The following is a 230686-nucleotide window of genomic DNA, read 5'->3' as shown; positions in this document are numbered from 1 at the left end:
CGTCGGGTGACCAAAAAACCACCGAACACATTCACCGCGGCCAACGCCACGGCCAGGGTGCCCATCAGCTTGCCGGCCGGGGTAACGGTCAGTGCGGCGGCCAGCATGGCGCCGACGATGACAATGGCGGAGATGGCATTGGTAACCGCCATGAGCGGTGTGTGCAGCGCCGGGGTGACGTTCCAGACCACGTGGTAGCCCACATAAATGGCCAGCACGAAGATGATCAGGTTGTAGATGCCGTGGGAAATCAGCATGTCTTCCATTGTCGTGCTCCTTAGCCGTTCTTGCGGACGACCTGGCCATCACGGCACATGAGGCAGGCCGCGACGATGTCGTCTTCGAGGTTGATGACCAGCGCGCCGTCCTTGTCGAACAGCAGCTTCATGAAGTCCAGCAGGTTGCGTGCGTACAACGCCGAGGCATCGGCACCGACTTGAGCGGGCAAGTTGGTGGGGCCAACGATGGTCACACCGTTCTCCATCACTACTTGATCGGCAACGGTCAGCGGGCAGTTGCCGCCTTGGGCGGCTGCCAGGTCGATGACCACCGAGCCCGGCTTCATCTGCGCCACGGTTTCGGCGCTGAGCAGGGTCGGTGCCTTGCGGCCGGGGATCAGTGCGGTGGTGATGACGATGTCGGCCTGTTTGGCGCGTTCGTGTACGGCCTGAGCCTGGCGCTGCATCCAACTGGCCGGCATCGGACGCGCATAACCGCCTACCCCTTCGGCGCACTCACGCTCTTCATCGGTTTCGTAGGGCACGTCGATGAACTTGGCGCCGAGCGACTCGATCTGCTCCTTCACCGCGGGGCGAACGTCCGAAGCCTCGATCACTGCGCCCAGGCGTTTGGCCGTCGCGATGGCCTGAAGGCCAGCTACGCCTGCGCCAAGAATCAGGACACGGGCGGCCTTCACGGTGCCGGCGGCAGTCATGAGCATCGGCATGAAGCGCGGGTAGTGGTGAGCTGCCAGCAGCACGGCCTTGTAACCGGCGATGTTGGCTTGCGACGACAGCACGTCGAGGCTTTGAGCCCGTGACGTGCGAGGTGCGGCTTCCAGGGCGAAGGCGGTGATACCGCGCTCGGCCATCTTGGCGATCAGCTCGTTGTTGAAGGGGTTGAGCATGCCCACCAGGAGGCTGCCACTGTTGATCTGCGCAAGCTCCTCGTCGTTGGGGGCAACGACCTTGAGGACCAATTGGGCGCCGTAGGCATCGGCAGCGCTTCCCAGGGAAGCTCCCACGGCCTCATAGGCACTGTCCGGAATGCTGGCGTTAAGCCCTGCCCCCCGTTGGACGGTGACCTGATGGCCTTGGCCAATCAGTTTCTTGATGGTTTCTGGGGTCGCAGCGACCCTTGTCTCACCGGTCTGCGTCTCGAGAGGAACACCAATGTGCACGACTTTGTCTCCTGCGGTGACCTTTTGTCTTTGTGAATCCAGCGCACTACGGGTGGTGCGCTGGTGTGGCCGATAAGCGCCGAGCCGCCTGTTTAAGGGCGGGCGAAGCATTTTGCAGACGAACCCGGAGCCCTTCAACCGGTTCTGAAGCGATACGAACTTAAAACTACAAGTCACCCTGTGACCGTATGTCGCAAGGGGCGGGATGCAGCCCGTCAAATACGGGCAATTGGCAGATTAGGGGAAATTTTGAAATTTTTTGCAGAGATTTCGCTGACAGGCCTGCAAATGTCGCAAATACTGCTGGAGGCCGCGTCCTTGGCAGCTTTCAGCAGCTTTTTCGGTTCACCTGAACAGTTTGCTGTTTTGCGACAAATAATTATATCTGTAGGTGTTAAAAATAATTGACTACAAAGGTCGGGAAGGCGTTCTGCCCGTCTGCGCTGCCGTGAACAGTTGCGCCTGTTGCAGTAGCCAGTCGCGGAATGCGCGCAGGGAAGCGGATTCGACCTTGCGTTCAGGGATCATGAGGTAATAGGCCTTGTCGCTCGTCAGTGCGTGCCCATTGGCCTGCACCAGCCTACCCTCATCCAGCTCGTGCTGAATCAAAAATGGAGGGATGAGCGCAACCCCCATCTCATGCATGGCTGCTTGGGCAAGCATGGAGAATAGTTCATAGCGTGGGCCTGTCATGTCGCCTTCGACATTAATGCCCAGGCTGCCGAACCACTGCCTCCAGGCATAGGGGCGGGTGGTCTGCTGCAGCAAAGGGAGCTCGGCGATGCGCCGCGCGTCCAGTCTGCCCTCCCCGCCCAGCAGGTTTGGGCTGCACACAGGGACTGGATTTTCGCCCATTAGGCGGTGAGCCTGGGTACCAGGCCAATCGGCATCACCAAAATAGATGGCGGCGTCAAAGGCTGTATCGGCGAACAGGAAGGGCCGAGTGCGGTTGGTCAGGTTGACGGTGACATCGGGGGTGCGCTGCTGGAAGTCCTTGAGTCGGGGCAGCAACCACTGTGTGCCGAAAGTTGGCACCACCGCCAATTCGATTACGTTCGCGCCCTGCTGGCGCATGACCGACAAGGTATCGCGTTCCACCGCGTCTAGCTGCGCGGCGACTTGCCGACTGTAGGACAAACCTGCCTCGGTTAGCTTTACGCCGCGTCGAGAGCGGCGGAACAGCTCGACGTTCAGGAATGCCTCCAGGCCGCCTATTTGCCGACAAACGGCGCCTTGTGTCAGGGCAAGTTCATGTGCGGCCTTGGTGAAGCTTTCGTGGCGGGCTGCTGCCTCGAAGCAAACCAGGGCGGCGGTACTGGGTATCTTGCGGCGCATGTACGTCAACCTCACTCGTTCGGCAGGCGGTATAAGGAGTCTGCTGGCTACGGAGTGACAAATTATCACTTAATGGTGCGCAATCCTCGTTTGTAGAGGGCGCAGATCAGGCCTAGGATCAAGGGCACAAGAACTACCTCCCCTATTTCGAGGATCTCGCTCATGGCTGGTAAAGCAAGCTTCAACTGGATCGACCCACTGCTGCTCGATCAGCAGCTCACTGAAGAAGAGCGCATGGTGCGTGACAGCGCTTATCAGTTCGCCCAGGACAAGTTGGCGCCCCGTGTGTTGGAAGCCTTCCGGCATGAGCGGACAGACCCAGCGATTTTCCGCGAGATGGGCGAGGTCGGCCTGCTGGGTGCGACCATCCCGGAGCAGTACGGTGGCAGCGGTCTCAATTATGTGTGCTATGGCCTGATCGCCCGCGAGGTGGAACGCATCGACTCGGGCTATCGTTCGATGATGAGTGTTCAGTCGTCCTTGGTGATGGTGCCGATCAACGAGTTCGGCACCGAGGCACAAAAGCAGAAGTACCTGCCCAAGCTGGCCAGCGGTGAGTGGGTCGGTTGTTTCGGGTTGACCGAGCCTAACCATGGTTCCGACCCAGGTTCGATGATTACCCGTGCCAAGAAGGTTGAAGGCGGCTATCGCCTTACGGGTAGCAAGATGTGGATCACTAACAGCCCGATCGCCGATGTGTTCGTGGTGTGGGCCAAGGATGATGCGGGCGATATTCGTGGTTTCGTCCTGGAGAAAGGTTGGCAGGGCCTCAGTGCCCCGGCGATTCATGGCAAGGTTGGCCTGTGTGCGTCGATTACCGGCGAGATCGTGATGGACAACGTCTTCGTGCCTGAGGAAAACATCTTCCCGGATGTCCGTGGCCTGAAAGGCCCGTTCACGTGCTTGAACTCGGCACGCTACGGCATCTCCTGGGGCGCCCTTGGGGCTGCTGAAGCCTGTTGGCACACTGCGCGCCAGTACACTCTGGATCGTCAGCAGTTCGGGCGCCCACTGGCTGCCAACCAGTTGATCCAGAAGAAGCTGGCCGACATGCAGACAGAAATCACGCTGGCGCTGCAGGGTTGCTTGCGCCTGGGTCGTATGAAGGACGAAGGCACGGCCGCCGTCGAGATTACCTCGATCATGAAACGCAACTCCTGTGGCAAGGCCCTGGACATTGCGCGCATGGCGCGCGACATGTTGGGTGGCAATGGCATCTCTGACGAATTCGGGGTTGCGCGTCATCTGGTGAATCTGGAGGTCGTCAACACCTACGAGGGCACGCATGACGTGCATGCGCTAATCCTCGGGCGTGCGCAGACCGGCATTCAGGCCTTCTACTGATCGAGGAGCCAGCCCATGGGCGCGCTTTCACATCTGCGGGTGCTAGACCTTTCGCGTGTGTTGGCCGGGCCCTGGGCCGGCCAGATCCTGGCCGACCTTGGTGCTGATGTGATCAAGGTGGAGCGGCCAGGCAGCGGCGACGATACAAGGGCTTGGGGGCCTCCTTTCCTGAAGGACGTCCAAGGTGAAAACACCAGCGAGGCGGCTTATTACCTCTCGGCCAACCGCAACAAAAGATCGGTGACCATCGACTTCACGCAGCCCCAGGGGCAGCGCCTGGTGCGTGAGCTTGCGGCTAAGTCGGACATCGTCATCGAGAACTTCAAGGTTGGCGGGCTAGCGGCTTATGGGTTGGATTATCAAAGCCTCAAGGCGGTGAACCCGACGCTCATCTATTGTTCGATTACCGGGTTTGGCCAAACAGGGCCTTATGCCAAGCGTGCTGGCTATGACTTCATGATCCAGGGGCTGGGTGGGCTGATGAGCCTGACCGGGCGACCCGAGGGTGAGGAGGGGGCGGGTCCGGTAAAGGTGGGTGTGGCCCTGACCGACATATTGACCGGGTTGTACTCCACTGTGGCGATACTCGCCGCCCTCGCCCACCGCGACCAGTCCGGTACCGGGCAGTACATCGATATGGCGCTGCTGGATGTGCAGGTGGCCTGCCTGGCCAACCAGGCGATGAACTACCTGACGACAGGCATCCCGCCAAAGCGGTTGGGCAACGCTCACCCAAATATCGTGCCTTATCAGGATTTCCCGACCGCGGATGGCGATTTCATCCTTACCGTGGGCAACGATGGGCAGTTCCGCAAGTTTGCGGAAGTGGCTGGGCAGCCACAGTGGGCTGACGATCCGCGTTTCGCAACGAATAAGCAGCGCGTCGCCAACCGGGCCGAGCTGATCCCATTGATCCGGCAGGCTACTGTGTTCAAGACCACGGCCGAGTGGGTCAGTCAGCTGGAGGCAGCAGGCGTGCCGTGTGGGCCGATCAACGATCTGGCGCAGATGTTCCAGGATCCGCAGGTGGTCGCTCGAGGGTTGTCAGTGAGTCTTGATCACCCGTTGGCAGGCAAGGTGCCCCAGGTGGCTAGTCCCATTCGGTTATCGCAGACGCCAGTGGAATACCGCCATGCGCCGCCTCTGTTGGGTGAGCACACCGAGGCCGTATTGCATCAGCTGTTGGGATTGGATGCGGGTGAGGTCCAGCGATTGCGTGATGCGGGTGTGCTTTGAGGTGATGGAAGGTGAGCGCTAAGCGGGGAGGCCGTCAGGCCTCCCCGCTTGGCTTTTTAAGCGGTATTGAAGTTTCTTGGAATTAAAAGGTTGACGGCCTCTCGAATCCCCTTATAATGCGCCCCACTTCCGACGCAGTCGAAACGAAAAACTCCTTGTTAATCAACAAGTTGAGCGTTTAGAAAGCAATCGGAAGCGCTGAAAGAGGTGGTTGACAGCGTTTTAAAACGCTGTATTATTCGCCTCCCGCTACGAGAGATCGCAGCGAGTCAAGTGTTTGAAGCTAAACGAGTTTCTCGCAAAAAACTTCAAAATAAACGCTTGACAGCAAATGAGGAAAGCGTAGAATGCGCGCCTCGGTTGAGACGAAACGCTCTTAGCCAAACGCTCTTTAACAAATCGAATCAAGCAATTCGTGTGGGTGCTTGTGAGTACGGACTGATAGTCACAAAGATTATCAGCATCACAAGTGGCCATGCGAGAAATCACATAGTCATTTGAGATTGCTGAGCCAAGTTTAGGGTTTCTTAAAAACCCAAGCAGTATTGAACTGAAGAGTTTGATCATGGCTCAGATTGAACGCTGGCGGCAGGCCTAACACATGCAAGTCGAGCGGATGACGGGAGCTTGCTCCTTGATTCAGCGGCGGACGGGTGAGTAATGCCTAGGAATCTGCCTGGTAGTGGGGGACAACGTTTCGAAAGGAACGCTAATACCGCATACGTCCTACGGGAGAAAGCAGGGGACCTTCGGGCCTTGCGCTATCAGATGAGCCTAGGTCGGATTAGCTAGTTGGTGAGGTAATGGCTCACCAAGGCGACGATCCGTAACTGGTCTGAGAGGATGATCAGTCACACTGGAACTGAGACACGGTCCAGACTCCTACGGGAGGCAGCAGTGGGGAATATTGGACAATGGGCGAAAGCCTGATCCAGCCATGCCGCGTGTGTGAAGAAGGTCTTCGGATTGTAAAGCACTTTAAGTTGGGAGGAAGGGCAGTAAGCTAATACCTTGCTGTTTTGACGTTACCGACAGAATAAGCACCGGCTAACTCTGTGCCAGCAGCCGCGGTAATACAGAGGGTGCAAGCGTTAATCGGAATTACTGGGCGTAAAGCGCGCGTAGGTGGTTCGTTAAGTTGGATGTGAAAGCCCCGGGCTCAACCTGGGAACTGCATCCAAAACTGGCGAGCTAGAGTACGGTAGAGGGTGGTGGAATTTCCTGTGTAGCGGTGAAATGCGTAGATATAGGAAGGAACACCAGTGGCGAAGGCGACCACCTGGACTGATACTGACACTGAGGTGCGAAAGCGTGGGGAGCAAACAGGATTAGATACCCTGGTAGTCCACGCCGTAAACGATGTCAACTAGCCGTTGGAGTCCTTGAGATTTTAGTGGCGCAGCTAACGCATTAAGTTGACCGCCTGGGGAGTACGGCCGCAAGGTTAAAACTCAAATGAATTGACGGGGGCCCGCACAAGCGGTGGAGCATGTGGTTTAATTCGAAGCAACGCGAAGAACCTTACCAGGCCTTGACATGCAGAGAACTTTCCAGAGATGGATTGGTGCCTTCGGGAACTCTGACACAGGTGCTGCATGGCTGTCGTCAGCTCGTGTCGTGAGATGTTGGGTTAAGTCCCGTAACGAGCGCAACCCTTGTCCTTAGTTACCAGCACGTTATGGTGGGCACTCTAAGGAGACTGCCGGTGACAAACCGGAGGAAGGTGGGGATGACGTCAAGTCATCATGGCCCTTACGGCCTGGGCTACACACGTGCTACAATGGTCGGTACAGAGGGTTGCCAAGCCGCGAGGTGGAGCTAATCTCACAAAACCGATCGTAGTCCGGATCGCAGTCTGCAACTCGACTGCGTGAAGTCGGAATCGCTAGTAATCGCGAATCAGAATGTCGCGGTGAATACGTTCCCGGGCCTTGTACACACCGCCCGTCACACCATGGGAGTGGGTTGCACCAGAAGTAGCTAGTCTAACCTTCGGGAGGACGGTTACCACGGTGTGATTCATGACTGGGGTGAAGTCGTAACAAGGTAGCCGTAGGGGAACCTGCGGCTGGATCACCTCCTTAATCGACGACATCAGCCTGCTGATGAGCTCCCACACGAATTGCTTGATTCTTTGTATAAAGACGATGCTGTAACGCGACCCTGTTATAGGTCTGTAGCTCAGTTGGTTAGAGCGCACCCCTGATAAGGGTGAGGTCGGCAGTTCAAATCTGCCCAGACCTACCAATTACTTGGTGCGGCCTAGAACACACGGGGCCATAGCTCAGCTGGGAGAGCGCCTGCCTTGCACGCAGGAGGTCAGCGGTTCGATCCCGCTTGGCTCCACCACTCTTTCAGGTTGTACAGCTGCTCAGAACTTAGAAATGAGCATTCAGATCGAATGTTGATTTCTGACTTTTGTCAGATCGTTCTTTAAAAATTCGGATATGTGATAGATAGACTGACACGCACTTTCACTGGTGTGATGTCAGGCTAAGGTAAAATTTGTGAGTTCTGCTCTTAATTGAGCAACATGCGAATTTTCGGCGAATGTCGTCTTCACAGTATAACCAGATTGCTTGGGGTTATATGGTCAAGTGAAGAAGCGCATACGGTGGATGCCTTGGCAGTCAGAGGCGATGAAAGACGTGGTAGCCTGCGATAAGCTTTGGGGAGTCGGCAAACAGACTGTGATCCAGAGATCTCTGAATGGGGGAACCCAGCCAGCACAAGCTGGTTATCTTGTACTGAATACATAGGTGCAAGAGGCGAACCAGGGGAACTGAAACATCTAAGTACCCTGAGGAAAAGAAATCAACCGAGATTCCCTTAGTAGTGGCGAGCGAACGGGGACCAGCCCTTAAGTTGATTTGAGATTAGTGGAACGCTCTGGAAAGTGCGGCCATAGTGGGTGATAGCCCCGTACACGAAAATCTCTTATCAATGAAATCGAGTAGGACGGAGCACGAGAAACTTTGTCTGAACATGGGGGGACCATCCTCCAAGGCTAAATACTACTGACTGACCGATAGTGAACCAGTACCGTGAGGGAAAGGCGAAAAGAACCCCGGAGAGGGGAGTGAAATAGAACCTGAAACCGTATGCGTACAAGCAGTGGGAGCCTACTTTGTTAGGTGACTGCGTACCTTTTGTATAATGGGTCAGCGACTTATATTCAGTGGCGAGCTTAACCGAATAGGGGAGGCGTAGCGAAAGCGAGTCTTAATAGGGCGTTTAGTCGCTGGGTATAGACCCGAAACCGGGCGATCTATCCATGGGCAGGTTGAAGGTTAGGTAACACTGACTGGAGGACCGAACCGACTACCGTTGAAAAGTTAGCGGATGACCTGTGGATCGGAGTGAAAGGCTAATCAAGCTCGGAGATAGCTGGTTCTCCTCGAAAGCTATTTAGGTAGCGCCTCATGTATCACTCCAGGGGGTAGAGCACTGTTTCGGCTAGGGGGTCATCCCGACTTACCAAACCGATGCAAACTCCGAATACCTGGAAGTGCCGAGCATGGGAGACACACGGCGGGTGCTAACGTCCGTCGTGAAAAGGGAAACAACCCAGACCGTCAGCTAAGGTCCCAAAGTCATGGTTAAGTGGGAAACGATGTGGGAAGGCTTAGACAGCTAGGAGGTTGGCTTAGAAGCAGCCATCCTTTAAAGAAAGCGTAATAGCTCACTAGTCGAGTCGGCCTGCGCGGAAGATGTAACGGGGCTCAAACCATGCACCGAAGCTACGGGTGTCATCTTTGATGACGCGGTAGAGGAGCGTTCTGTAAGCCTGTGAAGGTGAGTTGAGAAGCTTGCTGGAGGTATCAGAAGTGCGAATGCTGACATGAGTAACGACAATGGGAGTGAAAAACTCCCACGCCGAAAGACCAAGGTTTCCTGCGCAACGTTAATCGACGCAGGGTTAGTCGGTCCCTAAGGCGAGGCTGAAAAGCGTAGTCGATGGAAAACAGGTTAATATTCCTGTACTTCCAGTTATTGCGATGGAGGGACGGAGAAGGCTAGGCCAGCTTGGCGTTGGTTGTCCAAGTTTAAGGTGGTAGGCTGAGATCTTAGGCAAATCCGGGATCTCAAGGCCGAGAGCTGATGACGAGTTGCCTTTAGGCGACGAAGTGGTTGATGCCATGCTTCCAAGAAAAGCTCCTAAGCTTCAGATAACTGGGAACCGTACCCCAAACCGACACAGGTGGTCGGGTAGAGAATACCAAGGCGCTTGAGAGAACTCGGGTGAAGGAACTAGGCAAAATGGCACCGTAACTTCGGGAGAAGGTGCGCCGACGAGGGTGAAGGACTTGCTCCGTAAGCCCATGTCGGTCGAAGATACCAGGCCGCTGCGACTGTTTATTAAAAACACAGCACTCTGCAAACACGAAAGTGGACGTATAGGGTGTGACGCCTGCCCGGTGCCGGAAGGTTAATTGATGGGGTTAGCGCAAGCGAAGCTCTTGATCGAAGCCCCGGTAAACGGCGGCCGTAACTATAACGGTCCTAAGGTAGCGAAATTCCTTGTCGGGTAAGTTCCGACCTGCACGAATGGCGTAACGATGGCGGCGCTGTCTCCACCCGAGACTCAGTGAAATTGAAATCGCTGTGAAGATGCAGTGTATCCGCGGCTAGACGGAAAGACCCCGTGAACCTTTACTATAGCTTTGCACTGGACTTTGAATTTGCTTGTGTAGGATAGGTGGGAGGCTTTGAAGTGGGGACGCCAGTTCTCATGGAGCCATTCTTGAAATACCACCCTGGCAACTTTGAGGTTCTAACTCAGGTCCGTTATCCGGATCGAGGACAGTGTATGGTGGGTAGTTTGACTGGGGCGGTCTCCTCCCAAAGAGTAACGGAGGAGTACGAAGGTGCGCTCAGACCGGTCGGAAATCGGTCGCAGAGTATAAAGGCAAAAGCGCGCTTGACTGCGAGACAAACACGTCGAGCAGGTACGAAAGTAGGTCTTAGTGATCCGGTGGTTCTGTATGGAAGGGCCATCGCTCAACGGATAAAAGGTACTCCGGGGATAACAGGCTGATACCGCCCAAGAGTTCATATCGACGGCGGTGTTTGGCACCTCGATGTCGGCTCATCACATCCTGGGGCTGAAGCCGGTCCCAAGGGTATGGCTGTTCGCCATTTAAAGTGGTACGCGAGCTGGGTTTAGAACGTCGTGAGACAGTTCGGTCCCTATCTGCCGTGGACGTTTGAGATTTGAGAGGGGCTGCTCCTAGTACGAGAGGACCGGAGTGGACGAACCTCTGGTGTTCCGGTTGTCACGCCAGTGGCATTGCCGGGTAGCTATGTTCGGAAGAGATAACCGCTGAAAGCATCTAAGCGGGAAACTTGCCTCAAGATGAGATCTCACTGGAACCTTGAGTTCCCTAAAGGGCCGTCGAAGACTACGACGTTGATAGGTTGGGTGTGTAAGCGCTGTGAGGCGTTGAGCTAACCAATACTAATTGCCCGTGAGGCTTGACCATATAACACCCAAGCAATTTGCTGACGCAGATTGCGGTGGTGAAGACGAAACGACCGAAAGTTCGCAAGACCACAAATTCACATATCCGAATTGGCCAAGAGTGTTTACACGACATTCTGGCAACAGAATTTCTTGACGACCATAGAGCATTGGAACCACCTGATCCCATCCCGAACTCAGCAGTGAAACGATGCATCGCCGATGGTAGTGTGGGGTTTCCCCATGTGAGAGTAGGTCATCGTCAAGATTCATTTCGCAAAACCCCTATCTGCGCGAGCAGGTAGGGGTTTTGTCTTTAAGTAGAAGCAGATGCTTCGTCCTGGACAGCCGAGGGGCTGGCAAGGAAAAGGGGGTTGACAGCATTTCTGGATGCTGTATTATTCGCCTCCCGCTACGAGAGATCGCAGCGAGTTAAGTGTTTGAAGCTAAACGAGTTTCTCGCAAAAAACTTCAAAATAAACGCTTGACAGCAAATGAGGAAAGCGTAGAATGCGCGCCTCGGTTGAGACGAAACGCTCTTAGCCAAACGCTCTTTAACAAATCGAATCAAGCAATTCGTGTGGGTGCTTGTGAGTACGGACTGATAGTCACAAAGATTATCAGCATCACAAGTGGCCATGCGAGAAATCACATAGTCATTTGAGATTGCTGAGCCAAGTTTAGGGTTTCTTAAAAACCCAAGCAGTATTGAACTGAAGAGTTTGATCATGGCTCAGATTGAACGCTGGCGGCAGGCCTAACACATGCAAGTCGAGCGGATGACGGGAGCTTGCTCCTTGATTCAGCGGCGGACGGGTGAGTAATGCCTAGGAATCTGCCTGGTAGTGGGGGACAACGTTTCGAAAGGAACGCTAATACCGCATACGTCCTACGGGAGAAAGCAGGGGACCTTCGGGCCTTGCGCTATCAGATGAGCCTAGGTCGGATTAGCTAGTTGGTGAGGTAATGGCTCACCAAGGCGACGATCCGTAACTGGTCTGAGAGGATGATCAGTCACACTGGAACTGAGACACGGTCCAGACTCCTACGGGAGGCAGCAGTGGGGAATATTGGACAATGGGCGAAAGCCTGATCCAGCCATGCCGCGTGTGTGAAGAAGGTCTTCGGATTGTAAAGCACTTTAAGTTGGGAGGAAGGGCAGTAAGCTAATACCTTGCTGTTTTGACGTTACCGACAGAATAAGCACCGGCTAACTCTGTGCCAGCAGCCGCGGTAATACAGAGGGTGCAAGCGTTAATCGGAATTACTGGGCGTAAAGCGCGCGTAGGTGGTTCGTTAAGTTGGATGTGAAAGCCCCGGGCTCAACCTGGGAACTGCATCCAAAACTGGCGAGCTAGAGTACGGTAGAGGGTGGTGGAATTTCCTGTGTAGCGGTGAAATGCGTAGATATAGGAAGGAACACCAGTGGCGAAGGCGACCACCTGGACTGATACTGACACTGAGGTGCGAAAGCGTGGGGAGCAAACAGGATTAGATACCCTGGTAGTCCACGCCGTAAACGATGTCAACTAGCCGTTGGAATCCTTGAGATTTTAGTGGCGCAGCTAACGCATTAAGTTGACCGCCTGGGGAGTACGGCCGCAAGGTTAAAACTCAAATGAATTGACGGGGGCCCGCACAAGCGGTGGAGCATGTGGTTTAATTCGAAGCAACGCGAAGAACCTTACCAGGCCTTGACATGCAGAGAACTTTCCAGAGATGGATTGGTGCCTTCGGGAACTCTGACACAGGTGCTGCATGGCTGTCGTCAGCTCGTGTCGTGAGATGTTGGGTTAAGTCCCGTAACGAGCGCAACCCTTGTCCTTAGTTACCAGCACGTTATGGTGGGCACTCTAAGGAGACTGCCGGTGACAAACCGGAGGAAGGTGGGGATGACGTCAAGTCATCATGGCCCTTACGGCCTGGGCTACACACGTGCTACAATGGTCGGTACAGAGGGTTGCCAAGCCGCGAGGTGGAGCTAATCTCACAAAACCGATCGTAGTCCGGATCGCAGTCTGCAACTCGACTGCGTGAAGTCGGAATCGCTAGTAATCGCGAATCAGAATGTCGCGGTGAATACGTTCCCGGGCCTTGTACACACCGCCCGTCACACCATGGGAGTGGGTTGCACCAGAAGTAGCTAGTCTAACCTTCGGGAGGACGGTTACCACGGTGTGATTCATGACTGGGGTGAAGTCGTAACAAGGTAGCCGTAGGGGAACCTGCGGCTGGATCACCTCCTTAATCGACGACATCAGCCTACTGATGAGCTCCCACACGAATTGCTTGATTCATTGTCGAAGACGATCAAGACCCTATATAGGTCTGTAGCTCAGTTGGTTAGAGCGCACCCCTGATAAGGGTGAGGTCGGCAGTTCAAATCTGCCCAGACCTACCAATATGCGGGGCCATAGCTCAGCTGGGAGAGCGCCTGCCTTGCACGCAGGAGGTCAGCGGTTCGATCCCGCTTGGCTCCACCACTCGCTTACTTGATCAGAACTTAGAAATGAGCATTCAGATCGAATGTTGATTTCTGACTTTTGTCAGATCGTTCTTTAAAAATTCGGATATGTGATAGATAGACTGGCACGCACTTTCACTGGTGTGATGTCAGGCTAAGGTAAAATTTGTGAGTTCTGCTCTTAATTGAGCAACATGCGAATTTTCGGCGAATGTCGTCTTCACAGTATAACCAGATTGCTTGGGGTTATATGGTCAAGTGAAGAAGCGCATACGGTGGATGCCTTGGCAGTCAGAGGCGATGAAAGACGTGGTAGCCTGCGATAAGCTTTGGGGAGTCGGCAAACAGACTGTGATCCAGAGATCTCTGAATGGGGGAACCCAGCCAGCACAAGCTGGTTATCTTGTACTGAATACATAGGTGCAAGAGGCGAACCAGGGGAACTGAAACATCTAAGTACCCTGAGGAAAAGAAATCAACCGAGATTCCCTTAGTAGTGGCGAGCGAACGGGGACCAGCCCTTAAGTTGATTTGAGATTAGTGGAACGCTCTGGAAAGTGCGGCCATAGTGGGTGATAGCCCCGTACACGAAAATCTCTTATCAATGAAATCGAGTAGGACGGAGCACGAGAAACTTTGTCTGAACATGGGGGGACCATCCTCCAAGGCTAAATACTACTGACTGACCGATAGTGAACCAGTACCGTGAGGGAAAGGCGAAAAGAACCCCGGAGAGGGGAGTGAAATAGAACCTGAAACCGTATGCGTACAAGCAGTGGGAGCCTACTTTGTTAGGTGACTGCGTACCTTTTGTATAATGGGTCAGCGACTTATATTCAGTGGCGAGCTTAACCGAATAGGGGAGGCGTAGCGAAAGCGAGTCTTAATAGGGCGTTTAGTCGCTGGGTATAGACCCGAAACCGGGCGATCTATCCATGGGCAGGTTGAAGGTTAGGTAACACTGACTGGAGGACCGAACCGACTACCGTTGAAAAGTTAGCGGATGACCTGTGGATCGGAGTGAAAGGCTAATCAAGCTCGGAGATAGCTGGTTCTCCTCGAAAGCTATTTAGGTAGCGCCTCATGTATCACTCCAGGGGGTAGAGCACTGTTTCGGCTAGGGGGTCATCCCGACTTACCAAACCGATGCAAACTCCGAATACCTGGAAGTGCCGAGCATGGGAGACACACGGCGGGTGCTAACGTCCGTCGTGAAAAGGGAAACAACCCAGACCGTCAGCTAAGGTCCCAAAGTCATGGTTAAGTGGGAAACGATGTGGGAAGGCTTAGACAGCTAGGAGGTTGGCTTAGAAGCAGCCATCCTTTAAAGAAAGCGTAATAGCTCACTAGTCGAGTCGGCCTGCGCGGAAGATGTAACGGGGCTCAAACCATGCACCGAAGCTACGGGTGTCATCTTTGATGACGCGGTAGAGGAGCGTTCTGTAAGCCTGTGAAGGTGAGTTGAGAAGCTTGCTGGAGGTATCAGAAGTGCGAATGCTGACATGAGTAACGACAATGGGAGTGAAAAACTCCCACGCCGAAAGACCAAGGTTTCCTGCGCAACGTTAATCGACGCAGGGTTAGTCGGTCCCTAAGGCGAGGCTGAAAAGCGTAGTCGATGGAAAACAGGTTAATATTCCTGTACTTCCAGTTATTGCGATGGAGGGACGGAGAAGGCTAGGCCAGCTTGGCGTTGGTTGTCCAAGTTTAAGGTGGTAGGCTGAGATCTTAGGCAAATCCGGGATCTCAAGGCCGAGAGCTGATGACGAGTTGCCTTTAGGCGACGAAGTGGTTGATGCCATGCTTCCAAGAAAAGCTCCTAAGCTTCAGATAACTGGGAACCGTACCCCAAACCGACACAGGTGGTCGGGTAGAGAATACCAAGGCGCTTGAGAGAACTCGGGTGAAGGAACTAGGCAAAATGGCACCGTAACTTCGGGAGAAGGTGCGCCGACGAGGGTGAAGGACTTGCTCCGTAAGCCCATGTCGGTCGAAGATACCAGGCCGCTGCGACTGTTTATTAAAAACACAGCACTCTGCAAACACGAAAGTGGACGTATAGGGTGTGACGCCTGCCCGGTGCCGGAAGGTTAATTGATGGGGTTAGCGCAAGCGAAGCTCTTGATCGAAGCCCCGGTAAACGGCGGCCGTAACTATAACGGTCCTAAGGTAGCGAAATTCCTTGTCGGGTAAGTTCCGACCTGCACGAATGGCGTAACGATGGCGGCGCTGTCTCCACCCGAGACTCAGTGAAATTGAAATCGCTGTGAAGATGCAGTGTATCCGCGGCTAGACGGAAAGACCCCGTGAACCTTTACTATAGCTTTGCACTGGACTTTGAATTTGCTTGTGTAGGATAGGTGGGAGGCTTTGAAGTGGGGACGCCAGTTCTCATGGAGCCATTCTTGAAATACCACCCTGGCAACTTTGAGGTTCTAACTCAGGTCCGTTATCCGGATCGAGGACAGTGTATGGTGGGTAGTTTGACTGGGGCGGTCTCCTCCCAAAGAGTAACGGAGGAGTACGAAGGTGCGCTCAGACCGGTCGGAAATCGGTCGCAGAGTATAAAGGCAAAAGCGCGCTTGACTGCGAGACAAACACGTCGAGCAGGTACGAAAGTAGGTCTTAGTGATCCGGTGGTTCTGTATGGAAGGGCCATCGCTCAACGGATAAAAGGTACTCCGGGGATAACAGGCTGATACCGCCCAAGAGTTCATATCGACGGCGGTGTTTGGCACCTCGATGTCGGCTCATCACATCCTGGGGCTGAAGCCGGTCCCAAGGGTATGGCTGTTCGCCATTTAAAGTGGTACGCGAGCTGGGTTTAGAACGTCGTGAGACAGTTCGGTCCCTATCTGCCGTGGACGTTTGAGATTTGAGAGGGGCTGCTCCTAGTACGAGAGGACCGGAGTGGACGAACCTCTGGTGTTCCGGTTGTCACGCCAGTGGCATTGCCGGGTAGCTATGTTCGGAAGAGATAACCGCTGAAAGCATCTAAGCGGGAAACTTGCCTCAAGATGAGATCTCACTGGAACCTTGAGTTCCCTAAAGGGCCGTCGAAGACTACGACGTTGATAGGTTGGGTGTGTAAGCGCTGTGAGGCGTTGAGCTAACCAATACTAATTGCCCGTGAGGCTTGACCATATAACACCCAAGCAATTTGCTGACGCAGATTGCGGTGGTGAAGACGAAACGACCGAAAGTTCGCAAGACCACAAATTCACATATCCGAATTGGCCAAGAGTGTTTACACGACATTCTGGCAACAGAATTTCTTGACGACCATAGAGCATTGGAACCACCTGATCCCATCCCGAACTCAGCAGTGAAACGATGCATCGCCGATGGTAGTGTGGGGTTTCCCCATGTGAGAGTAGGTCATCGTCAAGATTCATTTCGCAAAACCCCTATCTGCGTGAGCAGGTAGGGGTTTTGTCTTTAAGTAGAAGTTATAGATTTTCGCTGAAGCGTCCGCAGGACGGATCGGCACACAGAATTTCTTGACGACCATAGAGCATTGGAACCACCTGATCCCATCCCGAACTCAGCAGTGAAACGATGCATCGCCGATGGTAGTGTGGGGTTTCCCCATGTGAGAGTAGGTCATCGTTAAGATTCAAATCCAGAGCCCCTGTCTGCGTTGCAGACAGGGGCTTTGTCCTTTTGGGCTTATCGTCACGTCAATTGCTAAGCGCTTCAGGTGAGCACACTTAGCGGGCCGTTTGCTTGTCCAGGTAGGCCCTGATCACACGAGCGGCTGTATTGAGGTGCTTTTCCAGCACCGTGACCGCTTCGTCCACCAGCTTGTCGCTGGCCGCATCGACCAAGGCGTTGTGGTCATCCTGGGTCAATTTGCCCAGCCCCATCGAAGACAGATGGAAGCGCAGGAAGCGTTCTTCTTCGTTGAGTTCATTCTCGATCAGCCGCAGCAGTTTTTGGTTCGGCGCCTTGTTGTACAGTGCCATGTGGAGCAGCCGATTGAGACGACCGATTTCGGCGTGGCTGGTTTCGCTTTCCAATTGCTGGATATACCCACGGGCCTGAGCAATGTCATCGGCATTGAGCAGGGGGATCGACTGGCGCAATGCCTCGGATTCCAACAGTACCCGCAGTTCGTAGGTATCGACTGCATCTTCACCGATCAAGGGCGCAACCACGGCCCCTTTATGCATTTCCACCTTGAGCAGGGACTGCGCTTCCAACTGACGTAAAGCTTCACGCACTGGCATGCGGCTGACACCGAACAGGGTCGCGAGCTCCTGTTGGCGCAGGGCTGTTCCCGGAGGCAAACGACCGTCTAGGATGGCACTGCGCAAGCGTTCTTCGATCACGCTACGGGCCAGGTGTGCTGGTACCTGTTCGCTGGCCAGCACTTTGCTCAGTTTGAATTTCTCGGCCACGCGAAGTCTGCCTCGACGATTAAAGTTGGATCCAATTACACTAGTGACGAGCAAGGAGGCTTGTCAAACCACTGCCCACACAGCAGGGAGCGCCCCAAAACCGCGGGTATGGTGGAGCAAGTCGCCTACCAAAGAAAGCAATACACATATCGAGTTAACGATAAAGTTAGATTAGCCCGACTATCGGCATCGTGATTGCATCGCGCCATTGTCTTTTGCCTTGGCAGGCCGCACCATCGCTGCATTAGGCTGGCCTGAACAGGTCTTCGCAGTGGCGATATCCTGGATACTTAAAACCGTCTTGCGTTGTTTCGGCCTTGCCACGTTGCTGGGGGGCTTGTTGCTGGGCGCTCTGCACGCCGACTGGGATTTCTCCCAGATCAGCCGCAAGTCTCAGGCGCTCTACGGCCCCCTGGGTGCCGGAAAGGCCCGTATCGATGCCTGGCAGCAGTTGATGGCCACACAACAGCAGGGCAGTGAGCTTGAGCGGTTGCAGGTGGTCAATCGCTTCTTCAACCAGCAGTTGCGTTACGTCGAAGACATCGACTTGTGGCGTGAGGTCGATTATTGGGCAACGCCCATTCAGGCCTTGATCAAAGGCGCTGGCGATTGTGAGGACTACGCTATCGCCAAGTACTTCAGCCTACGGCGTATGGGCATCCCCAGTGAAAAGCTGCGCATCACTTACGTCAAAGCCTTGCGGCAGAACAGGGCTCACATGGTCCTGACCTATTATTCAAGCCCACAGGCCCAGCCGCTGGTACTCGATAGCCTGATGGATGCCATCAAGCCGGCGAGCCAGCGTCCTGACCTGTTACCGGTGTATGCCTTCAACGGCGAGGGCCTGTGGCTGACCGGTACCACGGGCAACAAGAAGGTAGGGGATACCAAGCGCTTGTCGCGTTGGCAGGATCTGTTGAAAAAAATGCAGGCCGAAGGGTTCCCGGCCGAACCGGTTTACTGAGGGAGCGCAGATGTCACTGTTCAAACAATTGCTGTTGGCCATTTGCTTGTTCCTGGTGGTCGCTTTCAGTGGAAGCTTCGTGGTCAGCCTGGAAAGCTCGCGCAGCCAGTACGTCAACCAGTTGCGTTCACACGCGCAGGATGCAGCCACTGCATTGGCCTTGTCGCTGACACCCAATATCGACGACCCTGCGATGGTCGAGCTGATGGTCAGCTCGATTTTCGACAGTGGCTACTACGCAAGGATCAAAGTTGTCGATCTGGACTCCAACGCCACCTTGGTCGAGCGCCACGCCGAGCCCGACAGCAGTGGTGTGCCGAGCTGGTTCGTGCGCATGATTGGCCTAGAACCCGCAGGTGGGGATGCCATCGTCAGCCGCGGCTGGCAGCAGGCCGCGCGCGTCGAGGTGGTGAGCCACCCCATGTTCGCCGTCGCCAAGCTCTGGCAGAGTGCGTTAGGCAGCCTCGGCTGGTTGTTGCTGTGTGGTGCGGCTAGTGCGGTGCTTGGCGCGTTGTTGCTGCGTCGGCAACTGCGACCGTTGGACTACATGGTGGAGCAGTCCCATGCCATTGCCCGCCGCGAGTTCCTCACCTCGCCGCTGCCACGTACCCCAGAATTGCGCCGTGTGGTGCAGGCCATGAACCAGATGGTCGAGAAGCTCAAGGCATTGTTCACCGAACAGGCCGAGCGAAGCGAGCGACTCCGAGCAGAGTCATACCAGGACAGCCTCACTGGCTTGTCCAATAGACGTTATTTCGAAATGCAGCTCAATGCCAAGGTGAGCAACCTTGAGGAAGCCCGAGCCGGCTATCTGTTGTTGCTTCGAGTGCAGGATCTTGCAGGCCTTAATGCCCGATTGGGTGGCCAGCGGACGGACCAGTTGCTGCAGGCGGTGGGTGAGCACCTGCGCCGTACCTGTGCCGGTTTTCCCGAAACCAAAGACCTGATTTCTCGCAGCCGTGGAGGCGAATTCGCCGTGCTTGCACCAGGCATGGTGCATGAAGAGGCGGTGAAGCTGGCCCAGGCACTCGAAGCTTCGTTGCACAGTCTGCATGACACTGGGGCCAGCGATGTCGCTCCGGTCGCCTGTATCGGCTTGGCACCCTACACCCCAGGCGATGCACCGCAGGCACTGCTAACACTGGCGGACGAGGCCCTGGCAAGGGCTGAGAACCAACCGACACCGGGCTGGGTGTGCCTTGAGCAGGGCGCGGCGGCCGTGGCCGGGGACAGCCAGCACGACTGGCATTCGCGCCTGGACAAGGCCTTCGTCAACGGCCATTTCGAATTGTTCTTCCAGCCCGTGGTGGACTGCCAATCCACTGAAGTAGTGCTGCACCATAAAGTTATTTCCCGACTTGACGACGGGCGTGGCGAAGCACTGACGGCGGGCCGTTTCCTGCCCTGGCTTGAGCGCTTTGGCTGGATGGCCCGGCTGGATCTGCTGATGCTGGAGAAAGTGCTCGCCCACCTGCGTGGCCATGACCAGGTGCTGGCGCTGAACCTGTCCGGGGCAACCCTGGCCGATCCCGAAGCCCTGAGGCGAGTCTATGAGCTTCTGGGCCAGAACGTTGCTTTAGGGCCACGGCTGATCTTCGAGATCGGAGAGGAGCAACTGCCCGAACAATCGATGCTCGAGCAATTGACCCGGCGCCTGCGTGGGTTGGGCTTCGGCCTCGCGTTACAGCGCTTTGGCGGACGTTTCAGCATGATTGGCAACCTGGCTAATCTGGGCCTTGCCTACCTCAAGGTGGACGGAAGCTACATCCGCAACATCGACCAGGAACAGCACAAGCGCCTGTTCATCGAAGCCATCCAGCGGGCGGCGCATGGCATCGACTTGCCACTGATCGCCGAGCGGGTAGAGACGGAAGGGGAACTGAGCGTCCTGCGAGAAATGGGGGTAGAGGGCGTTCAAGGACAACTGGTGGGCGAACCTGCGCCCTGGCGATGAGTACACGGGCATCCTAGGAGCCGGCTTGCCGGCGATTGGGCCAGCAAAGACAGCGGCTCCTGCATCCCCCCCGCCCTCAGATCAACCCACCTTCGCTTTCCTCCTCGATCAGGTTGTTCAGGCTGCCCAATGCCCTACGGGCCGTTGAGCGGTTGAGCAGCTTGGCCTGGGCGCCGACGGGCAGGTCGGTGATGCTGATCACCCCCTTGGTGGTCAGCACCTCGATCAGGTCCTCGAGCACCCGGATCATGTCCAGATCACTCTGCTTGAGTTGCTTGAGGCTGTTTTCGACGACGTCGTCGGCAAACCACTCCTGGATCTCGGCATGGTCGGCCGGGAGGATTTCCGCGAAGCCCTCGAAGGGGGCGGCCTCGACCCGCAGCAACTCCCCTTCACTGTCGCGTTGCACGTAGAACATGGCATCCGTCCTCGTCACTTGGGTTCCTTAACGGTTGAGCTATGCGCAGCTTAGGCAAAGTTCCCGAGCTGCGCCTGCCGGTCAGTTATTGGAATTGTCGATCTTGATGGTCGGGTCGGCACCGCTTATGAGCGAATTGATCGTGGTGTTGGACAAGTTGACCCCTTCCAGCTTGATCGAGACATCGGCATTGGCCAGCCCCCCGGCAGCATTGAGCTTGCCCTCCGTACTGATTTGCAGGGTCGACTCACCGCCAACGGTGGTGATCTTCAGGTAGTTGTCGATCGTCGATCCACGCTCCCCCTGCAGAAGGTCGCTCAGGTCAAGACGGTCGCCCTCGCTCATTTTGAAGTCCTTGATCACATCCTGGCCGATGTCGCCGAGCTTCCAGACGAAGGTGTCCGCGCCGGCGCCGCCGCTGAGGATGTCGTTACCCTTGCCGCCGGTCAGGGCATCATTGCCGGCTCCGCCAAACAGCAGGTCGTTGCCGTCGCCCCCCAGCAGGGTGTCGTTACCCGCGCCGCCCAGGAGGATGTCATTGCCCTTGCCGCCATCGAGGTAGTCGTTCCCGCCCTGGCCGAAGATGATGTCGTTGCCAGCACCTCCCATCAATGTATCGGCACCGTCGTTGGCGCGGGAGATATCGAACTCGGAGTAATGCTCGGAAACGTACTTGTGCATCGTTCGCGCATCCACGTCGCCCGCATCCACACCGAGCTTGAGGGCAACATAGGTCTGGATCGCTTCCACGCCGGTGCCAGGGATCGAGTCGAAGGTGACAAGGTCACCGAAGATGATGTCGTGGCCATCGCCGCCATCGACTCTGTCCGAGCCGGGCTGTGTCACTTCGGTGTGGCCAAGGATGGCCTCCGCCAGTTTGCTGGGGTCGATGTTCGATTGCGGCGTCTTGTCCGAGTCGAAGGGTTTCAGATCGTTCGTATCGACGCCGCTGTTCAGGCCGATTGCCTCCACTACCGACAGCGCCGCGAGAATCTTGAAACTGTCGTTGGAGTTGTTCAACGTTGCATCATTGGTGGTGTTGCCAGTACCTGCGCGAGTCGACAGCTCATAGCCGCCATTGCCTTCGGCGCGAATCGTGCCGCTGGTCACGGTGTTCCACTTGTAGCTCCAGGTCAGTAGGTCGAAGCTGCCGCGCGTCTCGGCGGTCAGTTTGCCGCTGCTGTCGATCGATACCCGGTTGGTGGTGTCGAGCTGGTAGTTCGTGACAGTGTCACCAGCCTTGTAGTTGATGCTACTGAGGAAGGTATCGAGTTTCACGCTGCTGTTGGCCAGGTTCGGGTTGGCTTGCTCGCCGGTCTGGTAGTAGGTCGGTTGGCCGTCGGTGATGAAGAACGTCTGGTTGCTGCCAGTGTTGCCGGCATTCTTGAGATTCTGGAACCAGTTGGCGGTGGTCTTGAAGGCGTCCTCGTAGTTGGTGCCGCCCTCTGAGCTCATGGTGCCCAGGGCGTTGAGCAAGGTCTTGAGCCCGGTATCATTGAGGGTAACCGAGATGGAACTCTTGACCTGCGTGGCGAAGTCCACCAACAGAATGTTCACCGTGCCCGATTGTGCACCCTTGACGCTGGCGGCCAAGGTCCGGAACACCGACTCCATGGAGGCTTTGGCGGCATCCACACCGGACGCCCCCATGCTGCCCGAGGTGTCGACGATGAACGCGATGTTGTAGTCCTTCCCCGCAACGACGTGCAGGCCTGTCACATCGGCGACGATGAGATCGTTGTTCACGGTACCGGTCGCGGTGTCGTTATCGGTACCCAGGTTGCTGGAGGTGTAGTTTTCCGGGTAGACGGTGACTTTAACCGAGCCTTCGTTGATGGCTTGGCTGCCTCCCACGCCTTCTTTGGAGGTGGAGGTGATCTTCACGTCGAACTGGCCAGAGTAGTAAGCCGGTGGCTTGATCGCCAGACTGCCCAGGTTCCAGCCAGTGACATCGACCGCCGTTGCACCCACGGTGATGCTGTGTCCCGCGTTGTCGCTCACCACCGAACCTGCCGGAATCCCGGCAAGCTTGACGCTCAAGGTTTCCGAACCGTCGGTATCGGTCAGGCTGGTGCTGATGCCCACCAGCTTGACGCTGCCGTTCTCTGGCCCTTCATTGAGCTTGTAGCCATCGTAGTAACCCTGGCCATTGCTGCCATGCAGGTCAGACACCGTCACCCCGGCGTTAGCCAACTCGGTGACGTTGGGGTACATCGGGATAGTCGCACTGTTGAAGTCGCCGACCGAACCGTTGCCGACCTTGATGTTGATGTCGTAGCTGCCTGGCCCGGCCTGGTTGGCGTGGTAGATCTCCAGGGTGTAGTAGCCGCTAGCGCTGGGTGTAAAGCTGCCCGAGACATTGCCGCCCGCACCCCAGGTGGCGGTGACCACCGTCTTGCCGCCGATATTGACCAGCAGACTGTCATCAGCCGTGCCGCTGAAGGTATAGGTCTTGCCGGCTTCCAGATAGATCAGGCCCGAAGTTTTCGAGCCGGACTGGGCGGCGACGCTGGCCTCGGACTGCACATTGGTCGTGGTTTCGCTCTTGCTCGCACTGCCGGAGTTGGCGAACACGGATTTCAACGCATCACCGGTGATACCGTTGCCGCTGTTGGTCAAGCCGGTGAGGGTGTTCCAGGTTTCTTTGGTCAGGCCTAGGGAGTTGACGTTGTTGTTGCCAATGTTCAGCTCAGGTTTGTCGGCGACGGGTGTGATGTCCACCTTCAGCGTCGCCTCGCTACCTGGGCTGCTGCCGTCGGTGGGCTTGTATTTGACCTGGGCATAATCGGCCTGCTTGTTGCCCACGCCGGAGCCGCCGTAGCCATCGGCCCCCGACTGATTGGTCAGCGGTACGAACTTGAGTTTGCCTGCAGCGATGTCTGCCTGGCTGATGGTCTGGTTGACCGTCACGTTCACCCAGGCCGTGCCGTTGAAGTACTTCAAGTTCCCGAGGTCAGGCAGCTTGGTGATAGTCACCCCAAGGTTTGCGGCGGAGCTGTCGACGTCGGTGATGTTGAAGTCACTCCAGTTCAGCACCAGATCGGTGTCCTCCGAGCCAGTGGCCGCCCCACCTATGGTGACTGGCGCATCGTTGACCGCAACCACATTGACCGTGGTGGTGGCCGTGTTGGATACGTTGACCCCATCGGTCACGGTAACGGTGATCACGCGGGGTGTAGTGCTTGGGTCGTCGCTGGTGTTGACGAAGGTGATGTTCTTGATGGCCTGCATGTAGTCTGCCAGCGACGCTGCACCGCTCAAGGTGAGCACCACTTTGCCGTCGGTCACGCTTGATGTGACGGTGATGCCGTTGACGCTGTTGCCGAGGTTGAGCGCATCGCCAGGCTGGCGATTGGTCAGGGTGACGGTAGCGCCGGTCAGTTGGCTGCTGTCGAAGTCGGTGATGGAGATGTCCAGGTCACTGATGGAATTGCCGTTGCCGTTCTCGGTGAAGGTGGTCTGGTAGTCCGCGCCGTTCTTGCCGCTGGAGTCGTTGGCATCGAGGTCCAGCACTGGGGCGGGTTCATAGATCTGGGTCGTGACACTGGATGCACCGGCGTTGATCACAAGGCCTTCGAAGTTGCCGCCTGTGGCTGAGTCGATCTTCACATTGATCTGTTCGGTGCCCTCATTGATGGCGTCCTTGAGGGTGGGGATAGTGAAGGTTGCCTGGGTGCTGTTGGCCTTGATCACCACAGTTGCGACGCCGGTGTAGTCGACGCCATTGGTCGCCGTACCGCTATAGCTCAGTTTGACGGTGACGTCAGTTTGCGGGGCATTGCTCAGGGTCAGGGTGTAGGTGGCATTGTTGCCCTCGGCCACTGCCGCGCTGCCGGAGATCCCTAGTGTGGTGTTGTTCAGGGTATCGGAAACGGCCGTGACCGCTGGCGCCGGGTTGACCACGAGGTTCTCGAAGTTGCCGCCACTGGTATTGGTTATCGTGGCACTGACTGGTCCAGCGTCGATGTAGACGTCATCGGAAGGTGCGGCCACCGTCACGCTGCCGGAGGATTGGTTGGCGCCGATGGTGATGGTCTGGCCGTTGCTCAGGGTTAAGGTAAGCGCGGTTTGCGCAGGATTGGTCAGGGTCGCGGTATAGACGATCTGGCCGCCCTCTGTCACGGTAGGTGTGGCCGTCAATGTGACGGTGGTGGTCTCCTGTACATCGGTGACTGTACTGCTGACCGGGCTATTGTTTGCCACCAGGTTTTCGTAGTTGCCGCCGCTGACATTGCTGATGCTGTTGGTGACTGGCGCGTGTCCTTGGTAGACGTCGTTGGTCACGGCACCGGTGGCGGTGCCGGAGCTTTGGCCGACTGGAATGGTGATGGTTTGGCCGTTGGCTAAGGTCACCAGCACTGGACTACCGGTGACGGGGGCGCCGACGCTGGCGGTGTAGACGATGGTCCCGCCTTCGGCGACGCTCGGCGTGGCGGTTAGCGTGACGGTGGTGGTGTCCTGAACATCGGTCACGGAGGTGCTGACCGGTGCCGGATTGGCAACCAGGTTCTCGTAATTACCCCCGCTAACCCCGGTGATGCTGTTGGTGACTGGCGCGTGCCCTTGGTAGACGTCGTTGGTCACGGCACCGGTGGCGGTGCCGGAGCTTTGGCCGACTGGAATGGTGATGGTTTGACCGTTGGCCAGGGTGACCACCACTGGACTACCGGTGACGGGTGCACCTACAGAGGCGGTGTAAATAATCGTGCCACCCTCGGCCACCGATGGCGTGGCGGTCAGCGTGACCGTGGTGGTGTCCTGAACATCGGTGACGGTGGTGCTGACCGGCGCCGGATCGGCGACGAGGTTTTCGTAGTTACCCCCGCTCACCCCGGTGATGCTGTTGGTGACCGGTGCCTGCCCTTGGTAGACGTCGTTGCTCACGGCGCCGGTGGCAGTACCGGAGCTTTGCCCGACCGGAATGGTAATGGTCTGGCCGTTGGCCAAGGTGACCAGGACCGGCGAACCTGACACTGGTGCATTGAGCGTGGCGGTGTAGATGATCGTCCCGCCTTCGGCGACGCTTGGCGTGGCGGTAAGGGTGACCGTGGTGGTGTCCTGAACATCGGTGACGGTGGTGCTCACCGGCGTCGGATTGGCGACCAGGTTCTCGTAATCGCCACCGGAAACGTTGGTGATGCTGTTGGTGACTGGCGCGTGCCCTTGGTACACGTCGTTGCTAACGGCGCCGGTGGCCGTGCCGGAGCTTTGACCGACTGGGATGGTGATGGTCTGGCCGTTGGCCAGGGTGACCACAACCGGGCTACCGGTGACGGGAGCCCCCACACTCGCGGTGTAGACGATGGTCCCGCCTTCGGCGACGCTCGGCGTGGCGGTTAGCGTGACGGTGGTGGTGTCCTGAACATCGGTCACGGAGGTGCTGACCGGTGCCGGATTGGCAACCAGGTTCTCGTAATTACCCCCGCTAACCCCGGTGATGCTGTTGGTGACTGGCGCGTGCCCTTGGTAGACGTCGTTGGTCACGGCACCGGTGGCGGTGCCGGAGCTTTGGCCGACTGGAATGGTGATGGTTTGACCGTTGGCCAGGGTGACCACCACTGGACTACCGGTGACGGGTGCACCTACAGAGGCGGTGTAAATAATCGTGCCACCCTCGGCCACCGATGGCGTGGCGGTCAGCGTGACCGTGGTGGTGTCCTGAACATCGGTGACGGTGGTGCTGACCGGCGCCGGATCGGCGACGAGGTTTTCGTAGTTACCCCCGCTCACCCCGGTGATGCTGTTGGTGACCGGTGCCTGCCCTTGGTAGACGTCGTTGCTAACGGCGCCGGTGGCCGTGCCGGAGCTTTGACCGACTGGGATGGTGATGGTCTGGCCGTTGGCCAGGGTGACCACAACCGGGCTACCGGTGACGGGAGCCCCCACACTCGCGGTGTAGACGATGGTCCCGCCTTCGGCGACGCTCGGCGTGGCGGTTAGCGTGACCGTTGTGGTGTCCTGAACATCGGTGACGGTGGTGCTCACCGGCGTCGGATTGGCGACCAGGTTCTCGTAGTTACCGCCACTCACCCCGGTGATGCTGTTGGTGACCGTTGCCTGCCCTTGGTAGACGTCGTTGCTCACGGCGCCGGTGGCAGTACCGGAGCTTTGGCCGACTGGAATGGTGATGGTTTGGCCGTTGGCCAGGGTGACCACCACTGGACTACCAGTGACGGGTGCACCTACAGAGGCGGTGTAAATAATCGTGCCACCCTCGGCCACCGAAGGGGTGGCGGTCAGGGTGACGGTGGTGGTGTCCTGGACATCGGTGACTGTGGTGCTCACCGGTGCCGGATCGGCGACCAGATTCTCGTAGTTACCGCCGCTCACCCCCGTGATGCTGTTGGTGACTGGCGCGTGTCCTTGGTACACGTCGTTGGTCACAGCACCGGTGGCGGTGCCGGAGCTTTGACCGACTGGAATGGTGATGGTCTGGCCGTTGGCTAAGGTCACCACCACTGGACTACCGGTGACGGGGGCGCCAATGCTCGCGGTGTAGATGATGGTTCCACCCTCGGCCACCGAAGGGGTGGCGGTCAGGGTGACGGTGGTGGTGTCCTGGACATCGGTGACGGTGGTGCTCACCGGTGCCGGATCGGCGACCAGATTCTCGTAATCGCCACCGGAAACGCTGGTGATGCTGTTGGTGACTGGTGCCTGCCCTTGGTAGACGTCGTTGCTCACAGCACCGGTGGTGGTGCCGGAGCTTTGGCCGACCGGGATGGTGATGGTCTGGCCGTTGGCCAGGGTCACCACAACCGGGCTGCCGGTGACCGGTGCGCCAATGCTCGCGGTGTAGATGATGGTTCCACCCTCGGCCACCGAAGGTGTGGCGGTCAGCATGACCGTGGTGGTGTCTTGAACATCGGTGACGGTGGTGCTCACCGGCGTCGGATTGGCGACCAGGTTCTCGTAACTGCCCCCGGAAACGCTGGTGATGCTGTTGGTGACTGGCGCGTGCCCTTGGTAGACGTCGTTGGTCACAGCACCGGTGGCCGTGCCGGAGCTTTGACCGACTGGGATGGTGATGGTCTGGCCGTTGGCCAGAGTGACCACCACTGGACTACCGGTGACGGGTGCACCTACAGAGGCGGTGTAAATAATCGTGCCACCCTCGGCCACCGATGGCGTGGCGGTCAGGGTGACGGTGGTGGTGTCCTGCACATCGGTGACGGTGGTGCTGACCGGTGCCGGATTGGCCACCAAGTTCTCGTAATCGCCACCGGAAACGTTGGTGATGCTGTTGGTGACTGGCGCTTGCCCTTGGTACACGTCGTTGCTCACAGCGCCGGTGGCCGTGCCGGAGCTTTGACCGACTGGGATGGTGATGGTCTGGCCGTTGGCCAGGGTGACCACAACCGGGCTACCGGTGACGGGAGCCCCCACACTCGCGGTGTAGACGATGGTCCCGCCTTCGGCGACGCTCGGCGTGGCGGTTAGCGTGACGGTGGTGGTGTCCTGAACATCGGTGACGGTGGTGCTCACCGGCGTCGGATTGGCGACCAGATTCTCGTAATCGCCACCGGATACGTTGCTGATGCTGTTGGTGACTGGCGCGTGTCCTTGGTACACGTCGTTGGTCACAGCACCGGTGGCTGTGCCGGAGCTTTGACCGACTGGAATGGTGATGGTCTGGCCGTTGGCTAAGGTCACCACCACTGGACTACCGGTGACGGGGGCGCCAATGCTCGCGGTGTAGATGATGGTTCCACCCTCGGCCACCGAAGGGGTGGCGGTCAGGGTGACGGTGGTGGTGTCCTGGACATCGGTGACGGTGGTGCTCACCGGTGCCGGATCGGCGACCAGATTCTCGTAATCGCCACCGGAAACGCTGGTGATGCTGTTGGTGACTGGTGCCTGCCCTTGGTAGACGTCGTTGCTCACAGCACCGGTGGCGGTGCCGGAGCTTTGACCGACCGGGATGGTGATGGTCTGACCATTGGCTAAGGTCACCACCACTGGACTACCGGTGACGGGGGCGCCGACGCTGGCGGTGTAGATGATCGTCCCGCCTTCGGCGACGCTCGGCGTGGCGGTTAGCGTGACCGTGGTGGTGTCCTGAACATCGGTGACGGTGGTGCTGACCGGCGTCGGATTGGCCACCAGATTCTCGTAATCGCCACCGGAAACGTTGGTGATGCTGTTGGTGACTGGCGCTTGCCCTTGGTACACGTCGTTGCTCACGGCGCCGGTGGCCGTGCCGGAGCTTTGACCGACTGGGATGGTGATGGTCTGGCCGTTGGCCAGGGTGACCACAACCGGGCTACCGGTGACGGGAGCCCCCACACTCGCGGTGTAGACGATGGTCCCGCCTTCGGCGACGCTCGGCGTGGCGGTTAGCGTGACGGTGGTGGTGTCCTGAACATCGGTGACGGTGGTGCTCACCGGCGTCGGATTGGCGACCAGATTCTCGTAATCGCCACCGGAAACGTTGGTGATGCTGTTGGTGACTGGCGCTTGCCCTTGGTACACGTCGTTGCTCACGGCGCCGGTGGCCGTGCCGGAGCTTTGACCGACTGGGATGGTGATGGTCTGGCCGTTGGCCAGGGTGACCACAACCGGGCTACCGGTGACGGGAGCCCCCACACTCGCGGTGTAGACGATGGTCCCGCCTTCGGCGACGCTCGGCGTGGCGGTTAGCGTGACCGTTGTGGTGTCCTGAACATCGGTGACTGTGGTGCTCACCGGTGCCGGATCGGCGACCAGATTCTCGTAGTTACCGCCGCTCACCCCCGTGATGCTGTTGGTGACTGGCGCGTGTCCTTGGTACACGTCGTTGGTCACAGCACCGGTGGCGGTGCCGGAGCTTTGACCGACTGGAATGGTGATGGTCTGGCCGTTGGCTAAGGTCACCACCACTGGACTACCGGTGACGGGGGCGCCAATGCTCGCGGTGTAGATGATGGTTCCACCCTCGGCCACCGAAGGGGTGGCGGTCAGGGTGACGGTGGTGGTGTCCTGGACATCGGTGACGGTGGTGCTCACCGGTGCCGGATCGGCGACCAGATTCTCGTAATCGCCACCGGAAACGCTGGTGATGCTGTTGGTGACTGGCGCGTGTCCTTGGTACACGTCGTTGGTCACAGCACCGGTGGCGGTGCCGGAGCTTTGACCGACTGGAATGGTGATGGTCTGGCCGTTGGCTAAGGTCACCACCACTGGACTACCGGTGACGGGGGCGCCAATGCTCGCGGTGTAGATGATGGTTCCACCCTCGGCCACCGAAGGGGTGGCGGTCAGGGTGACGGTGGTGGTGTCCTGGACATCGGTGACTGTGGTGCTCACCGGTGCCGGATCGGCGACCAGATTCTCGTAGTTACCGCTGCTCACCCCCGTGATGCTATTGCTGACGGGAGCGTGCCCTTGGTACACGTCGTTGGTCACGGCACCGGTGGTGGTGCCGGAGCTTTGGCCGACCGGGATGGTGATGGTCTGGCCGTTGGCCAGGGTCACCACAACCGGGCTGCCGGTGACCGGTGCGCCAATGCTCGCGGTGTAGATGATGGTTCCACCCTCGGCCACCGAAGGTGTGGCGGTCAGCATGACCGTGGTGGTGTCTTGAACATCGGTGACGGTGGTGCTCACCGGCGTCGGATTGGCGACCAGGTTCTCGTAACTGCCCCCGGAAACGCTGGTGATGCTGTTGGTGACTGGCGCGTGCCCTTGGTAGACGTCGTTGGTCACAGCACCGGTGGCCGTGCCGGAGCTTTGCCCGACTGGAATGGTGATGGTCTGGCCGTTGGCCAGAGTGACCACAACCGGGCTGCCGGTGACGGGAGCCCCCACACTCGCGGTGTAGATGATGGTTCCACCCTCGGCCACCGAAGGTGTGGCGGTCAGCGTGACCGTGGTGGTGTCTTGCACATCGGTGACGGTGGTGCTCACCGGTGCCGGATTGGCGACCAAATTCTCGTAATTACCCCCGCTCACCCCGGTGATGCTGTTGCTGACCGGTGCATGGCCTTGGTAAACGTCGTTGGTCGTGGCACCGGTGGCGGTGCCGGAGCTTTGGCCGACTGGAATGGTGATGGTTTGGCCGTTGGCCAGGGTGACCACAACCGGGCTGCCGGTGACCGGTGCTCCTACACTCGCCGTGTAAATGATGGTCCCGCCTTCGGCGACGCTCGGCGTGGCGGTTAGCGTGACCGTTGTGGTGTCCTGAACATCGGTCAAGGTGGTGCTGACCGGTGCCGGATCGGCAACCAAGTTCTCGTAATTACCCCCGCTCACCCCGGTGATACTGTTGCTGACGGGAGCGTGCCCTTGGTAGACGTCGTTGCTCACAGCACCGGTGGCCGTGCCGGAGCTTTGACCGACTGGGATGGTGATGGTCTGGCCGTTGGCCAGATTGACCACAACCGGGGTGCCGGTGACGGGGACGCCGACGCTGGCGGTGTAAATGATGGTCCCGCCTTCGGCGGCGCTCGGCGTGGCGGTTAGCGTGACCGTGGTGGTGTCTTGAACATCGGTGACGGTGGTGCTCACCGGCGTCGGATTGGCGACCAGGTTCTCGTAGTTACCCCCGCTCACCCCGGTGATGCTGTTGCTGACCGGCGCGTGCCCTTGGTAGACGTCGTTGCTCACAGCACCGGTGGCCGTGCCGGAGCTTTGGCCGACTGGAATGGTGATGGTCTGGCCGTTGGCGAGAGTCACCACGACCGGTGAGCCCGTCACTGGCGCATCGACCGTGGCGGTGTAGACGATCGTGCCGCTTTCGGCCACAGATGGGGTGGCGGTCAGGGTCACTGTCGATGTATCCGGGGTATCAGTAACGGTCGTCACCGCAGGTGTGCCGTTGATGGTGAGGTTCTCGAAGTCGCCGCCCGTGGCGCTGGTGATGCGCGAACTGACGACCCCGGCATCGATATAGCGATCATCGCTCGGCGCCGGCACGCTGACACTGCCTGAGGTCTGGTTGGCCGCGATGACGATGCTAACGCCATTGCTCAGGGTGACGGTGACCGCGGACTGGCCGGGGTTGCTGAGGGTCGCGGTGTAGATGATCTGGCCACCTTCGGCAACGTTTGGGGTTGCGCTTAGGGTAACCGTGGTCGTGTCCTGCACATCGGTGACCGTGGTGCTCACTGGCGTTGGATTGGCGACGAGGTTCTCGTAGCTACCGCCGCTCACGCCAGTGATGCTGTTGGTGACTTGCCCCTGCGATTGATACACATCGTTGCCCACCGGCACGCTGATCGTGCCGCTGCTTTGGCCAACCGGGACAGTGATGGCTTGCCCGTTGGCGAGCGTGACCACCACCGGACTACCCGTCACAGGCGCCGAAAGACTCGCCGTGTAGACGATGGTGCCGTGCTCGCTCACCGATGGTGTCGCAGTAAGAGTAACCGTGCTGTCGTCGGTCGAGTCGTTGACGACTGTCAGGGCAGGGGCCGGATTGACCTCCAGGTGTTCGAAGTTGCCTCCGCTCGCCGAGGTGAGGCTGGCACTGAGCGTCGTGCCGCCCTTGTACACATCGTTGGCGGTCTGCAGCGTTACGCTGCCACTGGTCTGTCCAGCCCCGATAGTGATGACTTGGCCGTTGGACAGCGTCAGTGTCACGGCCGTCTGCGCGGGGTTGCTCAAGGTTGCGGTATAAGTGACAGTCCCTCCCTCGGTGACCGCCGGGCTGGCAGTGAGGGTCGCGGTGGTGGTGTCCACCGTATCGACCACGCGCGTGGTGGCGGGGGTGCCATCGATGCTGACCGGCAGGCCACCTCCGCGGGTCCCGCTGATGCTCGCCGACACCGCGTGGTCATCGACATAAACCGTATCGTTGGCAGGAACCGCTACGCTCACCGAGCCGCTGGTTTGCCCGGCGGCAATGACGATGACCGCGCCATTGGACAGGGTCACTGTGAGGTCGCTGAGCGGTGCCTGGCCGACAGTGGCGACATAGACGATCGAACCCCCAGCCTCGCTGATCGAAGGAGTGGCGCTCAAGACTACGGCCGTGCCCGCAACAACTGGATCGGAAGGCGTCGTCGTATTCGAAGCCTGTAACCCTGCGAACTGCTCGAGGCTCAGCGCGTCGCTGAAGTCCAAGGGGCCGGTGGTATAACCCACGGTGGGTGCGACTGCGCCCGCAGTTGCCTCCAGCAGCACGAAGCTGTGTCCGCCACCGAGAGCGCCGCTACCGCCCGCGGCGCTTGGCCCGGCAGCGGTTGCCTCCAACGCAGTGGTCGGGTCGACACCAGCCTGGATCGCCTGCTGCAACTGTTCGACCGAGGGTGCTGCCTGCGCCGTTGCCTGGCTCAAATCGGTGCTGCTGTCTGGCGTTTCGGCGCTCCATTGGCTGTCACGCCCCAAGTCCACGTAGCGACCATCGGCCAGCTGCAAGGTGACGGCGCCACCCGGCCCGGTCAGCACTTGCTCACCCGCATACAGGCGGTCACCTTCGATCAGCAGGCGTCGGATGCCTTCTGGGGATACCGCGATGACTTGGCCAACTATGCTTTTGACGATGGCAACCACAGTGCTCATAGGGCTCTCCCGATAATCCCGATGCGTGTCTTCCATGACCGACCGATGGGTGAAATCAGCCGATGTCGAAGGTGCGGCGAAATGCAGTTAGTGTTTAATTATCAATGTGTCGAAGTCTTTCCCGTTCAAACGGCGGAACGTGGCGAACTATTGACTCCCCAGTCTCATCGCAGGACTTGGGCAATCTAATGTCATATCGTTAATTCGCTTGTTGCCAACTCTTACTTTTGTATTAGTTGGAATGTGAGCTCTTGGGCTTGGTGATCATTTAGTAACGACTTCCTGACCCGCACCCGGGTTGGTGCGCTGTATCTCAAGGGCGGCGATACCTTTTGTCATAGCGCTGTGTGGGCGATTTATATGTAACTTTTGGCTTGCGCCCATGGCGCCAGGCGTTAGTCTTTGAAGTAGTGTTGCCTGGCAACATGCGCCTGTACGAAATACTCAATGCACGCATGAACCTTTGGGTTGCCAAGGCGTCACCTGAAAGAACATCGGGCCATGGTTGACGGATTGTTACCCTCAACCACCAAGGAAGAGAGCGCCACGTGGAATCCGAAGTCGGTCGAGTCCAACTCAGTCACGATCCGCGTAGTCAGCACGACGATCCCCTGCTGGACTGTCTGCTGACCTTGTGTGTGTTGCATCAAAAGCCCGCCAGTCGGGTGATGCTGACCACCGGATTGCCACTGCCTGCCCAGCGCCTGTCCCCCGAGTTGCTACCCCGTGCCGCAGCCCGCGCCGGGTTGCAGGGGCGCTTGCTGCAGCGCAGGTTGGAGCAGATACCCAGTATCGCCATGCCCGCCATATTGTTGCTCAAGGAGGGCCGCGCCGCTGTTCTGCTGGGCTGGGAAAACGCCGACACGGCACGCCTGCTGCTCAGCGAGAGCGACGGTGGCGAGGTCCTGGTCAGCCGCGAAGCATTGCTTAGTGATTACAGTGGCCGTGTGTTCTTCGCCCAGCCGCAGCACAAGTTCGATGTCAACCACGGCAACCTCATCCCACGAGCCCGCTCCTGGTTCCGCGATACGCTGCTGCGCAGCAAATGGCTTTACATCGACGCCATCGCCGCCAGCCTGGTCATTAACCTGATCGCTTTGGCCGCACCACTGTTCGTGATGAACGTGTACGACCGAGTCGTACCCAACCAGGCCACCTCCACCCTCTGGGTATTGGCGGTGGGCATCACCGGGGCCTATGTCTTCGACCTTATCCTCAAGGGATTGCGCAGCCTGTGCCTGGACCTGGCTGGCAAGAAGACCGACCTGATCATTTCGGCGACGCTGTTCGAGCGCATCGTCGGCATGGCGATGAAGTATCGCCCGGCGCGGGTCGGCAGTTACGCGCAGAACATCCACGAATTCCAAGGGCTGCGCGACTTCCTGGCCTCGTTGACGCTCACCAGCCTGATCGACCTGCCGTTCACCCTGATCATCCTCATGGTGATCGCGATCATCGGGGGGCACCTGGTATGGATTCCCGTCCTGGCCTTCCCGTTGGCCCTGGGTATCGGCTACGCCTTGCAGAAGCCCTTGATGGCAACCATGGAAAAGACCATGGCACTGGCCTCCGAGCGTCAGTCGAGCCTGATCGAGACCTTGGCGGGCCTTGACGCGGTCAAGGTCAACAACGCCGAAAGCGAACGTCAGTACATGTGGGAGCAGACCCTCGGCACCCTCAGCCGCCTGGAGCTACGGGTCAAGGTGCTGTCGGGTCTGGCCATGAACATCACCCTGTTGATCCAGCAACTGGCCGGGGTCGCGATGATCTGCGTCGGCGTCTACCTCATCATCGACGGCAGCCTCAGCATGGGTGGCCTGGTAGCCTGCTATATGCTCAGCGGCCGTGCGCTCGGACCGCTGGGCCAGCTTAACGGGCTGCTGGCGCGCTACCAGCAGGCGAAGGTGACCATGGCTGCCACCGACCAGATGATGGAGCTGCCTCAGGAGCGCAATTTCGAAGAGCGTCCGCTCAGGCGCCAGGTGCTGCAAGGCGCCATCGAGTTCCGTGGTGTTGATTTCACCTACCCCAACCAGCAGAACCAGGCACTGAAGAACGTCAGCCTTACCATTCGCCCAGGGGAGAAGGTGGGCATCATCGGACGCAGCGGCTCGGGCAAGAGCTCGCTGGCCAAACTCATCGTCGGCCTGTACGAAGCTTCCAACGGTTCGCTGTTGGTCGACGGGGTGGACATTCGCCAGATCGACGTCAGCGAACTGCGCCACAACATCGGCTACGTGCCCCAGGATATCCAACTGCTGGCCGGCACCCTTCGCGATAACCTGGTCAGTGGTGCCCGCTACATCGAAGACGAGATGATCCTGCAGGCCGCGGAGCTGTCCGGCGTGCATGAGTTCGCCCGCCTGCACCCCGATGGCTACGAGCTGCAGGTTGGCGAGCGCGGGCAGAACCTTTCCGGCGGCCAGCGCCAGAACGTCGCCCTGGGCCGGGCACTGCTGCTCAACCCGCAGATCCTGTTGCTCGACGAACCGACCGCGTCCATGGACAACACCGGCGAAGAGCGCCTCAAGCAGCGCCTGCAGGCGGTCATCGAAACCAAGACTGTGGTGCTGGTGACCCACCGCGCTTCGCTGCTGTCGCTGGTCGACCGGCTGGTGGTCATCGACCGTGGCCAAGTGGTTGCAGACGGTCCGAAAACCGCCGTCATGGATGCGCTGAAGAAGGGGCAGATCAGTGTCGCTTAAGCTCGATATCGGTCACCTCAAGGACCACCTGCGGCGTTACTTCAAAGGCTCGGATTCGCTCCGTGGGCAGCCGCTGCCCGAGGTCAACAAGGCGCTGATCGAAGATGCCCCGCGGGTGGTGCGCATGACCATCTGGGGGGTGATCACCTTCTTCATTTTCCTCATCGTCTGGGCCAGCTTCGCGCCCATCGACGAAGTGACGCGGGGCGAGGGCAAGGCGATTCCGTCGTCCAGGGTGCAGAAAATCCAGAACCTCGAAGGAGGTATCGTCGCCGAAATCTTCGCCAAGGAAGGGGAGATCGTCGAAGTGGGCGAGCCACTGTTACGCCTGGACGAAACCCGCTTCGCGTCGAACAAGGGCGAAACCGAGGCCGATCGCGTGGCCATGGCCCTGCGTGTCGAACGCCTGAGCGCCGAGGTTGAAGGCACGCCTCTGAACATCGACCAGAAACTGCGCGACGCAGCGCCCAGCCAGGCCGCGAGCGAAGAGTCGCTGTACCAGAGCCGACGTCAGCAGCTAAGCGATGAGGTGGGGGGCTTGCAGCAACAGTTGGTGCAGCGCCAGCAAGAGCTGCGCGAGTTCCAGTCCAAGCACGACCAGTACGCCAGAAGCCTGCAGCTGCTGCGTCAGGAAATCAGCATGTCCGAGCCACTGGTGGCCAAAGGCGCGATCTCCCAGGTCGAGATCCTGCGCCTGCGTCGTTCCGAGGTAGAAACCCGCGGCGAGGTCGATGCTACGGCCCTTGCCATTCCCCGCGCCGAGGCGGCGGTGAAGGAGATCCAGAGCAAGATCGAGGAAACGCGCGGCAAGTTCCGCAGTGATGCCCTGACCCAACTCAATGAAGCCCGGACCGAACTGAACAAAGCCACCGCTACCACCAAGGCGCTCGACGATCGAGTCAACCGCACCGTGGTCACCTCGCCGGTGCGTGGCATCGTCAAGCAGTTGCTGGTCAATACGATCGGCGGCGTGATCCAGCCGGGCAGCGACATCATGGAAGTGGTGCCGCTGGACGACTCCCTGGTCATCGAGGCCAAGATCCTGCCCAAGGACATCGCCTTCCTGCACCCGGGCCAGGAAGCCATGGTCAAGTTCACGGCCTATGACTTCACCATCTATGGCGGCCTGGAAGCCAAGCTCGAACAAATAGGCGCCGATACCATCCTCGATGAGGACAAGAAGACCACTTACTATCCCATTCGTCTGCGCACCGAGCGCAGTCACCTCGGCAGCGACGATAATCCGCTGCTGATCATCCCTGGCATGGTAGCCACGGTCGATATCAAGACCGGCAAGAAAACCATCATGAGTTACCTGCTCAAGCCGATCATCAAGGCGCAGACCGAGGCGCTGCGGGAGCGTTAGGCGCTGTGCAAGCGTCGGCGGAATGCGTTTGCGGGCGGCTGGCGAGATCTGGAATTACCGGCGAAATTTGACCTTGGTCACACAAATCGTTCGGCAAACGTGTGCGCCCGCGTCGTTACATATCATGTTGACACTACTTTTCCGAAGTGCTGTAGAATTGACGTCCTAAACCAAGCCTGCCTTCGCATATGTCGTTTTTTTGACGCCTCCTTTTCGTCATTAAGCCGCAGTTGCTCGTGTGCGGCTCTAACCCTCGAAATAGCTTCATCTAGAATTCAGAGTCAGAGTTTTGACGAAAAGCATTCCGTTGTTGGCTATTCCCGGATTAGGTGCCGAGCATAGTCAGTTTCACGAGCAAGGCCTGTATTGGTTGGCCTGTGACACCGCAGAAGACGCCACCACACTATGCCGGCAAGTCATCGAGGGCATGTCCGATCAGGGTCGGGCGGCTCTGATCGGTGACGGGCGTGGTGTGCGTGAGGTACTGGATGGGCTGGATGCGGCTCGCGGTCCAGCGGAGCTGGCACTGTACGAGGCCGAAGGCCAGGCTACCTTGCGCCTGCTCGATGACCTGCCCCGTATCGATATCCCCGGACGCGTTATCCTGGCCCTGGTACCCACCGACGTGTGGGAGGGTAGCAAGGTCGAGCGCTGGTGCCATGCGCTACGCCAGGCTGCCCTCAAGGATGGCGCATTGCTGCTGGTCGTCAGCACGGGGCAAAGCGTCTGGCTGGTGGAACGGCTTCGCGCGTTCAACCAGGCTATCGACGGGCTGGCACAGGTTTACCGTGGCAAAGGCGGCGTGCGGTACCTGCAGCATTTCTGGAGCAACATGCTCGGCGTGACGGGTACGCAGGACGTCGAGCTGGCGCGCCAGGAAGGGGGCTTCGCGGTTGCCGGTACCCTGCAATCGCTGCCTGATACCGGCGGCGATGAAATACTCTGCCTGGCCCAGCGCGAGGTGCTGGAAGGTGCGCCCGCGTTCTCTGAGCATTGGGAAGTGTTCGACAGTATCAGCGAGCTTGGCGCCAAAGCCAGTCGCGCCATCTCTGCCACCGTGATCTTCGCCATGGACGCTGGGCAGCGTCTCGATGTCCTGGCCCGTCAGCTGCATACCCTGCGCCATTTGCGTGGTAATGCCCTGAAACTGGTCGTGCGCGAGATGGCCCCCACACTGCGCTATCAGGACGAACAGTTGCTGCTGGCCTGTGGCGCCACGCAGATCGTGCCGTTCGGTGCCAGCCTTTCGCGCTTCCTCACCATGGTCGACAGCATCCAGGGCTATGTCTGGCGCCGCAGCTTGCCAACCGATTTCGATGCCTTGCTTGCGCGCCTCCGCCCGCTCCCCGTGTGTGGTTTGGTTGCGCCCCGTACCTTCGCCGAGGCGGTGCAACAGATGTGGCATGGCGTGCGCAATGGTGAAATCGTCCACCAGTTGTTGGTGCTGCGCCCAGCGCCCGGCTTGAGTCCCTTGCAGGCGTGTTCGCGCACGGTGTTCCGCCGCGATGGCGACATAGCCTGTGTCGTGGGCGATGTGCTGTTCCTGTTCCTGTTCGCATGCCGCTCGGAAGGTGTTGAACAGGCGCTGGATCATATCTTCCAGCTGTCCTGGAAAGAGCTCTTCATCAGTCAGGATGTGTTGGTGGGTCTGGACAACCTGGCCACCCCGGCATTTCTCGACGAAACCATGCCGAAGCCTCCGCTGGCCGAATCGGTCGCCTTGCCATCGGCGCAGAAAAGGGCGGCCCTGGCGCCTCGTCAGATCGCCCTACGTCAGTGGGGGGCAGTATGAATTTTGCGCAATTGCTGCAGGTCATTGGCCTCAGCGCACTGATGACCCTGCTGCTGGTTCTGTTCGTGATGCGTGTTCGCACCCTGGCGCTGGGCTGGCTGCGCCGTCATTTGCGCCCCCGCCACTTGCGACCGGTCGGTGTGCGCCGCCGAGTCGTGCGCCAGGATCCTGAACATGACTAGTTCGACACTCACCGCATCGGTACCCGCAGGCTGGCGCGGCCTGGGTGCCTGGAACCTGTATTTCCTGGCCAAGTTCCTGTTGGTCGCGCTTGGCATGCTCGACTTCCAGGCATTGCCGAACCTGCTGTTCGCGGCACTGCTGTTGGTACCGTTGCCGGGAAAGTGGCTGCGAATCGGTCGGCAGGTCGTCGCGATCCCGCTGGGTGCAGCGTTGTTTTATCACGACACTTGGCTGCCGCCGTTCCGCCGTCTGCTGGAGCAACCGGGGGTACTCGACTTTTCCTGGAGCTACCTGCTGGAGCTGATGGCAAGGTTCATCAATTGGAACCTGATCGGTGCACTGGTATTGCTGTTGGTGGGCTACCTGTTCCTGCGCCACTGGTTGCGCCTGAGCACCCTGAGCCTGGTCGGGCTCGCGTGGCTGGCCGTCGGCGGCCTGCCATCGCTGAACGTCGTGAGCAGCTCACCGACCCTTGCGGGAACCACCACGGCGGCTGCCAGTACGCCCACGGCGGCGGTGGCTGACAATGCGACCCTCAATGCCTGGCTCGACCGCTTCTTTGCCAGCGAGCGCCAGCGGGTGACCTCATTCCCCGCTGTGAAAGAGGATGAGCAGCCGTTCGACTTACTGGTGATCAACGTCTGCTCGTTGGCGTGGGACGACCTCTCGGCCGTCGGCCTGCATGACAACCCGTTGTTCTCCCGGATGGACGTGATCTTCGATCAATTCAACTCGGCCACTTCCTACAGCGGCCCCGCCGCCATTCGTGTGCTCAGGGCCAGTTGCGGGCAGTCGTCCCATGCCGGCCTGTACCAGCCGGCTCCCGACCAGTGCCTGTTGTTCCAGAACCTCTCCAGGCTGGGCTTCCAGAGCCAGACCTTGCTCAACCACAGCGGCCGTTTCGACAATTTCATTGGCGACATCACTAGCCAGCACATGCCCCAACCTGGTTTCAGCACCGGCGATTTTCCAAGGGCGCTGGTCAGCTTCGACGGCTCGCCGATCGCTGGCGACCTGGATGTCCTGAGCGGATGGTGGGGCAAGCGCAAGGCCTCGGGAGAGCAGCATGTCTCGCTGTTCTACAACACCATCAGCCTGCATGACGGCAACCGCATGGTGACGGCCGACGGCGGTACACGCCCGGCTGACTATGCCACGCGGGCCAATCGCCTGTTCTCGGACCTTGGCAAGTTCTTCGATGAGCTCGAAGGCAGCGGCCGTCGGGTGGTGGTGGCCATCGTCCCGGAACACGGCGCCGCCTTGCACGGCGACCGCATGCAGTTGTCCGGTATGCGTGAGATTCCAACGCCATCGATCACCCACGTACCGGTCGGCCTCAAGTTCATCGGCATGGGCCAGCCTGCTCGTAGCGAGCCGCTCAAGGTCAGTTCGCCGACCAGCTTCCTGGCCTTGTCCGAGCTGGTGTCGCGCGTGTACGCAGGCCTCGGGGCTGGCCAAACCCTGGACTTGCCAAGCTTGCTGACAGACCTGCCGACCACCGAGCTTGTTTCGGAAACCTCCGGTGCCCAGGTCCTGAACTTCCAGGGCCATACCTACATGCGCTTGCAAGGCCAGCCGGATTGGCAGCCCATTCCCAAGGAGAGCCCGTGATGGCTGGTAAAGCTGACCCATCCGATCGCAGTGACGACATCGCTCAGCTTCGTCAGTTTCTGGACATGTCTACCCTGAGTTACCAGGACATCTCCATGATGGTGGGTGTGCAGCAGGCATTGCAGCGCTGGCCATTGCTGGGTGAAAGCTGCCGGGCTCGCCAGGAGCAGGCCCGGCATGATCGCGATCGTACAGTGCAGCCTGAGGCAGTCGTGCCGTGATCAGCCTGGCGATGCACGGTTTGCGTGGTGGCCTCGGCCGCAGTGCTGTGCTTGCAGCGCTGGGTTATGCCCTGCGCGAATTGGGCGAGCGCGTGCTGTTGGTCGATCTGAGCCCGGATAATCTGCTGGGCCTGCATTTCAACCTGCCACTGGACCAGCAAGACGGTTGGGCACTTGCCGAACTGCAAGGGCGGCCCGTCGAAGAGCCTCTGTATGAAGTGCTCGATAGACTGTGCCTGATCCCCTTTGGCGACGTTGGCCACAGCCAGCTCAGGGGCCTCGAGGGTTACGACACGGCTGAGCGTTGGCGTCTGCGACAGGCCGTGCTGAGCAAGCATTTCGACTGGCTGTTGTTCGACCTTCCCCATCCTGTCAGTGCCGAGACCACCCGTGGTTTCGAGACGGACATGCGAATCTTGGTGGCCGAGGCCGAGATGGCAAGCCACGTCCTGCTCGGTCGCCAGCAGGTCGAGCGCTACGACCTGCTCATGGTCAATCGCTTCGACCCCGCGAGCAGCCTGCAGAGCGATGTATTGATGGTTTGGCGTGACCTGTTCCGCAACCGTTTGCCGATGCAGTTGGTGCACCGGGACGAAGCTTTCGTCGAAGCCTTCGCCTGCAAGGCGCCGGTGGGCCACTATGCACCGCAGAGCCTGGCATCCCGTGATGTGCAGAGCCTGGCGGTGCGTTGCCTGGCGAGGCGGCAAGCGTGAATCTGACGCCTCTTTCGGCCTACGACTACTTCACCGCTCGGGGCGCTCATCGCCCCGTCGCACTGCTGTTCACCCTGGGCGTATGGCTGGCATATCTGTTCCTGCGCCTTGAGTCGCCTGCCTGGCAAGCGTTGCTGGCTGAGCGTCAGCGACTGTTTCCGCAGTTCGTCGGCAAACGGCCCACGTTGGGCGACCCGCTGCGCCTGTTGATCCAGTGCCTGTGGTTACTGCTCAGACGCGTACCCTCACCTCGCAATCCAGGCCGATTGGCGCGTGGTTTGACCGCCGTGGCGAGTCGCCTGCGTAGCGTGTGGCAGGGTATACGCCGTTACCGCGCCCGATTGGCCGAAACCATGATGCAGGTACCCGCGCGCTTTCGAGACAGTGCCTTGCAGCACGATGCGGCCCAGCGCTTGCGCCGCTTGAGCGTTTTCGGCAGGCGCCTGTTCTATACCGTTCTTACCCTGTGCGCCGTGGCGCTGGCCCTGCTGTGCGTGACGGAGCCCTTCGGGTATATGGCGCAGTTGGTGTTCATTTTCCTGCTGTGGGGCATCGCCATGCTGGTGCGCTACATGCCAGGCCGATTCCCGACGCTAATGCTCATCGTGTTGTCGACGATCATCTCGTGCCGCTACCTGTGGTGGCGTTACACCTCGACACTGAACTGGAACGACACGCTCGACCTGGTCTGCGGTGTGATTCTGCTGGCAGCGGAGACCTACTCGTGGTTCGTCTTGATCCTGGGTTATATCCAGACGTGCTGGCCGCTGCAGCGCAAACCCGCAAGCCTTCCGCAGAACCCCGGACACTGGCCCACCGTCGACCTGATGATCCCCACTTACAACGAGGATCTGTCGGTGGTACGCACCACCGTGCTCGCCGCACTCGGCCTGGACTGGCCACGTGATCGCCTGCGCATCTATATCCTCGACGATGGCCGGCGCGACGCGTTCCGTGCCTTCGCCGACGAAGTGGGTGTGGGCTACATCGTGCGCCCCGACAACAAGCACGCGAAAGCTGGCAACCTCAACCATGCCCTTGGTGTGACCGAGAGCGAGCTGATTGCCATTTTCGACTGCGACCATGTGCCGGTGCGCTCCTTCCTGCAGATGACCGTTGGCTGGTTCCTCAAGGATCCCAAGCTGGCGCTGGTACAGACACCGCATCACTTCTTCTCGCCCGATCCATTCGAGCGCAACCTGGGCTCTTTCCGCCGGCGGCCAAACGAAGGCGAGTTGTTCTATGGGCTGATCCAGGACGGCAACGACATGTGGAACGCCGCCTTCTTCTGCGGCTCCTGTGCCGTCCTGCGCCGCACCGCGCTGGAAAGCATTGGTGGTTTCGCCGTCGAAACGGTCACCGAAGATGCCCATACGGCCTTGCGCATGCACCGCCAGGGCTGGACCTCGGCCTACCTGAGCATTCCCCAGGCCGCCGGGCTTGCCACCGAAAGCCTGTCGGCGCACATCGGCCAGCGCATTCGCTGGGCGCGTGGCATGGTGCAGATATTCCGTACCGACAACCCATTGTTCGGCCGTGGCTTGAGCCTGTTCCAGAGGGTGTGCTACGCCAACGCCATGCTGCACTTCCTTGCGGGCCTGCCTCGGTTGATCTTCCTCACGGCGCCCTTGGCGTTTCTGCTGCTGCATGCCTACATCATCTATGCGCCTGCCGTGATGATCCTGCTCTACGTGCTGCCGCACATGATTCATGCCAGCCTCACCAACTCGCGCATGCAGGGTAAATATCGTCAGACCTTCTGGGGCGAGGTCTACGAGACGGTGCTGGCCTGGTACATCGCACGCCCCACCACCGTTGCATTGTTTGCGCCGAAGAAGGGCAAGTTCAATGTCACGGCCAAGGGCGGGTTGATGGAGCAGGAGCAGTTCGACTGGCGCATTGCCCAACCGTACTTGGTCCTGGCGGCGCTCAATGTCGTTGGTCTCGGGTTCGCCGTCTGGCGCTTGATCACAGGCCCTGCTGCGGAAATCGGCACCGTGATCGTCAGTTCGCTGTGGGTGATCTACAACCTGCTGATCCTCGGCGCCGCCTGCGCGGTGGCTGCCGAAGTGCGTCAGGTACGTCGGGCCCACCGTGTACAGATGCACTTGCCGGCTGCGCTGCTGCTCGAAAGTGGCCACGGCTTCCCCTGCACATTGGTCGACTACTCCGATGGCGGCATCGGCCTGCAACTGGGCGACGGTGTGACGCCAGCCCCAGGAGCGCGTGTACGCTTGCTGTTGACCCGGGGCCAGCGCGAGTTTGCGTTCAATGCCCGGGTCACCCGAATCGTCGGCCGTCACCTGGGCCTGACCTTCGACGGCCTGAGCCTGCAACAACGTATCGACCTGGTGCACTGCACCTTTGCCCGTGCCGACGCCTGGCTGGGCTGGCAGGACAAGCATGAAGTCGATCGCCCGCTGCGCAGCCTCGGCGAGGTGCTCAAGCTGGGTGGCATAGGCTACCTACGGCTGGTCGAACACGCCCCGGGCTGGCTCAGCGAGCGTCTGCAACCAGTGCGTGAACTGGCGCGTTGGCTGGCCAGCTACATGCCACGCACACCACAACCCCTTCCATCCACGAATCTTGTTGACCGAGACGCATGATGACTCGTTACCCCGCGCGCACTTGGGGCCTGGCGCTGGCGCTGCTCGCCTCCCTGTTCCAGAACGCAGCTGTCGCCTCCGTAGCCCCTCTCGTTATGCCGGCCGAGCCAACGGTCCCCAACTGGCCGGTGATCAAGACGTTCGAGCAACTCGGCCAAGCCTCCGACAGCCTGTTGCTGGGTGTGCGCAACAGCGAAAACATCGAGTTCGGCGTGCGTCGGGATCGGCTGGCCACCGAGGCGGTCCTGCAACTGGACTACACCCCTTCGCCAGCGCTGTTGCCGAACCTTTCCCACCTGCGCGTCTACCTCAACGACGAGTTGATGGGCGTGGTTCCGGTAGAGAAGGATCAGCTCGGCCAGCGTGTGCGGCGTCAACTGCCTTTGGACCCGAAGCTGGTGACCGACTTCAACCGCGTTCGCCTGGAGTTCGTCGGGCATTACACCGACATCTGTGAAGACCCGGCACACAGCGGCCTGTGGTTGAACCTCAACCGCAAGAGCCAGGTGCAGCTGCGCGAGCAGGCGCTGGCTGTGGGAAACGACCTCGCTTACTTCCCGCTGCCGTTCTTCGACGCGCGCGACACTAGCAAGGTCGAGCTTCCGGTGGTGTTCGCCGATTCGCCGACGCTGGGTGAGCAGCGAGCGGCAGCGATCCTGTCGTCATACTTCGGCAGCAAGGCCGGCTGGCGCAAGGCGACCTTCCCGGTATCGTTCGACAGCCTGCCTGCCAGCGGCGACAAGCCCAAGCCGGCCATCGTGTTCGCCAGTAACGAACGGCGCCCGGCGTTCCTCGCCGACCTGGAGAAATTTCCGCCGGTAGATGGTCCAGTGGTGCAACTGATCGACCATCCGACCGATCGCTGGAGCAAACTGCTGCTAGTGCTTGGGCGCAACGACGACGACTTGGTCAAGGCCGCCTCGGCGCTGGCGGTGGGCACCGAATTGTTCCGCGGGTCTCGGGTCAAGGTCGAGCAGATGGCCGCCCTTGAGCCGCGCAAGCCATACGACGCGCCGAACTGGACGCGCACCGACCGGCCGGTGCGTTTCTCCGAGCTGCTCGATTATCCGGAACAGTTGCAGGTCAGCGGCTTACAGCCACGGCCGATTACCCTTGACGTGAACCTGCCACCGGACCTGTTCGTCTGGCGCAACCAGGGTATTCCGTTGCAGACCCTGTACCGCTACACACCGCCGGCCGTTACCGACGAGTCGCGCCTGAGCATCAGCGTCAACGACCAGTACATCACCAGCATGCCGTTGGTGGGTAACGATCGTCGCAGCAGTACGCTCGAAGAAATGCGCTTGAGCGTGCTGTCCACCGACAGTACTGCATTGACCGAGCAATCGTTGGTGCCCGCCCTGAAAATCGGTGCGCGTAACCGCTTGCGCTTCGACTTCAGCTTCGCCAGCACTCTGGGCAGCGCCCAGCGTGACCATTGCCAGACCTCACTGCCCGTTGATGTGCGAGCGGCGATCGATGAGAACTCGACCATCGACCTGTCCGGTTACCACCACTACATGGCCATGCCAGACCTGCGCGCCTTCGCCCGCAGCGGTTTCCCTTACAGCCGCATGGCCGACCTTTCCGAAACCGTGATCGTCGTACCGAGCACGCCCACACCGATGCAGGTCGGTACCTTGCTCGACGTCGTCGGCAGCCTGGCTGGGCAGATCGGTTACCCCGCGCTGAACGTCCGCCTGAGTGACAACTGGAGAAACGTCGCGGATGCCGACGCCGACCTGCTGCTCATCGGCACACTGCCCGAGAGCCTGCACGACGTCCCCAACCTCGGGCTGTTGCTCAATGCCCAGCGAGACTGGATGGTGCAGGGGCGTACCCTGGATGTACCGGGCAGCCAGCGCTTCGATAACGCGCCGGTTGTGCCCAATAGCCGCGTCGAAGTCAGCGCGCAGGCGCCGCTCGCTGCAATCACCGGTTTGAAGTCGCCGTTCCATGAGCAACGCAGTGTCGTGGCGCTGCTGGCCCGTTCCGACGCCGATTACGCCTTGTTGCGCGACGTGCTGGCGGACTCCGGCAAGCTGGAAGCCGTGGCCGGTTCTGTCGCGTTGGTGCGCACCAGCGGCGTCAGCAGCCAGTTTGTCGGTGAGCATTACTTCGTCGGTGAGCTGCCATGGTGGCTGTTGCTGTGGTTCCACCTGTCCGACTACCCGATGCTGATCGCAGTGATCGCTACCGTCAGCGTGCTGTTGTTCGCCTTCCTTCTGTGGCGTGCGCTGCGTTGGGCCGGGCGTCGTCGCCTGGGTGAGGCTGACTGAACATGCGTCGGCTGCTGGGAGCATTGCTGGTGATGTGCTTGCCCACTGTCGCGGCGGCCTCGACGGCTTGTCCGTGGCCGGCCTGGGAGCGTTTCAAGACCGAGTTGGTCAGCGAAGATGGCCGGGTGCTCGACCGCAGTGACAAACGCTTGGTCTCGACGTCCGAAGGGCAGAGCTACGCGTTGTTCTTTGCCCTGGTGGGCAATGATCGCCAAGCCTTCGCCAACGTGCTGCGCTGGACCAGCAACAACCTTGCCGAAGGGAACCTCGCAAGGCATCTGCCAGCCTGGCTTTGGGGGCGTAGCCCGCAAAACCAGTGGCAGGTGCTGGACAGCAACAATGCCAGCGATGCCGACCTGTGGATCGCCTACAGCCTGCTCGAAGCAGGGAGGCTCTGGAGCGAACCCGGCTATGGCCAATTGGGCCAGAGCATGCTCTGGCGTATTGCGGCACAGAGCGTCCGCAAGCTTCCCGGCCTGGGCGTCATGTTGCTACCCGCGGACTACGGTTTCGAGAGCGACAAGGGCTGGCGGTTGAACCCCAGCTACCTGCCACCGCAACTGTTCGACCGCTTCGCCCTGGTCGACCCGTTGTGGGGCGAGATGGCCAGTAACGTTCGCCGAGTCTGGTTGCAGGCTTCGCCCAAAGGGTTCGCACCGGACTGGCTGTTGTGGACTCCAGCGGCCGCTATCCGCCCCGACCCTGAGCATGGAAGTGGCGGTGACTATGACGCCATTCGCGTTTACCTGTGGCTCGGCATGCTGGCCGAGGGGGCGGCGCAGCGCGACGAGATGCTGCGCCATTTCGCACCGATGGCTGCGTTGACCCTGCGCAGCGGCCTGCCGCCGGAAAGCATCGATGCCCGCAGCGGTCAGGAAAGTGGCCATGGCCCGATTGGCTTTTCAGCGGCCTTGCTGCCACTGCTGGCCAGCATTCCGGATGGCCAGGTGGCCCTCGCAGCCCAGCGCAAACGGCTGCATGAGTCACCGGCCGAGCCGCAAGCATATTACAACCAGGTCCTCGCCTTGTTCGGCCAAGGCTGGGACGAAGCCCGCTATCGCTTCGACAAAGAAGGTCGTTTGCTGCCTGCCTGGAGTGCACCATGTTCCGAATGATCGGCGTGCTGACGCTGAGCGCGTTGTCCTGTGCCGTGGCCGCTCAACCGAAGGACAGCGACGGGCAGCGCCAATGGCTGCTTGAGCAGGTGCGAATCGGCGAGGCGTTGCACCGTGACGATCTGGTTCATAACGCCCTGGCCAGGTTGCGGTTGTTGGAGCCACGAAACCCCGACGCGTTGCTCGCCGCGCTGAGCCTGGCGCTGCGTGAGCAAAAGCCGCAGGAAGCAGAGCAACTGCGCGAAAGCATAAGCCAAGTCGCTCCCGGCAGCCCCCAGGAGCGCCAGGCCAGGCGTTTGCTGCAACTGCAGCAGCCGGAGCAGGTGCAACGCCTTCAGCAAGCCCGCCTCATGGCCGTGACAGGGCGCTATGACGAGGCACTGGTTGCCTATGACCAGTTGTTCGCGGGCGAGCCCCCTAGTCTGGAGTTGGCCCTGGATTATTGGCGCGTGCGAGGAAACCTCGCCGGTCAGCGGCCGGACGCGATCGAGCAGTTGCAGCAACTGGATCGACAGTACCCGGGCAACGCCGGTCTACGGCAAACCCTGGCCAGCTGGTTGTTCAGTGAAGGGCGCAACCACGAAGCGCTGGCGGTGCTCGAACAGCTGTCCCGCGACCCAGCGGCACGCGACGCTGCCGCGCAGCGCGAATTCGACTATCTGTCCGAACAACCTGTGAGCGCCAACAGTGTCGCGGGCTGGCAGGCTTTCGCCCAGCGCTATCCCGCTTCGCCGCTGTTGCCACTGGCCGGCGAAAACCTCAAGCAGCAGCGCACCCTCGTGGCTGACCCTGCCTGGCAGGCCGGCCAGCGGGGCAAAGCGTTGCTCGACCAGGAGCAGAACGTTCAAGCCGAGGCACAACTGCGCCTGGCGCTGCGTCGTTATGCGGACGATGCAAGCCTGCACGGGGCGCTGGGCGTCGCATTGATGCGCCAGCGTCGCTATGCGGAGGCGAACACGTCATTCCGCCAGGCGGCGTCCATCGAGCAGAACACTCGCCTGATGAGCAAGTGGAAAGACCTTGAAGCGTCCAGTCAGTACTGGGGCCTGCTGCAGAAGGCAGACAGCTTGCTCGAGAAGCAAGACCTGCGCGGTGCTCGTGCACTTTACCAACAGGCGCGTCAGCAACGTCCTGAAGACGAGTTCGCCTTGCTTGGTCTGGCCGATGTGGCATTTGCCGAAGGCGATCTGGCCGGTGCCGAGCGGCAGTACCTGCAAGTGCGGCGAATGGTGCCGGACAATGAAAGCGCGGTGCGCGGCCTGATGCGTATCTATCAGGCGCAATCCACGGCCAAGGCCGAAGCCTATCTGGACAGCTTGCCAGCAGCGCAACAGGCCCAGTTCGCCAGCCTGCGCCGCAGCCTTGTCCTTGGCCGCCTGCGCGAGCAGGGCGACGCGGCCCTACAGCGACAGGACTGGATCACTGCCAGCCAAGTGCTGGGGCAGGCTGTCGAGCTCGCACCGGATGAGCCATGGCTGGTTTATCAACTGGCCAACAGCCTGCGCCAGCAAGGGCGTGACGGCGAGGCGGACGCCGCGTTCGCAAGGTTGCTGCAGCGCCAGCCAGCGGATCCGGCTACCCGCTATGCCCATGGCTTGTACCTTGAGTCCAGCGACCGTGATGCATTGGCTCGCAATACCCTGCAGGCTGTCCCGCAAAGCGCCTGGACCGACGATATGCATGCGCTGGACAAGCGCGTGCGTCGTCGCATGACCTTGGCGCAAGCTCAGCGCTTGCAGGAGCAGGGCCGTACCGATGAGGCGACCGCCGTTCTGGAAGCGGGTCTGGCCCACGGCGAGGGTGACCCCGACGACCTCCTGCTGATGGCTGACTGGGCGGCAGAGCGGGGCGAGCATGGCAAGGCCCGTGGCTATTACCAGCGTGTGCTGGACGTTCAGCCGCAGCGAGCCGAAGCGCGCCTTGGCGTGATGGAGAGCTGGGTTGCCGAAGGTGACCTGGCGCGTGTGCGACAGGCATTGGCCGCACAGCCGCTGCAACTGAACGATCAGGAGATCGACTCCCAGCGGCGCCTGGCGACCGTCTGGGTCGCATTGGGTGAGAAGGACAAGGCCGCCAGGCTATTGGACCGGATTGCCGCGCGGCAGACCCAGCCCGACCCATTGCTGCGCCGAGACGCTGCCCGCCTGGTCGCGGCCAAGGACCCTCAGCGGGCGCTGGACTTGTATGCCGCAGCGATGGCCGACGCGCAGTTGCTCAGCCGCTCGGCGGTATCGCCACGCGACGACCGCGCCCTGACCTTGGCCAGTCGCGCCAAGGACGCGGACGACTGGTTGGTGCGCAGCCTGCGCAGCGATGTGGATGAGCTGTACCGCCAGCGCAATACCAACGTCACCCTCATGCATGACTACGGTTGGCGCAAGAACGACGGCACTCCTGGTATTTCCAGGTTGAGCACCCAATCGACCCTGCTGCATGTCGATACGCCCTGGGAAGACGGTAGGGCGTTTGCGCGCGTGGAGCGCATTGGCATGGATGCTGGTTCGTTCGATCTGGACGAGAATGGCAACAACACCGCTGATTTCGGTACTTGCCAGTTTGTCGGCGTCACCCGTAGCGGGGCGCTATTGCCGACCTGCCGCCCGGGCTCGCAAACGGCCAATGGAGGTGTTTTGGCGCTTGGTTGGCAGAACGAGCGCTGGGGCTTCGACCTGGGCACTACCCAAGGGTACGAGGTCAATAACTGGCTGGGCGGCGCAATCGTCAACGGCGACCTCGGACAGGTCGGTTGGTCGCTGGCTGCCTCGCGCCGGCCGATGAGCAACTCGTTGCTGTCTTTCGCAGGTGCTCGCGACCCGGCTACCAACGTCCGCTGGGGCGGTGTTACGGCCAACGGTGCCACCCTTGGCCTGAGCTGGGACCAAGGCGGGGACCATGGCGTCTGGGCAAGCCTCGGGCACCACTGGCTGTACGGTGAGAACGTTGCCGACAACCAGCGTACCCGCGCGATGGCCGGCTATTACTACCGTGCGGTCGAAAAGGCGGACGAGCGCGTGCGGGTCGGCCTGACCCTGATGCACTGGCGATATGACAAGGACCTGGGAGGCTACAGTCTGGGCCAGGGCGGTTACTACAGCCCGCAGCGCTATGAGTCGATCGGAGTACCGGTCAGCTATGCCTGGCGCAACTTCGATTGGTCGTTCCTGGTGGAGGGGTCGGTCAGTTGGTCCCGTGCCCACAGCGACAGCAGTCGTGTCTATCCGAACGAGAGCCTGAACCGCAAGTTGCTGGCGCGTTACGACATCATCGCGTCGAACATCGACGCCATGACCGAAGCCAGCGACAGCAATGGCCTGGGCTACCGCTTGCATGGGGCGTTCGAACGGCGCTTGAGCGACCGCTGGGCATTGGGCGGTGGGTTCGACTGGCAACACAGCGATGACTACGCACCCAGCCATGCGATGCTCTATGTGCGCTACATGTTCGAACCTTGGCGAGGCAACCTGGCGTTACCGGTCACCTCACTGGAGCCCTACAGCGAGTGGCGCTGATGGGCATCCAGCGCTTGGGGCGTTGCATGAACGGCTTCATATGTTTATTCGTTAAAGATATTTAAATTATTTTTCTTATGCCCTTATAGTCGCTCCCACTGCGTACCCGCCGACCAATCGGCGCGCCGCACGACTTGAACCCACACGGGAAAACCCCGTGCGTTTCTGATCGTCGCGCGCCCTGAAGTCGCGCACTGCGTGGGAGTGAAACATGTCAGCCGCCTCGAACGCCTTGTCGTCCATCGACAGCGCCCAGCCGCAATTCTTCGAAATCCGTCCATTCTCCGGTGCCGTGGGGGCCGAGATCATCGGCCTGGACTTGGCCAAACCAGTCAACGCCGAAGATTTCCAGCGCATTCACCGTGCCCACCTTGACCACCATGTGCTGGTGTTCCGGGAGCAACGGATCAGCCCCGAACAACAAATCGTCTTCAGCCGCCGCTTCGGCGAGCTGCAGATTCATGTGCTCAAGCAGTTCCTGTTGGCGGGCCACCCGGAAATCCTGATCGTGTCCAACATCGTCGAGGAAGGTCGCAACATAGGCCTGGGTGATGCTGGCAAGTTCTGGCACTCGGACCTCTCGTACAAGGAACTCCCCAGCCTCGGCTCGATGCTCCATGCCCAGGAGCTGCCCAGCGAAGGGGGCGACACGTTGTTCGCTGACATGCACAAGGCCTGGGACGCGGTGCCCGAAGCCCTGCGCAAGGTGGTCGAGGGCCGCAGCGCTGCACACTCCTATACCGCGCGCTACGCCGAGACCAAGTTCGAAGGCAACTGGCGTCCGACCCTGACCGCCGAACAACTGGCTCAAGTACAGGAGGTCATCCATCCGGTGGTGCGTACGCACCCGGAAAACGGGCGCAAGGCACTGTTCGTCAGCGAGGGGTTCACCACCCGTATCGTCGGCCTGCCAGAGGACGAAAGCCGTGACGTGCTGCAGCAGCTCTACGCCTTGAGCGTGCTTGAGCAAAACATCTACCGCCATCAGTGGCAGCCCCATGACTTGGTGTTCTGGGACAACCGCTCGCTGATCCACCTAGCCACCGGCTGCCCCGCACACCTGCGGCGCAAGCTGTACCGCACCACCATCCAGGGCGATGCCCCGTTCTGACGACTGAGGAACCACATCATGCGCAAATCCATCAGCCGCCTGGCGGCGAGCATCGGCCTGGGCGCAAGCCTGGTCATCGGCAGCCTCGCCGCACCCGCGGTAGCCCAGGCCGAAGGCAAGATCCGCATCGCCGAGCAGTTCGGCATCGTCTATCTGCTGTTGAATGTGGTGCGCGACCAGCACCTGATCGAGAAGCACGGCAAGGAGCAGGGCATCGACATCGAAGTCGACTGGGCCCAGCTTTCCGGTGGCGCCGCGATCAACGACGCATTGCTGTCTGGCTCGGTTGACATCGCAGGTGCCGGTGTCGGCCCGCTGCTCACTGTCTGGGACCGCACCAAGGGCCGGCAGAACGTCAAGGCCGTGGCTTCGCTAGGCAACTTCCCGTACTACCTGGTCAGCAGCAATCCTAATGTGAAGACCATCGCCGACCTTTCCGAGAAGGACCGCATCGCGGTGCCGGCCGTGGGTGTTTCGGTGCAGTCACGCTTCCTGCAGTACGCTGCCGCGCAGCAGTGGGGTGACAAGGAATACAACCGCCTGGACAAGTACACCCTGGCCGTTCCGCACCCGGATGCCACCGCAGCCCTGTTGGCGGGTGGCACGGAACTCAATGGACACTTCTCCAACCCGCCGTTCCAGGACCAGGTGTTGGCCAACAAGAACGTGCATGTAGTGCTCAACAGCTACGACTTGCTAGGGCCAAATTCGCCGACCTTGCTGTTCGCCACCGAGAAATTCCGCAAGGACAACCCCAAAACCTACAAGGCCTTCGTCGACGCGCTGGCCGAGGCGGCGGACTTCGCCCAGAAGAACAAGGCCGCCGCGGCCGATACCTACATCCGCGTGACCAAGGCCAAGATCGACCGTGACGCGCTGATCAAGCTCATCGACAACCCGCAATACGAATTCACCGTTACGCCGAAGAACACCTACAAGCTGGCGGATTTCCTCTACCGCGTCGGTGCCATCAAGAACAAGCCGGAGTCGTGGAAGGACTACTTCTTCCAGGATGAACGCCCGCTGCAGGGGAGCTGATCGATCATGACCGCCCCATTGCCAGGCCACACGGCCAGCAACCTGAGCCGTGTCGACGCACCCGCCTTGCTGCAGGTGAATAATCTCAGTCTCGAATACCGCACGGCGCAGCGCGTGGTGCGGGCTACCCACCAAGTCAGCTTCGAAGTCGATCACGCCGACCGATTCGTTCTGCTCGGCCCGTCTGGTTGCGGCAAGTCCACCTTGCTCAAGGCCGTGGCCGGCTTCATCGAGCCCCAGGAAGGGCAGATCCTGTTGCAGGGCCAGCCGGTCAAGGGCCCCGGCCCCGACCGCATCGTGGTATTCCAGGAATTCGACCAACTGCCGCCGTGGAAGACGGTGAAGCAGAATGTGATGTTCCCGCTGCTGGTGTCTGGTCAGCTCAAGCGCGCCGAGGCCCAGGAGCGCGCCCTGCACTATTTGAACAAGGTTGGCCTGGCGGCATTCGCCGATGCCTACCCGCATACCCTGTCGGGTGGCATGAAGGCGCGGGTGGCCATTGCCCGGGCACTGGCCACCCAGCCCAAGATCCTGCTGATGGACGAGCCTTTCGCCGCGCTCGATGCACTGACCCGTCGCAAGATGCAGGAAGAACTGCTGCTGCTTTGGGAAGAGGTGCGTTTCACCCTGTTGTTCGTCACCCACTCTATCGAAGAGGCGTTGGTGGTGGGTAACCGCATTCTGCTGTTGTCGCCGCACCCAGGGCGGGTGAGGGCGCAAGTGCACAGCCATCAGTACGACCTTGGCAGCCTGGGGGCTGCCGATTTCCAGGCCAGCGCCCGGCGTATCCATCGTCTGCTGTTCGACGAGGCGGACGCACCCGAGCAGGCGGCCGACCTCGGCTTCAACGATATTCGCATCGCCTACTGACAGGAGCTCAGCCATGACCACTACACCTGTACGCCAGGAATACGAGGTGCAGCTGGAGCCGCTGCTCAGTGTGCCTCTTGAACGTCGACTGCCACTGGCCCAGCGCCTTTGGCAACTGGGCGGGTTGCGCAAGGCGGTGATCCTGATCGCCATCGCCGCCCTGTGGGAAGCCATCGCCCGCTACCAGGGCAATGACCTGTTGTTGCCGAGCTTTTTGCAAACTGCAACAGCGCTCTGGGACGGCATGTTCAGTGGTGAACTGCCAGCCAAGGTCGGCGTGTCGCTGGTGGTGTTGCTCAAGGGCTACGTGCTCGGCATCGTCCTGGCGTTCGGGCTGACCAGCCTGGCGGTATCGACCCAGCTCGGACGCGACTTGCTCGGCACCCTCACCTCGATGTTCAACCCATTGCCGGCCATCGCCCTGCTGCCCTTGGCCTTGCTGTGGTTCGGTCTGGGGGACAACAGCTTGATCTTCGTGTTGGTGCACTCGGTCCTTTGGGCGCTGGCGCTCAATACCTATGCAGGGTTCCTCGGGGTATCGGACACCTTGCGCATGGCCGGGCGCAACTACGGCCTCAAGGGACTGCGCCTGGTGTTGCACATTCTGGTGCCGGCAGCGTTGCCGTCGATTCTGTCGGGGCTGAAGATCGGCTGGGCGTTTGCCTGGCGTACCTTGATCGCGGCGGAACTGGTGTTCGGCGCCAGCAGCGGCAAGGGCGGCTTAGGCTGGTACATCTTCCAGAACCGCAACGAGCTTTACACCGACAAGGTGTTCGCAGGCTTGGCCGTGGTGATCCTGATCGGCTTGCTGGTGGAAGGGTTGGTGTTCAACACCCTGGAGCGGCTGACGGTGCGGCGATGGGGAATGCAGCGGTAGATGACGGTGCAAACGACCTTTGCCAAGCCGCGCGGCGGGAGCCCCCTCCCTTGGCGCGACTGGCTTTGGCCTAAAGGCGCTCAATCCGCATCGGAGTCGAACAACCGCTCCAGCTCCATGCGCGCCTCCTTGGCGGTCTGCATGACTTTTGCCCGGTCATCGCGCACCTGTCCCTGAGCAACCAGCACTTCTTCATCATGCTGGGTGAATCGTTCGATGCGGTCAGTGGCCTGCTCTTCGCTCAAGCCCAACCCAACCAGAGCGCGGCGTGACATTTCCAGGCTCGAGTAGAACGTCTCGCGAATCGGTTCGGCACCCACATCCACCAGCTTGTGCACATGCTGACGGTTGCGTGCGCGTGCCAGCACCTTCAGGTGGGGGTACAGACGCTTCACGCGTTCCGCCGTGCGAGTGGTGATTTCCGGATCATCTGTGGTGATCACGAAGTACTCCGCTTCGCCGACCTTGGCCGCGTGCAGCACTTCAGGACGCAGTGGGTCGCCGTAGAACACCGGAGCCTGCTCGAACATGCGCGTCATTTCGATGGCGTCCACCGACGTTTCCAGGGCAATGAATGGGATCTTCTGGGCCCGCAGGATACGCGACACGATCTGCCCCATGCGGCCCATGCCGACAATCACCACGCGTGGCGTACCAGCATCGATGGACTTGTACTGCTCCGGCACTTCACGCGGTGGCTGCGGGCGTTTCAGTGCCCGAGCGCAACCGAGCATCAGCAGCGGCGTGATGGCCATCGACAGGGTGATGGTCATCAGCAGCAGGTCGTAAGTCTGTGCATCGAACAAGCCCTGGTCCTTGCCGAGCTTGAACACCACGAAGGCAAACTCGCCACCCGCCGCCAGGACCATGCCCAGGCGCAGGGCGCTGGCGCTGTTCAGGCCACCGGCCAAACGCCCCACCCCAATCAACAGCACCAGCTTCACTGCCACCAGCAACAGTGTCAGGCCCAGCAGTACCAGCGGCATGTCCAGCAGCAGGCGCAGGTTAGCGCCCATGCCCACGCTGATGAAGAACAAGCCCAGCAGCAGCCCTTTGAACGGTTCGATCTGCGATTCCAGCTCGTGGCGGTACTCCGAGTCAGCCAGCAGCAGGCCGGCAAGGAAGGCGCCCAAGGCCATGGAAATACCGGCTTGCTCCATCAGCCAGGCGGTGCCGATGACCACCAGCAGCGCCGTGGCGGTGGACACTTCCGGCAGTCCGGTACGGGCCACTGTGCGGAACACCGGACGCAGCAGGTAACGACCACCGACGATCACCACGGCGATACTGGCAAAAACCTTGAGGCCATGTTCCAGACTGTCGCCGTGGCTGGTGTCAGGGCCGCTCGCGGCCAACAGCGGTACCAAGGCAATCAACGGGATGGCGGCAATGTCCTGGAACAGCAGGATGGCGAACGCCAGGCGGCCATGGGGGGCATTGAGTTGCTTGCTTTCGGCCAGGCTCTGCAGGCCCAGGGCGGTAGACGACAACGCAAGGCCCAGGCCCAGCACCACGGCGGCGGGCAATGACTGGTCGAAGCCATACAAGGCAATGGCACCGATGACCGCGCCGGTCAGCAGCACCTGTGCAGTACCAACGCCGAACACCGATTTGCGCATCAGCCAAAGGCGCCGAGGTGACAGTTCCAGGCCGATGATGAACAGCAGCAGGACGACTCCCAGTTCCGAGATGTGGGCGACGCTTTCGGTGTCGCGAATCAGGCCCAACGCCTGCGGGCCGATGGCCACGCCGGCCAGCAGGTAACCAATGACGGCGCCCAGTTGCAGGCGCTTGGCCAAGGGCACGGCGACAACGGCGGCGAGCAGGAAGATGACGGCGGTTTGCAGCAGGCTGCTTTCATGTGGCATAGGCTCGGACTCCATGAGCTGCCTGGGCAGCGAGGTACAGGGTGAATACGCATTTTGCGGACTGTGGCCGGGTACGACAATCCCGCGGCGAGGGGACAGATTGTCCTATCATGGAAGACAATCAATGCCCGCCAAACTGCGCTCGATACTGCGCCGGCGTCATGCCGATTCGCTCGCAAAATACTTTGCGCATGTGCCGGTCGCTGCTGAATCCGCATTGTGCCGCCACGACTTTCAATGGCAGGTCGCTCTCTTCCAGCAGCTTGCGCGCCCGGTCTATACGGGCATTCTGCAGGTACTGCATGGGTGTGATGCCGACTTCACGCTGGAAAGCACGGGCGAAGTTGCGGCTGCTCATGGCCACCCGCTCAGCCATTTTCTGCACCGTGAAGGGTTGCTCGATATGGTCGACGATGTAGGCCTGAGCGCGGGCGATGGGGGTGTCGTCCCGAGGTACAGCTGCCAACAGCGGCCCATACGGCGTCTGCCCGCCCTGGCGATGGCGGGCTACCAGCAACACCTTCGCCACCTCCAGGGCAAGCGACTTGCCGTGGTCTTCCGCCACCACGGCCAATGCCAGGTCGATACCCGCGGTGATGCCGCCGGAAGTGATCAAATTGCGGTCGATGACGTAGATCTGCTCGGTTTCCACTTTCGCTTCAGGAAAGGCCCGGGCCAGGCGCTCTACGTAGTTCCAGTGAGTCGTGCATCGATAACCGTCCAGCAACCCGGCACGCCCCAGCAGGAAGACGCCCGTGCAGATGGCACCGAACCGTCTGGCGCTACGCGCCGCCTGGGGTAACCAGCGCTCCAGTGCGGGCAAGGCGACATCGTAGGCCCCCGGTCCACCCGGCACCAGCAGCAGGTCGACCGCCTCGGGCAAGTCTTCGAGGGGTGCATCGGCCAGGGCCTTCAACCCACAGGATCCGCGAATCGCGGCGTGCCCTTCGGCCACCGTGATCAAGCGATAGTGTCGATCCTCCGGTAAGAACCGGTTGGCGATGGCAAAGGCATCCAGCGGGCCGGTGACATCCAGCAACAGCACATCATTGAACAACACCATGGCCACGGTGCGGTGAGCACGATTTTCCTGCATGCCTTTCTCGCCTTGATACGGGCCCGTTCAGGGGCCGACTACTGAACACGAAACTCATCTTAGGTTATCGGTCTGGCAGGGAGGGCCAGTAGTGCAGGTTTAAGAACTATTAAGGTTCGGCTCAGGACTTTGTCATGCTCCGGGCGCGAGACTTTCTCCATTGAACAGGAGAGTCGCCATGCACCCGGACCCTTGCCCTCCCGGCGCCCTGACCCCCGCCCGCCTGCATCAGGCCAAGGAGCTGATGCTGCGCAGCTCGTTGTCGATCATCGAGATTGCCGGGGTGTGCAACCTCACCCGCAGTCACTTCTCGCGCGCCTTCAAGGTCACCACGGGTCTCTCGCCCCAGGCATGGCGTTTGCTGGCGCGGATGGAAAAGGCCAAGCGCCTGCTGGCCACCGAGGCGCCGATCACCCATGTGAGCCTGGAGTGCGGTTTTTGCGATCAGGCCCACTTCACCCGTGCATTCAGCCGTCTGGTCGGACAACCGCCCAAAGCCTGGCGCCAGGCAGCCAAGGCCGAGCCCCTCGGCGCACATCCTTAAGCCGAAAGTATCCGTCGGTATAGCCACATAGGGACAGTACCGGCCCCGTTCACCCAACCCAAGGAGTCACACTCATGAGCCAACCAGACTACAAGCGCCTGAACAAAGACGACGCAGTCGTACTGCTGGTCGACCACCAGACCGGCCTGATCTCGCTGGTGCAGGATTTTTCCCCCAACGAGTTCAAGAACAATGTGCTGGCCCTGGGCGATCTGGCCAAGTTCTTCGGCTTGCCAACCATCCTCACCACCAGCTTCGAGCAAGGCCCTAACGGCCCGCTGGTGCCAGAGCTCAAGGAAATGTTCCCGGATGCTCCCTACATCGCACGTCCGGGGCAGATCAATGCCTGGGACAACGAAGACTTCGTCAAGGCGATCAAGGCGACCGGCCGCAAGCAACTGATCATCGCGGGTGTAGTGACTGACGTCTGCGTGGCGTTCCCGACCCTGTCGGCGCTGGCCGAGGGCTTCGAGGTGTTCGTGGTGACCGACGCCTCGGGCACCTTCAACGAAACCGTGCAGCAGGCGGCTTGGGTACGCATGACCGAGGCGGGCGCGCAGATGATGAACTGGTTCTCGGTGGCCTGTGAGCTGCACCGTGACTGGCGCAACGATATCGAAGGCCTGGGTAACCTGCTGTCGCAACGTATTCCCAACTACCGCAACCTGATGAACAGCTATGCGGCCCTGAGCGCCCGCTGACATTACCCAGTCGCCGGCTAGCCGGTGGCTACGCGAGGGGAGGCTGGATCGGTACGCTGAATCTGATCCGGCATCCCCCCAGCTCCGACACCAAAGCTTGCAAGCGCCCACCGTGGGCCTGCACCACTGAATTGCAGATCGCCAGCCCCATGCCCAATCCACCCGATTTGGACGTGTAGAAAGCCCCGAACACACGCTCCCGTTCTTCTGGCGCTATGCCTGGGCCGTTGTCATCCACGCAGATTTCCACCGTATCGCCCACCACTGTCGAGACAATGCGTAGCACGCCGTCACTGCGGTAACCCGCCAGGGCTTCCAGGGCATTGGTGATCAGGTTGTACACCAATTGTTGCAACTGCACCGGATCTGCCATGACGCTCACTGCCGCGTGCAATTGGGTACTCACCTGCACCCCACACTTGAGGGCATCGGCGGAGGTCAGGCGGACCACTTCAACGACTAGCTCATCGAGATTCATGGCCTTGCGCTGCATCGGTGACTGTTTGGCCAACGAGCGCAACGCCTGGACGATGTTCGCGGCCCGCTCGCTGTCAGCACGGATGTCTTCCAGGCCGGCGATGGCTTCGGCCAGGTCAGGCTCACCGCGCTTGAGCCAACGAAGGCTGGCCGCGGCGTTGGAGGCTATGCCCAGCAGCGGTTGGCTGATTTCGTGGGCAATGGACGCCGACAGTTCGTTCATCACCTGCAGGTGCGCGCTGCGGGCCAGTTCGGCGCGCGACCGACGCAGTTCGGCTTCCATCTGGGCGCGGGCCTGATTGTCCTCGGCCAGGCGTGTATAGAACTTGGCGGTCTGTAGCGACACCGCCGCCTGTGAGGCGAGGATTTCCAGCATGGCCAGACGCTGGCTGCCGAACAGGTTGGGCACCAGACGGTTTTCCAGGTAGACCAGGCCGATCAGCACGCCCTGGATCACCAGGGGCAGGCACAGCACGGATCGCGCGCCGCGGGCCTGAAGCTCCGGGCGAAAGGCTTCCGGGCAATCGTTCGCTGCGTCGTTGAGCGTCAAGGGCTTCTTGGTACGCATGGTGGCATTGATGATCGACAGTGGCGCCTGGGTCCTGAACGTCTGGCAGTCATCCAGCCGGACATGCAGGCCCGCGTCGTCGATATAGGACAGTGCTGCCATCTGGAACTCGGCACCGCTGACGATCAGCAGGGCACCATGGTCGGCACCGGAATGCTGGGTCAGGTGGCCCATCAGGGTTTCGATCAGCCCTTCGAGCAGCACTTCTTCGGACAGCGCTCGCGCGGCTTCGATGCCCACTTCCAGGTCCAGCCGGGCCTGGCTGGAGGCGCGGTAGGTTTCCTGCACCGGTTGAGTTCGCAGGAATGGGTGCAAGGTCTCCAACTGGCGGACCTTGCCTGTCGCACCCCAAATGTGGAAGCAGTCGCGTGCAAGTCGCAGGTGCAGGTTGGCACCGGAGATCAGGCCGCTGGGGATGCACACTTCGGCCAACTGTTCGTGGGCAAGCGCCTGTTCGTGAATGAAGCCGGCGGCAGTGGCGGCGATCTGGGCCTGGTCGAAGCAGCGTATGGCTGCCAGGCCGTCACCGTTAAGCTTGGCGATGACGCCTTCGATCAACAACAGCTTGTTACGGAACGTGATGGGGTTGAACTCGGCCCATTGCGCGAAGCGCTCGCGCAGTTCGCCCAAGGTCTTGCGTTTCATCTCGGGTGTGCCAGGCGCTTCTGGGCTGCCCAGCGCCAGACCGCGAAACAGCTGGTAGTCGGCCAGGTTGATATGCGCCGGGGCAGCCCAGGCATGTGTTCCGGCTTCGTCCAGGCTTACGATCGCCTGGCGTATATCGCCCAGGTAGAACGCGGACATACCGTTGAACAGCGCCTGGAAGAACCGCGTCGTTCTGGAGGTGCCGAGTTCGTGCGTGAGGGTCGCTGTCGTGCCTGACGTCAAGCCACTGCGGCAAGGTTCGGCAATGCTCATGTTGGCAACGAAGTGTTGTTGCGCCAGGAGGATGCGTTCGATATCCCGATAGCCGTAACGGCGCACGGTGTCGAGGCCCTGTTCTACCTCGGCAGCGACTGTTTGCAGATGGTGGCCCATGAACAGCGAATCCGACACCAGGTGGTTGCAGGCATAGCAGGCCATGGCCAGGTCGCCGCTCAGGCGCGCCGAATCGATGGCTTCGAGTGCGGTGCGTCGGGCGAACTCCATCGGGGCGGTCCAGGCACTGACTTGGTCCAGCGCGAGCAGGGCGCTGGTCAGGTCGGCCTCGAACCCCTGTCGCTCGATCAACTTGAGCGCGGCCAGGCAGTAGGCGTGCCCATCATGATAGGCGGCGAAGCGTTCGGCATTCATGACCCCGAACCAGGCCAGCCCATAAGTGCTGCCAGGGGCCACGCCATATGCCAGGGTCAGCTCCATGATCTTGGCCAGGTGCAGGCAGCACAGGTCATCCTCCACGAAGAACGACGAAGAGAGCGTCGCCAGCAGTTCTATCGCGACGATCGCGTGCTCGGCTTCGGCCTTGGGCAGCGATTCGAGGCAGTGGCGACCTTGCTGCTCGATCAGGCCGCGTATCCGTGCATATTCGCTCTCGACCATGTGCCTATCGTTGCCGCGTGCCAGCGAGATACCCAGCAGACCAAGGCCTGTCAGGGCTGCATCGATGGCGGTTTCATAGTCGGAACGCAAAGTGTGCAACCGTGCCTCCAGCCGGTAGGCGCGGGCGTGCAGCAGGGGTGTGCTGGCGCGTTGTCTGCATTGGGCGATGTGTGCTTCGGCTTCGGGCATGCGCGACATCAGCATGTCGCACTCCGCCGCCAGGGCGGCGAAGGTGAAGGCCTTGGCCCTGTACGTTGCTGATTCGCAGCATTGCCTCAGCAGGGCTTCACCGGCTGCCAGGTAGCTGGCGGCTTGCGCGTATGAGGCGTCATCGCGGGCCCGAAGCGCGGCGTCCTCCAGCATCGTCAGGAACGTTGAGTATTCATCTGCTTCGAAGGCCTGCAGGCTGGCGCGTTGCACCTGGTTGGCGATATCGAGCACGGCATTGGGCAGGTCGTCCTGCCAAACCTCACGCATGGCCTTGGCGATACGTGCATGTTGCGCAGCTCGTTCGCACTCTGGGGTCAGTTCGTAGGCAGCTTGCATGACCCGGTCATGGGCGAAGCACAGGCCTTTCTGGCTGGGCAGCAGAAAGCCCGCGTCGACCAGTGCCTTTAGCCGTTCACCGAGACGGGGTACGCCGCAAGGCAGCGTCTTTTCAAGCAAGCGCTCGTCGCAACGGCCGCCTGCAGCACTGGCAAGGCGCAGCACATCGCGTTGGGCAACCGGCAGGCGTGTCAGGCGATCGACCATCAGGTCGGCGACGTTGTCGGCGTAGCGATGCTGCGACACGGCCTGTAAGGACCACGTCCAGCGCATGGTCTGGGTGTCGAAGGTGAGCAGGCCATCTTCGACCATGACCTGCAGGATCTGGTTGATGAAGAACGTGTTGCCGGCGGTCTTGGCGTGCACCAGTCGTGCGACCTGTATCGCCTCTTCGGGCGGCACATGGTAGCGCTCGCCGATCAGATCCGACACCGCCGCAACGGAGATCGGGCGTAGCTCGATGGTCGTGATGCGCACTTCCTCGGGGCGAGTCGGTAGGGCATGGGCGGGTGCTGGATCGTTGCGCCGGGCGAGGATCAACAACAGGCTGTCGGGCGGCTGCGCGAGCAGTTCTGCTAAAAGGTGCAGGGTTGCGCTATCGGCCCACTGCGCATCATCGAAAAACAGCACCAAAGGCTGGCCGGGCCGGCTGAACACCCCTAGAAACTCGACCACCGCCCGCAGCTCTTTCTGCATCGCAAGGCGGGTGGGTTTTTCCGGCAATTCCGCCATGGGCCCGATGATCAATTGCAGGTCAGGGGCGAGCTTGCCCAGCAGCCGTCCGCGTCCCTTGAGGCGACGCAGGATCTTGTGTCGCAAGGAAGCCAGGTCTTCGCTGTTCTTGGCCAGCAGCTGCGTGGCCAACGAACCCAGTATGTCCAGCCACGGCGCATAAGGCGCGCCTTGTTCCAGGCAGGTGCACTTGCCAGATGCCCAATACCCCTCGGCGTAAGTCTTCAGTGCGGCATGGACCAGGCTGGACTTGCCCATGCCGGTGGCACCGTTGACGAACAGCACTTGGGGCTTGCTGTCCCGGCGCAGGGCCCTGAACAGTAGGCCGATGGTTTTCAGCTCGGCCGTGCGTCCATGAAGTCGCTCGCGGGTGGGTGATATCGGTTCGGCGCAGCCAGGCGTGAAGTGATCGAGGGGCTCTTTGGCTGGGTAATGTCGGCGGCAATGGGCAAGGTCGATCGCCAGCGCCCGTGCACTCTGGTAGCGGGCATCGGGTTCCTTGGCCAGCGCCTTGTTCAGCACTTGGCTAAGTGCCCGTGGCACCTTGGCGTCGACTTCGCAGGCCGTTCTGGGCTGCACGCCAGCATGCAGTTGGCGCCAGTGCGACATGTCACGGCCTAGCAGAGGCAGTTCGCCCAGCAGCAGCTGGTAGAGGATTGCACCCAAGGCATAGATGTCGCTGCGCCGGTCGCTGACGCTGCCATGGGGGCAGACCTGCTCTGGGGCGAGGTAAGCCCAACTGCCTACCGGTGTCTGCTGTTCGCCGACCAGCTCCGGTGGATCGGCATGGAAGCCGCCGATCTTCACGCCCAGGTCGTGCTGGACGAACACATGCTGAGGTTGCAGGGCACCGTGCAGCACGTTGCGCTCGTGGGCCTGAGCCAAGGCCGTGGCGGCGTTGGTCGCCACGTCGAGGAACGTCGATAGCGTGATCGGGCCAAGCTCCGCAAGGTCATTGATCGAGCGACCTGCCGGATAGATCAGCAACGGGCCTTCTGCGGAGCGGACGAAGGCTGAGGGAAGTACAGCCCATTGCGGGTCCAGCTGAAGGCGGTAGTTGCGTTCGAGGCGCCGGCAGGCGGCAGGGGCTGCGAGGGCCGCGCGAATCGCTACCCAGGCCTGCCCCGTCGCACTGTCGCGCAGACGGAAGTAGGTCAGGTCGCCTTCCTGCCCCAAAGGCGTGATGTCGCAGCGGCCCAGCCAGCCGTCGTCGATCGACTGGTCATAATCGATGGGCCTGTAGGCAAGGCGTTCATCGAGCATAAAGCACCCCTGCTAGCGACATCCAAGGGCGCGAGTATACGCAGCGCGAATGCCCCGCACGCTCTGGCTGGCCGGTTTGGCAGGATCGGGAACCATCTTGACCGTAATCGGCCCCAGGGTGGCGGCGCTGGCTTGTATAGTCCAAAGGCCAACCTATCCCTCGGGATAATTGTATGAATGTGGATGCTGGCCTAGATTGCACGGGGCTGCGCAACCGCCCGGACTCGCGAGATTCGAAAAGATCATGATCCGTATAGGCAATGCCCAGGTGTCGCTGGAGCGGCGGGAAGTGTTTCTGGACGGCAAACCGCTGCCCTTGGGTGGGCGTGCGTTCGAGGTGCTGGCGACGCTGATCCGGGCCAACGGCCGGGTGGTGTGCAAGGACGAGCTGTTCAGCCAGGTCTGGGCCGGCACAGTGGTGGAAGACAACAACCTGCAGGTGCAGATTTCGCTGCTGCGCAAAGCCTTTGGTGACCGGGGCCTGATCCAGACCGTTCCCCGCAGGGGTTACCGGCTGGCGGCGCAAGTGTCCAGCGATGTGGCTGCGTTGGCGCCAGGCAGATCGCCGCTTTCAGCCACTGCTGGGCCGCCGCAGGACGACATCGAAGCCGTGATGGTGCTGGTGGTCGATGACGACCCGTCGGTACGCACGGCCCTGGGCCGGCTGTTCCGTGCCGAGAATATTCCTCATCGGTTATACGCCTCGGCGGAGGAACTGCTCGAACAACCCTGCGACACACCCTACGCCTGCCTGTTGCTGGACATCAACCTGCCGGCTGCCAGCGGCCTGGACGTGCAGCAGGCGCTGCGCAGGCTCGATGTTCCCTGGCCGGTCGTGTTCATGACCGGTTACGGCACCATCCCTATGACCGTTCAGGCCATGCGTGCGGGTGCTGTTGAATTTCTCACCAAGCCGTTCGATGAGTACGAGCTGCTGACGCTGCTGGGGTCGGTACGTGCGCGCGCCTTGGCGCAGGGGCGCAAATGGTGGGATACGCGTCAGGTCCGGGAAAAGTACCGGCGCCTGACCCAGCGCGAGCGGCAAGTGTTCTCGCTGGTGGTAGGGGGGCTGACGCACAAACAGATCGCCAAGACCATCGGTACCAGTGAAGTGACGACCAAGGTTCACAAGAAGAACATCATGAACAAGATGCAGTCGCGCTCGCTGGTCGAGCTGGTCGCCATGCACCATGTCATCGATGCCGGCCCCCGCCTTGAAGACCAGGGCGTTGCATGAGCGCAACGGTATGCATCGTCGATGACGATGCTTTCGTGCGCAGAAGCCTGGCCAACCTGTTGCGTTCGGCCGGCTTCGACACCTTGCTGTTCGGGTCGGGTGCGCAGCTGCTGGCTTCGCCCCAGGCGCGTGGGGCGGGGTGTGCCTTGCTGGACTTGAGAATGCCTGGACTGACAGGTTTGCAGGTCCAGGGCGAGCTGGCCCGGTTGGGTTGGCAGCTGCCCGTGATCTGCATGTCGGCGCATTGGGATGATGCGGCCTTGGAAGCTTCCCAGCGCAATGGCGCGGTAGCCTGCCTGGGCAAACCGTTCAATGAAGACGTACTGCTGAAGGCGGTCGAGGCTGCGTTGGCCTTGAACGTGCGTTGAACGTTCACGAGCCAGGCCGCCCAAGCGGCCTGTCCGTGCGCGTCGCCTCAATTCTGGTTGGCCAGGTTGGTGTTGGGTTGGCTGTAGCTCAAGGAGCGGACTTGGCCATTGCTGTCGCGGTAGGTCAGGGTGGCGGTAGTGGTGTGGCCTTGAGCGTTGGCTGGCGTTTGCACGGCGATCACCTGGGCAATATCCAGCGCCATGCCGTAATGGTAGGGCGTGGCTTCGACGGACTGGGCGAAAGCGCCGGTGCTGGTGACCAAGGCGAAGGTGGCGGCGGTGAGTGCTTTGCTGAGGGTCATGATCGTTCTCCAGGTTCAGTGAGGTGGGTGACGACTGCTTGCTGTCTGGAGTTAATATTGCGCTCAATTAATTAGCGCGCAAAATAAAATACCACTATGGCCTGCATTGACTTCGCCCATCGGCGAATCTGCACACGTCGATGAGTCAGGTGCCAGGGCGATACTGGAGGGCTTCGGCCAAATGAGCCCTGGCTATCGAGTCGGTTCTGTCCAGGTCAGCCAGCGTCCGCGCGACCTTGAGTAGGCGGTGCGCAGCCCGTAGCGACAGGGTCAGCCGTTCGCAGGCGCTTTCCAGCCAGGCCTGGTCAGCTGCAGTGAGCTCGCAGTGACGGCGCAAGCCATCGAGGTCGAGGAAGGCATTCGCGCAGCCCTGGCGGCGCTGCTGCCGTTCGCGGGCCTCAGCCACGACACGGGCGACCTTGGCGCTGGTGTCGCCACAGGGGTGGTTGTCGAGTGTGGTGGCTTCGCGCGCCACAGTCAGGTGCAGGTCGATGCGGTCGAGCAACGGGCCTGACAGTTTGTTGCGGTAGCGCTGGATCTGCTCTGTGCTGCAGCGGCAGCGGCCTGAGGGATCGCCGAGGTAGCCACAAGGGCAGGGGTTCATCGCCGCTACCAGTTGGAAACGGGCAGGGAAGCGCACTTTGTCCTTGGCACGGGCGATGACGATCTCGCCGGACTCCAAGGGTTCACGCAGAACCTCAAGCACCCGTCGCTCGAACTCTGGCAACTCATCGAGAAACAACACACCATGGTGCGCCAGCGTGATTTCGCCGGGTTGCGGCCGGCTACCGCCGCCTACCAGCGCAGGCCCGGATGCTGAGTGATGGGGGTGGCGGAACGGACGCTGCGGCCAGCTTTTCAGGGGCGTGTGCCCACTGATCGACTGGATAGCCGCGACCTCCAGGGCTTCGTGCTCGTCCAGCGGCGGCAGCAGCCCTGGCAAGCGACTGGCCAGCAAGGTCTTGCCGGTACCGGGTGGCCCGGTGAACAGCAGGTTGTGCGCGCCAGCGGCTGCCAGCAGCAGTGCCCGTTTGGCCGCGACCTGGCCTTGTACTTCGCTCAAGTCGGGGTAGGGCCGACTTTGCAGCAGCAGGCCATTGGCGGCATATGGCGGCAACACCACCTGGCCGTTGAGGTGGGCGACCAACTCTAGAAGGTGCCCCACTGCGTAGACCACCAGGCCACCCGCCAGACTGGCTTCTTCAGCGTTTTCCTGCGGGACCACCAAGGCCCGACCTGCTTCGCGCGCTGCCAGGGCGGCCGGCAGTATCCCCTGCACAGGCCGTAATTTGCCGGACAACGCCAGCTCACCCAGGCACTCGATGTCGTTCAAGGCGTGCACCGGTACCTGGCCGTTGGCGGCGAGTATCCCCAAGGCGATGGCCAGGTCATAACGGCCGCCATCCTTGGGCAGATCGGCTGGGGCAAGGTTCTGGGTGATACGCCTGGCGGGATAGTCCAGGCCGGAATTGACGATGGCGCTGCGTACTCGATCCTTGCTCTCCTTGACCGTGGTTTCGGGTAAGCCGACCAGAGTGAGATTGGGCAGGCCGTTGGCCAGATGCGTTTCGACACTGACTGCAGGTGCCTGCACGCCCACCTGGGCGCGACTGTGGACGAGGGCTAGGGACATGGACGCTCCGTTGTCGTTTAAGGCGCCGCATCCTGCGGCATCTGCCAAGCATAGTGAGCCGGCGCAGGAGAGGCGGCAGAAGAGTGCGTCGAGGTTTTGCAGGGTGGCCGAGCACCTGCCGGGCCACGATAGGTTGCCTGTGCCGTCGTGGCATTCGGCAGGCACAGCAATGTGCTCGAAGGAAAATCGGAATGAACCCTCACAGCTGGCCGGGACTCAATCGAATACATGCCAGCAGGAGAGTGCTTATGGAAATCGGAACGATCTGGATCATTGTCGCGGCCTTGGTCATCATCCTTGAGATCTTTGCCATCTGGCACATCATCGGCAGCGACCGGCGCGCAGAGCGCAAGATGCTGTGGATCGTGTTCGTGGTCTATGCACCGTTCCCAGGGTTGCTTTTCTGGGCCTGGCGGGGGCCGCGGGCGGTGAAGGGCAGGGCGGTGCTGCAGGAGAAATGATTGAGCGACCAGGATGAAATCCCTTGACCCGGTAGCGCAACGCCATGAGCAAGGCTCAGCAGGCTCTCTCTTAGGGCTCGCTATGCTCAGTTACTTGCTTGACCGCTTCGATCTTGAATGCTTTGGGGTTGCGTTGACCCGTCATGACACCTCCTGGGCCTCATCATGTGGGCCTGGAGCCTCCGAAAGTCAGGGGGTTTTAATCCGCAACTTTTGGATCCAATAATTTTGCGCAGGGCTTGCCAATGGCTTAGTGTTCAACGATCACTGACGTTGTCATCGGACGACAACGCAGCTTCGTCTAAATGGACTTACAAGGTAAAGCCCTGTGCAAACGCTCACTCGCACCCGTCAGGACATCCACGAACTGGTGCAGGCCAATGCATTTCCTGAACTCAACGATTACTTCAACGCTCTCGAAGCGCGCTGGTTGCAGGCGTCCCCTGGTGAGTGTCCTGCTTATCTGGAGGCATTCGAATGGCACCTGCAGGCCCGTTCGGGCATCCAGGGTGGCAAGGCTCTCACCCAGTTCCTCAAGGCCTGGATCCAGGCCTGCCCCAATGCCTATCACCCGCGGGTGGCCATGGGTTTTCACTGCCTTGATCGTGCCCGCCATGTACAGGGGGGCGATGGCACCGACGAAGTGAGCGAAGCGCGTTGGCTGGCGGCCGAGCAGGTCTGCGAAATCGGCGCGGTGCACCTGCTGCGGGCCATGGCGCTGTCCAACGTGCCGGTGGCAGCGGCCATCTGCATGCTGCACATGAGCGCGCATTTCCGTGAACCGGGGTGGCTGAACGAGCTTCTACATGGCAAGCCCGCACGCTACAGGCCCAGTGCCCACCCTGACGTGGAGATCCAGGAGGCAGCGGCACCGTTTCTGGTCCGATTTGGCTTCGCACCTTTAGTCGACCTGCCACAGTACCTGCCACCCTGCCTGGCCATGCGGTCTGCGCGCTGGGACGAAAGTGCGCAGCAGTATTGGCTGGGCCATGCTCTGCGCTGGTTTGCCGGCTGCTTCGAGGCGGTCGAGGCATATGCAACCTACCTGCTACCCCGTTGGGGTGGGAGCCTGCAGGCGCTCGAAGATTTGGTCAGCGGCCCGTTTTGCCAAGGTTGGGGGGACGCCCAACGTAACGCCATCCGCGCGCTGCAGTTCGAAGGCGACTTCCGGCTATCGGGCCCCCTGCAGTCTCAGGAGACCGGCCAATGGCAATGTATCTTCGACCACTGGTGGCCGCGTGAACTCAGGCCGAGGGAGCGTGCCATGCTTCTGGCACGACGGGGTACATGGCGCTGGCACACGTCGCGTGACCATGCCGGTGCCATGGACGACTTCGTAGCCTGTGTCGACCTGAGCCCTGACCACTGCTTCGAGCGCGGCGGGGCGCAGTCGTTCTACACCTTCGCCTGCCTGGTCGTGCAGCACGGCATGCAGGACGACAGGCAGTCGCTGCGCATCGCCATCGAGCATCTGTGCGAGAGCCGCATGTTTGCGGCAGCCTGTGCGCTGCGGGCTGTAGGGTGTCAGTTCGGGCTGTGGGGCTTTGTCCGGTCCCTTGAGCAGGCCCGCGAATGGTTGGAGGCCGCTGTAAACCGGCAATCGGAATGCCAAGGGCAGGGCTTCGACATGCAGGAAGTACCGCGTCTGTTATGGGCAGCCCGGTTGTACGAGCCCGCGCGTTTCTTCGACGAGCAATGTGCCGAATGCGGGCTGTCGGACGCTGCCATGCGCCTTCACGATCTGCATCGGGGAGGGCTGGAGGGCACGCCGGAATGCTATCTGGACGCCGGGGCCGCGCAGCGCTGGTTGATGCGTGCGCTGGCCTTGGGCAGCCCGCGGGCTAGCTACGAGGTGGCTTGTCGGCGCATGGCTGATGAGGACCTGAGTGAGCGCGGTGCGATGCTGTCGGTCAAGCGATTGTTGCTCGATGCCATGGGCCACGCGCAGACAGATGCCCATGCGCGGCTGCAACTGGGAAGCTTGTTGCGCCAGTTCGGTGAACCTGTCGAGCGCGAAGAGGCCGTCGGATACTTGCTTGAACTGGTACAGCACGAGGATCCCTGCATCGCCGGGCGTGCCTGCGCGCACATGGGGCTGGCCTGGATGCAGGGACACGGCACACGCAAGCAAAGCCGCTTCGCCGCCATTGAGTGGGTAAGCAGGGCTGCCGTGCTGCAGCCGGACGACCCGGAAGTCGAAGGTATCCGCAGCGCGATACTCAACTCGCACAACGTGTTCAGGACACTGCTCACGTTCTGCGGCGCAACGCTGTTTCGCGGAACGCTTTACCCCAACGAGTTACCGCCTCCGGCATCGACCGCCAGGCGCGAGCGCACGCGCGCCTTAGTGTAGAGCAAGGCCAGCAGGGCTGGCCGGGGGTTATTCCTGGGCGTTAGGCGCCATGCGGGCTTCCAGCTCGGCGACCTGCTTTTCCAGGGCCTCCAGGCGAGCACGGGTGCGTGCCAGAACGACCATCTGGCTGTCGAATTCGTCGCGGCTGACCAGGTCCAGCTTGCTGAAAGCGCCTTGCATCAGCACCTTGAACTGGCTTTCCAGTTCGGCGCGGGGTTGGGCAGTGTCGCTGTTGAACAGGCGCGAGGCCTGGTCGCTCAGGGCGTCGAGAAAAGCTTTTGGCGCGAGCATGTTCGGCTTGTCCGATAATCGTCGAGAAAGAGCGGGAGTGTAGCACGCGGGCGTTTGGCTGCTTCAGGGCGCCGTCGATCGCTGCCGAGCATGACCCAACAGAGGGCGGGGATGAACTGCTTGGGTTGCACGCTTTTTGCGCAGTGTGCGAGGGCTGCGCGCACTGAAATTGTGCATCTTTTTAGTGCTGGCGACTGGCCAATTCCGACTGTTTTACGCAACACGCTGTTTTTTGGCGGTTTATCGGAACTGGCAAGGTTTCTGCAAAGACCACTGCGAGCCATGCACTGATGCAGTTCCTTGTGACCAGGCAGTGCGCACGCGGAGCCGGAAGGTCTTGCGTCACAACCGAAACGTCAGTCGGTTGCAAGAACGAGCCGACGACGCGTTACAAAGCCAACCGCTGCGCTTAGACTTGAGACGGGTTTGTTTTCCTGGGGCAAGTCCACCAAATCGGGAGAGAGTTTCATGAAGCTAGTCACAGCCATCATCAAGCCGTTCAAGCTGGACGACGTGCGCGAGTCGCTGTCGGAAATCGGCGTGCAGGGCATCACCGTCACCGAGGTCAAGGGCTTCGGCCGGCAGAAAGGCCACACCGAGCTGTATCGCGGCGCCGAGTATGTCGTCGACTTCCTGCCCAAGGTGAAGATCGATGTCGCCATCGACGACAAGGACCTTGATCGAGTGATCGAGGCCATCACCAAGGCCGCCAACACCGGCAAGATCGGCGACGGCAAGATCTTCGTTGTGAATCTGGAGCAGGCGATCCGTATCCGTACCGGCGAAACCGATACCGACGCGATCTAAAGCGACAAAAAAAGCCTCACCAAACCCAACGCCCCAGGAGAAAACAAATGACTCTGCGTAAGATCGCAGGGCTAGGAGCCCTATTGTCCCTCGTAATGCCCGGTCTCGCCCTGGCAGAGGAGGCTGCCCCAGTGCTGAACTCCGGCGACACCGCGTGGATGCTGACCGCGACGGCGCTGGTGCTGTTCATGACCATCCCAGGCCTGGCCCTGTTCTACGGTGGCATGGTGCGTTCCAAGAACGTGCTCTCGGTGATGATGCAGTGCTTCGCCATCACCGGCCTGATGAGCATTCTCTGGGTCGTCTACGGCTACAGCATGGCCTTCGATACCACAGGTATGGAAAAGGGCGTGCTCAACTTCAATTCCTTCGTCGGCGGCTTCTCCAAGGCGTTTCTGAGCGGTGTCACGCCCAGCAACCTGACCTCGGCCGCTGCGCTGTTCCCTGAGGCAGTGTTCATCACCTTCCAGATGACCTTCGCCATCATCACCCCGGCGCTGATCGTCGGTGCGTTCGCCGAGCGCATGAAGTTCTCCGCCATGCTGATCTTTATGGGCGTCTGGTTCACCCTGGTCTATGCGCCGATTGCGCACATGGTCTGGAGCGGTGACGGCGCGCTGATGTGGGACTGGGGCGTGCTGGACTTCGCGGGCGGCACCGTGGTGCACATCAACGCCGGTATCGCCGGTCTGGTGGCCTGCCTGGTGTTGGGCAAGCGCAAAGGCTACCCAACCACTCCAATGGCACCGCATAACCTGGGCTACACCCTGATGGGTGCTGCCATGCTGTGGGTCGGTTGGTTCGGCTTCAACGCAGGCTCCGCCGCCGCTGCCAACGGCACTGCCGGCATGGCCATGCTGGTTACCCAGATCGCTACCGCCGCTGCCGCGCTGGGCTGGATGTTTGCCGAATGGATTGGTCACGGTAAGCCGAGCGCCCTGGGCATCGCCTCGGGTGTGGTGGCTGGCCTGGTGGCCATCACCCCTGCCGCCGGCACCGTTGGTCCGATGGGCGCACTGGTGATCGGCCTGGTCGCTGGCGTGGTCTGCTACTTCTGCGCCACCACCCTCAAGCGCAAGCTGGGCTACGACGACTCGCTGGATGCTTTCGGTGTGCACGGTATCGGCGGCATCATCGGTGCACTGCTGACCGGTGTGTTCGCAGCCCCGGCCCTGGGGGGCTTCGGCGCGGTCACCGATATCGGCGCACAGCTCTGGATTCAGGCCAAGGGCGTGATCTTCACCGTGGTCTACACCGCTATCGTCACCTACATCATCCTCAAGGTGCTGGACGTGGTGATGGGCCTGCGGGTCAACGAAGAAGAAGAGTCGGTCGGCCTCGACCTGGCTCAACACAACGAGCGCGGCTACAACCTGTAACCGCGACGCTGGAAAAACTTGCCCGGTTCGCCGGGCATTTTTTTGCCTGAAATTCGTCATTTCCAGCAGTGCAAACGGTTTATCGTTCACGTTCGCGACGTAGGGCGAATACTTACAAGATGCAGGGCATTCATGGTGCTTTGCTTTTTCTGCGAGCGCGCTAGAATGCGCGCCGAAGGGTGTTTGACGAGCAGTCCACACGCTTCGCCAGCCTTTGCTAGGCTTGCCAATAGCGTGTGGCCAGCAGGGTCCGGAAGAATTTGTCAGTCCCTGCCAGGAGTAGGGTCTGTTTGGTACCGCCTCCCATCAGGAGCGGGTGCCACAAGGGCAGTGGCCAACCCACGGCCAGTTGAATTTTCACTGGTGACAGCCGGTCTACGGCTGCGCACTGGTCTATAACTAACCTGCTTTTCGCAAGTCATGAGGTAGAACATGAGCGACGACGATCTGGAAAACGATGACCTCGAAGTAGGCGACGAAGACGAGGGTGATGAGGGCCTCGAAGCTGCGGCTGACGATGGCGCCGAAGATGCTGGCGATGACGACAGCAGCCCGGCACCCACTGCCAAGGGCAAATCCTCCAAGTCGGCTGTCTCGGTAGACGAGATGCCGAGCATGGAAGCCAAGCAGAAGGAACGTGACGCCCTGGCCAAGGCCATGGAAGAGTTCCTGGCCCGTGGTGGCAAGGTTCAAGAGGTCGAGGCCAACGTGGTCGCCGATCCACCCAAGAAGCCGGACAACAAGTACGGCAGCCGCCCTATCTGAGTGGCTGACGCAAAAAAGCCCGCCGTCGCTGCGGGCTTTTTTGTGGGCCGTGGTCAGGCCTGAAGGCGCGGGCGAGCGTCAGCGCCAGCGCGCGATCACGTCGGGCAACTGCGACAGTCGTTGAATTTCGGCATCCGGTGCGTTTTCTCCGGCCCAGGTCTTGCCCTGCGGGTTGAACCACACAGCGCGCAATCCAGCACGCTGAGCCCCGGCAATGTCATCGCCTGGGTGGTCACCGATATGCACCGCCGCGCTCGCGTCAACCTCGCCACGGCGCAGCGCTTCCACGAACGGTGCGGGGTCCGGCTTGCCGATGCCAAGGTCTTCGGCGCACAGGGCAAACTTGAAGTAGTCCGCCAGCCCCAGGCGGCTCACGTCGGCATTGCCGTTGGTCACCACTCCCAGGGTGTAGTGGTGACGCAGGATTTCCAGCACGGGCTGCACCTCGGGGAAAACCTCGACCTGGTGCCGCGCGTGCAGGAACACTTCGAACCCTTCGTTTGCCAGCTCCTGGGCGTGCTTTTCACTGTAGCCGACTTCTTCAAGGGCATGGAACAGTACGCGCCGACGCAACGCGCTGATGCGGTGCTTGAGGCCTGGTTCGGCCGCCACCAGCCGCTCACGGATGGCGAACAGGTGTTCTACAGGCACACCGCCGAGGATTGGGGCATTGGCTTCGAGCCAATCGCGCAGGACCACCTCCGCGCTGGCGATCACCGGCGCGGTGTCCCACAGAGTATCGTCGAGGTCGAAGGTGATCAGCTTGATGCTCATGAGTCTGTGCCTGTGCTGCGTTTGGCCCGAGGGTGGGCGCTGTCGTAGACCGCGGCCAGGTGCTGGAAGTCCAGGTGGGTGTAGATCTGCGTGGTGCTGATGTCGGCATGGCCGAGCATCTCCTGCACCGCGCGCAGGTCCTGGGACGACTCCAGCACATGGCTTGCGAAAGAATGGCGAAGCATGTGCGGATGCAGGTGTTGGCCAAGCTCGCGCTCGCCAGCGGCTTTTACCCGCATCTGGATGGCTCGTGGGCTCAGGCGGTTACCTTGACGCGTGATGAACACCGCGCCGTCGCGAGGGTTGCCGATGCCGCGCAGTCGATACCATTCCTGCAAGGCCTCACGGGCCTTGCGGCCTACCGGCAGTACGCGTGCCTTGCCGCCCTTGCCTAGCACTTGCACTAGGCCGGCGGCCAGGTCGAGGTGTCCGAGGTCGAGGTTGGTCAGCTCGGACAGGCGCAGGCCAGAGGAATAGAACAGCTCGAGAATGGCCTGGTCGCGGCGGGCGATGAAGTCATTGTCCACGCCTCCTTCCAGCAACTGCAGGGCGCGGTCGGTGTCCAGTACCTTGGGCAGGCGTCGCTCGGTCTTGGGCGGTGCCAGGCCGTTGGCGGGATCGTGCTGGCACAGGCCTTCACGGACCAGATAGCGATACAGTCCGCGCACCGCTGAAAGCAAGCGCGCCAGGCTGCGTGAGGATTGGCCATCGTGATGCAGGCGTGCGATCAGCTGTCGAAGCTGCTGAATCTGCAGTTCATTCCAGCTGGCGATGCCTTGGTTCTTGCAGTATTGGATGACCTTGGCGAGGTCGCGGCGATAGCCCAGCAGGGTGTGGTCGGACACTTGGCGCTCGTTGCGCAGGTACGCGCAATAAGCCTCCAGCTGGCGCTCCATCAGCGCACCGGGCGCAGGGTCTGGGTGACACGGGGAACCACGCGGCCAAGCACCTCAGCGATGTAGCCGAGGAACAGCGTACCGACACTGCTCTTGTAGTGTTGCGGGTCACGGCTGCCGATTGCCAGGACCCCATGCAGCCCCTGGTATTCAAGGGCGGCCACGGCGCTGGAGCCGACTTCGTGACGCTGCTCCTCACCGAACAGAAAGGCCAGTTCGTGTTCGCGCAGGTTGCCGCTGACGGTCTTGCCACCGCCCAGCAGCCCGCCAATGGCCTGCTGGGCCTCGGCATTGCTGACCCAGCGTCCGACTGGGGCGACGTTTTCCCCGAACAGGATCAGGCTCACGAAGGGCACCTGGAACTCCTGGCGCAGGCTGTCTTCGACGGCCATCACCACTTCTTCGAGGCTGGCGGCATCCAGCAAGTCGAGGATCAGCCGACGGGTCTTGTCGAACAGTCGGTCGTTGTCCCGTGCCACGTCCATCAGTTGCGACAGGCGATGGCGCATCTCGATGTTGCGGTCGCGCAGCAGCTTGAGCTGACGCTCTACCAGCGACACGCTGTCGCCACGCTGATGCGGAATGCGCTGCTCCATCAGCAACTCATCGTGCTCGGCGAAGAAGGTCGGGTGGGCGCGCAAATACGTGACCACCGCTTCGGCATCGAGCTCGCTGGGTTGCTGGGGTACAACGTTAGGCTGTTCGGTCATGGCGGTTACTCGTTTAGAGACGAACCTGTCCTTCGTAGACACGCACGGCGGGGCCGGTCATCAACACAGGCTTGCCGGGGCCGGCCCATTCGATGTTCAGGCGTCCACCAGGCAGGTCGAGGGTGACCGGAGAATCCATCCACCCCTGACTGATTGCAGCGACCGCCGCAGCGCAAGCACCGGTGCCGCAGGCCTGGGTTTCCCCCGCGCCGCGCTCCCACACTCGCAGGTTGGCACGATGACGGTCGATGACCTGGAGGAACCCGGCATTGACCCGTTGTGGGAAGCGAGGATGATTTTCGATCTTCGGCCCCAGCTCATGCACCGGTGCCGTTTGTACGTCATCGACACGCAGCACCGCATGGGGGTTACCCATGGAGAGGGCGGCAATCGAATAATCGCGGCCGTCGACCTCCAGCGAGTAGCTCAGCGCCTGTTGCTCGGCGATGAAGGGAATCTCGGCCGGGATGAACCGTGGCGGGCCCATGTCGACGCATACCTGGCCATCGTTCTGCACGTCCAGCTCGATGATCCCGCCTTTGGTTTCGACGCGGATGCGCTTCTTTGCAGTCAGGCGCTTGTCCAGCACGAAGCGGGCGAAGCAGCGCGCGCCGTTGCCACACTGTTCGACCTCGGACCCGTCAGCGTTGAAGATGCGGTAACGGAAATCCACTTCCGGATTGTTCGGCGCCTCGACGATCAGCAACTGGTCGAAACCGATGCCGGTATGGCGGTCACCCCATTGCTTGGCGTGCTTAGGCTGGATGTGGGCGTGCTGGCTGACCAGGTCCAGGACCATGAAGTCGTTGCCCAGCCCATGCATCTTGGTAAAACGCAGCAGCATGGGCTCACTCCGGCAGCAGGCTTTCGCCAGCGTACAGTTCGGCGATGGTCTCGCGGCGGCGGACTTCGAAAGCCTGATCGCCGTCGACCAGGATTTCCGCGCAACGGCCACGGGTGTTGTAGTTCGAGCTCATGACGAAACCATAGGCGCCCGCGGACTGAACGGCCAGCAGGTCGCCCTCGGCCAGGTTCAGCTCACGGTCCTTGGCCAGGAAGTCGCCGGTTTCGCAGATCGGCCCGACCAGGTCATAGGCCCGGCCTTTGCCCTCGCGTGGCTTGACCGCGCTGACACCCATCCAGGCCTGGTACAGGGCAGGGCGGATCAGGTCGTTCATCGCCGCATCGATGATGGCGAAGTCCTTGTGTTCGGTGTGCTTGAGATATTCCACGCGGGTCAGCAGGACACCTGCGTTGGCCACGATGTAGCGGCCCGGCTCGAACACCAATGCCAGGTCGCGGTCGCCCACGCGCTCACGGATGGCTTTGATGTAGTCGGCCACCTGCGGTGGCTCTTCGTCACGGTAACGCACGCCAACACCGCCGCCCAGGTCCAGATGGCGCAGGTGGATACCACACTCGGCAAGGCGGTCGACCAGCACCAGCAGGCGGTCGAGGGCATCGAGGAACGGGTCGACGGTGGTCAGCTGCGAACCGATATGGCAGTCGACGCCGACCACTTCCAGGTTCGGTAACTGCGCGGCGCGCACATAGATGGCTTCGGCATCGGCAATGGCGATGCCGAACTTGTTCTCTTTGAGGCCGGTGGAGATGTACGGGTGGGTACCGGCATCGACGTCCGGGTTGACCCGCAGCGAGACCGGGGCGACCTTGCCCATCTCGGCGGCCACCACTTGCAGGCGTTCGAGTTCGTCGGTGGATTCGACGTTGAAGCAGTGCACGCCGACTTCCAGTGCCCGGCGCATGTCTTCGCGGGTCTTGCCGACGCCAGAGAACACCACGCGATCGGCGCGGCCGCCCGCGGCCAGCACACGCTCCAGCTCACCGCCGGAAACGATGTCGAAGCCCGCGCCCAGGCGCGCCAGGACGTTCAGTACGCCCAGGTTGGAGTTGGCCTTGACCGCGAAGCACACCAGGTGCTCGACGCCTTGCAGGGCATCGGTGTAGCTGCGGTACTGAGCCTCGATATGGGCGCGCGAGTACACGTAGGTAGGGGTGCCGAAACGTTCGGCAATGGCCGACAGGGCCACGCCCTCCGCGAACAGTTCACCGTCGCGGTAGTTGAAAGCGTTCATCTGATTTCCTTACTGCTCTGGCGTCTGCTCGGGCTCGATTGGCTGCTCTGGCTGCTGCTCTTGCATTGGCGCAGGTTGAGCGTGCTGGTGCTGATGCGATTTGTGGCTGCCTTTGCCGTCCTTGCCTTCTTCAGGCAGGTACAGAGGGCCTTTCTGACCGCAGGCCGAAACGAGGCAGGCAACAGCGACCAGCGCCGCAAGTGAGGAAATCAGGCGCTTCATGGGTGAAATCCTTTGAAATAAGCAGTATTGCGACCGAGTATACCGAGCGACCAGCGGATTGCCTATGCAAGAGCCGGTCCGTCGGGCGGGCTATCCTTGTGTGCTGCCGGTGCCGGAAATCGCCTTGCGCAGGCACTGTAGGAGCCGGCTTGCCGGCGATGAGGCCAATGAAGGCCACGGCAAACCTTTGCATTCAACGGCAAGCGCCCGTATCTTGCCCGCCTTGCCTGTAAGCAGCCAATTTCGAGGTTCCTGCAATGAGTTTGAGCGAAGCGCGTTTCCATGATCTGGTCGACGCGACCCAACAGGCCCTGGAAGACCTGTTCGACGAGAGCGACCTGGACTTGGACATGGAGAATTCCGCAGGGGTGCTGACCATCAAGTTCGACAACGGCAGCCAGCTGATCTTCAGCCGCCAGGAGCCGCTGCGCCAATTGTGGCTGGCCGACCGTTCCGGTGGGTTCCACTTCGATTATGACGAAGAGAGCGGCAAGTGGGTCTGCGAGAAAAGCGAAGAGCTGCTCGGCGAGATGCTCGAGCGCATTGTCTGGGAACGGGCCGGCGAGAAGCTGGACTTCGACGAGATCTGACATGAGCGCCCAGGTGCGGCCGCCCAAGCCGCTGTACAGCAATGTCAGTCCCGCAGTGCCGTCGCCATGCATCAGCGTTTGCCGACTGGATGAGCACAAGGTTTGTACCGGCTGCCACCGCCATGTCGAGCACATCCGTGAATGGCGCTCGGCGGACGACGAACGGCGCCGGCAGATCTGCCGCGAGGCCCAGGCGCTGCGCGAGCAGGCACAGGCACATTGACCCCACGGGGTTGAGTATTTGCCCGTCTGTGGTAGTGTCGGGGTCTGCGTCGGTGACGCCAAAGCATCCACAAACCCCGCCCTTGGGCGGGGTTTTGCTTTATCTGTCCGATGAAAACAGCCTGTTCACAAGGAGCCTGACTGGATCATGAGCACCAAGCCTTCCCTCATCCTCACCCGATTGGACGTACAGCGTCTCGAGCGCCTGATCGACAGCCTCGACGAAAGTACCCCGGGTGTGCTCGCCCTCCAGGGCGAGCTGGACCGCGCCGAGCAGGTGGTCGGTCATGAGGAAGTGCCAGCCGGCGTGGTGACCATGAACTCCCGCGTGCATTGCCGCGAGGAGGCCAGCGGCAAGGACTACCACCTGACCCTGGTGTACCCGAAGGATGCCGGTGCTGACGGCAAGGTCTCGATCCTGGCGCCCATTGGCTGTGCGCTGTTGGGCCTGTCGGTGGGTGAGCAGATCGACTGGCCGGCGCCGGGTGGCAAGACCCTCAAACTGAAGCTGCTGGCAGTCGAGTACCAGCCGGAAGCTGCGGGCGACTTCGACCTCTGACGGTCATCGCGGCCGTTCAGGGCTCCAGGGCCGCCTGTAACTGTGCCAGGCCCTCGTTAAGCGACTGTTCCAGTTGGCGCTTGTAGCGCAAGTAGAGAATGGTCGACCCTAGTTCGTCGCCGAGCAGCTCCGAGAGGTCCAGGTCGGTGATGTAGCACCGGTACTGCCCGGCGCTACGACGCTGGCCGAGAATCTGTCGGGCGACCACGGCATACAGCTCATCGCCGTGGTCCAACTCGGAAAATTCCAACTGGTCGCAATAGAGCGTGACATGCACGTCGTTGTCAGTGCCTGCCTGAAGAATGGCCTGGACTTCGTAGCAAGGCTGATCGAGGCCTTCGTTCGGTGCGGGTCGTGGCTCGATGCCGCGTGCCTTGCCAGGCCCGGACGGCAACAGCTGCGCATAGTGGATTTGCAGCGGCACTTGCCTTGAGTAATCCAGGGGTAAGCGGGCATCACGGCGCATCACCACCGAACGCAGAAAACGCTGCAAGGGCAGCAATAGATGACGCTCGTCCTGCAGCGGCAGGCGTTGCTGCCACAGGGCGTTGTACTCGTCGAGCACATACAGGTCAGCCCAGCCATCGAACAATCGGTAGAACACCTGGATGCAGTCGGGGCGGCCTTGCTCGAGCACCAGTGGCAGATCGTGATCCTGCAGGGCATTGGCGTCCAGGTACAGTGGGCTGTAAGCGCTGCGTTCCTCGCCCAGGTAATCGAGCACGGCCTCCTGGCTGTCCAGCGTGACCAGGGCGACTTGGCCGGGTTGCAACTCCAGGGCATGCGTATGCTGTGCTACTTGCAGCAGGTAGCGATGGTTCTGGCCTTGATCGAGCAGCAGTTGCACCGTGTCGAAAATCTCTTCGACCCGCTGGCTGATGGCCTGGGCGCGGTTGTGGCAGAAACAGCGCACCCGCACCCGTGGTCGATGGCTGCGCTGGCCGAGTGTGTTGAGGAAGTCGCGTAGGCAACGCAGCAGCGCATGCTCGCCGTCGTAACGCTGCACCAGCACTTCGTTCCAGCTATTGAGGGTGATTTGGTCAACGGTCAGCACCAGGTTCTCGCGCACCCCGGCGTAGCTCAACGAGTCGGTGCGCTCGGTGGTCATCAGGATGTTCAGGTCACGGTGATGGCGCAGCGGGTCGACCCCGACGTTGACCAGCAGCAGAATTTCATCGGCAACGCTGGGTTGCAGCAGGCGCACCTCGCTGACACTGCCCAACGGCAGGGGGAGGCTCTGCTGCAGGCTGCCCAGCAGGTTGAACAGCTCGAATTCCGTCAGGTCGCTGACCCCAGGGTGCAGCGCCAGGCGCGTGCTGCTGTCGATGACGCCGTTGCGGTGGGCCCAGGTCAGCAGTTCGAGCAATTCGCGGCAGCGCTTGATCGGGCTGAAGTGTTCCCACTCGTGCACACCGAGATTGCCGTTGTACAGGCCCCAATGGTGGCTGCCAGGCTCCTTGCGATTGGGCGACTGGACCAGCGTCAGGGTGTCCTCGGCCAGGTCCGGGGCAATGCCGGGGTTGATTACCTCGATCTTGCCCGCCCGGCGCTCGAAGGCGGCATACAGGCGTCGGCCGAGCACGTTGAGGTCGCGCTGGTCAGCGCGGCTGCTGGCATTCTGGTTGTGTGCGAACTGGCTGAGGAAGCGGTAACTGTGGTTGAGTTCGGCAACCAGTTCGCGGCGTTCGAGGGCGACCTGGCGCACTTTCCACTGGCTACGGCTGTCGAGCATGGCCAGTTGTCGTTCGTCCCAACCCCACTCATCGGTCAGGCGCTGCAATAGCCGACGCTGCCAGCCACTGTTGCGTGAGCGGTCAAGTGTGCTGATTTTCTTGTTTACCTTCAGGTAGAGGCTGCGCCGCACCAGTTCGAGGCGGGCGGTTTCTCCCCGTTGCAGCAGATAACGCTCGATTCGCCGGTACACCATCACGTAGGGGTCCAGTTCATCGAGGTTGAGCTGATTGGCGAAGACAGATTGCTTGTAGTCCAGGCTCAGGCAGCGCCCGCTCGGGTGTTCACTGGCATAGACCTCGGTCAGCAGTAACTTGAGCAAGGATTTGTAGGGTGAGTCGATCCCCTTGAACAGCTGCCACAGGCCGGCGCCGACAAACTCACCGGGCGGAATGTGCGCCAGGTTGCCCAGGTCCAGGGCATCGGTGCTACGAATGAATCGCTTGGACAACAAGGTTTCGGTGTAGCCGCGATAGTTGTGTTCCTCATACACGGGCACGAGCCACCACAGCGGCGTACGTCCGGCCAACCAGATAGCGGTGCGGTAAAATTCATCGAGCAGCAAAAAATGCTGGGTGGTACCGCAATCGTCCGAGCTGAGCTGGCTGTCTCGCTGGCCTTGGGCGAAACCTTGCGGGTCGATCAGGAAGAAGTGCGCTTCGGCGCCCTGGCTGTCGGCCCAGGTTTCGAGCAACTGGCATTTGCGCCGCAGCTCCTGGAGCTGATGGTCGTTCAGGCCTGGTGCATGGCACACCCAGAGGTCCATGTCGCTCTGTTCGGCCTGGGCCAGAGAACCCAGGCTCCCCATCAGGAACAGGCCATGAATCGGCCGATGCGGGTTGCCCAGGCGCGTCTTGTACGAGAACGAGCGGGCCAGTCGTTGGCCCTCGGCGACCAGTTCTGCATCGGGCTCGAAGCCCGAGACACCGGCCGGTGTGCTGCCGGAGACATAACCGGGCAGCAACGGATGGTTGACGTGAAACAACAGCGGCAGAAGGGTCAGCACCTGTTGCTGGCGCGTCGAAAGCCCGTCCTTGGCGCGCTGCAGCCTGCCTTCGTTGACCTGCAGGAACCGCGCACGCAATTTCGCCAGCACCTTGCGGTCGATGCCTTCGTCCAGGTCGGGGCGGATTTCGTGGGGGTGGTTCATTCAGCGCTCAGAGCAGGCCAGGGTAGCTGCGGCGAGTTTAGCCTGAGTATCGCAGTCGGATAAGTCGAAAAGCGCAAAATTTGACGCCATTTTGCCAGCGCATGGGCCCCCACCAGCGGCGCGCCGCTGATGGGGCCCATGCCATCAGGCCGGTTGCGCAGTCTTGAGGATGGTCAGCAGCTGCTGGACACTCTGGGCGGCATCGAGCCCCAGGCTAGTCAGGTAGCCGCCGTCAGGCTGGTCGGTCAGTTGTTTGTCGAACAGCCGCTTGGCTGCCGCGACAAGGGCGGGCGACGCGTTGCTGTGGACCTTGATGCCTTCCTGATGGCTGTCCAGGTTGAACAGGGCGAGGACTTCCAATTCGGCGATCAGTTCGGGGGTGAAGGACATGGCGACTCCTGACTTCCAGACGAGGATGGCGGCACCGGCAGCGGTGCCTGATCCTGGAGTGTAGTCGGCTTATTCGTCGTCGCCTTGATACGCCTCAGGGGGAAGCTCCGGCAACGCGCGCAAGGCTGTTTCGTACCACTCACCGTCGAACGGACGGTCTTCATCGAGCATGTTGTCGATTTCAATGGCCAGCACATGGGCCATGAGGTTGAGGATGTCTTCGCGCGCGTAACCCACCAGGGTCAGCTTGTTGAACGTGGCCTTGGCAGCGGGCGGCTCGCCGCTTTCGATCTGGTTCTCGATAGCCTGGGTCAGCGTCGCTTCGGCGAACGCTTCTTCGTCGTCATTGTCGATGTCGGTGGGCTCGCTCATGGCGGTACTCCTGTAGTGGGGCATACAGTTTGCCACGCCTTGGCTGGTCATGCCTGGCTGTTCAGTCTATAAAAGCCGGGCCAACCCCACACGGCCTGGAGGCTGTCAACCAATGCTCAAGCTTCATGGATTCTCGGTCAGCAACTACTACAACATGGTCAAGCTGGCGCTGCTGGAGAAAGAAATCCCCTTCGAAGAGGTGCCGTTCTTTGGCGGCCAGCTGCCCAATGCCTTGGCCATCAGCCCGCGTGGCAAGGTGCCGGTGCTGGAGACTGAGCACGGTTTCCTGAGCGAAACCAGCGTCATCCTGGACTACATCGAGCAGACGCAGGGCGGTAAGCCATTGCTGCCTGCCGATGCGTTTGCCCAGGCCAAGGTGCGTGAGCTGCTCAAGGAAATCGAGCTGTATATAGAGTTGCCCGCGCGTACCTGCTATGCCGAGTCGTTCTTCGGTATGGCGGTCGAGCCATTGATCAAGGAGCGTGCGCGCGCCGATCTGCTGGCGGGGTTCGCCACACTCAAGCGCAACGGGCGTTTCGCGCCCTATGTCGCGGGCGAGCAGATGACCATCGCCGACCTGATGTTCTGCTTCTCGGTGGACCTGGCTTGTGCCGTGGGCAAGAAGGTGCTGGGCATCGACTTCCTGGCGGACTTCCCGCAGGCGAAGGCGTTGCTGGGTCAAATGAATGAGAACCCGCACATGGCGCGGATCGTGGCGGACAAGGAGGCGGCGATGCCGGCGTTCAGGGAGATGGTGCGCAGCGGTAAGCGCTGAAAGCAATCGCCGGCAAGCCGGCTCCTACAGGTCGCACATCCACTGTAGGAGCCGGCTTGCCGGCGATCGAGTGCCTTAGCGCGAAGCCAGCAGGGCCTTGCCGCGCGCCACCGCAGCACGCACCTGGGCAGGTGCGGTGCCGCCAATGTGGTTACGGGCATTCACCGACCCTTCCAGGGTCAACACGGCGAACACGTCCTGTTCGATCTGGTCGCTGAACTGGCGCAGTTCGTCCAGGCTCATCTCGGCCAGGTCCTTGCCAGTGTCGACGCCGTACTTCACGGCATGGCCCACGATTTCGTGGCAATCACGGAACGGCAAGCCGCGGCGTACCAGGTAGTCCGCCAGGTCGGTCGCGGTGGAGAAGCCGCGCAGCGCCGCCTCGCGCATGATGGCATGGCGTGGCTTGATGGCCGGGATCATGTCGGCGAAGGCACGCAGCGAGTCGCGCAGGGTGTCGGCAGCGTCGAACAGCGGCTCTTTGTCTTCCTGGTTGTCCTTGTTGTAGGCCAGCGGCTGGCCTTTCATCAGGGTCAGCAGGCCGGTCAGGGCGCCGAACACACGGCCGCTCTTGCCGCGCACCAGTTCCGGCACGTCCGGGTTCTTCTTCTGCGGCATGATCGAGCTGCCGGTGCAGAAACGATCGGGCAGGTCGATGAACTGGAACTGGGCGCTGGTCCATAGCACCAGCTCCTCGGAGAAGCGCGACAGGTGCATCATGGCCAGGCTGGCGGCGGCGCAGAACTCAATGGCGAAGTCGCGGTCCGAGACGCCGTCCAGCGAGTTGCCGGCCACGGCCTCGAAGCCCAGCAGCTTGCAGGTCAGTTCGCGGTCGATCGGGTAGGTGGTGCCGGCCAGCGCCGCGCTGCCCAGGGGCATGCGGTTGGTGCGCTTGCGGCAGTCGACCAGACGCTCGTAGTCGCGGCTGAGCATTTCGAACCAGGCCAGCAGGTGGTGGCCGAAGGTAACGGGCTGGGCCGTCTGCAGGTGAGTGAAGCCGGGCATGATGGTTTCGGCTTCGCGCTCGGCCTGCTCCAGCAGGCCCTGCTGCAGGCGGGTGATCTCGGCCAGGATCAGGTCGATCTCGTCGCGCAGCCACAGGCGAATGTCGGTGGCGACCTGGTCGTTGCGGCTACGGCCGGTGTGCAGCTTCTTGCCGGTGATGCCAATACGATCGGTCAGGCGAGCTTCGATGTTCATGTGCACGTCTTCCAGGTCGACGCGCCAGTCGAAGTTGCCGGCCTCGATTTCAGCCTGGATGGTTTTCAGGCCATCGACGATGGCATCGCGCTCGGCATCGGTGAGGACGCCGACCTGCGCCAGCATGGTGGCGTGGGCGATCGAACCCATGATGTCGTGGCGGTACAGGCGCTTGTCGAAATCGACCGAGGCGGTGAAACGGGCGACGAAGGCGTCGACGGGCTCACTGAAGCGGCCGCCCCAGGACTGATTGGTCTTGTCGGTGCTCATGGATTCACTCATTGAAGGCGTGAACGAAAAAAGTGGCGCCGATGATAACAGGGTTGGGCTGGCCGCCGTAGGACGCCGGTCGAGAGAAATATCGAGAAAATACCCGCAGGCGGGGAGGCCAGCGATATTTGACGATTGAACGGCAGTGTTCCACGGACCGTCTACAGTTGGACAAAGGACTGGCAACGAATATGCCGGCCTAGTGAATCTTTGGCCATCGCACCGGTCTAGAGCGTGACCGCAGTGTCGCTCGAACCATACCTGTCTACGCTATACCTGTGCGAGACTCACTCAGGAATCCAGCGCAATTATGAATGTCCTGATCGTTGATGACGAACCCCAGGCCCGCGAACGCCTAACACGGCTGCTTGGCGAACTGGAGGGTTACACCGTGCTGGAGCCCAGCGCCACCAACGGCGAGGAGGCCTTGGCCCTGATCGAAAGCCTCAAGCCCGACGTGGTCCTGCTGGACATCGGCATGCCAGGCCTTGACGGCTTGCAGGTGGCCGCCCGCCTGTGCGAGCGCGAGGCTCCGCCGTCGGTGGTGTTCAGCACCGGCGACGATGAATACGGTAGCGAGGCGTTCAAGGGCAGCGCGCTCAGCCATGTGACCAAACCGATTCAGCCCCAGGCGCTGCGCGAGGCGCTGCGCAAGGCCGAAAAGCCCAACCGCGCCCAGTTGGCAGCGCTTACCCGACCGGGCAGCGAAGGGGGCGGCCCGCGCAGCCATATCAGTGCGCGAACCCGCAAGGGCATCGAGCTGATCCCTTTACCCCAGGTCATCTACTTCATTGCCGACCACAAGTACGTCACCTTGCGTCATGAAGCAGGCGAGGTGCTGCTCGACGAGCCCCTCAAGGCACTCGAGGACGAATTCGGCGAGCGGTTCGTACGCATTCACCGCAATGCGCTGGTCGCCCGCGAGCGTATCGAGCGCTTGCAACGCACGCCGCTAGGGCACTTCCAGCTGTTTCTCAAGGGGCTGGAAGGCGATGCCCTGACAGTCAGCCGCCGCCATGTCGCTGGCGTGCGCAAGATGATGCAGACGCTCTAAGCGCGTCTCGTCGGCAAGTCGGCTGCGACCACGCCCAAGCCGGCTTGCCGACGATAGCCCCGCAACAGGCCGCGCCAGACGAGCGATTGACCCGCATCTGCTAGCGAAGCCGGCGGAGCTGTTATCATCGGCGGCATTTCTCTGGTTCGGGGCGTTCCATGTCCACTCGCGAAATCCGCATTGCCACCCGTAAAAGTGCCTTGGCCCTGTGGCAGGCCGAATACGTCAAAGCCCGTCTGGAGCAGGCCCATCCAGGTCTGCTGGTTACGCTGGTGCCCATGGTCAGCCGGGGCGACAAGCTGCTCGACGCGCCTTTGGCGAAAATCGGCGGCAAGGGCCTGTTCGTCAAGGAGCTGGAAACCGCCTTGCTGGACAACGAGGCCGACATCGCCGTGCATTCCATGAAGGATGTACCGATGGATTTCCCCGAGGGCCTGGGCCTTTATTGCATCTGCGAGCGTGAAGACCCGCGCGATGCCTTCGTTTCCAATACCTTCGCCAGCCTGGAGGCACTGCCGGCCGGCAGCATCGTCGGCACCTCGAGTCTGCGCCGTCAGGCGCAATTGCTGGCGCGTCGTCCTGACCTTCAGATCCGTTTCCTGCGTGGCAACGTCAATACTCGCCTGGCCAAGCTCGACGCCGGTGAGTACGACGCGATCATCCTCGCCGCGGCGGGTCTGATTCGCCTGGGCTTCGAAGACCGTATCACCTCGACCATCAGCGTCGATGACAGCCTGCCGGCAGGCGGCCAGGGCGCGGTTGGCATCGAATGCCGCAGCGCCGACAGCGAGATTCATGCTCTGCTGGCACCGCTACACCACGTCGACACCGCTGACCGCGTGGTGGCCGAGCGGGCCCTGAACAAGCGACTCAATGGCGGTTGCCAGGTGCCCATTGCCTGCTACGCGGTGCTCGAAGGAGAGCAGTTGTGGCTGCGCGGGCTGGTCGGCCAGCCAAGCGGAGGTACCTTGCTGGTGGCCGATGCCCGTGCTCCCCGCTCCCAGGCCGAGACGCTCGGTGTTCGGGTGGCTGAAGACCTGCTGGGCCAGGGTGCCGAGGCAATTCTCAAGGAAGTCTACGGCGAGGCGGGTCACCCGTGAGCCCCTGGCGCCTGTTGCTGACCCGGCCCGAAGAGGACTGCGCGGCACTGGCGCAGAGCCTGCTTGCCGCAGGAATAGCCAGCAGTTGTCTGCCGTTGCTAGCGATCGAGCCAGTTGCGCTGGATGACGGTCGACGTCAGTTGCTGGCCGATCTGCACCGTTACCAGGCAATCATCGTGGTCAGCAAGCCGGCGGCCCGGTTGCTGCTCGAACGGTTGGCGGAGGTCGGCTTGCCCCTCCCGGAGCGCGGCTGGTTCACGGTAGGCGAGGCGACCGCTCAGGTGCTGCGCGAGGCGGGGGCGTACGTGACTTGCCCGCCACGGGGCGATGACAGCGAGGCCTTGTTGGCGCTCCCTGAATTGCGTGAAGCCATCGAGGCGTCTGCGCCGCGGGTTCTGATCGTTCGTGGCAAGGGAGGTCGCGAACTGCTCTGCGAGCGTCTTGGAGAGCAAGGTGCTAGTGTCGATTATCTGGAACTGTATCGTCGATGCCTGCCAGAGTATCCGGCGGGCACGTTGCTGCGTCGCATCGAAGCGGAACGCCTCAATGGGCTGATGGTCAGCAGTGGGCAAGGTCTTGAACATCTGCGGCAAATGGCGGGCGCCGACTGGGCCAAGCTCGCGCAACTGCCGCTGTTCGTGCCAAGCCCCCGAGTCGCCGAGCAGGCCAGGGCCGCTGGGGCTCAACAGGTTGTGGATTGCCGTGGCGCCAGTGCCGCGGCCTTGCTGGCAGCCGTGCAGCGCAGCGCTGCACCTGCCTCTTAAGGCGCTAAGCTCAGAGCGATGCGCCCCCATGCAAAGGATGGATACGTGAGCGAAACTGTCTTGTCCAACAATGATCAACCGTCGGCACAGGCGCCGGCGGATCCTGTCAGCACGACACCCACCAAACGTTCCGGTAATGGCCTGGCCCTGCTTGCTCTGCTGCTGGGTGCGGCCGGTGTGGCAGTGGGCGGCTGGGGTGTCTGGCAAGTGCGGCAGCTGCAAGGCAGCGAGCAAGGCCAGGGACAGCACCTGGAGGCACTGACCTTGCGCGCCGAGGCATTGCAGCAGCGCGAGCAGCAGATCAGCGCGCAGCTGGCCAGCCTGCCGGCAGCCAGCGAGTTGGAAGACCGCCGTCGTCTGGTGGCCCAGCTGCAAAGTGATCAGCAGCGCCTGAGTCAGCGTCTGGAGACCGTGCTCGGTGAGAGCCGCAAGGAATGGCGCCTGGCCGAGGCCGAGCACCTGCTGCGTCTGGCTACCCTGCGTCTGTCGGCGTTGCAGGACATCACCAGCGCCAAGGCCCTGGTCGAAGGGGCCGACGAAATCCTCCGCGAGCAGAGCGACCCGGGTGCCTTCGCGGCTCGCGAGCAACTGGCACGCAGCCTCGCGACGCTCAACAGCACCCAGCAGCCGGACCGCACCGGGCTATTCCTCAAGCTTGCCGCCCAACGTGAACTGGTGCAGCAGCTCAGTGCCCAGTCCCCAGAATTCGATAGCAACGCCGATGCGCTGGGCGCCTTGACCTCCGACGGCGATGGCGCCAGTCGCTGGTCGCAGTGGTGGGCAGAGATATCCAAGTATTTCCAGATCGACTTCAACGCCGATGAAAATGTGCGGCCCTTGCTGGCCGGGCAGTCGCTCAACCAGCTTCGCCTGGCCCTGAGCCTGACCATCGAGCAGGCCCAATGGGCGGCGCTCAACGGCGAGGCCAAGGTGTACGACCAGGCTCTGGACGATGCTCGCAGCGTGCTGCTGGCCAACTTCAATGCCGACAACCCACAAAGCAAGGCGATGCTCGAAAGCCTCAATGAACTGGCCGCACAGCCGGTCTCGGTCGTTACCCCTGACCTGAGTGAAAGCCTTGCTGCCGTGCAGGCCTACATCCAGCGCCGCCATCTGCCCGCCGAGGCTGAAGGGGGCAAACCATGAAGCGCGTCTACTTGCTGGCGGTGCTGGCCATCGTGGTCGCAGCAGCGCTGGGCATTGCTGTCGCCAAGCACAGCGGCTATGTGCTGATCTCCTACGGCAGCTTCCGCTATCAATCGGGGCTCTGGGCGGCTTTGGCAGCATTGCTCGTGATCGTTGCGCTGCTGTGGTTGCTGCGTTACCTGGTTGGCCTGGTGCTGACGTCTTCCGGTGTAGTCAACCCATGGTCGCGGCGCAATCGTAGTCGGCGTATCCGCCTGGCGGTCGAACAGGGTCAACTCGACCTCGCCGAGGGACGCTGGGCCAGTGCGCAGCGTCACCTGCATCGAGCCGCCGAGGCCGAGCGCCAGCCTTTGCTGTACTACCTCGGCGCTGCCCGCGCCGCCAACGAGCTTGGGCGTACGGAAGACAGCGACAACCTGCTGGAGCGCGCTCTTGAGCGTCAGCCCCAGGCTGAGTTGGCGGTGGCCTTGACCCATGCCCAGCTGCAGATGGACCGTGGCGACAGTGATGGCGCCCTGGAAACCCTGCTGGCGATGCACGAGCGCCACCCGCACAACGGCCAGGTGCTGCGTTTGCTGCAACGCCTGTATCTCGAGCGTGGCGACTGGTCGGCGCTGATCCGTCTGCTGCCTGAGTTGCGCAAGGGCAAGGTGCTGCCCGCCGATGAACTCGCCGCGCTGGAGCAACGCGCCTGGGGCCAGAACCTGAGCCTGGCAGCGACCCGCGGTGAAGATCCAGGCAGCGCGCGCCAGTCACTGGAACGGGCCTGGCAGCAACTGACCTCGGCACAGCGTCAGGAGCCGCAGTTGGTGCTGGCCTACGCCGAGCAACTGCGGCAGGTGGGCGCCCAGGGTGAAGCCGAGCAGGTGCTGCGCAACGCTCTGAAGCGCGAATACGAAAGCCACCTGGCCCGCCTCTACGGGCTGGTACGTGGCGATGACCCCGCGCGGCAGCTGCAAACTGCCGAGGGCTGGCTCAAGGCCCATCCACAAGACCCAAGCTTGTTGCTGACATTGGGGCGCCTGAGCTTGCAGAACCGCCTCTGGGGCAAGGCGCGCGATTACCTGGAGAGCAGCCTGCGGATGGAGCGCAACCCTGAAGCCTGTGCTGAACTGGCCCGTCTATTGGCAGGCCTGGGTGAAACCGAGCGCAGCAATCAGCTGTTCCAGGAAGGCTTGGGTCTGTTGGACGAGCGCCTCTTGGCCTTGCCGCTGCCGGAGAGCGTTCGCGCTTGACCGACCCATGGACCCGCGCCAAGGCGCGGGTTCACGGGCCGGGTAACTTATCTTCTTCTGTAAGCTGGTTCTGCAGTCCATTTCTTCGGAGTTTTCCTACTGCACGACTGGAAAATTCTCTGCTATTCAGCGACTTGTCACGCCTGTAGCGCCTTGAAACAAAGCGCGCGTTTCCTCTACCGTTTCAGGCCATGTCACTGACCCTGGGACTCTCACTGCCCATGCTGCCGGCCCGTTTGCGCACCTATTTCGTTCCTGCATGCCTTGCATCGTTGGCCGTGCTGCTGGCGTCTTTCCATCTGGAGCACGCGCTTGGGCTGGTTCCTTGCCCGCTGTGCTTCAGCCAGCGTCTGCTGCTTGGCCTCTATTCGCTCGCGGGCCTCTGCGCGGTGTTGCATTTCCCTGGGCCATCGGGGCAGCTTCGCTACTCACGGGCGATGCTCGCTTTCGCTGGCAGCGGGGCCTTGCTCGCCGGGCGGCATGTCTGGTTGCAAGGTGATGAGACGGTGCACGGTTGCCCGCTGCCGTTCCTGCAGGTGCTGGAGCGGTCCTGGAGCGAGGCTGCACGGCAGTTGCTGCTGGGAGGCCCTGACTGCAACTCGCTGACTTGGAGTTTTCTCGAGCTGACGCTGCCAGAATGGAGCCTCTTGGCCTTCCTGCTCCTGGCGGCGCTGCCCTTGAGCTGCCTGCTGGCGTATCGTTTCCGCACACTGAGCAAAGCTTGATCCAGAGCAAGGCCGACCCTGCAGCGCGACCAATGGTGCTGAGAAAGGGTATTAAACACTTGTATGAACTTTGTCCGCTGCGTACCTTGAAGCTCAGCACGCGCGGGAATAATCTCCCAGCACGCATACCGAAAACACAACTGCTCGATGCCGTCCTGCTGATGTCACCTTTGTGCTGCACGGTCGTGGTGCGAGGTGCAGCGGCATCTACCCAGAAGGGATGAGAACGCCATGCTCGATAGTTGTCAGAACGCTCAGGAACGCTGGGGTGGGGTTCACAAGCTGATCGACCGCTGGCTGAAAGAGCGCCAGGACCTGGTGCAGGCTTTCCGCAATTTGCGGGACGTCAAGCCAGCTTTTGCCGACAAGGACAAGAACCGCGATTTCTGCGCGATCCTGGTCGATTACGTTTCGGCGTGGCACTTCGAAGTGTGTGAGCAACTGGTCAGCGAGGCGAAGGCCTTCGGTGATGAGAAAGCGCTGAAGCTCGCCGAAGAAATCAACCCGCGGATCAACGACATCACTCAGATCGCCATCGCCTTCAACGACCACTGCGAAAAGGGCGAGTGCAAGGACACCGAGCGCTTTGCCGAGAAACTGGGCAAGCTGGGCAGCCTGTTGCACGAGCGCTTCGAACTCGAAGACTGCCTGATCGAAGTGCTGCATAACGCGCACAGCCAAGAGGATGTTGTCCAGGCCTGATGGCGTGGATCAGTTGGCCACCGACAGCAACTCGATTTCGAACACCAGTGGTGTGTAGGGCGCAATCAGATCACCTGCGCCCTCGGCACCGTAAGCTTTTGCCGAAGGGATCACCAAGCGCCATTTCGCACCTGTCTTCATGTGCGGTAATGCCACCTGCCAGCCTTCGATCACCGAGTCCAGGCTGAACCATTGCGGCTGCTGGTTCTGGTCGAACACAGAGCCATCCGGCAATCGGCCTACGTAACGCACCTGTACCTTGCCCCCGGCCTTGGGTTGAGCGCCTGTACCGCTTTGCAATTCACTGTAGAGCACGCCTTCTGGCAACTCGTGCACGCCAGCGCGTGCCCGTTCGTTGGCCATGAAGCGCGTTTCCACTGCCTGCAGTTTGTCCGCTTCAGCCTGCTCGACGGCGCTGCCTGCCTGTTCTTCATGCTGCTGGAGGATGGCCTGCATCCGCGCTTTGTCGAGCTTCAGCGGCTGGCCTTGATAGGACTGGCGCAGGCCTTCGATCAGGGCATCCAGCTGCAACCCGGGCATTTCCTGGCGCAAGCGCTCACCCAGGCTGGCGCCAAGGCTGTAGGCGAGATCCTGGTCGTTGGCAGGAGGGGTGTCAGGGTTGGCCAGGGCAGCGGTGGCCAGAAGGCAAAGGCCGAATAAAAGATGACGAGACATGCTCAACTCCTGCTCCAATGAGCGGGGAAGTATGCCAGCCCTGTTGTCGATGGATGTGTAAATATCAGCAACGATTTATTAAGCAACTACACTTGCACGGAGCTGCAAGATAACAACTTTGCCCAGGCATGCAACGCGGCGCCATCGATACTGTCAACATGCCCTAGCGGCGGTAGCAGCAGAAGCATAGTATGAGCCGCAATCTCGTCAGCCAGGAGGTAAACCATGTCGGCTAAGAAGAAGCCAGTCAGTACGCCGTTGCACCTGCTCCAGCAACTTTCGGGCAGCCTGCTCGAACATTTGGAAGACGCCTGCTCCCAAGCGCTGGCGGATGCTGAGAAACTGCTGGCCAAGTTGGAAAAACAACGCGTAAAGGCCCAGGAAAAACTGCATAACGGTCGCCTGAAGTTGCAGGACGCGGCCAAGGCAGGCAAAGCCAAGGCCCAGAGCAAAGCGCACAAAGCCATTGGCGAACTTGAAGAGTTGCTCGATTCGCTCAAAGACCGTCAATCGCAGACACGTACTTATATCCAACAACTCAAGCGCGATGCTCAGGAAAGCCTGAAACTGGCCCAGGGTGTTGGCAAGGTTCGTGAAGCCGTGAGCAAGGCGCTCGACCAGCGTGCAGTGGCCACTAAAGCCAAGCCTGCGGTTGCCAAGGCGCCGGCGAAGGCTGCCGCTAAACCAGCCGCTGCCAAATCTCCTGCCAAAGCGGCTGCTGCGAAAACCCCAGCCAGGACTGCTGCCGCCAAGCCAGCTGCTGCGAAAGCTCCAGCCAAGACTGCTGCCGCCAAGCCAACTGCTTCGAAAGCTCCAGCCAAGACAGCTGCCGCCAAGCCCGCCGCTGCGAAAGCCCCAGCCAGGACTGCTGCTGCCAAGCCCGCCGCTGCGAAAGCCCCCGCCAAGGCTGCTGCTGCCAAGCCCGCCGCTGCGAAAGCCCCCGCCAAGGCTGCTGCTGCCAAGCCCGCCGCTGCGAAAGCCCCCGCCAAGGCTGCTGCTGCCAAGCCAGCTGCTGCGAAAGCCCCAGCCAAGACTGCTGCTGCCAAGCCAGCTGCTGCGAAAGCTCCAGCCAAGGCGACTGCTACCAAGCCAGCTGCTGCGAAAGCCCCCGCCAAGGCAACTGCTGCCAAGCCGGCGGCTACCAAGGCTCCAGCCAAAGCCACTGCTGCCAAGCCAGCCGCTGCCAAAGCTCCCGTCAAAGCTGCTACCGCCAAGCCAACTGCTGCCAAGGCGCCAGCCAAGCCAGCCGTCAGCCAGGCACCTGAAGCCAAGCCGGCCTCACCCGCACCCGCGACCAATTCGGCCGCTCCCGCCCCATCGCCGGCACCTGTGAGTACTGCTGTTCAGGCGCCGTCCTCGGCGTCCTGAGTCCCTGCGGCCGCGACGCGCAATCGAACCAGCGCGTCGTGGCTTCGGGCCTGGTCCGGCACGAGCAGGGCCAGCCAATCCTCCGTACGCTCACCAGCGTCCGCGGGCCATTGTTGCGAACGCTGCTGCAAGCGTTCGAGCAGCGCCTTCTCTGCCTGCAGTTCCAGCCCCTTGACCTGTTCGCGCAGCGCCAGCAACTGCGGGTCGCTCGTCGCCGCTTCACGCCATTGCTGGCGAAGGTGGCGCAGTGGGGCCACTACCTCGCGTTGCCAGGGGGCGGCCAATTCACGCAAGGCACCCACGCGCGCGCGACTGGCTGCCACTCCACGTATTTGCAGCCAGGTGCCACACAGCAACAGGCAGACATCGGCCCCTGACGCTTGCAGTGCCAGGCAGGCCTGTTCCACACCAGGCCGGGCGTACAAAGCGAGGGCGTGATTCCATAGGTCGGTGTACATGATTCCACTCACGCTACGGGCCGAGGAAGCTGGTAGACTCCGCGACCATCATGATCAGACTATCCAACCTCACTTTACAGCGTGGTCCGCAGCGCTTGCTAGAAGGCGCCGAGATGACCCTGCACGCCGGTCACAAGGCCGGCCTGATCGGCGCCAACGGTGCCGGAAAATCCAGCCTGTTCGCCCTGCTGCGCGGTGAGCTATCGCCCGATGCCGGTGACTGCCAGCTGCCGGGCGACTGGCGCATAGCCCACATGCGCCAGGAGGTCGATACCCTCGACCGGGTTGCCGTGGACTATGTGCTCGATGGCGATGTCCGCCTGCGCAAGGTCCAGGCTGAACTCGCCGCCGCCGAGGCTGCCCACGACGGCACCGCGCTGGCGCGCCTGCACAGTGAGCTGGACAGCGCCGACGGCTATACCGCCGATGCCCGTGCGCGCAAGCTGCTTGCCGGCCTGGGGTTCACCAACGAGCAGATGGACCGCCGCGTAGGTGATTTCTCTGGTGGCTGGCGGATGCGCCTCAACCTGGCCCAGGCACTGATGTGCCCATCCGACCTGTTGCTGCTCGACGAACCGACCAACCACCTGGACCTCGATGCGATCCTGTGGCTGGAGGACTGGCTCAAAGGTTACCCCGGCACACTATTGCTGATTTCCCATGACCGCGATTTCCTCGACGCCGTGGTCGATCACGTTCTGCATGTCGAGCAGCGCAAGCTCAACCTGTACAAGGGCGGCTACACGGCTTTCGAGCGCACCCGTGCCGAACGCCTGGCGCAGCAGCAGCAGGCCTATGAGAAGCAACAGGCCCAGCGTGCGCACATGGAGAAGTACATCGCTCGTTTCAAGGCCCAGGCCACCAAGGCTCGCCAGGCGCAGAGCCGGATCAAGGCCCTGGAGCGCATGGAAGAGCTGTCGGCGGCACATGTCGATTCGCCGTTCGACTTCGTCTTCCGCGAGTCGGAGAAAATCTCCAGTCCGTTGCTGGACCTGTCCGAAGGGCGTCTGGGCTACGGCGACAAGGCGATCCTGGAAAAGGTCAAGCTGCAACTGGCGCCGGGTGCCCGCATCGGTCTGCTCGGCCCTAACGGTGCCGGTAAGTCGACCTTGATCAAGAACCTCGCCGGTGAGTTGCAGCCATTGGGCGGGCGCCTGGTGCGCGGCGAAAACCTGGCCGTCGGCTACTTCGCCCAGCACCAACTCGACTCCCTCGACGACAAGGCCAGCCCGCTGCTTCACCTGCAGCGGATTGCCCCGACCGAGCGCGAGCAGACGTTGCGCGACTTCCTTGGCGGCTTCGACTTCCATGGCGACCGTGTCGACGAGCCGGTGGTGAATTTCTCCGGTGGCGAGAAGGCGCGCCTGGCCCTGGCCCTGATCGCCTGGGAACGCCCGAACCTGTTGTTGCTCGACGAACCGACCAACCACCTCGACCTGGAAATGCGCCTGGCTCTGACCATGGCGCTGCAGGAGTTCGCCGGTGCCGTGGTAGTGGTCTCCCACGACCGTCACCTGCTCAAGAGCACCACCAACGATTTCCTGCTGGTGGCCGATGGCAAGGTCGACACCTTCGATGGCGATCTGGACGACTACAGCCGCTGGCTGGTCGATTACCGCCAGCGCAGCGCGCCGGTCAGCAGCACGGTGGCCAACCCGGACAAGACCGACAAGAAGGCCCAGCGCCAGGCAGCAGCGGCCCTGCGTCAGCAACTGGCGCCGCACAAGCGTGCGGCCGAGAAGCTCGAGGCCGAGCTCAATCAGGTGCACAGCCAGCTGGCCGAAATTGAGACCGCGCTGGGCGATGGCGGACTGTACGACGCAGCACGCAAGGACGAGTTGCGTGACCTGCTGGCCCGTCAGAGCAAGCTCAAGCAGCGCGAAGGCGAGCTGGAGGAAGCATGGATGGAAGCCCTGGAGACTCTGGAAAGCATGCAGGCCGAACTCGAGGCGCTGTCCTGATGGAGGAGCTGCGCTCGCTGTTGCCGGGGCAATGGATGGATACCTTCTGGCTTGGGCTGCAGATACTGCTGATTCTGGTCGTAGCGTTCGTCCTTCAGCGTATCGTGGCCCGTGGCCTCAGCCGCCTGGGCCAGCGTTACCCCTTGCCGCCGGAGCTGCTGATGCCTGTGCGTGGTGGTCTGCGCTGGCTGATCATGGGCAGTGCACTGCTTTTCGTGCTGGAGCGCATGGGGGTATCGGCGACGGTGTTGTGGACGGCGTTGTCCGGCTTCGTCGCCGTCGCTGCGGTGGCGTTCTTCGCCATGTGGAGCGTGTTGTCCAACCTGCTGTGTGCGGTGTTGATCTTCACCGTCGGGCCGTTTCGCATCGGTGATGTGGTCGAACTGGTCGATACCCTCGACAAACCTGGCGTCAAAGGTCGGGTGATCGCTATCAACCTGCTGTTCACCACGCTGATGGAAATGCCCGAGGCCGGTGGTGCGCTGGTGCAGGTACCCAATAGTCAGTTCTTCCAAAAGTCGGTACGTCGCTGGCGGGGAACCGAGGTGCAGTCCCTCCAGCAAGACGCTTCGGTCGAGGCGGACTGAGTTGTCCGAGGCGGCCGTGTCGTTGTGTTCCGGCGATACAAATCCTTCAGAAAGCACTGGTTATTTTTTCGCCAACACCTTAGCTTAATGTTTTGCAACAAATGTTCGAGCGAGGTGTGTGATGTCGATGGAAGTGTGGTTGGGCTTCTTTGCCGCGTGCTGGGTCATCAGCCTGTCGCCGGGTGCGGGGGCGATCGCCTCCATGTCCAGTGGGCTGCAGTACGGTTTCTGGCGCGGTTACTGGAATGCCCTGGGCCTGCAACTGGGCCTGATCATGCAGATCGCCATCATTGCCGCCGGTGTCGGCGCCATCCTTGCCGCCTCTGCCACCGCCTTCCAGGTCATCAAGTGGTTTGGCGTGTTCTACCTTGTCTACCTGGCCTATCGGCAATGGCAGGCGTTGCCGATGGACATGTCCGACGAGTCGGGAGTGCGCCCCATCGGTAAGCCGCTGAGCCTGGTGTTCCGTGGTTTTCTGGTGAACGTCAGCAACCCCAAGGCACTGGTGTTCATGCTGGCGGTACTGCCGCAGTTCATCAATCCGCACGCGCCGCTGCTGCCGCAGTATGTGGCGATCACCATAACGATGGTCACCGTCGACATGCTGGTGATGGCCGGATACACCGGATTGGCTTCGCGGGTGTTGCGCCTGCTGCGTACGCCTAAGCAACAGAAGCGCCTGAACCGCACCTTTGCCGGGTTGTTCATCGGCGCGGCGACTTTCCTGGCCACCTTGCGTCGTGCGCCGCTCTGATTGAGCGTGGGCTGCCGTGCAGCCCATCTCCTTGCACCGACCCGCGACTCGACCGTGTCTATTTCTGCCGGTCCATCAACCCCTTGAGCAGGTCCAGCGGCAAGGGGAAGACGATGGTCGAGCTCTTGTCTCCAGCGATCGTCCCCAGGGTCTGCATGTAGCGCAGTTGCATGGCCCCTGGCTCCTTGCTGAGCGTCTGCGCGGCCTGCATCAGTTTTTCCGAAGCCTGCAACTCCCCTTCGGCATGGATCACCTTGGCCCGCCGCTCACGCTCGGCCTCGGCCTGGCGGGCAATGGCCCGGACCATCGACTCGTTCAGGTCGACATGCTTGATCTCGACGTTGGCTACCTTGATGCCCCAGGCATCGGTTTGCGCGTCCAGCACTTGGCGAATGTCCGAGTTGAGTTGCTCGCGCTCGGCCAGCAACTCATCGAGCTCATGTTTACCGAGCACAGCGCGCAGGGTGGTCTGGGCCAGCTGGCTGGTGGCGACGAGGAAATCCTCCACCTGGATGATCGCCTTTTGCGGGTCCAGTACGCGGAAGTACAGCACGGCGTTTACCTTGACCGAGACGTTGTCGCGGGTGATCACGTCTTGCGGTGGAACGTCGAGTACCACCGTGCGCAAGTCGACCCTGACCATCTGTTGTATCACTGGAATCAACAGGATCAGTCCAGGCCCTTTGACCTGCCAGAAGCGCCCCAGCTGGAACACCACACCACGCTCATACTCGCGCAGGATGCGAAACGCCGAGAGCAGCAAAACCGCCAGCAACATCAGCAGGGCACCGAAGCCCAATTGCATGAACATCATCATTCCCCTTGCGCCCCGGGTGCTGCAGCGCTCACATCCAGCATGACACCGTGACGGGCCATCACCCGGACGGACTGGCCGACTTGCAGCGGTGTCTTGCACTGGACTTGCCATTGTTCGCCCTGGGCCTGTACCGAGCCGCAGAACGGGTTGTCCGCCATCACTTGGGTAACCTTCACCAGGCTGCCGACCAGGCCGGCATCACCGCTGACCAGCGCCCGTCGTCGCGCCCTGAGGGCCATGCCCACCACGCCGCCGAGCAGCAGTGCCGAAGCCACTGCGAGCGTGACGATCAACGCCAACGGTATGCCGAAGCCAGGGGCGTCGGTATCCATCAGGATCACAGCGCCGACGACAAAGGCGACGATGCCGCCAAAACCGACCACGCCGAAACTGGGTAGGAACGCTTCGGCGATCATGAACGCAAGGCCGAGCAGGATCAGCGCCACCCCCGCATAGCTCACCGGTAACAGCTGCAGGGCATACAGCGCCAGTAGCAGACATATCCCTCCCACCACTCCGCCTACCCCCGAGCCGGGGTTCATGAACTCGAACAGCAAGCCGTACACACCGATCATGATCAGAATGAGCGCTACGCTCGGGTTGGTGATGACCGCGAGCAGCCGGGTGCGCCAGTCCGGCAAGTGCTCGACAACGCGAGCTCCATCGGTTTGCAACGGGCGTGGCTGGTCAGCAGCCGTAAGTGTCTTGCCATCGAGCTGACGCAGCAGATCGGGCAGGTCACTGGCGACCAGGTCGACCACCTTCAGACGCAGCGCTTCACTGGCCGACAAGCTGACGGCCTCGCGCACGGCCTGCTCCGCCCAGGTCGCATTGCGTCCACGCAATTGCGCCAGGCCTCGAATGTAGGCCGCGGCGTCATTGACCTGCTTGCGTGCAAGGGCGTCTTCGTCACCACTGGGTTTGGCCTTGTCATCCTTGGGGGTACCTGGCGGCGCGCCGATTTGCACCGGCGTTGCGGCGCCAAGGTTGGTTCCCGGGGCCATGGCTGCCACATGGCTGGCATACAGGATGTAGGTACCAGCACTGGCGGCGCGGGCGCCGCTGGGGGCCACGTAACTGGCCACAGGGACAGGGCTCGCGAGAATAGCCTTGATCATCTGGCGCATCGCGCTGTCCAGGCCGCCAGGGGTATCCATGCGGATGACCACCAACTGCGCGCCTTGCTCATGGGCTTGTTCAAGGCTGCGAATCAGGTAATCGGCGCTGGCCGGGCCGATGGCATCGTCGATGCTCAGCAGCCAGACTGGAGCGGGCGCGGCAAGGCCGCTCTGGAAGGTGCCGAGCATCAGTAACAGACATAGCCAGCGCACGCAGCACCTGATCACCTGTCGTCACCTCGTCCACCTCTGTAAATGAAGTTTAGTCGTGCCTGTTGGGGTAAGGCCTAAACTTGGAGATTAGGGGCCGCGTCACCAAGGTATTTCGAAGCTGATCTTCAGCTCGTCGCGACGTAAGGCCGCTCCTGACAGAGACTTGGGGGGCGAACCGGAGGTGCATCATGCGTATGGCCAAGACCCTGCAGCAGCGCCTGGACCAGGCCAACTGCGATTACGACATCATTCCCCATCCACACTCCGCCACGAGCCTGGAATCGGCACGCACGGCCGGTGTACCCGCGGAACGGGTTGCCAAGTCGGTGATGCTTGATGACCGTCATGGCAACTACATCATGGCGGTGCTACCGGCCAACCGCCATTTGGACATGAGCAAGGTACGCATGTCCGGTGACTGGCAACTTACCCGCGAGAGCGGGCTACCGAGCCTCTTCGTCGATTGCGAGCGAGGCGCCGTGCCTGCGGTGGGCGATGCCTACGCTATAAAAATGCTCTTGGACCCCAACATCACCCGTCAAGGCGATGTCTACCTCGAAGCAGGCGATCACGATCACCTGATCCACATGAGCATGGAGCAATACCTCAAGCTCGTGCCGAGCGCCGAAGTGCGCGAGCTGTGCTGATGTTCTCAAACCAATGCCGGGCCGGCGTCGTGGACGGTCTGCCCGGCGCATGAGGAGGAATCATGGAAGCACCGATCCATCCATTCGCTGAATTGTTCAAGCAACTGGGTCTGCCGGACGATGCCGTGAGCATCGACCAGTTCATCGCCAGCCATTCGCCCTTGAAGAATGAGATAAAACTGGTGGATGCACCGTTCTGGACCGACGCCCAGCGGGCTTTCCTGCAGGACAGCATCATCGAAGATGCCGATTGGGCGGTCCCTTTCGACCAGTTGAACGAGGCCTTACGTCGCCCTCGTAAATAAAGCGCCGAGCGGCACCTGATGAGTGATTTGGCCGTTGCTATGCTCAGGAAAAACAAGAGGGGATAGCGCAATGAAAGATCCCTACGCGCCAGGCTTCTGGTGCTCCGTGACGATCCTGGGCACACTGACGGCCGGTTATTTCTACGGCATCCGCCATACCCAGCAGATGAACCAGGCGGTGCAGTTCCTCTATGCCGCCGCGGCGGTGACCGCGGCGGTTGCCCTGATGGGACTGGCCTGGATCGCCTGGCAGCAGTTGCACCTGAACAAGCGCGAGGTGGTTCAGGGGCGAACGTTGTTGACCATCTGGAACACCAAGGTTGCGCTGCGCCGTGTCGAGACTGTGTTCGACCGCTATTTCTGGGGTAGCTACTGGCACTCCGGGCGTACCTTCGAAGAGGTCATGGGCGAACTCAAGGGGACGCCACTGGAGCAGAGCCTGGATGCGCTCAAGCGCCAATGCCGGGCGCTCGACCGCGAAGTGCACGACCATCATCACCGCTGGCTTGCCAACGCCCGTGACCTGTCCAGCGTGGCGACGGCCATGGCCCGCGAGCGTTATCAGCTGGATCTGTGCGAGCCGTCTAGCACGGGCCATGGCAACACGGCAGTGCTGAATCGGGATCTTGAAGTGCTGGTATACACCTGGTCGGCGCGCCTGCGCAGTTTCGACCATCAGCTGGACGAACTGGAGCGCGCTTACCATTGAATACCAAGGCGATCATTCGCCGCGGATGTATTGCTCCAGCTGCTTGATCAGGTTGGCCTGTTCGGCGATGGTTTCCTTGACCAGGTCACCGATCGACAACAAGCCCAGCAGTTCATCATTGCTGACCACGGGCAAGTGCCGCAGGTGCCGGTCGGTCATCAGGTTCATGCAGTACTCGAGGTTCTGCTTGGGCTCCACCGTGACCACCGGCGCGCTCATGATGTCGCGCACCGGCGTGGCAGCCGAAGAGCGGCCCTTGAGCACCAGCTTGCGGGCATAGTCACGCTCGCTGACGATCCCCACCACTTTGTCGTTCTCCACCACGGGCAGTGCGCCGACATTCTTTTCTGCCAGCAACTTCAGGGCGTCGAGCACCGAGTCGTCAGGGCCGATGGTGTAGACGGTCTGATGCTGGGACTTGGTCTTGAGGATTTGTTCGACGTTCTTCATACAGGCCTCTGCGGGTGGAAAAAGCGATCTGTCCGAGTAAATAAAGCATCCGGTACGAAGGCTTGCACGGCAATGCAGGAAACGGCATGGAGGCGATTGAAAAACGTCATGACGCGGCGCGCCTGTTTTCGGCCGGGCTCATTCGCGAGTGGCCTGTCAGGCGGCCAGAACGAAAAAGCCCCGGGAGTGATCCCAGGGCTTTTGATATGGCGCACTCGGCGGGATTCGAACCCACGACCCCTGCCTTCGGAGGGCAGTACTCTATCCAGCTGAGCTACGAGTGCAACGCGCACGCATAATACCCATCTGTGTCGAGGACGTCCATCGCCTTGATCTGTGGCCATTTTTCCCCCAGTCGTCCGGCACCACGCTGTACCTGCAGGGGCCGGCTTGGCGGAGGTTGCACCGTGAAATTCCAGACGGGGTGTTCAACCGTTCGTTCTTTTTTTCGAACAGCCTATTGTCCAACACCCCAGCACCCGCTTAGCATTCGTTTGAGATTTCAAACGCTCCGTGCCACGGGCGCGCTTTTCAACAATCAACAATTCGGGAAGCCGACATGCAGCTCAAAGACGCTCAGTTGTTCCGCCAACAGGCCTTCATCAATGGTGAATGGCTGGACGCGGACAGCGGCCAGACCATCAAGGTGACCAATCCGGCCACTGGTGAAGTCATCGGTACCGTGCCGAAGATGGGCACCGCGGAAACTCGCCGCGCCATCGAAGCCGCCGACAAGGCCCTGCCGGCCTGGCGTGCACTGACCGCCAAAGAGCGCTCGGCCAAGCTGCGCCGCTGGTTCGAACTGATGATCGAGAACCAGGACGACCTGGCTCGCCTGATGACCACCGAACAAGGCAAGCCACTGGCCGAAGCCAAGGGCGAAATCGCTTACGCCGCCTCGTTCATCGAGTGGTTCGCCGAAGAAGCCAAGCGCGTGTACGGCGACACCATTCCGGGCCACCAGCCGGACAAGCGTCTGATCGTCATCAAGCAGCCGATCGGTGTCACCGCCGCGATTACCCCGTGGAACTTCCCGGCCGCGATGATCACCCGTAAAGCCGGCCCGGCCCTGGCCGCTGGCTGCACCATGGTGCTCAAGCCTGCTTCGCAAACCCCGTACTCCGCCCTGGCCCTGGTCGAGCTGGCCAACCGTGCCGGCATCCCGGCTGGCGTGCTGAGCGTCGTGACCGGCAGCGCTGGCGAAGTCGGCGGCGAGCTGACCGGCAACTCCCTGGTACGCAAGCTGTCCTTCACCGGCTCGACCGAAATCGGTCGCCAGCTGATGGAAGAATGCGCCAAGGACATCAAGAAGGTTTCCCTGGAGCTGGGTGGCAACGCCCCGTTCATCGTGTTCGACGATGCCGACCTGGACAAGGCGGTCGAGGGCGCGATCATCTCCAAGTACCGCAACAACGGGCAGACCTGCGTCTGCGCCAACCGTATCTACGTGCAGGACGGTGTCTACGACGCGTTCGCCCAGAAGCTGGCTGCCGCTGTCGCCAAGCTCAAGATCGGTAATGGCCTGGAAGAAGGCACCACCACTGGCCCACTGATCGATGGCAAGGCTGTCGCCAAGGTCCAGGAGCACATCGAAGACGCCGTTGGCAAAGGTGCCAAGGTGTTGGCGGGCGGCAAGATCATCGAAGGCAACTTCTTCGAACCGACCATCCTGGTCGACGTACCGAAGACCGCTGCCGTCGCCAAGGAAGAAACCTTCGGCCCGCTGGCGCCGCTGTTCCGCTTCAAAGACGAAGCCGAAGTCATCGCCATGTCCAACGACACCGAGTTCGGTCTGGCTTCGTACTTCTACGCCCGTGACATGAGCCGCGTGTTCCGTGTTGCCGAGGCCCTGGAATACGGCATGGTGGGTATCAACACCGGCCTGATCTCCAACGAAGTGGCGCCGTTCGGCGGCATCAAGGCTTCCGGCCTGGGTCGCGAAGGTTCCAAGTACGGTATCGAGGACTACCTCGAAATCAAATACCTGTGCATCAGCATTTGATGTAAAGGCTTTACCTCTGCCAGCGGGGCGCGAGAGCGACGCCTCGCTGGTCTTTTTGACACTGCAGTACCTGGTGGCCAGGCCGTTCGCGACAGTCGATCAACGAATACTGATCGCGGGCAGCGCCAGCCACCCCCGAATAAGAGCGCCGTCAGAGTCGGCGCGAATGAGGGCATTATGAGCAAGACCAACGAATCCTTGATGCAACGTCGTGTAGCCGCCGTCCCACGTGGCGTTGGCCAGATCCACCCGATCTTCGTCGAAAGCGCGAAGAACTCGACCGTGATCGACGTTGAAGGCCGCGAACTGATCGACTTCGCTGGCGGCATCGCCGTACTGAACACCGGCCACCTGCACCCGAAAGTGGTCGCGGCCGTGCAAGAGCAGCTGACCAAGGTCAGCCACACCTGCTTCCAGGTCCTGGCGTACGAGCCCTATGTAGAGCTGTGCGAAAAGATCAACAAACTGGTTCCAGGTGACTTCGCCAAGAAAACCCTGCTGGTGTCCACCGGTTCCGAAGCTGTCGAGAACGCCGTCAAGATCGCCCGCGCCGCCACTGGCCGTGCTGGCGTCATCGCCTTCACCGGCGGCTACCATGGCCGCACCATGATGACCCTGGGCCTGACCGGTAAAGTCGTGCCGTACTCCGCTGGCATGGGCCTGATGCCAGGTGGCATCTTCCGCGCCCTGTTCCCGAGCGAGCTGCACGGTATCAGCGTTGACGACGCCATTGCTTCGGTCGAGCGTATCTTCAAGAACGACGCCGAGCCGCGCGACATCGCCGCGATCATCCTCGAGCCAGTACAAGGTGAAGGCGGCTTCCTGCCAGCGCCGAAAGAGCTGATGAAGCGTCTGCGCGAGCTGTGCGACAAGCACGGTATCCTGCTGATCGCCGACGAAGTACAGACTGGCGCTGGCCGTACCGGTACCTTCTTCGCCATGGAACAGATGGGCGTTGCGCCTGACCTGACCACCTTCGCCAAATCCATCGCCGGCGGCTTCCCACTGGCCGGTGTCTGCGGCAAGGCCGAGTACATGGACGCCATCGCCCCGGGCGGCCTGGGCGGCACCTATGCCGGTTCGCCGATCGCCTGCGCCGCGGCCCTGGCCGTTATTCAGGTGTTCGAGGAAGAGAAGCTGCTGGACCGCAGCAAGGCTGTTGGCGAGCGCCTGACCGCTGGCCTGCGCAAGATTCAGGAAAAGCACCCGATCATCGGTGATGTTCGTGGCCTTGGCTCGATGATTGCTGTCGAAGTCTTCGAGAAGGGCACTCACACCCCGAACCCAACCGCGGTAGCCCAGGTGGTTGCCAAGGCGCGCGACAAGGGGCTGATCCTGCTGTCCTGCGGTACCTACGGCAACGTTCTGCGTATCCTGGTTCCGCTGACCGCCGAAGACGCGCTGCTGGACAAAGGCCTGGCAATCATCGAAGAGTGCTTCGCTGAACTCGCTTGATGTGACCTGCGTCAGAAAAAAACCCGCTTCGGCGGGTTTTTTTTGTGCCAAGAAAACGCCGGTGGCGCTATGTTTGTCGGAGGACTTGCCTTGGAAGCTGCAACGGATTGCGTGTCAGGGATATTCAGGAGTTGGCCATGAACGCTGCAGACCCCACCCCACCTTGCGTATTGATTGCCGAGGGCGACCCCTGGGTGCGCGATATGCTCAGCGAAATGCTGCTCAGTGTCCGCTGCGATGCTCGTCTGCAAGTGTGCGCCGATGGCGCCCAGGCGCTGACTGCACTGTCCAGCAAGCCCGACCTGATCATTGCGGCCCGTGAGCTGGCAGGTGTCGATGGTCTTGACCTGCTGCGCAAGGTCCGCGCCAAAGGCCCGGAGTTGCCGTTCATTCTCATGAGCAACCGCAGCGACAGCGCCAGTGTGCGCGAGGCCTTGCCATTGCACCCCACGGCCTATCTGAGCAAACCACTGAACCTCGATAGCCTGCGCAAGCGCCTGGAAGCGTTGCTGTTGGAAGTTGGCGAACAGATCGCTTGCCCGGTTCAACCCTTGCAGCCGGGTATCACGCTGAGTGCCTTCCTGGAGCAGCGCCGTGCCACCGCTGATGGCGGCCCCCTGTTCGCTGACGTGGAGCTTGCGATCAAGCGAGCGCTGAATCCACAGGGGTTGGACCTGAAGGTGCTCGAAGCCGAAGTGCGTGACGATCCGCAAATTACCGCGGTGCTGATCGCCGCTGCCAACAGCGCCGCCCTGCACCGCGATGCCCCGGTGCAAACCCTGTTGCAGGCGTTGAACAAGCTGGGCAGCACGCAGAGCATGAACCTGATACTGGGTATGACGCTCAAGCGCAGCGCGCGCCTGAGCGACCCGTTGCTGGCGAGCCAGGCCACGCACTTGTGGAAGCTGTCGCTGCACAGCGCTGAGTATGCCCGCAGCTTGGCGCGCATGCTCGAGCTCGATGAAGAGCGCTGTTATTGCGCAGGCTTGCTGCATTGCCTGGGCGACCTGGCTGTATTGCGCTGCCTGCAGGAGTGGCGACTGGGGGGAGGCGCACTGGACGAACATCAGGTGCAGCAGTCGCTTGATGAGTTCGGTGCGGCGTTCGGCTCGGCGTTGCGCACCCGTTGGCGCTTGCCGCTGAGTCTGCGCGAGCTGATTGCAGCCATCTACCAACTGGGTGGGGGGGTGTACTCGCGGGAGATCCTGGCCATGAACCTGGCTGGGCAATTGGCGCGGTTGCCTGGGGACCAAGGGCTGGAAAAGCTGGCCAGCAGCAAGACCGCCCGCCTGCTCAAGGTCGGCTTGCCCGAGTTGAACCGGCTGCGCAAGTTGGACAGTGCCGAGGTGAAGCCGAAGGAGGACGTGACGGTTGAGGTGGCTGTAGCAACTGCTGATGAAGAAGAGCCCTCATCCAACGAGGGAGAGTCTCCGGCCTGACAAACCGGAGTCGCAGTACGGGCTAGGCGCTGGTGGCTTGCCGGTTCATCCCATCACTATCTGGTTCTTGCCTTGCCGCTTGGCCTGGTACATGGCCGCATCCGCCCGGGCGAATACGCTGTCCAGCGATGCATCTTCATCGGTCAGCCCGGTCAATCCCTGGCTGATGGTCACGCCATAGGTGTGATCGCCATGGGTGAAGCTCAATCGCTGAATCTCTCGCTGCAGGCGCTCGGCGATCTGCTCCGCCATCTGCGCCGTGCAGCCTGGAAACACCGCGGCGAACTCCTCGCCGCCAATACGCCCGAATACGTCGCCGCGCCGTAGAACGGCTTTGCCGCTATCGGCGATGCGCTGCAGGACTTGGTCGCCTTCCTGGTGGCCGTAGCTGTCGTTGATCTGTTTGAAGTCGTCGATGTCCAGCAGCAGGAAGGCCAGTGGTGTGCCAGCCTCGCGGGCACTGGCGAAGGCCTGGTTGGCACAGTCGAAGAAATGCCGGCGATTGCTGCTCTGGGTCAGCACATCAGTGGTGGCCAGGCGCTGCAGTTCGCCTTCCAATTGCTTCTTTTCGGTGATGTCCTCGGCGATGCCGACGATGATCACGCGTTGCTCGCCATCACGCTGCTGATTGATGTAGCACTTGTCGCTAAGCCAGCGTACTTGGCCGTCGGCATTGATGATCCGATACTCGCGGTCTTCCATCGAGCCTTTGAGCAGCACCTGGGCCAGACTGCGTTCGGCGTGCTCCAGGTCATCCGGGTAGATGCTGTCGCGCCACTCGTTGTAGTCGGCCAGCACCAGGCTGGCCGGTCGGCCGAAGATGCGTTCGTAGGCTGGGCTGACGTACAACACTTGACGGGCTTCCCAGTCGAAAGCCCACAGCACTGCGTTGACGCTGTCGAGCAGCGAGCTGAAGAGCTGCTCACGCTCGCTGAGGCGGGCGACTTCACCTTGCGCATGCAGCAGAGCCAGCAGGGTCTGGGCGGCTTCCGGTGGTTGGGATGAATGGTTGGGCTTGGCCATGTGCACGAAGCAGTTCTCGACATGAAAGCGTGCGGCCACAGACCGGCCTGCCACGCGGGCGATGTGCCGATTTGAGTTCAAGTGCTGGCGGGAAGTTCCAGGCAAACGCCCCGCTGGATGGGGCGTGCCGATCAACGGTTATCAGGCGCCGGTAGGGCGCAGGGAGTAGGTCTTGAGCTGCGCTGCGAAGTCGTGCAGCGCGTGGATACCACTGGCCTCGGCCTCATGCACCCAGTCCTTGATGGCGGCAAGCATGTCATGGCCGTTGGCGCTGGTCCGGGCCCAGATCTGCTGCAGGGCCAGGCGCTTCTCGTAGATGGTCTTCAAGGCCTGGCTATGGGCGAGCATGGACTCGATGCGCGCGTGGTGGCGATCTTCCAGCAAGCTGGTTTCCCGCGACAGCAGGCGTTTGGCGCGGCGGAAGTGGTGGCGCACCGAGGCGTCCACCTTGGCCAGCTCTTGCTTGACCAGCGGGCCGATCACCAGCTTGCGGTACTGAGCCATGATCTGGAAGCGGTTGTTGAGGATGGCCATGGCGGTATCCATGTCCAGGCTGGCCTTACCCTCGACCCGGTGGGCGATAGGCGCGACCCGTTGTACCTTGGCCAGGCGCAGCAGGCAGAACAGGCGGATCCAGGCCCAGCCCATGTCGAATTCCCAGCGCCTGACCGAAAGCTTGGCCGAGTTAGGGTAGGTATGGTGATTGTTGTGCAGTTCTTCCCCGCCAATGACGATGCCCCATGGCACCAGGTTGGTGGCGGCGTCGCGGCATTCGAAGTTGCGGTAGCCGACGGCATGGCCCAGGCCGTTCACCACGCCTGCGGCCCAGAATGGAATCCACATCATCTGAACTGCCCAGACGGTGATGCCGAGGGTGCCGAACAGCAGCAGGTCGATGACGGCCATCAGCGCGATGCCGCCCAGCTTGTAGCGTGAATAGAGGTTGCGCTCGATCCAGTCATCCGGGCAGTTCTTGCCGTAGATGCGCAGGGTCTCGGGGTTGCGCGCCTCTTCCCGGTAGAGCTCCGCACCTTTGCGCAGCACGGTGCCCAGGCCCTTGTAGACCGGGCTGTGCGGGTCTTCAGGGGTTTCGCACTTGGCGTGGTGCTTGCGGTGGACGGCGGTCCATTCGCGGGTATTCTGCGCCGTGGTCAGCCACAGCCAGAAGCGGAAAAAATGCTTGAGCGCACCGTTGAGCTCCAGGGCGCGGTGGGCGGAGTAGCGGTGCAGGTAGACGGTGACGCTGACGATGGTCACATGGGTCATCAGCAAGGTGATGGCGACCAGTTGCCAGGCCGACAAGTCGAGCAGGCCGTTGTACCACATAGGTTTGGAAACCCTCGAAAACAGGGAAGGGCCTGATTATCCCTTGGTAGGGAAATAAAACCAGTCACCCTTTCAGATAGGAAGTCACGACATGTTTCAGCCTTTATAATGCCCCATCCTTTTTCATGGGCTTTGCACCCGACATGTCTGTTTCTGTTCGCGACGCCTTGCGCATGGCTGCGCTCTACGTGGTGCTCTCGATCCTCTGGCTGGTGATGTCCGAGGTGGTGTTGCACAGTATGTCTGAAGACCCGCTGGCGTTGACCGTGGGGCGGCAGATCAACGTCGTGCTCTGGGTGCTGGTCAGCGCTGCGCTGATTTTCGTCTCCCGCGCCCGCCTGCTCAATTTCATCGGGATGGGCGCCCGCCTGCGCAGCGAGGACCGTGAGCGCTTGCGCATGGCGGCCGCGGTGTTCGACAGCACCCTCGAAGGTGTGTTGGTCACCGATCGTCAGGGCCTGATCGTGCACGTCAATCGTGCGTTCATGCGCATTACCGGCTATCAGCAGGACGAAGTGCTCGGCCAGCGGCCCAGCAAGTTCAAGTCCGGACGCCACGGCGCGCCGTTCTACCAGCAGATATACGCCACTTTGGCACAGAAGGGCGAGTGGAGCGGAGAAATCTGGAACCGGCGAAAAAGTGGCGAGATCTACCCGCAATGGCAGACGATCTGCGCTATTCGCGACGATGGTGGTGACCTGACTCATTATGTTGCCGTGTTCAGCGATATCAGTGCGATCAAGCATTCCGAGCAGGAGCTTGCCTACGTGGCTCACCATGATCCGCTCACCGGTCTGCCTAATCGTTTGCTGTTCAACGACCGTGCCGCCCAGACCCTGGGTGCCGCCCAGGCCAACAAGCGCGGTTGTGCGTTGCTGCTGCTGGACCTGGACCACTTCCAGAGCATCAACGACGGCCTGGGCCACACCATTGGCGATCAGTTGCTCAAGCTGGTCGGCGAGCGCCTGGTCGAAGTGTTGGGCAATGGCGTGACCCTGGCGCGCCTGGGTGGCGACGAGTTCGGCGTGTTGTACGAAAACTGTCAGCAGGTCGGCCAGGCCGGCAAGTTGGCTCAGCGCATCATCGAACGGATGCGCGAACCGTTCACCTTCGACGGCCATCGCCTGTTCATCAGCGCCAGCGTCGGTATCAGCCTGTTCCCCAACGATGCGCTGAGCGCAGAGCAGCTGTTGCGCAATGCCGACTCCGCGCTGTTCAAGGCCAAGAGCAACGGCAGGGCCTGCTATGCGTTCTATACCGAAGAGTTGACCGCTCACGCCCAGCATCGGGTGGAAACCGCCGGCGAGTTGCGGCGGGCCCTTGAAGAGCAAGAGCTGCGGGTCTTTTTCCAGCCAGTGCATGACCTGTTCACATCGAAAATGGTCGGGGTCGAGGCACTGGTCCGCTGGCAGCACCCTCAGCGTGGCCTGGTACCGCCAGGCGAGTTCATCCCGATTGCCGAGCGCACGGGGCTGATCGCCGAAATCGATGCCTGGGTGTTGCACCAGGCCTGCCGGCAGATGGTGCAGTGGCAGGTCGAAGGGCGGCAGTTGGCGTTCGTCGCGGTGAACATTTCCAGCCGCCTGTTCAGCCAGAACGACCTGTATCGGCAGGTGGCCGAGGTGCTGCACGAAACCGGGCTGAACCCGGCTTTGCTGGAGCTGGAGGTGACCGAAAGCGCGGTGATGGAGGACCCGGAGGTCGCCTTGGAGCAACTGCACCGCTTGCGTGAGCTCGGTCTGAACCTGGCCATCGACGACTTCGGCACGGGTTACTCATCGCTGCTGCGGCTCAAGCGCCTGCCGGTACAGAAGCTGAAGATCGACCAAGGCTTCGTCGCCGGCCTGCCGCTCGATGACGATGACATCGCCATTGTCCGGGTGATCATCGCCCTGGCCCGCAGCATGGGCATGCAAGTGCATGCCGAGGGCATCGAGCAGCCCGAGCAGGCCCGGTTCCTGCTCGAACAGCAGTGTCAGCTGGGGCAGGGGTACTGGTTCGGACGCCCAGTGCCCGCGCGGGATCTGCACTGGGGTTGATCCCTTTGCTGGCAAGCCAGCGCCCTATGGGAGCCGGCTTGCCAGCGAGACTCACCGCTTGTTCAACCCTTTCGCCAGCCGATCTCCACCCAGCTGGATCAACGCCACCAACGCTACCAGCAAGGCGATGACGGTCAGCATGATCTGGCTGTCGAAGCGCTGGTACCCGAACCGATAGGCGATATCCCCCAGCCCGCCAGCGCCGATCGCCCCGGCCATGGCCGAGGAGTTGATCAAGGTGACCAGGGTAATGGTAAATCCGCCGACGATCCCGGGTAACGCCTCGGGCAGCAGCACATGCCAGACGATGTGCCAGCGGCGGCAACCCATGGCCTGGGCTGCTTCCACCAGGCCATGGTCAACCTCGCGCAGGCTGACTTCGGCAATACGGGCGAAGAATGGTGTAGCAGCGATGGTCAGTGGCACCACGGCTGCCCACACGCCATAGGTTGTGCCGACCACCAGGCGGGTGAAGGGGATCAGTGCGACCATCAGAATCAGGAACGGGATCGAGCGGAACAGGTTCACGAACGCTCCTGTCACCCGGTTCAGCAGCGGCGCCTCGAAGATTCCGTCCTTGTCGCTGGTGACCAGCAGCACCGCCAGGGGCACCCCTACCAGCAGCGCGATCAATGAAGACACACCGACCATCAGCAACGTGTCGAGCAAACCTTCCAGCAAGCGATCAAACCACATGGCCCAGCACCTCCACGTCTTCTGCCCAGAGGCAGGCACGCTCCAGCAAGTGGTGAGTGTCGTGCGGCGAACCCTGCACCGACAGGATCAGTTGCCCCAAGGCCTGCTCGCCGATGGTTTCCACACCGCCCTGGAGTAACCGCACACGACCACCCAGGTCATTGAACAGGTCGGAAAGCGCGGGCTCGCCGATGACGGTCAGCTTGAGGACCACTGCACTGTTACGTCCGGCCGGGGCCGACCTGAGACTGGCCTGCAGCGCTGCGGGAAGCTTGGCCTGCAATGGCGCCAGCAAGGTCCGTGTGACTTCGTGGCGGGGAGAGCCGAACACCTTCCAGACTTCACCCTGCTCGACAACTTCGCCGCGTTCGAGCACCACCACGCGATGGCAGATGTCACGGATCACCGCCATCTCATGGGTGATCAGCACCACCGTCAGGCCCAGGCGCAGGTTGATGTCGCGCAGCAGTTCGAGGATCGAGGCCGTGGTTTCCGGGTCCAGCGCCGAGGTGGCCTCGTCGCACAGCAGGATCTCGGGGTCATGGACCAGCGCCCGGGCGATGCCGACCCGCTGCTTTTGTCCCCCGGACAGCTGCGCCGGGTAGACATGATGCTTCTCGCCAAGGCCCACCAGTTCCAGCAACTCGCGTACTTTGCGCTGGCGCTCGGCCCTGGCCACGCCGGCCACCTTCAGTGGCAGTTCGACGTTCTGCCACACGGTCTTGGCCGACATCAGGTTGAAGTGCTGGAAGATCATGCCGATGCGTCGACGCAGCGCAACCAGGCGATCCTCGTCGAATGGGGCGATGTCCACCTGGTCGATCAATACCCGGCCCTGGCTGGGTTGCTCCAGGCGATTGATGGTACGCAGCAGTGAGGACTTGCCTGCGCCACTGCGTCCGATGATGCCGAAGATCTCACCGCGGCGGATGTTCAGGTCGATGCCCTGCAAGGCCGGTTGCGCCTGGCCGGGGTAGGTCTTGCCCAGGCCAATGAAGCGCACGTGGGCTTCATTGACGTCCGGGCGCAGGGCCTGCTCGCGTGACGGTGGTGGCGAGGTGTCGGTGATGGGCGCCTTGAAGGCGCGGGCCTGGCTCATGTCAGCCTTCCCAGCCGGCCTGGTAGAGCTTGCCGTGCGCCTTGTTCAGCGCCGCGCGCACGGTCGGCGAGTGCTGGTAGATGTCGACGAACTTGGCCAGGCGTGGGTCGTTCTTGGTTTGCGGACGAATGACGAACTGGATGACGTATTCCTTGTTCTCCAGGCCATCGAACAGCAGTGCCGAAGTGGCGTCGAAACTGTTGGCCAGGCGGATGTAGGCAGGGTAGCCCTGGACCAGGTCGGCATCGTCATAGGCACGCACCAACTGGACGGCCTCGACCTGGAGGATTTTCAGCTTTTTCGGGTTGGCGACGATGTCGTCTTCGGTGGCCTTGTAGCCAACGCCCGGCTTGAGGGTGATCAAGCCAGCCTTGGCCAGCAGTTGCAACCCGCGTCCGCTGTTGATCGGGTCATTGGCAATGGCCACGCTGGCGCCTTCGGGCAGTTCGGCGAAGCTTTTGTATTTTTTCGAGTACAGCCCGACGTTGTTGATGATTCCCGGTGCGTACGGCACCAGGTCAAATCCAGCGGCGGCCTTGGCGTTCTCCAGGAAAGGGATGTGCTGGAAGTAATTGACGTCGATGTCGCCGCTGTTGAGGCTGACGTTGGGTGCGATCCAGTCGCTGAACTCGATCAGCTTCACTTCCAGGCCTTGCTTGTGCGCCTCTTCCACGGCGGCCTCCAACGGAATCGCGAAGGCTGCGGTGGTGCCGATCTTCAGAGGCTCGGCGGCGAGCAGCGAGCTGGACAGGCCAAGGGTCAGGGCGATGGCCGCGACGGGCCGGAACAGTTTCTCAAGCATGGTGCAGGACTCCAGTCGGGGCAGGGGCGGTTGAGCGGTAATTCGAGCCAGGGTGGCCGTCGGGCAAAAAGGGGTGAGCGCTGTCGAACAGCTTCTCGCGCAGGGTGCCCTCGGCGTAGGCAGTCTTGTAGCGGCCTCGTTGTTGCAGTTGCGGGACCACCAGGTCGATGAAGTCTTCGAAACTTTCCGGGGTGACGGTACGGGTCAGGTTGAAACCATCCAGACCGGTCTCGTCGATCCAGGCGATGAGCTGCTCTGCGACCTGTTCGGCAGTGCCGACCAGGGTCACGTAGCGTCCGCCCAGAGCGTGCTGCTGCAACAGGCGGCGGCGGGTCCAGGCGTTCTCCTGCAACTGGCGGGTGGCCGACTGGATGGCATTGCCTTTGCTGAAACCGATGGGCTGGTCCAGCGCATAGGCGGCGAAGTCGATCCCGGTGGAGGCCGCGAAGTGCGCTACACCCGCTTCGGGGCTGGCGTAGCGCAGGTATTCGACATGCTTGGCCTGCGCCTGGTCTTCGGTGGGCGCGACGATCACGGTGATGCCCATGAACACCTTGATGGACTGGGGGGCGCGGCCGGCTACCTGGGCCGCTGCGCGCACCTTGTCGACCTGGGCGCGGGTGCCGGCCTTGTCCTGCCCGCTGATGAACACGCATTCGGCATGATTGCCGGCAAAGGCCAGGCCGCGAGGCGAGCTACCGGCCTGGAACAGCACCGGGGTGCGCTGCGGCGAAGGCTCGCACAGGTGATATCCTTCGACCTGGTAGAACTCGCCTTGGTGCCGAACTTTACGCACTTTGTCTGGCCGGGCGTAGATACGCTGTTCGCGGTCTTGCACCACGGCATCGTCGTCCCAACTGCCTTCCAGTAGCTTGTACAGCACCTGTAGGTATTCATCGGCCTGGTCGTACCGGCGGTCGTGCTCAGGCTGCTGCGCAAGGCCCATGGCGCGGGCGGCGCTGTCGAGGTAGCCAGTGACGATGTTCCAGCCGACCCGGCCATTGCTCAGGTGGTCGAGGGTCGAGAGGCGTCGTGCGAACAGGTACGGCGCCTCGTAGGTAAGGTTGGCGGTCAGGCCGAAGCCCAGGTGGCGGGTCACCGCGGCCATGGCCGAGACCAGCAGCAGTGGGTCGTTGACCGGTAGCTGGATGGATTCCTTGAGCGTCAGGTCCAGCGAACTGCCGTAGATGTCGTAAGTGCCGACGATGTCGGCGATGAACAATCCGTCGAATAGCCCGCGTTCGAGCAGCTTCGCCAGGTCGGTCCAGTATTCCAGGGTCTTGTAGCGTGTCGAAGTATCCCGGGGGTGGGTCCACAGCCCGTGGTTGATATGCCCGACGCAGTTCATGTTGAAGGCATTGAGCAGAATCTGCTTGGCCATCAGATGGTCCCCCGGCGCGGCGGGTTCGTGTCGTTCAGGTAGTAGTTGCCGATGGCGTGGTACTTCCAGCGCACCGGGTCATGCAAGGTATGAACCCGGGCATTGCGCCAGTGGCGGTCGAGGTTATGTTCGGCGAGGGTGGCCTGGCTGCCGGCCAATTCGAACAGCGTGGTGCCGGCGGCGAGGGAGATTTCGGTGCTGATCGCCCGTGCCTCGGCCACGGCGATCGACGCAGCGGCGACGGTGTCGGCGTTGCTGTCGTCGCGGGCGCGGTCGAGGTATTCCCCTGCGCGTTCCAGCAGGGCTTCGGTGGCGTGCAGGCGGATCGCCAGGTGACCGAAGCTTTTCAGGGTCAGCGGATCGTCAGTGGCTTTGTCGAGGCCGGAGTCGACCCAGGGCCGGCTGCGGGTGCGCACGAAGTGCAGGGCATCCTCATAAGCGGCGCGGGCGATACCGGTGTCGATGGCGGCATGAAGAATCTGGGCCAGCGGGCCGACGGGTGTCGGCCGCTCGAAGGCGCTGTCGAACGGCACCACGTCGTCGGCGCGCACTAACACGTTGTCGAACACCACCGAGCCGCTGCCGGTGGTGCGCTGGCCGAAGCCACTCCAGTCGTCGATCACCTGCAGCCCTCGGCTATTGGCAGGGACGAAGGCCAGGTGCTGAGTACCGTGCTCATCGACGACCGAGGTGGGGATGCGCTGGGCATAAAGCGCACCAGTGGCGTAGAACTTGCGGCCATCGATACGGAAACCTTCGCCATCGCGGGTGAGGCGAGTGGTGCGGTCGTGGGCGTTCTTGGTACCCAGTTCGGCCAAGGCATTGCCAAAGCGCTGACCTTTGAGAACTTCACCGTAAAGGCGTCTTTGCTGCTCAGTGCTGCCATTCACGCGCAGCACTTCCAGGGCGTAGAAGTGGTTTTGCGGGATCTGCCCAAGGGAGGCGTCGGCCTGGGCGATGCGGGCGATGACCTTGGCCAGCGTGACGTTGGATACGCCCGCGCCGCCGAAGGCTTTGGGCACGCTGATGGCCCACAGGCCAGAGCGGCTGAACAGATCGAGCTCGGCGTGGGGCAGGCGGCGTTCGCGGTCGCGCAGGGGGCTGTCCTGGCGCAGTTTCTGGGCAATTTCTTCAGCGACGGACAATGCCTGGGCATCGCTGGTGATGATCGATGTCGTCATTTTGTTCTCCGGGGTGGAGCCGCGTGCCACGCCATCGGCGACAAGCCAGCGCCTACAGGGCACCGGCGGTTCGGCGATGGGGGGCGAATCAGATCCAGGAATGCCGTGCAGGCAGGGTGCCGTTAAGGTGGTACGCGCCCACCGCGTGGTACTTCCAGCGCACCGGGTCATGCAGCGTGTGCACCCGGGCATTGCGCCAGTGGCGGTCGAGGTTGAACTCGGCGAGGGTGGCGCGGCTGCCGGCCAGCTCGAACAGTTTCTCGCTGGCCTGCAGCGAAATCTCGGTGGTCAGTACCTTGGCCTCGGCCACGGCGATAGAGGCACGGGCTGCCGCTTGGGCGTCGATCGGTCCGGCGTTGACCTCGTCAAGCACTCTGGCCGCCTTGCGTAGCAGGGCTTCGGCGGCGTGCAGCTCGAGTTTCAGGCGGCCGATGTCGGCGATCACATAAGGGTCGTCGCTGGCGCGCTCGACCTTGGCTTCGATCCATGGCCGGGATTTATCGCGCACGAAGGCGATTGCATCTTCGATCGCCGCTTCGGCGATGCCTGCGTCGATGGCGGCCTGGATCAGTTGCGACGCAGCCCCTTGAATGTTGGGGATGTCACGCTGGCGCCAGTTGTCGATGACCAGGTCGGCCTCCACCGGCACCTCTTCGAGCAGCACGGTGCCGCTGGCGGTGGTGCGCTGTCCGAAGCCCGACCAGTCGTCGACGATGCGCAGCCCAGGGCTGCCCCGGCGTACGAATGCCAGGCGCTGTCGGCCTTCGTCGTCCAGTGCCTTGACGGCAACCCAATGGGCGAACAGGGCACCTGTGGAATAGAACTTCTCGCCGCTGACGCGGTAGCCGTCACCTGTGCGGGTGATCCTGGCCTTGAGGGTCAGGGTATCCTTGGTGCCGCGTTCAGGCCCGGCATTACCGATACGCCAACCGTCGAGCACGCTGCGGAAGATCACCGCCTGCTGGGCTTCGCTGGCGGTCAGACGCAGCAATTGCAGCATGCCGAACTGGTTCTGTGGGATCTGCCCCAGAGCCGGGTCGGCGGCGCTGATCAGGCGGAATACCTCGGCGATGGTTTCGAAGGAAACGTCCGGGCCGCCATAGGCCTTGGGCACACTGATGCTACCCAGGCCGCTGCGGGTGAACTGTTCGATCTCGGCCCACGGCAGCTTGCGTTGCTGATCGCGGCGCGAGGCCTGCTCGCGAGCGATCGCAGCCAGTTCACGGGCGGCTTGCAGAGCTTCGGCGTCGGTACGCAGCACCTTGGCCGGCAGCAGCAGTGGCGAGCTGTCGAGGTCGCTGTGAAATTGGGTATTTGGCTGGCTGGACATCAGTGCCGCTCCTTGGCTGCACTCAATGCCCTGGCGTTGCGCACTGGGGTGATTGTGACCCTGACCATTCCTTACCTCACAAAATAGAAACGTCGCTTCAGCTGAACGCGACAAACATTTGTTGGTCCGGTGGTCCGGTATATATACCCTAATGGCTTATCAGGGGTTTATGAACTAACTCTTTGGAATATGCATAGAAGGCGGGGTGAAGACGGCGCAGGCCCTGAACGTAGAGCCTGCGCCGCCCAGCTGTTACTCGGCTTTCAGGCTTTTCACGCCTTCTGCAGTGCCCAGCAGCAGCAAGTCGGCGGGACGGGCCGCGAACAGGCCGTTGGTGACGACGCCGACGATCGCGTTGATCTGGCGCTCCAGCTCTACCGGGTTGGTGATCTGCAGGTTGTGCACATCCAGGATGACGTTGCCATTGTCGGTCACCACGCCCTCGCGGTACACCGGGTCGCCGCCCAGCTTCACCAGCTGGCGCGCGACATGGCTGCGGGCCATTGGGATGACTTCGACTGGCAGCGGGAAGGCACCCAGCACCGGCACCAGCTTGCTGGCGTCGGCGATGCAGATGAAGGTCTTGGCCACGGCGGCGACGATCTTCTCGCGGGTCAGGGCCGCACCGCCGCCCTTGATCAGGTTCAGGTGCGCATCGCTTTCGTCGGCGCCGTCGACGTAGAACTCCAGTTCGCTGACGCTGTTGAGCTCGTACACCGGAATACCATGGCCCTTCAGACGCTGGGCGGTGGCCTCGGAGCTGGCGACCGCGCCATCGAAGGCGGTCTTGTGCTGGGCCAGGGCATCAATGAAGAAGTTGGCGGTCGAACCGGTTCCGACGCCGACGACGCTCTTTTCATCCAGCTTGGGCAGAATGAAGTCGACAGCGGCCTGGGCGACGGCCTGTTTGAGTTGGTCCTGGGTCATGCGGGCTCCGAAAGGGGCAGGGCGGTTTCAAAGTTGCCTAGTATAACGGCTCGGGCGGCTTTGCTGTGGTCGCCCGACGTAGCGCTGGGGTAGACTCCCAGCCCTTGTCCCGCGGCCAGTGATGCTTTCCCGATGCTCGAACAGTACGTCAAGAAGATCCTCACCTCGCGCGTCTACGACGTTGCGGTCGAAACCCCGCTGCAGAGCGCCGGGCAGCTGAGCAAGCGCCTGAACAACCAGGTGCTGCTCAAACGTGAAGACCTGCAGCCGGTGTTCTCCTTCAAGATCCGCGGGGCGTACAACAAGCTGGCGCAGTTGAGCGCAGAAGAACTGGCCCGTGGCGTGGTCACCGCCTCCGCCGGCAACCACGCGCAGGGTGTAGCCCTGGCGGCCCGCGAGCTGGGCATCAAGGCCACCATCGTGATGCCCAAGACCACCCCGGAGATCAAGGTCGAGGGCGTGCGTTCGCGGGGCGGCAAGGTGGTGCTTCACGGCGATTCGTTCCCCGAGGCGCTGGCTTATTCGCTCAAGCTCGTGGACGAGAAGGGCTTCGTCTACATCCACCCTTACGATGACCCGCACACCATCGCCGGCCAAGGCACCGTGGCCATGGAAATCCTGCGCCAGCACCCCGGCCAGCTGGACGCGATCTTCGTGCCTGTGGGCGGCGGCGGTCTGATCGCCGGTATCGCGGCCTACGTGAAGTACCTGCGCCCCGAGATCAAGGTGATCGGTGTCGAGCCGGACGACTCCAACTGCCTGCAGGCAGCGATGGCGGCAGGCGAGCGCGTGGTGCTGCCCCAGGTGGGGCTGTTCGCCGATGGCGTCGCGGTAGCCCAGATCGGTCAGCATACCTTCGACATCTGCCGTCACTACGTGGACGAGGTGGTGACCGTCAGTACGGATGAAATCTGTGCGGCAATCAAGGATATCTACGACGATACCCGCTCGATCACCGAACCTGCTGGCGCATTGGGCGTTGCGGGCATCAAGAAGTACGTCGAGCTCAAGGGCGTGAGCGGCCAGACCCTGGTGGCCATCGATTCGGGCGCTAACGTCAACTTCGATCGTCTGCGCCACGTGGCCGAGCGTGCCGAGTTGGGTGAAAAGCGCGAAGCGATCATCGCCGTGACCATTCCCGAGCGGCCAGGCAGCTTCAAGGCCTTCTGCGAGGCCATTGGCAAACGCCAGATCACCGAATTCAACTACCGTCGCCACACTTCCGATGAGGCGCACATCTTCGTGGGCGTACAAACCCATCCGGAGAACGACCCTCGGGCGGCCTTGGTGCAGCATTTGAGCGATCAAGGTTTCCCGGTAACCGACCTGACCGACAACGAACTGGCCAAGCTGCACATTCGCCATATGGTCGGCGGCCATTCGGCAGGCGCCAGCGATGAGATCGTGCTGCGTTTCGAGTTCCCTGAGCGGCCCGGTGCGCTGTTCAACTTCCTCAACAAGCTGGGCGGGCGCTGGAACATTTCGATGTTCCATTACCGTAACCATGGTGCTGCCGATGGACGCGTGGTAGCCGGTTTGCAGGTACCGGAAGATGAGCGCCATTTGGTGCCGGCGGCCTTGGCCAAGATCGGTTATCCGTACTGGGACGAGACCGACAACCCAGCATACCGGCTGTTCCTGGGTTGAGCGGCTAAGCTAGACCTATCGCTCAAGGACGTGAAGACATGGAACACCTGACAACGCTCAAGACCCTGCACATCGTCGCCACCGCCCTGTTGTTGCTGGGTGCGCTGGGGCTGGCGGTCTGGACCATTGTGGCGCGCCGGCGAGGCGATACCCAGGCGTATGGCAAGCTGTTGCGCCGACCGTTGGTGTTCGTCTGGCTGCTGATGGGGGTGTGCTTGGTGAGCATGCCGTTCACCGGGTGGTGGCTGGTACACCTGGTCGGCTGGCCGCTGGGGCAGACCTGGCTGCTGGCGTCCAGCGTCATCTACACCTTCGGCGCGTTTGCCGTGTGGTGGTTGCTGGTGCGTCTGAATCGCCTGCGCAAGGCCGAGGTGGTGGGTTTGAAGTTCACCCTGGCGCTGGCGGTATTCAGTGGGGTGTGCTTGCTGTCCATCGCCGGGTTGATGGGGGCCAAGCCGATATAAGGCAGCTTCGCTGCGCTGGGGGAGCGGCTTTGTGTCGCGAAGGGGCCGCATAGCGGCCCTGTCGGTCTCAATCCCTGAGCGACAACACCTGCCACCCACGCAGCTCCGCCTCCGCCCGCAGTTTCGGATCCGGGTCCACGGCCACCGGCCGCTCAACCTGCTCCAGCAAGGGCAGGTCGTTCATCGAGTCGCTGTAGAAGCTGCTGCCCTGCAGGTCATAGCCGTTCTCAAGCATCCAGCGCTTCAGACGCGTCACCTTCCCTTCACGGAAACACGGTATATCGGTACTGCGCCCGGTGTACCGGCCGTCGATGATCTCGCATTCGGTAGCCAGCAGGGTGCGTACACCCAGGCGGCGGGCGATGGGTGCGGTGACGAACCGGTTGGTGGCGGTGATGATCAGCAGGTGGTCGCCGGCCTCGCGGTGCTGGCGCAGCAGAGCCTCGGCCTTGGGCAGGATGATCGGCTCGATGCAGTCGCGCATGAAGTCGCGGTGCCATTCGTCGAGCTGGGCAGGCGCCGTGGCAGCGAGGATTTCCATGGAAAAGGCCAGGTACGCCTGCAGGTCCAGGGTGCCGGCCAGGTAGTCCTGGTAGAAACCGTCATTGCGTTGTTTGTAGGCGACCGGGTCAAGGATGCGCCGTTCGCACAGGTAGTCGCCCCATGCATGGTCGCTGTCGCCACCGAGGAGGGTATTGTCCAGGTCGAATAAAGCCAGGCGCATCGCGGTCACTCAGGTCTGCCACAAGGAAGCCCGCAGAATACGGAGTTTTCACCTTGCTGCACATAAGCTTGGTGGGCGCGTTGCTGCGCTCGTGAGCTTTGTGGAACAATGCGGTGACATGCGTTTGCGAGGTTGCTGCCGTGATCGACCCGGATGGTTTTCGCCCTAACGTCGGGATCATTCTCACGAATGATGCCGGGCAGGTGCTATGGGCTCGGCGGATCAACCAGGATGCCTGGCAATTTCCCCAGGGCGGTATCAACCCTGATGAAACGCCGGAAGATGCCCTGTACCGCGAGCTGAACGAAGAAGTTGGCCTTGAACGCGACGATGTGGAAATTCTTGCCTGCACCCGTGGCTGGTTGCGTTATCGTTTACCCCAACGCCTGGTACGTACCCACAGCCAGCCGTTGTGTATCGGCCAGAAGCAGAAGTGGTTCCTGCTGCGCCTGGTGAGTAACGAACAGCGGGTGCGGATGGACCTGACCGGCAAGCCAGAGTTCGACGGCTGGCGCTGGGTCAGTTATTGGTACCCGCTGGGCCAGGTGGTGACATTCAAGCGCGAGGTCTACCGACGCGCCCTGAAAGAGCTAGCACCGCGTCTGCTGACGCGCGACTGACGACGGAGTTCGACCCCGAGCCATGCTCAATACGCTGCGCAAGATCGTCCAGGAAGTGAACTCCGCCAAAGATCTCAAGACGGCGTTGGGTATCATTGTCTTGCGCGTCAAGGAGGCCATGGGCAGCCAGGTCTGCTCGGTCTACCTGCTCGACCCGGAAACCAACCGTTTCGTGCTGATGGCCACCGAGGGCTTGAACAAGCGCTCCATCGGCAAAGTCAGCATGGCCCCCAACGAAGGTCTGGTCGGCCTGGTCGGCACCCGCGAAGAGCCGCTGAACCTGGAAAACGCCGCCGACCACCCCCGTTACCGCTACTTCGCCGAAACCGGCGAGGAAAAATTCGCCTCCTTCCTTGGCGCGCCAATCATTCACCACCGCCGCGTGGTGGGGGTGCTGGTGATCCAGCAAAAGGAGCGCCGCCAGTTCGACGAGGGCGAAGAAGCCTTCCTGGTCACCATGAGCGCGCAACTGGCCGGGGTAATTGCCCATGCCGAGGCCACAGGCTCGATCAGGGGGCTGGGGCGCCAGGGCAAGGGTATCCAGGAAGCGCGTTTCGTCGGCGTGCCGGGCTCGCCAGGCGCTGCAGTCGGGCGTGCCGTGGTCATGCTGCCGCCCGCTGACCTCGAAGTGGTTCCCGACAAGGCGGTCGACGATATCGACGCCGAGCTCAATCTGTTCCAGAACGCGCTCGAAGGCGTGCGCGAAGACATGCGCAAGCTGTCCGCCAAGCTGGCCACGCAGCTGCGCCCGGAAGAGCGCGCGTTGTTCGACGTCTACCTGATGATGCTCGAAGACGCCGCCCTTGGCGGTGAGGTAACCGAAGTCATCAAGACTGGCCAATGGGCTCAGGGCGCGCTGCGCCAGGTGGTCGGCGAGCACGTCAGCCGCTTCGAGCTGATGGACGATGATTACCTGCGCGAGCGCGCATCCGACGTCAAAGACCTCGGTCGACGCCTGCTGGCTTACCTGCAAGAGGCCCGCTCGCAATCGCTGGTCTATGCCGACAATACCATCCTGGTCAGTGAAGAGCTGACCCCGGCCATGCTCGGCGAGGTGCCGGAGGGCAAGCTGGTAGGGTTGGTGTCGGTACTGGGCTCGGGCAACTCCCACGTCGCGATCCTGGCTCGGGCCATGGGGATCCCGACGGTGATGGGTCTGGTCGACCTGCCGTATTCCAAGGTCGACGGCATCGAAATGATCGTCGACGGCTACAAAGGCGAGGTGTTCACCAACCCCAGCGACGTGCTGCGCAAGCAGTACAGCGATGTGGTGGAGGAAGAGCGCCAGCTCGCCCAGGGCCTTGACGCTTTGCGCGAACTGCCCTGCGTGACCCCCGATGGCCACCGCATGCCGTTGTGGGTCAACACTGGTCTGCTCGCCGATGTTGCCCGTGCCCAGCAGCGCGGCGCCGAAGGTGTAGGGCTGTACCGTACCGAAGTACCGTTCATGATCAACCAGCGCTTCCCCAGCGAGAAAGAGCAGCTGGCGATCTACCGCGAACAGTTGGCGGCGTTCCATCCGCTGCCGGTGACCATGCGGACCCTCGACATCGGCGGTGACAAGGCCCTTTCATATTTTCCGATCAAGGAAGAGAACCCGTTCCTGGGCTGGCGCGGCATTCGCGTCACGCTCGACCACCCGGAGATCTTCCTGGTTCAGACCCGCGCCATGCTCAAGGCCAGCGAGGGCCTGAACAACCTGCGCATCCTGCTGCCGATGATCTCGGGCATTCATGAGCTCGAAGAAGCCCTGCACCTGATCCACCGGGCCTGGGGCGAGGTCCGCGACGAGGGCACCGATGTACCGATGCCACCGGTCGGCGTGATGGTCGAGATCCCTGCTGCGGTGTACCAGACCAAGGAGCTGGCGCGGCAGGTGGACTTCCTGTCGGTGGGCTCCAACGACCTGACCCAGTACCTGCTGGCGGTCGATCGCAACAACCCGCGTGTCGCCGACCTTTACGACTACCTGCACCCAGCGGTGTTGCAGGCGTTGAACACCGTGGTGCGCGACGCCCATGGCGAAGGCAAGCCAGTGAGTATCTGTGGCGAGATGGCCGGTGATCCGGCGGCGGCGATCCTGTTGATGGCCATGGGCTTCGACAGCCTGTCGATGAACGCTACCAACCTGCCGAAGGTGAAGTGGATGCTGCGCCAGATCAACATGAGCAAGGCCAAGGAGCTGCTGACCGAGGCCATGGGTCATGACAACCCGCAGGTTATCCACAGCTCGTTGCAGCTGGCGCTGAAGAACCTTGGGTTGGCGCGGATGATCGGCCCGAACAAGGCGCTCTGATTGATGTGTCCCTATCGCCGGCTAGTCGGTTCCAACGGCCTTCGGGGCCTGGCTTGCTGGCGATAGGCATCAGACTTCGAGGGTAACTTCCCCCAAATGCCCACCAAACGGGCCGAAACTGCGCTCGAACAGCCGTCTTCTGCCATGATCGTCCACGATCAGTACCGTACTGGCGCGTGTTCCGTAGCTCTGGCTGGCGATGAACACACTCGACAGCAACTTCTCGGTCGCCAGTCCCACACCCGTCTCAGGCAGTTCGCCATCCGCCGCGGGTTCGGCATCGGCCAGCAACGCCAGCATGCGTTGTGGGTCCGCTGATTCCAGTAACGCCTCCAGGCCGTTTCGCGCCTTCACCAGCTTCGGCCATGGCGTATCCAGCCCGGCATTGGACAGCCCATACACACCGGGGGCCAGCAGTCGGGGCTCTGCTTCGCGGGCATGCAGGTAACCCAGTCGCTGACCGTCACCGACCAGTAAGTTGAACCCCGAATACTGCCCGCTGCGGCTGGCGACTTGGTCGAGATACCCTTCGAGCCCCTGATCACCCTGCAGAAACGCCGCCACCAGTTCACCCCGGCTGCGCGCCCCCAGCGGCTGGCTAGGGTCGCGGATGTTGGTCAGCGCGGCGAAGCGCCCCTGGGGTCCCACGCCCAGCCAGGTGCCCCCGGCCTCCAGGTCGCGACCGGCATACACGCCGGGCGCATCATCCCAGCCCGCCAGGGCCAGTGCGGGACGGGCATAGAATTCGTCACGGTTGGCCGCGACGATCAGCGGCAGGGGGTGTCCGGGCCGCCAGGCGAATACGATCAGGCACATCGGTTGGGCCTCTGTGTTTTTAGCCACTCTACCCATTGCGGCCGTGTCGATCCATCCTGTCACAGACTTCACTAGAGCCCCGAGCCCGGCTTCCGTTACCATGCCGGATTGTTTTTCTTGGGGGCGACGAATGGAGTTCGTACTCTATCTGCTGTTGGGCGCGTGCGCCGGCGTGCTGGCCGGGCTGTTCGGCGTGGGCGGCGGCATCATCATCGTGCCGGTGCTGGTGTTCAGCTTCACCCTGCAGGGCTTCGACCCCTCGGTGCTGACCCACCTGGCGGTCGGCACTTCACTGGCGACCATCGTATTCACATCGATCAACGCCGTGCTCGAGCACCAGCGTAAAGGCGCGGTGCAATGGCCGATTTTTGCCTGGATGACCCTCGGCATCCTCATCGGGGCCGGTATCGGTGCCAAGACGGCTTCGCTCATCCAAGGTCCGCAGTTGCAGAAGATCATCGGTGTGTTCGCCCTGATCGTCGCCGTACAGATGGCCCTGGACCTGAAACCCAAGGCCAGCCGTGGCATCCCCGGCAAGCCCGCATTGGTCGGTGCTGGCGGTGTGATCGGCTGGGCCTCGGCCATTTTCGGCATCGGTGGCGGTTCGCTGACCGTGCCGTTCCTGACCTGGCGCAGCCTGCCCATGCAACAGGCAGTGGCGACCTCCTCGGCGTGTGGTCTGCCGATTGCGGTGGCCAGCGCCCTGAGCTTCATGTGGCTGGGCTGGCGCGAGGAACATTTGCCGGCCCATAGCCTGGGCTACGTGTACCTGCCGGCACTGGTCGGCATTGCCGTCACCAGCATGTTTTTCGCCCGCTACGGCGCGCGTCTGGCGCACAAGCTTTCGCCACGTTTGTTGAAACGCCTGTTCGCAGTACTGCTGTTCTGCGTCGGCCTCAGCTTTTTGATTTGAATCGAGAGGAAGTTCCATGCTGCCTTACCCGCAGATAGACCCCGTGGCCGTGGCCATCGGGCCGTTGAAAATCCACTGGTACGGCCTGATGTACCTGATCGGCATCGGCGGCGCCTGGCTGCTGGCTTCGCGCCGTCTGAACCGCTTCGACCCCACCTGGAGCCGTGAAAAGCTCTCGGACCTGGTGTTCTGGTTGTCGATGGGGGTGATCGTTGGCGGGCGCCTGGGCTACGTGTTGTTCTATGACCTGCACCAGTACCTGGCCAATCCGACGTTGATCTTCGAGGTGTGGAAGGGCGGCATGTCGTTCCATGGTGGCTTCATTGGCGTGATGTTGGCGGCGCTGTGGTTCGGCAAGCGCAATAACAAGTCGTTCTTCGAACTGATGGACTTCGTCGCCCCGCTGGTACCGATTGGCTTGGGCGCCGGGCGTATCGGCAACTTCATCAACGCCGAACTGTGGGGCAAGGCCACCGATCTGCCTTGGGCGATGGTGTTCCCACCGTTCAGCGACCCGGCCCAGTTGCCGCGTCACCCGTCGCAGCTTTACCAGTTCGCCCTCGAAGGTGTGGCACTATTCGTCATCCTCTGGCTGTACTCGCGCAAGCCGCGCCCGACCATGGCCGTTTCCGGCATGTTCGCGCTGTTCTACGGTATCTTCCGTTTCATCGTGGAGTTCGTGCGGGTACCCGACGCCCAGCTTGGCTACATCGCCTTCGGCTGGTTGACCATGGGTCAGTTGCTTTGCGTGCCGATGATCGCCGGCGGCATCTTCCTGATCTGGTGGGCCTACAACCGTAAACCGACGGCCAAGGCCACCGTTTGATTTTCACGGCAGGGGCGATCCCCCTGCCGTTCTTGTTACAGGTAAGCCATGAAACAGTATCTAGATCTGGTCCGTGACGTCATCGAGAACGGCACCTTGCAAGGCAACCGCACCGGTATTCGCACCATCAGCCTGCCGGGCGCCATGCTCAAGTTCGACCTGCAGAAAGGCTTCCCGGCCATCACCACACGCAAGCTGGCGTTCAAGTCGGCCATCGGCGAGATGGTGGGTTTCCTGCGTGGCGTGAAGAGCGCCGGTGAGTTCCGCGAGCTGGGCTGCAAGGTCTGGGACCAGAACGCCAACGAAAACGCCCAGTGGCTGGCCAACCCATTCCGCCAGGGGCATGACGACCTCGGCGAGATCTACGGCGTGCAATGGCGCAAGTGGCCGGGCTACAAGCGCGTTCCGCTGAGCAACCCGGCAGCGATCGAGATGGCTGAAAAGCAGGGCTTTCGCAGGATCGCCCAGGACGAGGAAGAGGGCCAGGCGTTCGTCATCCTGTACAAGGCCATCGACCAGGTGCGTCAGTGCCTGGACACCATCGCCAACGACCCGGGCAGCCGTCGCATCTTGTTCCATGGCTGGAACTGCGCCCAGCTGGATGAAATGGCCCTGCCGCCGTGCCATCTGCTGTATCAGTTCCACCCCAATGTCGAGACCAAGGAAATTTCCCTGACGCTCTACATTCGTTCCAATGACCTGGGCCTGGGAACGCCGTTCAACCTCACCGAGGGCGCGGCCCTGCTGTCGTTGTTCGGCCGCCTGACCGGTTATACACCGCGCTGGTTCACCTATTTCATTGGTGATGCCCATGTGTACGAGAACCACTTGGACATGCTCAACGAGCAGCTCAAGCGCGAGCCGCTGGAAGCACCCAGACTGGTCATCAGCGACCGCGTGCCGGCGTTCGCCGAGACCGGCAAGTACGAGCCGGAGTGGTTGGAGAAGATCGAGCCGAGTGATTTCTGGCTGGAAGGGTATGAACATCATGCGCCGATGACGGCGCCGATGGCAGTCTGACGGCCCCATCGTCTGCACCGGCCTCTTCGCGGGCACTTCTAGTGCCCGTGACTGCGCCCCACGTGCGAATGCTCGGTTTCTGGCACCGACACCGCCCCGTTCACTTCCAGTTGCTGCAAGATCGCGCATTCGTTTCCCTGTGCGTTGCAGCGCTGTCGCAGTTCCACCAACTGTTCTTGCAACGCCACCAGGCCATCGATTCGCGCCTGCACATGCGCGATATGCTCATCGATCAGCGCATTGACGCTGCCGCAAGAACCTTCCGGGCTGTCGCGAAGGCTTAGCAGGCTGCGGATCTCGTCCAGGGTCATGTCCAAGGTACGGCAGTTGCGGATGAACGTCAGTCGCTCGACATGCGCCTGGGTGTACAGCCGGTAGTTGCCGTCCGTACGAGCGGGCTCTGGCAGCAAGTGCTCTCGTTCGTAATAGCGGATGGTCTCCACGGCGCAGTCGGTGGCTTTGGCCAGTTCTCCGATCTTCATCACGAAATCTCCAGCGTGTGGCTTGACCCTATAGTGGCTACAGGGTGTTCACTTGGCAACAGGCGCATTTTAAGGACGACCTCATGAACCAGCCTGTCAGCCACGAACACACGCACGACCATGCCCACGGCCAGGGTGGCGATAGCCACTGCCACGATTCCCATGCTCACAGCTGCTGCGGCGCCAGTGCTGCGCCCGCGTTCGTGCAATTGACCGAAAAGGCCAGTGATGATGCGCAGTTCAGCCGCTTTCGCATCGAGGCCATGGACTGCCCGACCGAGCAGACGCTGATCCAGGACAAACTGGGCAAGCTGGCCGGTATCGAGCAGTTGGAATTCAACCTGATCAACCGCGTGCTGGGTGTGCGCCACACGTTGGGTGCAACAGCCGACATCGAACGGGCCATCGACAGCCTGGGGATGAAGGCCGAGCCGATTGCTGCCCAGGACGATGCCACGCCAGCCACGCCACAACCGGCCAAGATCCGCTGGTGGCCTCTGGCATTGTCAGGTATTGCCGCGATCGCCGCCGAAATCGTGCACTTTGGCGCACTGGCCCCGGAGTGGGCAGTAGCCGCATTGGCGCTGGCAGCCATTCTTGGCTGCGGTCTGGGCACTTACAAGAAGGGCTGGATCGCCCTGAAAAACCGTAACTTGAACATCAACGCGTTGATGAGCATTGCGGTGACGGGCGCCGTACTGATCGGGCAGTGGCCCGAAGCTGCCATGGTGATGGTGCTGTTTACCATCGCCGAGCTGATCGAAGCGCGTTCGCTGGACCGCGCGCGCAATGCCATTGGCGGGTTGATGCAACTGACTCCGGACATGGCAACAGTGCAGCAGGCGGATGGCCAGTGGCGCGAGGTGGCGGTGCGTGAGGTGGCTCTTGGCGCGCGGGTTCGGGTACGCCCCGGTGAACGCATCGGCCTGGACGGTGAAGTGACCAGCGGCCGATCCAGTGTCGATCAAGCACCGATCACCGGCGAAAGCCTGCCTGTGGAAAAGACCGTGGGCGACAAGCTGTTTGCCGGCACCATCAACCAGGCGGGGGCGCTGGAGTTCCGGGTAACTGCTGCTGCCGGGCAGTCGACCCTGGCGCGGATCATCAAGGCCGTCGAGCAAGCGCAAGGCGCGCGCGCCCCTACCCAGCGTTTTGTCGACCGTTTTTCGCGTATCTACACGCCGGCAGTGTTTGCCATCGCCTTGGCTGTGGCACTCATCCCTCCGCTGCTCATGGCTGGTGCCTGGTTCGACTGGGTTTACCGCGCCCTGGTGCTGCTGGTGGTGGCCTGCCCGTGCGCCCTGATCATCTCGACCCCGGTGACCATCGTCAGCGGCCTGGCGGCAGCCGCGCGCAAAGGCATCCTGATCAAGGGCGGCGTTTACCTGGAGGGTGGACGCCATCTGGATTTCCTGGCCCTGGACAAGACCGGCACCATCACCCACGGCAAACCGGTGCAGACCGACGTCAAGGTGCTGGAACCGACGTTCGAAGACCGCGCACAAGCCCTGGCCGCCAGCCTGGGCGAGCGCTCTGACCACCCGGTTTCCCGCGCTATCGCCCAATACGGCAAGGAGCAAGGCCTGGCCATGAGCGAGGTGGATGATTTTGCCGCGCTGGCCGGGCGTGGCGTGCGAGGCACCATTGCCGGTGAGGTCTACCACTTGGGCAACCACCGCCTGGTAGAGGAGCTGGGGCTGTGTTCGCCCGAGTTGGAATCCCAGCTGGATGCGCTGGAACGCCAGGGCAAGACCGTGGTCCTGCTACTCGACCGCTCTGGCCCGCTGGCGCTGTTCGCCGTGGCGGACACCGTCAAGGACAGCAGCCGCCAGGCCATCGAAGAGCTGCATGGGTTGGGCATCAAGACTGTCATGCTCACGGGTGACAATCCGCATACCGCGCAAGCCATCGCCGCCGTGGTAGGGATAGACCGTGCCGAAGGTAACCTGCTGCCCGCCGACAAGCTGAAAACCATCGAAGCGCTGTACGCCCAGGGTCATCGGGTGGGTATGGTCGGTGACGGCATCAACGACGCCCCGGCCCTGGCCCGCGCCGAGATCGGTTTTGCCATGGCGGCAGCCGGTACCGACACTGCCATCGAGACTGCCGATGTGGCACTGATGGACGATGACTTGCGGAAAATCCCGGCCTTCGTCAGGCTGTCGCGCCACAGTGCGGCGATCCTCATGCAGAACATCGTTCTGGCATTAGGCATCAAGGCGATATTCCTGGCGATCACCTTCGCCGGCATGGCCACCCTGTGGGTGGCGGTATTCGCCGACATGGGCGTGAGCCTGCTGGTGGTGTTCAACGGCTTGCGCCTGTTGCGCAAATAGAGGACATGCATGCTGAGTTCGGAGCTGAAAGCCTTCTACATGGTGGCCCGTCTGGGCAGTATCACCTTGGCGGCGAAGAAGCTTGGGCTCAGCCAGCCCACGGTCACCACGCAAATCCGTAACCTGGAAGGCCAGTACGCCGTGGAGTTGTTCTACCGTGGCGGGCGGCGCCTGGTTTTGAGCGAGGAGGGCGTGCGCCTGCTGCCGATGGTCAAGGCATTGCTGCAGCAGGAGGCCGACATCGAGTTCGAGCTGCGCAACAGCGGCCAAGCCCAAGGCAGCTTGCGCCTCGCGGCGACCGCGCCGTTCTACATTCTTGACCTGGTAAAGATCTACCGCGAACGCTTGCCGCAGGTGGAAGTCGCGGTGGAGATCGGTAACTCGCAGCAGGTACTGGAAATGCTTGAGGACTACCGGGTGGACATCGCCGCATCGTCGCAACTGGTAGAAGATCCGCGACTGGTTCGGCGGGTCCTGGGGAGCGATCCGCTGGTGGTGGCGGTGCACCGTAGCCACCCGTTGGCCCATCGCCAGACGGTATCGATCGAGGCGGTGGCCGGGCATTGCCTGCTGGTACGCGAGAAAGGCTCGACCACCCGCAAACTGACCGAGCAGATGATGCAGGAGGCGGGGGTGAAGGCCGGGGCACTGTTGGAAATCGGCAGCCGCGAGTCGATACGCGAGGCGGTGCTGCGCAATATCGGCATCAGTGTGATTGCCCGCCACGAGGTGCCGCACAACCCGGAACTGCGGGTGCTGGCGCTGGAGGATGCGCCAGTCATGCACGAGTACCTGTACTGCCTCAAGGAGCGGCGCCAGGCCAGGTTGCCAGCGGCCTTCCTTGGTGTAGCCCAGGAAGTGGCCGGTTCACGCTTCTGAGGATCTTGCAGGAGCGGTCGATACAAAATCTGCCTATGCCACTATCACCGGCTTTTGCCTGAAAGCCACAGAACCTTCGCACAGCATTCCTAGCATGGCCCCATCTCTTCGATGAGGCCCTGCCATGACCCCCACCAACTCCGGCGCACCACTGAAAGTGCGCAACATCCACAAGCGCTTCGGTGCCTTCACGGCGCTCAACGATGTTTCGCTGGACATCACCGCCGGCGAACTGGTGTGCCTGCTTGGCCCATCCGGCTGTGGCAAGACGACGCTGCTGCGTTGCATCGCCGGGCTGGAGCGTCAGGACCGTGGTGCGCTTTACGTCGGCGAGCGCGATATCTCCGAGCTGCCACCCCAGGCCCGAGACTACGGCATTCTGTTCCAGTCCTACGCGCTGTTCCCCAACCTTACCGTCGAAGCCAACATCGCTTACGGCCTTGCTGGTAGTGGTCGCGAGCAGGTCCGCCAGCGGGTGGCCGAGATGCTCGATCTGGTAGGCCTTTCTGGCAGTGAGAAGAAGTATCCCGGGCAGCTCTCCGGTGGCCAGCAGCAACGGGTGGCCCTGGCCCGCGCACTGGCGCCGTCGCCATCGCTGTTACTGCTGGACGAGCCGATGTCGGCACTGGACGCCCGGGTGCGTGAGCACCTGTGCACCGAACTGCGCGAACTGCAACGCCAGTTGGGTATCACCACGTTGATGGTTACCCACAACCAGGATGAAGCCATGCTGATGGCCGACTGCATTGCGGTGATGAACAACGGCCAGGTCGAGCAGTACGCCACCCCGCAGGAAATCTACGACCAGCCGGCCACGCCGTTCGTCGCCGAGTTCGTCGGCCAGGGCAACTGGCTGCCATTCCAACGCCGCGACGACAGCCATGCCCTGGTCGGCGGCCTGGACATGCGTCTGGCGCCAGGTTCGGCCCAGGCCAACAGTGGCCGGCTGTTCTGCCGCCCGGAGGCCATCACGGTGAACCCAGTGGTACACGAAGACAACGTGTTCCCCGCCAGGGTCCGCGAGATCACCTTCCTCGGTAACCGCTGCCGCATGAGCTTCGAACTCAAGGGGCTGCCAGGCCATGCCCTGCTGGCCGAACTGACGCCCGAGGTGATGCCACGCCTGGGTTCGCAGGATATCTGGGTGGCGTTGCCACCGCAGAGCCTGCAGGTGTTTGCCTGAGATGGCCGTGCCAATGTCCCTGCCGCTCAACCAGGGCAAGGCCGCGCCGCGTGCTGGCGTCGCCCTGAGCGACCGGTTGTTCGTCGTCGGCGGCAAGAGCCTGCTGCTGATCCTTCTGGTGCTGGCCGTGCTGATGCCGCTGCTGGCGATCTTCTGGCGTGGTTTCAGTGGTGAAGCGGGTCAGGGCGGTGGCTTGCTGGCGGCCCGTGAACTGTTCGCCAGCGACAACTTCCACTGGTTGCTGGGCAACAGCCTGTCGGTGGCCTTCACCGTCGCGGTCATCGTCGTGCCGCTGGCCTACCTGTTTGCCTTCGCCTTGCAACGCACGTTGATCCCGGGCAAAGGCCTGTGGCGAGGGATTTCGCTCTTGCCGCTGCTGGCCCCGTCGATGCTGCCAGCCATCGCATTGGTCTACCTGTTTGGCAATCAGGGCCTGCTGCGCGGGTTGTTCGACGACAACATCTATGGTTTCTGGGGCATCGTGCTGGGCGAGGCGATCTACACCTTCCCGCATGCGCTGATGATCCTGCTGTCGGCATTGTCGCTGGCCGATGCTCGCCTGTTCGATGCCGCCTCGAGCATGGGCGCCGGTCCGTGCCGGGCATTTACCAGCATCACCTGGCCGGCCACGCGCCACGCTGTGTTCGCTGCGTTCTGCCTGGTCTTTACCCTGACCATCACCGACTTCGGCGTACCGGTCGTGGTCGGTGGCGACTATCAGGTGCTGGCGCTGGAGGCTTACAAGGCCGTGGTCGGCCAGCAACAGTTTGGCCGTGGCGCGCTGATCGGCATGGTGCTGCTGCTACCAGCCCTGTTCAGCTTCAGCGTCGATGCCTGGCTGCGCCGGCGTCAGGGCCAGGCCATGAGTGGCCGTGCCCAGGTATTCGAACCCAAGCCGTCGCGTGGCCGCGATGCCTGCTGCCTGGCCATCGTGCTGCTGGTGTGTGCGGCATTGCTGCTGGTGATCGGCATGGCGGTGTACTCATCGCTGGTCACCTTCTGGCCCTACAACCTGTCGCTGTCGCTGCGTCACTACAGGTTCGAAGACACCGCCGGTGGCGGCTGGCTGGCCTATCGCAATAGCGTGACCATGGCCATTTGCACCGCGCTGATTGGCAGCGTCGTGATCTTCACCGGTGCCTACCTGATGGAGAAGACCCAGGGCCAACGCCTGCTCAACCAAGCGCTGCGCCTGCTCAGCTTCATTCCCATGGCCGTGCCGGGACTGGTGCTGGGGCTGGGCTACGTATTCTTCTTCAACCTCAACGGCAACCCGCTGCATGTGTTTTACGGCGGCATGGGGTTACTGGTGGTGTGCACCATTGCCCATTACCTCACCACCGCGCAGATGACCGCGACCACTGCCCTGCGTCAGCTCGACGGTGAGTTCGAGGCGGCTGCGCTGTCGTTGAAGGCGCCGCTGTGCAAGCACTTCCTGCGGGTGACCGTGCCAATCTGCCTGCCGGCGCTGCTGGACATCATCCGCTACCTGTTCGTCTCGGCGATGACTACCGTGTCGGCCGCGATCTTCCTGTATAGCCCCGATACCCTCCTGGCCGCCGTTGCCGTGCTGAACATGGACGACGCCGGCAACGTGGGGGGTGCCGCCGCCATGTCCACCTTGATTCTGCTGACCAGTGCCAGCGCTTCACTGTTGCTGGCCACAGCCTCACGCGGCCTGCTGCGCCGCTCCCAAGCCTGGCGCCAACGCGCCGCGACCGCCTGACCTGTAAGGACCCAACCCATGTACAAGCACCTTGCACTTGCCGCAGCCGTTTCCGCCATGTTCAGCCTGCAGGCCTCGGCCGCGGGTACCCAGCTGATGGTTTACACCGCCTTGGAGGCGGAACAGCTCAAAAGCTACAAGCAGGCCTTCGAACGGGCCAACCCGGACATCGAGATCAAGTGGGTTCGGGACTCCACTGGCATCATTACCGCCAAGCTGCTGGCCGAGAAAGACCGTCCGCAAGCCGACGCGGTATGGGGCCTGGCGGCGTCCAGCCTGGCCATCCTCGACCAGAACGGCATGCTCGAAGCCTACGCCCCGAAAGACCTGGGCAAAATCGCCGCCAATTACCGCGATGCCGCCAACCCCCCTGCCTGGGTGGGCATGGACGTGTGGGCCGCGACCATCTGCTTCAATACCATCGAGGCCCAGAAGCAGGGCCTGAGCAAGCCGGTGAGCTGGCAGGACCTGACCAAGCCGGAGTACAAGGGCAAGATCGTCATGCCCAACCCCGCTTCGTCGGGTACCGGCTTCCTCGACGTGAGTGCCTGGTTGCAGACCTTTGGCGAGCCGCAAGGCTGGGCCTACATGGATGCGCTGCACCAGAACATCGGCCAGTACGTCCACTCCGGTTCCAAGCCGTGCAAGCTGGCGGCGGCAGGCGAGTTCCCGATCGGTATCTCGTTCGAGTACCCGGCCGTGCAGCTCAAGCGCCAGGGTGCGCCGCTGGACATCGTATTGCCGAAGGAAGGCCTGGGTTGGGAAATCGAGGCGACGGCGGTGATCAAGGGAACGCCCAAGGCAGATGCGGCCAAGCGTCTGGCTGATTTCTCGGCAAGCCCAGCGGCCATGGAGCTGTACAAGGAAAACTTCGCCGTACTGGCTGCGCCGGGCATCGCCAAGCCGCAGACCGAGTTGCCGGCGGACTATGAACAACGCCTGATCAAGAACGACTTTGCCTGGGCTTCGAAGAACCGTGATCAGATTCTGGCCGAGTGGCGCAAACGCTATGACGGCAAGTCGGAAAAGGTGGCCCAGCAGTAACCACCTGCCCTTTCTCGGGCGCAGCGGTTTTGTCCGGGAAATGGCCAGCAACCCATCAAGCCAGGAGAAAACAGTCATGCCCACCCCAGCGCAGATCGTGGACAGCACCTTCGCCCTTTATGAGCGGCACGGCAGCGACGACTACATCGGCGAAGCCATCACCCAGCTCGAACACATGTCCCAGGCTGCGCAACTGGCCATGGCCGAAGGGTTCGACGATGAAGTCGTGCTGGCGGCGTTCTTCCATGACATCGGCCATCTGTGTGGCGGTGACGCCAGCATGGGCGGCTATGGGGTGGTTAGCCACGAACGTATCGGTGCCGAGTATTTGCGCCGCTGTGGCTTTAGCGAGCGCATGGCGCGGCTAGTTCAGTTTCACGTGGAGGCCAAGCGCTACCTGACCTTGCGGCAACCGGGGTATTACCAGCGGTTGAGCGAGGCGAGCCGGCGGACCTTGGAATATCAGGGAGGCGTGATGAGCGACTCGCAAGCCGATGCGTTCGAACGGGACCCGCTGTTCGACGTGAGCCTACGGATGCGGGAGTGGGACGAAAAGGCCAAGGAGGTCGGAGTGCCGGTGATCGACCTCCATGTGTTGAGGCAGAAGGCGCTGGCGCTGCTTTAAGGAATGGGCACTTGTGCTCGGCTCTTCGCGGGTAAACCGTTCCTACAGGTTCAATGCAACCCCTGACTGTAGGGGCGGGTTTACCCGCGGAGGGGCCAGGGCGCCTCTCAAAATTGCGAAACCAGCGCCTCCAACTGTTCCTGCCGTTCAGCCTGATTCAGCTTCGCCCCCGGATTGAGGGTCGACCATTGCGGGTGCGCCCGCGCCTTGCTCAAGGCTTCTGGCAACTTGCCCTCGCGCCAGGCCTTTTCATCCAGCTCACCCAGGCGGATGCTGTCTTGCGCGGCATGCCCGCGGTTGTCCAACGCCACCATCAACTGCTGCTGACGCAAGGCCAGCAAGCGTAATACCGTGTCGTCCACGGTCAGCTCGCGCTTGCCCTTGAGCTTGCCCATCAACCGCGACCCATAGTTGCGCGCGGTCTGTAGCGCGCCTCCGGCTATTGCCCCGGCCAATGCCGCCGCGCCCAGGGTGAGGCCGCCAACCAGCAAATCGACTCCGGCACCGGCTGCAGCGCCGGCAGCCACGCCGCTGCCCAGGCGAACACCGAGTAATTTCAAGGTTTCGGGGTTGAACAGATCGTCACCCCAGCGGCCATCCAGCAATGGAAGTTCGCCCGCATGGGCATCCTCACGGCGGAAGGCATACAGCTTCAACAAGGCTTCGACGCAACGCTGTTCACGTTGACGTATATCTTGTCGCAGCGCTTCTATGGCTCGGGCTTCGGCGGCCGGCTCGGCCGCGACACTGCGGCGGCAGGCGGCGCAGTCCAACAGCAGTTCGGCGATCAGACGTTTGCCGCTTTGCTGGCGAGCCAGGCGCTGTGCCTGCTGGTCGTCGATCAAGCGCTGCAAGGCCGGGCGGGCCTCCTCCAACAACAGGGCCAGGCTTTCGTACAAGCGGCGTTCACCGTCTTCGGGCGGGGCCACGCTATCGAACCGCACCAGTGCGTGCAGGCCCAGTCGGGCCAGGGCTTCACGCCACTGCGGTTCGCGGTGTTGGTGGCTGGCGACGAAGTTGAGCACGGGCAAAAGCGGCTTGCCACAGCCGGCCAACACCTCTAGTTCGTCTCGGTACTTGGCCAGCACCGGTTCGCGGGCGTCGATCACGTACAGACCGGCATTGCTGGCCAGCAACTGACGCAGGACCTTGGCCTCCTGCTCGAAGCGCTGGCGCGCTTCGCTGCCCTGAAGAAACCGTTCCAGTCGGGCCGGGCCGTCGAGGCGCTCGCCGGGGCGTTCCAGGCGCTCCAGGTAGTCGAGCAGGGCGATGGCATCTTCAAGGCCCGGGGTGTCGTAGAGCTCAAGCAGCGGCTGGCCATCCACGGACAGGCGTGCGCCTTCGACGTGGCGGGTGGTGCTCGGTCGATGGGATACTTCGCCGAAGCCGACATCGCGGGTGAGGGTACGCAGCAATGAGGTCTTGCCCACATTGGTGTGGCCTACCACGGCCAGTTTCAATGGCTCAGTCATGGCCTTGCTCCAGCCAGGTCAGGGGCGAAGTGTCGGCGTGTGGCAGGCCCAGGCGATCCAGGGCTTCATGCCAGTCGCCCAGTCGTTCGGCATCCAGTGCCTCGCCCGGTGCTGCTTGCAGCAGCCAGATGCGCGTGGCCCCGGCATTGCGTGCCAACTCGGCAAGCAAGGCGAGGCTGCCGCGGTCCGGCGAGCGGCGGGGGTCGCAGGCGATGGCCAGGCGGGCCGGGGGGAAACGGCTCAACTGTTCGAGCAGGCGGTTGCGCGACTCGCGGCTGTCGAGCACGCCAGCATCGGTGACGGCCTTGGGCAAGACGGGAGGCCAGGGGCGCTGGTCATCGAGCTCCAGCCCTACCAGCAGCGCGCCGCCATTGCCGCGCTGAGAGTGGCCCGCTTCGAAGTGCGGCAGGGTGTCGGGGGCAGCATCCTGCACACCGATACGCTCGCTACGAGGCATCAGCACTTCGCGCAGTTGCGCATAGCCTGGCAAACTCAAGTCCAGGGTCAGGCGTTCGCGACCCTGGCGCCAACGCCACAGGCAAAGCCCGGCCAGTAATAGCCGAGGGAGCAGGCCATAGACCAGCACCACGCCCAGCAACCAGCTTGCCCAGGCCTGACGAGCGACCTCCAGGGCCGGTAGTGTGTCGCCGCTGGCTCGAATCATGGTTTCGTCTGGCGTGGCGAAGCCCAGAAGCGAGGGCAGGGCACCCAGTACCTGGGTCAGGTGAATGAATGGCTCGGCGGCCAGCAAGGTGGTTTCCCAGACGAAGCCATAGCGTCGGGTGGCGAGCAAGGCGAGCAGCATCCCCAAGGCGCTTAGCATTGCCAGCAGCCATAGTCCGTGCACCAGCAGGCCAAGCAGCCAGCGATTCAGGCGTTGGCGTTGCAGCAGCACCATCAGGGCGGGCGCCAGATGCGCGGCCTTGGCATCGCGAGCGAAGCGCTCACTGAGCCAGAGCCAGAGGCGCCCAAGGCTGGCGCCATGTTCACCGCTCAGGGTGAAGCCAACAGCCCAGCCCACCAACATCAGCAGGTTCAGCCCGAGCAGGCTGCCCAGCGCCCAGAACACATTCACCGCCCGCTGGCCATCACCCAAGGCCGCCAGCGCCAGGCCAGCGCCGCTGAATACAGCCATCAGCAGCAGAGCCAGCAGCGCCAGGCGGGCGCCTTGCTTCCAGTGGTGCAAGGCAGCGGTCATGCCATCGCGCTCGGCAAGGAACAAGGCGCGGCGCTCGATGCGCACCGCCAGGTCGCCGCCTTGCTGGCGGGCGTGTCGGTTGGCTTCCTGGTCCTCCAGGGGGCCGGCGTGTTCCTCGCGCAGGCGCACCGCTTCGGTGAGCCAGCGCTTGTCGAGTTCGGTCGGTCCAGTCACAAGGTCTTCCATTGCACGGTTCAGGGCAGAAGCATAACCCACGGCGGGTTTGCTATCCTCGCCGGCATGACTACCTCACTCCCCCTCAGCCTGATCGCGGCGCTCGCCGAGAACCGTGTGATCGGCATCGACAATTCCATGCCCTGGCATCTGCCGGGGGATTTCAAGTATTTCAAGGCCACCACCCTGGGCAAGCCGATCATCATGGGGCGCAAGACCTGGGATTCTCTGGGGCGGCCGCTGCCGGGGCGCTTGAACATCGTCGTCAGCCGCCAACCTGGCCTGCAGCTGGCGGGTGCCGAGGTGTTCGCTTCGCTGGAAGCGGCGTTGGCCCGTGCCGAGCAGTGGGCGCGTGAGCAGGGCGTCGATGAGCTCATGCTGATCGGCGGGGCGCAGCTGTATGGGCAGGCGCTCGAAAAGGGGCTGGTCAGCCGGATGTACCTGACCCGGGTGGAGCTGTCTCCGCAAGGGGACGCGTGGTTCCCCGAGTTCGACAAGGCGCAGTGGGCTCTGCGCTCGAGCGATCCGCGACCCGCAGAGGGCCAGGGGCCGGCGTACCATTTCGAGGTCTGGGAGAAGGCCTGAGGGTTGGGCTTTCGGTCTTGTGACGGGGCTATGGCCTACACCCCCCCTACATCAATGGCGGTGTAGGGGCGGTTCGCGGGCGATCAGCGCTATGAACGGCTCAGGAGTGACTCAGCTCTGCATGCTGATCACCTGCCAGCACATCCTTGTCGGTCTCTTTCAGTAGCTGACTGGTCACCACACCAGCAGTCATCGAGCCATTCACGTTCAGCGCCGTGCGGCCCATGTCGATCAGCGGCTCGACCGAAATCAGCAGCGCCACCAACTCCACTGGCAGTCCCATGGCCGGCAGCACGATCAGCGCCGCGAAGGTCGCACCGCCGCCGACGCCGGCAACGCCTGCCGAACTCAAGGTAACGATGGCCACCAGCGTGGCGATCCACAGGGGGTCGAAGGTGTCGATGCCCACGGCGGGTGCCACCATCACCGCGAGCATCGCTGGATAGAGACCGGCGCAGCCGTTCTGGCCGATGGTCGCACCGAACGAGGCGCTGAAGCTGGCGATCGACTGCGGTACGCCCAAACGGCGAGTTTGCGCTTCGATGTTGAGCGGGATGCTGGCTGCACTGGAGCGGCTGGTGAAGGCGAAGGTGAGCACCGGCCAGACCTTGCGCAAGAAGCGCAGCGGGCTGACGCCGGTCATGGCAAGGATGATACCGTGGACCACGAACATCAGGCCCAGGCCGATGTACGACACCAGTACGAAGCTGCCCAACTTGAGGATGTCCTCCAGGTTGGAGCTCGCCACTACCTTGGTCATCAGGGCCAATACGCCGTAGGGCGTCAGTTTCATTACCAGGCGCACCAGGCGCATTACCCAAGCCTGTAGGGTGTCGATGGCCGACAGGGCGCGCTGGCCTTTTTCAGCGTTGTCCTTGATCAGCTCGAGCGCGGCAAGGCCGACGAACACGGCGAAGATCACCACACTGATGATCGAGGTTGGTTTGGCCCGGGCCAAGTCGCCCACCGGGTTGCTGGGGATGAACGAAAGCAGCAACTGCGGGATGTTGAGGTCGGCGACCTTGCCTGCATAGTCGCTGTGGATGGCTTGCAGGCGCGCGCTCTCTTGGGCGCCAGCCACCAGGCCCTCGGCGCTAAGGCCGAACAGGTTGGTCAGGGCGATACCGATCAGTGCTGCGATGGCCGTGGTCAGCAGCAGCGTGCCGATGCTCAGCACACTGATGCGACCCAGCGAAGAGGCATTGTGCAGGCGAGCCACTGCGCTGAGGATCGAGGCGAAGATCAGCGGCATGACGATCATCTGTAGCAAGCCAACGTAGCCGTTGCCGACCAGATCGAGCCAGCCCAGGGTGGCTTTGAGAACCGTGTGACCTGCACCGTAGACAGTGTGCAGCGCGAGGCCGAAGACCACGCCTAGCACCAGCCCCAGCAAGACTTTCTTCGCCAGGCTCCAGTCGGTGCGGCGGGTTTGTGCCAGGCCCAGCAACAAGGCCAGGAATGCCAGCAGGTTGAGTAACAGCGGCAGATTCATTGAAGCTCCAGGAAAAAGCAGAAGAGGCATCGCCTCTGTGAGCGATTGCGAACAGAAATGCTAACAGCCTGAAAACAAACGAATTTATATCTAAAAGTAATTTGGATAGTCGCTAATGGAATAACACCGTGTCGCAGGTGGCAATCAACACGGCGTTTGCAGCTGTGTGAAGGTCGTTGTGGGCCTGGGGTCTTGTTGCTTCCTGAACTAGTTTTCTTCGGTCATTTCAGGAGATCCGCACATGAAGTTCGCTCCGAAAGCTCTGGCCATCGGCCTTTCTTTGTTATTCAGTGTCGAAACCTGGGCCACCGAGCTCAAGCATTGGCCGGCCGAGGCGGCCAAACAGCTCGATTCGATGATTGCCGCCAACGCCCACAAGGGTAATTACGCGGTGTTCGACATGGACAACACCAGCTACCGCTTCGACCTTGAGGAGTCGCTGTTGCCGTTCATGGAGAACAAGGGGCTGCTCACCCGCGACAAGCTCGACCCTTCCCTCAAGCTGATCCCGTTCAAGGACACCGCCGAGCACAAGGAAAGCTTGTTCAGCTACTACTACCGCTTGTGCGAAATCGACGACATGGTCTGCTACCCCTGGGTGGCGCAGGTGTTCTCCGGGTTCACCTTGAAAGAGCTGAAGGTCCAGGTCGATGAGCTGATGGCCTTGGGCAAGCCGATTCCCAGCACCTATTTCGAAGGCGACCAGGTAAAAGCCATCGAGGTACAGCCGCCCAAGGTGTTCACCGGGCAGACCGAGCTGTACAACAAGTTGATGGAGAATGGTATCGAGGTGTACGTGATCTCGGCCGCCTCGGAAGAGCTGGTACGCATGGTGGCTTCCGACCCCAAGTACGGCTACAACGTGAAGCCTGAGAACGTCATTGGCGTGAGCCTGCTGCTCAAAGATCGTGCAAACGGCCAGCTGACCACCGCGCGCAAACAGATTACCGAGGGGAAATACGATGCCAAGGCCAACGAGGGCCTGGAACTGACGCCTTACCTGTGGACCCCTGCCACCTGGATGGCGGGCAAGCAGGCGGCGATTCTCACCTATATCGACCAGTGGAAGAAGCCAGTGCTGGTGGGCGGCGACACCCCGACGAGCGATGGCTACATGCAGTTCCATGGGGTGGATGTGAACAAGGGTGGAATCCACCTGTGGATAAACCGCAAGGCCAAGTACATGGACCAGCTCAACGGGATGATCTCGAAGAACGCGGCGGCGCAGGCCAAGGAAGGCCTGCCGGTGACGGCGGACAAGAACTGGGTGATCGTGACGCCGGAGCAGATTCAGTAAGGGGCGGACCGACTCCATCGCTGGCCAGTCAGCGCCGACAGAGGGTGACGCACCCTATGTCGAGGCCTTGGCAGGCAAAAAAAACCGGCGCACCAGGCGCCGGTTTTTTTGCCGCGGAGCCTTACAGCCCTTCGAGCATCGCTTTGTTGCGCACAGCACCCTTGTCGGCACTGGTCGCCAGCAACGCATAGGCCTTCAGTGCGGTAGTGACCTTACGGGCACGCGCTTCGACCGGCTTCCAACCCTTCTTGTCCTGCTCGACGCGGCGCTCGGCCAGCTCTTGGTCACTGACCAGCAGGTTGATCGAACGGTTGGGGATGTCGATCAGAATCTTGTCGCCATCGCGCACCAGGCCAATTGCACCACCGGCAGCCGCCTCTGGCGAGGCGTGGCCGATCGACAGGCCCGAGGTACCGCCAGAGAAGCGGCCGTCGGTGAGCAGGGCGCAGGCTTTGCCCAGGCCCTTGGACTTCAGGTACGAAGTCGGGTAGAGCATTTCCTGCATGCCCGGGCCGCCTTTCGGGCCTTCGTAGCGGATGATGACGACGTCACCGGCTTTCACTTCGTCGGCGAGGATGCCGCGAACGGCGCTGTCCTGGCTTTCGAAGATCTTCGCGGTGCCTTCGAACACGTGGATCGACTCGTCGACACCGGCAGTCTTCACCACGCAGCCGTCGAGGGCGATGTTGCCGTACAGCACGGCCAGGCCGCCTTCTTGCGAGTAAGCGTGCTCGACGCTACGGATGCAGCCTTCGGCGCGGTCGTCGTCCAGGGTTTCCCAGCGGGTCGACTGGCTGAACGCGGTCTGCGTCGGAATGCCCGCCGGACCTGCCTTGAAGAAGGTGTGCACGGCTTCGTCATCGGTCTGGGTGATGTCCCACTTGGCGATGGCTTCTTCCATGCTGCGGCTGTGCACGGTCGGCAGGTCGGTGTGCAGCAGGCCGCCACGGGCCAGCGAACCGAGGATGCTGAAGATGCCGCCAGCGCGGTGGACGTCTTCCATGTGGTACTTCTGGATGTTCGGCGCCACTTTGCACAGTTGCGGCACCTTGCGGGATAGGCGATCGATGTCACGCAGGTCGAAGGCCACTTCGGCCTCCTGGGCCGCGGCCAGCAAGTGCAGGATGGTGTTGGTCGAACCCCCCATGGCGATGTCCAGCATCATGGCGTTCTCGAACGCCTTGAAGTTGGCGATGTTGCGCGGCAATACCGAATCATCGTTCTCGCCGTAGTAACGCTTGCACAGCTCGACGATGGTGCGGCCAGCGGTGAGGAACAGCTGTTCGCGGTCGGAGTGGGTAGCCAGGGTCGAACCGTTGCCCGGCAGGGCCAAGCCCAGGGCTTCGGTCAGGCAGTTCATTGAGTTGGCGGTGAACATACCGGAGCAGGAACCGCAGGTCGGACAGGCGCTGCGTTCGTATTCGGCGACTTTTTCGTCGCTGGCCGACGAGTCGGCGGCGATGACCATGGCGTCGACCAGGTCCAGGCCGTGGCTGGCGAGCTTGGTCTTGCCGGCTTCCATTGGGCCGCCGGAGACGAAGATCACCGGGATGTTGAGGCGCAGGGCGGCCATCAGCATGCCGGGGGTGATCTTGTCGCAGTTGGAAATACACACGATGGCATCGGCGCAGTGGGCGTTGACCATGTACTCCACGGCGTCGGCGATGATCTCGCGGCTCGGCAGCGAGTACAGCATGCCGTCGTGGCCCATGGCGATGCCGTCGTCGACCGCGATGGTGTTGAACTCCTTGGCCACGCCACCGGCGCGCTCGATTTCGCGGGCGACCAGCTGGCCCAGGTCCTTCAGGTGCACATGGCCCGGGACGAACTGGGTGAATGAGTTGGCGATGGCGATGATCGGTTTCTTGAAGTCTTCGTCTTTCATCCCGGTGGCGCGCCACAGGGCGCGGGCGCCGGCCATGTTGCGGCCTTGGGTGGATGTCTTGGAACGATAATCAGGCATGAAGCACTCCTGGCGGCTGAATCAGGTCACAAAAAGGGGAGTGAGCTTCTCTTGTCCTTTGCGCCGCAGGCCGGTTGCCACTGGCACGGATGAGGCCGAAGACACTGCGGGATCGCCGCATGTTCGACCAGAGCTCATAAACCCGCCGGGGATGACTGGCGATGAATAGGTCGATTCTACACCGCTGGCGCCGCGAGGGAATGGCGATGTGTCTGGGCGGTGACTTTGACCGAATGGCCGGTCGTTTGTAGGACCGTTCTGAAATGCCTCCGGAGGGGCTGACACACCCAGCCTGGCTACCTATGATCCGCCGCGCCGCATGTGCGGCTTCACGAGAAATGACCTCAATGGACCTTCCCAGTTTCAGTTCGTACAGAACCTGCAAATTGGCACTGAGCGCGCCGTCGCCAGGGCTGCCGAGGGCTTGAGTCCGTATGACTGAGGTCTGCGGGCGCCTGGCGCGGCGTCTGGAGAACCTCATGCAACATCCAATCGATAACGACACCCTGCACCTGGACACCCGTGCAGCCCTCGAAGCAGAGCGGCGCGAAGCGACCGAAGACATTCACAAAGGCGCGTCGATCACCAATCATGTCGGCAACCTGCGGGATGCAACCCTTGGGCTGCTCTACCGCAAGCGCGTGCTATGGCTGGTGGTGCTGGTTTTCGGAAACCTGTTTTCCGGGGCTGGCATCGCGGCCTTTGAAGAAACCATCGCTGCCAACATCGCCCTGGTGTTCTTCCTACCCCTGCTTGTGGACAGCGGCGGTAATGCGGGGGCCCAGTCTGCAACGCTGATAGTGCGGGGGCTGGCGACCGGCGAAGTGGTCATGCGCGACTGGTGGCGGATGCTGGTCCGTGAGCTTGGTGTCGCTTTGGCACTTGGATGCACCATGGCATTGGCGGTGGCGTCGTTGGGCTTGTTGCGCGGCGGGCCGCTGATTGCCCTGGTGGTGGCCAGCAGCATGGTCGTGATCGTGCTGGTCGGTAGTCTGATCGGTATGAGCTTGCCGTTCCTGCTCAGCCGCTTCAGGCTCGACCCGGCCACAGCGAGTGGGCCGCTCATCACATCAATTGCCGATGCGGTGGGGGTGATGGTGTATTTCGGGGTTGCTTCGTTCGTTCTGGGCGTCTGAGACGCAGCGACCGATTCTTGAAAGGTCACCCATGGGCCAGTTCGAGAGCTGGCCCATGGGTGACCTTGGTTCTTTCAGGCTTTCATCAGCTGTTGGGCAGCAACCGGCACGTAATGCTCTTGATATAGCGGGTTTCGGCAATGGCCGGATGCACCGGGTGGTCCGGGCCTTGGCCGCCGCGTTCGAGCAGCTGCATGTTGCGGTCCAGGTGGCGGGCGCTGGTCAGCAGGATGTTGTGCAGGTCGTCCTCAGGCAGGTGCATCGAGCAGGAGGCGCTGACCAGGATGCCGTCCTTGGTCAGCATGCGCATGGCCTGTTCATTCAGGCGGCGGTAGGCCGCTTCGCCGTTTTTCAGGTCCTTCTTGCGCTTGATGAACGCGGGTGGGTCGGCAATGATCACGTCGAAGCGTTCTTCGGCGGCCTTGAGCTCACGCAATGCCTCGAAGACATCGCCTTCGATGCAGGTGAGTTTTTCGCTGATACCGTTGAGCGCGGCATTGCGCTCCACGCCATCCAGGGCGAAGCCCGAAGCATCGACGCAGAACACTTCGCTGGCGCCGAAAGCGCCGGCTTGCACACCCCAGCCTCCGATGTAGCTGAACAGGTCGAGCACGCGCTTGCCCTTCACGTAGGGGGCCAGGCGTGCACGGTTCATGCGATGGTCGTAGAACCAGCCGGTCTTCTGGCCTTCACGTACCGGGGCCTCGAACTTCACGCCGTTTTCTTCCAGCGGCACCCAGTCCGGAACTTCGCCGTAGACGGTCTCGACGTAGCGCTGCAGGCCTTCTGCATCACGCGCGGCGGAATCGTTCTTGAACAGGATGCCGCTGGGCTTGAGCACCTGGACCAGTGCCGCGATGACGTCATCCTTGTGCAGTTCCATGGTGGCCGACGCCAGCTGAACCACAAGGATGTCGAAGAAGCGGTCGACCACCAGGCCTGGCAGCATGTCGGAATCGCCATAGACCAGGCGGTAGCACGGTTGCTCGAACAGGCGCTCGCGCAACGACAGGGCGATGTTCAGGCGATGCACCAGCAACGACTTGTCCAGCGGCAGCTTGGCATCGCGCGACAGCAGGCGGGCGCAGATCAGGTTGTTGGGGCTTAGCGCGACGATGCCCAGCGGTTTGCCGTTGGCTGCCTCGAGGACGGCCTGCTGTCCGGCCTGCAAGCCTTGCAGCGGGGTCGCATTGACGTCGACTTCGTTGCTGTAGACCCACAGGTGGCCGGCGCGCAGGCGGCGGTCGGCATTGGCTTTGAGGCGAAGGCTGGGCAGGGACATGACGTCGCTCCGGGAAAAAAGAGCGGGATTATATCCTTTTGCTACGGGATCCGGGGCCAGGCGCGACAAAGTGGCGGCTGTACCGACAGGAATACGCGGCGCCGGCACGGTTCATCTGGGTTAGAATCCCCTCGACCTTCACGAGTGTGCACGTATGTCCCAAGAACTCAGCGCCGAGCAGATCCAGCAAGCCTTGCAAGGCATCACCATTCCGCCGCAACCGCAGATCATGGTCGATTTGCAGTTCGAGCAGTACATGCCTGACCCGGACCTGGAAACCATCGCCAAGCTGATTTCCCAGGACCCAGGCCTTTCGGGCGCCTTGCTCAAACTGGTGAACTCCCCGCAGTTCGGCCTCTCCAACAAGATTGGCTCGATCCAACGTGCGGTGAACCTGCTGGGCAGCCGCTCGATCATCAACCTGATCAACGCCCAGTCGATCAAGGGTGAAATGAGCGACGAAACCATCGTCACCTTGAACCGCTTCTGGGACACCGCCCAGGATGTGGCCATGACCTGCCTGACGCTGGCCAAGCGTACCGGTATCCAGGCCGTGGACGAGGCCTACACGCTCGGGCTGTTCCACGATTGCGGCGTACCGCTGATGCTCAAGCGCTTCCCCAACTACATGGATGTGCTTGAAGAGGCCTACGCCCAAGCCGGTGAAGAAACCCGCGTGGTCGATACCGAAAACCGGGCCTTCAACACCAACCACTCGGTGGTCGGCTACTTCACCGCCAAGTCCTGGCGCCTGCCAGAGCACATCAGCGGGGCCATCGCCAACCACCACAACGCCTTGGCGGTGTTCCGCGACGAATCCTCGCGCAATGCCCAGACCCAGCTGAAGAACCTGCTCGCGGTGCTGAAGATGGCCGAGCATATCTGCGCCTCGTATCGCGTGCTGGGTAATCAGGCCGTCGACCATGAGTGGAATGCGCTCGGCCCGCTGGTCCTCGATTACATCGGGTTGTCGGAGTACGACTTCGAGAACCTCAAGCAGACCCTGCGCGAGTTGGGGCACTGATTCATGCCTGAGTTACCAGAAGTCGAGACAACCCGACGTGGCATCGAGCCCCATCTGGTTGGCCAGCGTGTCAGCCGGGTAGTCGTGCGTGATCGGCGGCTGCGCTGGCCAATCCCTGAGGATCTGGACATACGCCTTTCGGGCCAGCGCATCCTCAGCGTGGAGCGACGCGCCAAGTACCTGCTGATCAACGCAGAGGTTGGCACCTTGATCAGCCACCTTGGGATGTCGGGGAACTTGCGCCTGGTCGAATTGGGGGCGCCGGCGGCCAAGCATGAGCATGTCGACATCGAGCTGGAATCGGGGCTGATGCTGCGCTACACCGACCCGCGCCGCTTCGGCGCGATGCTCTGGAGCCTCGACCCGTTCAATCACGAATTGCTATTGCGCCTGGGGCCGGAGCCGCTGACCGACCTGTTCGATGGCGAGCGCCTGTTCCAGCTTTCCCGCGGGCGCTCGATGGCCGTGAAACCGTTCATCATGGACAACGCCGTGGTGGTAGGGGTGGGCAACATCTACGCCACCGAGGCGCTGTTCGCCGCCGGTATCGACCCACGCAGAGAGGCGGGCGGCATCTCGCGGGCCCGTTACTTGAAGCTGGCCATCGAGATCAAACGGGTGCTGGCCGCAGCCATCGAACAAGGTGGCACGACGCTGCGCGACTTCATCGGTGGCGACGGGCAGCCTGGGTACTTCCAGCAGGAGCTGTTCGTGTATGGCCGAGGCGAACTGCCGTGCAAGGTGTGCGGGACGACCTTGCGAGAGGTTAAGCTGGGACAGCGGGCCAGCGTGTACTGCCCGCGCTGCCAGCGCTGAATTCCAAGGCTAGATCGCCGGCAAGCCGGCGATGGCGGCATCACGCTTTACCGGTGATCCGCCGGTACTTGGCCATCAGCTCATCATGGGTTTCTGGATGGGCCTCATCCAGCGGAATGCAATCTACCGGGCAGACTTGCTGGCACTGCGGCTCGTCGTAGTGGCCGACGCACTGGGTGCACAGATTGGGGTCGATCACGTAGATCTCTTCGCCTTGGGAGATTGCCTCGTTCGGGCACTCGGGTTCGCAGACGTCGCAGTTGATGCAATCGTCGGTGATGATCAGGGACATTGGGACTCCGGCCGGGGCTCACAGCCCGGGCATGTTCAACGCGGTAGGCACAATTGTGCCGCATTCGCGCCCGCAGTGCACGCGGGCGCGATGGTCAGGCGATGAGGGTTACTTCTTGAAGCGTTCGGTCAGGGCGTCGGCCACCGCTGGGTGGACGAACTTGCTGATGTCCCCGCCCAGCGCTGCGATCTCCCGGACCAGCGTCGAAGAGATGAACGAATAACGCTCCGATGGCGTCAGGAACAGGCTCTCGACATCGGGTGCCAGTTGCCGGTTCATGTTCGCCAGCTGGAACTCGTATTCGAAGTCGGACACTGCACGCAGGCCACGCAGGAAGACGTTGGCGTTCTGTTCCTTGGCAAAATGCGCCAACAGGGTGGAGAAGCCGATGACTTCGACATTGGGCAGGTGCTTGGTGACCTCACGGGCCAGCTCTACCCGTTGTTCCAGTGGGAACAGGGGGTTTTTCTTGGGGCTGGCCGCCACCGCGATGATCACATGGTCGAACAGGCGCGAAGCGCGTTCGACCAGGTCGCCATGGCCCTTGGTAATGGGGTCGAAAGTACCCGGGTACAACACTCGGTTCATCGCGTCATCCTGGCTGGAGTGCGTTGGGGAGTCGGATGGTAGCGCAGCGACTGCGCCCGGCCAAGTCGCGCGGCCGGAAGTTGGCACTATAGACAGAGGGGGCGCAGGTTGTCATGCGCCCTGTGCCAGCCGGGTAATCAGGGCATCGGTGAGCTTGGCGCTAAGGGCGTAGACCGATAGCTGCGGGTTGGCACCGATGCTGGTGGGAAACAGTGAACCGTCGTGAATCGACAGGTTTTCCAGCTGGTGATGTCGGCCCAGGCTGTCGCACACCGCTTGGCGCGGGTCCTCGCCCAGCGCGCAGCCGCCCATGACGTGGGCGCTGCCAAGGCGGGTACGGAAAAGCTCCAGGCGCAGGCCATCGATCAGGGTCAGGGCCTGTTGCAGGTTGTCGACATAGCGGGCATCGCTATGTACGGGGGCTACCTGTCTCGCTCCAGCGGCGAACTGGATCTGCGCCATGCTTCGATAGGCCCGCCGCAGGCCGTCGCGCAGGTAGTCGGTGACGGGGTAGTCGAGCACAGGCGAGCCGTCGCCCCGCAGTTCCACTTCTCCCCCTTGGCTCTGCGGATGAAAACCGTCACGCAGCAACGCCAGCATGACATGGGTGTGGGGCAGGTCAGCCATGCGCTGGGCGTTCTCGGCGCCATACCCGCCCAGCAAGGTGCTGGCCAGGGCCGGGTGCAACGGTGGTACCTCCAGTTTGTAGCCCACAGGGCCGTCGGTACCGTCCTGCCACTGGAAGTGGTCGCTATAGATGGATTGCGGGGCGCCGTAATAAGGGTCGATGCGCGCGTCGAAGCGTGCTGCGCTGAAGTTCACCAAGTGCAGGAAGGTGCGTTTGCCCAGGCGCTTGTGCGGGTCGGGGGCTTGCGAGCGCAGCAGCAGGGCGGGGCTGTTGATGCCGCCGCCGGCGAGAACGAAGTGTCGGGCACGAACCGTGATCTGCCGGCCGTTGGGGTGCACTCCCTGAGCGTCGAGCGCCTGGCAGTGCAGTTGCACGATGCGTTCTCCGTTGTGTTCCAAGCGCACGGCCCGCGCCAGGTAAAGCAGCTCGCCCCCGTTGTCGAGGGTGGCCGGGATATGGGTCACCAGCATCGACTGCTTGGCGTTGACCGGGCAGCCCATGCCGCAGTAACCCAGGTTCCAGCAGCCGCGCACGTTGCGTGGGATCACCGCCCAGCGGTAGCCCAGGCTTTCGCAGCCACGGCGCAAGACGTCATTGTTGGCATTCGGGGGCACGGCCCAGGGGGTGATTCCCAGTTGTTGCTCCACACGCTCGAACCACGGCTTCAGCACGTCCTCGGCCAGCCCTTTCACGGCATGTTCCCTGGCCCAGTGCGCCAGGGTCTGGGGCGGCGTACGGAAGCTGGAAGTCCAGTTGACCAGCGTGGTACCGCCCACTGCACGGCCTTGGAGGATAGTGATGGCGCCATCCTTGCTCATTCGCCCCAACCCTTCCTGATACAGACTGGCGTAGGCCTCATCCTCCAGCAGGTGGAAGTCGCTGCTGGTCTTGAGCGGGCCTTCTTCGATCAGCAGTACCTTGAATCCGGCTTCGGCGAGCATGTGCGCGCTGGTAGCGCCGCCCGCGCCGCTGCCGACGATGGCGATATCGGCCTGCAGGCTCAGGTCGTGCTCCAGACGCGAGCCGTCGTGGGTGATCCAGCCGCGTTCGAGGCCTTGACGAAACGGGTCGATGACAGGCATTGGCGATGCTCTTGTTGGGGGGTCAAATGTTCGGGGGGCCTGGGTAGCCGCACGCGGCCCAGGCTTCGGGCCGTTCGTACCAGGCCATCAGCAGCAGTTGCAGCAAGGATGAGTGGCCCATGCGTAGCAGGTTCAGCGAACTGTCCTGCCAGCGTTGCAGAAAGGCATTCACCTGCTGGGCGTCGGCCTGTTCCCAGCTACCCCAGATGCCTGTCAGTGGGCCGCGGGTGAGGGGCAGGCTCAGCACATCGAACAGCTGCCGGGTGAGCTTGAGCATCTCTGGCGACAATGCCGCCAACGTGTGATCGAGGCTGTGCAGCACCAGCTCCCGTGACGCTCGTGTACCCGCCAGCACCACGGGAATCAGGGCCTGAAGCACAGGCACATCGTCGTCTCGCAGCACCTGGAAGCCCGCCGCGGGCAATTGGGACGTGCAGCCAACCAGGCTGGTGGTGGCCAGAAACGCACTGGCGCCCAGGCTGAAACGCAGCAGATCGCGGCGATGCATGGGCGGCCCTCAGCGGATGAACAGCTTGTAGATCAAGCGCTGCACGGCTTTGCCATAGGGCGGGTAGATCAGTCGAGCCGTGTTCAGGCGCTGTTTGGCCAGCACTGCCTTGGCCTTGCTGAAGGTCTGAAACCCCTCCAAACCATGGTAGTGCCCCATCCCCGAGGGCCCGATACCGCCGAAGGGCAGGTCGTCCTGAGCGACATGCAGCAAGGTGTCGTTCAGGCACACGCCGCCCGAGTGGCTATGGCGCAGGACGTGCTCCTGTTCGCCGCGCTCGTAACCGAAGTAGTAAAGCGACAGCGGGCGCGGGCGCTGGTTGATGTAGCTGAGGGCGTCGTCGAGGGTGTCATAGGGCACCATAGGTAGCAGCGGGCCGAAGATTTCGTCCTGCATCACGATCATGTCGTCGTTCACACCCAGCAACAGGTGCGGCGGCAGGCGTCGGCCCTGCCGGGTTTCGTCCGGATACAGGTCGATGACCTGTGCCCCTTTGTGCCGGGCATCGTCCAGCAGGCCTTGCAGGCGTTGCAGTTGTCGCGGGTTGATGATTGCGCTGTAGTCGCGGTTGTCGGCAATCGTGGGATAGAAGCGTCGAACGGCGCGGCGGTAGGCATCGCTGAAGCCATCGAGCCGATCACGGGGCACAAGGACGTAATCAGGGGCGACGCAGGTCTGGCCAGCATTGAGGGTCTTGCCGAAGGCGATACGCTCGGCAGCGTCATCCAGCGGGACCGTGGCCGAGACGATGGCCGGTGATTTGCCGCCCAACTCAAGCGTTACCGGCGTCAGGTTGTGGGCCGCGGCCAGCATCACCTGTCGACCGATGCTGGTGGCACCGGTGAACAGCAGATGGTCGAACGGCAGGCGGGCAAAAGCCTGGGCGACCTCGACCTCTCCCAGTACCACGCTGACCAGGTCGCTGGGGAACACCCGTTCCAGCGTTGTCTTGAGGGCCAGTGCGCTGGCGGGTGTAGCCTCGCTGAGCTTGAGCATGACGCGGTTGCCCGCTGCCAGGGCGCAGGTGAGCGGCCCGATGGCAAGGAACAATGGGTAGTTCCACGGCACGATCACGCCCACTACGCCCAACGGCTGGTACAACACCTGGGCCTTGGCGGGCTGGAAGGCGAGTCCAACCTTTCGGCGGCTTGGGCGCATCCAGCCGTGCAGGTGACGCTCGGCATGGCGCAGGCCCTGTACCGAGGGCAGCAGTTCCGCCAGCAGCGTTTCATCGGCACTACGGCCGTCGAAGTCGGTGTCGATCGCCGCGACCAACCGGTCCTGGTCCGCCAGCAGAGCCTCGCGCAGGCTCTTGAGCCACTGTCGTCGCTGGGCCTCAGGGGGCATGGGGTTGCCGGCGAATGCCTGGCGCTGGGCGGCGAACGTCGCCGCCAGGTCGGTGTCGGAATTCACGGGAGGCAAGGCGATGGACGAGGACATTTCGGCTCCGGCGAGGCTGAGAGTCTCTAGAGCCTATACTCTAATTCGTACGGTGGTACGAAAATTTCAAGCGGTGATCCGCTGCAATACACCGTAATATGCCCATCAATGGAAGCCCGCAGACTGGGAGCTGAGCATGGCCCCGCGCATAAAGACCCGAGAGCGCATCGTGCAGAGCAGCCTGGAGCTGTTCAACCAGCAGGGCGAGCGCAGCGTCAGCACCAATCACATTGCTGCATTCATGGAGATTTCGCCCGGAAACCTCTATTACCACTTCCCCAACAAGCAGGCGATCATCGCCCTGTTGTTCAGCCAGTACGAAGCGCTGGTGGACAGTTTCCTACGCCCACCCCAAGGCCGTGCGGCGACGGTGGAAGACAAGCGTTTCTATCTCAAGGCATTGCTGGCGGCGATGTGGAACTACCGATTCCTACACCGCGACCTGGAGCACCTGCTCGACAGCGACCCGGAGTTAGCCGCCCGTTACAGGCGTTTTTCCGAGCGCTGCCTGCGCCAGGGCCAGGCGATATACAGGGGCTTCGTCGATGCCGGGATCCTGACCATGGAATCGGCGCAGATCGAGTCGCTCACCATCAACGCCTGGATTGTGCTGACTTCCTGGGTGCGCTTTCTCAGCACCACTCGTGAACATTCCGCGCACCTGGGTGAAGAAGCATTCAAACGAGGTGTCTATCAGGTACTGGTGCTGGAGCTGGGGTTCGTGACCCGCGAGGCGCGCAGTGCCGTGGATGCGCTGTGCCAGGAATTCCATGTACCGTTCAACCAGGCCCTGGAGCCATGAACCAGGGCTTATCTGCCATTGTTCAGGAGACTGTCATGCCCTTAGCGCAATTGATCACCCCGCAGCAGCTGGCCGAGCGTCTGGACTCGCCCACGTTGGTGGTCCTCGATTGTCGTTTTGCCTTGGAAGATGTCGATTACGGCCAGCGCAGCTATGCCGGAGGTCATATCGCCGGGGCGCATTTCGCCGATCTGGAGCGCGATCTCAGTGGTCCGGTGACCAAGGGCAAGACGGGCCGTCATCCCTTGCCTGAGCCGCGCCGCCTGGTAGAGCGGCTGCGTGAATGGGGGGTGGACAATGACAGTGAAGTGGTGCTGTACGACGATGGACCGGGTGCGTTTGCCGCGCGTGCCTGGTGGCTGCTGGCTTGGCTGGGCAAGCGCGATGGCGTGTTCATCCTCGACGGTGGGCTCAAAGCGTGGCACGCCGCGCACCTGCCATTGAGCCTGGATCCTCCGCCCAAGCGCCAAGGGACCTTCACCGGCGAGCCGGACATGAAGTTGCTGATCGACGCCGGGCATCTGGCCAAGCGCTTGGGGAGCCCGGACCTGACCCTGCTGGATGCCCGGGCCTTGCCACGTTTTCGTGGTGAGGTGGAGCCGATCGACCCCGTCGCGGGGCACATTCCAGGGGCGCAATGTGCGGCCTTTACCGACAACCTGGGGGCGGATGGACGATTCTTGCCGGCAGAGCAGCTCAAGCAGCGCTATGCCGAGAAACTGGCGGGGCGTGAACCTGATCAGCTGGTGGCTTACTGCGGGTCGGGCGTAACGGCGTGCCACAACCTGTTCGCGCTGGCGTTGGCGGGGTATCCGTTGGGACGGTTGTATGCGGGGTCTTGGAGCGAATGGATCAATGACCCCGAACATGGCGTCGCTACAGGGGAGTGAGTCATCGGTTGCCGGGACTGTCGCCGGCAATGGCGCTACAGGCCTTCGACCAGCCACTGCGGAATCCGGCGCTCAAGGTAGTAACCCGGATTTCGCAGGCTGCCGTCGACGAACCCCACGTGCCCGCCACGGTGGTGTAACTCGAAGTGCGTTTGTGGCGCGAGTTCTTCGAGCCCAGGCAGGCTGTGGCTGGACACGAATGGGTCGTCGCTTGAGTGGATGATCAGCGTCGGAGTCCGGTTGGCGCCCAGAAAGTAGCGGCTCGATGAGCGCCGATAGTAATCGTGTGCGTCCTTGAACCCGTTCAGCGGCGCGGTAACCTTGCCGTCAAAGTCCCAGAAAGTGCGCAGGTTGCGCAGCGGTCCGAGCCGCGCCAACGCCTCAAGCCCTTCATCATGGCCACGGTCGCGGAAGTGTTTCTGCTTTTGCAGCACATAGGCGAGCATTTCCCGCATGAAATGTGCCTGGTAGACCTTCGAGAAGCCCTGCCCGATGCGGTCGGCGCACTGGTCCAGGCGAAACGGCACCGACACTGCCACCGCCGCCTCCAGCCCGCTGGCTGCGCCACTTTCGCCCAGGTACTTGAGCAATACATTGCCGCCGAGCGAATAGCCCACTGCGAACAGCGGCGAAAGCGGACGCTGGGCCCGCAGGTGGGCGACGATCTCGGCAAGGTCTTCACTGGCGCCTGAATGGTAGCTGCGCGGCAACAGGTTCGGCTCGCCCGAACAGCCTCGCCAGTTCACCGCCACGCTGGCCCAGCCACGCGCTTGCAGGGCACCCTGCAAGCCTTTGACATAGGGTGAGTGGGAGGACCCGGTCAGTCCATGCAGTACCAGTACCAGGGGGGCATCCGGCTGGTGCGGTCCATGCCAGTCAAGATCGATGAAGTCGCCGTCGGCCAGCCACAAGCGTTCACGGTCGCGTGGGAGCTCGGGCAGCTTGCGCCAAAGCGGCCCCCACAACGTCTGCAAATGAGGGTTGGACAGGCCGGCGGCCGGGCGGAAAGTGACGTTGAGGCTTGGCATGCTGGGCGGCTCGTGATGTGCCCACCTAGATTGCCATGAAACACCGCCACTGTATCTGCACTATTGGTCGGTGGACGGAAGATCGGGCAAGGGGCGTTGATCGGCGGTGGGGCCGACACTCACGAACACCCGGCGCGACCATTCGAGCCGGGTTTGCAACACCGCTCGAACCGCTTCCGGGGTCACTGCCTGCAGCTGCTCGATATAGAGGTTGGTGTGGTTGGCGGGCTGACCGTGTCGGGCTGCCCCGGCCAGGAGCGCGGCCAGTGTCTGGTTACCTGCCACGGCGCTCATGAACCGGCCGGCCAACTGATTTCTGGCTAGTTCGAGCTCCGCAGCGGTCGGCCCTTGAGCAATGAACGTTTCCAAGAGTTCTGCGACAAGTGACTGGGAGGCAGTGATGTAGGCCGAGGCGATTTCCCACTCGATGTTCAGCAATCCACCTGCTTCATGCGGCGTCAGCCGGCTGCTTGCGCCATAGGTCAGGCCACGTTTCAGGCGCAGTTCCCGGAGCAGCCTGGAATCCACCCCAGCCCCCAGCACTTCGCTTGCCAGTACAAGGGCCGGATAATCAGGGTCGTCTGGTCGAACGCTCATTGGGATGGCCAGCACCATCGCATTGCTGGCCCCCGCCAGCTCGACGTGTATCGTCTTGCTCGCAACCTGCGGCACCTCGGGAAGCTGAGCGGCTGCCCAGCCCTGAGGCAGTGCCTGGGTGATGCGCTGGACGATGGCTTCTGCTTGCTCACGGGTCAGGTCACCGACCATGGCGACACAGAGATTGTTGGCGCTGTAGGCGCGTCGATGAAAAGCCACCAGCTGATCGACAGTCGTCGTTTCGATGCCTTCTGGCGTAGTGCCCAGGGGATTGCCATAGGGGTGCCCGGCGAATAGATAGCGGTTGGCTTCCAATCGGGTGCGTAGCTGCGGCGTGGTGTGGCGCGATGCCTGGTAGGGAAGCAATTGCCCTTTCATTTTTGCTAACTCCGCAGAGGCGAAGGCGGGACTGGCGACCAGGGAGGTGAACAGTTCGATTGCCGGGTCGAGGACCTGCTCGGCGGTCAGGCAGCGCAGGGATACGCTCGAATGTTCGAGGCGGATGCTTGTCTTGACTTGCGCGCCCAGGCGCTCGATCTGGCTGGCGTACTGCGTGGCATCCAGCGCGGTGGTTCCCTTGTCGAGCATGTGCAGCGTCAAGGCGGCAACACCTGAAGTATCTCCATCGAGCGAGGTGCCTGCGTTGAAGTAGAGCATGAGGTCGACCATGGGCAGTTCAGGGCGGCGCACGAACCGTACTTGGGTGCCACTCTGCGTCCGCCAGGCTTGGACCTGGATGCGAATATCATCGAAATGGCTGAAATCCCGCCCTTGCACCGATTGCAGCGCAGTTGCATTCGAGTCGTTCATGGGCGTTCTTCCTCTTTCATGTAAGTAACGGTCAGCCGTTCATGGCTCAGGTAGCGATGGGCCACAGCTCGTACGTCTTCCGCAGTGACGCTTTGCAGAATCTCGGCCTCCCGGTCGAGCGAATGCGGATCGAGGCCGCTGGCGGCCATCTGGCCAATCGCACCGGCTTGCTCGCCGATGTCGTCACGGCCGAAGACGGTGTTCGCCAGCAGCCTTGCCTTTGCCCTCGAGATCTCCCGTGCCGTCGCGGGTGTTTGCCTGAGCAGCTCGATCTGCGCCCAGACGTGCTCCATCGCCTGTTCCGGCGAGGCCTGTTGCGGATTGTTGAAGAAGTAGAACGTGAGCAGGCTGTCACCTCGCAGCACATGCAAGTACTGCGAGCCCTTCGCATGCAGAATGTCGCGTTCGCGCATCAGACGTTGAACAAGGCGCGCGCCTCTGCCCTCGGTGAGCAGTTCGGGAATCAGCCGCAGGGCCAAGGCTTCGAGGTCGGAAGCGGCGGTCGACTGGCTCGGCACATTGAACGCCATGATCAGACCTTCACGCAGGCGAGGCAGGGTGATGGTCTGTGTGCGATGAACGGATGCGGTGGCTGGCTTCGGTCGTGCCTTGCTGGGCAGGCGGTTGGCGGGAATTGCACCGAAATAGTGCTCGACCCACCCGCGTAACCGATCCGATGTCGTGTCGCCGACGACCACCAGCGTTGCGTTGTTTGGGTGATACCAGCTCTGGTACCAGGTTCGGACAGCATCAGCGGTCATGTCGGCCAAATCCGGGGCGCGGCCGATGATGGGCGTGGCGTAAGGACCGCCCTGCAGCGCCAGTGTGTCGGCTTGCTCCAGAGCCTGAGCGAGGGGGCTGTTGTCCACTCGGGTGCGGCGCTCCGCCTTGACCACTTCGAGCTCGCGGTCGAAGGCCGCTGGTTCGAGCGTGGCGCTGGCCATGGAGTCCGCCATGGCCTCCAGAACGACTTCCAGGCGATTGCTGGGCAGGGTGACGGGAAAGTAGGTGGCGTCGTGCGTGGTGGCGGCGTTCGGTGACCCGCCGAGCGTGCTGATCAGCTTCGAGTATTGGCCGCCAGCAAGCTTGCTGCTGCCTTCGAACATCAAGTGTTCCAGTAGGTGAGACAGCCCGGAATGACCTGGCGGCTCGTAGCTGGCACCCACGTGGTACCAAAGCTGGGCGCTAACCAAGGGGGCACGGTGGTCCTCACGCAGATAGACCACCAGTCCGTTGGCTAGGACGAAATGCTGCAGCGGTGGCGCGCTGGTGGCAGCGGTGGATGTCAGAGTGGCCATGACCGAGTTGCTCCTGTGTGAAAGTCGAAACAGGAGCAGCTTGTTTGAATGGGGAGGCCCGTCTGCGTTACTTACTTATGGCGACGGGCCACAGGCCTCAGCCTCGCTGCCATAGGGCGTAATGCACCTGGCCGGTTTTCTTCTCTCGGTGCAAGCGCCAGTTGGCAGGCAATTGCAGGGTCGACGGGGCAGCTTCGCTCTCGGTATAGATCCACGCCTGTTCGCGCAGCCAGTTACCTTGTTCCAGCAGATTGCAGGCGTTTGCCAGCAGGTCCTGGTGGAAGGGTGGGTCGAGAAACACCACATCGAACTGCTGCTTGGTCGGGCCTTGCAGGTAGCGCAGGGCGTCGGTCTGCAGGATCTGCCCGCGTGGGCAGCGCAGGATCTCCAGGTTGTTCTTCAGATTGCTGATGGCTGCCGGGTTGCTGTCCAGTGCCACGGCATCCTCCGCGCCACGGGACAAGGCTTCCAGTACCAAGGCGCCACTGCCGGTGAAGGCATCCAGCACCCGGGCGCCTTCGATGTAGGGCGCCAGCCAGTTGAACAGGGTTTCACGTACCCGGTCGGTGGTGGGGCGCAGGCCATCGCCTTCAGGTACCGCCAGGCGCCGGCTGCGCCACTCGCCGGCGATGATGCGCAGGTAGCCCTGGCCCTTGCTTTGGCCCTGGTTGGGGCGGGCGGGTGGGGTGGGTCTTGGCATTAATGCTCCGGTACGCCGAGCGGTGGCTCGGCGGGTTTATCAGTGGGGGCCGGCAGCGGCTTCTGCGCCACTTTCGGGCCAGCGGTGACGATGACCAATTTGTCGGCCGACAGGTGTTTGTTCATGGCCGCCTTGACCTGCTCGACGGTCAGGGCCTGGGACTGCTGCATGAAGTCCTCCAGCCAAGTCAGGGGCAAGTTGTAGAAACCGATAGCACCCAACTGGCCAACGATGCTCGCGTTGCTGGCGTTGGACAGTGGGAAACTGCCGGCCAGTTCGCGCTTGGCGTCATCCAGTTCCTGCTGCGTCGGACCGTTTTTCAGGTATTCGGCAAGGATGTCCTGGACCAGCTTGAGGGTGCCCTCGCTGAGTTCGGCGCGGGTTTGCAGGTTGATCATGAAGGGGCCGCGTACCTGCATTGGGCTGAACACGGAGTAGACCCCGTAGGTCAGGCCGCGCTTCTCGCGCACTTCGCTCATCAACCGGGTGCCGAAGGCCCCTCCGCCGAGGATCTGGTTGCCCAACGAAAGGGCTGGCCAGTCCGGGTCCTGACGGTCGATGCCCAGTTCGGCCAGCATCAGGTGAGTCTGCTTGGATGGGAAGTCGATATGGGTCAACCCAGCCTTGGGCTCCGCAGGCTCGGCGGGTTTCGCCAGCGCGGGGCCCTTGGGCAGGGCCGAGGACACTTGTTCGGCGATGGCTTCGGCCTCGCTGCGGCTGAGGTCACCAACCAGGGCTATGACCGCGTTACCGGCGGTATAGGCCTTGGCATGGAAGGCGCGAAGCTGTTCCAGCGTGATACCGGGCACACTCTGTGCCGTACCGTCGCTGGGGTGAGCATACGGGTGGTCACCATAGAGCTTGGCGAACAGGGCCTTGCCGGCGATCTTGCCAGGGTTCTGCTTTTCGTACTCGAAACCGGCCAGCAGCTGGTTCTTGATGCGCTTGAGAGCCTCTTCGGGGAAGGTCGGCTTGCCCGCCACTTCGGCGAACAGCTTGAGTGCAGGGTCACGCTTGTCCTTGGCACTCAGGCTGCGCAGCGAGGCCACTGCCATGTCGCGGTAGGAACCATTGCCAAAGTCCGCGCCCAGTCCCTCGAAGCCTTCGGCGATGGCGGTCACGTCCTTGCCGGCCACGCCTTCGTTGAGCATGGCGTTGGTCAGGGCGGCCAGGCCAGGGGTGTCGCCATCCTGGCTGCTGCCGGCGGCGAAGGTCACGCGCAGGTCGAACATGGGCAGCTCGCGGGCTTCGACGAACAGCACGCGGGCGCCTTCGGCGGTGGTCCAGTTCTGGATGTTCAGCTGACGCCGGCTTGGCGCCTTGCCGTCCAGATCGGCCAGCGATTGCAGGGTGTTTGCAGGGCGCGCCGCAGGAGGCTCTGCCTCGGACTGGGCCGGGCGCGCCAGGACAGCGGCCACCGCCACTACCAAGGCAATGATGCCCGTACCGATCAGCGTGTAGCGTGGTGCGCTGCGATCACTCATGAGCGGACTCCTCAGGCAGTACGTGGGCAACGCTCAGGCGTTCGCGGGTGAAATAAGTGCGTGCGGCGTTCTGCAGGTCTTGCGGTGTCACGCGCTTGAGCTCGTCCAGTTCGCTGTCGATCAGCTTCCAGGACAAGCCAACGGTCTCCAGTTGACCAATGGTGGTGGCCTGGCTGCTGATGGAATCGCGGTCGTAGACCAGACCGGCGATGACCTGGGCACGTACGCGCTCCAACTCTTCGGCGCTGGGCGGAGTGGTCTTGAGCTCGTCGAGCAGTTGCCAGATGCCTTTTTCCACTTCTTCGAGCGTTTTCTGCTTCTGCACGTTCGGAGTAGCCGAGATCAGGAACAGGCTGTCGCCGCGTGTGAAGGCGTTGTAGCTGGACGACGCGCCGGCGACCAATTCCTGGCCACGCTCCAGGCGTGCCGGCATGCGCGCGCTGTAGCCGCCGTCGAGCAGGGCCGAGATCAGGCGCAGGGCATGTACGGTGCGCGGGTCCTTGGCGGTGGCCAATCCAGGCACGTTGAACCCGTAGATCAGGCTTGGCAGTTGGGTGCGTACGTGCAGGGTCAGCTGGCGGTAGCCTGGTTTGGCCAACTCCAGCGGCAGCTTGGCCGATGGCACGGTGCGCTTGGGGATGCTGCCGAAATACTTCTGTGCCAGGCCCTTGACCTCATCGGCGGTGACATCGCCCACCACTACCAGGGTGGCGTTGTTCGGGGCGTACCAGGATTCGTACCAATGGCGGAGCTCCTCGACCTTCATGCGTTCGAGGTCGGCCATCCAGCCGATGGTCGGGGTGTGATAGCCGCTGGCCGGATAGGCCATGGCGCGAAACAGCTCGAACGCCTTCGAACTAGGTTGATCGTCGGTGCGCAGGCGGCGTTCTTCCTTGATGACCTCGATTTCGCGTGCGAACTCGTCGGCGGGCAGGCGCAGACTGGCCAGGCGGTCGGCTTCCAGCTCCATGGCCACCGGCAGCCGATCGCGGGCAAGTACCTGGTAGTAGGCGGTGTAGTCGTCGCTGGTGAAGGCGTTTTCCTCGGCACCGAGGTCCCGCAGGATGCGCGAGGCCTCGCCGGGTCCGATCTTGGCGCTGCCTTTGAACATCATGTGTTCGAGGGCATGGGACAAGCCGGTCTGGCCCGGTGTCTCGTAGCTGGAGCCAACCTTGTACCAGATCTGCGAGACCACCACCGGGGCGCGATGGTCCTCGCGAACGACCACTTTCAGGCCGTTGTCGAGGATGAACTCGTGGGTGGGTTGCACATCGGCGGCCAGGGCCGCGAGGGGCAGGCAGAGCGTGCCGAGCAACAGGCCAGCGGCGCGGCGGGCTAGAGCATTCATACGGTGTTTAACCTGTTCGGCGGCCCGCTGGGTTTAGCGTCAGTAGGCCAGGAGGTGCTAGGATACTGATCCGGTTGCCTGGCGACCATGCCTGTCGCCGTTCTGGCCTGCAGGACCTACGACAAAACATTGCGCATGAACCAGCCGGATTCAAAATAGTCTGTTCTGCGTTTAGAGAATTCCCGATGCGCCAAGTGCTGGCCCATCGCTACCCTGAGATAGCCGTCTTCCATGTTTGGTTCCAACGACGACAAAAAAGCGCCGGCCGAGGCTGGCGAGAAAAAAGGCCTGTTCAGCTGGTTTCGCAAGAAGCCGCAGCAACCTGTCGCCGAACAGCCACAAACGCCTGAGCCTCAAGCGCAGGAGCCGCAGGCCGCCGAGCCGGTAGCACCGCAGCCCGCCGTCGAGCAGCCTCCGGTCGCTCCGGTCGAGCCGGTGTTGCCCGTGGTCGAAGCGTCCGTGCCCGAGCCGGTAGCGTCCCAACCGCTGCAGGCTCCGCAACCTGAGCCTGTGGCTTCCCAGCCCCTGCAGGCCGCGACGCCCGAGCCGGTCGCCTCCATGCCGCTGCAAGCGGCGCCAGTAGAGACTGCGCAGCCGGACGAGCCCGCGGCTCCGGTCAGCAACCTGGTGCTGCCGGTTGCCGAAGAGCCTGTGGCCTTGGTCCCGGACCTCGAACCGAAGGCGCCACCAGCCATCCCGGTGCGCCCCGCTGCGCAAACCCTGGCGCCTGCTGCCCCGGTCGCGGCTCCCGTGCCTGCATCTGCCCCGGCTCCGGTTGCGACCCCAGCACCAACGCCTGTCGAGCCCGAGCCCACCCCGGTCGTCGTCGAACAGTCCAAGCCAGGCTTCTTCGCTCGCCTCAAGCAGGGGCTGTCGAAGACCAGCGCCAGCATCGGCGAAGGCATGGCCAGCCTGTTCCTGGGCAAGAAGGCCATCGACGACGACCTGCTCGATGAGATCGAAACCCGCCTGCTGACCGCCGACGTGGGTGTCGAAGCCACCTCGACCATCGTTCAGAACCTTACCCAGAAGGTCGCCCGCAAGCAGCTGGCTGACGCCGATGCACTGTACAAGTCGTTGCAGGAAGAGCTGGCCGCCCTGCTGCATCCGGTCGAGCAACCGCTGAAAGTCCAGGCCCAGAACAAACCCTACGTGATCCTCGTGGTCGGCGTGAACGGTGCGGGCAAGACCACCACCATCGGCAAGTTGGCCAAGAAGCTGCAGCTCGAAGGCAAGAAGGTCATGTTGGCCGCCGGCGATACCTTCCGCGCCGCCGCTGTGGAGCAGCTGCAGGTATGGGGTGAGCGCAACCAGATTCCGGTGATCGCGCAGCACACCGGCGCTGATTCGGCTTCGGTGATTTTCGACGCCGTGCAGGCCGCCAAGGCCCGTGGCGTCGATGTGTTGATCGCCGATACCGCGGGCCGCTTGCACACCAAGGACAACCTGATGGAGGAGCTGAAGAAGGTCCGTCGGGTGATTGGCAAGCTCGACGCCGAGGCGCCACACGAGGTGCTGCTGGTACTCGATGCCGGCACTGGACAGAACGCTATCAGCCAGGCCAAGTACTTCAATCAGAGCGTCGAACTGACCGGCCTGGCATTGACCAAGCTGGACGGCACCGCCAAGGGTGGGGTGATTTTCGCCCTGGCCAAGCAGTTCAACATTCCGATCCGCTTCATTGGTGTCGGTGAAGGCATCGACGACCTGCGCACCTTCGAGGCTGAACCCTTCGTCAAAGCCTTGTTCGCCGAGCGAGAGCACCCATGATCCGATTCGAGCAGGTTGCCAAGCGCTATCCCAATGGCCATGTCGGCTTGCATGAGCTGAGTTTCCGGGCGCGCCGGGGCGAGTTCCTGTTCGTCACGGGCCACTCGGGCGCGGGCAAGAGCACCTTGCTGCGCCTGCTGCTGGCCATGGAGCGTCCGACCAGCGGCAAGCTGATGCTGGCAGGCCAGGACCTGGGCCAGATCAGCAACTCGCAGATCCCGTTCCTGCGCCGGCAGATCGGCGTGGTGTTCCAGAACCACCAGTTGTTGTTCGATCGCACGGTATTCAACAACATCGCATTGCCGCTGCAGATTCTCGGGTTGTCCAAGGCCGAGATCGCCAAGCGCGTGGACTCGGCGCTGGAGCGTGTGTCACTGACTGACAAGGGCGAGCTGTTCCCAGCCGACCTGTCTACCGGTCAGCAACAGCGCGTGGGGATCGCCCGCGCCATCGTCCACCAGCCAGCCTTGCTGCTGGCCGACGAACCTACCGGTAACCTCGACCCACGTCTGGCCGCGGAAATCATGGGGGTGTTCGAGGACATCAACCGCCTGGGCACCACAGTTTTGATCGCCAGCCATGACCTGGCACTGATCGCGCGCATGCGCCACCGCATGCTGACCCTGCAGCGCGGTCGTTTGATCGGCGATGGGGAGGCCGGGCAATGAGCACTACACGTACACCGAAGGTGTCCGAACGGGTCGCACCCAAGGCTGCTGACCCTGCGCCAGCGAAGAAAAAGCCCGGCGAACACGACGATGACGGTCCGGATTTCCGCACCCTGCTGCACGCCTGGCTGGAAAGCCACCGCGCCAGCCTGGCCGACAGCCTGCGCCGCCTGGGCAAACAGCCGATCGGTAGCTTCTTCACCTGCCTGGTGATGGCCGTGGCATTGAGCATGCCCATGGGCTTGTCGCTGCTGTTGAAGAACGTCGAAAAACTGGGTGGCTCCTGGCAGCGTGCAGCGCAGATTTCGCTGTACCTCAAGCTGGATGCCGGCAGCAAGGCGGGGGAAGCCCTGCGTGACGATATCAAAGCCATGCCTGGGGTGGCCGATGCCCAGTATGTCAGTCGGGAGCAGGCGCTCGAGGAGTTCCAGCAGCAGTCCGGGCTGGGCGAGGCGCTGCGCGAGCTGCCCGACAACCCGCTTCCGGGCGTGGTGGTGGTGACCCCGACCGAAGTCGACAAGCCTGCTCTGGAGGCCCTGCGCCAACGTCTGTCCGAACTGCCTCGGGTCGAGGTGGCGCAGCTTGACCTGGTGTGGGTCGAGCGTCTGGCGGCGATCCTCAAGCTCGGCGACCGATTCGTCTTTGGCCTGGCCGTCATGCTGATTTCTGCGCTGCTTTTAGTAATCGGTAACACAATTCGTCTACATATTGAAAACCGTCGGGTCGAGATCGAAGTGATCAAGCTGGTCGGCGGCACCGACAGCTACGTACGCCGGCCTTTCCTCTACATGGGCGCCCTGTACGGGCTGGGTGCGGGCCTGCTGGCCTGGGGCATACTGGCTTTCGGCCTGAATTGGCTGAACGAGGCCGTTGTAGGGCTCTCCGGGCTGTATGGCAGTGATTTCGCGCTGGGGGGTGTGCCAGCGTCCGATGGTTTTTCGCTCTTGATTGGTGCGGTACTGTTGGGGTATATCGGTGCATGGATCGCGGTGGCCCGCCATTTGAACGAGCTGGCGCCACGATAGTTTTTTCGTGCCAGCATTGACATTTTTTTCATTTTGGAACTTGTACCGTCGTTCCGGGTCAATGTTGGCAGCGCTCACAAGGCGCGAGTTTTGAAAGTCGGAGGTTCTTGAATGACCACATCGTTGCAACCTGCCTATGCCCTGGTTCCTGGTGCAAACCTGGAAGCCTACGTGCACACGGTCAACAGCATTCCACTGCTGACTGTCGAGCAGGAGCGTGATCTGGCCGAGCGTCTCTACTATGAGCAGGATCTTGAGGCCGCTCGGCAAATGGTGATGGCCCACCTGCGTTTCGTGGTACACATCGCCCGTAGCTATGCCGGTTACGGGTTGGCCCAAGCTGACCTCATCCAGGAAGGCAACGTCGGCCTGATGAAGGCAGTCAAGCGCTTCAATCCGGAAATGGGCGTGCGCTTGGTATCGTTCGCGGTGCACTGGATCAAGGCAGAGATCCACGAATTCATCCTGCGCAACTGGCGTATCGTCAAGGTGGCGACCACCAAGGCCCAGCGCAAGCTGTTCTTCAACCTGCGCAGCCAGAAGAAGCGTCTGGCCTGGCTGAACAACGATGAAGTTCATCGTGTGGCCGAGAGCCTGGGTGTCGAGCCGCGTGAAGTGCGCGAGATGGAAAGCCGCCTGAGCGGCCAGGACATGGCGTTCGATCCAGCGGCCGAAGCCGACGATGACAGCGCCTTCCAGTCGCCTGCGCATTATCTGGAAGACCACCGTTACGACCCGGCTGTGCAGCTGGAGGATGCCGACTGGAGTGACAACTCCACCAGCAACCTGCACGAAGCCCTGCAAGGCCTGGACGAACGTAGCCGCGACATTCTCTACCAGCGCTGGCTGGCCGAGGAAAAAGCGACCTTGCATGAATTGGCGGACAAGTACAGCGTGTCGGCGGAGCGGATTCGCCAGCTGGAAAAGAACGCGATGAACAAGGTCAAGGCATTGATCACCGTCTGATCAAGCCTGCTTGCAGCGAAAAGCCGCTGTCCCGAGGAGGGGCAGCGGCTTTTTTGTGTGTTCGGATCCTGCCAATCGGCTTACGGCCTGCGGGAAGCGTCCAGCTGCATCAGGTAGCTGGGTCCGCCCAGCTGGCTCATCTGGCGGCGAATCCACCCGGCTCGGCTGGCCACATAGGCGCTCGGCCGGCTGGCGCTCCATTTGAGAGGGCTGGGCAGCACTGCGGCCAGTTGCGCGGCCTGCTGGCGGCTCAAGCGGCTGGCGTCGATGCCAAAGTGGTAGCGCGCCGCAGCCTGGGCGCCGAATACGCCTTTGCCCCATTCGGCGCTGTTCAGGTAGACCTCCAGGATTCGCTCCTTGGACCAGAACAATTCGATCAGCGCTGTAAACCAAGCCTCCAGCCCTTTGCGCAGCCAACTGCGCCCGGACCACAGGAACAGGTTCTTGGCGACTTGCTGCGTCAGGGTGCTCGCCCCGCGAATATTGCCGCCACGCTCGTTGTAGGCCAGCGCTGCCTGTATGGCGGGAATGTCGAAGCCCCAATGGCTGGCGAACTTCTGATCCTCGCCGGCAATGACCGCCACTTTGAGCTCATCGGAAATCCTATCCCATGGCTCCCAGTCACGCTGCAGGTCGATGGGTTCGCCATTGAACCAGGACTGGACCTTGCGTTCGACCATCAACGCCGTGCCTGGCGGCGGTACCCAGCGAAACACCAGCACCAGCACGACACTGCCGGCGGCGAACCAGAGCAGGGCGCGGGCGAAGCGGCGAAGGAAGGATGACAGCATGGTGATAGCTTGGCCGGACCGGTGGAACGGGCCATTATACAGACCCGATACAAGGAGTCGTCCCATGCTTCGCAGCTTCCTGATGCTCGCTGCCTTTTTCGGCTTTACCGGTGTCGCCCTGGGCGCATTCGCCGCGCACGGGTTGAAAAGCCGCCTGACGGCTGACTATTTGTCGGTCTTCCAGACTGGCGTCACCTACCAATTGGTGCATGCCCTGGCGATCCTTGGCGTGGCCGTGCTCTCGGCGCACCTGCCAGGGCGTCTGGTGGGTTGGGCGGGCGGTCTGTTCGCCGTGGGTATCCTGTTGTTTTCCGGCAGCCTGTATGTGCTTACCCTGAGTGGGTTGGGCAAACTGGGCATGATCACCCCCATCGGCGGTCTGTGCTTTCTCGCCGGTTGGCTGTGCCTGGGCCTGGCAGCCTGGCGTTTGGGTTGACCGAACGGTCCACTCTCACGACTAATGGTGTCCGCCGGCCTTGGGTTGAAGCGTCGATCAGCGCTAGAATGCGGGCCCCCAAAGCACAATGGTGGCCGTGCGCATGCGCATTCAACTGAACGGTGAACCTTACGAACTGCCCGCTGGCGAGAGCGTCGCGGCCCTGCTGACCCGCCTGGAACTGGCTGGGCGCCGGGTAGCGGTGGAACTCAACCTGGATATCGTGCCGCGTAGCCAGCATGACACCACGCTGCTCAATGACGGCGACCAGGTCGAAGTGGTCCACGCCATCGGTGGTGGTTGAGCCCGGTTTGGCAATTCACCTGCAAGTCCCGCAACCTTTTCCCGAGGAACAACGATGAGCAACGTTCGTAGCGACAAGCCTTTCACTCTGGCCGGACGTACTTTCCAGTCGCGCCTGCTGGTCGGTACCGGCAAGTACCGTGACATGGAAGAAACCCGCCTGGCCATCGAGGCCTCGGGTGCCGAAATCGTCACCGTCGCCGTGCGTCGCACCAACCTCGGCCAGAACCCAGGTGAGCCGAATCTGCTCGACGTGCTGCCACCGGATCGCTACACCATCCTGCCGAACACCGCTGGTTGCTACGACGCGGTAGAAGCCGTGCGCACCTGCCGCCTGGCGCGCGAACTGCTCGATGGCCACAACCTGGTCAAGCTGGAAGTGCTGGCGGACCAGAAGACCCTGTTCCCCAACGTGATCGAAACCCTCAAGGCCGCTGAAGTGCTGGTCAAGGACGGTTTCGACGTGATGGTCTACACCAGCGACGACCCGATCATCGCTCGCCAGCTGGCCGAAGCCGGCTGCATCGCGGTGATGCCGCTGGCTGGCCTGATCGGCACCGGCCTGGGTATCTGCAACCCTTACAACCTGCAGATCATCCTGGAAGAGTCCAAGGTTCCCGTGCTGGTCGATGCCGGTGTAGGCACTGCATCCGATGCCACCATCGCCATGGAAATGGGCTGCGAAGCTGTGCTGATGAACTCGGCCATCGCCCATGCCCAGCAACCGGTACTGATGGCTGAAGCCATGAAGCATGCCATTGTCGCGGGTCGGATGGCTTACCTCGCCGGGCGTATGCCGAAAAAACTCTATGCCAGCGCCTCTTCGCCGCTGGAAGGTCTGATCAAGTAAGAGCCCCTGATGACTGAATCGCAAGATACGCCGAGCACTGCTGACGGCGAAGCGCGCCCCCACCGCCGCATCAAGAGTTTCGTGATGCGCGCCGGGCGCATGACCGAAGGCCAGCAACGCGGCCTGGACCAGGGTGGCCCGTTGTTCATCCTGCCGCTGGCCGACAGCCCTGTGGACTACGACCAGGTGTTCGGCCGCTCGGCCCCGCGCACCCTCGAAATCGGCTTCGGCATGGGGCATTCCCTGCTGGAAATGGCTGCCGCTGCCCCTGAGCAGGACTTCATCGGTGTCGAAGTGCACCGTCCCGGTGTTGGCGCGTTGCTCAACGGCGTGCTGACCCAGGGCCTGAAGAACCTGCGGGTGTATGACTGCGATGCCATCGAAGTGCTCAACCGTTGCGTGGCCGACAACAGCCTCGACCGCCTGATGCTGTTCTTCCCCGACCCGTGGCACAAGGCGCGCCATCACAAGCGGCGCATCGTGCAGCTGGAGTTCGCCGAGCTGGTGAGGCGCAAGCTCAAGCCGGGTGGCGTGTTCCACATGGCCACCGACTGGGAACCGTACGCTGAGTACATGCTGGAAGTGATGAGCGCTGCACCGGGTTACCGCAACCAGGCCACCGATGGTGCCTACATTCCTCGTCCGCCAGAACGTCCGATCACCAAGTTCGAGCGCCGTGGTGAGCGCTTGGGGCACGGGGTTTGGGACTTGAAGTTCGAGAAGGTGGATTGATCGGCTGTTTCAGCCTTCATCTGCTGGCACTTGTAGGAATACAGGCGAAAAAACCGCCTTGAGAGAGGCGGTTTATGCAAGCGAAGGGACTGAGTATTCTTCGCTCAAGGAACTCACTGAAAACGCCCACTTGGCAACATCATCCTAGGCAGCCTAGGGTCAACGCTCAGAAACTTCCCGCAGAGCGTGTGTCTGGGGACCGTTTTGGCAGGTTCTAGCCCCGGCGATCAGCCACCACGCCAATCAATACCAGCACCACCAGAAGTACCGGTGCCAGCGCATAGTTGTTGAACTGGCCAAGCCCTTTCACCACCCATGGCGTGGCGTAGATCAGCGCCGCGCCGCTGCCAATCATCACCAGCAAGGCCATGAACGGCACACGCAGAGCGCCAGCCAGACCGCCCAGGCGTTGTTCCACCCAGCCTTTGATATCGGTGCCAAACAGCACCAGCAGGCAGCCTACCAGCGCCAGGGAGATTTCCGACAGGTTGCTGCGGCTCCAGCGAGAAACGGTCGCGAGCAGATCAAGTACCAGATCCATGGGTCATCCTTAGGTCAAGAAATACTGCAGCAGGTCATTGAGGAACAACTGGCCCCGCGGCGTGGCCACCAGTCGATCCGGTTCGACCTGCAAAAGGCCCTTTTGTTCGGCGGCGCTACGCGCATCGGCCAGCTGTTCCAGCGGCAGGCCGGTGCGCTGGGTGAACAGCTCGGCTTCAACGCCCTGGGTCAGGCGCAGGGCGTTCATCAGGAACTCGAACGGCAACTCGTCGGCTGGCAGTAGCTTCTCGCCGGCCTTGAACGGTTTGGCCAGGTTCAGGTAGTCCTTGGGCAGCCGGGTTTTCCAGGTTCGCAGGATGCGTCCGTCGGCGAAGGTCAGCTTGCCATGGGCACCTGCACCAATGCCGATGAAGTCGCCAAAGCGCCAGTAGTTGAGGTTGTGTCTGGCCGGTCGGCCCGGCTGGGCATAGGCGGACACCTCGTACTGGGCGAAGCCATTGCTGGCCATCAGGGCCTGGCCTGCCTCCTGGATATCCCAGAGAATGTCATCTTCCGGTAACTCGGGCGGCTGGTTCCAGAACACCGTGTTCGGCTCGACAGTCAACTGGTACCACGACAGGTGCGTCGGCCCCAGGTCGATGGCCTGGCGCAGATCGCCCAGTGCGTCTTCCAGCGACTGGTCAGGCAAGCCGTGCATCAGGTCCATGTTGAAGTTGTCGAAGCCTGCAGCCCGTGCCATGCCGGCAGCGCGGATCGCTTCATCGCCATTGTGGATACGCCCCAGTGCTTCGAGCTTGGCCGGCTGGAAGCTTTGCACACCGATGGACAGGCGGTTGATCCCGGTCTGTCGGTAAGCCTTGAACTTCTCCTGCTCGAAGGTGCCTGGGTTGGCCTCCAGGGTGATTTCGATATCCGCCGCGAACGGAATGCGCCGCTCGACGCCACGCAGAAGGCGGCCTAGGGCGTTGGCGCTGAACAGGCTTGGGGTGCCGCCGCCGAAGAAGATCGAGCTGATTGGACGGCCTTGTACCGCCACCAACTCCTGGTCGAGATCGGTCAGCAGTGCGTCGACATAGGCTTCTTCCGGCAAATCAGGCCCGGCAGCGTGGGAGTTGAAGTCGCAGTAAGGGCATTTACGTACACACCATGGAATATGGATGTACAGCGCCAGCGGCGGTAGCACGGCGAAACCCGCCGCACCCGGCAGGTGCGGTCGGGTGGACAGCGTATCGGTCATGCCAGGCCCAGACGTTGACGCAGCAGGGCCATGGCGCGGGCGCGGTGGCTAAGCTGGTTCTTCTCTACAGGAGGCAGTTCGGCGCTCGAACAGTTGCGCTCCGGCACCCAGAACAGCGGGTCGTAGCCAAACCCATGTTCGCCACTGGCCTCGAACAGGATCTGTCCGTGCCACAGGCCTTCACACAGGATCGGCAGTGGATCGTCGGCATGACGCACAAGAGCCAGCACGCAGACGAACTGGGCGCCACGCTGCTCCTGTGGGACGTCTTTCAGGGCTTCGAGCAGCTTGGCATTGTTGGCTGCGTCGCCCTTGCCGTCGGCGTAGCGCGCCGAGTAGATGCCTGGTGCACCGCCAAGAAAGTCCACAGCCAGGCCCGAGTCGTCGGCCAAGGCCGGCAGGCCGGAGATGCGTGCTGCGTTACGTGCCTTGAGAATGGCGTTTTCGACGAACGACAGGCCGGTCTCTTCGGGTTCTACCTGGCTGAACTCGCCAATCGAGCGAAGTTGGACGGAGGCTCCAAGCATGGCTTGGAGTTCCTTGAGCTTGCCGGCGTTGTGGCTGGCCAATACGAGTTGCTGGAAATTCATCATTCGCCTGGGAACACTTCCTGGTTGAAGCTGAGTTTATGGCTGACGCCACCGGTTTCGACATTCACATCGAATGTCAGGGTCTCCGCCTGTTCGATCTTGAACTGGGCGATGTAGTACACGGCACCCCGGTCGGTGATTTGCTTGAACGACAACGGGCTGCTACGTCCGGTCAGGTCTTTCACCGTGCCGCTGACGACGGCTGTCGCTGGCTTGCTGGCCTTGAGTACGGCAATGTTCAGCACGCCTTGGTTCTTGCTGCGGGTAAGCCCGGTGGCGGCGGCGATTTCCGGTTGCAGCATGCTCGAGGTAAAGGCGCTGTAGTGGACCGTCACATCACCGAATACTTCCTTGCGATCGGGTTTGGCGGCATCGGCAGCCAGTACCGGCAGGGCCAGGCACAGGCTGATCAGGAACAGGGCGAGTCGACGCATGGTGCATTCCTCCGGTGGGCGTCAGACGGCCAGCTGGTGCTCCTGCAGGCCAGGGCTGCTAACGCGATAAATGCCGATTTCACCTAGAAGATTAGGCCAAAGCCGTCCACCCCACCCATTGCGGTGCAAATGGTCGACCGCCAGGCGGTCGAGAACCTTGGCGTGGCGTTCGCGGCACAGCTCTTCGAAGTCGGCGAAGGTGCAGAAGTGGATGTTCGGCGTGTTGTACCAGGTATATGGCATGAAGTCCGATACCGGCATGCGGCCTTTGGTCGCCAGGTACCAACGGCAGCGCCAGTGGCCGAAGTTGGGGAAGGTGATGATGCATTGGCGGCCCACGCGCAGCATCTCGTCGAGGATGCGGTCGGGGTATTCCACCGCCTGCAGGGCCTGGGTCATGATGACCACATCGAAGCTGTTGCTGGCGAAGTTGCCCAGGCCTTTGTCCAGGTCCTGCTCGATGACGTTGACCCCTTTGGCCACGCAAGCGGCGATGTTGTCGGCGTCGATCTCAAGGCCGTAGCCAGTGACTTGCTTGCGATCACGCAGCGAAGCCAGCAGCTCGCCATTACCGCAGCCCAGGTCGAGTACCCGGCTACCGGCGGGGATCCAGTCGTGGATGATTTCCAGATCGGCTCTCATGCTGTCCTCAGATGGCGATGCGGTTCATGTAGTTCGAGAAGCCCTGAATGTACCGAGGTGTCGGGATCAGGAAGGCATCGTGCCCATAGGGTGAGTCGATATCCAGGTAGCAGACGTTCTTGCGTGCGGCCATCAGGGCATCGACGATCTCCCGTGAGCGGGCCGGCGAGAAGCGCCAGTCGGTCGTGAACGACATGATGCAATAGTCGGCCTTGACGTGGGCCAGGGTCGCCGCGAGGTCGCCACCGTGGGCGGCGGCGGGGTCGAAGTAGTCCAGCGCCTTCGTCATCAGCAGGTAGGTGTTGGCGTCGAAGCGGCCGGAGAACTCTTCACCCTGGTAACGCAGGTAACTCTCGACCTGGAATTCGACGCTGTGGAAGTCGTAGTTGAGCTTGTCGCTCTTGAGCTCGCGCCCGAATTTCTCACCCATCGAGTCATCGGACAGGTAGGTGATGTGGCCCACCATGCGGGCCAGCATCAGGCCGCGCTTGGGGATCACGCCCTGGTCCTGGAACGAGCCACCGTGGAACTCGGGGTCGGTGAGGATGGCCTGGCGAGCGACTTCGTTGAACGCGATGTTCTGCGCCGACAGCTTGGGGGCCGATGCGATGTCGACGCAATGGCGCACGCGGTCGGGGTAGGTGATGGTCCACTGCAAGGCCTGCATGCCGCCGAGGCTGCCGCCCACGACCGCGGCCCACTGCCGGATGCCCAGACGATCGGCCAGGCGCGCCTGGCTGTGTACCCAGTCTTCCACCGTGAGGACCGGGAAGTCGGCGCCATAAGGCTTGCCGCTGGCAGGGTTGATGCTGCTGGGGCCAGTGCTGCCGTTACAGCCGCCCAGGTTGTTCAGGCTGACGACGAAGAAGCGGTTGGTATCGATCGGTTTGCCAGGGCCGATGCAACTGTCCCACCAGCCCGGCTTGCGGTCGGTGACGGCATGGTAGCCTGCGGCATGGTGATGGCCAGACAACGCATGGCAGATCAGCACGGCATTGCTCGCGCTGGCGTTCAGGGTGCCATAGGTCTCGAATACCAGCTCATAGCTGGCGAGGGAGCGGCCACAGGCCAAGGCCAACGGTTCATCGAACCGGGCAATTTGCGGTGTTACCAGACCGACGGAATCTTCGGGAAGGACAGTGGACATCGACCCTGCTCACGCTTGACGGAGGCGTAAGTCTAAAGAGCGCTACCCCTAGCGGCAAGCGAAGGCTTGCCGCCAGGTATCACGCAGGGTCAGATCATCCGCCACAGCTCTTGTGGCATGCCCGCGTAGGCCGCCAGCGGAGGCATGACGAACGACTGGACCACCTGGATGGCCAGGAAGGCGAAGATCGGCGAGATGTCCATGCCGCCAAGGTTCGGCACGATACGGCGGAACGGTGCCAGCACCGGCTCGCTGATCTGGTAGGCCAGTTCGGCGGCAGGGTTGTGGCTGTTCGGTGCGACCCAGGAAACGATCACCATCACGATCATCGCCACCCAGAAGATCTTCAGGAACAGCGAGGTGATACCGATGATCGCCCACATCAGCAGGTGCAGGATATCGCCGAAGGTCCCGTAGGTGACCATCAGCACGAAGCCCATCAGCAGTGCCTGGATGACCACCGACAGCAGCAGCGAGGATGTATCCAGGCCACCGACGCTGGGGATGATGCGGCGAATCGGCTTGAGCAGTGGCTGGGTAGCGCGCACCGCGAACTGGCACAGCGGGTTGTAGAAGTTGGCCTTGACCAGTTGCAGCACGAAGCGCAGCAGGACGATCACCAGGTACAGGCTGACCAGGGTCTGCACCACGAAAATCAAGGCGCCGGACAGTGCATTCATCAAAAGCTCCTTATTTGCCCAATTGTTCGGCCAGTTCGGCGGAACGTTTCGCCGCTGCTTCCAGCGCCTGTTCCACGATGGCTTCGAAGCCGTTTGCCTGGAACGACTTGATGGCCGCTTCGGTGGTGCCGGCAGGCGAGGTGACACGGCGGCGCAGTTCGGCGGCATCGACATCGCTGGATACGGCCATGTGTGCGGCACCCAGCGCTGTTTGCAGGGTCAGCTTGGAGGCGGTTTCGCGCGGCAGGCCGAGTTTTTCACCAGCGGCGGTCATGGCCTCAATCAGCAGGAAGAAATAGGCCGGGCCGCTGCCGGAAACAGCGGTTACCGCATCCAGTTGCTGTTCTTCATCGAGCCACAGGGCGATGCCAACGGCGGACAGCAGTTGCTCGGCCTGCTGGCGTTGCACGTCGGAGACTTCCTGGGTGGCATACAGGCCGCTCACACCCTGGCGCAGCAGTGCCGGTGTATTGGGCATGCAGCGCACAACCGGGCGCGGGCCGAGCCAGGCTTGCAGGCTGGCGCAGGTGATGCCGGCGGCGATGGAGACGATCAGTTGGCCTGCTTTGAGGTCAGGGGACAGCGCCTCGCAAACGGCCTTCATGACCTGCGGCTTGACGGCCAGGACGATCACATCGGCACCGTCGATGGCCTGGGCGTTTTTTTCGAAGGTTTCGATACCGTGCTCGGCCTGAACGCGGGCGCGGGTTTCGGCACCTGGGTCGCTGGCGCGGATCTGCGAGGCGTCCAGGCCCTGGGCGCGCAGGCCGCCGATCAGGCTGGCAGCCATGTTGCCGGCGCCGATGAAGGCAATACGTGTCTTGCTCATGTCAGGTCCTTGAGGGAAAGAGTGAGTAAAGCATGGAATCAGGCGGGGCCGTAATTGCGCGCGCCGAACAGGGCGGTGCCAATGCGCACCCAGGTCGCTCCCTGAGCGATGGCCGCTTCGAGATCGTGGCTCATGCCCATGGACAAGGTGTCGCAATCAAGGTCCAGGCCCTCCTGCAAACGGCGCAGGCTGGCGAAGGCCGCCTCCTGGGCTGCGCGGTCTTCGGTGGGTTCGGGAATCGCCATCAGGCCACGCAGGCGCAGGTTGGGCAGCGCAGCCACCGCCTTTGCCAGCGCAGGCAAGTCGGCCGGAGCACAGCCAGACTTGCTGTCCTCGCCGCTGACGTTCACCTGCAGGCAGATGTTGAGCGGCGCTAGGCCGGCAGGCCGTTGTTCGGACAAGCGTTGAGCGATTTTCAGGCGGTCCACGGAATGTACCCAGTCGAAGTGCTCGGCGATGGCTTTGGTCTTGTTCGACTGAATGGGGCCGATGAAGTGCCAGATCAAGGGCAGGTCGCGCAGTTCGTCCTGTTTGGCCAGGGCCTCCTGCAGGTAGTTTTCGCCGACGTCGCGGACACCGGCGGCATGGATCTCGCGGATGGCACTGGCCGGTTTGGTCTTGCTCACGGCCAGCAGTTGGACGCTGGCCGGCTCACGCCCGGCAGCCCGTGCCGCGCTTTCGATGCGGTTGGCGAGGGCGGAAAGGTTGTCTGCTATGGTGGACATGGATCGCTGCCGTCGGCTCATGGGTCTGCGGCATTCTACCTGCTTGATGGTCTTTAGGGAGTCTCATGGACGTGACTGACCTCTTGGCCCGGGCGATGGCTGCAGGGGCGAGTGACCTGCACCTGGCCGCGGGCGACGTACCGCTGATTCGCCTGGATGGCGAGCTGCAACGCCTGGATCTGCCGCCGTTGTCGGCGACGGCGCTGCACGACGGGCTGGCGCCTTTGCTGGCCGAAGCGCAGTGTCGCCAGTGGGCGCAAGGTGATGAGCTGGACCTGGCGCTCGATCTCCCCTCGCTTGGGCGTATCCGCTTGAATCTGTTTCGCCAGTCGAATGGGCCAGCGGTGGCCATGCGGATCATTGCGCAACGAATCGCCACACTCGAAGCGTTAGGCCTGACAGAAGTGTTTCGAGCTTTTGCCCAACATACCGATGGCCTTGTCCTGGTAGGTGGGCCGACCGGTAGCGGGAAGTCCAGCACGCTGGCCGCGCTGGTCGACCAGCTCAATCGCGAGCGCTCGCTGCACATCATCACATTGGAAGACCCTATCGAAGTTATCCACAGTTGCCAGCGCAGCCTGGTCAACCAGCGCGAGGTCGGACGCCACTGTCGTGACTTCGCCCAGGGGTTGCGCAGTGCACTGCGCCAAGACCCGGATGTCATCGTGATCGGCGAACTGAGGGATCTCGAAACGATTCGTCTGGCGCTCCGGGCTGCCGAGACGGGGCATCTGGTGCTGGCGACCGTCCATACCCGGTCGGCGATCAACAGCATCGACCGTCTGGTGGAGGTGTTTGCCGCCGAGGAGAAGCCGTTGGTCAGGGCCATGCTGGCCGAATCGCTGCGCTTGGTGGTAGCGCAGGTGCTGGTGAAACGAAGAGGTGGCGGCCGGGTGGCGGCGCGGGAAGTGTTGGTGGCGACGCCCGCTGTGCGTAACCTGATCCGAGAGGGGCGAGCGGCGCAGTTGCAGTCCGTGATGCAGTCGGGGGCGGCGGCGGGGATGAAGACGATGGAAGGAGCGATGGAGGCGTTGAGGGCAGAAGGGCTGATCGACGCGTTGTAGCGGCCTATTCGCCGACAAGCTGGCGCCTACAGGTTGTTGTGCGTTCTGCAGGTGCTGGCTTGTCGACGCTGAGGTTTAGCGCTTGGCCAGCGCCAATTGCTGCTGTTGCTTGGGCAAGACCCGCTTGGCCACTACATAGTGCTTCTGCCAGTAAGGTTTGCTCAGGGTGTCGATGCTCACACGCTTGCCGCGGCGCGGTGCATGGATGAAGCGGTCGTTCCCCAGGTAGATCGCCACGTGGTTGACGCGGCGGCTCTTGATGTTGAAGAAAATCAGGTCGCCTGGCTTGAGGTCGCTCTTCGCCACCTTCACGCCCTGGCCCTGAGCCATCGCATTGGAGGTGCGCGGCAGGTCGACGTCGGCCACATCGTTGAAGGCGTATTTCACCAGCCCACTGCAGTCGAAGCCCTTGGTCGGGCTGCTGCCACCCCAGCGATAAGGGGTGCCCAGGACATTGACTGCCCGGCTGAGCACATTGCTGCTCTGCTTGGGCGACATCGCTGCCACCGGCTGGTATTGAGCGTTGGCGACGTTGCTGGGACGCACGCGCAGGTTGGCCTGCTTGGTCGGCGCATGTTTCACCGTGGCATTGGTGGTGTAGCCAGTGAAACCGTTGGGAAGACGTTGCTCACGATTGGTGGCGTGGGCGGCCAGGGGCAATAATAGGCAGAGGGTCAGCCATGTCTTGAACAAAGGCGGCATAGTTGAAGCTCTTATGAATGTTTTGTGTGTGTTGGCGCGCAACTTTATAACAGCTTTTTGACCACGTTCTGATCCGTTGGTCGATTGTCATGCTGCCGTACGTCGGCCTGCGCCGAAAAAGTCACATTTTCCGTTAGAAAATTTTTGGATAACCCACGGGGGCTATGAATGAACAGTTATCAACAGGGGGCGCCGTTCCACGATACCCACAGCAAGGTACTCGGCTATCTGCTCTGGATTTTCGGCTTCACCGGGTCGCACCGCTTCTACTACGGCAAACCGATCACCGGGACGATCTGGTTCTTCACCTTGGGCCTGCTGGGCATCGGCTGGCTGATTGACCTGTTCCTGATCCCGTCGATGGATCGCGAGGCCGACCTGCGGTTTCAGTCGGGGCGGGTGGACTACAACCTTGCCTGGATCTTGCTGACGTTCCTGGGGATCTTCGGTGCACATCGCCTCTACCAGGGCAAATGGATCAGCGCGATCATCTACTTCTTCACCGGCGGGCTGTTCCTGTTGGGCGTGCTGTATGACTTCTGGACGCTGAACAGCCAGATCTCGCAGGTCAACGCCGAGCGCCGCTGATAGAAAAAAGGCCTTGTCGCGTTGGGCGGCAAGGCCTTTCTTCACTGGCGGGTTTGTCGCTGCTGCAGCAACAGGTTGCTGAAGCCAGCCCCTGCCAATTGCTTTTGGGCCACGGTCAGCTGTTCACGGTTGCTGAACGGCCCGACCAGCACGCGGTACCAGGTCTCTTCCTTGACTGTGCCGGACTCCACCTTGACCGCTTGGCCGAGCAGAATGATCTGCGCCCGCACCTTGTCGGCATCGGCCTGCTTGCGGAACGAGCCTGCCTGCAGGAAGAACTGGGTGGTGGCCGCAGGCTTGATCACTGGTGGTGCCGGAGGCGGCGTTTGCCCCATCAGGGCTGCCTGGGCGCGGGCGGTGTCGATCTTGGCCGCTTCAGCGGGTGTGACCGGGGTCACCGGCTGTGCCGGTACTGGGGGTGTCTTTTCCGGTACAGCCTCCGGTGGCACGATTACCTCGGACTCTGGCAGCAGGGTGTAGAAGTCGTACTTCGGTTTCACTGGCTGCTGTGGGGTGACCGGAGCCGTCTTGCTGGCTTCTGCCACCTTTTCTGGCTTCTGCTGTTCCGGCTTGGTGCGCTTGATGTCGCCGCCACCTGGTTCAAGCTTCATCAGGAAGACAATGAAGGCACCCACGGTCAGACCGACCGCCAGCCATACCCAGCCTGGGATCGGCTGCTTGGTCGGCGCCTGTTGACGGCTCGCGCCGCGCTTGGGAGCAGGTTTTTTCTTGGCAGCCAACTTACATGCGCTCCAGGGTTTCCAGGCCGAGCAGTTCCAGACCTTGTTTCAGGGTGCGGCCGGTCAGTGCGGCCAGGCGCAGGCGGCTTTGCTGCTGTTCCGGGTTCTCGGCAGCCAGGATCGGGCAGTTCTCGTAGAAGCTGGAGAACAGGCCGGCGAGGTCGTACAGGTAGCTGCACAGTACATGCGGAGTGCCTTTGTCGGCGACGTTGTTGAGGATTTCGCCGAACTGCGCCAGGCGTGCGGCCAGGTCCTGCTCGTGGGGCGCCTGCAATACGATCTTGCCCTCGACCTCGTCAAAGCCTTTGCCGAGCTTGCGGAAAACGCCGGCTACGCGGGTGTAGGCGTACAGCAAGTAGGGGGCGGTATTGCCTTCGAAATTGAGCATCAATTCGAAGTTGAAGCTGTAGTCACTGGTGCGGTGCTTGGACAGGTCGGCATATTTGACAGCGCCGATACCCACCACTTCGCCGATGTGGCGCAGATCGTCCTCGGCCAGGCTTGGGTTCTTTTCCTTGACCAGGGTGTAGGCGCGCTCCTTGGCTTCGGTAAGCAAGTCGATCAGCTTCACGGTGCCGCCGTCGCGGGTCTTGAATGGACGGCCATCGGCGCCGTTCATGGTGCCGAAGCCCATGTGTTCCATTCGCATCGGATGGCCGACGAAGCCGGCACGGCGGGCCACCTCGAACACTTGGTTGAAGTGCAGGGCCTGGCGCTGGTCAACGAAGTACAGGGCGCGATCGGCCTTGAGCACGTTGCTGCGGTAGCGCACTGCAGCCAGGTCGGTGGTGGCGTACAGGTAGCCGCCGTCGGCTTTCTGCACGATTACCGGCAGAGGTTCGCCTTCGCTGTTCTTGAATTCCTCGAGGAACACGCATTGTGCGCCCTGGTCTTCGACCAGCAGGCCCTTGGCCTTGAGGTCGGCGACCACATTGGCCAGGTCATCGTTGTAGGCGCTTTCGCCCATCACGTCGGCCATGGTCAGTTTGACGTTGAGCAACTCGTAGGTTTTCTGGCAGTGCGACAGCGAGATGTCCTTGAAGCGTGTCCACAGCGCCATGCAATCCGGGTCGCCGGCTTGCAGCTTCACGACCAGGCCACGGGCGCGGGTAGCGAACTCTTCGGATTCGTCGAAACGTTTTTTGGCGGCGCGGTAGAAGTTTTCCAGGTCCGACAGTTCGTCGCTGGTGATTGGGTTTTCTTCCAGATACGCCAGCAGCATGCCGAACTGGGTCCCCCAGTCGCCCACGTGGTTCTGGCGGATCACGTCATCGCCGAGGAATTCCAGCACGCGCGCGACACTGTCACCGATGATGGTCGAACGCAGGTGGCCGACGTGCATCTCCTTGGCCAGGTTCGGCGCCGACATGTCGATCACGACCTTTTCCGCCGGCCCCGCCTTGTGCACGCCCAGGTGGGCATCGGCCAATGCGGCGTCCAGGCGGTTGGCCAGGGCGTCGGTGTTCTGGAAGAAGTTCAGGAAGCCTGGGCCGGCGATCTCGACCTTGCTGATGTCGGCGCTGGCCGGCAGCGCATCGATCAGCTTTTCGGCCAGGTCGCGGGGCTTCATGCCCGCAGGCTTGGCCAGCATCATGGCGATGTTGCTGGCGAAGTCGCCGTGGGTCTTGTCCCGGGCGTTTTCCACCTGGATCGCCGGCGACAGCCCTTCAGGCAGCACACCGTCGGTGACGAGTTGGGTGAGGGCTTGCTGGATCAGCTGGCGAATGGTGTCTTTCATGGGGTTCTCTTTTCGACCGCAAGCGCGGTGGAGCGCCTGGATGCGCAGGTGGAAAAACTGGGCATTATCCGTTGCTGGGGCCGGGTTGCCAACCTTTGCGCGGCAACCTTAATAAAGGTCGACTGGATCGACATCCAGTGACCAGCGTACCTGACGCCCGCTCGGCATCTGCTCCAACACTAGCAACCAGGCGCTGATCAGTCGATGCAAGGGGGCGCGGGTGTTGGCCTGGATCAAGAGTTGAGCGCGGAAGCGTCCCGCGCGGCGCTCCATCGGTGCAGGCACTGGGCCCAACAGCTCGATACCAGGCAGGGCCTGCTCGGCAACCAGTCGCTCGGCTGCGGCGCACGCCTCGTCGAGGAAGCTTTCTGCCTGGCCCGGCTTGTGGGCTTCGGCACGCAGCAGGGCGAGGTGGGAATACGGCGGAAGGCCCGCCGTGCGGCGCTCGCTCAGGGCCTGTTCGGCGAAGGCGAAATAGCCTTGCTCGGTCAGTTGCACCAGCAGCGGATGATCGGCCAGGTGGGTCTGGATGATGACCTTGCCTGGCTCCTCCGCACGGCCAGCACGGCCTGCTACCTGGACGATCAACTGCGCCATGCGCTCGCTGGCGCGGAAGTCGCCGGAAAACAATCCGCCATCGGCATCGAGAATGGCAACCAGGGTCACCCGCGGGAAGTGGTGACCCTTGGCCAGCATCTGGGTGCCTACGAGAATGCTCGGCTGGCCGCGCTGGATGGTGGTGAAAAGGTTGTGCATGGCGTCCTTGCGAGCGGTGCTGTCGCGGTCGACGCGCAGGATCGGGTAGTCCGGGAACAGAACCTTCAGGCGCTCTTCGGCCCGCTCGGTACCGGCCCCCACAGGGCGCAGGTCGACGTGATTGCACTGCGGGCACTGCTGCGGCAGGCGCTCGTCATAGCCGCAGTGGTGGCAGCGCAGGACACCGGAGCGCTGGTGCACGGTCATGCGGGCATCGCAGCGCGGGCATTCGGACAACCAGCCGCAGTCATGACACAGCAGGGTGGGGGCAAAGCCGCGCCGATTGAGGAACACCAGCACCTGCTGGCCGGCTTCCAGGGTCTGGCGGATGGCCTGCTGCAGTGGGCCACTGATGCCACTGTCCAATGGCAGGCTTTTCACATCCAGGCGCAGCATGCGCGGGGCGCGGGCGCCGCCGGCGCGCTGGTTCATGCGGAGCAGGCGGTAGCGTCCGGTCAGGGCGTTGTGCAGGGTTTCCAGCGAAGGTGTCGCGGAGCCGAGTACGATCGGGATGTTCTCTTGATGCGCCCGTACCAGCGCCAGGTCGCGGGCGTGATAGCGCAGCCCTTCCTGCTGTTTATAAGAGCCGTCGTGCTCCTCGTCGATGATGATCAGGCCTGGGTTCTTCATCGGCGTGAACAAGGCCGAGCGCGTTCCGATGATGATGTCGGCTTCGCCATCACGGGCGGCCAGCCAGGCGTCGAGGCGCTCGCGGTCGTTGACGGCCGAATGCAGCAAGGCGATGCGGGCATTGAAGCGTTGCTCGAAGCGCGCCAGGGTCTGTGGGCCCAGGTTGATCTCCGGAATCAGCACCAGTGCCTGCTTGCCGGCCTCCAGGGTTTCGCGGATCAGTTGCAGGTAGACCTCGGTCTTGCCGCTGCCGGTGACACCAGCCAGGAGAAAGGCGGCGAAGCTGCCAAAGCCCTCGCGCACGGTGTCGAAGGCCTCGCGCTGCTCTTCATTGAGCGGCAGTTCCGGCTGAGCCAGCCAGTGCTCATGCCGTGCCCCGGGCAGATGGCGGCGGACCTCGACCTGGACCAGGTCCTTGGCCAGCAGCAGGTCCAGGCTGTCCTTGTTCAGGTTGAGTTTGCTCAACAGGCTATGGGCCACGCCGTGCGGATGCTGGGCCAGTGTCTTGAGTGCATCACGCTGGCGCGGAGCACGGGCGATGCGTGGGTCTTCCAGGCGCGCGCCAGGGGCGACGTGCCAGAAGCGCTCCTGGCGCATCTCGGCCGGTTCACCCTGGCGCAGCAGGGAGGGCAGCGCCCAGCTCAGGGTGTCGCCCAAGCTGTGCTGGTAGTACTGGGCGGTCCACAGGCACAGCTTGAACAGGGCAGTGGGCACGGGTGAGACCGGGTCGAGCAGGGTAATCGCCGGCTTTAGCTTGTCAGCGGGCACTTCGCTCTGGTCGCAGACCTCCACCAGCACGCCGATGATTTCGCGCCGGCCGAATGGCACGCGAATACGCATGCCAGGCTCCAGTACCTGGCGCGCCATGCTCGCCGGTGCCCGATAGTCGAACAGGCGACGCAAGGGAGAAGGGAGGGCAAGGCGCAGTATGACGTCGGACACGCGGAAGGTCTCGGCAGGGTATTTCAACGAGTGGCGAGACTAGCAGACGACCGTCGGTGCAAGCGACAACTTGCGCTGACGCTGTGCTCTGGTATTATTCGCCGCCTAATTACGTGCGGTATTCAACAATTGGTGTTGGGTGGCGGCACGCAGCTCGAGGAAGTGACCATGAAAGCAGATATTCATCCGAACTACGAAGTAGTTGCAGTCACCTGCAGCTGCGGCAACAAATTCGAAACCCGTTCGACCCTGGCCAAGCCGCTGGCGATCGACGTGTGCTCCCAGTGCCACCCGTTCTACACTGGTAAGCAGAAAGTCCTGGACACCGGTGGTCGCGTACAGAAGTTCGCCGATCGCTTCGGTATGTTCGGTACCAAGAAGTAATCATGCGCATGGCGAATCCTTCGGGCTTCGCATTGCTGCAAAAAAAGGCGCCCCTTGTGGGCGCTTTTTTTGTGGGCGCGATGTGGCATTTTCCGGCTCTGGCGTTCTGCCCGCTGCCGGAAAACCCGCAGATGGTAGCCGTGCGACAGATCGTCGATGGCGATACCTTGCGCCTGACCGACGGTCGCAGTGTGCGTCTGATCGGTATCAATGCCCCGGAGATTGGGCGCCAAGGGCGCAGCAGTGAGCCTTACGCCGAAATGGCCAGGCAACGCCTGCAGGCGTTGGTCAAGGCCAGTGATGGCCGCGTAGGCCTGGTGCCGGGTGTCGAGGCAAAGGACAGGTACGGCCGCACCTTGGCCCATGTCTACGGCCGCAATGGCGACAATTTCGAAGCTCGTTTACTCAGCGAGGGGCTTGGCTATCGTGTCGCGGTCGCGCCCAATGTTCGCCTCGCCGGTTGCCAGCAGAGCGCCGAACAGGCAGCGCGTGCTTCCGGAGCGGGGTTGTGGCGACGTTCACCGGTGGTGCGCGGTGGCGATGTCAAACGGTCCGGGTTTGCCGTGATCGGCGGCAGAATCACCGGCATCGAGCGCAATCGCGGTGGTGTCTGGCTCGAACTCGACGATGCGCTGGTGCTGCAGGTTCCCGCTCGTCTGCAACGCAACTTCCCTTCGAGCTTCTTCGATAACCTCAAGGGACGCCAGGTCGAAGCGCGTGGCTGGGTGCTGGACCGTTCCCGCAAGGGGGGGCTTAAGCCAGGGCAGCGACGCTGGGTGTTGCCATTGACTGATCCGAGCATGCTGGAGCGCGTTTCACGGTGAAATAATTGTAGACATTTCGCCATCAGATTGTACACACTGGAAGCCGTATCCACCGTGGGTTGTAGCGTAAAGTCGTAGGCTAAAGGCCTTGACACAAGTGACTGACCAGTCTTGTGGCTCCCCGGCTCTTTGCGTATCCTCGGCGGTCCGTCAGAACAGTAAATAGCGGAAATGCCCACCATGTCAGACCTGAAAACCGCCGCTCTCGAATATCACGCTCAACCTCGTCCGGGGAAACTGAGCGTCGAGCTCTCCAAGCCAACTGCCACCGCCCGCGACCTCGCCCTGGCCTACAGCCCAGGTGTTGCCGAGCCCGTGCGCGAGATCGGCCGTGATCCGGAGCTGGCCTACAAATACACCGGCAAGGGCAACCTGGTTGCGGTGATCTCCGATGGCACTGCCATCCTCGGTCTGGGTGACCTCGGCCCACTGGCGTCCAAGCCGGTCATGGAAGGCAAGGGTGTTCTGTTCAAGCGTTTCGCTGGTATCGATGTATTCGACATCGAAGTCGACTCCGAAAGCCCACAGGCGTTCATCGACACCGTCAAGCGTATCTCCATCACCTTCGGTGGCATCAACCTCGAAGACATCAAGGCGCCTGAGTGCTTCGAGATCGAGCGCACCCTGATCGAGCAGTGCGATATCCCGGTCTTCCACGATGACCAGCACGGCACCGCTATCGTGACTGCCGCTGGCATGATCAACGCCCTGGAAATCGCCGGCAAGAAACTCGAAGATGCCAAGATCGTCTGCCTGGGTGCTGGTGCCGCCGCTATCTCCTGCATGAAGCTGCTGGTCAGCATGGGTGCCAAGGTCGAGAACATCTTCATGATCGACCGTAGCGGCGTGATTCACGCCGGTCGTGACGACCTGAACCAGTACAAGGCTCAGTTCGCCCACGCCACCGACAAGCGCACGCTGGCCGATGCCCTGGATGGTGCCGACGTGTTCGTTGGTCTGTCCGGTCCGAACCTGCTGAGCGCTGAAGGCCTGAAGTCGATGGCAGCCAACCCGATCGTGTTCGCGTGCTCGAACCCTGATCCGGAAATCTCCCCAGAGCTGGCCCACGCCACCCGCAGCGATGTGATCATGGCGACCGGTCGTTCCGACTACCCGAACCAGGTCAACAACGTGCTGGGCTTCCCGTTCATCTTCCGTGGCGCTCTGGACGTTCGTGCCAAGCGCATCAACGAAGAAATGAAGATCGCCGCCGCCGTCGCCCTGAAAGACCTGGCCAAGCTGCCGGTGCCGAAGGAAGTCTGCGAAGCCTACGGTGTTGAAGGTCTGGAGTTCGGCCGTGAGTACATCATTCCGAAGCCGCTGGATGCACGTCTGATCACCGTCGTTTCCGATGCCGTGGCCAAGGCTGCGATCGAATCCGGCGTGGCTACCCTGCCGTATCCGAAGCACTACCCGCTGAAAAGCGTGGATGAAGTGTTCAACGGCTGATCCAGTCGTAGCGATGTGAAAAAGCCCTGGCTCGCGAGAGTCGGGGCTTTTTTTCGCTTGAGTTTTGTGGGGGTGTAAATCGAGCGGCGCATCGCGAGCAGGCGCGATAAAAGGCGCTTGCGCGCATCTACCACTGACGTTACTGGCCCGAAACAGACGTAGGAGCGAGCCTTGCTCGCGATGCGCCGCGCGGGCGGCGCTCGATTCACGCACCGCCGCGGCGCTAGGCAAGCACCCGAACGGGCTTAGAACAGATCCATCGGCGCTGCTTCATCCGCTGGCAGCGGGCTACCTGGCGCTGCGCCATTGCCCAGTTCATCCACCGAGGGCGGTGAGTCTTCGGCCTTGAACAGCTCGAAGTAGGCGTTCGGCGTGCTTGGCGAGGCGGCACGACCGCTGATGGGGTCGACCCGCAGGCTGAGAATGCCTTCCGGCTCGGCCGGCGCATGGTTGGGCTTGTCCTTCAGCGCCGCGCCCATGAAGTTCATCCAGATAGGCAGGGCCACGGTGCCGCCATATTCTCGGCGGCCAAGGGTTTCCGGCTGGTCGAAACCGACCCATACCGTGGTGATGTAGTCGGCGTTGTAACCAGAGAACCAGGCGTCCTTGGACTCGTTGGTGGTACCGGTCTTGCCTGCCAGGTCGGTACGGCCCAGGGCCAGCGCACGACGGCCGGTGCCTCGCTTGATCACGTCCTGAAGCATGCTGGTCAGGATGTAGGTGGTGCGGCCATCAATGATCTGCTCGGCAGCCACCGGTGCTTGTGGGGTCGGTGCGACCTGGCCGTAGCTGGACGGTGCTTCACCTGGCATCGTGGCCGTGCTGATCGGCTGCTCCGGCGCAGCCAGACCTGCATGGTCTTCGGCGCCTTGCGGGACGCGTGCCGGATTGGCGGTGAACAGGGTCTCGCCGTTGCGGCTCTCGATGCGCTCGATCAGGTAGGGGTTGATCTTGTAGCCGCCATTGGCAAAGGTGCTCCAGCCGGTGGCGATTTCCATGGGCGTCAGGGTTGCGGTCCCCAGCGCCAGCGACAGGTTGCGCGGCAAGTCCTGCTTGTTGAAGCCGAACTTGGCGATGTAATCGATGGTGCGGTCCACGCCCATCGCCTGCAGCAGGCGGATCGACACCAGGTTTCGCGACTTGTACAGGGCTTCGCGCATGCGAATCGGCCCCAGGAACGTGTTGGTGTCGTTCTTCGGACGCCAGACCTTGTCCAGGTACTCATCGACGAACACGATCGGCGCATCGTTGACCAGGCTGGAGGCGGTGTAGCCGTTGTCCAGCGCAGCGCTATAGATGAAGGGCTTGAAGCTCGAGCCCGGTTGGCGCTTGGCCTGCATCGCGCGGTTGTAGTTGCTTTGCTCGAACGAGAAGCCGCCGACCAAGGCGCGGATCGCGCCGTTGTAAGGGTCGAGGGTTACCAGAGCGCTTTGTGCGCCGGGAACCTGGCTGAACTTGAGCTTGCCATCATCCAGGCGCTGCAGGCGCACCAGGTCGCCGACCTGGGCGACATCGGCCGGCGATTGAGGCGCGCGACCCTGGGAGTTGGTGTTGATGAACGGGCGGGCCCATTTCATGGTGTCCCAGGAGACTTCTTCTTCCTGGCCGCCACGGGTGAGCACTTTCAGGCCGCTCTTCTCGACCCAGGTAACGATGGCAGGCTCAAGCCCGCCCAGGGTGCGCTGCTTGTTAAGCTCTTGCAGCCAGGCTGCCTGGGTCTTGCCCGGGAAACGTGCCTCGGGGCCGCGGTAGCCGTGGCGCTCATCGTAATCGGAAAGCCCATTGAGGACGGCCTTGTTGGCCATTTCCTGCATGTCGCTCGGCACCGTGGTGGTCACCCGGAAACCTTCGGTATAGGCATCGCTGCCGTAGCGGCCAACCATCTCGGCGCGGGCCATCTCGGCGATGTAGGGTGCATTCACCTCGGGCGTCGGCACGTGGTAGCTGGCGTTCAACGGTTCGGCCAGGGCGGCCTGGTAGCTTGCCTCGTCGATTTTGCCGAGCTTGTACATGCGGCCGAGAATCCAGTCGCGGCGCTCCTTGGCGCGTACCGGGTTGGCCAGCGGGTTGAAGCGAGACGGAGCCTTGGGCAGGCCGGCGATCATTGCCATTTGTGCCAGGCTCACGTCACGGATCGACTTCCCGTAGTAAACCTGAGCGGCGGCCTCGATGCCGTAGGCGCGGTTACCCAGGTAGATCTTGTTGACGTACAGCTCGAGGATCTCGTCCTTGGTCAGTTCGCGTTCGATCTGCAAGGCAAGGAGGATCTCGTTGGTTTTACGCGAGAAGCTGCGCTCGCTGGTGAGGAAGTAGTTCTTCGCCACCTGCATGGTGATGGTGCTGCCGCCGGTCTGGATGTGCCCGGACTTTACCAGCTGGCTCGCAGCGCGCATCAGGCTGCTTGGGTCGACGCCATAGTGGTTAAGGAAATTGTCGTCCTCGGCAGACAGAAGCGCCTGAATGAACTGTGGGGGAATTTCCGCGAAACGAATCGGCGAGCGGCGCATTTCGCCGAACTCGGCAATCAGCTTGCCGTCGCTGCTGTACACCCTGAGCGGGATCTGCAACTGGATACTTCTGAGCGATTCGACCGAGGGCAGGCTGGGACTAAGATACAGAAACGCACCGCTCACACCGAGTACGAGCGCGCAGGTGACTGCGACGAGTGACCACCAGAAGAACTTCAGCAGGCGTATCAAGGCTTTTGGGTGTCCAGGTTGAGGAGTGAATTGCGCGTGGGTCCGGCGGACAAAAAACGCTGGGCATTATAAGCATTTTTCGTCTTTCCGGGTGACCGGCCGGGTGGCTTGCGCAACCGTCCGGCCCATCAGGCCAGGTTGTGGTCTGCCCATTGAAGCAAGGAAACAAGGATGTTTGGACGCTTCGGCAAGGATGCCGGTTCATTGTTGGGGGTGGAAATCACCTCGGATTCCGTACGAATGCTGCAACTTCAGCGGCGACGTGGGCGCTGCCAGGTGCTGGGGTGGGCCGTAGAGCCAATCGATCTGCCTTCGGTGGGCGAACAGCTGGCTGATCCCGAGCGGATCGTGTCGGCTTTGCGACGGGCCCATCGGCGAACGGGCATTCGTCAACGCCAGGTTGCCATGGCCCTGCCGGCGAACCAGGTGATCTGCAAGGTGTGCCAGTTGCCCGCAGGTCAGTCTGAAACCGAGCTCGAAGCGCAATTGCTGCTCGATGCCGATCAATTGTTTCCCTTCCCGCTTGAAGACCTGGCGTTGGACTTTCAGATATTGGGTGCTTCTCCGGTGCAGCCCGGTACGCTGGACGTCATGGTGGTGGCGTGCAGGCAGAGCGCCCTCGACCCGTTCGAGGCGCTGTTCCTCGATGCCGGCCTGGCGCTTGAGGTGGTGGAGGTCGACAGCCTGGCCTTGCAGCGGATGCTGCCGAAGCCCGGTGCCGATGATCTGGCTTTGGTCCGGATCGAGAGGGGCAGTGCGACCTTGCATTACTGGCCCCAAGGCGCGTTGCCGCAACGCCGGGAGGTGCAGTTAGCGCCGCCCGCCACCCGGGAGCAGGTGCGCTGTGCCGTGCAGCAGCTGCTGGACGAGCATGTGTCGGTCAGCGACATTCTGGTCGCCAGTCATGCTCCTCCCGAGCCAGGGCTGTTCCCTGAGTGGCGGACGCAGCGTGTGGCCCCTTGCCGGCGACTTCCGCCAAGGCCTGGCCTGGGTAATTGCAGCGAGACGTTGGTCCTTGCCTATGCCCTGGCGTTAGGAGGTATGGGTCAATGCCGCGCCTGAACCTGCTGCCTTGGCGTGAACGGCATCGACAGGCCGCGCTCAAGCGATTCAAGGGCTCCTTGGTTGCCAGTGGGGCCCTGGCTTTGTGCCTGGTGATCGCGCTCGATCAGCTCGCTCGCCAGCGTGTGCAGCGTCAACTTGCGCTCAACCAGCACAAGGAGGCGAAGCTTGCCGAGTTGGGTGAGCGAATGCAGTTGCTTGAGGAATCCCAGGCGGCCCTTGCGTCACTGCGCGAACAGCTCCAGGCGCTGGAAGGGCTACGGGCGGAGCAAGGTGTCCTGCAGGCCGTGTTCGTCGATCTGGAACGCGCTATTGCGCAGGGCGTTCAACTGACCGAGCTGAAGCTCGTGGATGGGCGACTGCGGATCGTCGGGCTCGCGGGGTCTGGTGCGCTGCTGGCCCAGTTGCTGCGCGATCTGGAGCGCTCATCGGTGATGCTCGATCTTCAGCTGCACAGGGTCAGGAGCGTGCCGGGTGGTGACGAATTCTTGCTCGTGGCTCAGGTGCGAGCGTCCTGGTCATGAGGAGGCTGCAGGCAGTGGACTGGCAGGGGCTCGTGGGGCGCTCCACGGCTTTCAGGGTGCTTGTGCCCGTCGGTCTGGCGTTGACGGTGCTCATGCTGGGTGGCTTGCTCAGGTGGCCGGAGCTGCGTGAGCGCCAAGGCTTGCAGCTGGCCAGGCACGCGCAGTTGGAGCAAGAGCATCGGTCCAGGGTCGGGCAGTTGCAAACGCTGGCTGGTGCGCAGGAGGCGCTCAGCGATGCCGAGCGGCGTTTGGATCAGGCGCGCTGGAGCCTTGCAGCCGGCGAAGGCATGAGTGACCTGCTCGATCGGTTGGTGACTTCCGGGCATACGCAGGGGTTGCACATCGAACAACTGGATGTGCCCGATCACGTCATGCAGGCCGGCTACCGCCAGACGCCTTTGAATGTGCAGGTGGTGGGGCGCTACTCGGCGGTGCGGCAATGGCTGGACGACTGGCTCGGCCAAGTGCGCCTGTTACGGCCCGCTGATATGACGTTGTCTGCGGTAGAAGGTCGCCCAGGGATGTTACGACTGCGCTTGCAAGTGCACACCTACCATGCCGAAGCGCCCGAGCCGGCCAATGAGTGGCTGGCCCAAATACCTGCAAAGGCCCAACCCCTGGCTCCAGTGGTCGATCCGTTTGCCGCGTGGTCGAGTCGTTCGCCTCGGGTCGGGCTGGAGGGCATGCCTCTGGCGCAACTGGAAATGGTCGGCAGTCTTGCGCGTGGACATACATACGAAGCCTTGTTGCTGGCTGCTGGGCAGCTGCACCGCGTGCGTGCCGGTGACCGGCTGGGGCGAGACGAAGGCATTGTGGTGCGAATCGACGAACGATCGACGCAAGTGCGCGAGCGCCTCTACCTGGGCGGCGCCTGGCAGGCGCGTACGGTTGTTCTGGCGATGCGCAAGCGCCTGGAAGAGGGGAGCAGGGAAGACGATGAAATGCCTGTTGAGGTGGATCGCGGCGGCGTTGTTGGTAGTCCCGCCGGTCATGGCGGCGCCTGACCGGGGGGAGCCGCTGTCGCTGAATTTCCAGGATGTGCCCGTGCGCTCAGTGTTGCAGGTGATGGCCGACTACGCGGGCATCAACCTGGTAGCCAGCGATGCCGTGCAAGGCAACATCACGTTGAGATTGCAGGATGTGCCGTGGGATCAGGCGCTGGAGCTGGTGTTGCGCAGCAAGGGGCTGGGCCGTCACCAAGAGGGCAATGTGTTGCTTGTGGCGCCGGCCGCCGAGTTGGCCGAGCAGTCCCAGGGCGAGCGGATCGGGCAGGAGCTGGAGGCTCAGTTGCAGCCCCTGAGCCGGGCATTGCTGCCCATCCACCATGCCAAGGCTTCTGAACTTGTCGAGTTGCTCCAGGCGACCCTGGCGGACGACGGTATTCTGACCGGTCGCGGCAGCCTGGCGGTCGATGCGCGTACCAACACGCTGATCGCCCACCAGCCAGCCGATAGGCTGGCCGAATTGCGCAGATTGGTGGCCGAACTGGACGTGCCGCTGCGGCAAGTGGCGATCGAGGCGCGCATCGTCGAGGCCAATGTCGACTACGAAAAGAGCCTGGGCGTGCGCTGGGGTGGACCGCTGTATGGCGAAACAGCGCAGTTGGGTCGTGATTTGTTCGTTGACTTGGGGGTAGACAGGGCGACCTCCGGGGTGGGGTTGGGCTTGCTGCGCGCGGAAGTGCTGCTGGATCTTGAGCTCAGTGCCATGGAGAAAAGCGGCAACGGCGAAATCATCTCGCAGCCCAAGGTGGTGACGGGCGACAAGGAAACCGCCAGAATCCTCAAAGGCACCGAAGTGCCATATCAGGAGACCAGCAAGAGCGGCGCCACGTCTGTCGCTTTCCGCGAGGCATCGTTGTCCCTCGAGGTCACGCCGCAGATCACCCCAGACGGCAAGGTGATCATGGCAGTCAGAGTGACCAAGGACGAGCCGGACTACGTCAACGCCTTGAACGACGTGCCTCCGATCCGCAAGAACGAGGTCAATGCCAGGGTTCGTGTAGCTGATGGCGAAACGATAGTGATCGGCGGAGTCTATTCGACCACGCAAAACAAAGTGATCGACAAGGTGCCATTTTTTGGCGATCTGCCGTATGTTGGGCGGCTGTTTCGACGCGATGCATTACAAGAGAAAAAATCCGAGCTGCTGGTCTTCCTGACTCCGCGTATCATGAGTGACCAGGCGATTGCTGTGAGTCGTTGATTCTGTGCGAAATTTGATACTTGTGGGGCCCATGGGCGCTGGAAAGAGCACCATCGGGCGCCTGTTGGCCAAAGAGTTGCGCCTGCTGTTCAAGGATTCCGACAAGGAAATTGAATTGCGAACCGGCGCCAACATCCCGTGGATCTTCGACAAAGAGGGCGAACCGGGCTTTCGTGACCGTGAGCAGGCGATGATCGCCGAGCTCTGCGGCCTCGATGGCGTGGTCCTGGCGACCGGCGGTGGTGCTGTGTTGCGCGAAGCCAACCGTCAGGCCCTGCATCGGGGCGGGCGGGTCATCTACCTGCATGCGTCGGTCGAGCAACAGGTCGGCCGGACAGCGCGGGACCGGAATCGCCCGTTGTTGCGCACAGCCAATCCGGAAGCGACCCTGCGAGCCTTGCTCGAAGCTCGCGACCCGCTCTACCGTGAAATCGCTGACGTGGTGGTGGAAACCGACGAGCGGCCGCCACGCATGGTCGTGCTCGATATCCTGGAGCGCTTGCAGCAGTTGCCGCCCCGGTAAGCCGGGACTATTCTCGGCGTCCGGCGCCGAGGCGAGGTTCAACGTCACCGCGTGGGTCGCTCTACCGACGCCGCGCCAAAGTACATTGTGGGGATACATGCAGACACTAAAGGTCGACCTGGGTGAGCGTAGCTACCCGATCTACATTGGCGAAGGCCTGTTGGACCAGCCTGAATTGCTGGCACCCCACATTGCCGGGCGGCAAGTCGCCATCGTCTCCAATGAGACCGTCGCGCCTCTGTACCTCGAACGCCTTGCCAATACCCTGGGCGCCTACTCGGTGCTTCCTGTGGTGTTGCCGGACGGCGAGGCCCACAAGAACTGGGAAACCCTGCAACTGATCTTCGACGCGCTGTTGACCGCCCGCCATGACCGTCGTACCACCGTGGTAGCCCTGGGTGGCGGCGTGATCGGCGACATGGCCGGTTTTGCGGCCGCCTGTTACCAGCGTGGTGTCGACTTCATCCAAGTGCCTACCACCCTGTTGTCGCAGGTCGACTCCTCCGTAGGTGGCAAGACAGGGATCAATCACCCGCTGGGCAAGAACATGGTCGGTGCCTTCTATCAGCCCAACGCGGTGCTGATCGACACCACCAGCCTCAAGACCTTGCCCCAGCGTGAGCTGTCCGCCGGCCTGGCTGAAGTGATCAAGTACGGCCTGATCTGCGACAAGCCTTTCCTGGACTGGCTCGAACAGAATATGAAAGCCCTGCGCGCCCTGGAGCCTGCGGCCTTGACCGAAGCCATCCGTCGCTCCTGTGCGGCCAAGGCGGCCGTGGTCGGTGCCGACGAGCGCGAGTCCGGCGTACGGGCGACCCTGAACCTTGGGCATACCTTTGGCCACGCCATCGAAACCCACATGGGTTATGGTGTCTGGCTGCACGGCGAAGCCGTGGCAGCGGGCACGGTAATGGCCCTGGAAATGTCCATGCGCCTTGGCTGGATCGACCAGCCGGCGCGGGACCGCGGAATCCGCCTGATGCAGGAAGCAGGTTTGCCGGTGGTGCCACCACAGGAAATGACCCCGGCGCATTTCATGGAGCATATGGCGGTCGACAAGAAGGTGCTCGACGGTCGCCTGCGTCTGGTGCTGTTGCGCCAGCTGGGTGAAGCCGTGGTAACCGACGACTATCCGAAAGAGATTCTTCAGGCCACGCTGTCGGCGGACTACCGCGCGATCGTGGCCCAGCTTTGAGGTTGTGACAGCGCAATGACCAGTTTGCATGCCGATGAGGCGTTTCTCGACCATTACCAGTTGAGCCACGATCCGTTCGCGCCGCGTGTGCCCGGCTTCAAGTTCTTCCCGGCCCAACGCAAGCCGGTGCTCGGGCAATTGCATCACTTGGCCCGTTATAGCCATTTGATGCTGGTCGTCACAGGTCCTGTAGGCAGCGGCAAGACCCTGCTGCGCCAGGCACTGGTGGCCAGCACCAACAAACAGTCCGTGCAAAGCGTGGTGGTTTCCGCCCGCGGTGCCAGCGATGCCGCCAGCGTGCTCGGGCAAGTCGCGCAGTCGCTGAGTGTGGCCCAGCCGGAGGTGCAGGCTATCCTGTCCCAGGTGGTGCAGCTGGCGCTGACCGGGCAAGAAGTCTACTTGCTGGTGGACGATGCGGAACAACTCGACGAGTCGGCACTCCAAGCGTTGCTGGAATTGGCAGCGGGCATGCCGGAAGGGCGTCCGCATGTGTTCCTGTTCGGCGAGCCGTCCCTGATTGCCGGGTTGGAGGCAATCGAAGTCGAGGAAGAGCGTTTTCATATCATCGAGCTTGCGCCCTACAGCGAGGAGGAAACCCGCGAGTACCTGGAGCAACGCCTGGATGGTGCTGGCCGGGGCATCGAGGTGTTCACCCGTGAACAGATCGTCGATATCCATGAAAACTCCGACGGCTGGCCTGGCAACATCAACCAGGTCGCCCGCGATACTTTGATCGAAGCCATGATCGCCAGCCGTGGAACGGCCAAGCGACCAACCATGGGGTTCAAAATGCCTAAGAAACACGTGCTCGCGCTGTCCGCTGTGGTTGTGGTCGCCGTTGCGGCCGCGGTTCTGATGCCGAAGAAAAGCGACAAGGCGCCCGCCGAAGCCCCTGCCGCACAGGCGCAGTTGCCGTTGGGCGAAGGTCAGCCGGGGGCTGCGCAGTCGAACAATGGTGGCCCGGCCATCGAGTTCTCCGGTACGTCCCAGCCGATGCCGCTGCCGCTGGTAGGGCAGTCGCAGCCAGTGATGCGTGAGCCGCTGGCTCAGGCCGCGGGCATGGGTGAGGGTGAGGAAGGCAGCCCGGCTGGCGACACCGCGCTGCAACCGGGCACTCCCCCTACAGTGACGACCATCGCACCGCCCCAGGGCGTGGCTGCTGGCCCTGCGCCGACGCCCGCGCAACCTGTCACCACGGCTCCGGTGCAGCCGGTTGCGCCTGCGCAGAAGCCTGTTGCAACCCAGCCTGCCAAACCGGTTGCGCCTACCAAGCCAGCCCAGGCACCGACCCAGGTCGCTGCGGCCAAGCCGGCCGCCAAGCCGGCCGAAAAACCGGCAGCCGGTGGCAGTGGCAACAGCGGCTGGTACGCGGGCCAGAAACCTGGCAACTATGTGGTGCAGATCCTTGGTACCAGCTCCGAGGCATCGGCACAGGCGTTCGTCAAGGCGCAGGGTGGCGACTATCGCTACTTCAAGAAAAACCTGCAGGGCAAGCCGCTGTACGTCGTCACTTATGGCAACTTCGCCAACCGCGATGCAGCGGTTGCGGCAATCAAGAACTTGCCAGCCAAGGTCCAGGCTGGTAAACCTTGGCCACGTACCGTCGCCAGCGTCCAACAAGAGCTGGCCTCGGCCCGCTGAAACCTTCCGGGCGGCAATACCCCGCCGCCCAGTTGCTGAGCGACCACTGACATTCGACTAGCCTGCTGCGCCTGAGCGCGGCAGGCTTTTCTGTCCCAGACTGCCGGCCACAAGCCAATCTTGCAGTCATGGCTGAAACGCTTCAGACTCGAGCCAGGCCGCTATCACGGCGCATGGCGCAAAAACATTCAAAATTGCGACATAAATTTTCAATGGTGAGACATGAAAATTTGTGAGTATCACTGTCGCTGTGCAACAATGGTTTTCCATGGCCACCGCAAAAAAGCTGGCGTTTGATCGGCGTGGATGGTAAGTGGTTGTACTAAAAAGAGATTTGCCTCCGGTTGAGAGGTGAACCTGGTGAGAAAGTGTCTATGAAAACAGGTCTGTACCATCCCGAAGAATTCAAGGACAACTGTGGTTTCGGCCTGATCGCCCATATGACGGGCGAGCCAAGTCACCACCTTCTGCAAACCGCCATGCAGGCGCTGACCTGCATGACCCACCGCGGTGGGATCAACGCCGACGGCAAGACCGGTGACGGTTGCGGTCTGCTCATGCAGAAGCCCGATCAATTCCTGCGTGCCGTAGCCCAGGAGCACTTTGCCGTCGAACTGCCCAAGCAGTACGCCGTCGGCATGGTGTTCTTCAACCAGGATCCGGTCAAAGCCGAAGCCGCCCGTGCCAACATGGACCGCGAAATCCTCGCGGCTGGCCTGAAGCTGGTTGGCTGGCGCAAAGTCCCGATCGACACCAGCGTGCTTGGCCGCCTGGCCCTGGAGCGCCTGCCGCAGATCGAACAGGTGTTCATCGGCGGTGAAGGCCTGAGCGACCAGGAATTCGCGATCAAGCTGTTCAGTGCCCGTCGCCGCTCGTCCGTGGCCAACGCCCATGATGCCGACCACTACATCTGCAGCTTCTCGCACAAGACCATCATCTACAAAGGCCTGATGATGCCGCGTGACCTTGCGGCGTTTTACCCAGACCTGAGCGACGAGCGCCTGCAGACCGCGATCTGTGTGTTCCACCAGCGCTTCTCCACCAATACCCTGCCGAAATGGCCGCTGGCGCAGCCGTTCCGTTTCCTCGCCCACAACGGCGAGATCAATACCATCACTGGCAACCGCAACTGGGCCATGGCCCGTCGCACCAAATTCGCCAATGACCTGATCCCCGACCTCGAAGAGCTTGGCCCACTGGTCAACCGCGTCGGTTCCGACTCCTCGAGCATGGACAACATGCTGGAGCTGATGGTCACCGGTGGCATCGACCTGTTCCGCGGCGTGCGCATGCTGGTGCCGCCAGCCTGGCAGAACGTCGAGACCATGGATGCCGACCTGCGCGCCTTCTACGAATACAACTCCATGCACATGGAGCCGTGGGACGGCCCGGCCGGCATCGTCATGACCGAAGGTCGCCACGCGGTCTGCCTGCTCGACCGTAACGGCCTGCGTCCTGCACGTTGGGTGACGACCAAGAACGGCTACATCACCCTGGCTTCGGAAATCGGCGTGTGGGACTACAAGCCGGAAGACGTGCTGGCCAAGGGCCGTGTCGGCCCGGGTCAGATCTTCGCCGTCGATACCGAGACTGGCCAGATCCTCGACACCGATGCCATCGACAACCGTCTGAAGTCGCGTCACCCATACAAGCGCTGGCTGCGTCAGCACGCCTTGCGTATCCAGGCGACCCTGACCGACGACCAGGGCGTGGCCAGCTACGATGCTGACCAGCTCAAGCAATACATGAAGATGTTCCAGGTCACCTTCGAAGAGCGTGACCAAGTGCTGCGTCCGCTCGGCGAGCAGGGCCAGGAAGCGGTCGGCTCGATGGGCGACGACACGCCGATGGCCGTGCTGTCCCAGCGCGTGCGTTCGCCTTACGACTTCTTCCGCCAGCAGTTCGCCCAGGTGACCAACCCACCGATCGACCCGCTGCGCGAAGCGATCGTGATGTCCCTGGAAATCTGCCTGGGTGCCGAACGCAACATCTTCCAGGAGTCCCCGGAGCATGCTTCGCGGGTGATTCTCAGCTCGCCGGTCATCTCGCCCGCCAAATGGCGTTCGCTGATGAGCCTGGAGCGCGAAGGTTTCGACCGCCAGCTGATCGACCTCAACTATGAGGAAAGCGTCGGTCTGGAAGCAGCCATCCGCAATATCGCCGACCAGGCTGAGGAAGCGGTGCGCAGCGGCAAGACCCAGCTGGTGCTGAGCGACCGCTACATCGCCCCGGGCAAGCTGCCGGTGCATGCCTCCCTGGCCGTTGGCGCGGTGCACCACCGCCTGACCGAGCAAGGCCTGCGCTGCGACAGCAACATCCTGGTGGAAACCGCCACCGCCCGTGACCCGCACCACTTCGCCGTGCTGCTGGGCTTCGGCGCCTCGGCTGTCTACCCGTACCTGGCTTACGAAGTGCTGGCCGACCTGATCCGCACCGGTGAAGTGCTGGGCGACCTGGACGAAGTGTTCAAGTACTACCGCAAAGGCATCTCCAAAGGCTTGCTCAAGATCCTGTCGAAGATGGGTATCTCGACCATCGCCTCGTACCGTGGCGCCCAGCTGTTCGAAGCGGTGGGCCTGTCCGAGGAAGTGGTTGGCCTGAGCTTCAAAGGGGTCTCCAGCCGGATCAAGGGCGCGCGCTTCGTCGACCTCGAAGGTGACCAGAAGCTGCTGGCGGCCGAAGCCTGGAGCGCGCGCAAGCCGATCCAGCAAGGCGGCTTGCTGAAGTTCGTCCACGGCGGCGAATACCACGCCTACAACCCAGACGTGGTCAACACCCTGCAGGCTGCCGTGCAGCAGGGCGACTACGCCAAGTTCAAGGAATACACCACGCTGGTCGACCAGCGCCCGGTGTCGATGATCCGTGACCTGCTGAAGGTGAAGGTGGCCGACCAGCCGCTGCCGCTGGATCAGATCGAGCCGCTGGAGGACATCCTCAAGCGCTTCGACTCCGCAGGTATCTCGCTGGGTGCGTTGTCGCCAGAGGCCCACGAGGCGCTGGCCGAGGCCATGAACCGTCTGGGCGCGCGCTCCAACTCCGGTGAAGGCGGCGAGGACCCATCGCGCTACGGCACCATCCGCAGCTCCAAGATCAAGCAGGTGGCCACCGGCCGTTTCGGTGTGACCCCCGAGTACCTGGTCAACGCCGAAGTGCTGCAGATCAAGGTCGCCCAAGGCGCCAAGCCCGGCGAAGGCGGCCAGCTGCCAGGTGGCAAGGTCAACGGCCTGATCGCCAAGCTTCGCTATGCGGTTCCTGGCGTGACCCTGATCTCGCCACCACCGCACCACGACATCTACTCGATCGAAGACCTCGCGCAACTGATCTACGACCTCAAGCAGGTCAACCCGCAGGCGCTGGTTTCGGTCAAGCTGGTGGCTGAGGCGGGCGTGGGTACCATCGCCGCTGGCGTGGCCAAGGCCTATGCCGACCTGATCACCATCTCCGGTTACGACGGTGGTACCGGTGCATCGCCGCTGACCTCCATCAAGTACGCTGGTGCCCCGTGGGAACTCGGCCTGGCCGAAACTCACCAGACCCTGCGCGGAAACGACCTGCGCGGCAAGGTCCGGGTACAGACCGACGGCGGTCTGAAAACCGGTCTGGACGTGATCAAGGCCGCGATCCTCGGCGCCGAGAGCTTCGGCTTCGGCACCGCGCCAATGATTGCCCTGGGCTGTAAGTACCTGCGCATCTGCCACCTGAACAACTGCGCGACTGGCGTCGCCACTCAGAACGAGAAGCTGCGCAAGGACCACTACATCGGCACCGTCGACATGGTGATCAACTTCTTCACCTTCGTCGCCGAAGAGACCCGCGAGTGGCTGGCCAAGCTCGGCGTGCGCAGCCTCGGCGAGCTGATCGGCCGCACCGACCTGCTCGATGTGCTGCCAGGCGACACCGAGCGCCAGCAGTACCTCGACCTGACACCGCTGCTGGGCAGCTCGCACATTCCGGCCGACAAGCCGCAGTTCTGCGAAGTGGACAAGAACCCGCCGTTCGACAAGGGTGAGCTGGCTGAGAAAATGGTCGAGATGGCCCTTCCGGCGATCCGCGACCAGGCGGGTGGCGAGTTCGCGCTCGACATCTGCAACTGCGACCGCTCCATCGGTGCCCGCATCTCTGGCGAAATCGCCAAGCTGTACGGCAACCAGGGCATGGCCGACAAGCCAATCACCTTCCGTTTCAAGGGGACTGCGGGCCAGAGCTTTGGCGTGTGGAACGCCGGTGGCCTGAATCTGCACCTGGAAGGTGATGCCAACGACTACGTCGGCAAGGGCATGACTGGCGGCAAGGTGACCATCGTGCCACCGGCCGGAAGCCCGTTCGAAACCCAACACAGTGCTATCGTCGGCAACACCTGCCTGTACGGCGCCACTGGCGGCAAGCTGTTCGCCGCTGGCACTGCCGGCGAGCGCTTCGCTGTGCGTAACTCCGGCGCCCACGCTGTTGTCGAGGGTACTGGCGATCACTGCTGTGAGTACATGACCGGTGGCTTTGTCTGCGTTCTGGGCAAGACCGGTTACAACTTCGGTTCTGGCATGACTGGCGGCTTCGCCTACGTGCTCGACATGGACAATACCTTCGTCGACAAACTCAACCACGAGCTGGTGGAAATCCAGCGGATCAGTGGCGAGGCGATGGAGGCCTATCGGAGCCACCTGGCGCGCGTCCTGGCTGAGTATGTGGAAGAGACCGGCAGCGAGTGGGGGCGTGAGCTCTCCGAGAACCTGGACGACTACGTGCGGCGTTTCTGGCTGGTCAAGCCGAAGGCGGCCAACCTGAAGCAACTGCTGTCCAGCACCCGTGCCAACCCGCAGTAAGAACAGCTGCAAGTGACGGCCCCGTGCGCGGGGCCCGTCGTGCTCAAGTGATCGTCTTGCAGCTTGCGGCCTGAGGCTTGCAACTGCGGTAAAGAGGTTTTGAAAAATGGCTGAACGTCTGAACAACGACTTCCAGTTCATCGAAGTGGGCCGCAAGGACCCGAAGAAAAAGCTGCTGCGCCAGCGCAAGAAGGAGTTCGTGGAAATCTACGAGCCCTTCAAGCCGCAGCAATCCGTGGAGCAGGCGCACCGTTGCCTGGGCTGCGGTAACCCTTACTGCGAATGGAAGTGCCCGGTTCACAACTTCATCCCCAACTGGTTGAAGCTGGTGTCCGAAGGCAACATCCTGGCCGCGGCGGAGTTGTCGCACCAGACCAACACCTTGCCGGAAGTGTGCGGTCGTGTCTGCCCGCAGGACCGTCTGTGCGAGGGTGCCTGTACCCTGAACGACGGTTTCGGTGCAGTGACCATCGGCTCGGTGGAGAAGTACATCACCGACACCGCTTTCGCCATGGGTTGGCGCCCGGACATGTCCAAGGTCAAGCCGACTGGCAAGCGTGTGGCGATCATCGGCGCAGGCCCGGCAGGCCTGGGTTGTGCCGATGTGCTGGTACGCGCCGGTGTGACGCCGGTGGTGTTCGACAAGAACCCGGAAATCGGTGGCCTGCTGACCTTTGGCATCCCTGAGTTCAAGCTGGAAAAGACCGTGTTGAGCAATCGCCGCGAAGTCTTCACCGGTATGGGCATCGAGTTCCGCCTGAACACCGAGGTAGGCAAGGACATCACCATGGAACAACTGCTCGCCGAGTACGACGCGGTGTTCATGGGCATGGGTACCTACACCTACATGAAGGGCGGCTTCCCAGGCGAGGACCTGCCGGGCGTGCATGACGCGCTGGACTTCTTGATCGCCAACGTCAACCGCAACCTGGGCTTCGAAAAGTCGCCGGAAGACTTCGTCGACATGCAAGGCAAGAAGGTGGTGGTGCTCGGTGGTGGTGACACCGCGATGGACTGCAACCGCACCTCGATCCGCCAGGGCGCCAAGTCGGTGACCTGCGCCTACCGTCGTGACGAGGCCAACATGCCGGGTTCGCGCCGTGAGGTGAAGAATGCCAAGGAAGAGGGCGTGAAGTTCCTCTACAACCGCCAGCCCATCGCCATCGTTGGTGAAGACAAGGTCGAAGGCGTGAAGGTGGTCGAGACCCGTCTCGGCGAGCCAGATGCCCGTGGCCGCCGCAGCCCCGAACCGATTCCGGGCTCCGAAGAGATCCTGCCGGCCGACGCCGTGGTGATCGCCTTCGGTTTCCGCCCGAGCCCGGCGCCGTGGTTCGAACAGTTCGATATCCAGACCGACAGCCAAGGCCGCGTAGTGGCGCCTGAAAAAGGCAAGTTCAAGCACCAGACCAGCAACCCGAAAGTGTTCGCCGGTGGTGACATGGTGCGCGGGTCCGACCTGGTGGTGACCGCCATTTTCGAAGGCCGTACCGCTGCCGAAGGCATCCTGGACTACCTGGAGGTGTGATCCTGGCCTGTCGCTGGTGCAAGGACTTTGCAGTCTTCGTAGGCGGCGACTTGCCGGCGACAGGGGCGTTAGCAACAGCCTATCAATAGTTTTGTATACAAAATCTATTGATCCAGGACATACCGATAGACAAAAGGCACGGCAAACAGCCGTGCCTTTTCTTTGTGCGTCTGAGAAAATGCCCGCACTTTTTTTCCGGATGCCGACATGACTGCCCTGAAGAACGATCGTTTCCTGCGTGCTCTGCTCAAGCAACCCTTAGACGTCACCCCGGTGTGGATGATGCGCCAGGCCGGCCGCTACTTGCCGGAGTACCGCGCCAGCCGCGCCAAGGCCGGTGATTTCATGAGCCTGTGCATGAACCCGCAGTTCGCCTGCGAAGTCACCCTGCAGCCGCTGGACCGCTACCCTCTGGACGCGGCGATCCTCTTCTCGGACATCCTCACCATCCCCGATGCCATGGGCCAGGGCCTGTACTTCGAGACAGGCGAAGGCCCTCGCTTCAAGAAAGTCATCAGCACCCTGGCCGACATCGAGGCGCTGCCGATCCCCGATCCGCAGAAGGACCTGGGCTATGTGATGGACGCCGTCAGCACCATTCGCCGCGAGCTCAATGGCCGCGTGCCGCTGATCGGCTTCTCGGGAAGCCCATGGACTCTCGCCACCTACATGGTCGAAGGCGGCTCATCCAAGGACTTCCGCAAAACCAAGGCCATGGCCTACGACAACCCCGAAGCCCTGCACCTGCTGCTGGACAAGCTGGCCCAGTCGGTGACCAGTTACCTCAATGGCCAGATCCTTGCCGGTGCTCAAGCGGTGCAGATCTTCGATACCTGGGGCGGTAACCTGTCGGCGGCGGCCTACCAGGAGTTCTCCCTGGCCTACATGCGCAAGATCGTCAGCGGTCTTGTTCGCGAGCACGAAGGCCGCAAGGTTCCGGTGATCCTGTTCACCAAGAATGGCGGCTTGTGGCTGGAAAGCATTGCCGAGGCGGGTGCCGATGCACTGGGCCTGGACTGGACCTGCGAGATCGGCGATGCCCGTCGCCGGGTGGGTGACAAGGTGGCCCTGCAGGGCAACATGGACCCGACCGTGCTGTATGCCAAGCCAGAGGCCATCCGCAAGGAAGTGGCGCGCATCCTGGCCAGCTACGGCAAGGGGAGCGGCCATGTATTCAACCTCGGTCACGGCATTACCCCGGAAGTCGACCCTGAGCATGCTGGCGTGTTCATCAACGCCGTCCACGAGTTGTCGGCGCAGTACCACAACTAAGCGTTCTTCCAGTGGCTGTCAGGTCGCAATGGCCTGACAGCGCCTGGTTAGGTTTTGCAGCCAGTCGCCAGACTTTTCCTATAGGGCGGTCTGGAGCGGTTCTCTAGTCTTGAGGCTTCGCCCGAACCCCTCACGTGCGCCTGGAGCCTTCATGCAAAACACATCCATCAGGCAAGTATCCACCTTCGGTCCTCCCTGTGTTCACGTCAGAGAGCTGCTGGCCTGGCCGCCTCAAAGACCGTGTCATGCATGAACGAAAGTATTGCTGGCAACGGATTCTGCTCCACTGGCTTTCCGCTGTATTGATTCTGTGGGTACTGCTCAGTGACCTTTGCGTCGCACTGATGGATGTAGAGCGCTCGACCTACGAACGCATCAGTGGTTTCAATGCGGCGATCTGCGTGCTCTATATTCCCCTGTTCCTGCTGCGTTGCCTGTTGTACCGGCTCTGCACCCAGCGCGAAGTCGGCCCCGCCGGTCAACCACTGAAATTGATGGTTTGCACGGTGCACGAGGCGCTCTACTTGAGTACCGCTGCCGTTTTGTTGTCCGGCGTATTGATGATCAGGCGCGAGGTCGATGTGCTCGGCTGGTTCATCGTTCCTGCGTTGCTGGACGATCCGCTGTGGCTGGATATCTGGTTTGAACTGCATCGTGTCTCCCGCGCACTCCTGACGGTCTTGTTGCTGGTGCATGTCGGCGCGGTCGTCGTGCAGGGCTATCAGGGACGTAACGTGCTGCGACGAATGCTGCCCTGAGTGGCTGATGCCCTCCTGAGTCCTGGTCTGGCCGGTGACGCTGCATCTTGCGATGTCGGTGGGGAGGGGCGTGTTCGCTGCCTAATGGTCCTCCCCAAACTCCATCAACAGGTTTGTTTACATGCTCATACGTTTTACTCGTCCGCTCCGGCGAGGTTTGACGCTGGTCGAAATCATGATGGTGATGGCGACGCTTGGCATGCTGGGAGTGCTGGTGATGCTCAGCCTCCTGGTTCTCCCCGCTCAGCCGAGTGTGTTCACGGTGCGGGAAGACCTGAAGTCGATCGCCTCGGCGCTGGAGGTGTATCGACTGGACAATGGCACCTATCCCACCACGGCGCAGGGGCTTGAGGCGCTGGTCAAATTGCCTACCCGGCCACCCCTGCCAAGATTCTGGGATGCCCAAGGCTATTTGGCGTCATTGCCAGCCGACCCCTGGGGCTCTGCCTACCAGTACGAAATTCCGGGCACGCGCTCGAACCTGGACTATGACCTGTTCTCCTGGGGCGCCGACGGTGAAGCGGGTGGGGAAGGGGAAAACGCCGACGTTGGCAACTGGGCCGAGTGAGCCCACCGCCGAGCGATTAAGTTTCGCTTCAGCAGTGCTCGCTACTCTGAGGCCATCGAAACCCAAACAAGGACTTACCCTATGAAATTCCGTTACCTGGCCTTCCTGCTTGTGCCTGTGTTCAGCACCGCTGCCCTGGCTGCAGGCTACACCGGCCCCGGTGCCCAACCCGTGATCACCGTGGCAGCGGCCAACGAAGCCGCAGACGACACCCCGGTCGTACTGCAAGGGTTCGTGACCAAGAAGATCAACAACGACGACAAGTACGAATTCAAGGACAACACCGGCACCATCACCGTTGAAATCGACGATGAGGACCTGCCAGCAACGCCGTTCAACGAGAAGACCAAGGTAAAACTGACCGGCGAAGTGGAAAAGCACCTGATGAGCCGTGAGGTGGACGTGGACATCGTCGAGATCATCAACTGACTCGGTGCCTGCTGGGGCCGTTGCCCGGCCCTGGCTTCACGCTGTCTTGGTCGGCAATGTGCTCAGGTGCAGCGCCACCAGGAGTGCCACCGCCAAGAGGCTGCCGATGAACAGCCCGATTCCGTACCAGCCCGCATGGTGCCAGAACACACCACCTGCCGTCCCGGCCACGCTCGACCCCGCGTAATAGCAGAACAGGTACAGCGATGATGCCTGCCCTTTCGCCTTCAGTGCCCGACGGCCGATCCAGCTGCTGGCCACCGAGTGCGCACCGAAGAAGCCGAACGTGAACACCAGCATGCCGAGGATGACCATCGCCAACGGGCTGAACAAGGTCATCAACAAACCGCTGGCCATCACCAGGATACTGGCCCAGAACACCTTGCGCCGGCCCAGCTTGTCGGCCAGCGCGCCTACCTGCGCGGAACTGTAGATACCCGACAGGTACACCACCGACAGCAGGCCGACCAGCGCCTGGTTCATGTGGTAGGGCTCGGCCAGCAGGCGGTAGCCAATGTAGTTGAACAGGGTGACGAAAGCGCCCATCAGCAGGAAGGCTTCGAGAAACAGCCAGGGCAGGCCTGCGTCTTTGAAGTGCATGACGAAGCCATCCAGCAGGTTGCGCGGGTTCATGGCCTGCGGGCGGAAGTTGCGCGATTCGGGCAGCACTTTCCAGAACACCACCGCTGCCACCAGGGCCAGGCCGCCAATGGTCAGCATCGCCGTGTGCCAGCTGACGAAGTCGATCAGGACGCCGGTGATCAGCCGCCCACTCATGCCGCCAATGGCATTGCCGCCGATGTACAGGCCCATGGCCAGGCCGATGTGCTGGGGATGGATCTCTTCGCTCAAGTAAGTCATTGCCACCGCTGCCAGGCCGCTCAGCGACAGACCGACCAGTGCACGGGTTGCCAGTACCCCTTCCCAGGTCGGCATGACTGCGCTGGCCAAGGTCGACAGTGCCGCGCACAGCAGCGCGAACACCATCACCGGCTTGCGCCCGATGCGATCGGAAATCGGCCCGGTGATCAACAGTCCGAAGGCCAGCATGGCAGTCGAAACCGACAACACCAGGCTGCTCTGCGCGGCGTTGATGGCAAACTCCTTGGAGAGCAGCGGCATCATTGGCTGCACGCAGTACAACAGGGCGAAGGTGGCGAAGCCACCGCTGAACAGGGCCAGCACGGTCTTCATGAAGGCGGGGGTGCCTTTTTCGATCCAGGTGTCGTTGAAGGTCGTCGGGTCAGGTTCGGTAGGCTGGGAAGCTACAGCTGTTTTCACGGACAGGTACCTCAAGCGCGATGAAAAAAGCATATAGCTCGCTAATGATTACATCCAATATATTGTTCGACCTATTTGAGATGTTCTGCGACTTGATTGGAGCCCTTCATGGAACTGCGCCATCTGCGGTACTTCATTGCCGTGGCCGAAGAACTGCACTTTGGCCGTGCCGCTCAACAACTGGGAATCTCTCAGCCCCCTCTGAGCCAGCAGATCCAGGCATTGGAACTCGAGTTGGGGGCGCGTCTGTTCGAGCGCACCAACCGCCGCGTCGAACTGAGCGAAGCAGGACGCCTGTTTCTCGAGGAAGCGCGTCAAGTGCTGGCCCAGGTCGAGAAGGCGGCCGATGTGGCGCGTCGGGCTCAGTTGGGTGAGCTGGGTGAAATGAAGATCGGCTTCACCTCGTCGGCACCGTTCACGTCGAAGATCCCCAAGGCCATCCATGCGTTTCGCCAGCGCTTTCCCGCGGTGCATCTGAACCTGAAGGAAATGAGCAGCCGCGATGTTGCCGAAGGGGTGTTCGATGAGTCGATCGAGGTCGGCCTGATGCGTCCGATGCCCTTACCGGACGGGCTGGTAGCCACCGAGCTGTTTCGAGAGCCGCTGGTGGCGGTGATCAACGCATCGCACCCCTTGGCCGTTGGCACCGAGCGGGGAGTGCACATCGCGGCGCTGGCCCATGAACCGTTCGTGTTCTTCCCGCGTAGCTATGGCAGTGGCCTGTATGCGCAACTGCTGAACCTGGCGCGCGATGCCGGGTTCAGTCCGCACTTCGCCCAGGAGGCAGGTGAAGCGATGACCATCATTGGGCTGGTTTCAGCGGGCCTGGGGGTGTCGGTGTTGCCTGCTTCGTTCCAGCGCATGCAGATCGAGGGCGTTGTGTATCGCACCTTGCTGGACGAGGGGGCGACGAGCGCGGTGTGGCTGGTGCAGCGTGAGGGTGGTGGATCGGTCATGGCCAAGGCATTTGCCGAGCTGCTGACGGGGTTGTTGATGGGATGAAGGGCTGGGTAAGGGCGCAGCCCCGGCAACCCGGCGCCCACTGCAGGGGCCGGATCGCCGGCGCTTGGTCAGCCCCAGCGACGGAAGATCAGCGAAGTGTTGACCCCACCAAAGGCAAAGTTGTTGTTCATCACGTACTCGTGGCTCATGGTGCGAAAACCGCCGGTCAGGTAGTCCAGCTCGCCACAGCGCGGGTCGATGCGATCGAGGTTGAGGGTATGCACGTAGCGGTCGCTGTTCATCATCTCGATGCTGAACCACGACTCCAGTGCACCGCAGGCGCCCAAGGTGTGGCCTAGGAAACTCTTCTGCGAGCTGATGGGCATGCGTGGGCCGAACAGGCTGCTGGTGGCCAGGGTTTCGGCGATGTCACCCTGTTCGGTGGCGGTGCCGTGGCCGTTGACGTAGCCGATGGCGTCGGGTGCCAGGGCTGCGTCTTCCAGCGCCAGTTCCATGGCTCGGCGCATGGTGGCCTGCTCCGGTCGGGTGATGTGCTGGCCATCGGCATTGCTGCCAAAGCCCACCACCTCGGCATAGATCTTCGCCCCCCGCGCCAAGGCGTGCTCCAGCTCTTCGAGCACCAGCATCCCTGCGCCTTCGCCAATCACCAGGCCGTCGCGGTCGAGGTCGTAGGGCCTTGGGGTCAGGTGCGGCGTATCGTTCTTGAGGCTGGTGGCGTACAGCGCATCGAACACCATGGCTTCGGTGGGGCACAGCTCCTCGGCACCCCCGGCGAGCATCATCGGCAGACGACCGTACTTGATCGCCTCGTAGGCGTAGCCGATGCCCTGGCTGCCGCTGGTGCAGGCGCTGGAAGTGGGGATCAGGCGTCCGGTGAGGCCGAAGAAGATGCTGATATTGGCGGCAGTGGTGTGGGGCATCATGCGCACGTAGGAGTTGGCGTTCAGGCCGTCGGCCACTGCGTTCATCAGCATGTTGCCGAAGGTCTTGATCTCGTCGGTGCTGCCGGTGGATGAGCCGCAGGCTACCCCCATGCGTCCATCGCGGATGCTCGGGTCGTCGAGCAGCCCGGCGTCGGCCAGGGCGCGCTCGGCGCCAGCGACCGCCAGGCGCGAGACACGGCCCATGCTGCGCAGCTGCTTGCGGGTCCAGTGGCTGGGGACCTTGAAGTCATCGACCGGGCCGGCCAGGCGGGTATTGAGCTCTGCATAACGGTCCCACTCGTCCATGCGGCGGATCCCGCTGCGCTGGCTGGCGAAATGCCCGGCGATGGTGGCCCAGTCATTGCCCAAGGAGGTGATGCCGGCCATGCCGGTGACCACGACACGGCGCATCAGCACAACCCTCCATTGACCGCCAGGACCTGGCGGGTGATGTACGCGGCTTCAGGCGACATCAGGAAGTTCACCGCCCCGGCAACTTCTTCGGCCGTGCCCATGCGCCCGGCCGGGATCATCTTGAGCAACTCGTCCACGGGCACATGCTCGTCGAGCATGGCTGTGTCGATCAGGCCAGGGGCCACGCAGTTGACAGTGATGCGTCGTTTGCCCAGCTCGATGGCCAGCGCCTTGGCGGCGCCGATCAGGCCGGCTTTGGAGGCACTGTAGTTGACCTGGCCACGGTTGCCGATCAACCCCGACACCGAGGTGATGCAGACGATGCGGCCCGGCGCGCGGCGGCGGATCATGGGCATCGTCAGGGGATGCAAGACGTTGTAGAAGCCGTCCAGATTGGTGCGCATGACCTGGTCCCAATCCTCGTCGGTCAGTGCCGGGAACGCGCCGTCGCGGGTCAGCCCTGCGTTGCACACCACGCCATAGTAGGCACCGTGGGTTTCGACATCCTCTTCCAGGATGGTCTTGCACGCTGTGCGGTCAGCCACGTCGAATTGCAGCACCCGTGCCTGCTGGCCCAGAGCCCGGACCTCGGCGGCAACCGCGTCGGCTTCGGCACGGCCACTGCGGCAATGCAGCACCAGGTCGAAGCCTGCACGGGCCAGGCGCAGGGCGATGGCTCGGCCGATGCCGCGGCTGGAGCCTGTGACCAGGATGGTATCAGTCATGGGGGGACTCCTCTGGGTCTGCCTCGGCCAGATAATGGGCGGTTTGCGGCGGGCGATAGACATTCAGGCGCGCGGTGGCATGGATGCCGGGGCCACGCAGGTGGCACTCGAACACACCCATGCCGCTGTCATCTTCCAGTGAACGCAGGGCGTGAAGGTGCAGTTCGGTGCCCGCCGGGAAGTGTTCTACATCGCAGCTGTACTTGCGGGTGCCGAGCAGGAAACCCAACTCCACCGGTTGGCCTTGTCGACGCGCCCGGCAACCGGCGAAGGCGGCCACTGTCTGGGCCATCAGTTCGATCCCGAACCATGCCGGCAGGCTGCCGTCGGCGCGATTGAACAGGCCGCCGTGGCGCACGGTGGCGCGAGCATGAATCTGCTCGTCGTCGCAGCTGTCGACCTGGTCGATCAGAATCATGTCGCCAGCGTGTGGCAACAGCTCGGCCAGTGGCCAGGGGATCATGCGGTGTCTCCGAGAATCAGACTGACATTGTTGCCGCCGAAGGCGAACGAATTGCTCATCAACCGGCGTGGGTGCTGCGCTGGCAGCCGTTGTTGGCCGTCGACGAGGTTCAGCGCTGCCAGTTCAGGGTCGCGCTGGCCATCCCACACGTGGGGCGGCAGCAGCCCCTCAGGGTTGTGCTCGCTCAGCGTCAGCCAGCAGAACGCGGCTTCGAGCGCGCCAGCAGCACCCAGGGTGTGACCGGTCATGGGCTTGCTCGACGAACACGGCAGGTCGGCGCCGAACAGTGCGCTGACGGCCAGGCTTTCCATGGCGTCATTATGCACCGTGGCGGTGCCATGCAGGTTGAGGTAGTCGATCTGCGTTGGGGCCAGGCCTGCATTGTCCAAGGCTTTGGCCATGCACTGCAAGGCGCCGGCGCCAGTCGGGTCTGGCGCTGATATGTGGTGAGCGTCGGAACTGGCGCCGGCCCCGAGCAAGGCGATGGAGGGGCCTTCGTTGTTGACTTCACGGGTCATCAGGAACAGCGCAGCGGCCTCACCGATATTGATGCCGTTGCGGTTGATCGAGAACGGGTTGCAGCGCTGCTCGCTGATCGCTTCCAGCGCGCTGAAGCCATTGAGAGTAAGACCGCACAGGCTGTCGACACCGCCGCACAGCACCGCATCGCAGATACCCTGTCGCAGCAGTCGGTGAGCGCTTGCCAGGGCGCGGCCGCTGGAGGTGCAAGCGGTGGAGATCACGTAGGCCGGGCCGCTCAGTTGCAACCAGTCCGCCAGGAAGTTGGCCGGTGCACTCAGGGCCTGCTGGGCGTAGCGGTAGTCGTCCGGAAAGTGCTGTTGCCGAAGGTAATGGGCAATGCCTTCGGTGGCTTCGGCGATCCCCGAGGTGCTGGTGCCCAGTATGACCGCCACCCGGTGTGCACCATGGCGTGCGATGGCCTGGCGGATGGCAGGCTCGATCTGCAGGGCGGCGCTGTACAGCAGTTGATTGTTGCGGCTGTGCTGGTCCGGCAAGGGCAGTACGGGCAGTTGGCCGGGCACGGCACCGACGGGAGGTCGGCGGTCGGGTATCCAGCCGTCCTCGGGCTGCACGCCCGAGCAGTCGCCTGCGAACAGGCGGGCGGCGACTTCGGCCTGGCCGTGGCCCAGCGCGCAGACCACGCCCAGGGCGTTGAGGTAGGCAGTCATGGCAGGTTCTCGCTGGGCAAAGGGGCAATTACATAACGCAGGCCCTCACCGAGGTTCAAGTCGAATCCATCGGCGTCTCGATAAGCGATGTGCCAGCGGTCTTCCAGCCAGCGTTGCCCGCGCTGTTGGCGAGCGCCGGGGTAGAGCGCCTGCAATTGCTCGCCCGGAGTCAGGGCGAACAGCACGGCGGCGAACAGCTCGCGCGCCGCTGGATTGGGCGGTAAAAGGCCATCCGCCTGCCAGCGCTGGCCTTCGAGCAACTGACGGGCCTGGGGAATGCCGAGCAGGTCGAGCAGCGACCAGCGCAGGTGGCCGTCTTCACGTTGAATCACCAGTAGCCAGTCTTGTTGCTGCCCGGCCTGTTCGCGCCGGACGTGCAACTGCTGCGGCAGGTCGAGCGTAGGCAGGTGTGCCGGCAATGGTGGGCGTGCGCTGCAAGCGCCCAGCAGCGCACAAAAGGCAATCAGCAGCAGCTGTTTCATGCGTGCTCCAGGGGTTTGGCCCATGGGGCCAGTATGAAACTGAACACCAGGCCCAGGCTTACCGCCAGGCCGAAATTGCTCACCGCCGGTGTGCTGGAAAGCGCCAGCAGACCGAACGACAGCCAGGTGGTGAGTGCGGCCAGCAGCGTGCCCAGCAGACTCACAGCGGCCCCGCCGATCTGCTCGTGCATGAGGATCGCGTAATCGACGCTGATGGCGGTGACCAGCAACAGGCCGAACAGGCTGAACAAGGTCAGCGGTTGTCCCAGCCAGCCCAGGCAGGCCAGGCTGCACAGGGCTGCCAGCAACGGCAGGGCGACGATGCGCAGGGCACCCCGCAGGCCGAATGGCAGCACCAGCAACAGCAGGATCAGCACGCACGACAACAGCTTGAGCTCGGCGGCGCTGAGCTGGGTGGCGGCGAATAGCTGGTTCAGTTCGCCGAGACGGTCCACCAGTTGCACCCCCTCCAGATCGTCGGTCTGCACACGCAGCAGCGCAGTATCGTTCAGGCCCTGCAAGCTGACGATGGCGGCCACCCCCGAGTCGGTCCGCCCCAGCCACAATGGCCGCCAGGCTTCACCCAGCGGTCCCGCCAGTACCTGTTCGACGGTCAGTGTGGGTAGTTGCAGCAGGTGGTTCAGCTCGTTCTCCAGCGCCGCCTGCGGCACACCTAGCGCCTGCAGCGGTTGCCAATGCTCGCGCAGGACGGCCAGTGCCTGTCGGGTCTGCTGTTGTTCTGCCGGGCTTGCGACGATCTGGTCCAGGCTCATGTAGCCCTTGAGCTTACCCAGTTCGACCAGCTCGTCGAGCTTGGCGGACAGCGTCCCCAGGCGGTCGAGCAACTGCTGCGGGTCGTGGCCACGTACCAGGTAGAACTGGCTGGTGGGTTGGTAGCCGGTGATCCGCGCCACTGCCTGGGCTTGCGCCAGCAACTGGGGTGGGCTGCTGACCCACTGGCGGATGTCATTGCGGCTGTCGAGGCGCCACAGGCCGGCAGCGCAGAACAGCATCACCAGGACCAGCAGCACGGCACTGGGCATTTTGCGCAGCAGGCGTTCACGCCAGCGCATGAGCGTTTCGGCGACCTGTAGCGGCCAGTGCGCCGGGCGTAGTGCCACACCGTTCAGCAGGGCCGGCAGCAGGCATACCGCGCAGAGGTAGGCTCCGAGCAGGCCCGCGGCGGAAAACGCGGCAATCTGGGTCAGCGCCGGGAAGGGCGTGAACGCCAGGGCAAGGTAGCCGATGCAACTGGTCGCCAGGCTCAGGCTCAGGCCTGGAAGTGTCAGGCGCAAGGCGGGCCAGCTACGCCAGGGCTTGAGGCTCCAGCTCTTGGACAGATAGTGCAAAGGGTAGTCCACGGCTACACCAATCAGGCTCGAGCCCAGGACCAGCGTCATGACATGGATCTGGTCGAACAGCGCTACGCACACCACCGTCCCGAAGAGCACTCCCACCAGCACGGGAACGAAGGCCAACAGCCCGCGCCAGCGGCGAAACGCCAGCAGCAGCAACAGCAGAATGGCAAGGGTTGCGCCGCCACCGACCCAGGTGATTTCGCGGCTGGCTTGCTGTTGCCCGGCGGCGGCATACAGCAAGCCACTGGCGGCGACCAGTTGGGCGCCGGATTGCTCCGCTTGTTGGCGACTCTTGTCCACCAGGTCGGCCACTTGCAGCGGCAGGTTCAAGTCGAACGCATTGCCCTCGGTGCGTGCGCGCAGCAGCACCCAGTGCAGGCCCTCGGCGCTGGCCACCAGCGCGCCGCTGGCGGTATCCAATTCTACGTTCGGCGGTTTCGGTTGGCTGGCCTGGATGCGCCCGGTCAGGCCTAGCCAGTCGTCCTGGCTGGGTACCAGGCTGAAACCGGTGAAGGGGTCGAACAGGCTTTGCACGCGCTGCTCGATGAAAACGTCTGGCTGGAGGCGCAGTTGCTGGCGGTCCTGGGGCGCAAGCATGGCCAGCCGCCCTTGCAGCAGCTGTTCGCGCACGGCGGCGAGGTCGGTTTGCAGGTTCCACTGCACCCTGCTGAATAAACCGCTGGCTTGCCACTGCGCGGCCAGATGTTCGGCGAGGGCGAGTGCCTGCTGGCGTTCGGTGTGGCCAACCAGCACCAGTATTTCGCGGTTGAGCGGCTCTTGTATGCGCAGTTCGGCGCGTTTGACCAGCGGGTCTTGGGTGGCGCCGGGCACCAGTGTCATCAGGTCGGCCGACATCGGCGCCCCACGGTGCCACTGCCAGCCAGCGACCGCGAGCACAATGAGCAACAACCCCAGGAAGGCGCGTGGGAGCAGGCGTTCAATCGGCAAAATCGCGGCGCTCCCTGTCGCTCAGGGCAGTCTCGGCGCTGCTTTCAGGCATGCGCAGGACGGTGCTGTCGCCTTGGGTTTCGCTGAGCTCGATGCGCTCGACGAACGAGCCACCGCTGATTTCGATGGCGCTGAATACCTGCTTGAGCAGCAGCGAGCGAGGCGTCAGGTGCAATGTCCAGTGCGCGGCATCGCCCGACAGGCTCAGGTCGAAGTCGCGTTGCAGGCCACTGCTGTCGCCCTGCAGTACGGCAAAGAACAGGCGGTTTTGTTCGGCTCCAGCGCTGCGGCTGGGCAATGTTTGCCAGCCGCTCGGATCGCGGCGGGCGATGCCGTCGGCGCGAATGCGGTAATCCTGGCGCAGCGGGGTTTGCAGCAGCCATAGCAGGCCGTGGTCGCGGGCCAGGATGAAGTGGCCCTTGCTCAGCAGTGGCTGGGGCAGGGCGCGCAGGTGCTTTTCCTGGATGAACGGGCCTTTGACGACTGCGGGCGTGCTGAGCTGTTTTTGCAGATCGTCCAGGCTGAATGCCAGGGTCAGCGGGCTGATGAACAGCAGGATGAGGACGGTGAGCGTGCACAACAGCGGGTGGACAGGGGTGGCGTGAGCAGGTGGCGCCGCGTCGCGCCTCTGTCGCGACGCAAGGCCACTCCCACGGAATCCGCGCAGTGGCTTCAGGCGTGTCGTGACGAGTCGATTCATGAGAGTACCTTGGCTACCGCGTCGAGCATCACCTGCGGCGAGGCCAGTTGCATCTCGCCGCTTTCCACATGTACGGCGACCTGCACGGTGCTGGCGCGGGTCATGCGCTCGCCCGTCTCGGCATCGCTGATCAGGTAATGGATCTTCAGGCGGTTTTCCCATTCCACCAAGCTGGCACGCACCTTCAGGCGCTGGCCGAAGGTGGCGCCGCGGATGTAGCGCAGCTGCAGGTCGATCACCGGCCAGATGTAGCCGCTGGCGTGCATTTGCAGGTAATTGTGCTCGAGTCGGTCGAGCAGCGCGCAGCGGGCCACTTCGAGGTATTTGACGTAGTGACCGTGCCAGACGATGTGCATGCTGTCGACGTCGAAGAAGGGTACGACGATTTCGCTGTCGACATGGAAGACGCCGGGGTTACGCATGCAACCTCCAGTGGCGCTGGGCGATGCGTTGCAGGCACAGGCGCAAGTCGCTTTCCAGGGCACGGTCTTCGACGACCGGAGCGAACTCCGCCACCAGCGCTTGATGCATCTGAGCCAAGGCTGGCGGCAACGGCCGTGCGTTGTCCTGGCGGCCACGCAGCCACACGCCCTGGTTGGCTGCCAGCAAGGCTGCGGCGGCGACCTGTTCGGTCAGCTCCAGCACCCGCAAGGCGTCACGGGCGGCGATGGTGCCCATGCTCACCTTGTCCTGGTTGTGGCATTCGGTGGAGCGCGAGAACACGCTGGCTGGCATGGTCTGCTTGAGTGCTTCGGCAGTCCAGGCGCTGGCACCGATCTGCACGGCCTTGAAACCGTGGTTGAGCATGGCTCGGTCGGCTTCGGCGCCGGACAGGTTGCTGGGCAGGCCATGGTTGTAACGTACGTCCACCAACAATGCGAGCTGGCGGTCGAGCAGGTCGGCGACGTTGGCGACCAGGGTCTTGAGGCTGTCCATGGCGAAGGCGATATGACCGCCATAGAAGTGCCCACCATGCAGCACCCGCTCGGCGTCGCCGTCGATGATCGGGTTGTCGTTGGCGCTGTTGAGCTCCGTCTCGATGAAGCCGCGCAGCCAGCCCAGGCTGTCGGCCAGCACGCCCAGCACATGGGGTGCGCAGCGCAGCGAATAGCGGTCCTGCAGACGATGCAGGGACGGTAACGGCGCGTCGATGGCGAGGTCCTGGCGGAGCCAGGCGGCAACCTGCATCTGTCCAGGGTGCGGCTTGGCGGCGAACAGGCGCTCGTCGAAATGCTCGGGGTTGCCTTGCAGGCCAATGACGTTGAGGGCGGTGATGCGCGTAGCCAGTTTCAGCAGGTAGTCGGCGCGGGCAAACGCCAGGCAGGCCAGGCCGGTCATCACCGCGGTGCCGTTCATCAGCGCCAGGGCTTCCTTGGGCCGCAGCACCAGTGGCTGCCAGCCCAGTTCGCGGTGCACGTCAGCGCTGCCACGGCGTTGACCTTGGTACATCACCTCGCGCTCGCCGGCCAACGTGGCCGCGACGTAGGACAGTGGCGTCAAGTCTCCGCTGGCGCCCACCGAGCCTTCTTCGGGAATCAGTGGGAGGATGTCGTGAGCGAGGAAATCACGCAGACGTTCGAGCAACTCCAGGCGCACCCCCGATACGCCGTGGCTCAGCGATCGCAGGCGGGCAGCCAGCACGGCGCGGGTTGCGGGGGCGTCCAGCAGGCGGCCCAGGCCACACCCATGGAAGGTGTAAAGGTGTTGTGGCAGGGCCTCCACATGCTCAAGCGGCACGGCGACCACGCAGGAGTCGCCGTAGCCGGTGGTTACGCCGTAGATTACGCCTTCCTTGTCCAGCAAGGTGTCCAGGAACCGCGCACCACGCGCGATACGCTCGCGGTACCGGGCATCGTCCTGCAGCCGCGCCGAGGCGCGGCACTCGGCCAGGGCCAGGATGTCTTCGATCGCCAGCGGCGACTCGCCGAACGTGACAGGTTCATGCGGATGCATCGTCATCGGTCTTCCAGAAGGGGTAGAAGTTGAACCACTGCAATGGCGCCTGGCTGCAGTATTGGCCCAGGCGTTCGGCATAGCGTGAGGCCCACTGGGCAATCACCTGGTCACGCTGGCCGCGGCACCACTGCAGACGCTCGGCGAAGGGCTCCAGGGTGATGCGGTAGCGGCCTTGGCGCTTCAGGCAGAACAGTAGGTTGACCGGGCAATCGAGCAGGCCGGCCAGCAGCCAGGGGCCTTGCGGGAATGGCGCGGGCTGGCCGAGGAAGTCCACCTCGACCGTACGTGTGCCGTGCAGTGGCACGCGGTCGCCGGCAATGGCCAGCCACTCGCCGCGCTCCAGGCGCTCGGAGAGTTGCAGCATCACTGCCGGGTCCAGTTCGCTGACCTGGATCAGTCGCAGGTTGGTCGCGCCGGCCTCGCCCAGCAGGCGGTTGAAGCGCTCGGCATGGCGGGTGTGGACCAGCACGTTCATGGTCACCTGCTCGCCGATTTCAGCCAAGGCGCGGCACACTTCAAGATTACCCAGGTGCGCACCCACCAGCATCTGACCGCGCTCGCCGCGCAGTTGCTGACGCAGATGAGCGGGGTCGACGATGTCGATGTCTTCCAGCCGCAGCCGGCCATTCCATACGTCGAGCTTGTCCAGCAGGGCGTCGGCGAAGGCCATGAACTGGCGAAATACCTGGCGTTGGCTGGGCGCTGGGGTTTGCCCGCCATTCCAGCGATGCAGTCGCTGCTGGTACTGCCAGGCACTGCGCCGGGCGCGGCGGCCGAACACGAAGAAGTAGGCGACGATGATGCGTATCAGGGGGCCGAGCACACGCCGGCCACACAGCCGCACCAGGGCGGCGGTCAGTTTCATCAGCCAGAAACTGCCACGCTCCTGCTGATCGGCCCAGTGTTGCGAAGGATTGCTGCTCATCCACGCCACCTGCGCCAGAGAATCAGCGGTGCGCGCAGCAGCATGCCGAAGAACAGCTTGGCGTGCATTTTCGAGATCAGCGCATTGTCATGGAACAGGCGAAAGTGCGACAGGCCGTCCTGCGGGTAATGGACCCTGGTCGGCAGCCAGCGCATCGGCTGGTCGCGCCACGACAGGCGTACGAGAATCTCGGGGTCGAAGTCCATGCGCCGGCCGAGTTTGACGCTATCGATCATCGCCAGGGTTGGCGGCAGCGGGTACACGCGAAAGCCGCACATCGAGTCCGGTATCTGCAGCGACAGGCTGTTGATCCATACCCACACGTGGGTGAGGTAACGGGCATACAGACGGCCCTTGGGCACGCTGGCGTCGTACTGTGGATAACCGCATACCAGCGCCTGTGGATAAGCCTGCGACTGTTCGAGGAAGCGGCGAACATCGGTCAGGTCATGCTGGCCGTCGGCGTCCACTTGCAAGGCATGGCTGAACCCCAGCCGTGAAGCTTCACGCAGCCCGGCCATGACCGCGCCACCTTTGCCCTGGTTGGTCGCGAGCGTGACCAGGTGCACGTCAGGATGCAGGGCCAGTTGGCGCAGCACCTGGGCGCAAGGCGCATGACTGGCGTCGTCGACCAACACGCAGGGCAGGCCCGCGTCAAGCAAGTCGGCCACCACTGCTGGAACGGCCAGTTCGTGGTTGTACACCGGGATCACCGCGCAAGGCTTATGCACAGGCAGTCTCCATCAGGATGCGGCCACTGGAGCAGGCCTGCCCGGCGCAGCTGTAGGCGAAATACAGTTTGCCGCGCTCACCATCCCAGCGCAGGTTCAGCACCAGTTCATCGCCAGGGCGCACCACATGCTGGAACTTGAGCACTTCCATGCCGGCGAAGCGGTAGCCCGGCAGCAGGTGTTCGCTGGCCAGGGCGATGGCCCAGTCGATCTGCACCACGCCGGGCAGCACCGGGGCTTCTGGGAAGTGACCGGCAAAGCATGCCAGGTCCACGGGGACGACCAGGGTCAGGTGCAGTTCATCGCCTTCATGGCGCTGCTCCAACACCTCAGGCGTCATGTTGCGCGGCGCCAGCAACAAGGCCTGGACGTCGGCCCGTGGCAGTTTGCCCTGCGCATTGAGCGGCAGTTGCCGCAGCAACCGCCAGCGTCGTGGCAGGGCCAAGGGCTCGCAATGCCCCGCCAGGTGCGCCCGCAGGCGCTCGACCAACGCCTTGCGGCCCTTGCTGCGCAGCGCGTGCAGGCCAGAGGGGGTCAGCACTACCAGCGCGGCGAGGTAGGCGCGGCCGTGTTCGACCATGCCCAGCCGGGCTTCACCGACCCAGGCGTGGGCGCATAGCGCCTGTTCGAGCATGGGCAGGGAAATGCGTTTCTCTTCCAGCTTGACGATGCGGTCGAGACGGCCGAGCAGATGGAAGCGCCCGTCATCGGCGAACGCGACGGCGTCGGCACTCTGCTCGACATGGCCTGCGGGCAAGTATGGCGAAGCGATGCACAAGGCGCCTCGTGCGTCCTGGCTCAGGCGTACATCGGCAAATGGCTGCCACAATGCTTCACCCTGACGCCAGGCAATACCACCTGTCTCCGAGCTGCCGAGGATTTCCGTCGGCCATTGGCCCAGACGCTGCTGCAGGCGATGGGCGGCGTCGGCCGGCAATTCACCGCCGGAGGAAAACACCTGGCGGACCTGGCCCAGGGCTGCCCAGTCGAGATTGTCGCCCATGCGCTTGAGCAGGGCCGGGCTGGCCACCCAGGCGAAGGCAGGATGGGCCAGGCTGGCGCGCTGCAAGTCTTCAGGGAAGGGCAATTGGCGCCGTTCGAAGCCGCGCCCGGCACACAGCGGCCAGAGCACGCGGAACAACAGCCCGTAGATGTGCTGGGTGGCGACACTGCCGACGATCCATGCATCGCCCAGGGTGTGGCCCCACAGTCGCTCCAGGGCCTGGACTTCATTGGCCAGCTGACGAAGGCACTTGTCGATGCGCTTGGGTTCGCCGCTGGAGCCAGAAGTGCACAGGCTGATGCGGCATCGGTCCAGGTCGAGGTCGGCAGGCGTTAGCGGCTCGCCGAGCAAGGAGGCGAAGTCCAGGTCACCGGGCTGGTCGCTGAGCCACAGGTCTACCTGACTGTGCCAGCGCTCGCGGGTCGCCGGTTGCAGGTCCGAAGGCAGCAACACCTCGACATCGGCGCGCCAGGCACCCAGCAAGGCGGCGGCGAGTTCGGCAGCATCTTCCAGGTGCACAGCCAGCTGTTTCACGCCACGCTGGCGCAGGCCGCCGGCCAGGCGCAGTGCCTGTTGGCTCAACTGGGCATGATCCAGGCTCGGGCACTGGCTCACCTGGCGCGGCGCATCCAGCGGGCGCAGCAGGTGTTCGAGGTTGATCCAGTTCATGAGCGTCCTCGCACACGTTGTCTTACCCACCATTCGACCGCGAACAGCAGCCCCATTGCGGCATAGGCGATCACGCCGTTGTACAGCGTCCACCAGCGCAGTGGCGCCCACAGGGTCAGGCTCGCGGCGATCAGGCCGTTGATCACGAAAAACAGGCACCATACCTGCGTTACCTGGCGGGTGTAGTGCACCGCTGCCGGGGGAAGTTGCGGCTCCTGCAGACGGGCCAGGCGCTCGACCAGCGGCATGCCGTGCACCAGGCTGGTGCCGAACAGGACGAGCATGAAGGCATTGACCAGCACTGGGTACCAGCGCAGCAGCTGCTGGCTGTCGGACAGACCCAGGGCGGCGCAGAACGCCAGCGCCGCCACGGCCATCCACACAGCGCCCGGGCGACGTGGCGTACTCAGCGCACGGGCCAGCCACAGGGCGCCAAGCAGCACGCCGAACTGCCAGGGGGCGAAACGGGCCATGCCGAAATGCACCGCGAAGGGATACAGCACGCCGGCCAGCAACAGGCCGAGGCCGATCAGTCGCTTCATGCCGCGGTGTTGACCAGGCGGTACACCGCTTCGACCACGTCATTGACGGTACGCACTGCCTTGAAGTCTTCGGCGGCGATTTTCTTTCCGGTCTGGCGCTTGATGTGGTCGAGCAGGTCGATGGCATCGATGCTGTCGATTTCCAGGTCCTGGTACAGGTTGGCATCGAGGTTGATGCTGGCGGGGTCGAGCTCGAACAGCTCGACCAGGGCGTCGCGCAGGGTATTGAAGATATCTTCGCGGGTTTGCATGGTGCAGTCTCAGGCAGCCTTACGGGCAGTGACGAACGCGGCCAAGGTGGCGACGTTACGGAAATGGTTGCGGGTGTCCTTGGCATCGGCGTCGATCTTGAAGCCATAGCGCTTCTGCAGTGCCAGGCCCAATTCCAGTGCATCCACCGAGTCCAGGCCCAGGCCTTCGCCAAACAGCGGTTGCTGGTCGTCGATGTCCTGCACGCCGATGTCTTCAAGGCCGAGGGCGTCGATGATCAGTTGCTTGAGGTCACGGTGCAGGTCGTGTTGTGGATCGCTCATCTGTGGCGAGCTCCTTGAGGTAGTACTGATGCAGGTAGTCGTTCAGCTTGCGTGATGCTTGAGGCGCCGGCCCCTGTGTGGCGAAGGCCTGAGGGTCGATATCGGCGCCGACCGTGAGGGTGAAGTGCACGCGACGGCTGGGGATGCGGTACCAGGGTTCGTTCTTGGTCAGGGTGGTCGGGCTGACCTTGATGGTCACCGGCGTGATGATATTCGCACCCCGCAAGGCAATCGCGGCGGCGCCGCGATGAAAGGCCGGTACCTGGCCGGGCGGGGTGCGCGTACCTTCCGGGAATATGATCAACGGCTGTCCTTGGCGCAACACGTCCACGGCTTCTTCGAGCATGTCCATGCTGCCGTCGTTGCCAATGTACTGGGCCTCGCCGACCGGGCCACGGGTGAATGGGTTGTCGAACAGGCTGTGCTTGACCACGCAATTGGCCTGGCGCACCAGGCCGATGAGAAAGACCACATCGATCAGCGACGGGTGGTTGGCGATGATCAGCTGACCAGGGCGGCCCAGGCGTTCGGCGCCAATGACCTGGTAGGTCAAGACGCCAGCGCCCTTCATGAAGCGAATGAAGTGCCAGAACAGCCAACCGATGGTTTGCCGGGCACGCTGGCGGTGGCGTTCGCGACCGCCCGGCATACAGGCCAACAGGGGGAACACCAGCAGCCGCAGGCACAGGCCGCCGAGCCCAAATACGGCAAAGCTCAAGGCGGTGGCCAGCAGGCGCCAGTAGTAGGCATCGCGGGGGCGGTTCACGGCTGTCGTTGCCAGGTCCATACACGACGCTTCACGGTGTGGGTGACGGTATTCTGGTCGGTCAGCGAAGCACGCAGCCAGCTCAGGGCATGGGGCAATGCGGTGCCTTGGCCCGCCGGCGTCTGGCCCAGGGTGAGCTGCCATTGTTGGCCGGATGTCAGCAACAGGCCCAGGGCGTAGGAAAAGGGTACGTCGTCGATCCAGTTGCGGTAGGCCTCGGGTGGTCGCTCTTCGGTGATGATCAGCAGCACGGCCGGGGCGCCCTCGGCCAGCAAGGCCGCAGCTTCGATCACGCCCTGCTCGAAGCCATCCTGCTCGGCTGCCAGCGCGGTCATCTCGCTGGTTTCACTGCGCATGATCGACCACAGGCCGATCACCGCATTGTGCACCGACAGGCTGAACTGGGTGGGCGACAGCGGCTGTTGCTCGGCCAGCTCGCTGAGCATCGCGAAGGTCCGTGGGGTTTCTCCATGGCGCGAGACGAACACCAGCGGCAGTGCATCGTGGCCCTCGGCCAGCGGCCAGCCGACGGCAAATGCCATGCGGGCCAGCAGGCTCAGGCGACGGCGCTGCATGGCCGGCAAAAACGAAACATCGGGAGGCGGCCCGTCGCTCTGCGACGGCTGCGTGCCGTGTGCCCAGGCGTGCCAGTCGGCAGGTGTCTGCAACCCTGGGGACCAGGCGCGCCATTGGCTGATATCGAAGCTGATCACGATAGTGTTGACTTTCCGCCCTGAGGAACTTCCTTGTCGAGGGAATCACTCGAAACAACGACCTGACAGGGTTGGCGCAATCGCCGAGTGGCGCGCATTATCCCGGTGCTGGCGGCGTGTAGCAAATGTTGGTTAGCTGATTGCCATCAGACAATGGGCAGAGGCGATTGCGTCAAGTCCGACCGCGGGCTTGCGTGATTTCCGATGGACGGTATGAAGAGGTTGTCGGTCGCCGTTCGCTCAAGTTGAGCGAATAGGTGCTGGTCATTGCGCAGACGCCGCCACATACTCGGGCATTCGTTGATACACGGAGGTCTCTCATGCGGCGCGTGGTGTTCAATCAGAAAGGTGGCGTGGGCAAGTCGAGCATCGCCTGCAACCTGGCGGCAGTCAGTGCCAGCGAAGGTTACCGGACCCTGTTGATCGACCTGGATGCCCAGGCGAATTCGACTCAGTACCTCACCGGCCTCACCGGCGAGGACATTCCCATGGGCATTGCCGACTTCTTCAAGCAGAGCCTGTCCAGCGGCCCGTTCAGCAAGAAGAACAAGGTCGATATCTACGAAACGCCGTTTGACAACCTTCATGTGGTGACGGCGACGGCCGAACTGGCCGACCTTCAGCCCAAGCTCGAGGCCAAGCACAAGATCAACAAGCTGCGTAAGTTGCTCGACGATCTGGACGAGGACTACGAGCGCATCTACATCGATACGCCCCCTGCACTCAATTTTTATGCGGTTTCTGCGCTGATTGCCGCTGATCGCGTGCTTATTCCCTTCGATTGCGACAGTTTCTCGCGCCAGGCGCTGTATGGCCTGCTGGCCGAGATCGAAGAGCTCAAGGACGACCACAACGAGGACCTGGTGGTCGAAGGCATCGTGGTCAATCAGTTCCAGTCCCGCGCCAGCCTGCCTCAGCAGATGCTCGACGAACTGCTGGCCGAGGGTCTTCCGGTGCTACCGGTATATCTGGGCAGTTCGGTGAAGATGCGCGAATCGCACCATGCCAGCCTGCCGCTGATCCACTTGGAGCCACGGCACAAGCTCACGCAGCAGTTTGTCGAGTTGCATGACCTTCTTGAGGAAAATGGGTGATCTGCGACGCCTGCCAGAGCGAGCGCCGCCTGCGCGGCGCATCGCGAGCGAGGCTCGCTCCTACAGGCGTACGGCGCGGTATCGAGTCAAATCAAAAAGGCGGCCGCGCGCGACTGTTACAGGCATCATTGGCCCGAAACAAACGTGGCGAGCTTTGCTCGCGATGCGCCGCGCGGGCGGCGCTCGATCTCACAGCCGACCCTAAACCCCCTGGCTGCGCAGCCATTCCAGCAGTGTCTGCAGTGGAAACGCCCCGGCCTGGCGGGCGACTTCGCGGCCGTTCTTGAACAGGATCAGGCTGGGGATCGAGCGGATGCCCAACTGGCCTGCCAGGTTGCGGTTGGCTTCGCTGTCGAGCTTGGCCAGGCGGCAGCGGCCCTGAAGCTGGCGAGCGGCCTGTTCGAAGGTGGGGGCGAAGGATTTGCAGGGGCCGCACCAGTCCGCCCAGACGTCCAGCAGCAGTGGCAAGTCGCCTTTGATCTGGCTGGCATAGCTGCTTTCGGTGAGCGCGAAGGGTTTGCTCAGCAGCACGTCCTGTTTGCAACGCCCGCATTTGGGCGCGTCGCCCAGGCGGGCGGCGGGCAGGCGGTTGAGGCCGTTGCAGTGGGGGCAGGGGATCAGCAGCGGGTCGGACATGAGGGCTCCTTGGGTGTTTGTTCTGGCCTTGTCGCCGGCCGTGTGAATCAGGACGAGCAGCTGATTTCCAGGTGCTTGCCCCACTCAGGTGGCCGTTCGGCATAGGCCTGCATGCCGGGTTGTTCGTCGAACGGCCGGCTCAGCACCAGGTGCAGTCGCCTCACTTCACTGTAATCCCCCGCCTCGGCCGCTTCGATAGCTTTCTGCGCCAAATAGTTACGCAGCACATACAGCGGGTTCACCGCATGCATGCGTTCACGCCGTCCGTCGGCATTACCGGCTTCCCGTTGGCAGCGCGCCAGGTAGTCCACGCCCCAGGCATCGAAGCCGGCCAGGTCGACGAAATCGTCGCGCACCGCCTTCAAGGCATCGGCCACCGGTTGCTCGCCCAGCCTGCGGAAGAACAGGTTGTAGTCCACGCCACCGCTTTGCATACGCTGCAGCAGTCGTTCGACCAGCGCCAGGTCGTCATCCTCGGCAGTGGTCAGGCCCAGGCGCCGCCGCATCAGGTCCAGGTAATGTGCCTGGTACAACGGCAGGAACAATTCCAGCGCTTGCTTGAGCGGTTCCACCTCGATCACCGTGGTCAAGGCCTGGGCCAGCGCGCTGAGGTTCCAATGGGCGATAGGTACCTGGTTGCTGTAGCTGTAGCGGCCACGGTCATCGGAGTGGTTGCAGATGAAGTTGGCGTCGAAGTCGTCGAGGAAGGCGTAAGGGCCAAAGTCGAAGGTGATGCCGAGGATCGACATGTTGTCGGTGTTCATCACCCCGTGACAGAAGCCATAGGCCTGCCAGCGGGCGATCAGTTCGGCATTGCGCTCGACGATGGTACGGAACATCGCAAGGTAAGGCTGTTCGGCCTCGCGGCACTCGGGGTAGTGCTGTTCCAGTACATGGTCGAGGAGTATGCGCTGCTGCTCGGGTTGGCGGGTGTAGTAAAAGTACTCGAAATGACCAAAGCGAACGTGGCTTGGCGCCAGACGCATCAGCATGGCGGCGCTTTCGCGGGTTTCGCGCCACACTGGAGTGCTCGAACCTACCACGCACAAGGCTCGGCTGCTGGGAATGCCGAGGGCGTGCAGGGCCTCGGAGGCGAGGAACTCGCGGATCGACGAGCGCAACACGGCGCGGCCGTCGCCCATGCGCGAGTACGGCGTCTGGCCGGCACCCTTGAGGTGCAGGTCCCAGTGCTCGCCGGCATCGTTCAGTACCTCGGCCAACAGCAGGCCGCGGCCATCGCCCAGGCGCGGATTGTAGGAGCCGAACTGGTGGCCTGAATACACCATCGCTCGCGGGTCGGCTTCTTCCCACAGCTTGTGACCGCTGAACAGCTCGGCGAACAGCGGGGATTGGGCCTCTGTTGGGTCGAGGTCGAGCAGTGCCATGGCCGACTCGCTCGCCACTACCAGGCGCGGCTCGGCGATGGGCTCGGGCAGTACCTGGGTGGAGAACGCATCGCCCAGGCGGGCGAAGCGGTTGTCGAAGCTGAGTTGGTCGAGGGTTTTCACGGGCGGCTCCTGAGTGGGGTGCCTGGGGCCGCTTCACGGCCCAATCGCCGGCGAGCCTGCTCCCACAGGGCAGTTGCAGGAGCGGGATCGCCTGTGATCGAGGGCATCGCCCTCGCAGGGATTGTGCACAGCATAAAGGATTCGAACCCACTCAGGCCGGTTGAGCTCCATCCGGTTTCGGTTGCTCCATCGGAATCAGCTGCTGCTTGCCACCCTTGGGATCTATCAGGAACACCTCGACCTGGCGTACCGAGATCTTGATGTTGTGTGCCTTGAACTCACGGTTGATGTAGCGGTTGATCTCATCCAGGGTCGGGTTGCGGTCGCCCAGGTCGCGCACATGCATGCGCAGTTCGTGGTCGAGCGAGCTTTCGCCGAAGTTGAGGAAGTACACGATCGGCTCAGGGTCCTTGAGTACCCGCGGGTTCTCATGGGCGCCCTTGAGCAGAATCTCACGGACCAGGTCCAGGTCCGAACCGTAGTCGATACCCAGCTTCAGGGTTACCCGGGTGACCGTGTCCGTCAGCGACCAGTTGATCAGCTGGCCGGTGATGAAGGTCTTGTTGGGGACGATGATGTCCTTGCGGTCGAAGTCGGTGATGGTGGTGGCGCGGATGCGGATCTTGCTCACCGTGCCGGACAGATTGCCGATGGTGATGGTGTCGCCGATTCGTACCGGGCGCTCGAACAGGATCATGATGCCGGAGATGAAGTTGGCGAAGATTTCCTGCATGCCGAAGCCCAAGCCAACCGACAGCGCCGCCACCAGCCATTGCAGCTTGTCCCAGCTCACGCCAAGGGTCGACAGCGTAGTCACGATACCGACGCCGACAATGGTGTACGACAGCAGCGTGGTGGTGGCATAGGCACTGCCTTGCGCCAGGTTCAGGCGTGACAGTACCAGCACCTCCAGCAAACCGGGCAGGTTGCGGGCGAGGGCGAAGGTAATGCCCACGATCACCAGCGCGCCCAGCAGGTCGCCCAGGCTGATGGGCACCATGCTGGCGTTGGCGCCGGTGCCGCTGGTGTATTCGTACAAGGTGAAGTTGTTCAGGTATGCGAACACCGAGATGAGGTCTGCCCAAACCCAGTACAGGCCGGCGATGAAACCACCGAGCAAGGCCAGTCGGATCAGGCGCAGGGACTGCTGGTTGACCTGTTCGATATCCAGGGTCGGCTCTTCGGTGACGACCTCGCCATCGAGGCCCTCCTTGGCCGCCGCACGTTTGCTCAGGGCACGCTGGTACGCCAGGCGCCGCGCGGCAACCGACAGGCCGCGCACGAAGGCGGCTTCGATCACCAGCCAGAACAGCAGCAGGTACAGGGTGTAGATCAGGCGATCGGTGAGCTTCAGGGCGGTGTAGTAGTAGCCGAAGCACACCGCCACGAACAAGGCGATGGGCAGGGCGGTGAAGGCAACCCCGACGGCCTTGCGGAACAGCGACGTGTCGCGGTGAGCAGGGCTACTCAGCAGCAGGCGGCTGAGCAACCAAGCCATCAGTGCGTAGCACGCCAGCACCACGCCGATGCCTAGCACATCGTCGGCCAGTGCCGAGGGCTGGTGCTCGGCGACCGCCACCACACCGACCAAAGCCAGCACCACGGAGCCCAGGCGGCGCACCCAGCCCCGCAGGAACTCGACCTGCGGCTTGTACCAGCGGAAGTGAATTTCCGCCACGCCACCCGGGGCGAGGATGCGGTAGGCGGTGTAGAACACAAGCCACGCCTGTGCCAGCTGCCACAGCGCCGCGCCGAGGTTGGCGTTCTGACCACGTGCATCGATCTGCAAGGCATAGCTGCACAAGGCCAGGCCCAAGCTGACTGGCATGGCAAGGAGGATGTTGATAAGGATGGCCTGCGGCGTGTGCCACTGGCTGTCGCGGCGGAAGTGGCCGATGTCCTGATGCACCTTGCCCAGGCGCTGGTAGAGGTACTTGCGTCGCCACAGCAGCCCGCCAATCACCAGCAGCAATGGCAGGAACAACAGCGGTCGCTGGCCCAAGCCGTCGGCCAGCTCCTTGAGGCCCGACCCCCAGGGCAGGCTGGCAACCTGAGCGGTGAAGCGCTCGGGTACGTAGCGCAGCCAGTCCCAATCCAGCGGCTTGTTGCTGGGAATCCAGAACATCTGCTCTTCGAGGGTGGTGCGCAGCCCTTGTGCGGTGCTGAGCAACTGCTTCTGGTTCAGTTGCAGGGTGATCGACTCATTGAGCAACGCCGACAGTTCGCGGTTCAAGCGTTCGAGCAGGTCGCTGCGGGTGATCGCCACTTCCAGCAGGGCCTTGCGCAGTTGCGGGGTGACGTCGTCCGGCGGCTGGTTGGCCAGCAGCTTGTCGACATAGCTCACCGGGCTGCTCATCTGCTCGCGTTGCTGGTTGATCTCGAACTGGTACAGGCGAATGTCGGCGATCTGGTCGGCCAGGTCGCGGTCGAGCTTCAGGTGCGGCAGTGCCTGCTTCTGCTTGTAGAGGATCTTCGACAGCAGCAGGCTGCCCTTGAGCACGTTGATCTGTTCATCCAGGGCTTGGTCGGCCTGGGTCAGGCTGTCGAGTTGCTGTTTGGTGCGCAGGTTCTGCTGGGTCAGCTCGTTGAGGCGGTCGGTGCTCTTGAGCAGATAGTCGGAGAGCTTGAGGTTGGCGGCACTCTCGTTGGCCAACAAGGTGCTGCCGCCAGCCTTCTGCGCCTCGATCGACTGCTGGGTGACGGTCTGCTGGGACTGGGCCAGGCGCTTGTCGTTGATCAGCGTCTGCAGGTCCTGGATTTCCTGCTCAAGGCGCGCTGCGCGTTCGATCAACAGGTCGTGCCGGGCGTTGCCCAGGTCTTGCAGCAAGCCGTTGCCGGCCAGCTCCTGGCGACGCAGCAGGGTCAGGGCATTGAGCGATGCCAGCTCGGCGTTGAGCTGGTTGCGTTGGTCGGCGTTGAGTGGCTTGCCGTTGTCCTTGCCGTTCTTGAGGCTGCTGTTGATCTGCTGGGTGCGGGTCTGGTTGTTGCTGATTTCGGCCTGGGCCCGCTCCGGCCGGGTCTGCGAACTGATGATCAGGCTGTTGGCTTCGGACAAGGCCTTTTGCAACTCGCCTTGTTGGGTGCTGCGCTCGCTGAGCAGTTGTTCAAGCTGAGGCACTGTGAAGTTGGCATAGCGCTGGGCCACCGGCAGTGGCTTGCTGTCCTTGAGCTTGGCCAGTTCGCGTTGGCTGTCGGTGGTTTCTTTCGGCGCTGTGGCCAGTTGTTGCTTCAGCGCAGTGAGCTTCTTCTCGCTGTCTTCCTTGCTGGCCAGCAGGCTCAGGGTCTGTTCGAGAACCTGCTGCAGGGCCTTCTGTTCGGCCTCGGGCAATTTGCGCTCGGCGATCTTGTCGAGGCTGTTCTGGATGCTGGCGGTGGTCGGGACCTCGGCCGCGGTGGCCGCGAACGAGAGGGACAGGCACAGCCCGAGCAGGGCTGCGC

The 230686-nt window shown here is 62.2% G+C and carries 189 protein-coding genes, 5 tRNA genes and 7 rRNA genes (2 of these 201 cut by a window edge); 109 read left to right on the top strand and 92 right to left on the bottom strand.

Annotated features, from left to right (window positions below):
- From C4Q26_RS10995 to C4Q26_RS10985, 3 genes are all read right to left on the bottom strand, one after another.
- Positions 1 to 266, bottom strand: the 5' portion of a protein-coding gene (locus C4Q26_RS10995) for an NAD(P) transhydrogenase subunit alpha (RefSeq protein ID WP_023378063.1). 49 nt of this gene lie to the left of the window's left edge; 266 of the gene's 315 nt are visible here — the first part of the coding sequence; it begins with the start codon at positions 264 to 266; its stop codon lies beyond the left edge, outside the window.
- Positions 267 to 277: 11 nt separating this feature from the next.
- Positions 278 to 1399 carry a Re/Si-specific NAD(P)(+) transhydrogenase subunit alpha gene (locus C4Q26_RS10990; RefSeq protein ID WP_023378065.1) on the bottom strand — a complete coding sequence of 374 codons (1122 nt, stop codon included), beginning with the start codon at positions 1397 to 1399 and terminating at the stop codon, positions 278 to 280.
- Between the two features lie 408 nt (positions 1400 to 1807).
- Positions 1808 to 2734: a LysR family transcriptional regulator gene (locus C4Q26_RS10985; protein WP_023378066.1), complete on the bottom strand. Its 927-nt coding sequence runs from the start codon at positions 2732 to 2734 to the stop codon at positions 1808 to 1810.
- Positions 2735 to 2896: 162 nt separating this feature from the next.
- On the opposite strand from C4Q26_RS10985, the gene C4Q26_RS10980 reads away from it, so the two are divergent.
- From C4Q26_RS10980 to rrf (C4Q26_RS10920), 13 genes are all read left to right on the top strand, one after another.
- The gene (locus tag C4Q26_RS10980; protein WP_104883082.1) at positions 2897 to 4078 is read left to right on the top strand and encodes an acyl-CoA dehydrogenase; all 1182 of its coding nucleotides are present in this window, start codon (positions 2897 to 2899) and stop codon (positions 4076 to 4078) included.
- A gap of 15 nt (positions 4079 to 4093) precedes the next feature.
- Positions 4094 to 5314 carry a CaiB/BaiF CoA-transferase family protein gene (locus tag C4Q26_RS10975; protein ID WP_023378069.1) on the top strand — a complete coding sequence of 407 codons (1221 nt, stop codon included), beginning with the start codon at positions 4094 to 4096 and terminating at the stop codon, positions 5312 to 5314.
- A gap of 547 nt (positions 5315 to 5861) precedes the next feature.
- Positions 5862 to 7398 (top strand): 16S ribosomal RNA (locus C4Q26_RS10970).
- An 86-nt stretch (positions 7399 to 7484) separates the two neighbouring features.
- Positions 7485 to 7561, top strand: a tRNA-Ile gene (locus C4Q26_RS10965).
- A gap of 26 nt (positions 7562 to 7587) precedes the next feature.
- A tRNA-Ala gene (locus tag C4Q26_RS10960) sits at positions 7588 to 7663 on the top strand.
- Positions 7664 to 7905: 242 nt separating this feature from the next.
- Positions 7906 to 10797: ribosomal RNA gene (locus C4Q26_RS10955) — 23S ribosomal RNA — on the top strand.
- 130 nt (positions 10798 to 10927) lie between these two features.
- Positions 10928 to 11043 (top strand): 5S ribosomal RNA (gene rrf, locus C4Q26_RS10950).
- A 442-nt stretch (positions 11044 to 11485) separates the two neighbouring features.
- A 16S ribosomal RNA gene (locus C4Q26_RS10945) occupies positions 11486 to 13022 on the top strand.
- A gap of 77 nt (positions 13023 to 13099) precedes the next feature.
- Positions 13100 to 13176, top strand: a tRNA-Ile gene (locus tag C4Q26_RS10940).
- 6 nt (positions 13177 to 13182) lie between these two features.
- Positions 13183 to 13258: transfer RNA gene (locus tag C4Q26_RS10935), tRNA-Ala, on the top strand.
- A gap of 233 nt (positions 13259 to 13491) precedes the next feature.
- Positions 13492 to 16383: ribosomal RNA gene (locus tag C4Q26_RS10930) — 23S ribosomal RNA — on the top strand.
- Positions 16384 to 16513: 130 nt separating this feature from the next.
- Positions 16514 to 16629 (top strand): 5S ribosomal RNA (gene rrf / locus C4Q26_RS10925).
- Positions 16630 to 16738: 109 nt separating this feature from the next.
- Positions 16739 to 16854, top strand: a 5S ribosomal RNA gene (gene rrf, locus C4Q26_RS10920).
- Together the 16S, 23S and 5S rRNA genes with 4 tRNA genes alongside form the textbook arrangement of a ribosomal RNA operon.
- 95 nt (positions 16855 to 16949) lie before the next feature.
- Here rrf (C4Q26_RS10920) and C4Q26_RS10915 read toward each other — a convergent pair.
- Positions 16950 to 17639 (bottom strand): GntR family transcriptional regulator, encoded by a 690-nt coding sequence (locus C4Q26_RS10915; protein ID WP_023378070.1) that lies wholly within the window; start codon positions 17637 to 17639, stop codon positions 16950 to 16952.
- A gap of 220 nt (positions 17640 to 17859) precedes the next feature.
- Between C4Q26_RS10915 and lapG the strand changes: the two genes are divergently transcribed.
- Positions 17860 to 18603, top strand: a complete 744-nt coding sequence (gene lapG / locus C4Q26_RS10910; RefSeq protein WP_177429831.1) for a cysteine protease LapG — start codon at positions 17860 to 17862, stop codon at positions 18601 to 18603.
- A 10-nt stretch (positions 18604 to 18613) separates the two neighbouring features.
- On the top strand, positions 18614 to 20557 hold the full coding sequence (gene lapD / locus C4Q26_RS10905) for a cyclic di-GMP receptor LapD (RefSeq protein WP_104883081.1): 1944 nt from the start codon (positions 18614 to 18616) through the stop codon (positions 20555 to 20557).
- Between the two features lie 76 nt (positions 20558 to 20633).
- Here lapD and C4Q26_RS10900 read toward each other — a convergent pair whose 3' ends face one another.
- Positions 20634 to 20975, bottom strand: coding sequence for a hypothetical protein (locus tag C4Q26_RS10900; protein ID WP_023378073.1), 342 nt, complete (start codon positions 20973 to 20975; stop codon positions 20634 to 20636).
- An 81-nt stretch (positions 20976 to 21056) separates the two neighbouring features.
- Positions 21057 to 33455 carry a retention module-containing protein gene (locus tag C4Q26_RS10895; RefSeq protein ID WP_104883080.1) on the bottom strand — a complete coding sequence of 4133 codons (12399 nt, stop codon included), beginning with the start codon at positions 33453 to 33455 and terminating at the stop codon, positions 21057 to 21059.
- Positions 33456 to 34003: 548 nt separating this feature from the next.
- Between C4Q26_RS10895 and C4Q26_RS10890 the strand changes: the two genes are divergently transcribed.
- The 15 genes from C4Q26_RS10890 (at position 34004) to C4Q26_RS10820 (ending at position 55451) form a co-directional block, all read left to right on the top strand.
- The gene (locus C4Q26_RS10890) at positions 34004 to 36160 is read left to right on the top strand and encodes a type I secretion system permease/ATPase (protein ID WP_023378075.1); all 2157 of its coding nucleotides are present in this window, start codon (positions 34004 to 34006) and stop codon (positions 36158 to 36160) included.
- The gene (locus C4Q26_RS10885; protein WP_104882317.1) at positions 36150 to 37526 is read left to right on the top strand and encodes an HlyD family type I secretion periplasmic adaptor subunit; all 1377 of its coding nucleotides are present in this window, start codon (positions 36150 to 36152) and stop codon (positions 37524 to 37526) included. The genes C4Q26_RS10890 and C4Q26_RS10885 overlap by 11 nt, the downstream gene beginning before the upstream one ends.
- A gap of 301 nt (positions 37527 to 37827) precedes the next feature.
- Entirely contained in the window at positions 37828 to 39318 is a 1491-nt protein-coding gene (locus C4Q26_RS10880) for a BcsE family c-di-GMP-binding protein (RefSeq protein ID WP_104884037.1), read from the top strand.
- A complete protein-coding gene (gene bcsF / locus C4Q26_RS10875) occupies positions 39315 to 39500 on the top strand; it encodes a cellulose biosynthesis protein BcsF (protein ID WP_023378078.1) in 186 nt (61 codons plus the stop codon). Before C4Q26_RS10880 ends, bcsF begins: the two co-directional genes overlap by 4 nt.
- On the top strand, positions 39493 to 41112 hold the full coding sequence (gene bcsG / locus C4Q26_RS10870) for a cellulose biosynthesis protein BcsG (protein ID WP_104883079.1): 1620 nt from the start codon (positions 39493 to 39495) through the stop codon (positions 41110 to 41112). Before bcsF ends, bcsG begins: the two co-directional genes overlap by 8 nt.
- On the top strand, positions 41109 to 41333 hold the full coding sequence (gene bcsR, locus C4Q26_RS10865) for a cellulose biosynthesis protein BcsR (protein WP_027907873.1): 225 nt from the start codon (positions 41109 to 41111) through the stop codon (positions 41331 to 41333). The genes bcsG and bcsR overlap by 4 nt, the downstream gene beginning before the upstream one ends.
- Positions 41330 to 42046 carry a cellulose biosynthesis protein BcsQ gene (gene bcsQ / locus C4Q26_RS10860; protein WP_027907874.1) on the top strand — a complete coding sequence of 239 codons (717 nt, stop codon included), beginning with the start codon at positions 41330 to 41332 and terminating at the stop codon, positions 42044 to 42046. The genes bcsR and bcsQ overlap by 4 nt, the downstream gene beginning before the upstream one ends.
- Entirely contained in the window at positions 42043 to 44652 is a 2610-nt protein-coding gene (bcsA, locus tag C4Q26_RS10855) for a UDP-forming cellulose synthase catalytic subunit (RefSeq protein WP_023378082.1), read from the top strand. Before bcsQ ends, bcsA begins: the two co-directional genes overlap by 4 nt.
- On the top strand, positions 44649 to 46931 hold the full coding sequence (gene bcsB / locus C4Q26_RS10850) for a cellulose biosynthesis cyclic di-GMP-binding regulatory protein BcsB (protein WP_104883078.1): 2283 nt from the start codon (positions 44649 to 44651) through the stop codon (positions 46929 to 46931). The genes bcsA and bcsB overlap by 4 nt, the downstream gene beginning before the upstream one ends.
- Positions 46932 to 46933: 2 nt before the next feature.
- On the top strand, positions 46934 to 48046 hold the full coding sequence (gene bcsZ / locus C4Q26_RS10845; protein WP_104883077.1) for a cellulose synthase complex periplasmic endoglucanase BcsZ: 1113 nt from the start codon (positions 46934 to 46936) through the stop codon (positions 48044 to 48046).
- On the top strand, positions 48034 to 51555 hold the full coding sequence (gene bcsC, locus C4Q26_RS10840) for a cellulose synthase complex outer membrane protein BcsC (protein WP_104883076.1): 3522 nt from the start codon (positions 48034 to 48036) through the stop codon (positions 51553 to 51555). Before bcsZ ends, bcsC begins: the two co-directional genes overlap by 13 nt.
- Before the next feature lie 211 nt (positions 51556 to 51766).
- On the top strand, positions 51767 to 52666 hold the full coding sequence (locus tag C4Q26_RS10835) for a TauD/TfdA family dioxygenase (protein WP_023378086.1): 900 nt from the start codon (positions 51767 to 51769) through the stop codon (positions 52664 to 52666).
- 18 nt (positions 52667 to 52684) lie between these two features.
- Entirely contained in the window at positions 52685 to 53704 is a 1020-nt protein-coding gene (locus C4Q26_RS10830; RefSeq protein WP_023378087.1) for an ABC transporter substrate-binding protein, read from the top strand.
- Positions 53705 to 53710: 6 nt separating this feature from the next.
- Positions 53711 to 54574 carry an ABC transporter ATP-binding protein gene (locus C4Q26_RS10825; RefSeq protein ID WP_104883075.1) on the top strand — a complete coding sequence of 288 codons (864 nt, stop codon included), beginning with the start codon at positions 53711 to 53713 and terminating at the stop codon, positions 54572 to 54574.
- 13 nt (positions 54575 to 54587) lie between these two features.
- Positions 54588 to 55451, top strand: coding sequence for an ABC transporter permease (locus C4Q26_RS10820; protein ID WP_104882310.1), 864 nt, complete (start codon positions 54588 to 54590; stop codon positions 55449 to 55451).
- Positions 55452 to 55531: 80 nt separating this feature from the next.
- Here the strand turns inward: C4Q26_RS10820 and C4Q26_RS10815 are convergent, their stop codons facing one another.
- Together C4Q26_RS10815 and C4Q26_RS10810 are read right to left on the bottom strand one after the other, a co-directional pair.
- Complete coding sequence (locus C4Q26_RS10815) at positions 55532 to 57319, bottom strand: monovalent cation:proton antiporter-2 (CPA2) family protein (RefSeq protein WP_023378090.1); 1788 nt, start codon at positions 57317 to 57319, stop codon at positions 55532 to 55534.
- Positions 57320 to 57440: 121 nt separating this feature from the next.
- Positions 57441 to 58415 (bottom strand): GlxA family transcriptional regulator, encoded by a 975-nt coding sequence (locus C4Q26_RS10810; protein WP_104882309.1) that lies wholly within the window; start codon positions 58413 to 58415, stop codon positions 57441 to 57443.
- A gap of 178 nt (positions 58416 to 58593) precedes the next feature.
- Here C4Q26_RS10810 and C4Q26_RS10805 point away from each other — a divergent pair, with 178 nt between their 5' ends.
- A complete protein-coding gene (locus tag C4Q26_RS10805; protein ID WP_023378092.1) occupies positions 58594 to 58959 on the top strand; it encodes an AraC family transcriptional regulator in 366 nt (121 codons plus the stop codon).
- A gap of 74 nt (positions 58960 to 59033) precedes the next feature.
- Positions 59034 to 59660, top strand: coding sequence for an isochorismate family cysteine hydrolase YcaC (gene ycaC, locus C4Q26_RS10800; protein ID WP_023378093.1), 627 nt, complete (start codon positions 59034 to 59036; stop codon positions 59658 to 59660).
- 28 nt (positions 59661 to 59688) lie between these two features.
- On the opposite strand, the gene C4Q26_RS10795 is transcribed toward ycaC, so the two are convergent.
- On the bottom strand, positions 59689 to 64785 hold the full coding sequence (locus C4Q26_RS10795; RefSeq protein WP_104883074.1) for an ATP-binding sensor histidine kinase: 5097 nt from the start codon (positions 64783 to 64785) through the stop codon (positions 59689 to 59691).
- Positions 64786 to 65029: 244 nt separating this feature from the next.
- Here C4Q26_RS10795 and C4Q26_RS10790 point away from each other — a divergent pair, with 244 nt between their 5' ends.
- Both C4Q26_RS10790 and C4Q26_RS10785 read left to right on the top strand, forming a co-directional pair.
- Positions 65030 to 66022 carry a response regulator gene (locus C4Q26_RS10790; RefSeq protein ID WP_104883073.1) on the top strand — a complete coding sequence of 331 codons (993 nt, stop codon included), beginning with the start codon at positions 65030 to 65032 and terminating at the stop codon, positions 66020 to 66022.
- Positions 66019 to 66390: a response regulator transcription factor gene (locus C4Q26_RS10785; protein ID WP_023378096.1), complete on the top strand. Its 372-nt coding sequence runs from the start codon at positions 66019 to 66021 to the stop codon at positions 66388 to 66390. Before C4Q26_RS10790 ends, C4Q26_RS10785 begins: the two co-directional genes overlap by 4 nt.
- Before the next feature lie 47 nt (positions 66391 to 66437).
- Here the strand turns inward: C4Q26_RS10785 and C4Q26_RS10780 are convergent, their stop codons facing one another.
- Entirely contained in the window at positions 66438 to 66692 is a 255-nt protein-coding gene (locus tag C4Q26_RS10780) for a DUF2790 domain-containing protein (protein ID WP_023378097.1), read from the bottom strand.
- 145 nt (positions 66693 to 66837) lie between these two features.
- Entirely contained in the window at positions 66838 to 68325 is a 1488-nt protein-coding gene (locus C4Q26_RS10775; RefSeq protein ID WP_023378099.1) for a YifB family Mg chelatase-like AAA ATPase, read from the bottom strand.
- A gap of 248 nt (positions 68326 to 68573) precedes the next feature.
- Here C4Q26_RS10775 and C4Q26_RS10770 point away from each other — a divergent pair, with 248 nt between their 5' ends.
- On the top strand, positions 68574 to 68786 hold the full coding sequence (locus tag C4Q26_RS10770) for a PLDc N-terminal domain-containing protein (protein ID WP_023378100.1): 213 nt from the start codon (positions 68574 to 68576) through the stop codon (positions 68784 to 68786).
- 328 nt (positions 68787 to 69114) lie between these two features.
- A complete protein-coding gene (locus C4Q26_RS10765) occupies positions 69115 to 71139 on the top strand; it encodes a DUF4034 domain-containing protein (protein ID WP_104883072.1) in 2025 nt (674 codons plus the stop codon).
- 27 nt (positions 71140 to 71166) lie between these two features.
- Here the strand turns inward: C4Q26_RS10765 and C4Q26_RS10760 are convergent, their stop codons facing one another.
- Entirely contained in the window at positions 71167 to 71430 is a 264-nt protein-coding gene (locus C4Q26_RS10760; RefSeq protein ID WP_023378102.1) for an accessory factor UbiK family protein, read from the bottom strand.
- A gap of 468 nt (positions 71431 to 71898) precedes the next feature.
- On the opposite strand from C4Q26_RS10760, the gene glnK reads away from it, so the two are divergent.
- The 3 genes from glnK to sutA all read left to right on the top strand — a co-directional run bounded on the left by glnK (position 71899) and on the right by sutA (position 74381).
- Positions 71899 to 72237 carry a P-II family nitrogen regulator gene (gene glnK, locus C4Q26_RS10755; protein ID WP_002555808.1) on the top strand — a complete coding sequence of 113 codons (339 nt, stop codon included), beginning with the start codon at positions 71899 to 71901 and terminating at the stop codon, positions 72235 to 72237.
- Between the two features lie 47 nt (positions 72238 to 72284).
- Positions 72285 to 73616, top strand: coding sequence for an ammonium transporter (locus C4Q26_RS10750; RefSeq protein ID WP_023378103.1), 1332 nt, complete (start codon positions 72285 to 72287; stop codon positions 73614 to 73616).
- A 432-nt stretch (positions 73617 to 74048) separates the two neighbouring features.
- Positions 74049 to 74381, top strand: coding sequence for a transcriptional regulator SutA (gene sutA / locus C4Q26_RS10745; RefSeq protein WP_023378104.1), 333 nt, complete (start codon positions 74049 to 74051; stop codon positions 74379 to 74381).
- A gap of 78 nt (positions 74382 to 74459) precedes the next feature.
- Here the strand turns inward: sutA and C4Q26_RS10740 are convergent, their stop codons facing one another.
- Genes C4Q26_RS10740 through C4Q26_RS10715 form a run of 6 tightly spaced genes read right to left on the bottom strand, consistent with a single transcriptional unit; the run spans position 74460 to position 79079 of the window.
- On the bottom strand, positions 74460 to 75155 hold the full coding sequence (locus tag C4Q26_RS10740; RefSeq protein WP_023378105.1) for an HAD family hydrolase: 696 nt from the start codon (positions 75153 to 75155) through the stop codon (positions 74460 to 74462).
- Positions 75152 to 76051 (bottom strand): tyrosine recombinase XerC, encoded by a 900-nt coding sequence (xerC, locus tag C4Q26_RS10735; RefSeq protein ID WP_023378106.1) that lies wholly within the window; start codon positions 76049 to 76051, stop codon positions 75152 to 75154. Before xerC ends, C4Q26_RS10740 begins: the two co-directional genes overlap by 4 nt.
- Positions 76051 to 76761, bottom strand: a complete 711-nt coding sequence (locus C4Q26_RS10730; RefSeq protein ID WP_027907881.1) for a DUF484 family protein — start codon at positions 76759 to 76761, stop codon at positions 76051 to 76053. Before C4Q26_RS10730 ends, xerC begins: the two co-directional genes overlap by 1 nt.
- A 13-nt stretch (positions 76762 to 76774) precedes the next feature.
- Entirely contained in the window at positions 76775 to 77605 is an 831-nt protein-coding gene (dapF, locus tag C4Q26_RS10725) for a diaminopimelate epimerase (protein ID WP_023378108.1), read from the bottom strand.
- A gap of 4 nt (positions 77606 to 77609) precedes the next feature.
- Positions 77610 to 78857, bottom strand: a complete 1248-nt coding sequence (gene lysA / locus C4Q26_RS10720; RefSeq protein WP_104883071.1) for a diaminopimelate decarboxylase — start codon at positions 78855 to 78857, stop codon at positions 77610 to 77612.
- Between the two features lie 9 nt (positions 78858 to 78866).
- Positions 78867 to 79079 (bottom strand): lipoprotein, encoded by a 213-nt coding sequence (locus C4Q26_RS10715; protein ID WP_023378110.1) that lies wholly within the window; start codon positions 79077 to 79079, stop codon positions 78867 to 78869.
- A gap of 257 nt (positions 79080 to 79336) precedes the next feature.
- Between C4Q26_RS10715 and cyaY the strand changes: the two genes are divergently transcribed.
- From cyaY to rnk, 3 genes are all read left to right on the top strand, one after another.
- The gene (gene cyaY, locus C4Q26_RS10710) at positions 79337 to 79669 is read left to right on the top strand and encodes an iron donor protein CyaY (protein ID WP_023378111.1); all 333 of its coding nucleotides are present in this window, start codon (positions 79337 to 79339) and stop codon (positions 79667 to 79669) included.
- A 1-nt stretch (position 79670) separates the two neighbouring features.
- The gene (locus C4Q26_RS10705) at positions 79671 to 79892 is read left to right on the top strand and encodes a DUF1289 domain-containing protein (RefSeq protein ID WP_023378112.1); all 222 of its coding nucleotides are present in this window, start codon (positions 79671 to 79673) and stop codon (positions 79890 to 79892) included.
- A 147-nt stretch (positions 79893 to 80039) separates the two neighbouring features.
- Complete coding sequence (rnk, locus tag C4Q26_RS10700) at positions 80040 to 80450, top strand: nucleoside diphosphate kinase regulator (RefSeq protein WP_023378114.1); 411 nt, start codon at positions 80040 to 80042, stop codon at positions 80448 to 80450.
- 16 nt (positions 80451 to 80466) lie between these two features.
- Here the strand turns inward: rnk and C4Q26_RS10695 are convergent, their stop codons facing one another.
- The 3 genes from C4Q26_RS10695 to C4Q26_RS10685 form a co-directional block, all read right to left on the bottom strand.
- Positions 80467 to 83331, bottom strand: coding sequence for a class I adenylate cyclase (locus tag C4Q26_RS10695; protein ID WP_027907883.1), 2865 nt, complete (start codon positions 83329 to 83331; stop codon positions 80467 to 80469).
- 144 nt (positions 83332 to 83475) lie between these two features.
- Positions 83476 to 83721 (bottom strand): TIGR02647 family protein, encoded by a 246-nt coding sequence (locus C4Q26_RS10690; RefSeq protein ID WP_023378117.1) that lies wholly within the window; start codon positions 83719 to 83721, stop codon positions 83476 to 83478.
- Between the two features lie 69 nt (positions 83722 to 83790).
- Positions 83791 to 84093 carry a hypothetical protein gene (locus C4Q26_RS10685; RefSeq protein WP_023378119.1) on the bottom strand — a complete coding sequence of 101 codons (303 nt, stop codon included), beginning with the start codon at positions 84091 to 84093 and terminating at the stop codon, positions 83791 to 83793.
- Between the two features lie 112 nt (positions 84094 to 84205).
- Between C4Q26_RS10685 and C4Q26_RS10680 the strand changes: the two genes are divergently transcribed.
- Positions 84206 to 84868 (top strand): glutathione S-transferase, encoded by a 663-nt coding sequence (locus tag C4Q26_RS10680; RefSeq protein ID WP_023378120.1) that lies wholly within the window; start codon positions 84206 to 84208, stop codon positions 84866 to 84868.
- A gap of 75 nt (positions 84869 to 84943) precedes the next feature.
- Here the strand turns inward: C4Q26_RS10680 and argH are convergent, their stop codons facing one another.
- Positions 84944 to 86338 carry an argininosuccinate lyase gene (gene argH / locus C4Q26_RS10675; RefSeq protein WP_023378121.1) on the bottom strand — a complete coding sequence of 465 codons (1395 nt, stop codon included), beginning with the start codon at positions 86336 to 86338 and terminating at the stop codon, positions 84944 to 84946.
- A 310-nt stretch (positions 86339 to 86648) separates the two neighbouring features.
- On the opposite strand from argH, the gene C4Q26_RS10670 reads away from it, so the two are divergent.
- The 7 genes from C4Q26_RS10670 to C4Q26_RS10645 all read left to right on the top strand — a co-directional run bounded on the left by C4Q26_RS10670 (position 86649) and on the right by C4Q26_RS10645 (position 93064).
- Positions 86649 to 87392 carry a LytTR family DNA-binding domain-containing protein gene (locus C4Q26_RS10670; RefSeq protein WP_023378122.1) on the top strand — a complete coding sequence of 248 codons (744 nt, stop codon included), beginning with the start codon at positions 86649 to 86651 and terminating at the stop codon, positions 87390 to 87392.
- A gap of 158 nt (positions 87393 to 87550) precedes the next feature.
- A complete protein-coding gene (gene hemC, locus C4Q26_RS10665; protein WP_023378123.1) occupies positions 87551 to 88492 on the top strand; it encodes a hydroxymethylbilane synthase in 942 nt (313 codons plus the stop codon).
- Positions 88489 to 89256: a uroporphyrinogen-III synthase gene (locus C4Q26_RS28300; protein WP_023378124.1), complete on the top strand. Its 768-nt coding sequence runs from the start codon at positions 88489 to 88491 to the stop codon at positions 89254 to 89256. Before hemC ends, C4Q26_RS28300 begins: the two co-directional genes overlap by 4 nt.
- A 45-nt stretch (positions 89257 to 89301) precedes the next feature.
- Positions 89302 to 90402, top strand: a complete 1101-nt coding sequence (locus tag C4Q26_RS28295; protein WP_023378125.1) for a uroporphyrinogen-III C-methyltransferase — start codon at positions 89302 to 89304, stop codon at positions 90400 to 90402.
- The gene (locus C4Q26_RS10655; protein ID WP_023378126.1) at positions 90399 to 91637 is read left to right on the top strand and encodes a heme biosynthesis protein HemY; all 1239 of its coding nucleotides are present in this window, start codon (positions 90399 to 90401) and stop codon (positions 91635 to 91637) included. The genes C4Q26_RS28295 and C4Q26_RS10655 overlap by 4 nt, the downstream gene beginning before the upstream one ends.
- Positions 91638 to 91858: 221 nt before the next feature.
- Positions 91859 to 92362 (top strand): disulfide bond formation protein B, encoded by a 504-nt coding sequence (locus tag C4Q26_RS10650; RefSeq protein WP_023378127.1) that lies wholly within the window; start codon positions 91859 to 91861, stop codon positions 92360 to 92362.
- A gap of 231 nt (positions 92363 to 92593) precedes the next feature.
- Positions 92594 to 93064, top strand: coding sequence for an Rsd/AlgQ family anti-sigma factor (locus C4Q26_RS10645; protein WP_023378128.1), 471 nt, complete (start codon positions 92594 to 92596; stop codon positions 93062 to 93064).
- 9 nt (positions 93065 to 93073) lie between these two features.
- Here C4Q26_RS10645 and C4Q26_RS10640 read toward each other — a convergent pair whose 3' ends face one another.
- Entirely contained in the window at positions 93074 to 93739 is a 666-nt protein-coding gene (locus C4Q26_RS10640) for an FKBP-type peptidyl-prolyl cis-trans isomerase (protein WP_023378129.1), read from the bottom strand.
- Positions 93740 to 93964: 225 nt separating this feature from the next.
- Here C4Q26_RS10640 and C4Q26_RS10635 point away from each other — a divergent pair, with 225 nt between their 5' ends.
- Positions 93965 to 95107: an AlgP family protein gene (locus tag C4Q26_RS10635; protein ID WP_027907885.1), complete on the top strand. Its 1143-nt coding sequence runs from the start codon at positions 93965 to 93967 to the stop codon at positions 95105 to 95107.
- Here C4Q26_RS10635 and C4Q26_RS10630 read toward each other — a convergent pair.
- The gene (locus C4Q26_RS10630; protein ID WP_023378131.1) at positions 95083 to 95565 is read right to left on the bottom strand and encodes a TIGR02444 family protein; all 483 of its coding nucleotides are present in this window, start codon (positions 95563 to 95565) and stop codon (positions 95083 to 95085) included. The two genes, C4Q26_RS10635 and C4Q26_RS10630, sit on opposite strands and share 25 nt — an antisense overlap.
- A 50-nt stretch (positions 95566 to 95615) precedes the next feature.
- Here C4Q26_RS10630 and C4Q26_RS10625 point away from each other — a divergent pair, with 50 nt between their 5' ends.
- From C4Q26_RS10625 to C4Q26_RS10615, 3 genes are all read left to right on the top strand, one after another.
- Positions 95616 to 97526 (top strand): ATP-binding cassette domain-containing protein, encoded by a 1911-nt coding sequence (locus C4Q26_RS10625; RefSeq protein ID WP_104883070.1) that lies wholly within the window; start codon positions 95616 to 95618, stop codon positions 97524 to 97526.
- Positions 97526 to 98113: a mechanosensitive ion channel family protein gene (locus C4Q26_RS10620; RefSeq protein WP_023378133.1), complete on the top strand. Its 588-nt coding sequence runs from the start codon at positions 97526 to 97528 to the stop codon at positions 98111 to 98113. Before C4Q26_RS10625 ends, C4Q26_RS10620 begins: the two co-directional genes overlap by 1 nt.
- A gap of 121 nt (positions 98114 to 98234) precedes the next feature.
- Positions 98235 to 98867 carry a LysE family transporter gene (locus tag C4Q26_RS10615; protein WP_023378134.1) on the top strand — a complete coding sequence of 211 codons (633 nt, stop codon included), beginning with the start codon at positions 98235 to 98237 and terminating at the stop codon, positions 98865 to 98867.
- 58 nt (positions 98868 to 98925) lie between these two features.
- Here the strand turns inward: C4Q26_RS10615 and C4Q26_RS10610 are convergent, their stop codons facing one another.
- A complete protein-coding gene (locus C4Q26_RS10610) occupies positions 98926 to 99678 on the bottom strand; it encodes a slipin family protein (RefSeq protein WP_104883069.1) in 753 nt (250 codons plus the stop codon).
- 2 nt (positions 99679 to 99680) lie between these two features.
- Complete coding sequence (locus C4Q26_RS10605) at positions 99681 to 101030, bottom strand: nodulation protein NfeD (RefSeq protein WP_027907886.1); 1350 nt, start codon at positions 101028 to 101030, stop codon at positions 99681 to 99683.
- A 173-nt stretch (positions 101031 to 101203) separates the two neighbouring features.
- On the opposite strand from C4Q26_RS10605, the gene C4Q26_RS10600 reads away from it, so the two are divergent.
- The 3 genes from C4Q26_RS10600 to C4Q26_RS10590 all read left to right on the top strand — a co-directional run bounded on the left by C4Q26_RS10600 (position 101204) and on the right by C4Q26_RS10590 (position 102676).
- Entirely contained in the window at positions 101204 to 101662 is a 459-nt protein-coding gene (locus C4Q26_RS10600; RefSeq protein ID WP_023378137.1) for an aminoacyl-tRNA deacylase, read from the top strand.
- Between the two features lie 62 nt (positions 101663 to 101724).
- Positions 101725 to 101967 (top strand): DUF2789 domain-containing protein, encoded by a 243-nt coding sequence (locus C4Q26_RS10595; RefSeq protein WP_023378138.1) that lies wholly within the window; start codon positions 101725 to 101727, stop codon positions 101965 to 101967.
- A gap of 70 nt (positions 101968 to 102037) precedes the next feature.
- On the top strand, positions 102038 to 102676 hold the full coding sequence (locus tag C4Q26_RS10590) for a hypothetical protein (RefSeq protein WP_023378139.1): 639 nt from the start codon (positions 102038 to 102040) through the stop codon (positions 102674 to 102676).
- 12 nt (positions 102677 to 102688) lie between these two features.
- Here C4Q26_RS10590 and C4Q26_RS10585 read toward each other — a convergent pair whose 3' ends face one another.
- On the bottom strand, positions 102689 to 103126 hold the full coding sequence (locus C4Q26_RS10585) for a CBS domain-containing protein (RefSeq protein WP_023378140.1): 438 nt from the start codon (positions 103124 to 103126) through the stop codon (positions 102689 to 102691).
- A gap of 207 nt (positions 103127 to 103333) precedes the next feature.
- Positions 103334 to 103410: transfer RNA gene (locus C4Q26_RS10580), tRNA-Arg, on the bottom strand.
- A 275-nt stretch (positions 103411 to 103685) separates the two neighbouring features.
- Between C4Q26_RS10580 and gabD the strand changes: the two genes are divergently transcribed.
- From gabD to C4Q26_RS10565, 3 genes are all read left to right on the top strand, one after another.
- On the top strand, positions 103686 to 105128 hold the full coding sequence (gene gabD / locus C4Q26_RS10575; protein ID WP_023378141.1) for an NADP-dependent succinate-semialdehyde dehydrogenase: 1443 nt from the start codon (positions 103686 to 103688) through the stop codon (positions 105126 to 105128).
- Positions 105129 to 105305: 177 nt separating this feature from the next.
- A complete protein-coding gene (gabT, locus tag C4Q26_RS10570; protein WP_023378142.1) occupies positions 105306 to 106583 on the top strand; it encodes a 4-aminobutyrate--2-oxoglutarate transaminase in 1278 nt (425 codons plus the stop codon).
- 137 nt (positions 106584 to 106720) lie between these two features.
- Complete coding sequence (locus C4Q26_RS10565; RefSeq protein ID WP_104883068.1) at positions 106721 to 108022, top strand: response regulator; 1302 nt, start codon at positions 106721 to 106723, stop codon at positions 108020 to 108022.
- A 45-nt stretch (positions 108023 to 108067) separates the two neighbouring features.
- Here C4Q26_RS10565 and C4Q26_RS10560 read toward each other — a convergent pair whose 3' ends face one another.
- Positions 108068 to 109045 (bottom strand): sensor domain-containing diguanylate cyclase, encoded by a 978-nt coding sequence (locus tag C4Q26_RS10560; protein WP_027907887.1) that lies wholly within the window; start codon positions 109043 to 109045, stop codon positions 108068 to 108070.
- Between the two features lie 141 nt (positions 109046 to 109186).
- Positions 109187 to 110371 (bottom strand): delta-9 fatty acid desaturase DesA, encoded by a 1185-nt coding sequence (gene desA, locus C4Q26_RS10555; protein WP_023378146.1) that lies wholly within the window; start codon positions 110369 to 110371, stop codon positions 109187 to 109189.
- 143 nt (positions 110372 to 110514) lie between these two features.
- On the opposite strand from desA, the gene dibA reads away from it, so the two are divergent.
- Positions 110515 to 112410, top strand: a complete 1896-nt coding sequence (gene dibA, locus C4Q26_RS10550; protein WP_041925579.1) for a phosphodiesterase DibA — start codon at positions 110515 to 110517, stop codon at positions 112408 to 112410.
- A gap of 51 nt (positions 112411 to 112461) precedes the next feature.
- On the opposite strand, the gene C4Q26_RS10545 is transcribed toward dibA, so the two are convergent.
- The 7 genes from C4Q26_RS10545 to rpiA form a co-directional block, all read right to left on the bottom strand.
- On the bottom strand, positions 112462 to 113106 hold the full coding sequence (locus tag C4Q26_RS10545) for a methionine ABC transporter permease (RefSeq protein ID WP_104883067.1): 645 nt from the start codon (positions 113104 to 113106) through the stop codon (positions 112462 to 112464).
- Positions 113096 to 114205, bottom strand: coding sequence for a methionine ABC transporter ATP-binding protein (locus tag C4Q26_RS10540; protein ID WP_104883066.1), 1110 nt, complete (start codon positions 114203 to 114205; stop codon positions 113096 to 113098). Before C4Q26_RS10540 ends, C4Q26_RS10545 begins: the two co-directional genes overlap by 11 nt.
- Position 114206: 1 nt before the next feature.
- Positions 114207 to 115007 (bottom strand): MetQ/NlpA family ABC transporter substrate-binding protein, encoded by an 801-nt coding sequence (locus C4Q26_RS10535; protein ID WP_023378151.1) that lies wholly within the window; start codon positions 115005 to 115007, stop codon positions 114207 to 114209.
- Positions 115000 to 116388: an LLM class flavin-dependent oxidoreductase gene (locus C4Q26_RS10530; protein WP_104883065.1), complete on the bottom strand. Its 1389-nt coding sequence runs from the start codon at positions 116386 to 116388 to the stop codon at positions 115000 to 115002. Before C4Q26_RS10530 ends, C4Q26_RS10535 begins: the two co-directional genes overlap by 8 nt.
- Positions 116388 to 117569, bottom strand: a complete 1182-nt coding sequence (locus tag C4Q26_RS10525) for an SfnB family sulfur acquisition oxidoreductase (RefSeq protein ID WP_104883064.1) — start codon at positions 117567 to 117569, stop codon at positions 116388 to 116390. The genes C4Q26_RS10530 and C4Q26_RS10525 overlap by 1 nt, the downstream gene beginning before the upstream one ends.
- Positions 117570 to 117657: 88 nt before the next feature.
- Positions 117658 to 118899, bottom strand: a complete 1242-nt coding sequence (locus tag C4Q26_RS10520; protein ID WP_104883063.1) for an SfnB family sulfur acquisition oxidoreductase — start codon at positions 118897 to 118899, stop codon at positions 117658 to 117660.
- A 252-nt stretch (positions 118900 to 119151) separates the two neighbouring features.
- Positions 119152 to 119826 (bottom strand): ribose-5-phosphate isomerase RpiA, encoded by a 675-nt coding sequence (gene rpiA / locus C4Q26_RS10515; RefSeq protein WP_023378155.1) that lies wholly within the window; start codon positions 119824 to 119826, stop codon positions 119152 to 119154.
- A 132-nt stretch (positions 119827 to 119958) separates the two neighbouring features.
- Here rpiA and ilvA point away from each other — a divergent pair, with 132 nt between their 5' ends.
- Together ilvA and C4Q26_RS10505 are read left to right on the top strand one after the other, a co-directional pair.
- Entirely contained in the window at positions 119959 to 121473 is a 1515-nt protein-coding gene (gene ilvA / locus C4Q26_RS10510; RefSeq protein WP_023378156.1) for a threonine ammonia-lyase, biosynthetic, read from the top strand.
- Positions 121474 to 121511: 38 nt separating this feature from the next.
- Complete coding sequence (locus tag C4Q26_RS10505; RefSeq protein ID WP_023378157.1) at positions 121512 to 121937, top strand: DUF2269 domain-containing protein; 426 nt, start codon at positions 121512 to 121514, stop codon at positions 121935 to 121937.
- Positions 121938 to 122004: 67 nt separating this feature from the next.
- Here C4Q26_RS10505 and C4Q26_RS10500 read toward each other — a convergent pair whose 3' ends face one another.
- On the bottom strand, positions 122005 to 122661 hold the full coding sequence (locus tag C4Q26_RS10500) for an HAD family phosphatase (RefSeq protein ID WP_104883062.1): 657 nt from the start codon (positions 122659 to 122661) through the stop codon (positions 122005 to 122007).
- 140 nt (positions 122662 to 122801) lie between these two features.
- Here C4Q26_RS10500 and C4Q26_RS10495 point away from each other — a divergent pair, with 140 nt between their 5' ends.
- Together C4Q26_RS10495 and ptsP are read left to right on the top strand one after the other, a co-directional pair.
- Positions 122802 to 123281, top strand: coding sequence for an RNA pyrophosphohydrolase (locus tag C4Q26_RS10495; RefSeq protein ID WP_003249017.1), 480 nt, complete (start codon positions 122802 to 122804; stop codon positions 123279 to 123281).
- 22 nt (positions 123282 to 123303) lie between these two features.
- Positions 123304 to 125577, top strand: a complete 2274-nt coding sequence (gene ptsP / locus C4Q26_RS10490; RefSeq protein ID WP_023378159.1) for a phosphoenolpyruvate--protein phosphotransferase — start codon at positions 123304 to 123306, stop codon at positions 125575 to 125577.
- 69 nt (positions 125578 to 125646) lie between these two features.
- Here ptsP and C4Q26_RS10485 read toward each other — a convergent pair whose 3' ends face one another.
- Positions 125647 to 126393 carry an NRDE family protein gene (locus C4Q26_RS10485; RefSeq protein ID WP_023378160.1) on the bottom strand — a complete coding sequence of 249 codons (747 nt, stop codon included), beginning with the start codon at positions 126391 to 126393 and terminating at the stop codon, positions 125647 to 125649.
- 130 nt (positions 126394 to 126523) lie between these two features.
- Between C4Q26_RS10485 and C4Q26_RS10480 the strand changes: the two genes are divergently transcribed.
- The 3 genes from C4Q26_RS10480 to C4Q26_RS10470 are packed head-to-tail and all read left to right on the top strand — an operon-like array spanning position 126524 to position 129152.
- Positions 126524 to 127306, top strand: coding sequence for a sulfite exporter TauE/SafE family protein (locus C4Q26_RS10480; RefSeq protein ID WP_104883061.1), 783 nt, complete (start codon positions 126524 to 126526; stop codon positions 127304 to 127306).
- 16 nt (positions 127307 to 127322) lie between these two features.
- Positions 127323 to 128132 carry a prolipoprotein diacylglyceryl transferase gene (lgt, locus tag C4Q26_RS10475; RefSeq protein WP_023378162.1) on the top strand — a complete coding sequence of 270 codons (810 nt, stop codon included), beginning with the start codon at positions 127323 to 127325 and terminating at the stop codon, positions 128130 to 128132.
- Between the two features lie 48 nt (positions 128133 to 128180).
- On the top strand, positions 128181 to 129152 hold the full coding sequence (locus C4Q26_RS10470) for a thymidylate synthase (protein WP_023378163.1): 972 nt from the start codon (positions 128181 to 128183) through the stop codon (positions 129150 to 129152).
- A gap of 38 nt (positions 129153 to 129190) precedes the next feature.
- Here C4Q26_RS10470 and cadR read toward each other — a convergent pair whose 3' ends face one another.
- On the bottom strand, positions 129191 to 129634 hold the full coding sequence (cadR, locus tag C4Q26_RS10465) for a cadmium resistance transcriptional regulator CadR (protein ID WP_023378164.1): 444 nt from the start codon (positions 129632 to 129634) through the stop codon (positions 129191 to 129193).
- 83 nt (positions 129635 to 129717) lie between these two features.
- Between cadR and C4Q26_RS10460 the strand changes: the two genes are divergently transcribed.
- From C4Q26_RS10460 to C4Q26_RS10435, 6 genes are all read left to right on the top strand, one after another.
- Complete coding sequence (locus C4Q26_RS10460; protein ID WP_104883060.1) at positions 129718 to 131970, top strand: heavy metal translocating P-type ATPase; 2253 nt, start codon at positions 129718 to 129720, stop codon at positions 131968 to 131970.
- A gap of 9 nt (positions 131971 to 131979) precedes the next feature.
- Complete coding sequence (locus C4Q26_RS10455; protein WP_023378166.1) at positions 131980 to 132849, top strand: LysR family transcriptional regulator; 870 nt, start codon at positions 131980 to 131982, stop codon at positions 132847 to 132849.
- Between the two features lie 124 nt (positions 132850 to 132973).
- Complete coding sequence (locus C4Q26_RS10450) at positions 132974 to 134032, top strand: putative 2-aminoethylphosphonate ABC transporter ATP-binding protein (RefSeq protein WP_104883059.1); 1059 nt, start codon at positions 132974 to 132976, stop codon at positions 134030 to 134032.
- A gap of 1 nt (position 134033) precedes the next feature.
- On the top strand, positions 134034 to 135758 hold the full coding sequence (locus C4Q26_RS10445) for a putative 2-aminoethylphosphonate ABC transporter permease subunit (protein ID WP_023378168.1): 1725 nt from the start codon (positions 134034 to 134036) through the stop codon (positions 135756 to 135758).
- Between the two features lie 18 nt (positions 135759 to 135776).
- The gene (locus tag C4Q26_RS10440) at positions 135777 to 136802 is read left to right on the top strand and encodes a putative 2-aminoethylphosphonate ABC transporter substrate-binding protein (protein ID WP_023378169.1); all 1026 of its coding nucleotides are present in this window, start codon (positions 135777 to 135779) and stop codon (positions 136800 to 136802) included.
- A gap of 76 nt (positions 136803 to 136878) precedes the next feature.
- Positions 136879 to 137427 (top strand): phosphonate degradation HD-domain oxygenase, encoded by a 549-nt coding sequence (locus C4Q26_RS10435; RefSeq protein WP_023378170.1) that lies wholly within the window; start codon positions 136879 to 136881, stop codon positions 137425 to 137427.
- Positions 137428 to 137534: 107 nt separating this feature from the next.
- Here C4Q26_RS10435 and C4Q26_RS10430 read toward each other — a convergent pair whose 3' ends face one another.
- Together C4Q26_RS10430 and C4Q26_RS10425 are read right to left on the bottom strand one after the other, a co-directional pair.
- Positions 137535 to 138899, bottom strand: a complete 1365-nt coding sequence (locus C4Q26_RS10430) for a GTPase/DUF3482 domain-containing protein (RefSeq protein WP_023378171.1) — start codon at positions 138897 to 138899, stop codon at positions 137535 to 137537.
- Entirely contained in the window at positions 138892 to 140283 is a 1392-nt protein-coding gene (locus tag C4Q26_RS10425; RefSeq protein WP_104883058.1) for a DUF2868 domain-containing protein, read from the bottom strand. Before C4Q26_RS10425 ends, C4Q26_RS10430 begins: the two co-directional genes overlap by 8 nt.
- Positions 140284 to 140337: 54 nt before the next feature.
- Here C4Q26_RS10425 and C4Q26_RS10420 point away from each other — a divergent pair, with 54 nt between their 5' ends.
- Positions 140338 to 140856, top strand: a complete 519-nt coding sequence (locus tag C4Q26_RS10420) for a dihydrofolate reductase (RefSeq protein ID WP_104883057.1) — start codon at positions 140338 to 140340, stop codon at positions 140854 to 140856.
- 100 nt (positions 140857 to 140956) lie between these two features.
- Here C4Q26_RS10420 and C4Q26_RS10415 read toward each other — a convergent pair whose 3' ends face one another.
- The gene (locus C4Q26_RS10415; protein WP_104883056.1) at positions 140957 to 142348 is read right to left on the bottom strand and encodes an L-cystine transporter; all 1392 of its coding nucleotides are present in this window, start codon (positions 142346 to 142348) and stop codon (positions 140957 to 140959) included.
- Positions 142349 to 142589: 241 nt separating this feature from the next.
- Between C4Q26_RS10415 and C4Q26_RS10410 the strand changes: the two genes are divergently transcribed.
- Complete coding sequence (locus C4Q26_RS10410) at positions 142590 to 143645, top strand: haloacid dehalogenase-like hydrolase (protein ID WP_023378175.1); 1056 nt, start codon at positions 142590 to 142592, stop codon at positions 143643 to 143645.
- A gap of 121 nt (positions 143646 to 143766) precedes the next feature.
- On the opposite strand, the gene ilvD is transcribed toward C4Q26_RS10410, so the two are convergent.
- The gene (gene ilvD / locus C4Q26_RS10405; RefSeq protein WP_104883055.1) at positions 143767 to 145608 is read right to left on the bottom strand and encodes a dihydroxy-acid dehydratase; all 1842 of its coding nucleotides are present in this window, start codon (positions 145606 to 145608) and stop codon (positions 143767 to 143769) included.
- A gap of 434 nt (positions 145609 to 146042) precedes the next feature.
- On the opposite strand from ilvD, the gene C4Q26_RS10400 reads away from it, so the two are divergent.
- Entirely contained in the window at positions 146043 to 146744 is a 702-nt protein-coding gene (locus C4Q26_RS10400) for a magnesium transporter (RefSeq protein ID WP_023378177.1), read from the top strand.
- A gap of 85 nt (positions 146745 to 146829) precedes the next feature.
- Here the strand turns inward: C4Q26_RS10400 and C4Q26_RS10395 are convergent, their stop codons facing one another.
- Positions 146830 to 148026, bottom strand: a complete 1197-nt coding sequence (locus C4Q26_RS10395; RefSeq protein ID WP_104883054.1) for a class I SAM-dependent rRNA methyltransferase — start codon at positions 148024 to 148026, stop codon at positions 146830 to 146832.
- 208 nt (positions 148027 to 148234) lie between these two features.
- Between C4Q26_RS10395 and C4Q26_RS10390 the strand changes: the two genes are divergently transcribed.
- Positions 148235 to 149050, top strand: a complete 816-nt coding sequence (locus C4Q26_RS10390) for an HDOD domain-containing protein (RefSeq protein WP_177325253.1) — start codon at positions 148235 to 148237, stop codon at positions 149048 to 149050.
- A 3-nt stretch (positions 149051 to 149053) separates the two neighbouring features.
- Positions 149054 to 149866 (top strand): bifunctional DNA-formamidopyrimidine glycosylase/DNA-(apurinic or apyrimidinic site) lyase, encoded by an 813-nt coding sequence (gene mutM / locus C4Q26_RS10385; protein WP_023378180.1) that lies wholly within the window; start codon positions 149054 to 149056, stop codon positions 149864 to 149866.
- A 40-nt stretch (positions 149867 to 149906) separates the two neighbouring features.
- Here mutM and C4Q26_RS10380 read toward each other — a convergent pair whose 3' ends face one another.
- The 5 genes from C4Q26_RS10380 to C4Q26_RS10360 all read right to left on the bottom strand — a co-directional run bounded on the left by C4Q26_RS10380 (position 149907) and on the right by C4Q26_RS10360 (position 154404).
- On the bottom strand, positions 149907 to 150158 hold the full coding sequence (locus C4Q26_RS10380) for a YfhL family 4Fe-4S dicluster ferredoxin (RefSeq protein ID WP_023378181.1): 252 nt from the start codon (positions 150156 to 150158) through the stop codon (positions 149907 to 149909).
- Positions 150159 to 150266: 108 nt separating this feature from the next.
- Positions 150267 to 150746, bottom strand: coding sequence for a pantetheine-phosphate adenylyltransferase (coaD, locus tag C4Q26_RS10375; protein ID WP_023378182.1), 480 nt, complete (start codon positions 150744 to 150746; stop codon positions 150267 to 150269).
- A gap of 111 nt (positions 150747 to 150857) precedes the next feature.
- On the bottom strand, positions 150858 to 152456 hold the full coding sequence (locus C4Q26_RS10370) for a GMC family oxidoreductase (RefSeq protein WP_104883053.1): 1599 nt from the start codon (positions 152454 to 152456) through the stop codon (positions 150858 to 150860).
- A 22-nt stretch (positions 152457 to 152478) separates the two neighbouring features.
- Positions 152479 to 152964 (bottom strand): hypothetical protein, encoded by a 486-nt coding sequence (locus tag C4Q26_RS10365; protein ID WP_023378184.1) that lies wholly within the window; start codon positions 152962 to 152964, stop codon positions 152479 to 152481.
- Between the two features lie 9 nt (positions 152965 to 152973).
- Entirely contained in the window at positions 152974 to 154404 is a 1431-nt protein-coding gene (locus C4Q26_RS10360; protein WP_104883052.1) for a coniferyl aldehyde dehydrogenase, read from the bottom strand.
- A gap of 136 nt (positions 154405 to 154540) precedes the next feature.
- Between C4Q26_RS10360 and C4Q26_RS10355 the strand changes: the two genes are divergently transcribed.
- Both C4Q26_RS10355 and C4Q26_RS10350 read left to right on the top strand, forming a co-directional pair.
- On the top strand, positions 154541 to 155206 hold the full coding sequence (locus C4Q26_RS10355; protein ID WP_023378186.1) for a TetR/AcrR family transcriptional regulator: 666 nt from the start codon (positions 154541 to 154543) through the stop codon (positions 155204 to 155206).
- Between the two features lie 35 nt (positions 155207 to 155241).
- Positions 155242 to 156096: a sulfurtransferase gene (locus tag C4Q26_RS10350; RefSeq protein WP_023378187.1), complete on the top strand. Its 855-nt coding sequence runs from the start codon at positions 155242 to 155244 to the stop codon at positions 156094 to 156096.
- Between the two features lie 35 nt (positions 156097 to 156131).
- On the opposite strand, the gene C4Q26_RS10345 is transcribed toward C4Q26_RS10350, so the two are convergent.
- The 6 genes from C4Q26_RS10345 to C4Q26_RS10320 form a co-directional block, all read right to left on the bottom strand.
- Complete coding sequence (locus tag C4Q26_RS10345; RefSeq protein WP_023378188.1) at positions 156132 to 157124, bottom strand: hydrolase; 993 nt, start codon at positions 157122 to 157124, stop codon at positions 156132 to 156134.
- Between the two features lie 60 nt (positions 157125 to 157184).
- On the bottom strand, positions 157185 to 158390 hold the full coding sequence (locus C4Q26_RS10340) for a pitrilysin family protein (RefSeq protein WP_256583397.1): 1206 nt from the start codon (positions 158388 to 158390) through the stop codon (positions 157185 to 157187).
- A 137-nt stretch (positions 158391 to 158527) separates the two neighbouring features.
- Entirely contained in the window at positions 158528 to 159829 is a 1302-nt protein-coding gene (locus tag C4Q26_RS10335) for a pitrilysin family protein (RefSeq protein WP_023378190.1), read from the bottom strand.
- 97 nt (positions 159830 to 159926) lie between these two features.
- Positions 159927 to 160529: a 16S rRNA (guanine(966)-N(2))-methyltransferase RsmD gene (gene rsmD / locus C4Q26_RS10330; protein WP_023378191.1), complete on the bottom strand. Its 603-nt coding sequence runs from the start codon at positions 160527 to 160529 to the stop codon at positions 159927 to 159929.
- Positions 160529 to 162013: a pitrilysin family protein gene (locus tag C4Q26_RS10325; protein ID WP_023378192.1), complete on the bottom strand. Its 1485-nt coding sequence runs from the start codon at positions 162011 to 162013 to the stop codon at positions 160529 to 160531. Before C4Q26_RS10325 ends, rsmD begins: the two co-directional genes overlap by 1 nt.
- The gene (locus C4Q26_RS10320; protein WP_023378193.1) at positions 162006 to 163361 is read right to left on the bottom strand and encodes a pitrilysin family protein; all 1356 of its coding nucleotides are present in this window, start codon (positions 163359 to 163361) and stop codon (positions 162006 to 162008) included. Before C4Q26_RS10320 ends, C4Q26_RS10325 begins: the two co-directional genes overlap by 8 nt.
- Before the next feature lie 231 nt (positions 163362 to 163592).
- Between C4Q26_RS10320 and ftsY the strand changes: the two genes are divergently transcribed.
- From ftsY to rpoH, 4 genes are all read left to right on the top strand, one after another.
- Positions 163593 to 165131, top strand: a complete 1539-nt coding sequence (gene ftsY, locus C4Q26_RS10310; RefSeq protein ID WP_104883050.1) for a signal recognition particle-docking protein FtsY — start codon at positions 163593 to 163595, stop codon at positions 165129 to 165131.
- Positions 165128 to 165799 (top strand): cell division ATP-binding protein FtsE, encoded by a 672-nt coding sequence (gene ftsE / locus C4Q26_RS10305; RefSeq protein ID WP_023378195.1) that lies wholly within the window; start codon positions 165128 to 165130, stop codon positions 165797 to 165799. The genes ftsY and ftsE overlap by 4 nt, the downstream gene beginning before the upstream one ends.
- Positions 165796 to 166824, top strand: coding sequence for a permease-like cell division protein FtsX (gene ftsX, locus C4Q26_RS10300; RefSeq protein ID WP_023378196.1), 1029 nt, complete (start codon positions 165796 to 165798; stop codon positions 166822 to 166824). The genes ftsE and ftsX overlap by 4 nt, the downstream gene beginning before the upstream one ends.
- A 111-nt stretch (positions 166825 to 166935) precedes the next feature.
- On the top strand, positions 166936 to 167790 hold the full coding sequence (rpoH, locus tag C4Q26_RS10295; RefSeq protein WP_023378197.1) for an RNA polymerase sigma factor RpoH: 855 nt from the start codon (positions 166936 to 166938) through the stop codon (positions 167788 to 167790).
- A gap of 80 nt (positions 167791 to 167870) precedes the next feature.
- On the opposite strand, the gene mtgA is transcribed toward rpoH, so the two are convergent.
- Positions 167871 to 168581, bottom strand: coding sequence for a monofunctional biosynthetic peptidoglycan transglycosylase (gene mtgA, locus C4Q26_RS10290; RefSeq protein WP_027907902.1), 711 nt, complete (start codon positions 168579 to 168581; stop codon positions 167871 to 167873).
- A 64-nt stretch (positions 168582 to 168645) separates the two neighbouring features.
- Between mtgA and C4Q26_RS10285 the strand changes: the two genes are divergently transcribed.
- The 4 genes from C4Q26_RS10285 to trmB all read left to right on the top strand — a co-directional run bounded on the left by C4Q26_RS10285 (position 168646) and on the right by trmB (position 170902).
- Positions 168646 to 169017: a DUF423 domain-containing protein gene (locus C4Q26_RS10285; protein ID WP_023378199.1), complete on the top strand. Its 372-nt coding sequence runs from the start codon at positions 168646 to 168648 to the stop codon at positions 169015 to 169017.
- 103 nt (positions 169018 to 169120) lie between these two features.
- Positions 169121 to 169321 carry a sulfur carrier protein ThiS gene (gene thiS, locus C4Q26_RS10280; protein WP_023378200.1) on the top strand — a complete coding sequence of 67 codons (201 nt, stop codon included), beginning with the start codon at positions 169121 to 169123 and terminating at the stop codon, positions 169319 to 169321.
- Between the two features lie 54 nt (positions 169322 to 169375).
- Positions 169376 to 170170 (top strand): thiazole synthase, encoded by a 795-nt coding sequence (locus C4Q26_RS10275; protein WP_023378201.1) that lies wholly within the window; start codon positions 169376 to 169378, stop codon positions 170168 to 170170.
- A gap of 9 nt (positions 170171 to 170179) precedes the next feature.
- Entirely contained in the window at positions 170180 to 170902 is a 723-nt protein-coding gene (gene trmB, locus C4Q26_RS10270; protein WP_027907904.1) for a tRNA (guanosine(46)-N7)-methyltransferase TrmB, read from the top strand.
- A 214-nt stretch (positions 170903 to 171116) separates the two neighbouring features.
- Here the strand turns inward: trmB and C4Q26_RS10265 are convergent, their stop codons facing one another.
- The 9 genes from C4Q26_RS10265 to C4Q26_RS10225 all read right to left on the bottom strand — a co-directional run bounded on the left by C4Q26_RS10265 (position 171117) and on the right by C4Q26_RS10225 (position 177687).
- Positions 171117 to 171443 carry a DUF3392 family protein gene (locus tag C4Q26_RS10265; protein WP_023378203.1) on the bottom strand — a complete coding sequence of 109 codons (327 nt, stop codon included), beginning with the start codon at positions 171441 to 171443 and terminating at the stop codon, positions 171117 to 171119.
- A gap of 9 nt (positions 171444 to 171452) precedes the next feature.
- On the bottom strand, positions 171453 to 172640 hold the full coding sequence (hemW, locus tag C4Q26_RS10260) for a radical SAM family heme chaperone HemW (RefSeq protein ID WP_104882287.1): 1188 nt from the start codon (positions 172638 to 172640) through the stop codon (positions 171453 to 171455).
- The gene (rdgB, locus tag C4Q26_RS10255; protein WP_023378205.1) at positions 172637 to 173233 is read right to left on the bottom strand and encodes an RdgB/HAM1 family non-canonical purine NTP pyrophosphatase; all 597 of its coding nucleotides are present in this window, start codon (positions 173231 to 173233) and stop codon (positions 172637 to 172639) included. The genes hemW and rdgB overlap by 4 nt, the downstream gene beginning before the upstream one ends.
- Positions 173230 to 173664, bottom strand: a complete 435-nt coding sequence (locus C4Q26_RS10250) for a DUF4426 domain-containing protein (RefSeq protein WP_023378207.1) — start codon at positions 173662 to 173664, stop codon at positions 173230 to 173232. The genes rdgB and C4Q26_RS10250 overlap by 4 nt, the downstream gene beginning before the upstream one ends.
- 21 nt (positions 173665 to 173685) lie before the next feature.
- Positions 173686 to 174306, bottom strand: coding sequence for a methionine biosynthesis protein MetW (gene metW, locus C4Q26_RS10245; RefSeq protein WP_023378208.1), 621 nt, complete (start codon positions 174304 to 174306; stop codon positions 173686 to 173688).
- 7 nt (positions 174307 to 174313) lie between these two features.
- A complete protein-coding gene (locus tag C4Q26_RS10240; RefSeq protein ID WP_027907907.1) occupies positions 174314 to 175453 on the bottom strand; it encodes a homoserine O-acetyltransferase in 1140 nt (379 codons plus the stop codon).
- Between the two features lie 89 nt (positions 175454 to 175542).
- Complete coding sequence (locus tag C4Q26_RS10235) at positions 175543 to 176133, bottom strand: YggT family protein (protein WP_023378210.1); 591 nt, start codon at positions 176131 to 176133, stop codon at positions 175543 to 175545.
- A 10-nt stretch (positions 176134 to 176143) separates the two neighbouring features.
- Positions 176144 to 176962, bottom strand: coding sequence for a pyrroline-5-carboxylate reductase (gene proC / locus C4Q26_RS10230; protein WP_023378211.1), 819 nt, complete (start codon positions 176960 to 176962; stop codon positions 176144 to 176146).
- Positions 176963 to 177000: 38 nt separating this feature from the next.
- A complete protein-coding gene (locus C4Q26_RS10225) occupies positions 177001 to 177687 on the bottom strand; it encodes a YggS family pyridoxal phosphate-dependent enzyme (protein ID WP_023378212.1) in 687 nt (228 codons plus the stop codon).
- A 65-nt stretch (positions 177688 to 177752) separates the two neighbouring features.
- On the opposite strand from C4Q26_RS10225, the gene C4Q26_RS10220 reads away from it, so the two are divergent.
- Complete coding sequence (locus C4Q26_RS10220; RefSeq protein ID WP_104883049.1) at positions 177753 to 178751, top strand: type IV pilus twitching motility protein PilT; 999 nt, start codon at positions 177753 to 177755, stop codon at positions 178749 to 178751.
- Positions 178752 to 178826: 75 nt separating this feature from the next.
- Here the strand turns inward: C4Q26_RS10220 and C4Q26_RS10215 are convergent, their stop codons facing one another.
- The gene (locus C4Q26_RS10215; protein ID WP_023378214.1) at positions 178827 to 179453 is read right to left on the bottom strand and encodes a C40 family peptidase; all 627 of its coding nucleotides are present in this window, start codon (positions 179451 to 179453) and stop codon (positions 178827 to 178829) included.
- A gap of 168 nt (positions 179454 to 179621) precedes the next feature.
- Between C4Q26_RS10215 and C4Q26_RS10210 the strand changes: the two genes are divergently transcribed.
- On the top strand, positions 179622 to 180041 hold the full coding sequence (locus C4Q26_RS10210) for a TM2 domain-containing protein (RefSeq protein ID WP_023378215.1): 420 nt from the start codon (positions 179622 to 179624) through the stop codon (positions 180039 to 180041).
- A 41-nt stretch (positions 180042 to 180082) separates the two neighbouring features.
- On the opposite strand, the gene C4Q26_RS10205 is transcribed toward C4Q26_RS10210, so the two are convergent.
- From C4Q26_RS10205 to C4Q26_RS10195, 3 genes are all read right to left on the bottom strand, one after another.
- Positions 180083 to 180781, bottom strand: a complete 699-nt coding sequence (locus tag C4Q26_RS10205) for an SPOR domain-containing protein (RefSeq protein ID WP_023378216.1) — start codon at positions 180779 to 180781, stop codon at positions 180083 to 180085.
- A gap of 1 nt (position 180782) precedes the next feature.
- A complete protein-coding gene (gene argS / locus C4Q26_RS10200; protein WP_023378217.1) occupies positions 180783 to 182519 on the bottom strand; it encodes an arginine--tRNA ligase in 1737 nt (578 codons plus the stop codon).
- A gap of 108 nt (positions 182520 to 182627) precedes the next feature.
- Positions 182628 to 184847: a primosomal protein N' gene (locus C4Q26_RS10195; protein WP_023378218.1), complete on the bottom strand. Its 2220-nt coding sequence runs from the start codon at positions 184845 to 184847 to the stop codon at positions 182628 to 182630.
- Positions 184848 to 185015: 168 nt separating this feature from the next.
- Between C4Q26_RS10195 and rpmE the strand changes: the two genes are divergently transcribed.
- The 3 genes from rpmE to C4Q26_RS10180 all read left to right on the top strand — a co-directional run bounded on the left by rpmE (position 185016) and on the right by C4Q26_RS10180 (position 187504).
- A complete protein-coding gene (gene rpmE / locus C4Q26_RS10190; protein ID WP_023378219.1) occupies positions 185016 to 185231 on the top strand; it encodes a 50S ribosomal protein L31 in 216 nt (71 codons plus the stop codon).
- 2 nt (positions 185232 to 185233) lie between these two features.
- On the top strand, positions 185234 to 186055 hold the full coding sequence (locus C4Q26_RS10185) for a thermonuclease family protein (RefSeq protein WP_023378220.1): 822 nt from the start codon (positions 185234 to 185236) through the stop codon (positions 186053 to 186055).
- 180 nt (positions 186056 to 186235) lie between these two features.
- Positions 186236 to 187504, top strand: a complete 1269-nt coding sequence (locus tag C4Q26_RS10180; protein ID WP_023378221.1) for a malic enzyme-like NAD(P)-binding protein — start codon at positions 186236 to 186238, stop codon at positions 187502 to 187504.
- Between the two features lie 245 nt (positions 187505 to 187749).
- Here the strand turns inward: C4Q26_RS10180 and C4Q26_RS10175 are convergent, their stop codons facing one another.
- The gene (locus C4Q26_RS10175; RefSeq protein ID WP_371919601.1) at positions 187750 to 190200 is read right to left on the bottom strand and encodes a penicillin-binding protein 1A; all 2451 of its coding nucleotides are present in this window, start codon (positions 190198 to 190200) and stop codon (positions 187750 to 187752) included.
- Positions 190201 to 190374: 174 nt separating this feature from the next.
- Between C4Q26_RS10175 and pilM the strand changes: the two genes are divergently transcribed.
- The 13 genes from pilM to C4Q26_RS10110 all read left to right on the top strand — a co-directional run bounded on the left by pilM (position 190375) and on the right by C4Q26_RS10110 (position 206725).
- On the top strand, positions 190375 to 191265 hold the full coding sequence (gene pilM, locus C4Q26_RS10170) for a type IV pilus biogenesis protein PilM (protein WP_104882282.1): 891 nt from the start codon (positions 190375 to 190377) through the stop codon (positions 191263 to 191265).
- The gene (locus tag C4Q26_RS10165; protein WP_104883047.1) at positions 191253 to 191789 is read left to right on the top strand and encodes a PilN domain-containing protein; all 537 of its coding nucleotides are present in this window, start codon (positions 191253 to 191255) and stop codon (positions 191787 to 191789) included. The genes pilM and C4Q26_RS10165 overlap by 13 nt, the downstream gene beginning before the upstream one ends.
- 56 nt (positions 191790 to 191845) lie before the next feature.
- Positions 191846 to 192793: a pilus assembly protein PilP gene (locus C4Q26_RS10160; RefSeq protein WP_256583396.1), complete on the top strand. Its 948-nt coding sequence runs from the start codon at positions 191846 to 191848 to the stop codon at positions 192791 to 192793.
- The gene (locus tag C4Q26_RS10155; RefSeq protein WP_371919600.1) at positions 192780 to 193994 is read left to right on the top strand and encodes a type IV pilus secretin PilQ; all 1215 of its coding nucleotides are present in this window, start codon (positions 192780 to 192782) and stop codon (positions 193992 to 193994) included. Before C4Q26_RS10160 ends, C4Q26_RS10155 begins: the two co-directional genes overlap by 14 nt.
- A gap of 4 nt (positions 193995 to 193998) precedes the next feature.
- Entirely contained in the window at positions 193999 to 194517 is a 519-nt protein-coding gene (aroK, locus tag C4Q26_RS10150) for a shikimate kinase AroK (RefSeq protein ID WP_023378227.1), read from the top strand.
- 97 nt (positions 194518 to 194614) lie between these two features.
- Positions 194615 to 195712, top strand: coding sequence for a 3-dehydroquinate synthase (aroB, locus tag C4Q26_RS10145; protein WP_023378228.1), 1098 nt, complete (start codon positions 194615 to 194617; stop codon positions 195710 to 195712).
- A 15-nt stretch (positions 195713 to 195727) separates the two neighbouring features.
- Complete coding sequence (locus C4Q26_RS10140; protein WP_104883044.1) at positions 195728 to 197353, top strand: AAA family ATPase; 1626 nt, start codon at positions 195728 to 195730, stop codon at positions 197351 to 197353.
- Between the two features lie 374 nt (positions 197354 to 197727).
- Entirely contained in the window at positions 197728 to 202173 is a 4446-nt protein-coding gene (gene gltB / locus C4Q26_RS10135; RefSeq protein ID WP_023378230.1) for a glutamate synthase large subunit, read from the top strand.
- A gap of 106 nt (positions 202174 to 202279) precedes the next feature.
- Positions 202280 to 203698, top strand: coding sequence for an FAD-dependent oxidoreductase (locus C4Q26_RS10130; RefSeq protein WP_023378231.1), 1419 nt, complete (start codon positions 202280 to 202282; stop codon positions 203696 to 203698).
- 207 nt (positions 203699 to 203905) lie between these two features.
- Complete coding sequence (hemE, locus tag C4Q26_RS10125; RefSeq protein WP_104883043.1) at positions 203906 to 204970, top strand: uroporphyrinogen decarboxylase; 1065 nt, start codon at positions 203906 to 203908, stop codon at positions 204968 to 204970.
- A gap of 245 nt (positions 204971 to 205215) precedes the next feature.
- Positions 205216 to 205728 (top strand): cytochrome b/b6 domain-containing protein, encoded by a 513-nt coding sequence (locus C4Q26_RS10120; RefSeq protein ID WP_023378233.1) that lies wholly within the window; start codon positions 205216 to 205218, stop codon positions 205726 to 205728.
- A 121-nt stretch (positions 205729 to 205849) separates the two neighbouring features.
- On the top strand, positions 205850 to 206296 hold the full coding sequence (gene gspG / locus C4Q26_RS10115; protein WP_027907913.1) for a type II secretion system major pseudopilin GspG: 447 nt from the start codon (positions 205850 to 205852) through the stop codon (positions 206294 to 206296).
- Positions 206297 to 206377: 81 nt separating this feature from the next.
- Positions 206378 to 206725 (top strand): YgiW/YdeI family stress tolerance OB fold protein, encoded by a 348-nt coding sequence (locus C4Q26_RS10110; RefSeq protein WP_104882279.1) that lies wholly within the window; start codon positions 206378 to 206380, stop codon positions 206723 to 206725.
- 36 nt (positions 206726 to 206761) lie between these two features.
- Here C4Q26_RS10110 and C4Q26_RS10105 read toward each other — a convergent pair whose 3' ends face one another.
- Positions 206762 to 207919, bottom strand: coding sequence for an MFS transporter (locus tag C4Q26_RS10105; protein WP_256583404.1), 1158 nt, complete (start codon positions 207917 to 207919; stop codon positions 206762 to 206764).
- A gap of 195 nt (positions 207920 to 208114) precedes the next feature.
- Here C4Q26_RS10105 and C4Q26_RS10100 point away from each other — a divergent pair, with 195 nt between their 5' ends.
- A complete protein-coding gene (locus C4Q26_RS10100) occupies positions 208115 to 209008 on the top strand; it encodes a LysR family transcriptional regulator (protein ID WP_027907915.1) in 894 nt (297 codons plus the stop codon).
- A 68-nt stretch (positions 209009 to 209076) separates the two neighbouring features.
- Here the strand turns inward: C4Q26_RS10100 and C4Q26_RS10095 are convergent, their stop codons facing one another.
- Genes C4Q26_RS10095 through C4Q26_RS10015 form a run of 17 tightly spaced genes read right to left on the bottom strand, consistent with a single transcriptional unit; the run spans position 209077 to position 224010 of the window.
- Positions 209077 to 210303, bottom strand: coding sequence for a beta-ketoacyl-ACP synthase (locus tag C4Q26_RS10095; protein ID WP_023378238.1), 1227 nt, complete (start codon positions 210301 to 210303; stop codon positions 209077 to 209079).
- Positions 210303 to 211031: a 3-oxoacyl-ACP reductase FabG gene (gene fabG / locus C4Q26_RS10090; RefSeq protein WP_023378239.1), complete on the bottom strand. Its 729-nt coding sequence runs from the start codon at positions 211029 to 211031 to the stop codon at positions 210303 to 210305. The genes C4Q26_RS10095 and fabG overlap by 1 nt, the downstream gene beginning before the upstream one ends.
- On the bottom strand, positions 211024 to 211494 hold the full coding sequence (locus C4Q26_RS10085; RefSeq protein WP_023378240.1) for a hotdog family protein: 471 nt from the start codon (positions 211492 to 211494) through the stop codon (positions 211024 to 211026). Before C4Q26_RS10085 ends, fabG begins: the two co-directional genes overlap by 8 nt.
- Positions 211491 to 212684, bottom strand: a complete 1194-nt coding sequence (locus tag C4Q26_RS10080) for a beta-ketoacyl-[acyl-carrier-protein] synthase family protein (RefSeq protein ID WP_104883041.1) — start codon at positions 212682 to 212684, stop codon at positions 211491 to 211493. Before C4Q26_RS10080 ends, C4Q26_RS10085 begins: the two co-directional genes overlap by 4 nt.
- On the bottom strand, positions 212681 to 213166 hold the full coding sequence (locus C4Q26_RS10075) for a hypothetical protein (protein WP_023378242.1): 486 nt from the start codon (positions 213164 to 213166) through the stop codon (positions 212681 to 212683). The genes C4Q26_RS10080 and C4Q26_RS10075 overlap by 4 nt, the downstream gene beginning before the upstream one ends.
- The gene (locus tag C4Q26_RS10070) at positions 213163 to 215472 is read right to left on the bottom strand and encodes an MMPL family transporter (RefSeq protein WP_023378243.1); all 2310 of its coding nucleotides are present in this window, start codon (positions 215470 to 215472) and stop codon (positions 213163 to 213165) included. The genes C4Q26_RS10075 and C4Q26_RS10070 overlap by 4 nt, the downstream gene beginning before the upstream one ends.
- A complete protein-coding gene (locus C4Q26_RS10065; protein ID WP_023378244.1) occupies positions 215462 to 216172 on the bottom strand; it encodes an outer membrane lipoprotein carrier protein LolA in 711 nt (236 codons plus the stop codon). Before C4Q26_RS10065 ends, C4Q26_RS10070 begins: the two co-directional genes overlap by 11 nt.
- The gene (locus C4Q26_RS10060; RefSeq protein WP_023378245.1) at positions 216169 to 216594 is read right to left on the bottom strand and encodes a thioesterase family protein; all 426 of its coding nucleotides are present in this window, start codon (positions 216592 to 216594) and stop codon (positions 216169 to 216171) included. Before C4Q26_RS10060 ends, C4Q26_RS10065 begins: the two co-directional genes overlap by 4 nt.
- Positions 216587 to 218131 (bottom strand): histidine ammonia-lyase, encoded by a 1545-nt coding sequence (hutH, locus tag C4Q26_RS10055; protein WP_104883040.1) that lies wholly within the window; start codon positions 218129 to 218131, stop codon positions 216587 to 216589. The genes C4Q26_RS10060 and hutH overlap by 8 nt, the downstream gene beginning before the upstream one ends.
- Positions 218112 to 219053: a glycosyl transferase gene (locus C4Q26_RS10050; RefSeq protein WP_104883039.1), complete on the bottom strand. Its 942-nt coding sequence runs from the start codon at positions 219051 to 219053 to the stop codon at positions 218112 to 218114. The genes hutH and C4Q26_RS10050 overlap by 20 nt, the downstream gene beginning before the upstream one ends.
- Entirely contained in the window at positions 219050 to 219784 is a 735-nt protein-coding gene (locus C4Q26_RS10045; RefSeq protein WP_023378248.1) for a glycosyltransferase family 2 protein, read from the bottom strand. The genes C4Q26_RS10050 and C4Q26_RS10045 overlap by 4 nt, the downstream gene beginning before the upstream one ends.
- A complete protein-coding gene (locus tag C4Q26_RS10040) occupies positions 219777 to 221456 on the bottom strand; it encodes an AMP-binding protein (protein ID WP_027907919.1) in 1680 nt (559 codons plus the stop codon). The genes C4Q26_RS10045 and C4Q26_RS10040 overlap by 8 nt, the downstream gene beginning before the upstream one ends.
- Positions 221453 to 221998, bottom strand: coding sequence for a hypothetical protein (locus C4Q26_RS10035; RefSeq protein ID WP_104883038.1), 546 nt, complete (start codon positions 221996 to 221998; stop codon positions 221453 to 221455). The genes C4Q26_RS10040 and C4Q26_RS10035 overlap by 4 nt, the downstream gene beginning before the upstream one ends.
- Positions 221995 to 222249 carry an acyl carrier protein gene (locus tag C4Q26_RS10030; RefSeq protein ID WP_023378251.1) on the bottom strand — a complete coding sequence of 85 codons (255 nt, stop codon included), beginning with the start codon at positions 222247 to 222249 and terminating at the stop codon, positions 221995 to 221997. The genes C4Q26_RS10035 and C4Q26_RS10030 overlap by 4 nt, the downstream gene beginning before the upstream one ends.
- Positions 222250 to 222258: 9 nt before the next feature.
- Positions 222259 to 222531: a phosphopantetheine-binding protein gene (locus C4Q26_RS10025; protein WP_023378252.1), complete on the bottom strand. Its 273-nt coding sequence runs from the start codon at positions 222529 to 222531 to the stop codon at positions 222259 to 222261.
- On the bottom strand, positions 222500 to 223318 hold the full coding sequence (locus C4Q26_RS10020; RefSeq protein ID WP_023378253.1) for a 1-acyl-sn-glycerol-3-phosphate acyltransferase: 819 nt from the start codon (positions 223316 to 223318) through the stop codon (positions 222500 to 222502). Before C4Q26_RS10020 ends, C4Q26_RS10025 begins: the two co-directional genes overlap by 32 nt.
- Positions 223294 to 224010: a beta-ketoacyl synthase chain length factor gene (locus tag C4Q26_RS10015; RefSeq protein ID WP_023378254.1), complete on the bottom strand. Its 717-nt coding sequence runs from the start codon at positions 224008 to 224010 to the stop codon at positions 223294 to 223296. The genes C4Q26_RS10020 and C4Q26_RS10015 overlap by 25 nt, the downstream gene beginning before the upstream one ends.
- Before the next feature lie 320 nt (positions 224011 to 224330).
- Here C4Q26_RS10015 and C4Q26_RS10010 point away from each other — a divergent pair, with 320 nt between their 5' ends.
- Positions 224331 to 225104, top strand: coding sequence for a ParA family protein (locus tag C4Q26_RS10010; RefSeq protein WP_023378255.1), 774 nt, complete (start codon positions 224331 to 224333; stop codon positions 225102 to 225104).
- Positions 225105 to 225305: 201 nt separating this feature from the next.
- On the opposite strand, the gene trxC is transcribed toward C4Q26_RS10010, so the two are convergent.
- The 3 genes from trxC to mscK form a co-directional block, all read right to left on the bottom strand.
- Positions 225306 to 225740 carry a thioredoxin TrxC gene (gene trxC / locus C4Q26_RS10005; protein WP_023378256.1) on the bottom strand — a complete coding sequence of 145 codons (435 nt, stop codon included), beginning with the start codon at positions 225738 to 225740 and terminating at the stop codon, positions 225306 to 225308.
- Positions 225741 to 225787: 47 nt separating this feature from the next.
- On the bottom strand, positions 225788 to 227248 hold the full coding sequence (gene selO / locus C4Q26_RS10000) for a protein adenylyltransferase SelO (protein ID WP_023378257.1): 1461 nt from the start codon (positions 227246 to 227248) through the stop codon (positions 225788 to 225790).
- 151 nt (positions 227249 to 227399) lie between these two features.
- Positions 227400 to 230686, bottom strand: partial view of a mechanosensitive channel MscK gene (mscK, locus tag C4Q26_RS09995; protein ID WP_027907922.1) — the 3' portion only. It continues 22 nt past the right edge of the window; only the last 3287 of its 3309 coding nucleotides appear in the window; the start codon falls outside the window, past its right edge; its stop codon occupies positions 227400 to 227402.

This window comes from Pseudomonas sp. SWI44 (genome assembly GCF_002947915.1).
Lineage (GTDB): Bacteria > Pseudomonadota > Gammaproteobacteria > Pseudomonadales > Pseudomonadaceae > Aquipseudomonas > Aquipseudomonas taiwanensis.
This window is presented reverse-complemented; position numbering and strand designations above follow the sequence as displayed.

Excerpts from the sequence above, each read along its gene's own strand:
- C4Q26_RS10250 (WP_023378207.1), bottom strand. The coding sequence starts at position 173,664 with ATGCGTCGACTCGCCCTGTTCCTGATCAGCCTGTGCCTGGCCCTGCCG.
- C4Q26_RS10455 (WP_023378166.1), top strand. The coding sequence starts at position 131,980 with ATGCTGAGTTCGGAGCTGAAAGCCTTCTACATGGTGGCCCGTCTGGGC.
- C4Q26_RS10625 (WP_104883070.1), top strand. The coding sequence starts at position 95,616 with ATGATCAGACTATCCAACCTCACTTTACAGCGTGGTCCGCAGCGCTTG.
- ycaC (WP_023378093.1), top strand. The coding sequence starts at position 59,034 with ATGAGCCAACCAGACTACAAGCGCCTGAACAAAGACGACGCAGTCGTA.
- C4Q26_RS10380 (WP_023378181.1), bottom strand. The coding sequence starts at position 150,158 with ATGTCCCTGATCATCACCGACGATTGCATCAACTGCGACGTCTGCGAA.
- C4Q26_RS10100 (WP_027907915.1), top strand. The coding sequence starts at position 208,115 with ATGGAACTGCGCCATCTGCGGTACTTCATTGCCGTGGCCGAAGAACTG.
- C4Q26_RS10180 (WP_023378221.1), top strand. The coding sequence starts at position 186,236 with ATGTCAGACCTGAAAACCGCCGCTCTCGAATATCACGCTCAACCTCGT.
- C4Q26_RS10080 (WP_104883041.1), bottom strand. The coding sequence starts at position 212,684 with ATGACTGCCTACCTCAACGCCCTGGGCGTGGTCTGCGCGCTGGGCCAC.
- C4Q26_RS10105 (WP_256583404.1), bottom strand. The coding sequence starts at position 207,919 with ATGAAGACCGTGCTGGCCCTGTTCAGCGGTGGCTTCGCCACCTTCGCC.
- ilvA (WP_023378156.1), top strand. The coding sequence starts at position 119,959 with ATGCTCGAACAGTACGTCAAGAAGATCCTCACCTCGCGCGTCTACGAC.
- C4Q26_RS10050 (WP_104883039.1), bottom strand. The coding sequence starts at position 219,053 with ATGAGCAGCAATCCTTCGCAACACTGGGCCGATCAGCAGGAGCGTGGC.
- C4Q26_RS10345 (WP_023378188.1), bottom strand. The coding sequence starts at position 157,124 with ATGCCAAGCCTCAACGTCACTTTCCGCCCGGCCGCCGGCCTGTCCAAC.
- C4Q26_RS10040 (WP_027907919.1), bottom strand. The coding sequence starts at position 221,456 with ATGAACTGGATCAACCTCGAACACCTGCTGCGCCCGCTGGATGCGCCG.
- gabD (WP_023378141.1), top strand. The coding sequence starts at position 103,686 with ATGCAGCTCAAAGACGCTCAGTTGTTCCGCCAACAGGCCTTCATCAAT.
- rsmD (WP_023378191.1), bottom strand. The coding sequence starts at position 160,529 with ATGCCAAGACCCACCCCACCCGCCCGCCCCAACCAGGGCCAAAGCAAG.
- C4Q26_RS10365 (WP_023378184.1), bottom strand. The coding sequence starts at position 152,964 with ATGCATCGCCGCGATCTGCTGCGTTTCAGCCTGGGCGCCAGTGCGTTT.
- proC (WP_023378211.1), bottom strand. The coding sequence starts at position 176,962 with ATGAGCAAGACACGTATTGCCTTCATCGGCGCCGGCAACATGGCTGCC.
- C4Q26_RS10525 (WP_104883064.1), bottom strand. The coding sequence starts at position 117,569 with ATGACGACATCGATCATCACCAGCGATGCCCAGGCATTGTCCGTCGCT.
- C4Q26_RS10110 (WP_104882279.1), top strand. The coding sequence starts at position 206,378 with ATGAAATTCCGTTACCTGGCCTTCCTGCTTGTGCCTGTGTTCAGCACC.
- gabT (WP_023378142.1), top strand. The coding sequence starts at position 105,306 with ATGAGCAAGACCAACGAATCCTTGATGCAACGTCGTGTAGCCGCCGTC.
- C4Q26_RS10795 (WP_104883074.1), bottom strand. The coding sequence starts at position 64,785 with ATGCTCGATGAACGCCTTGCCTACAGGCCCATCGATTATGACCAGTCG.
- C4Q26_RS10410 (WP_023378175.1), top strand. The coding sequence starts at position 142,590 with ATGAAGTTCGCTCCGAAAGCTCTGGCCATCGGCCTTTCTTTGTTATTC.
- C4Q26_RS10540 (WP_104883066.1), bottom strand. The coding sequence starts at position 114,205 with ATGAGCCAGGCCCGCGCCTTCAAGGCGCCCATCACCGACACCTCGCCA.
- C4Q26_RS10715 (WP_023378110.1), bottom strand. The coding sequence starts at position 79,079 with ATGAAGCGCCTGATTTCCTCACTTGCGGCGCTGGTCGCTGTTGCCTGC.
- C4Q26_RS10240 (WP_027907907.1), bottom strand. The coding sequence starts at position 175,453 with ATGTCCACTGTCCTTCCCGAAGATTCCGTCGGTCTGGTAACACCGCAA.
- C4Q26_RS10775 (WP_023378099.1), bottom strand. The coding sequence starts at position 68,325 with ATGTCCCTAGCCCTCGTCCACAGTCGCGCCCAGGTGGGCGTGCAGGCA.
- C4Q26_RS10680 (WP_023378120.1), top strand. The coding sequence starts at position 84,206 with ATGCTCAAGCTTCATGGATTCTCGGTCAGCAACTACTACAACATGGTC.
- C4Q26_RS10470 (WP_023378163.1), top strand. The coding sequence starts at position 128,181 with ATGAAACAGTATCTAGATCTGGTCCGTGACGTCATCGAGAACGGCACC.
- C4Q26_RS10275 (WP_023378201.1), top strand. The coding sequence starts at position 169,376 with ATGAGCAACGTTCGTAGCGACAAGCCTTTCACTCTGGCCGGACGTACT.
- bcsG (WP_104883079.1), top strand. The coding sequence starts at position 39,493 with ATGACTAGTTCGACACTCACCGCATCGGTACCCGCAGGCTGGCGCGGC.
- C4Q26_RS10640 (WP_023378129.1), bottom strand. The coding sequence starts at position 93,739 with ATGTCTCGTCATCTTTTATTCGGCCTTTGCCTTCTGGCCACCGCTGCC.
- C4Q26_RS10780 (WP_023378097.1), bottom strand. The coding sequence starts at position 66,692 with ATGACCCTCAGCAAAGCACTCACCGCCGCCACCTTCGCCTTGGTCACC.
- dibA (WP_041925579.1), top strand. The coding sequence starts at position 110,515 with ATGTCTGTTTCTGTTCGCGACGCCTTGCGCATGGCTGCGCTCTACGTG.
- ftsY (WP_104883050.1), top strand. The coding sequence starts at position 163,593 with ATGTTTGGTTCCAACGACGACAAAAAAGCGCCGGCCGAGGCTGGCGAG.
- C4Q26_RS10460 (WP_104883060.1), top strand. The coding sequence starts at position 129,718 with ATGAACCAGCCTGTCAGCCACGAACACACGCACGACCATGCCCACGGC.
- C4Q26_RS10545 (WP_104883067.1), bottom strand. The coding sequence starts at position 113,106 with ATGTGGTTTGATCGCTTGCTGGAAGGTTTGCTCGACACGTTGCTGATG.
- C4Q26_RS10415 (WP_104883056.1), bottom strand. The coding sequence starts at position 142,348 with ATGAATCTGCCGCTGTTACTCAACCTGCTGGCATTCCTGGCCTTGTTG.
- C4Q26_RS10075 (WP_023378242.1), bottom strand. The coding sequence starts at position 213,166 with ATGAAACAGCTGCTGCTGATTGCCTTTTGTGCGCTGCTGGGCGCTTGC.
- dapF (WP_023378108.1), bottom strand. The coding sequence starts at position 77,605 with ATGCTGCTGCGTTTTACCAAGATGCATGGGCTGGGCAACGACTTCATG.
- C4Q26_RS10340 (WP_256583397.1), bottom strand. The coding sequence starts at position 158,390 with ATGGTCGACCTCATGCTCTACTTCAACGCAGGCACCTCGCTCGATGGA.
- ftsX (WP_023378196.1), top strand. The coding sequence starts at position 165,796 with ATGAGCACTACACGTACACCGAAGGTGTCCGAACGGGTCGCACCCAAG.
- C4Q26_RS10805 (WP_023378092.1), top strand. The coding sequence starts at position 58,594 with ATGCACCCGGACCCTTGCCCTCCCGGCGCCCTGACCCCCGCCCGCCTG.
- C4Q26_RS10980 (WP_104883082.1), top strand. The coding sequence starts at position 2,897 with ATGGCTGGTAAAGCAAGCTTCAACTGGATCGACCCACTGCTGCTCGAT.
- gltB (WP_023378230.1), top strand. The coding sequence starts at position 197,728 with ATGAAAACAGGTCTGTACCATCCCGAAGAATTCAAGGACAACTGTGGT.
- bcsB (WP_104883078.1), top strand. The coding sequence starts at position 44,649 with ATGATGACTCGTTACCCCGCGCGCACTTGGGGCCTGGCGCTGGCGCTG.
- rnk (WP_023378114.1), top strand. The coding sequence starts at position 80,040 with ATGAGCACCAAGCCTTCCCTCATCCTCACCCGATTGGACGTACAGCGT.
- C4Q26_RS10485 (WP_023378160.1), bottom strand. The coding sequence starts at position 126,393 with ATGTGCCTGATCGTATTCGCCTGGCGGCCCGGACACCCCCTGCCGCTG.
- fabG (WP_023378239.1), bottom strand. The coding sequence starts at position 211,031 with ATGACTGATACCATCCTGGTCACAGGCTCCAGCCGCGGCATCGGCCGA.
- C4Q26_RS10835 (WP_023378086.1), top strand. The coding sequence starts at position 51,767 with ATGTCAGCCGCCTCGAACGCCTTGTCGTCCATCGACAGCGCCCAGCCG.
- C4Q26_RS10820 (WP_104882310.1), top strand. The coding sequence starts at position 54,588 with ATGACCACTACACCTGTACGCCAGGAATACGAGGTGCAGCTGGAGCCG.
- C4Q26_RS10265 (WP_023378203.1), bottom strand. The coding sequence starts at position 171,443 with ATGGATCTGGTACTTGATCTGCTCGCGACCGTTTCTCGCTGGAGCCGC.
- C4Q26_RS10770 (WP_023378100.1), top strand. The coding sequence starts at position 68,574 with ATGGAAATCGGAACGATCTGGATCATTGTCGCGGCCTTGGTCATCATC.
- C4Q26_RS10785 (WP_023378096.1), top strand. The coding sequence starts at position 66,019 with ATGAGCGCAACGGTATGCATCGTCGATGACGATGCTTTCGTGCGCAGA.
- C4Q26_RS10025 (WP_023378252.1), bottom strand. The coding sequence starts at position 222,531 with ATGAGCGATCCACAACACGACCTGCACCGTGACCTCAAGCAACTGATC.
- C4Q26_RS10060 (WP_023378245.1), bottom strand. The coding sequence starts at position 216,594 with ATGCGTAACCCCGGCGTCTTCCATGTCGACAGCGAAATCGTCGTACCC.
- C4Q26_RS10825 (WP_104883075.1), top strand. The coding sequence starts at position 53,711 with ATGACCGCCCCATTGCCAGGCCACACGGCCAGCAACCTGAGCCGTGTC.
- C4Q26_RS10400 (WP_023378177.1), top strand. The coding sequence starts at position 146,043 with ATGACTGAGGTCTGCGGGCGCCTGGCGCGGCGTCTGGAGAACCTCATG.
- glnK (WP_002555808.1), top strand. The coding sequence starts at position 71,899 with ATGAAGCTAGTCACAGCCATCATCAAGCCGTTCAAGCTGGACGACGTG.
- xerC (WP_023378106.1), bottom strand. The coding sequence starts at position 76,051 with ATGGAGCGCCAGCTGGAGGCTTATTGCGCGTACCTGCGCAACGAGCGC.
- C4Q26_RS10215 (WP_023378214.1), bottom strand. The coding sequence starts at position 179,453 with ATGCCGCCTTTGTTCAAGACATGGCTGACCCTCTGCCTATTATTGCCC.
- C4Q26_RS10500 (WP_104883062.1), bottom strand. The coding sequence starts at position 122,661 with ATGCGCCTGGCTTTATTCGACCTGGACAATACCCTCCTCGGTGGCGAC.
- C4Q26_RS10430 (WP_023378171.1), bottom strand. The coding sequence starts at position 138,899 with ATGACTGAGCCATTGAAACTGGCCGTGGTAGGCCACACCAATGTGGGC.
- C4Q26_RS10740 (WP_023378105.1), bottom strand. The coding sequence starts at position 75,155 with ATGAGCATCAAGCTGATCACCTTCGACCTCGACGATACTCTGTGGGAC.
- C4Q26_RS10035 (WP_104883038.1), bottom strand. The coding sequence starts at position 221,998 with ATGAAGCGACTGATCGGCCTCGGCCTGTTGCTGGCCGGCGTGCTGTAT.
- rpmE (WP_023378219.1), top strand. The coding sequence starts at position 185,016 with ATGAAAGCAGATATTCATCCGAACTACGAAGTAGTTGCAGTCACCTGC.
- C4Q26_RS10650 (WP_023378127.1), top strand. The coding sequence starts at position 91,859 with ATGCTGCCGGCCCGTTTGCGCACCTATTTCGTTCCTGCATGCCTTGCA.
- C4Q26_RS10610 (WP_104883069.1), bottom strand. The coding sequence starts at position 99,678 with ATGTTCATGCAATTGGGCTTCGGTGCCCTGCTGATGTTGCTGGCGGTT.
- C4Q26_RS10975 (WP_023378069.1), top strand. The coding sequence starts at position 4,094 with ATGGGCGCGCTTTCACATCTGCGGGTGCTAGACCTTTCGCGTGTGTTG.
- aroB (WP_023378228.1), top strand. The coding sequence starts at position 194,615 with ATGCAGACACTAAAGGTCGACCTGGGTGAGCGTAGCTACCCGATCTAC.
- lapD (WP_104883081.1), top strand. The coding sequence starts at position 18,614 with ATGTCACTGTTCAAACAATTGCTGTTGGCCATTTGCTTGTTCCTGGTG.
- C4Q26_RS10530 (WP_104883065.1), bottom strand. The coding sequence starts at position 116,388 with ATGGCCAAGCAGATTCTGCTCAATGCCTTCAACATGAACTGCGTCGGG.
- C4Q26_RS10585 (WP_023378140.1), bottom strand. The coding sequence starts at position 103,126 with ATGAAGAACGTCGAACAAATCCTCAAGACCAAGTCCCAGCATCAGACC.
- C4Q26_RS10505 (WP_023378157.1), top strand. The coding sequence starts at position 121,512 with ATGGAACACCTGACAACGCTCAAGACCCTGCACATCGTCGCCACCGCC.
- cadR (WP_023378164.1), bottom strand. The coding sequence starts at position 129,634 with ATGAAGATCGGAGAACTGGCCAAAGCCACCGACTGCGCCGTGGAGACC.
- C4Q26_RS10235 (WP_023378210.1), bottom strand. The coding sequence starts at position 176,133 with ATGAATGCACTGTCCGGCGCCTTGATTTTCGTGGTGCAGACCCTGGTC.
- C4Q26_RS10590 (WP_023378139.1), top strand. The coding sequence starts at position 102,038 with ATGAAAGATCCCTACGCGCCAGGCTTCTGGTGCTCCGTGACGATCCTG.
- C4Q26_RS10985 (WP_023378066.1), bottom strand. The coding sequence starts at position 2,734 with ATGCGCCGCAAGATACCCAGTACCGCCGCCCTGGTTTGCTTCGAGGCA.
- C4Q26_RS10210 (WP_023378215.1), top strand. The coding sequence starts at position 179,622 with ATGAACAGTTATCAACAGGGGGCGCCGTTCCACGATACCCACAGCAAG.
- C4Q26_RS10185 (WP_023378220.1), top strand. The coding sequence starts at position 185,234 with ATGCGCATGGCGAATCCTTCGGGCTTCGCATTGCTGCAAAAAAAGGCG.
- rpoH (WP_023378197.1), top strand. The coding sequence starts at position 166,936 with ATGACCACATCGTTGCAACCTGCCTATGCCCTGGTTCCTGGTGCAAAC.
- C4Q26_RS10440 (WP_023378169.1), top strand. The coding sequence starts at position 135,777 with ATGTACAAGCACCTTGCACTTGCCGCAGCCGTTTCCGCCATGTTCAGC.
- rdgB (WP_023378205.1), bottom strand. The coding sequence starts at position 173,233 with ATGATGAATTTCCAGCAACTCGTATTGGCCAGCCACAACGCCGGCAAG.
- C4Q26_RS10620 (WP_023378133.1), top strand. The coding sequence starts at position 97,526 with ATGGAGGAGCTGCGCTCGCTGTTGCCGGGGCAATGGATGGATACCTTC.
- C4Q26_RS10355 (WP_023378186.1), top strand. The coding sequence starts at position 154,541 with ATGGCCCCGCGCATAAAGACCCGAGAGCGCATCGTGCAGAGCAGCCTG.
- C4Q26_RS10685 (WP_023378119.1), bottom strand. The coding sequence starts at position 84,093 with ATGAGCGAGCCCACCGACATCGACAATGACGACGAAGAAGCGTTCGCC.
- ftsE (WP_023378195.1), top strand. The coding sequence starts at position 165,128 with ATGATCCGATTCGAGCAGGTTGCCAAGCGCTATCCCAATGGCCATGTC.
- C4Q26_RS10830 (WP_023378087.1), top strand. The coding sequence starts at position 52,685 with ATGCGCAAATCCATCAGCCGCCTGGCGGCGAGCATCGGCCTGGGCGCA.
- C4Q26_RS10615 (WP_023378134.1), top strand. The coding sequence starts at position 98,235 with ATGTCGATGGAAGTGTGGTTGGGCTTCTTTGCCGCGTGCTGGGTCATC.
- bcsF (WP_023378078.1), top strand. The coding sequence starts at position 39,315 with ATGAATTTTGCGCAATTGCTGCAGGTCATTGGCCTCAGCGCACTGATG.
- C4Q26_RS10010 (WP_023378255.1), top strand. The coding sequence starts at position 224,331 with ATGCGGCGCGTGGTGTTCAATCAGAAAGGTGGCGTGGGCAAGTCGAGC.
- C4Q26_RS10730 (WP_027907881.1), bottom strand. The coding sequence starts at position 76,761 with ATGACCGAACAGCCTAACGTTGTACCCCAGCAACCCAGCGAGCTCGAT.
- C4Q26_RS10670 (WP_023378122.1), top strand. The coding sequence starts at position 86,649 with ATGAATGTCCTGATCGTTGATGACGAACCCCAGGCCCGCGAACGCCTA.
- lysA (WP_104883071.1), bottom strand. The coding sequence starts at position 78,857 with ATGAACGCTTTCAACTACCGCGACGGTGAACTGTTCGCGGAGGGCGTG.
- gspG (WP_027907913.1), top strand. The coding sequence starts at position 205,850 with ATGCTCATACGTTTTACTCGTCCGCTCCGGCGAGGTTTGACGCTGGTC.
- C4Q26_RS10220 (WP_104883049.1), top strand. The coding sequence starts at position 177,753 with ATGGACGTGACTGACCTCTTGGCCCGGGCGATGGCTGCAGGGGCGAGT.
- C4Q26_RS10520 (WP_104883063.1), bottom strand. The coding sequence starts at position 118,899 with ATGTCCAGCCAGCCAAATACCCAATTTCACAGCGACCTCGACAGCTCG.
- C4Q26_RS10285 (WP_023378199.1), top strand. The coding sequence starts at position 168,646 with ATGCTTCGCAGCTTCCTGATGCTCGCTGCCTTTTTCGGCTTTACCGGT.
- thiS (WP_023378200.1), top strand. The coding sequence starts at position 169,121 with ATGCGCATTCAACTGAACGGTGAACCTTACGAACTGCCCGCTGGCGAG.
- C4Q26_RS10020 (WP_023378253.1), bottom strand. The coding sequence starts at position 223,318 with ATGGACCTGGCAACGACAGCCGTGAACCGCCCCCGCGATGCCTACTAC.
- metW (WP_023378208.1), bottom strand. The coding sequence starts at position 174,306 with ATGAGAGCCGATCTGGAAATCATCCACGACTGGATCCCCGCCGGTAGC.
- bcsZ (WP_104883077.1), top strand. The coding sequence starts at position 46,934 with ATGCGTCGGCTGCTGGGAGCATTGCTGGTGATGTGCTTGCCCACTGTC.
- bcsC (WP_104883076.1), top strand. The coding sequence starts at position 48,034 with ATGTTCCGAATGATCGGCGTGCTGACGCTGAGCGCGTTGTCCTGTGCC.
- C4Q26_RS10760 (WP_023378102.1), bottom strand. The coding sequence starts at position 71,430 with ATGCTCGCGCCAAAAGCTTTTCTCGACGCCCTGAGCGACCAGGCCTCG.
- C4Q26_RS10535 (WP_023378151.1), bottom strand. The coding sequence starts at position 115,007 with ATGCTTGAGAAACTGTTCCGGCCCGTCGCGGCCATCGCCCTGACCCTT.
- C4Q26_RS10565 (WP_104883068.1), top strand. The coding sequence starts at position 106,721 with ATGAACGCTGCAGACCCCACCCCACCTTGCGTATTGATTGCCGAGGGC.
- C4Q26_RS10030 (WP_023378251.1), bottom strand. The coding sequence starts at position 222,249 with ATGCAAACCCGCGAAGATATCTTCAATACCCTGCGCGACGCCCTGGTC.
- hemE (WP_104883043.1), top strand. The coding sequence starts at position 203,906 with ATGACTGCCCTGAAGAACGATCGTTTCCTGCGTGCTCTGCTCAAGCAA.
- mtgA (WP_027907902.1), bottom strand. The coding sequence starts at position 168,581 with ATGCTGTCATCCTTCCTTCGCCGCTTCGCCCGCGCCCTGCTCTGGTTC.
- C4Q26_RS10480 (WP_104883061.1), top strand. The coding sequence starts at position 126,524 with ATGGAGTTCGTACTCTATCTGCTGTTGGGCGCGTGCGCCGGCGTGCTG.
- C4Q26_RS10600 (WP_023378137.1), top strand. The coding sequence starts at position 101,204 with ATGCGTATGGCCAAGACCCTGCAGCAGCGCCTGGACCAGGCCAACTGC.
- C4Q26_RS10130 (WP_023378231.1), top strand. The coding sequence starts at position 202,280 with ATGGCTGAACGTCTGAACAACGACTTCCAGTTCATCGAAGTGGGCCGC.
- C4Q26_RS10635 (WP_027907885.1), top strand. The coding sequence starts at position 93,965 with ATGTCGGCTAAGAAGAAGCCAGTCAGTACGCCGTTGCACCTGCTCCAG.
- C4Q26_RS10630 (WP_023378131.1), bottom strand. The coding sequence starts at position 95,565 with ATGTACACCGACCTATGGAATCACGCCCTCGCTTTGTACGCCCGGCCT.
- cyaY (WP_023378111.1), top strand. The coding sequence starts at position 79,337 with ATGAGTTTGAGCGAAGCGCGTTTCCATGATCTGGTCGACGCGACCCAA.
- C4Q26_RS10750 (WP_023378103.1), top strand. The coding sequence starts at position 72,285 with ATGACTCTGCGTAAGATCGCAGGGCTAGGAGCCCTATTGTCCCTCGTA.
- argS (WP_023378217.1), bottom strand. The coding sequence starts at position 182,519 with ATGAAAGACACCATTCGCCAGCTGATCCAGCAAGCCCTCACCCAACTC.
- C4Q26_RS10360 (WP_104883052.1), bottom strand. The coding sequence starts at position 154,404 with ATGTCCTCGTCCATCGCCTTGCCTCCCGTGAATTCCGACACCGACCTG.
- C4Q26_RS10155 (WP_371919600.1), top strand. The coding sequence starts at position 192,780 with ATGGCGGCGCCTGACCGGGGGGAGCCGCTGTCGCTGAATTTCCAGGAT.
- desA (WP_023378146.1), bottom strand. The coding sequence starts at position 110,371 with ATGTGGTACAACGGCCTGCTCGACTTGTCGGCCTGGCAACTGGTCGCC.
- hutH (WP_104883040.1), bottom strand. The coding sequence starts at position 218,131 with ATGACGATGCATCCGCATGAACCTGTCACGTTCGGCGAGTCGCCGCTG.
- C4Q26_RS10645 (WP_023378128.1), top strand. The coding sequence starts at position 92,594 with ATGCTCGATAGTTGTCAGAACGCTCAGGAACGCTGGGGTGGGGTTCAC.
- C4Q26_RS10690 (WP_023378117.1), bottom strand. The coding sequence starts at position 83,721 with ATGTCCTTCACCCCCGAACTGATCGCCGAATTGGAAGTCCTCGCCCTG.
- C4Q26_RS10810 (WP_104882309.1), bottom strand. The coding sequence starts at position 58,415 with ATGCAGGAAAATCGTGCTCACCGCACCGTGGCCATGGTGTTGTTCAAT.
- C4Q26_RS10900 (WP_023378073.1), bottom strand. The coding sequence starts at position 20,975 with ATGTTCTACGTGCAACGCGACAGTGAAGGGGAGTTGCTGCGGGTCGAG.
- C4Q26_RS10790 (WP_104883073.1), top strand. The coding sequence starts at position 65,030 with ATGATCCGTATAGGCAATGCCCAGGTGTCGCTGGAGCGGCGGGAAGTG.
- C4Q26_RS10370 (WP_104883053.1), bottom strand. The coding sequence starts at position 152,456 with ATGCCTGTCATCGACCCGTTTCGTCAAGGCCTCGAACGCGGCTGGATC.
- trxC (WP_023378256.1), bottom strand. The coding sequence starts at position 225,740 with ATGTCCGACCCGCTGCTGATCCCCTGCCCCCACTGCAACGGCCTCAAC.
- C4Q26_RS10815 (WP_023378090.1), bottom strand. The coding sequence starts at position 57,319 with ATGCCACATGAAAGCAGCCTGCTGCAAACCGCCGTCATCTTCCTGCTC.
- C4Q26_RS10165 (WP_104883047.1), top strand. The coding sequence starts at position 191,253 with ATGCCGCGCCTGAACCTGCTGCCTTGGCGTGAACGGCATCGACAGGCC.
- C4Q26_RS10705 (WP_023378112.1), top strand. The coding sequence starts at position 79,671 with ATGAGCGCCCAGGTGCGGCCGCCCAAGCCGCTGTACAGCAATGTCAGT.
- C4Q26_RS10695 (WP_027907883.1), bottom strand. The coding sequence starts at position 83,331 with ATGAACCACCCCCACGAAATCCGCCCCGACCTGGACGAAGGCATCGAC.
- C4Q26_RS10140 (WP_104883044.1), top strand. The coding sequence starts at position 195,728 with ATGACCAGTTTGCATGCCGATGAGGCGTTTCTCGACCATTACCAGTTG.
- C4Q26_RS10445 (WP_023378168.1), top strand. The coding sequence starts at position 134,034 with ATGGCCGTGCCAATGTCCCTGCCGCTCAACCAGGGCAAGGCCGCGCCG.
- C4Q26_RS10450 (WP_104883059.1), top strand. The coding sequence starts at position 132,974 with ATGACCCCCACCAACTCCGGCGCACCACTGAAAGTGCGCAACATCCAC.
- pilM (WP_104882282.1), top strand. The coding sequence starts at position 190,375 with ATGTTTGGACGCTTCGGCAAGGATGCCGGTTCATTGTTGGGGGTGGAA.
- C4Q26_RS10595 (WP_023378138.1), top strand. The coding sequence starts at position 101,725 with ATGGAAGCACCGATCCATCCATTCGCTGAATTGTTCAAGCAACTGGGT.
- coaD (WP_023378182.1), bottom strand. The coding sequence starts at position 150,746 with ATGAACCGAGTGTTGTACCCGGGTACTTTCGACCCCATTACCAAGGGC.
- C4Q26_RS10655 (WP_023378126.1), top strand. The coding sequence starts at position 90,399 with ATGAAGCGCGTCTACTTGCTGGCGGTGCTGGCCATCGTGGTCGCAGCA.
- C4Q26_RS10335 (WP_023378190.1), bottom strand. The coding sequence starts at position 159,829 with ATGGCCACTCTGACATCCACCGCTGCCACCAGCGCGCCACCGCTGCAG.
- ilvD (WP_104883055.1), bottom strand. The coding sequence starts at position 145,608 with ATGCCTGATTATCGTTCCAAGACATCCACCCAAGGCCGCAACATGGCC.
- C4Q26_RS10350 (WP_023378187.1), top strand. The coding sequence starts at position 155,242 with ATGCCCTTAGCGCAATTGATCACCCCGCAGCAGCTGGCCGAGCGTCTG.
- C4Q26_RS10095 (WP_023378238.1), bottom strand. The coding sequence starts at position 210,303 with ATGCGCCGTGTCGTGGTCACCGGCATGGCCGGCATCACCTCCTTGGGC.
- C4Q26_RS10320 (WP_023378193.1), bottom strand. The coding sequence starts at position 163,361 with ATGAATGCTCTAGCCCGCCGCGCCGCTGGCCTGTTGCTCGGCACGCTC.
- C4Q26_RS10435 (WP_023378170.1), top strand. The coding sequence starts at position 136,879 with ATGCCCACCCCAGCGCAGATCGTGGACAGCACCTTCGCCCTTTATGAG.
- C4Q26_RS10425 (WP_104883058.1), bottom strand. The coding sequence starts at position 140,283 with ATGGAAGACCTTGTGACTGGACCGACCGAACTCGACAAGCGCTGGCTC.
- C4Q26_RS10560 (WP_027907887.1), bottom strand. The coding sequence starts at position 109,045 with ATGGCCAAGCCCAACCATTCATCCCAACCACCGGAAGCCGCCCAGACC.
- hemC (WP_023378123.1), top strand. The coding sequence starts at position 87,551 with ATGTCCACTCGCGAAATCCGCATTGCCACCCGTAAAAGTGCCTTGGCC.
- C4Q26_RS10120 (WP_023378233.1), top strand. The coding sequence starts at position 205,216 with ATGCATGAACGAAAGTATTGCTGGCAACGGATTCTGCTCCACTGGCTT.
- C4Q26_RS10395 (WP_104883054.1), bottom strand. The coding sequence starts at position 148,026 with ATGTCCCTGCCCAGCCTTCGCCTCAAAGCCAATGCCGACCGCCGCCTG.
- C4Q26_RS10325 (WP_023378192.1), bottom strand. The coding sequence starts at position 162,013 with ATGAGTGATCGCAGCGCACCACGCTACACGCTGATCGGTACGGGCATC.
- trmB (WP_027907904.1), top strand. The coding sequence starts at position 170,180 with ATGACTGAATCGCAAGATACGCCGAGCACTGCTGACGGCGAAGCGCGC.
- C4Q26_RS10420 (WP_104883057.1), top strand. The coding sequence starts at position 140,338 with ATGACTACCTCACTCCCCCTCAGCCTGATCGCGGCGCTCGCCGAGAAC.
- ptsP (WP_023378159.1), top strand. The coding sequence starts at position 123,304 with ATGCTCAATACGCTGCGCAAGATCGTCCAGGAAGTGAACTCCGCCAAA.
- C4Q26_RS10895 (WP_104883080.1), bottom strand. The coding sequence starts at position 33,455 with ATGAGCACTGTGGTTGCCATCGTCAAAAGCATAGTTGGCCAAGTCATC.
- mutM (WP_023378180.1), top strand. The coding sequence starts at position 149,054 with ATGCCTGAGTTACCAGAAGTCGAGACAACCCGACGTGGCATCGAGCCC.
- sutA (WP_023378104.1), top strand. The coding sequence starts at position 74,049 with ATGAGCGACGACGATCTGGAAAACGATGACCTCGAAGTAGGCGACGAA.
- hemW (WP_104882287.1), bottom strand. The coding sequence starts at position 172,640 with ATGACCGATACGCTGTCCACCCGACCGCACCTGCCGGGTGCGGCGGGT.
- C4Q26_RS10065 (WP_023378244.1), bottom strand. The coding sequence starts at position 216,172 with ATGAATCGACTCGTCACGACACGCCTGAAGCCACTGCGCGGATTCCGT.
- C4Q26_RS10085 (WP_023378240.1), bottom strand. The coding sequence starts at position 211,494 with ATGATCCCCTGGCCACTGGCCGAGCTGTTGCCACACGCTGGCGACATG.
- argH (WP_023378121.1), bottom strand. The coding sequence starts at position 86,338 with ATGAGCACCGACAAGACCAATCAGTCCTGGGGCGGCCGCTTCAGTGAG.
- rpiA (WP_023378155.1), bottom strand. The coding sequence starts at position 119,826 with ATGACCCAGGACCAACTCAAACAGGCCGTCGCCCAGGCCGCTGTCGAC.
- C4Q26_RS10225 (WP_023378212.1), bottom strand. The coding sequence starts at position 177,687 with ATGTCCACCATAGCAGACAACCTTTCCGCCCTCGCCAACCGCATCGAA.
- lgt (WP_023378162.1), top strand. The coding sequence starts at position 127,323 with ATGCTGCCTTACCCGCAGATAGACCCCGTGGCCGTGGCCATCGGGCCG.